The sequence below is a fragment of the Caballeronia sp. Lep1P3 genome (genome assembly GCF_022879595.1).
Classification (GTDB): Bacteria; Pseudomonadota; Gammaproteobacteria; order Burkholderiales; family Burkholderiaceae; genus Caballeronia.
The window spans coordinates 793,603-1,024,288 of sequence record NZ_CP084266.1 but is presented as its reverse complement, the minus strand read 5'-3'; the positions used below and the strand labels follow the sequence as shown (position 1 = coordinate 1,024,288).

Genomic DNA, 230,686 nt, shown 5'->3' with positions numbered 1-230,686 from the left:
GCTGAACCGACGCTAGGCCGAAATAAGATAGGTCAGGTGTCGTGCGCACGCGAAGCATTCCGAGGACCGCCTATTCGTTCCGTTTGATACCGGAGGCCTTCGCGCCTTGACGAAGCGCATTCGCGGCGACCACGAAAGCAGGAGTAGGTTGCCGGCGGCTGGGATAGTACAGGTGGAAGCCCGAAAAGGATGGGCACCAGTCAGAGAGCACCGGCAGAAGCTCTCCGCTCTCTAGCTGCGACAACACGCGCTGCTCCGGGACGAAGGCAAGACCGACGCCTGCAAGCGCGGCTTTCACTGCCATCGTTGCCGTGTTGAACACGAGTTGTCCTTCGACGCGCACGTTCAGTTCGCGTCCGCCCTTTCTGAACTCCCACGCGTATATCCCTCCGGCCGTCGGCAGCCGGATGTTGATGCAGTTGTGCGCCGTCAGGTCCTGCGGCGTCTTAGGCTTCGTATGCCTTGAGAAATACGCCGGCGTGGCGACCACCGCCATTCGCACGTCGGGACCTATGCGAACCGCGACCATATCCTTGGCAACCTGCTGGCCGAGCCGCACTCCCGCATCGAGCCTCTGTTCGACGATGTCCGCCAGTCCATTGTCGATAACGATTTCGATCGTGATGTCCGGGTAGTCGGGCAGCAGCCGCTCGATGACCGGCCACAGCAGCAGTTCCGCCGCATGCTCTCCGGCGGCGATGCGCACGCACCCGCCGGCGTGTCGCGCAAGGCGCTCAGCGCGCTCAGCTCGGCTTCGATTTCGTCCAGACGGGGACCAACGGACTGAATCAGCCGTTCTCCGGCTTGTGTTGGCGAGACTCTGCGAGTGGTCCTGGTAAGAAGAACACCGCGTCGATAGCAACGTTCCGCTGCAGGGCTGAATGCGACGCGGGCGCAAGTCGCGCTCGCATGGCTGCTCGCACAGAAGCCCTGGATTGCACCGATCCCCGGCACGACGAAGCTGCATCGTATGGAAGAGAACGTTGGTGCGGTCGACTTCCAATTGACGGCCGACAATCTGCGCGACATTGAATCCGCGTTCTCGACCATCGCTGTGCAGGGTGACCGTTACCCGGCGCATATTCAGGCGCGGGTCGGCAAGTAAGCCATCTACGACGCCGCGCGCTGTTTGCAGAGAAGATCGCCAGGTTGGAGAACATCGCAGGAAAGGACATCGTCATCACCGGTCAACCGGAGTAAGCCGCCGTCTTTCTCCATTGCAGTGACGCAAGGTTCATCGCAGGAACCGTGTTGAACATTGATGGCGGATATCTGGCCGGCGGAATTTAGGACATGGCGGGGCGGGGCGGCGGGCAGGACGACGTCTGCATCCGCATCCGTCCTACCGCCAACCAAGGCGCTCCAGCCACGGCCGTTTCGAGAGGCGCTTCGAGCATTGGTTTTCGTACGTCGCGAGTTCGAGCCGCTCCCATTGCCGTGCGGATCCGTAGCGGCGACGCCGTCGAGCCTTCTTCAGTGAGAAATTTCGTCGAGCGTGTGATTGTTCGTGCGTGGACCGAAGAAGCCGATTGCGCCCATGACCATCAGCATCGCCCCGCCGATCAAGCCGAACACGCCTTCCACGCCGAAGTGCCGCAACGCGAAGGCGATCATGAAACCCGAGAACATCGCGGAGAGGCGCGACATCGAATAGACGAAGCCGACCGCCGTGGCGCGGATGCGCGTCGGAAAAAGCTCGGTCTGGTAAGCGTGATAGCCGACCGAGAGCAGCGTGCCCGACAGCGTGATGAGCACTCCGAGGAGCATCAGCATGGCGGGCGACGATTGCGTTGCGAACAAGCTACCGAACACGGCGATGCCGAGCGCCGAGAGCACGATCAGCGTCTTTCGTTCGATACGGTCGGCGAATGCCATGGCCAGCAAAGGCCCGAACGGATTCGATGCTGCGATAATGAACGAGTACATCAGGCTATGCGTGACGGTCACGCCTTTGGAAACGAGCAGCGTGGGCACCCATGACGCGAAGCCGTAGAAGCCGATCGCCTGGAAGAGATTGAAGACCAGCATCGTGACGGCGCGGCGGCGATACGGCGGCTGCCAGATCTCGCTGAAACGCGCCTTGCCGACGGCGCCGGTGGACTCGATGCTCTCGACGGGAACGGGCAGCGTCTGGCCGTATTGCTTCGTGACTTTGGCTTCGAGCGCGCGCATCACGCTTTCGGCTTCGTCGAGACGGCCTTGCTGCGCGAGCCAGCGCGGGCTTTCCGGCACGCGGCGGCGGATCGCCCACACGACGAGCGCGCCCAGCGCACCGATGATGACGACCCAGCGCCATCCGTCGATGCCCCACGGCGCGCGCGGCACGAGCCACCAGGCGAACAGCGCGACGGCGGGCACCGCCGTGTACTGCACGAGATGCACGAACGCGAAAGCGCGGCCGCGCAGATGCTTCGGCACGAGTTCGCTGACGTACGTATCGATCGTCACCAGTTCGACGCCCACGCCGATGCCCGCGATCAGACGCCACAGATTGATCGCGGACGCGCTGTCCTGCCACGCCATCACGAATGTCGCGACCGAATACCAGAGCAGCGACACGGTGAAGGTCGTCTTGCGTCCGAAGCGGTCGGCGAGGCGCGTGAAACAGAACGTGCCGATGAAAAGTCCCGCGAACGATGCCGCGACGAACGCGCCAAGCCCCGAGAAGCCGAAGAACGAGGCCGTCGTCGTCGAATACAGGCCGCTTTTGACGAGGCCCGGCCCGACGTACGCGGTGAAGAACAGATCGTAGAATTCGAACCAGCCGCCGATCGACAGCATGAAGACGAGGATCCACACCGAGCGCGTCGCGGGCAAGCGGTCGATCCGCGCGTTGATCCGCTGCGGTCCACCGGCATTCGGTGAATTGTGCGGCGGGTTCGTCCCGTCGACGGGCAGGCTGGCCATCTGCATCTCTCCTTGCTAGTGTTGTTGATGTTCTGTTTGACAGAACATCGTTCTGCCTCGCGGTATATATATGGTAGTCGCGGGCGGCGAGCAGGAGCGATTAGGGATATCACCAGCAGCTATCCGCGCGCGGCGCGGGGGCAAAAGCGATGCCGCGCGAACGCGAGCGGATCCGGGGAGGAAATGTGGACTTGAAGCGGGGTTCGAAATGGAATGCCGGCGCGCGACGCAGTTTTTATGCAACGGGCTTTCGCCCGCGGAACAGCGTGTGTGAGGGAACTCGCTTAACCGCCGCTTTCGATCTCGTCGTCTTGATCGAACTTGGCGATGCTCGCATCGTATCTCGCTCCCACGCCGCCCAAGGCGACGGTCACGCGCTTCGCGCTGAGCAGCAACGCTTTGAGCGCGACGTTGATTGTCGATGGAGCGCCGAATCTGCCCTTTGGCCCGGAAAGCGTCAGCGCGCCTACCAGTTGGCCCGTGGAATCGAACACAGGCACCGATGCCGACGTCGTCTCGGGATCGCGTTCGCCGTATGAGACCGCGCAGAGTTGTTCGCGCACATCGTTCCACCGCGGATCGGACGATTCGGTGAACGCGAGCAGCACCTTGCCGGAGGCGCCTTTGTCGATCGCGAATTCCTCGCCGACACGTATCGCGACGCGCACGCTCCTCGACGGCTCCACGCGGTAGAGCACCAACCGCTGATCGCCCTGTCGCACGTAAAACGATGCCGTCTCGCCCAAATCCCGACTCAGTTGCTGAAGGATGGGCTCCACGATCGGACCGACTTGAAAAGACCGCTGGTAGAGCGTCGCGAGGCGCAGCGGCTGATGTCCGATCCCGTACTGCCCGTCGCTCAACTTCCGTATGAATCCGCCATGCTCCAAGGCTCCGAGCAAGCGTAAGACTGTGCTTTTGTACAAGCCGGTGCGGCGCGAGACTTCCGTGAGCGTCAGCCGGTCGTCGGTCGGCCCGAATGCGTTGAGGATCGCAAAAGCCCGATCCAGGACCGCGACACCACTGGATGTGTCCGAAGCTTCGGCCGATGGCTCGGTCGTCGGGGACGCGGTGGTAGTCATTGTTTCTCCTAGCTGATTATGTCGCCACTCTATAGTTCCGCGTAACAGAACTCAAGTTCTGTTACTGGTGCCCGCAGTAAAGGAGTGGCCAAACGTCGGCGAGCCAGATCGCTTCCGTTCATGAGCCAGATGTCTCTGTCGCGCACCGATGGGTCACGCTACTTACGGAGCGACTGCCGTTTGTCGAAGTGACTCTTGACCGAACTTTCTCTCGTAGTCATCGCGCGGCAGCGTCGAGTCTTGGACATCTACGAAGATAGTTCGGATTACGAATCTAAGGTTGGCGCGAAAAGGCGAAAGTCGCCTGACAGCCAATTGGAACGCTTTGTTCGATTGCTTCGCCCGGTCAGCCCGCGATGCAGGCCTTGCTTAACGTTCCGTCGCACATTGCAACCGACTGAGCCGGCGATCTCACGATCAGCGATACCTTCAACTACCGCGTGCGACAGGTCGACGCCGAAACGGGCGTCATCGAAGCCATCGCTCGAAACGGAGTGTCGGGTTATGGCGGCGACGGCGGACTCGCGACTCAGGCGATGCTTGCGGGCCCGCGCGGGCTGGCATTCGGACGGGACGGCAGCCTTTATGTCGCGGACGGCTTCAGAATCCGCAAAGTGTCGGGACTGCCGGGGAAACATCGCTGGATTGCCGCGATGATCGCCGTTATCGCACGCATCTGCACGATGGAGCTTATAACGAATCGCACTGAACGCGCGTGCCCGGGCCTATCCGTTCGTCGAAGCGACGCTCTTTAGCGAGTGCTTTGCATCGGCGCGCGAAGGCGGATCGATCTTTTGCGCATTACCGGACGCATCGTTTTGCACATGCTCGTGCATGAGACGCGCTTCGAGCGATGAGGCAAGAAGGCGAGGCTCATCGAACATCGTCGCCAGTTCGAAGAAAAGCACGAATGCGAGCATGTAACCCACTGCGGGTCGCGTTTCGATGAAGCGCACGATCGCAGGCGCAAAGCGCTTGCGGACCGGCTCGCGCGTCATGGCCCATGCAGTGATTGCGCCGATGATCGCGCCCGCGATGACATCGGTCGGATAATGCAGCCCGAGGTAAACGCGCGGAAAGCACACGAGTAACGCGCATTGAAGAATCGCAATCGCGCCGAGCCAGCGCCACACGAGAAAGATGCCGACGGCCATCGCCATCCAGAGCGCGGCGTGATCGCTCGGAAAGGAACTCCATGTCCGCAGGAACCGTTCTGTTTCGCCTTGCAAGGGAAACGCAAGATGCAGATTCGCGTCATAGATGGGCCGTACACGGAAAGGAAGCGCGTGAGCGAGAAAGCGTCCGACGACGAATGCGACAAGTCCCGAAGCGAGCGTTGCGACCACCATCTCGCGGCGTTCCTGCACCGTATCCGAAGGACTGAACCAGAGCGCCCACAGCAAGGCAAGCGGAAACAGGCCCTTGAAGAGATAGAAGTCCGCAATGGTCCTCACTGCATGAGTGAGCGCGGCCGAAGACCAGCCGAGATGCACGAGTTGCGACTGAATTGCCGTATCGAATGGGTTCATCATTAACCTATTATTCAGGATCGCACTAGGTGCGGCTAAGCGTGCTGCCGTTCTTGTTCGAGTGCGTTTCGCGAGTCCAGAGCGCATACGCTTGCGCTTCTGGGAACACGGCGCCAAAAGTATCGTATCAACTCATACCAATCAGTGCGTTCCCGCCCTAAAGAAATGCGCGTGAACCGCGGATTGCGCGATGCGCTAAACCCCCGCCTCGTCCGAACGCGAACCATTCGCGTTCTTGCTCAACGCACGTTCTGAGGTTATCGGGCCGAATACCGGCGCAGCGGAATACAGTGGCCTATTTCCCCAAAGCAGAAAGACATGGCTTCGAAGAACGAGCTAAGGCGCTACCGCGCGAACTTTGTCGACGAAATTCACAGTGCGGCGCTTTATGAAACGCTCTCGCGCGTCGAGACGGACAAGAAAATAAAGCAGGTCTACAGCGAACTGGCCGCATCGGAAAGACAGCATGCGCAGGTATGGGCCGACAAACTCAAAGCGAACCAGCAGCGCGTGCCTGCTGGCGCGAGCATCAAGACGGCGCTGATGAAAGGGCTAGTCCATGTGTTCGGCCCACGCTTCGTTCTGCCTTCGCTCGCGGCCGCGGAGTTCGCGGACAGAAACAAATATTCCGGTTCCCCCGACACCGCGAAGATGTCGGAAGACGAACATCATCACGCGAGCATCGTCCAGTCGCTCGCGAATGATGGAAAGCCCGGCGCGACCAAAGGTTCAGAGATCGCGGGAGCGGAGTCCTGGCACAGAGGCGTGTCGTCGGGCAATGATCTTCGCGCGGCCGTGCTCGGCGCGAACGACGGCCTGGTATCCAATTTCTGCCTCATCATGGGCGTGGCGGGTGCGGGCACCGGCAACAAGGCGATATTGCTCACTGCGCTTGCCGGAATCATCGCGGGCGCCTGTTCGATGGCGCTTGGCGAATGGTTGTCGGTGACTAACGCGCGCGAACTCGCCAAGACGCAGATCGCAAAGGAAGCCGACGAACTCGAGCACACGCCGGAAGCGGAGGAGCATGAGCTTCGGCTCATCTATCGGGCGAAGGGTCTCGACGGTGCGGAAGCAAGCCGCGTTGCCTCGCAAATCATGCGCGACAAGGACAAGGCGCTCGACGCCCTGACCCGCGAAGAACTCGGACTCGATCCCGCCGAACTAGGCGGAAATCCGTGGTCTGCGGCGGCGGTCTCGTTCTGTCTGTTCTCGGCGGGAGCGCTTTTTCCGGCAGTGTCGTTTCTCTGGTCCTCCGGCAAGTCCGCAATCATTCAGTGCATCGTCTTAAGCGTGCTTGCGCTTGCGGCGATAGGAATTTTCACGTCGCTATTCAATGGCCGGAGTGCAATGTTCTCGGCGGCGCGACAAATTGTCATCGGACTCGTGGCAGCCGCTTTTACTTACGGCGTCGGGCATTTGCTCGGCGTGTCCGTTTCGTAAGCCGTCTGTCAGTGACGGCTGTTGTTCGGCGGCTCATCACATAAGCGCCCGTTAAGGCGGCAACGCATAACATCGACTCTTTTGGCAAAAAGAGTCCAAGGACATCCGCGACCGTTTCAGCGCAGGCTATGATCCGCCGACGCTTCCCGGTCTCACCGTCGATTGTTGTAATCGGAGCGGCGGACCATCGTCGTTCTCGCCCCTAAGAAAAAAATGAAAGTCCGAAATTCCGGGCGATGGGCGCCCCGCGGACCCAAGCGTTGGGCGATCGCACTCGTCGCGCTTCTGTCGGCTGCGTTCATTCGCACGTTGCTCCACCCGGTGCTTGGCGCGGTCATGCCCGGCACTGCCTTTCTGATCGCAGCCGTATTGGTGCAGTACTACGGCGGCCTCGGCCCCGCCTGCTGCGTGATGTTCGCCGGGTTGTGCATCGCCGATTATTTGTTCGTTCCGCCGTATGGTCATATCGAGGTGATCGATCAGTCGGACATCAAGCTCCTCGTCTCCTATCTGCTGGTGACGATCGTCCTCATTACGCTCGTCGAGCGGCTGCGAAGGGCGCAATATCGCGCGGAATTGCTTGGCGCAGTGTCTCAGTCGCGCTATGAAATGCTCCTGCGCCATGACAACGAGCGGTTGATCTCGCGGCGTGCCACCGATGAAATGCACCGCATGCTGCATCACATCGTCCAATACACGCGCTCGTTGATTCTCATCAAAGGGCTCGATGTCGCAAGCGGCGCATTGCCGGCAAGCGTCATGGCCGAAGCGGCCGGCGACAACGATGAACCGTTTCGCGCGGGCATCGCGTATGGCGTAAAACACGCCCAGGTCCATCCCGACGATCTCACTCGCGCAAGCGATCAACTGCTGCCGGGTCACCATCGCATGCGCTTTCTCTCTGGTAGCAATGAGTGGCGCGCAGTGGAATGCGTTTGCGAGCAGTTCTTCACACCGTCCGGGGCCTTTCTGGTTCTGCGAACCGAGGACTGACTTTGAAGAATCCTCTTTTCCCGGTTCGGGAGACCGCCGATCACGCTGTATTGCTATTGCATGGGCTGTCGAGTTCGCCGCTCGAATTGCGGTTTATCGCCCGCTATCTGACGGAAGAAGGGTTCGTCACGCATACGCCTAAGCTCGCGGGTTACAGCGCGGGAACGGGGCATACGCCGATGGAGCAATGGATCAGCGCGGCGGTCGCGGAGTTCGATGCACTCTGCGCGCACTATCGTCACGTATCGATTTGCGGGCTATCGATGGGCGCGACACTCGCGGCCTCGGTTGCGCAGGAACGTCCGGCGGCGCGGGCGATTCTATTGCTATCCGTCACGCTGAACTATGACGGCTGGGCTATGCCGTGGTACAGATTCCTGCTTTTGTGGCTCTATTACACGCCGATGCGATCGCGATTCCGTTATCGCGAGAAAGAGCCGTTCGGCTTGCGTAACGAGGCGCTCCGCTCCAAGATCGCGCGAGCCATGGAAAAGAACGATATCAGCGAAGTCGGCCCTGCGTTCATAACGGTGGCGGCGGTGCATGAGGCGCGTCGTCTTGCGGGAAGAGTCAGAAAAAGCCTGCAGGAAATCAAAAGCGACTGCCTCGTCATTCACGCCATCGACGACGAAACGTCGAGTCCCCATAATGCGCGTCTGGTCGAGGCGAATGTCGGTGCGTCGTTCGTTAGAACTATCTGGCTCGACGACTCGTATCACATGATTTCTTCGGACAACGAGCGCGAAGTCGTCGCGCGCGAATGCGCGTTGTTCCTGCGCGAAAGCGCGGCGGCTTTCGCGCCTGACGCGCAGCCGACGCCCGTCGTCTCGCGCGCGCTTGCGCGCAGGCTCAGGCAGCTTGCTTCGGTCGCAAGAAAGGCGCAATGAGTTTGCACTTGCGGCTTCTGTGAATTGTGATTGCATTCGCAGGAAACGCGCAGCGCTTCATTGCGCGCGGCGGCTGTTGCGTGACAGAAGCACCAGTGCCGCTAGCACGATGACGATGGTGACGGCGGCAAACGTCATCGTCGCGAGAGCGATGCCTTCGCGCTGTATCGCCACGCCGATGCCGATAACGGGCAGCGAGATAGCCACATAGAGCACGACGAAGAACGTCGATGTGACTTCCGCCTTGCGCTCCGGCGGCGTCTTGCTCGCGATCTCGCCCATCGCCGCGCGAAAGCCGATGCCTTGTCCAAGTCCGCAGATTGCCGTGCCGACATAGAGCGCAAGCGGCGAGCGCTGCCAAGCGCAAACCGCCAGAGCCACCAGACCGATGACGAGACACGCGCATCCGACGGCCTGACGAAATCGCTGTGCAATGGCGCGTTCGAGACTTTGTCCAAGGGTGGAGAAGAGAAAGATCAGAAACACGCCCAGTCCGATGACGAGCGTGCTGCGATAACCGAGCACGCCGCGCATGAGTTGAGGCGAGACCGCCGCAAAGAATCCGACGACGACGAAGCCCGCGAATCCCGACAGCGCGGCGGGCATGAACGCGGCCCGAACGCCTTGCGGCAACGCGATCCGCTGCGGGCGAAGCACCGGGCGCTGCGCGACGTCCACGGTCTCGGGCACGCCGCGCAACAACAGAATGGCGAGCGCGAGCAGTGCAAGATGCACGGCATACGAGAGACGCGTCGGCCAGGGCGCATATTGAACGAGTGCGCCGCTCAGCACCGGACCGAGGCCGAGTCCGAGCATGTTCGACGCCGTCGCCGTCAGTGTCGCCTTGCCGCGCCATGCTTCGGGACTCAGTTCGATGATCGCGACCGTCGCGGTGCCGGTGAAGATGCCCGCCGATATGCCCGACAAGAGCCTGCCGAGCATCAGCATCGCGAGGCCGTGCGCAGCGAGGAACGTCAGCGCCGATACGCCCGATGCCAGCAGGCCGTATCGCAGCATGCGCTTGCGTCCGAGCTGATCGGACCAGTTGCCCATCGCGAGCAGCCCGCCGAGTACGCCGAGCGCGTAGCTCGCGTAAATGACGGTGATGATCGCCGGACTGAATCCGTATGCGGTCTGATAGTCGCGGTAGATCGACGTGGGCAGCGTCGTGCCCGCCATCGCGATCATGAAGACGAGCGCGACGTTCACGAACGCAAGCGATTTGAAGGCAGGGGATGAAGGCATCGGAGATCTTGTTTTTCTGCATGCGGGTTTTCATTATCGGCAAATCCTGTGCCGCGTTCGAGATGCAGTCGCATGCATGCCGCATGAATTATTGAGATAAGATCGCCGGTTCTCGGCTTTTACATCGCATTCACGACGCGCATACGGAACCATGTCCCACGAACATGCACCTCACGAACATCTCGTCGAGCATGCGGCTCATGCAGGCGATCCCTTGTCGCGATGGGTCGCTGTCTTCACCGCGATTCTCGCGGCCTTGTCAGGGCTTTTGCACTATGAGGAAGGCGTCTTGCAGACAGAGGCGCTCATCTTCAAGAACGATGCCGTTCTTCAGCAAAGCAAGGCGAGCGATCAATGGAGCTACTATCAGGCGCAATCGAGCAAGGGTCACTTGATGGAACTCGCGGCGGAACTCGCGCCGCCCGCGCGTCAGGCGTTCTATCGCGATCAGATCAACAAGTACGAAGATCGCAAGAAGCAGATCGCCGCGAAGGCGCAAGAGCTGGAAAAACAGGTGGAAAACGCGAATCGCCGCTCCGAGCAGAAGGAACATCCGCAGCATTTGTTCGGGCAGGCGCTCGCGTGGCTGAGCGTGGCGATCTCGCTTGCGGCCATCACTTCGCTCACGGGAAGCCGCAAACTGTTCGTGCTTGCGGGGCTCATGGGCGCGGCGGGACTCGGTGTATCGGTCTTTGCGTTCTTTCAGCTCTGAACGGCTTCAATGCTGCGGGCAGACCGTGGGTCGATCGTTCAAGCCTTCCTGTTCGACGTCGAATGACACGACGGTCTTTCCCGCACTGCGAGCGATGCGCACGACATAGATGCTGTCGAAGTCCGCGCTTTCCCATCGCGGCACGCTGGACGCATTGCCGCCGAAGCGCGTGACGATGCGGCGCGCCGCTTCTTCGACGATCGCATGCTCCCATGCAACGACGACAAGGCTGCTTCGATAATCCGGCGCAAGCAGAGCGTCGACGAGCTTGTCGGTATTCTTGAAACCGATGGATGCGTCGACCGGCAAGCCGAAATAGATCGCGGCAGGTTCGATGGTTGCCAGTGGGCGCACGTAGTCGTATCGCGTGCCGCGATCGTTCTTCTGTTTCGCGGGGTCGGGCGCGAAGATCGCGCGAGGCCGCCCGTACTTCGTTTCGATGATGCGCGGTAACGCGAGCGCCCGATTGAGTCCCTGACACGAAAGCTGGCCCAGTCCTTCTGCGGGCTTCTCGCCGTGCCGGACCATCACGATTGTCTGGGTGGCGTCGTCAGCGGCATTGGCCGGCGCTGAAGCAACGCCGCATGCATAAGCGAGCGCGAGCGCTGCGAGCGGCGATGCGAGGTGTCGGGACATCGTGATCGTGCGGTCTGGGGAATCCGCCGATTGTAGCAACGCAGAGGCTGCTGGCTAGTGCGTATGTCGGCAGCGAGCCGCGAAGCGACGACTGCGTGAATGCAGCCGTCGCGTGCCAGGCCAGGTGTTCGCCCTGTTGTGCGGACTCACGATCCTTTATAGACGTTACATGCGAGTCCCGCCGGGCAATTGGCCGGGTTGCGGCCTCTGACCCAGTCGCCATAATTGCGAGCGCCGGCCGAGTTATCACCGCCGTATGCGGCGCCACCATAGTCCGAGCCGCGGTATGTGGATGCACCGTAGGTCGCGGTGCTGGAATCGGTGGTGTGAGGGGCGCCAGCCATCGGTGCGCTTTGTTCCTGAGCCAGGGCAGCGCCGTTCGCAACGAGCAGTGCGGCGGCCGCAACCGTGACAAGATGACGTGTTTTCATTTCGAGTTCCTCTCAGAGATTACCTTGCTGGAGAGCGTCGCAAGCAGCACGATTTATGGGTCTTCAGCCTATTCGTCTGAGCAACCAGTGTTCCAGCGTCGCGCGTCGAATCTCTTTCACGAAGACGACTTCGGAGTCGATCCATGAAACTTGCATCGCATGCAGTGGCACTCGCGCTGCTCGTCGCAAAGAGTTTGTGCGCGCATGCGCAAGATGGGCCTCTGACCGGTGCGCAAGTCGTCGGCGTCGTCATCGTGGCGAATCGGTCGGATGTCGCTGTCGGCGAGCTTGCATTGCGCAGAACGCAGTCCCGAAGCGTGCAGAACTTCGCGCGCAGGCTCGTCGCCGAACACGGCGACGCCGAGCGCCGCGCGGCCGCCATGCTCGCGCAGTTCGGCGCGCAGGCTCGCGCGAGCGCCATGAGCGACGCGCTCGCGAATCAGGCACGCGGCGACCTTGACACACTCGACGAACTGGGAAGCCGCGATTTCGACCTCGCGTATGTGCGACGAGAGATCGTGTGGCATGAGCGATGGATCGCAGCGACCGACGACATCATCCGCTCGACGACGAATCCGCACGTAAAGGCGCTGCTGGCTGCCGCGCGGCCCACTTGCATCTTGCATCTCAATCAGGCGCGGACGCTCGAATGGGCGTTGAGCCGATAAAGAACGGGTGTTTCTTTATTCGTCGATGCCGCGCTTACGTCGTCTCGCCGCGTTCGAAGAACTTCGCGCTTTTGACGAGTTCGCGCAACGGCGCCAGGCTCTGCTTGAGGGCATCGATGAGCTGCCGACGGCCTTCGGCGGCAGCGATATTGCCCAGGTCCTCGGCGCGGCGCGTAAGGCTTTCTTGGCCGTCAGAACTTCTCGACCCAGGGCCTCAGTTCGATCTCCCACGACCATGCGCTGCGATGCTGTCGCAGCACGTCGAGATACGATTGCGCGATGGCATCGGGGTCGAGCGTGCTGTCGGGTGCATCGGCAGAGTCGGCGCGATGCGCGGCGCGAACGGCGCCGTCGATCACGAAATGCGCAACGTGGATGCCCTTGGGCGCGAGTTCGCGCGCCGCGCTCTGTGCGAGACCGCGCAGCGCGAACTTCCCCATTGCGAACGGCGCGGACAGTGCGAAGCCTTTGACGCCCGCCGTTGCGCCCGTCAGCAGAATCGCGCCGTTGCCCGCTGGAATCATGCGCTTCGCCGCCTGCTGCACGGCATGGAAAGCGCCTAGCGCCGACACGGCGATCGCCTGTTGCACCTGAGCGGGATCGAGTTCGGCGATGAGTCCGCGCGTGCGTCCGCTCGCGTTATAGACCACGATTTCAGGCGCGCCGATTCGCGCTTCGGTCTCGCTGAAGAGGCGTTCCATCTCACCGGCGTTGGCCGCATCGACGGGCAGCGCGATCGCGCCCGTTTCATCGACGAGCGGTGCGAGCTTCTCGACGTTGCGCGCGGCGATCACCACTTGCAGATTGCGCGCGCGCAACGAGCGCGTGAGCGAGCCGCTGATGCCCGGCCCCGCGCCGATGATGAGTGCGCTTTTGTACGGAATATCGCTCATGACGTCACCCCAGAGAACGGTCATGCCGATGGTAGCCGAGGCACGCGACTTCCGCGCGGCGCGCGATGTTCGAAGAGCGAAAAGAGACGCACGTGCTACGAATAGAACGATGGCTCGGGCATCCGTCCATTGAGCGCCCAGTCGCCGAGTTCGCGCACTTTGTAGTCGATGGGATCGTGCAGCGTATGCACGCGCACGTTGCGCCAGAAGCGGTCGAGACGCAGTGCCGCTGTCGTCGAGCGCGCGCCCGTGACCTCGAACATGCGATGCGCGACATCCAGTCCGGCGCGCGCGGCTGCGACCTTCGATGCCGCCACCGCGACGGCGACCTCGCCGCGCTCTGCTTCGCTCAACGCGAGGCCGCGCTGCCAGGCGCGATCGAACGCCTGCATCGCACGTTCGGCAAGCAGGCGCGCGCCTTCGAGCGCAACGAAGAAGTCGCCGAAATGCGCGAGCACATACGGGTCCTCGCTGGGCCGCGCGGCGTCCGACGCAATCCAGGGCCGCGCCTGTGCGAGCGTCGCCTCGCGCGCAACTTGTAGCGCGCCCTCGCCGATGCCCAGATAGATGTGACTCAGGATCGCCTGCGCGAGCAACGGCCGCAGACACGCGAACGGGCTGGAGAGCGGACCGGGGTCGATCAGCAATTCGTCGGCTGCAACGTGTACCCGTTCGAATACGACCGTGCCGCTGTCCGTCTGACGCTGGCCCATGTTGTCCCAGTCGTCGAGCACGCTGATGCCCGCGCGGTTCGTCGGCGTGACGGCGATGAGAAGGCGGCCGTCGTCATCGAAAGCGGACGCGAGCAGTTGATCCGAATCGCGTGCGCCGGAACAGAAGCTCTTGCGGCCATCGAAGAGATAGCCGTTATCCGCATCGGGCAGGGCGCGCGTGCTCTTGTCGAGCGGATTGAGCGCGTTGCCCCAGAACCATCCTTGTGCGACGGTTTCAGCGAGCCAGCGGCGTATTTGCGCGTCGCGCCCGAAGAGGCGGATTGTCGCGAGTTGAAGATGATGGAACGCGAAGAGATGCGCGAGCGAACTGTCGACCTGCGCCATGCGCCGCACGATATCGAGCGTCGTGGACCAGTCCGCGCCGTCGCCGCCGTATTCCGGCGGTATCGAGAGCCGCAGAAGGCCGCTCTCGCGCAACAGGCGTCGCTCGTGAAAGGCGGTGCCGCCCGCCTTGTCGCGCGCGGCGGCGGTGCGCGCCCAGTCGCGCAGCACTGCATCCAGCGGTTCAGTCCAGCGAGCGTCCTCGATACCGTTCATTGCATGCCTCCTGACATGGACAGCCATGCTTGCCTACGGTAGCAAGGGATGGCCGAAGCGAGAAGACTTTTCAGCGACGCGATGCCTCGAACTGGCGTCGAAAGTGTCTGCATTAAGCCCTTCGTAAAGAGCCGCTCAATCGATCTGGGAATCGAAGAACGGCTTGGTTCCGGCGGCGTCCAGCGCAAATACGAAATCAACTGGTTTTTCCCGATGCACGGTCCCGCGATGAACGAGGCGACAACGCAGATCATCGACGGCTGATGGACTATTGCCGGGCGGCGCGGCTGCGGAAAATGCGGGTTGATGAAGCAAGCGATGCGCTCGGACGCGAGCGCTAAAGATTAAGCATGACGAATTAAAGCATCGCGCGTCATGCCACCAGCCGCTTCGACCGCGCCGTCCGAACGATCGTTCGATATATCGTGCATCCTTCATTTTTTAGTTAAGCGACCGTAAACACACCTGCAGCGCATCCCTGCTGCTTGCGACGCCGTTACGAGTTACGAGCTACGCGGCTCATTGGAAAAGTGAAATACATGAAATTGAAAGATTTGTCCGTGCGAACAGGCTTTATCGCGGTCCTCCTGCTTTTCGGCGCGCTGGTTCTTGTCACCGCGTTCTTCGGTGTCTATTCCGTCAACCAGTCGAATGCGTTGTCGGAAAAGGTGGACACGCTCAACACCGAAATCGTCGATCTGAAAGATGTGTACATCAACAACCTCAAGGCACGAAGCGCGTTGAGCCGCGCCTTTATCGCCCTTTCTTCCAATCCTGCCGACAAGGATTCAGCCGTCGCCGCGGCCCGGGGCTATTACGACCTGGCCAAGAAGTCCTTTGAAGCATTCCAGGCGATTCCCAAGGCCACGTCCGCGCAGCAGCAGGTTGGCGCGCAAGTGGCTGACACCTTCCATGCCCATACGGCCGCAATCGACCAGTTGTTCGTCGCCATCGGCGCGGGCGATGTGGAAGCGTATGCACGCACCAACGAAGGCCCGATGACGCGCACGAGCGCGGCGTTCGGCAAGTCGGCCGATGCGTTCTTCGGCGTCGCCGCTGACGAATCCGCGCAACTTCAGCACGACAAGGCGCAGAGCAAGACGACGCTCGTCGCCGTCGCCATTGGCCTGCTCGTGGTGTCGTGCGCGCTTATCGCGTTCGTGTATTACGCGCTCGAACACACCATCGTCATGCCGCTCAAGGAAGCGATGACCGTTCTCGAACACGTTGCGCGCGGCGATCTCACTGTCGCGATTCGGCATGAAGCCGCGAATGAAATCGGCAAGCTATTCGCGTCGATGCGCGAGATGAAGCGCAGTCTCGGCGGCATCGTGAAGGCCGTGCATGGCGGCACGGACGTGATCGCAACCGGCGTTCATCAGATGGCGAGCGGCAACACGGACCTGTCGCAACGCACCGAGGAACAGGCGGCGGCGCTGCAGGAAACGGCCTCGTCGATGGAAGAACTCACGAGCACGGTCCGCCAGAACGCGGACAACGCGAAGCAGGCGACGCAGCTCGTCTCGAGCACGGCGCTCGTCACCGAGCGCGGCAATCATGCGGCGCAGGAAGTGGAGCTGACCATGCGCGGCCTCTCGGAGCTGTCGGGCAAGATCGCGGACATCACGAACGTGATCGAAGGCATCGCGTTCCAGACCAACATTCTTTCGCTCAATGCGGCTGTCGAAGCGGCGCGCGCGGGCGAGGAGGGACGCGGCTTCGCCGTCGTCGCGAGCGAAGTGCGTTCGCTTGCTCAACGCAGCGCGAACGCGGCGAAGGAGATCAAGGAGCGCATCACCGATTCGCTCGGACGTGTCGAAGCGGGCGCGCAACAGGCGCAGCAGGCAAGCCAGGTCATGAGCGAAATCCTGACGTCGGTGAATCGTGTGAGCGACCTGATCGGCGAGATCGCCGCTGCATCGGAAGAGCAGTCGACGGGCATCGAGCAAGTGAACCGCGCCATCGCGCAGATGGATCAGGTGACGCAGCAGAACGCGGCGCTCGTCGAACAGGCGTCGGCGGCAGCGCTCGCGCTCGACGAACAGACGCTCGCGCTGAAAGGTTCGGTTTCCGCGTTCAGGGTTGACAGCGTTATGTGAGCGCGCATCGCGCCGCGCCGGGCGTAAGGATTGCCTCGGGCGCGGCGCCCTTGCTGCCTTGACAGCCCGCGCTCGTCGGGCGAATAATGCCTCAGCGTTCGATTAGCGAAGTGTTGTTCGTATAGCGAACTCACTGATCGACCGCCGCACGGCGCGCCTGCGCTCTTCCACTCACAGAATCGGCACGGTTCGCCGGCGTGCGCATGCAAGCGCCGACGCATCGCGCACCGATCGTATCCGCCTGTCGTCAGCACGGCGGTGGCCACACATATCAGAGACATGAAGCGAGACACTCACCGCGTCGCGGGCCATCAGCAAGCCGCCGGGCGCGGCATCGTCGAAGGACTGGTTTATGTTTTCGAGCGGGTGATGCCCGATCCGTTCGTCCTGTCCATCTGCCTGACCCTTTTCGTCGCGGTGCTCGCGGCGCTGATCGCGCCAGCCGGCACGCCCCCCAAGATTCTCGACGCCTGGTTCGAAGGCACGTTCGGCATTCTCGGCTTCGCGCTGCAGATGATCCTTATCCTCGCGACGGGCTACGCCATCGCGGAAGCGCCCATCGTGCAGCGCGGACTGCGCGCGCTCGCGGCCCATGCGCAGACGCCGGCACGCGCGGCGCTCGTCGTGTTCCCGGTTGTCGCCATCGCCGCATGGCTCAATTGGGGACTGGGGCTGATCGTCGGCGCGTTCCTCTCCCGCGAGATCGCTCGCCGGGTGAACGTGGACTTCGCGTGGCTCGTGGCGGGCGGTTACTCCGCGTGGTCCGTGTGCAACAGCGGGCTTTCGAGTTCCATCGCACTTTCGCAGGCATCGCACGGCAACGCGCTTAACCTCGTGGAGAAGGCGACAGGCCACGTCGTGCCGCTCTCCGAAACGGTCTTTGCGCCGTTTGTTTTCATCCCGACGGTGCTCGTCGTCATCGTCATGACTGCGCTCTTCATCAGGATGCATCCGAAGGCCGAGAACGTGGTGGCTTTCAGCGATGCAAGCGACGATGCGCAGGACGCGTCCAGCGCCGATCCGCACGCGCGCGTCAACACGACTGCTTCGTTTGCGTCGCGCTTCGAAGAGTCGATGATCGGGACCGCGGTGCTCGTTGCGTTCGGCGTCGGCTATCTCTTCGTGGCATGGCGCGACAAGAAATTCGATCTCGACATCAACACGACGATCCTGATCTTTCTGTTGATCGGTCTTGTCCTTCAGCGCACGCCCATTGCCTATGCGAACGCCATTCGACGCGCCGCGCGGCAGACCGGTTCCATGCTGCTGCAGTATCCCGTGTATGGCGGGATCATGGGCATCATGAAGGGCACGGGACTTGCCTCGATGATCGCAAAGGCATTCGTCACGATCGCGACGCCGGCGACGCTTCCGCTCTGGAGCTATCTGAGCTCGCTCATCATTACCTTGCTCGTGCCGAGCGCGGGCGGCCATTGGGCCGTGCAGGGACCGTTCGTGCTGCCCGCCGCCATCGGGCTGCATGCGTCGGTGCCGCGCACCGCGATGGGCGTGGCGATGGCGGAGAACGTGTCGAACATGCTGCAGCCGTTCTGGGCGGTGCCTATCGTCGCCATCGCGGGAATCCGCATCCAGCGCGTAATGGGCTATACGGCGGTGACGTTCGCCGTATCGCTCGTGATCTATGCGGCGTCGCTGTGGTTGATTGCGTGATCGAGTGGGGCCGCATTATGCGGGGCGTTCAACGCGCCCTTAGCGGCAATGGCGCGTCTCGTAGAGCGACCATTCGGCCTCCTGCATAACGAGCGCGACATCGCATTCGTTATTGGGGAAAAAATTCGCCGGCAATGGTTCACCCGCGTGAATGAAGAAGTAGCGGTACTTGCGCGCGTTGTCCTTGTGCCAGCCGAAGCGTCGCGGATCGCCTTCGAGCGCGGGTCCGTCCAGCGGCAGCATGCCCGGCCTGAAGCGCACGATCTGCGGCACGAAAGTCGCGAAGTTGAAATCGACGAAACCGTGCTGCTCCGCCTGGTACCACAGCGCCTGATGCATGTAGGCGGTGAGGCTTCTGTACGCGGGGCTCGTGCGGTCGAACACGAGATTGAGTGCGCGTTGGCCCGGTTCCGTTCGCGCGAGCAGCTTGTCGAGCGGCGCATTCTCGACGGTGAATCGATGCAGGCGGACCGCCTGATCCGTCAGAAAGATCCAGCATCCGGCGACGATCGCGGCCTGCACGCCCACGCCGCGAAGCGTTCGCCAGCCCGAACGCGCCGACGCATCGCGATCATCCTTCGCCGATGTCGGTGCCGCGCAGAACATGAGCGCATACGCCGGCAGCAGAAACAGCGCAAAGCGCTGATACAGGTACCCGGTCTTGAGCGCCACATCGGGCACGGCGAACCAGACGAGCGCTACCGCGAGCATCGGCACGATCACTGAGCGATCCCGGTTGATTCTGTCGCGCCACAGCCACGGCGCCGCGAACATCAGCGCGACAAGGGGCAGGTACACCGCCGCATTCTTGCTCATTCCCCACACATAGACAGGCAACGCAAACGCACGGTGCCAGTCCCAGCCCCACTTGAACGCGACGACTTCGGGCACCGCCTGACCGAGCAACGGATCGTTCGCACGGCTAATGATTACATAAGCGATGCACAGCACGCCCAGCGGCACGAAGGGCGCGAGCGCAACGACGCGGCGGGCCATCGGCCTGTGCCCGAAGAGCACGAAGCCCACGCCTATCGCCGCCCCAAAGACGAAGACGAGGCCGTGGCAGAAGAAGAGCACGACGCCCGCGACGAAGAGGCCTATGCCTCTTCTGATCGAAAGCGCGTTGGCATACGTGTGTGCGAGCCAGATGAACAGAATGCCGAGCGGCGCCGCGACGAGAAACGTATAGAAACCCCATCCGAGCGCGAACCCGAAGCATCCCGGCACGAAGAGCCAGTCGAGCCGCGCATCGCCATGCAGATGACGGCGCAAGCCGACGCACGAGGCCACGAACGCGATATACGCAAGCGTCAGCATGCACTTGAGCGCGGTGGCCACGGGCATCAGATACGCGAGCGGCAGCGCGAGTCCGTAGCCGACGAGATACGGCGTGAACAGATTGATCTGCACGAGGCTTTGCCACGGCGACGCGTGGCTGAGCACGTCGCGCAGCAACGCGACTTGCCCCGCGTGTTGCGGCAAATCGACGAAGGGCGGGCGCGGCGCTATCCAGAACAGCGCGGCGCCATACAGCACGGTGGCGATGAAAAGCACGCGCGGGAGGATTGCGGCGAGACGGCCTGTGCGTGCGAACGGCGCGTGACTGTCCGCATCGACGCTCGCGTTCACTTGCGCGGATTGATCGGCGGGCATGTTCATGCGAGCCGCCCGATGATGAAACGCGGTGGCCGCGCGCGTACGGTGAGCGCGACGAGGCGCGGACTCGCTGATATGAGATTCGACGTCGTCATGGGCAATATGCTCGTCTCCGAACTTGCCTTGCACTGAGTTCCAAGGCGCTGAATCGGGAGTTCGACTGCAAATGCATGCACTGCCGGTCATGCCGTGGACCGGATGCGACAGACGTTCCACTGATAATTTCACACGCGCGTCATGGGCGACAGACACCGCGCGTTGACGAAGATACTACGCGCAGTCCAAAAACAAAGACAAGGGATTCGTGCATGCGAACGGCGCGACAACGCTCAACTAAAGCGGGACGTCCTCGATGAGCGCAAGGCGCACAGCGCGAATTCTGCGGTCCACGAAATAGCCTCCGCCTTCCGTGTAGCGCAGATAAAGGCGCCCGCACGACGTGCATTCCCACACGCCGCAGCGGTTATACGGAAAGTAGCGCGGCGCGATGGGCGCGTCGGGCGACCAGTAAGTCGTCTTGCCCGGAAGATACTCGGAGAACGTCGGCTCGGGCTCGTCTTCCGGCATCAGCGTGCCGACTTCGCGGAACTGCGTTTCGTCGAGAGAGAGCGGCTGGGATTGCCAGCCGTCGAGCGGCGTTTTCGTGCAGGTGCACGGGCCTGGATCTTGCGCTTCGGCGCGCCGTGCAAGTGCAATGAGCGATGCTGTGTCGAGATGGTCTGGCATGGCGTCGGAGTGTCCTGGCGTCGATGAAGCGAACGCGCCATGATGCACGCGTCGCCACGCATCGGGCAAGCCGTCAGCCGTTCATCATCCGGTCGCGCTGCGCAGCGACCCATGAGCGGTCGAAACGTCCTTCCGCAATCGATCTCAACGCTTCCGCTTCCTTCGCGGCCTGCTTGCGCGCGCCTTCGATCACGGCTTGGACATCGGCGGGCGCAATCGCGAGCACGCCGTCTTCGTCGCCGACGACGATATCGCCCGGATGCACCACCATGCCGCCGACCGTGACGGGCACGTTGATCTCGCCCGGCCCATGCTTGTATGGCCCGCGATGCGTGACGCCGCGCGCGTACACCGGAAAATCGCGCTGGCTCAGCGCGCCGACATCACGAATCGCGCCGTCGATCACGAGGCCCTGCACGCCGATGCTTTCCGCGAAGCTCGCCATGATGTCGCCCATCAGCGCCTGAGTGAGTTCGCCTGCGCCGTCGATCACGAGCACGTCGCCCGGCCTGCAGTAGTCGAACGCGCGATGAATCGCGAGATTGTCGCCGCCGCGCGTTCGCACGGTGACGGCGGTGCCGGCCATCGGTCTCGGCCGATGAAACGCACGCAGGCCCGTGGTGCCGCTCACGCGCGCCATGTTGTCGCTCAGGAGCGATACCGCGAGTTCGCGCAACGCATCGAGCGTCGCGGCGCTCGCCTGGGGTGCCGATTCGTATTCGCGCCATCCTGCCGGATTCATGTCGTCGCTCCTTCGGTCGATCGTTGTCGTTCGAGCTGCGCGGACAGACGTCCGTACACCGCGCGCGCGTTGTCTTCGTAAATGCGCTGGCGATCCGCGTCGGAGAGCCAGTCGATTGCATCGATATAGCGGCGCGTATCGTCGAAATAATGGCCCGTTTCGGGATCGATGCCCTGCACCGCGCCGATCGTCTCCGAAGCGAAGAGGATGTTCTCGACAGGGATCACCTTGGCGAGCAATTCCGCGCCCGGCTGATGGTAGACGCAGGTATCGAAGAAGACGTTCTTCAGCAGATACTCGGTGAGAAGCGGGCGCTTCATGTCCTGCGCGAGCCCGCGATAACGGCCCCAGTGATATGGCACTGCGCCGCCGCCGTGCGGAATGATGAACTTGAGCGTCGGAAAATCCGCGAACAGGTCGGCGGTCAGCAATTGCATGAACGCGGACGTGTCGCCATTGATGTAATGCGCACCCGTCGCATGAAAGTTCGGATTGCACGACGATGAGACATGGATCATCGCGGGCACGTCCAGCTCGACCATCGCTTCATAGAGCGGATACCACGAGCGGTCGGTGAGCGGCATGCCGGACCAGTGGCCGCCGGAAGGGTCCGGGTTCAGATTGCAGCCGATGAAACCGAGCTCCTGCACGCATCGCCTCAATTCCGCGATGCAGTTTTCAGGCGGCACGCCCGGCGCCTGCGGCAACTGGCAGACGCCCACGAAGTTGCGCGGAAAGAGCTTGCAGACGCGATGAATGAGATCGTTGCATTCGCTCGACCACACCGCGTTGGCCTCGGCCGTCGCAAGGTGATGGCCCATGCCGGCGGCGCGCGGCGAGAAGATCGTGAGATCGGTGCCGCGTTCGCGCTGGATGCGAAGCTGTCCGCCTTCGATGCTTTCGCGTATTTCGTCGTCCGAAATAGACGGTCGCGGTGGCGGCGATGCGCCGTCCTTCAGCGCGGCCACCTGCTTCGTGCGCCACGCTTCATGCTGAGGCGGCGAGGTCGTGTAGTGACCGTGACAATCGATGATCATGGCGTAGTCCCGTTGTCGTTGTGTACGGTGTTCACATCCGCGCGGCAGGATCGGCGGCGGGCAGCGAAGCGTCTTCGTCGTTGGCGGGCTTCACGCGCATCACGAGGGCGATGATCGTCGCAATGACGAGAAACGCCGCGATGGTCAGCAATGCGAGCTTGAAGTTGCCTGTCGCGTTGCGCACGAGCCCGATGCTCCACGGTCCGACGAGCCCGCCGAACTGCGCGATCGTATTGATGAGCGCAATGGTCGCCGCGCCTGCCGCGCCCGTTCTGAACGAGGACGCAAGGCTCCAGAAGAGCGGATTGCCCGCATAGATGAAGAGGCCGGTCACGCACAACAGCACGTAAGCGATGACGGGATTCGGCGCATAGGCGCTGCCCGCGATGGCGATGGCGCTCATGCCATAGACGAACGCGAGATGCTTCTTGCGGTCGCCGGTGCGGTCCGAACTGCGGCTGATGATGAACGTGCCCAGCACGCCGAGCAGCGGCGGCGCGGCCGAGAGAAAGCCGACTTCGATATTGCTGAGATGACCGAGGCTCTTGACGATCTGCGGCAGCCACAGGAAGAGGCCGTAGATGCCGACGAGCGCGCAGCCGAAGAGACACGCGAGACTCCAGACGCGAAGGTCGCCCACTACGCGCAGCAGCGGAAAATGCGCCGCGCCGCCAACGGCTTCGCGCTCGGCTGCGAGCGTCGATTCGAGCCATTGCTTTTCGTCGTCGTCGAGCCAGTCGGCATCGGCGGGGCGCTCGGTCATGATGCGCAGCGTGACGAGGCCCAGCAGCATCGCCGGAATGCCTTCGAGAATGAACATCCATTGCCAGCCCTGCAAGCCGAGGACGCCGTTCGCGTAGGTCATGAGCATGGTCGAAATCGGGCCGCCCAGCACCGCCGAAAACGATCCCGCGATGATGTAGCCGCCCACGGCCCGCGCGCGGTATCGCACCGGGAACCATTTCGTCAGATAAACCGCGACGCCCGGCAAGAAGCCCGCTTCCATCACGCCGAGCAGAAAGCGCAGCACGTAGAAGCTCTTGTCGTCGAAGACAAAGGCCGTGGCCGCGGCCACCGCGCCCCATGTCAGCAGAATCCGCGCGATCCAGCGCCGCGCACCCACACGATGCAGCAGCAGATTGCTCGGCACTTCCAGCACCATGTAGCCGACAAAAAAGATGCTGCCGGCAAAGCCGAACACGGCGGGGCTGAAGCCGAGCGCCTTGTTCATGTCGAGCGCGGCAAAGCCGATGTTGATGCGGTCGAGGTAGTTGAAGAACATCATCGCGAAGAGCAGGGGCATGAGCCGCCCGTACACCTTTCGCATGGTTGCCGCTTCGTTGAAAGGGGTCATGCCGTCTCCACGTTTTTTCGTCGGATCGCGGGCTCTCTGGCCCATGCTTTACAAACGGCCTACGCCGTCCGCTCGCGCGAATGGGCCGCGCACAATGCGCACGCCTCTTCGAGCATGAAACGATGATAAGAATGGCAGAAGCGCGCGTCCAAGACGAGTTGCTTATTGTTCTATAAGGCCCGACTTATAGTTCGGAGGCGCTCAGAGGCGCGGGAAGACAGCGCAGAAACGCGCGCATATGAGGCGAATCGTCATCGGTGCGGAAGGTGACGGCAAGCGTCGACCATTGCGATGCGCCCGGCCCCGCGAGCGGACGAAAGACGACGTCTGTGCGTCCGTGCCGCGCCACCGACTCGCCGACGAACGTAACCCCCAGCCCCGCCGCGACGAGCGCGATAGCGGTCTGAATCTCATAGGCCTGATGCGCGATGAAAGGCGTCACGCCCGCATCGCGATAGAGCGACTGCACAGTGCGCTTGAACTGCGCATTCGGATGTTTGGGATAGAGGATGAGCGGCGTATCGGCGAGTTCCGCGATGCTTACTTTCTTCTTCGCCGCTAAAGGGTGATCGGGCGCGAGCGCCGCGACGATATGTTCACGCAAAAGCGGATACGACGTGCATCCGGGAATGGCAAGCGGCTGGCGTCCAATGCCGACGTGGATTCGCATGTCGTTCAGTGCGTCGGTCTGCTGCTCCGTCAGCATTTCGAAGAGCTTCAATTCGACTTGCGGATACGCATGATGAAACGCCTTTAGCGCGGGCGGCAGGATGCTGTACATGGCGGATCGCGTGAATCCGATGGAAAGCCACCCGCGCCGCCCCATGCCGATTTCCTGCGCGCCGAGGCTTGCCTGTTCCAGCGAGCCGAGGATCTGCCGCGCCTCCGTGCAGAAATAGTGACCCGCTTCGGTGAGCCGCAGTGGCCGCCTCGCGCGATCGACGAGCTGCGTGCCGAGCCTGTCTTCCAGGAGCCGGATTTGCTGGCTCAGTGCGGGTTGCGCAATATGAAGTCGCTCGGCTGCGCGGCTGAAATTCAGTTCCTCGGCGAGAATGACGAAACACTGCAAGGACCTGAGATTCATGTCGGCGTTCCTGAAGTTCAAGCGCGTCGCTTACGATGTAGGAACGTCATCATGTCATATGCGAATGCAAGACTTGCGCCTTAAGCGAATCTTCAGTTTGTTTCGTATAGGCTCTGAAGCCGATTAGAAGCAGCCTCATCCGGAACTGGAACCCATGCAACGCGACACCTTCTCCAAAGCGTCGGACACGGCCACGCGCATCGCCGCCGGCGATGACAAAACGACCTACGATCGCCTGTCTATCGCTTTGCATTGGCTTACCGTTGTTCTGGTGCTCACGCAGTTCGCTCTCGCGCAGACGTGGGGCTTCGCGCCTAAGCCGACGCGCCACTTGATGATCGTCGCGCATATGTCGTTCGGGATGATCCTCGCGGCGGTGATCGTCGTGCGGATCGTATGGCGTTTGTCGCCCGGGCATCAGGCGCCGGTTGAAACCGCTGGCTGGGCGGAGTTGGCGGCCAAGGGCGTGCACTATCTTCTCTACGGGCTGCTCGTAGCCGAAGCGGTACTGGGTTTCATTCTGCGCTGGTCGGGCAATGAATCGATGAGCTTCTTCGGCCTGGCAATCGGCGCGCCTTTTCCGCCATTCAGCAAGGCCGCGCATCACACTGTCGGCGAAGCGCACGATCTGGTGGGATGGACCATCATCGTGCTGGCGGCGTGTCATGCGGCAGCCGCGCTCTTTCACCACTTCGTCATACGTGACGCCGTATTGATGCGGATGATGCCGGGCCTGACCAGGCGCCGGTAAGCCGCTGCGTTTCGATTTTCGCTCGCGGCGCGGCCCTTAAGCCTTTCTTAAGCGTCATGGCCGCAGTCTGGACGCATTGACGTCTGCGATGTCCGTCCATGTCCGAGCGACCGATCAAGTGCGTGCGCCCGCGCTGCACGCAAAGAACCAATGAGTCGTCTGCGCAATCGGCGAGGTGCGCTTGAGCGCGCATTCGGTTGGCGCGTTCCTGTGGCTCGTCATCGCGCTGTGCGGCGCCTCGACTTGCTATATCGCCATTGCCGCGCTCGTGCATGCGGGCGCGCGCGGCATGCGCCGCGTGCCTGTCGATATTCAGCACGATGAAAACCTGTCGTCTCTTCATATGCCGGTGTCGGTGCTCAAGCCGCTGTGCGGTGCGGAGCCGCGCCTCTATTGGAATCTCGAGAGCTTTTGCACGCAAGCACATCCTTCGTATCAACTTGTGTTCGGCGTCGCTAGCGCGGACGATGCCGCTGCAAGCGTCGTAAGGCGGCTCATTCAGGCCTATCCCGAGCGCGACATCGCACTGGTCGTCAATGCGGAAATACACGGCACGAATCTCAAGGTCAGCAATCTGCTCAATTTGATCGAACGTGCAAGGCACGAATGGCTCGTCATTGCGGACAGCGATATTTCAGTCGGGCCGGATTATCTGACGCGCGTGACAGCGCCGCTTGCGGACGCGAGAATCGGACTCGTGACGTGCCTTTACCGTGCGCGCTGCGTTGGCGGCTTCTGGTCGCGGCTTGGCGGCTTATTCATCGACGAATGGTTCGCGCCTTCGGTCGATGTGGCTAATCTGGGCGGTTACGGTCGCTTCGGTTTTGGGGCGACACTTGCGCTTAGCAGAGAAATGCTTGAACAGGCCGGCGGTTTCGAGGCTTTGCGCGATTGCCTTGCGGATGACTACTGGCTGGCCGATCGCGTCCGGGCGTGCGGAAAGCGCACGGTATTGTCGGGGATCGTCGTGACCACGGACGTCATCGAGAACCGCTTCGCTCCGCTGTGGCACCGCGAAACGCGCTGGCTAAGGACGATCCGCTCAGTGAATCCGGCGGGATTTCTCTTTCTTTGCCTGACGCTGACTTCTCCGTGGCTTCTGACGAGCGCGCTCATTGGCGTGAGTCTCGATACGAGCGGCGCCGATCTCGTTCAATCCATTGCGGATACGATCGTCGACACAAGCACGTCGCTCGGCTTGAGCGCGCGACTTTTATTGCACTGGCGTTGCGCGCGCTCGTGGCGGCATTTCTGGTGGAACTTGCCGCTGATTCCATTGCGCGACGCGCTCATGTGCGTGCAATGGTTCGCCGCACTGTTCGGCTCGAATGTGAACTGGCGCGGCGCGCGCGTGCCGATCGGGGATGTCCGGGACGCCTATCGCGCAGAGGCGCCCGTATCGGATAACGACTCGCTTTGATAGCCGAGGCTCACTCATGATGAAAACGCTCTTTCTGCAGGCGCCTTCTTTCGACGGATTCGACGGCGGTGCCGGTTCGCGCTATCAGGCGAAGCGCGAGATACGGTCGTTCTGGTATCCGACGTGGCTCGCGCAGTCGGCCGCGCTGATTCCAGGAAGCCGCGTGCTCGATGCGCCAGCCGACGACCTGTCAGTCGAGGCGACGCTTGCGATTGCTTCGGAATACGAACTGGTCATCATCCATACCAGCACGCCCTCGTTTCCCTCGGATGCGCTCTTTGCCGAGCAGCTCAAGGCGCGTGCGCCATCCACGCTCGTCGGTATGGTGGGCGCGAAGGTCGCGGTCGATCCGCATAATTCTCTGACCGCGAGCGAAGCCATCGACTTCGTATGCCGCGAGGAATTCGATTTCACTTGCAAGGAAATTGCCGAAGGTAAGCCGATGGCCGGCATCCGCGGTCTGAGCTATCGCTTGCCGGACGGTTCCATCGAACACAACGAAGCTCGCCCGATCCTCGAAAACATGGACGAGCTTCCGTTCGTCGCGCCGGTCTACAAACGGGATCTGAATATCGATAACTACTTCATCGGTTATCTCAACTATCCCTACGTTTCCATCTACACCGGGCGGGGCTGCCGCTCGCGCTGCACGTTTTGTCTATGGCCGCAAACGGTGGGCGGGCATCGCTATCGCGTGCGTTCGGTCGAGAACGTTCTGGCCGAAGTGAAATGGATTCGCGACAACATGCCCGAAGTCAAAGAGATCATGTTCGACGACGATACGTTCACCGACTTCAAACCGCGCGTAGAGGAAATCGCGCGAGGGCTTGGGAAGCTCGGCGTCACATGGTCATGCAATGCGAAAGCCAACGTGCCTTACTCGACTCTCAAGGTCATGAAGGAAAACGGCTTGCGCCTCTTGCTGGTCGGCTATGAATCGGGCGACGATCAAATCCTCCTCAACATCAAGAAGGGCCTGAGCACCGCCATTGCGCGGCGCTTCGCGAGCGATTGCCGTGAGCTCGACATCAAGGTGCATGGCACGTTCATTCTCGGCTTGCCCGGAGAGACGAAGGACACGATAGAGAAGACGATTCAGTACGCGAAGGACATCAATCCGCACACGATTCAGGTGTCGCTTGCAGCGCCTTATCCGGGTACGAAGCTGTATGAGCAGGCGGTTCAGAATGGATGGCTCGAAGAGAATAAGGTCATCAATCTCGTGAGCAAGGAAGGCGTGCAACTCGCGGCGATCGGTTATCCGCATCTCTCGCGCGAGGACATCTATCACGAGCTGGAACGGTTCTATAAGCGCTTTTACTTCCGGCCGTCGAAGATCTGGGAAATCGTGCGGGAAATGTTGACGAGCTGGGACATGACGAAGCGCCGTTTGCGCGAGGGCGTCGAGTTCTTCCGCTTCCTGCGCGCGCACGAGGCGTAGCGCGGTGCAAGCGCTCATCGTTACGGCCGACGACTTCGGATTGCATGCGCGCGTGAACGATGCGGTGGCGCTCGCTCATCAACGCGGAATACTGACGTGCGCGAGCCTCATGGTAAGCGCGCCAGCGGCCAGCGAAGCCGTCGATATTGCGCGCCGATTGCCAGGCTTGCGCGTGGGCTTGCATCTCACGCTGACGGATGGCTTCTCGACGCTTGCGCGTGAAACGATTCCTCATCTCACCGATAACGAAGGCCGTTTCGAGGGAACGATGTTCGGCAACGGCGTTCGCTTCTTCATGCTGCCGCATGTGCGCCGGCAGCTTGCGCATGAAATCGAGGCGCAATTCGAAGCGTTTTCGCGGACCGGCCTTGCGCTCGATCACGTCAATACGCACAAGCATTTTCATCTGCATCCGACGGTGCTTGACCTCATAGTGAATATCGGCCCGAGGTTCGGTATGCGCGCCATGCGTTTGCCACGCGACGTCAGTGGCTCGCTATGGCTCGCGCCATGGATCGCTTTAGTAAGGGCACGTCTTGCGCGCGCGGGCATCGCGCATAACGATTGGGTGGCGGGCCTTGCCGCCACGGGCAGCATGAATGAGTCGGCCATGCTCGCGACGCTCGCGCGTGCGCCGCAAGGCGTGCTGGAACTCTATTGCCATCCCGCGACAGAAGGCGAATTGCCGATCACGCCGGCGATGCGCGGCTATCGGCATGCGGACGAACTCGCCGCGCTCTGCTCGCCGCGCATCGCGCAAGCGCTTGCGTCGATGAACGTGAAGTGCGGCGGTTTCGGCGATGTCTTTCCGGCAGCAGCCGGCGCTTGCAAAGAGGCGAGGCTCGTCTCGTGACGGCCTTGCTGACCTTGTTCAAGTGGCTCCGCTGGCCCGCGGTGCTTGCACTGCTCGCCGCACTCGCATCGCGCGCGAGCGTGTCAGGTTCCTTGTCGCTCATTCGAGAAGCCGGGCCGATGCTGCTCTTGCTCGTGCCGCTGCACGCGTTGCCGTTGTTACTCGATGCGCGCGCGTGGCAATTGCTTCTCGACGGGCGCATAGGACTGAGCGTTCTTTGGCGGATCGCTGTCGTGCGCGAAGCGGTCGGGCGCCTGCTGCCAGTCGCGGGCGTAGCGGGAGAAGTCGTCGGCATTCGTCTCGCGATGCGGCATCTTCCGGACGCGAGCAAGGCAAGCGCCTCGGTCGTCGTCGAAGTGCTGGTGACGATAGCCGTCCAGTTTGCGCTGACGATGCTCGGACTCACGCTGCTGCTCGCGCACGCCGGCAAGGTGAGCAGTCTGACATCCGTCATCGGCTGGGCTTTGGTGATCTCGCTGCCCATAGGGATTGCCGCGTTTGCGTTAGCGCACAAAGGCGCGCCATTTCGACGGCTCGAATCGATCGCGCGGAGTTGGTTAGGGCCTGCCGCCAAGCGGGGCTTTCGCATCGATGGGGCGCGCGTCGATTGCGAAGTGCGCGCATTGCTGCGGCGTCCGCGACTTTGCCTTGGCGCCTTTGCATGGCAATTCGCGGGCTATGTTCTTGGCGCGTTGGAGATCGAATTAGCGATGCAGTTGCTCGGACATCCCATATCGATTAACGGCGCGGTTGCTGTCGAAGCGCTCGTGCAGGCGGTCCGCAACGCTGCGTTCGTCGCGCCCGCGGGTCTTGGGGTGCAGGAGGTGGCGATCGTTACGCTTTCGGCTGCGTTCGGTATTGATGGTGAAAGTGCGCTGTCGCTCGCGTTAATCAAACGCATGCGCGAAGTGATATGGGCGGGCATTGGAATGGCTGTTTTGCGCATAGAAGAGAGAATCACGATGGCGACGCGTGCAACGAACTGCGAGTTCGTCGAGCGTGAGTAGCTGCGAATCGGCGCAGCGCGCTTGAGCGTCGCCGCGAGAATGGTTAAGACGTCGCCATTACCCGTTAAGAGCGACAGCGCTGAACTATTCACGTTTCTTGCGCTTTTGGCCTAACGGCTCTTCCGCTCTAAGCGACGCATATCGCTAGGGGCGTTCACCGCTTCAATGGAGTTTCTTTCAGACTTCAGCGAATCGAACGCCAGATAACAGAGAAGCCACTTCTTGGAAAGTCAAGCTTCTATCTGGCGAGCCTAGTCAGTCACGGGACGCGTTCACACATCGCTTCAGCGTTTGGTACTGCCCCTCGAAGTTCTGCACCGCCCAGGAAATTTTTCCCGACTCAAGCCGGCAGTGTTGCGCAATCAGCAAATCACACAGCAGACACTTAAAAGCGTGCCATAATGGCGTCCGTTTTTTGAGATGACGCGCTCTGTGCGGGGGCGCGGTTCGGCAAAAAATACTTGCTAAGAAATGCTTGGGCGGTGCGCGTGCTCGAAGAGTTCGTTACGTTCCCGGGGTTCTGCTGCGCTCCATTTTCGTTCTAAGGGGGATTGCGGCTGGTCGAATTCGACCAAACCGCCTACGCCGAGAGATGCTCTAAAGCTCGAAAAGACGTGCAACAAATCCTCAGTTCCCGCAATTGACCATGAGCGCGCTCCCTTAGAGTGCTTGCTGTCGTCGAGAAAGGATTAGTTTCGGGGAATCGCTGTATCTCAAGAGCGCGGCGCGTCGCAAAGTGGCGAATTGAATGATGCCGCCGACATTTGGATGAATGGCGGCACTCCGGACATTTTATGTTCTGCGGCATAACGGCAGAAGAAGAACTCGATGTCAAGCTCCTTGGAAAAGAATCGTTGTCGTTGATTCTTGCCGCGCTATCGCTGACGGTGCGGGACTTATTTCTCGTGGTTGCGGAGGTCCAGCGCGAGCCGATATGGCTGCCGCGACGAGGGACTCCGCTTTCGAATCAGTGAGTTCGCGTGCAGGAAGTCGGCGTCCTTGTTTTGAGCACTTAGACCACATCGGCGGATTAGATAGTAGAAGAACATGATGTCAAGCTCGATAAAGAAGAAAGTCTCGTTGGTCTGGGCTCTAGCAACTTTGTGTCTGTCGGGGTGTGGAACCTTTCCGGATTGGATCCCGGCGTCAGGAGCGAGTCGTGAGCAGGTACTCGAGCAGCACGACTCTGGACGCATCGAAGGCATTCAGTTGGTGGACGTCAACGATGTGCTGGCGCGCGGACTCGCGAAAGCGAAACAGCTGGGGCGCTTTTCGAACACGTTCGCGAGTAAGACGACGAATACCTACGAGATCGGTCCCGGTGATGTGATTGAAGTGACGATCTGGGAAACGCCGCCCGCGATGCTGTTCGGTTCGGCGGCGCCGGTATCGTTGCCCTCACTTGGCTCGGGCGGTTCGACCAGTGTCACGCTGCCGACCCAAATGGTAGCCGCCGATGGCACTGTCACGATTCCGTTTGCCGGCCGCGTGAATGTTGCAGGACGCACGGCGGAGCAGATCGAGGGCACCATCGTCAGCCATCTCAAAGGCAAGGCGAACCAGCCTCAAGTGCTCGTCAGAGTGACGAAGAACAATGCGTCGAATGTCACGATCGTCGGCGAAGTGAACACCAGTTCCATGATGCCGCTCACGCCAAAAGGGGAGCGTCTGCTGGATGCGCTAGCCTTTGCTGGCGGACTGAAGCAATCGGTTAGCCATATGGCCGTCCAGCTGTCACGCAGGGATACTACGGCGACCATGGCGTTGGACTCGGTGATTCGAGATCCTAAGCAAAATGTGCGGCTTGAGCCGGGCGACGTAGTGACGGCGCTTTTCCAGCCGCTGACTTTTTCGGTGCTCGGCGCGACGGGCAAGAACGACGAGATTCCGTTTTGAAGTTCCGTAACCGAGAGTGTAAAGATCGACCCCGCCTTAGTGCGGGGTTTTTCTTTTTCTATTTAGGTTGCGAAGGTCAATAGACTGCAACCTTGAACGAAGGGGCACCGCGGCCCCGGACTTTTTTAATGCGGTACATGGCAGTGAAGTCCACTCGCGAAGCGCATCGAGACGAAACCCACCGGCATCGCCATAAAAAGTCGTAAACTTAGCCTGCGTTGAGATCGCATCCGTGAGGGAGGCGTCCATGGGCGCTCAGTTTCACGTTGTGCTGGTTAGACAGTCAGGAGGCGAACGTCTACCCATCTTGTTGGATGCGGATCGACAGCCCGTTCCCTGGATCAACGTCTACTTGATCAAGCGCTTGCGGTTGCGGCTCTCGGCGAACAGTCTCGTCAAGACGTTATACGTTCTCGGCCAGCTCTGGGCATGGTCGGTGAGCGAAAACTTCCCTTTACGGGCACGACTCGTTTCAGGACAAGGTCTCAGCCAGGACGAAATCGTAAGCCGTTTATACCCCTGGTTGCGACGCAGCGCCCCAACGTCCGGGAAGGTAACCAAGCTTGTCGTCTCGCCGAGTACGTTAGGGTTTAGGCTGAACGTCGTCGCAAAGTGCATCATATGGCACCTAGAAGGCGTGATGTCAACGTTGCCAGTAGGCGCCCCCGAAATCACGGACATCCGGGCGAGAGTGGCGCTGACACAGCGATGCTTCGCTTCACTTGCTCAGGCGGGCAGGCCTTCTGCCAAGCATGCAGCACCGTTATCGCATCAACAACTGCACCGACTTCTGCAAGTCTGCCATCCGGATGCTGATGAAAATCCATGGAAAGCGACGTATCGGCAGCGCAACTATCTGATCGTCCTGCTGCTAGGAACGCTAGGCATGCGGCGTGGCGAGTTGCTCAAGCTTCGTGTTTCGGATTGCTTACTGTCGCGGAACGATCCGCAACTTCGGATCGCGCGAGCACCCGACGATCCAGACGATCCGCGGCTCAATGAACCGCAGGTAAAGACCGAGCCACGTCATGTACCGTGTGACTGTTCTCTAGCGCGATACCTCAATGACTACATCTGCCAATCGCGTCGACGCGTACCCGGGGCAGCCCGCACGCCGTTTCTGTTCTTGAGCAGAAGTGGCCGCCCGATGAGTCTTGTCCGCGTCAACGAGCTCCTAAGCCAGGTTGGCGCTTTGCATCCCGAGTTAGAGCACTTGCATCCGCATCGACTGCGCAGTACCTGTGCGACCGAATTCCGTTTGACCGGCCTGGCAAACGGTCTCGACGATGAGCGTGTGACCCGGAACATGATGTACTTCTTTGGATGGCGTTCAGCTGAATCCGTCAGACCGTATATTGAGGCCGCGATCCGCAAGGAGTCGTCCGAAATCAGCCTGGCATATCAAAGCGCGCTCTTTAGACAGGCGCAAGGAAGCCCCTCGTGACTAACCAAGAGGTGAATCGAGCGATGCGGGTGCACTTGCAGCGCTATGGGCTGCCCTTATTGCCCGAAGGCGTAGTCGATCGTGATGGCAGGCGAGTGAGCCTTGAAGGTGACGTGTGGCGATGCAACGTCGCGTCGAAACACGTTTCAATGGACTGGTCGCGCCTTGCAGTCGGCAACATCATCGTGAACTATGCACTGCGGCGTTGGGTGATCATGCTTCTGACTCAGAAGTCGGGCATCACCGTTTCGATTGCTGCGGAGTCGACGGCAAGCGCGCTGAGCGGAGCAAGCGGCAGAAGCCAGGAGATCGTCTCTCCGACGCAGGCCGGTTTATGGCAGCGTCTGGCAGATATTGACGAACCAAGAGTTTTGCGACCCGCGTTAAGCGCGCTTATCAAGCATGCAGTGCAGGTCCTCCGTGAACACAAACAACTCACGCATTTCTATGTCGTTCGCAGGTGGTATGTCTGGTGTGCCGAAATGCTTGCATGCCTAGGCTTCGATGAACAGTTTGCACGGGAACTCGACGAGATTCAGGTACCGGTGCCGCCTTCCCGGCTGGCAGTGGACCTAGAAGACGAAGATCAAGGACCACTGTGGGACGTTGAGGTGACGCTTTTACGTCGCGCGCTGAACGAGGACACATCAATGAAGCGCGTCGACGTCATGCAGCGCGCAGCGGTAGCCCTCTGCCTCGCGTATGGACGCAACCCGGCCAACTTCTGCTTGCTGCGTGAGACCGATTTGAGCAATTTGCTCCAAGGGTTCGACGTACCGCCTCAGTGGGTGCTTGCGATTCCTAGAATAAAGAAGCGGGGCTGCGGCGCACGGCAGGCGTTCGTGCAAGAGCCGGTGAGCGACGAATTGCTCAAAGTGCTGCAGCAATTGATCGAGGTCAACAAAACGCTCGATTGCGGTCATCGTCCCAGACCGCTCTTCATGCGAGACCAAATAGATAAGTGGCATCAAGGCACGGATATGGGTGAGTTCGCATATCACCTGACATCCACAAGGTTCTGCCAACACGTAAGCGACTTCGCACGACGCATGGGCCTGATCTCGCCGCGGACCTTGCGTCCGATCTGGATCAGCGGACGTCGACTCCGTTACACGTTCGCGACGGCCATGGTCGAGTTGGGAGTTTCGAGAGCCGTGTTGGCGACGATGCTCGACCATTCCGATACACGGCACGTTCACGTCTACTACGCGCTCAAGGGCAGACGCATGACCCGTATCCTCGATCGTGCGGCAGCTTTGAAGCTCAGTCCGCTGATGGACCTGTTCAGGGGCAAGATCGTCGGATCCGGTGAGCATGCCGTTAACGGTGGCCGTCCGGACAAGCGCGTCGTCTTTGTTGGCGATATGGCGGCCATTGCGCCAGTGGATATAGGCGCCTGCGGTCAAAGCGGTCTGTGCGCGCTGGATCCTCCGTTCTCTTGTTACGTCTGTGCAAAGTTCCAGCCTTATCGACAAGCGAATCACGGAGCCGTACTGGATGCCCTGATTGAGGGCCGCGACGTGCGTGCTCAACGGTATGGGACACGCGTCGCCGTGCAGCTTGATGAAGTGATTTACGCGGTTGCTCAGGTGGTGCGGACGGTGGAGGCTCATGCCCATGGAAACCGCCAGAAGACGTAAGTCTATGGCAGCACCGCGTTCTGCGATTGTGGCGCCTTCCGAGAACTGGCTGGTCAACCGGGCGGCGCTGATCGCGGAGGCGCAGAAAAACATGCCCTTCTCGGGCGTTGCATGGGAGTGCGCGATTTGGGACGTTTCTGACGCGTACCGTCATCGCACACGTGGCTATAACGCTGACAGGCCTGTACAAAGGCTTCTGTTCACGCGGCATAGCTTTCGACCGGGCGAAGCGGGACGGGCGTTCGAAGGTCCGTTTGGCGATGTGGTGAAGTCTCTGGTCTGCGTGCGACATCGTCAGCGCGGTCAATCCGCAATGAACCATATGGTGTTCGTGCGAGCGACACGATACGTTCATGAGGCTTTGGCCGATAAAGGATACGAAATCGGCGAACTGAGCGCCGACAACCTTGATGTCGCCGCGGCGGAACTCTTTGGACGCGAGCGCGAGTCATCGGCATACAAGGTAGTCGGATACATCGAAGAGTTTGCCGACATGCTCGACCGCAACGGCTTGTGCCGGCAGCGGCTTGACTGGCGTTACCGCCGAAAAATACGCCCGCGCTTCCTCTCCGACGGCCGCAAGCCAATCGACGGTGAGAGCATCGCTGTTCGCAGCCGCCTTCCGGATGAACAGGCCATCCAAGCCATCGGTGCGCTCTACCGATGTGTTCCGCGGGGTGCCCCGCCGACGGATCCTACCAGTGCCGATCGCATCTTGGTGCTGATCGCGACGCTCATGACGTGTACGGGCTTGCGCGTTGGAGAAGCGCTGACGCTTCCAGAAAGGCCGGTTTCGGTCGCTAAGGACGGCAGTAAAACGCTGCGGTACGCGCGTCTAAAAGGACGGGCAGATGATGTCACCGTCGATTGGACGCACAAGCCTTTGCTGACGGAGACGGAGAAACTCGTCGAAGAGGTCCTAGAAGAACTCCACTCAGCCACACAAGCGGCACGCTGTGTGGCGCGACGCTATCACGAGACCGGTGAGTTGCTAGCCAATGGTTCTTGCGCCAGCGAGTTCGATAGCGCCGTGTTGCCTTCGGTGCTCGGTCTGCGGAGCAGAAACGTCGCGCAGTTTCTGCAGACCCGACACATTCCGTATCGGCGGGTAGGGGGACTAATACGGGTTCACCGAGCCGATTTGCTGAAGGGGCTGACCCGGGATCACTGGACGAAGCCTGCGATATGGGGCGCGGCGGGCTCTGGGCTCGCGTTGCATGAAGCGCTTTGTGTGGTGTACACCAATCAGATGCACCGCGGGAGAAAGACAACCCTCACATACGCGGCGCGACCAATTACCTATCAGAACGTCAGCGATTTCCTGAGCGGCCGGTCCGGATGTGCGTCGATCTTCGAGCGTCATCAGATGGTGAATAGTGACGGCACGTGTATCGATATCCGCTCCCATGGCTTCCGTCACTTCCTGAATCATCTGCTGGACGAAGGCGGCACGCCCGAGCTTGTTCAAACCAAATGGTTCGGTCGCAAGCATACGGCGGATACGAAGGCCTATCACCACTTGACGCCTGTCGAGCAAGCGGCGCAAGTGCGGAAAGAGATCTTCGGCGGCCACATGAAAGGAGCGGTAGTCGACACCGCAAGAGCGCTTCCCGCGGATCGCGCCCAAATGTTTGTCTTAGCACGAGTACACGCCGTACACGACGTCGGCACAGGCATGTGCCTGCACGACTTCCAGATGTCGCCGTGTCCGCATCATCTGCGGTGCACGGTCGACTGCGATGACTACGTCTGGCGGGAGGCGGACGTCGAGCGTGCTGACGAACTCAAAAGGCAGGCAGCAGTCGTCAGGATCAGTCTCGAGACGGCCGGGAAGCGCGCAAAGGAGGGGCTAGTGGCGCCGGACTGGTTCACCCATCTGCAGTCAAGGTACGAGCAGTTGATGGGCCAATTGACGACGCTCGGATTCACTGAAGCGGATCTGGTGCGCTACATCGAGGGAGGGAGCAATGGGTAAGTCGATCCGTGCCAACTCAAAAATCAATGAACTGAAGGCAGCCAGCATCATTGCCAAAATCCAACGCTGGCAAGACGGCGAGTTCGGTAAAAAGCTGACGTGGGAGCGCATCGAGGCGTTCTCGGGCTTCACCCGGCAGGCGTTAAGCCGCCATCGGGCCATCGCGAACGCCTACCAGTCGGCCAAACGCGCTTTGGCCACCCGCAGACCTTCTTCCGGATCGCGATCGACCTACGGTGAGCTCCACCAGCTTGACCAGACGATTCAAAGCCTGCGTGAGCGTCTCAGTCAATTTGAGGTCCTGGAGCAAGTATGGCTCGAGCGATGGCAGCGCATTGCATACCACTGCTCGCGGCGCGGTCTGAGCATCGAAGAGTTCGACAAGCCTATTGACGGGCAAGAGAGACGGTAGGGCCCCGTACCTGTCGTGGCATCGAAGCGAAAAGCCAGTGCAAAAATCGCTCAGAGACATAAGTATTCCTATGGATCTAGAAATTTTACGCTGGACAATTGAGCTTAACTACAGACCCGGGGAATATGAGCGGCGATGATAAAAGCAGCGTAAGCCCCGACAAAGTTGACGATTACTCGACCCTCAACCGGCTTCCACTTAGTGCTGTCGTCCGCCGCTAGCAATCTTTACAGAACGACGAGACAGAACCGTTTGAAGCACAGGGGATATCGCTGGCGCAGGCGCTGGCTCGGTCGGGCGGTCTGAATGACGGTCGCGCGGACGCACGCGGAATTTTCGTATTCCGCTTTGAAGACGCAGCGCTGGTGAGCAGTCTTGATCCGTCGGTCAAGGCTAGCAATGGGAAGGTTCCAGTGGTGTATGAAATCAATTTGCGCGATCCAGCGGCGTTTTTCGTCACGCAGAATTTCCCGATCCAGAATCACGACGTCATTTACGTCGCGAATTCGCCAGGGGCGGAGTTCCGGAAGTTCCTCACTTATGTCGTAATGGTGGCCGATCCGACGGTGACCTTTACTCATGATTTTCAGTGACGGCGTATGACCAAGATTCGGACGCCATTTGAGATCACGTGCTCGGTCTGGCGCGCAATTTTCTTGCGCGAAGCGCTTGATCGTCTGTTCGAAGCGCGCGCTGCGTGGTTGTGGTTATTGATCGAACCGATAATGTATATCGCATTGCATGCATTCGGATTCGTGACATTCCACATTCACCAAGTCGGTGGAATGGGGATCAATATGTTCATCGTGGCCGGTTTCATTGGATTCCTGCTTTGGCGCCGCACGTGGACACAAGTGTTGCATGGAGTCGATTCGAACCGGGCCTTTTTCGCTTATCGACAAGTAAAGCCGTTCGATGTCGCGATCGTACGCGCAACGCTCGAACTGTTTCTGATGGTACCGATCTCTATCGTGATCATGGCGCTGGTGGTCATGTCCGGGCATGGTATAACGCAGAACACGCAGAATCCGGTCTGGCTTCCGCAAGATCCGTTGCTGCTATTGGGTGCGGTTTCCGCGCTATGGCTGTTAGGGCTAGGTCTTGGTCTGGTCACTTCGGTAGCAATGCGATTCGTTCCTGAAATCGACCACGTTTTCAAAATTCTTTATCTCCCGCTTTACTATATGTCAGGGGCGTTGGTTCCGCTGTCGACGTTCGTGCCAGAACCGTACCAGTACATCGCTGTTGCAAATCCGGTCGTCGACGGGGTGGAACTCATGCGTTTGGGTTACTACCCCAATTACATCGGACTCAAAGGCGTAAGCCTTGGATATATCTATGCATGGGCGTTAGGACTATTGCTTCTGGGGCTCATGTTATATAAGCGATTCTCCAAAAAATTGGTGACGCGATGATAGTCGTCGAAGACGTTCACAAACGTTACTGGGGTGAAAGCGGGGCGGGAAGATGGATTCTAAGGGGAGTCAACATCGCAATTCCGTCGCGACGCAGTGTCGCCTTGATAGGAAGAAATGGCGCCGGTAAATCGACGTTGCTGCGGATTATTGGTGGAATCGACTTTCCGACCAAGGGACGCGTCCACCGGCGGTGCCAGGTTTCGTGGCCTATGGGGGGAGCCGGGTTAGAAGGTACATTAACCGGGCGGCAAAATGCAAAATTTGTGTGTCGGATTCACGGTCATCAGGATGAACTTGCCGATCGCCTTGCTTTTATCCAAGACTTCGCTGAACTGGGAGCTGCTTTCGATCAACCCGTGCAGACTTACTCGTCGGGCATGCGCTCGCGTCTGCAGTTTGCGATGTCTTTGGCTTTCAATTTCGACGTGTATATCTCTGACGAAGTGACCGCGGCTGGAGACGCGAAATTCAGAAAGAAGGCCGCTGAGGCTTTCAGATCTAAGGCAGACCAGGCAAGCGTGGTCATGGTTTCTCACGACGAGCATACACTTGAAAAGTTCTGTAAGTCGGCTATCTGGATCAACAATGGCCAAGCTCACTGGTTCGACGATCTCCAGGATGGCTTGAAAGCATATAAGGATAATCTTCTCGCATGAATGAGTCATTGTTGCCCGCGAAGTCGGGCGTGATTTCCGGATTGCGCACGCTCTCCGGTCGATGCAAGGACGCGCTCTTTTCAGTCAGGATTTTTAAGTTGCTCGTGCGACTTGTCATCGCCTTCACGATTCTGTCGGTTCCTTATTGGCTCTTTTTTGCGTCCGAACGGTACGTTTCCAACGCCATTGTAGTCGTCCAACGAACGGATCAGGTGAGTGGTCCGCGCATTAGTCTTCCGCCGACGATTGCTGGACTCGGCGGAGCCAGCAATCCGAATAGCAGCGATCAGCTATGGCTGACTCAGTAGTCGGTCTTGCAGAATGCCGTGAAGCCAGGCGCTGCGTGGTAATAGGTGCAAACAGAGGGTTGCGGAACTCCCAGTTCCAATATGGAATTGGCCTATGTTCTGGGAGTGAGAAGCGCCGATGAGCACACCGGATTTCTTCCGCAGCCGCCTGGATGCAATGATCGATTTGCGGCACCCGCTGGCCGTACTGGCTAACCGAATGCCCTGGACGTCGATAGAAGCGACGTTGACACCGATCTTCGAGCGGCGTGCTCGCGAAGGCCGGCTGAGCGCAGAGGTTGATCTGTTCGGCACGGCGCCCAAGCTGGCGGGCGCGGGCCATAGCGCTGCCGGACGTCCGCGCCTGTCGACCCGGCTGATGGTCGGACTGCTCTACCTGAAGCACGCATACAACGAAAGTGATGAGTCGGTTTGCGAGCGCTGGGCACAAGACGTGTACTTCCAGTACTTCTGCGGCGAGGACTATTTCCAGCCGCGCCTGCCATGCGATCCGACCAACCTCGTGCGCTTTCGGCAGGCGCTGGGCGAAGCCGGCGTCGAGGAGATGCTCGCGACAACAATTGCGGCGGCCGTGCAAATGAAAGCCGTAAGGCCGGCCGAGTTCGAGCGCGTGATTGTCGATACGACGGTCCAGGAGAAAGCAATTGCCTACCCGACTGACAGCCGCTTGCTGGAGGTTGCACGAGGAAAACTCGCAAGGCTCGCCCAACGCGCCGGACTGACGCTCAAGCAGACCTACCAGCGCGAGGGGAAACAGTTGCGTCGCCGGGCAGGCGGCTATGCGCATGCCAAACAGTTCAAGCGTCTGCGCCGGGTGCTCAAGCGTCAGCGCACGATACTCGGACGATTGCTGCGTGACATCGAACGCAAATTATCGGGTGCATCCGCTGAGCAACAGGCATCCTTGCGAATCTGGCTGGAGCGCGCCTGGCGTATCTGCCGTCAGCGTGCGAAGGACAAGCACAAACTCTACGCGCTTCACGCGCCAGAAGTGGAATGCATATCCAAAGGCAAGGCCCGCCAGCCCTACGAATTCGGTGTCAAAGTCAGTCTCGCGATCACGGAGAAGCAGGGTCTGATCGTCGGTGCGCGCTCGTTTGCAGGCAACCCTTACGACGGGCACACGCTGGCCGCGCAACTTGAACAAACGAACATCTTGCTGCAGGATTTGCCGGGCACGCCGACGCCGAAGATCGTGCTGGCCGACCTCGGATTTCGCGGTGTGGATGCCGATGTTGCGCCGGTGCAGCTGATTCATCGAGGTAAACACAAGGCGCTAAGCAGTACGCAGCGAAAGTGGTTAAAGCGCCGCCAAGCGATCGAGCCGATCATCGGGCACGTAAAACAGGAGCACGGCATGCGGCGTTGCTGGCTAAAAGGGCAAATCGGCGACGCGTTACACGCAGTGTTGTGCGCGGCGGGCTACAACTTGCGCTGGCTGTTGCGCGCCATCGTCCGCCTGGGGCTTGCGCCCATATTTTTTGTTCTTGCGTGGCTGCGCTGCTGGTTCAAAGACTCGCCCGAAGCCTTGTTCGCGCCCCGCGCGACCGTCCGAGATGGAAAGGTGGGACTGCGCCCCGATCGACCACTCGGGAGCACGCGCGAGCGAGATCGAATTTTGCAGGTGAGACTAAAGAAGATCAAGATGACTGCCAACGAGAACATTCAAACAAACCTTGAATCTAGGCTCAAGGACCTGACGCAAGAAAACGATCTCTTGCTTCGGCAAGTTCATCACGTGCAGCAAGAGTTGGAGCGTCACTATCGGCGTCATCAAGAGCGTGAAAACATCAAATCTGAGGAGTTGCAAGGCACCTCGGTACAAGATGAGTGGACGGTAGGTGACGAACGGACAGAGGTTCTAGCTGAAAACCGGCGCTTGCGAGCCTTAGTCGAGACACAGAGAAAAATACATCGACTTGAGGCTCAGAATGCACTCAATGTCAAGTTGGGCGACATCTTGGTCCAAGGTGTAGGCTCGCCTGGCGGACTGCTTTCGATGCCGGCTAAGTTGGGGAAGATTTGGTGGGGATCGAGCCGGCAAGTCCCTCCCAAGTCGCTCGGCGGAAAAGACTTTAAGAAGGTCGTCGCCGCGTATCGGCACGGTGGGTTCGTCGCAGTCGAGAAGCTGCTGGCCGAAGCTTCCGCTTTACCGGCTGTGCAGGCCAGTGCGTATACGGTTCTGGCTCGTCAATTGATGAACGACGGTGCGTATGCATATGCTGCGGATGCAGCGCATCGTGCATATGCTCTTGATCCTAAACCGTATCGCCTGAAGTGGCTCGCGTTTCGGCTACACGATGCAGAAAACTACGTCGAAGCGGAAGCGATGTTGGACATCCTGCCACCGAATACATCTTTCAGCGAATCTGAAGCACGTCAGGCAGATCAGTTGCGCCACGACGCGAGATATTTCCGCCAGAATGAAGTTGAGCAGCGTCTTCCGTTTTCTGGAAGGAATGAGCATCACAAAGAGGCGGTCGATACTCAAATTGACCTGCAACCTGTCCAAGTAGTACCTGCTGATGTCCGGCCCAATGCAGACCATCGGGTAAGTCAAGAACTGCCATATTTCGTCAATCCGGAATACCCGGGGCGACTATCTATTGATGACTTGTTCTCGGAGCTTGCTCGCTACGAACTGATATCGTTCGACGTCTTCGATACGGCGATTCACCGCACGGTCGAGAAGCCCGCTGATGTTTTCCGAATTCTCGCCGCCCGCTCGGGTATCAGCGAGTTCATGACAATCCGGAAGCAGGCCGAGGCGTACGCTCGGTCGGTGAACGACCGAATGCTTGGCACACGAGAGGTGACGCTGGGCGAAATCTACGAAGTGCTTGAGTGGCGTTACGGCGTGGATAGGAAATGGGAGCAAGCTGAGGCGGACTTGGAGATCGAACTATGTCGGCCCAACGCCTACATCAAGGCAGTTTTCGATCGTCTCAAGGCAATGGGGAAAACGCTCGTCTTCATGAGTGACATGTATCTGCCGCATGGCGTGCTTGATGAGATGCTCGCTAAGTGCGGATATGACGGCTTCGCTAAGATATACCTTTCAAACGAGCACAAAAAGCGTAAAGGGGACGGCACGCTTCAAAAGGTGCTACTGGACGAATACGGTCAGCAGCATTCGATCGTCCATGTTGGCGATGTCTACACGGCTGATGTTGAGAAATCTGTTGAAGCTGGCATCTCGGCGATCTACAGCGCGGATCAGCGTTGCTTCATTCGAGAGAATGATATGGATAACCTGGCTGGTAGCTTCTACCGGGCCGTTATCAACAATTTTATGGGGACCGGCGTTTGGGACAAAGGTCTTCATTACAGCCACGGTTTCCGGGTTGGCGGCATTCTTACCCTGGGATACTGTGAGTTCATCGAAAGAACCGTCCGCGAGAAGGCGATTGACAAGATTCTTTTCCTTGGCCGCGACTGCGACGTTATCTCGAAAGCCTATCGGCAGTACTATGGCGCGACGGCAAGCGAATATGTCGGTATTTCGCGCTACGCGATCCTAGGCCTGACGATAGACCGCAACTACGGTGATTTCATCAATCGTTCGTTTTTTCGTTGGTTTCGCGAATCGAACAACTCGAGGTCGATCGAGCAGCTCCTCGTCGAGACCGGCTTTGCCTGTCTCATCGAGCATCTCGAGGCGTTCGACATCGACAAATTTCTGCCTCTTTTGAATTCTCAGTGGGTGGTTTGGCGGGTCAAGGGCGAGCGTAAGCTCGGCGCAGGGAACCCTTGAGGCGCACTGATTCGATAAGCTGAGTCATGGCTGGTTGCGGCAGAATGCTGCAACCAACCATGCAAGACGAAACGAACAATGACGAACCAACTGTTTGAAGCCGCTCTGGGAATCAAGGCCCCGTGGTATGTACAAAGCGTCGACTTTGATGCCGGCAAACGCCAGCTCACGATTGCCGTGGACTTCGTCGCGGGCAGCCGGTTCGGTTATGCCAGCGTCGCCGGCGAGCATCCGGTGCACGACACGCAAATCAAGCGTCTGCGCCATCTGAATTTCTTCCAGCACGAGTGCTATCTGGAAGTACGGGTGCCGCGCGTGCGCTTGCCGGACGGCTCGGTACGGTTGGTGGAACCTGATTGGGTCGGCCAACTCAGCGGCTTCACGTTGCTGTTCGAGGCGCTCGTGCTGATGCTCGCTCAGCAGATGCCGTTTGCTGCCGTGGCGCGCATCGTCAACTTGTCGTGGCACCGGGTTCACGCCATCTGCTCGCGCTATGTGGAACTGGCGCTCGCGTCGGCGGACCTGTCGGATGTGACGATGGTGGCGATTGACGAAACCTCGTACCGGCGCGGTCATGAGTATCTGACACTGGTTGCCGACATGCAGGCGCGGCGGGTCGTGTTCGTAACAACCGGCAAGGATGCCAGCACGATTGAACGCTTCGCCGCCTATCTGGGCCAACACGGCGGCAAGCCCGAGCAGGTCGGCTCGGTCAGCATCGACATGTCGCCGGCTTTCATCAAGGGCGTCGACGAACATCTACCCAATGCGCGGCTGACCTTCGACAAGTTTCACGTCGTCGCGCACGCGTCCAAGGCGCTCGATACAGTGCGTCGGCAACAACAGAAGGTCGACCCGGAACTTAAAGGCATGCGCTGGATACTGCTGAAAGACGCGAACAAACTCAATCTGGCCCAACTGACCGACCTCGAGGCGCTTATCAGTCAGTACACCACCAGCCGCACGGCCCGCGCCTGGCTGTATCGCGAGCAACTGCGTGAGATTCTCGAGCGCAAGCAAATCAATGTCGTCTCCGAAATGTTGCAACAGTGGTGCACCAACGTCATGCGCTCGAAGGTCGAACCAATGAAGGACGTGGTGCGATTGATTCGCCGGCACTTCGACGGCATCGTCGCCTGGACCCAGACCCGCCAGACCAACGGCTTCATCGAAGCCATCAACGGACTGTTTCAGGCCGCCAAACGCAAGGCACGCGGATACGCTCGCTTCGAAACCATGCGAACGGTCCTGTTTCTCATCGCAGGCAAACTGGACTTCTCCGCCTTCAACTCGCATGCCCGCTGAAGGCCGTTACCCACTCCGCTTTCAAAAGAGCCAAATTTCTTTTCCCAGCAAGCGCGAATAAGCGTCGATTGGAAGATTTTTTCTGGGTGCACAAGGGCATCGTCGAGGCGCATCTCGCCGAAAGCGTTGCTGCGGCGACGCAATACTTTAGCAAGGCAATCGGTGATGCGAAACGGGTCCTGGTTGTCGACATCGGCTGGAGTGGAACGTGTATTTCTAGCCTGCGCCATTTCGTTCAGTCTAAGCTCGCCGATGCGGCGCCTGAAGTCTTCGGCGCACTTATGTGCACAAGCCGAAGCGAGCAAGTGACGAACGCAGTGTCCGAGGGATTCATCAGTGCGTATGTTTAGGAAACTCTGCGTAACCCTGTCATGGCATCGATTAGGAATGCTACTATTGACGTTACAGACATGGAGGCATTGTGATGACGCAACTTCATCTCGGTTTGAACCTTTCGACCAAGCGAACGCGTAAGCGGGAGTTTTTGGACGAGATGAGACGAGTGGTGCCATGGTCAAGATTGATCGAGTTGATCGAGCCGCACTATCCAAAGGGCAAAGCCGGACGTCCTCCTTTTCCAATCGCGACGATGTTGCATATTCACTTCCTGCAACAATGGTTTAGTCTGTCGGATCCAGCGATGGAAGAGGCCCTCTACGATGTGCCGCTGTATCGGGAGTTCGCGGGTCTCGACGGCGCGATGACCCGCCTCCCGGATGAAACGACCATCCTGCGGTTTAGGCACCTGCTCGAAGCACATGGGATCGCTGCGCAAATCCTGGCGGTGGTCAATGAGATATTGCGCGACAAGGGATTGATGCTCAAGGCGGGATCGGCCGTCGATGCCACGTTGGTCGCGGCGCCCAGCTCGACCAAGAACGGCTCGGGCACACGCGATCCCGAGATGCAGTCGACTCAGAAAGGCCGCAACTGGTACTTCGGCATGAAAGCCCACGTGGGCGTGGACGCAGAATCAGGCTTGGTTCACACGGTCATCGGCACGGCAGCTAACGTGCACGACATCAATGTGGCACATGCGTTGTTGCACGGGGAGGAGACGAGTGTTTATGCCGACGCCGCATACCAGGGCATCGAAAAGCGTGAGCAAGCGGGTTCGGCCCGATGGCACGTTGCAATGCGGCCCAGCAAGCGCAGGAAACTGAATCTAGACGACCCTGTCGACGCGATATACGACAAGATTGAAAGGCTGAAGGCTGGTATTCGGGCGAAGGTTGAGCATCCTTTCCGAATACTCAAACGACAATTTGGCTACACGAAGACGCGATACCGGGGGCTGGCGAAGAATACCGCTCAAATCACTACGTTGTTTGCGTTGGGCAATCTATGGATGATGCGCAACGCGCTACGCCACTCGTAGAGAGGCCGCCAGATGAACGTGGCCTTCATGTCCTTGCTAAAAGTCACAACCTCTTAACCGCATCGACGTGGTGACCTAATTCAGCAATCGACAGGCTTGCGCGAGGGAAAGTGGAGCTCCAACGCATACTGTTTACAACGAGTCTTCGTCCACGCCTGTCGCATGCGCCTCGAAACGCATTGTGCAGACGCTCCTTTACTCCCCGATGGCGGACATGGATACGACCCGACGGTTTTATCCGGGCGGGGTCGCGCTGACACAGGAAAAGCAAGACCGGACGCGTCATCCGCTTGAGTACTTATTCACCGAAGCGAATGCGTCAGTGGTGGGCTATGGCTTCGACGCGGCCGGGGAACCCGTTGTGTTGCGGGGATCGAACGTGCCGCAAAATGCGGTGCAAATCAAGGCAATGCAGCACGGCATACTCGATTTCATCGGGGAATATCTGGGTTATTCCGGTCCCCATCGGGACATCCGCCCGGTGTCCGGTTACGTCGCTATCACTCCGCTCTGGTTGTCCATCAAGCAGAACCGTTATACGTTCGATGTTTACAAAGATTTTCTCTACGACGCCGCGCCTGTGCTTTTCGGCAAATCAGTGTTCCGTGATTTCGGCGACCTGTTCAGCGAATTCAAGCAGGACGTGCCGCTTGTCGAGACCGTCGATGCCATCAATGGACGGATTCTTTTTGTCACGCCAGAACTGATATATACCGGGGCACTACATAGCTTGTTGCGCATATGTAAGGTCGCGATTTCGCTTGGTTATGCGCCCTTAGTCTGGTCTGCCAAGGCGGGGAACTTCGAGCAAGAGTTCAAGAGGCTCGGTATTCCCGTCGAGATCGTTGATGCCAAGGTCGCTGAAAAACGCATAAAGGGGTTGATTGCTAGCGGCGTAAAGTTAGCCGTCTGCAATACGGTTGTCACTGACCGCTATGTGCGTTGCTTGGAGCGGGCTTTTCCGGTCGTCTGGTACGTCCGCGAGGCGACGAATCTTCCGGATTTCGTCCATGGCAACGCCGAGCGCGCTGTCACATTGAAGTCCAATCAGAACATCGTTTGCGTCAGTGAGTACGCAGCTGCGGCAATTCGAAAATTTTCGGACGGTCCAATTGAAGTTGTTCCAAACAGTACCGAGGACCGATCAGGCCTTGCCTTGCCATACACGCCTCGCAGTGGCGGTAAGCACAAATTCGTCCAGCTTGGGACTATCGAGTACCGCAAGGGCTACGACTTGTTCATCATGGCCTACCGATCGATGCCGCAGACGTATCGTGATCGCGCCGAACTCCATTTTGCCGGCGGCTTCATCAATAGCGGTACGAGCTTCGCTTCGTACGTTTTCAGTCTCGCTGACGGTGATCCGGGAATTCATTTTCATGGCCTGATCGAAGACGAAGGCGAAAAAATTGGCCTGATTTCGCGTATGGATACCGTTGTCGTGGCCTCGCGGGACGAATCATTTTCCCTGGTAGCTATCGAAGGTGCAATGCTGTCGAAACCCGTTATTGTGTCGACGAATGTCGGTGCGAAGTACCTCATCGACGATGCCAGCGGTCGCATTGTTGAGTCTGGGAACATTGCGGCACTACGAGACGCGATGATAGCGTTCATCGACCTTGAGGAGACCGAATTAGTTGCCATGGGGGCTGCATCGCGTCGGCAGTACGATGAGTACGCTGGCATGGACGCGCATTGTCGCGACCTGGACGGGCTGTTTTCGCGGCGAATTGCGAAGGGTCCGTCATTCGACACCGCCTCCCCAATGCTCGGGCAAACAAACGCCCTTGTTGAGGCAGCAAAGAAGCAGCCGCTTCCCGAAGTAATCGTGTCGATGACGTCGTATCCCCCGAGGATGGGCACCAGTGCAGCGTGCGTCGCGTCTCTGCTCAAGCAGACGATGGTGCCCAGCCAAGTGCAACTCTGGTTGTCTAAGGATCAATTCCCCAAACTCGACGCCGACTTGCCTGCGGAACTGCTTGCTCTGGTCGGCAAGGACTTTCGCATTCATTGGGTCGAGGGCGACCTGGGACCGCACAAGAAGTACTTCTATGCCATGCGGCAATTCCCAACGGCGCTGATCATCACGGTAGACGACGACGTTATTTACGAACCGAACCTTGTGGAGACGCTCGTCAACGCGCACCGGGAAGACCCCCGCGCAATCATCTGCAACCGCGCAAATCTTGTCCTCTTCCGCAAAAGTGGCGAGTTGCGCTCTTATGATGGCTGGCTGTATGACTATCGCTATCTGCGTGGCAGACCTACCTACCAGCTTCTGCCCACCGGTATCGGCGGCGTGCTTTACCCGCCGGGCGCTGTTCCCGCACGTGCTTTCGATGCCGACGCCGTCGCCGCAACATGCTGGCATGGCGATGACCTGTGGCTGAAAGCGTGGACAACTGCAAGTGGTTACCCGGTGAGAATGCCGCAGACGGTCGCAGGTTTCAAGCAAATCGAGGGATCCCAAGCTGTTGGGCTGTGGCGCGAGAATGTCTTTCAAGGAGTGAATGATCGAGTGTTTGCGGAAATCCTTACATTCTTCGGCGAATACTTCGGTGCGCGCGATGCCCTTCTTGCTCGCATTCGTGGCATTCGGCCAGACGGTTCGTTCGCTGGTGAGTTCGATGCTTCTGATCGGATGTCAATCTTCCCCAAGACGGAACAGGGGGGGAAGTTATGACGTCTCCAGCCTATCTGGCCAACCTGCTTGGCGACGCGATTCCCAGCGACCACTGCCGACAAACGAGCGCTTCTCAATGCATGCAGGCACTCGTGAAAAGCGGCTTTCGCCCGGCAAATGTCCTGGACTTCGGGTGCGGCGACGGCCGCTCCATCGACCTGTTCCGTGATCTGCTTCCCGAGGCGCGATGGTCGGGCCTCGATGTCGCTTCCTCGCCGGAGGTCGACAAAAGAAAACGCGCTGATGGTGAATTCATTACTTACAATGGCTACAACTTTCCGTTGCCGGATGAAAGTTACGAATGTGTTTACACCGACCAGGCCCTCGAGCATGTCCACAAGCCGGACGTCGCGGTCATGGAGATCGCACGCGTACTAAAGCCAGGCGGACTTTTCGTCGGGCAGAGTTCGAGCCCTATCATTCGTTCAGCTTCTGGAACTTTACGGTTTATGGGTTCAAGCGGCTCGTGGAAGACGCTGGCCTGATCTTGCTGGCGTTGCGGCCGGGCATCGATGGCTTCACTCTAATGGAAAGGGCTTTCCGAGATAGGTCGCCAGAGTTCAACGATTACTTCATAAGTGAATCGCCTCGGAACGCTGAAATCGAATCAGTCCTGCTGAGTGAAAGAGAGAGTCTGCGAAATATCAACCACAGGAAGCTACATTTTTGCGGTCAGTTCAGCTTCGTCGTTAAGAAATGACGCCGGTGGCTGACCCTTCCGTTGGCGGGTTCATGCATGAGAAGCGATGTGATCAATAAGGCGTATCAGGCTTACCGCACTGGCGACTTCGAAGGAGCTTTGAGGCTGTATCACCGGTTGGCAAGTGAACTCGGGCATAAGGCGTTTTACGCGACTATTCTGTTATGCCTTGGAAAGTTGGATGCCGACGCGTCAGACTTGAAGTCTGCCGGCATCGACTGCGTCGCCAGAAGCAAGTTTGACATCTTTAGCGAACTTTTCGGGCGGGATGTCATTGTGTCACTGACATCGTATCCCGCAAGAATTTGCGCCGTGGCAGAGACGGTCAGAAGTCTGATGGTTCAAAGCTTCAAGCCTGAGAAGATTTTGTTATGGTTGGCAAAGGAGCAGTTTCCTGGAGGAGAAGAAGATCTCCCTCCCCAATTGCTCCAGTTGAAGAGTGAGAAGTTCTCGATCGGGTGGTGCGAAGATATCGGGCCATACAAGAAATTGATACCGACTTTGGCACGTTATCCCGACAACATAATTGTCACTGCTGACGACGATATCCTTTATGAGCCAAGCTGGCTGGCCCAGTTGATGACCACTCATATCCAAGAGCCGGGGGCAATTGTCTGCCACCGGGCGCATCGCGTGTCCTTGGCCGACAGCGGCAACTTCGATTCATATGGCGCTTGGGACAAGTGCATTCAACGCGGGACGTCTTCGTTCGACTATATATTCACAGGATGTGGCGGGGTGCTTTATCCACCCGGAAGTTTGGCCTCTTTTGAATTCTCAGTGGGTGGTTTGGCGGGTCAAGGGCGAGCGTAAGCTCGGCGCAGGGAACCCTTGAGGCGCACTGATTCGATAAGCTGAGTCATGGCTGGTTGCGGCAGAATGCTGCAACCAACCATGCAAGACGAAACGAACAATGACGAACCAACTGTTTGAAGCCGCTCTGGGAATCAAGGCCCCGTGGTATGTACAAAGCGTCGACTTTGATGCCGGCAAACGCCAGCTCACGATTGCCGTGGACTTCGTCGCGGGCAGCCGGTTCGGTTATGCCAGCGTCGCCGGCGAGCATCCGGTGCACGACACGCAAATCAAGCGTCTGCGCCATCTGAATTTCTTCCAGCACGAGTGCTATCTGGAAGTACGGGTGCCGCGCGTGCGCTTGCCGGACGGCTCGGTACGGTTGGTGGAACCTGATTGGGTCGGCCAACTCAGCGGCTTCACGTTGCTGTTCGAGGCGCTCGTGCTGATGCTCGCTCAGCAGATGCCGTTTGCTGCCGTGGCGCGCATCGTCAACTTGTCGTGGCACCGGGTTCACGCCATCTGCTCGCGCTATGTGGAACTGGCGCTCGCGTCGGCGGACCTGTCGGATGTGACGATGGTGGCGATTGACGAAACCTCGTACCGGCGCGGTCATGAGTATCTGACACTGGTTGCCGACATGCAGGCGCGGCGGGTCGTGTTCGTAACAACCGGCAAGGATGCCAGCACGATTGAACGCTTCGCCGCCTATCTGGGCCAACACGGCGGCAAGCCCGAGCAGGTCGGCTCGGTCAGCATCGACATGTCGCCGGCTTTCATCAAGGGCGTCGACGAACATCTACCCAATGCGCGGCTGACCTTCGACAAGTTTCACGTCGTCGCGCACGCGTCCAAGGCGCTCGATACAGTGCGTCGGCAACAACAGAAGGTCGACCCGGAACTTAAAGGCATGCGCTGGATACTGCTGAAAGACGCGAACAAACTCAATCTGGCCCAACTGACCGACCTCGAGGCGCTTATCAGTCAGTACACCACCAGCCGCACGGCCCGCGCCTGGCTGTATCGCGAGCAACTGCGTGAGATTCTCGAGCGCAAGCAAATCAATGTCGTCTCCGAAATGTTGCAACAGTGGTGCACCAACGTCATGCGCTCGAAGGTCGAACCAATGAAGGACGTGGTGCGATTGATTCGCCGGCACTTCGACGGCATCGTCGCCTGGACCCAGACCCGCCAGACCAACGGCTTCATCGAAGCCATCAACGGACTGTTTCAGGCCGCCAAACGCAAGGCACGCGGATACGCTCGCTTCGAAACCATGCGAACGGTCCTGTTTCTCATCGCAGGCAAACTGGACTTCTCCGCCTTCAACTCGCATGCCCGCTGAAGGCCGTTACCCACTCCGCTTTCAAAAGAGCCGAAGTTTGTACGAACTTGCCGTAGACCAGAATGCGTTCATGAGCGTCTGCCCTAGCGGAGATGATTTGTGGTTCTGGGGCATGGCAGTGCTGAAGGGGACTAAGATTCGGATTGTGAAGGACAGCAGTTTCAAGCTTGCGCATATACCGGGGACTCAGGCGACCGCGCTGTGGATTGGTAATGTAAAGCGAGGGCAGAACGACTTGATGCTTCGAGCACTGGATTCGTGTTTCCCCGAGATCCGGCAAAAGGTATCGCGAAGCGACGCGGCAAGCGTCAAATCAAGCGTTCCTATACAGATCACGTGAGGAATCGTTCTTTATTCTTGCCTTCCAGAAAGCGTTGGGGCTGCCGTATTACAGCATGCAGCGGAGACTGAGGACGCCATGATGCTATCGCATTCAGCAGACAGACCCAGGCTCCGCCGGCGAAACCGAGCATGTTCGGGCCGCGGTGCTTCGTTCGGGAAATTTACGCGTTGAGCTTTGGCGCATTAGCTTGATCAGAACATTCATCGGATCGGGAGTCGATGTCCGGCTTCTTGAACGCGATCCCTATAAGGACGTTAAAGTGAAAATCACAATCGCCGGCACCGGCTACGTCGGCCTTTCTCTCGCGGTCCTGCTCGCGCAACACCACGAAGTCGTCGCCTTGGACATCGTCCCCGAAAAGGTGTCGATGCTCAACCGCAAGCAATCCCCGATCGAAGATGTCGAGATCGAGGACTTCCTGCGCCATAAGCGCTTGAACTTCCGAGCGACGCTGGACAAGGAAGATGCCTACGCGGACGCCGACTTCGTCATCATTGCGACGCCGACCGACTACGATCCCGAGACGAAATACTTCAACACGCGCTCGATCGAGGCCGTCGTCCGCGATGTCATGGCCATCAATTGCAAGGCGGTGATGGTCATCAAATCGACGATTCCTGTCGGCTACACGGAGCGCATGCGCGCTGAATTCGATACCGACAGGCTCATTTTTTCGCCGGAATTTCTTCGCGAAGGCAAGGCGCTATACGACAATCTGCATCCGTCGCGCATCGTCGTCGGAGAGAATTCCGAACGCGCGAGAACCTTCGCGAATGTGCTGAAGCAAGGCGCGGAAAAGGAAGACATTCCGACGCTATTTACCGGCAGCACGGAGGCGGAGGCCATCAAGCTCTTTGCCAATACGTACCTCGCGATGCGCGTTGCGTATTTCAACGAGCTCGACACTTACGCCGCGCAGCACGGTCTCGACCCGCATCAAATCATCAACGGCGTTTGTCTCGATCCGCGCGTGGGCGCGCACTATAACAACCCGAGCTTCGGCTATGGCGGTTACTGTCTGCCCAAGGACACGAAGCAACTGCTGGCCAACTATCAGGACGTGCCGCAGAACCTGATCCACGCGATCGTGGAATCGAATAGCACGCGCAAGGATTTCATTGCCGAAAGCGTGCTCAAGCGGCGTCCGAAAGTGGTCGGCATTTATCGGCTCGTCATGAAAGCCGGTTCGGACAATTTCCGCGCATCGAGCATTCAGGGCGTGATGAAACGCATCAAGGCGAAAGGCGTTGAAGTCATTGTCTATGAGCCGGCCTTGCACGACTCGACCTTCTTCAATTCGCACGTCGTCAAGGACCTGCTGGAGTTCAAGCGCAGCGCCGATGTCATCGTGGCAAACCGGATCACCAGCGAACTCACTGATGTCGCCGACAAGGTCTATACGCGCGATCTCTTTGGCGGGGACGCATGACCGCATCAAGCTCGCCGCTCGAGGCGCAATTCAACGCCGCAGCGCCGCGCATCCTCTTTTTCAACGTGAATGGCTCTGGAATGGGCCATCTCAATCGTTGCCTCGCATACGCGCGTCGTCTGCAGGGGCGGGCTCGGCCGTTTTTCTTCTCGCTTGCGTCGGCAATCGAAATCATCGAAGAAATGGGTTTCGAAGCCGACTATTTCGTCTCGCATTATTGGTCGGAAAGTTCGACGTTCGCATGGAACAGCGAACTGGCGATCCGCTTCGGCATGATGCTCGAGCGCGTGCGGCCGCATGCCATCGTATTCGACGGAACATGGCCGTTTCAGGGATTTTTCGCGGCATGCCAAGCGTATGGGTCGCCCGCGCTCGTCTGGTCCAATCGCGGCTTGCTAAAGGCAGATGGCAAATCCGTTCCGGTCGATGAATCGTCGTTCGATCTCGTCATTCAGCCTGGCGAACTGGGCGCCGTTCACTGCGAATCACGATTGGCCGGACGCGGAAAACGAGTGGCCGTGCCGCCGGTATGCCTGCTCGAGGACGATGAGCTTCTTGATCGCGCCGAAGCCAGGCAAGCGCTTGGGCTGCCGCCCGAAGGCCGCCTTGTGCTGTTCTCGCTGGGGCCGGGAAATCTGAAAGACGTCGCTGGCATCGGACACGGTTTGATCGACGCATTCAAGGCGACGGGATTCGATATCGTCTGGGCGCGCGCGCCGATCTCCGTGCGTGACGTTGAACTGCCGGCCGGCGTGCGTCCCATTTCGGTTTATCCGCTTGCACGATACCTTCGTGCGTTCGATGCTTTTGTCGGCGCGGCCGGATACAACACATGCTGCGAAGTAGTCCAGTCGCGCGTTCCCGCGCTAATCGTTCCAAACGCACAATTGGCGGATGACCAACCGCGCCGCGCGCAGATGGTCGCGGAAAATATTCCGGCTGTCGTCTCCGCGTGCGAGACGCACGTTGAGCGCAGGCGCGCCGTCGAGCAATTGCTTGCGATGACGAATGTCGGGCAATCGAGTCGCACACGCGTGAAGATGAACGGCGCTTCGCTTGCGGCCGACGCGATATTCCGCTTGTTGGCCGGCGAGGAGGCAAGCGTTGAACATCATCGCTGACACGCGGGCACTAAGACGCGAATTGCGCGCGCTTGCTGCTAAGCCCGAATGGGATTTGCTCACGCGCCATGACTTGCTGGTGAAGAAGCCACCGTCGTCATTCAAGGAACGCGTTTGGCGGCGCGCGAGATTCATCCTGTCGACGCTCGGCTTGATGTCGCCGCATGTGACGGACTATCCGTGGCGGCCTAGCCTCAAGCACGCAAGCGCACGCGAAGACGCGAAGATTTTGTTGATCTGGGCGCTGGACGCCGATCGCGACGAATTGCGCAACGCATGCAAGAGCATTGCGACGCGGCTAACACGGGATAGCGCATACGTACCGGTGCTCGTCACCGACGTCGCCGACTTCGCCTATTTCTCGCGTCTCGGCTGGCTCGTCGAATACGTTCCGGCCCTAGGCGGCGAAGGTCGCTCTTACCGCGAAAGAAAACGCGCCTATCTTGCGTGGCGCTATCGCGATGCACGCGCAGTGCCGCTAAACGCCGGACTCGCAAGCGAGACGGAGTGGAGCGCACTGCTAAAACCGAAGCGGAAATGATGCAAAAGAATCGCTATGCCATGCTGACCGTGGACACCGAGGCGTTGCCCAAGCGCGCAACGCACGATCACGTCAAGCGCCTCATGTGGGGCGTGCACGAAAATGGCCGTGCGGGCATCGGAGAGATGGCTTCCATCGGCGACGAATTCGGCGCCAAGCACGTCTATTTCGTCGATCAGTGCGGGGCGTGGTCGTATCTGGATGAGACGAAGGAAGTGGTCCGCTGGCTCAACGACGCCGGCCAGGATGTCCAGCTTCACACGCATCCGGAATATCTGCCCGATTCGTTCTGGGCCGAACACGGACTCGCACGCCGTCCGCAGTACATGAATCAATACACCGACGAAGCGCGCGCCGAATTCGTCATCCGGCATTTCGGCGATCTGATTTCTAGGGAGACCGGCAAGCCCGTGCTCGCGCATCGCGCAGGCTCTTTTCGCTGGAACGCCGATACTATTCGCGCGCTGAAATCCGCCGGCGTGCCGCTTTCGTTCAATAACTCGATGTGCGCCGTGCACGCTAACCAGTGCGTCTGGAGCGAGCCGACCAATATGCCGTTCGCATGGTCGAACGGCGTGATCGAAGTGCCGATGACCGAAAAGAAGATCCTGCCGAAGGTCGGAAAGGACGAGTGGTGGGCGCGCCTGACGTACCCCGAATCGCCTTACTTCCGTTTCCGTCCGTGGTGGGGCAAGCTGCTCTTCGACGCCTTCAGCGGCAGTCCCGCAATGTCGATTTTTCTGCTGCACTCGTGGTCCCTGCTTTACTGGGACGAGAACGGGCACGCCACCTATCGCGACGATCAGCGCATAGAAGGCTATCGAAAACTTCTCGCGCGGTTGACGAAGGACTACGACGTCATTACCACCGCGGAGTTTCTGGACCTTCACGCGCGCGGCAAGATCAAGACGGCGCATACGGCCGATATCGCGCAGGCCGAGTTGCAGCAAGCCGGGAGCGCGCGCTGATGAGCGCCTTGTGCGATTCCCTGTCGACACTCGCGAGCGAGCCGTATCTTGCGCTTAGCCGCTGGCTGACCGTCGGTGCGCTGGATCGCAAGGCGAGGCAGCGCGCCACCGCGACGCCTTTCGTCGCGCAGGCGAACAGCATGCTTTACGTGGCCGCGAGCGCGTTGCCGTATCACACGAGCGGTTATACGACGCGCACGCACGAGGTCGTTCAGGCGATCGCGTCAGTGGGCGGGCGCGTGCACGCATTGACGAGACCGGGCTATCCCGGGGACCGTTTCGACCGACAGCGCAATGCCATCGCGAGCGAAACGCAAGTCGGAGGCGTTCGATATCTGCACGCCGCAGCGCCTCGCAACAATCGTCCGGTGCTGCTCTATGCGATGCAGGCGGCGCACGTCATCGCGCAGCGTGCGCGTGAGCATGAGGTCGCCGTCATTCATGCAGCCTCGAATCACGTCAACGCGCTGCCGGCGCTGCTTGCGGCGAGACGGCTCGGAATTCCGTTCCAATATGAAATGCGGGGCCTGTGGGAACTCACTCGCATCTCGCGCACGCCCGAGTACGAGCGCCGTCAAGGCTTCACGCAAGGCTTGCAGCTCGAAGGTCTCGTCGCGCGTCATGCGGACAAGCTGTTCGTCATCTCGCAACAGCTCGGACGGTTTGCGCGCGATCGCTGGGGCATTCCGAAAGAGCGCATCTTTCTGTTGCCCAATTGCGTGGATCCGGCGCGCATCGTGCCTTTGGCGTCCGATGTCGCGGACCCGCACACCATCGGCTATGCAGGATCGTTGCTCGCTTACGAAGGACTCGACACGCTGATCGATGCCGTCGCCGTCCTCGCCCGTCGAGGGCATCCGGTGAAAGTGGAACTCGTCGGCGACGGCGAAGCGCGCCCCGCGCTCGAGGCTCAGGTTCGACGCCTGGGGTTGTCCGAGCGCGTGCAATTTCATGGACGGACGTCGCCGGAGAAGGCGCGCGAGGCGGTCAGCCGCTTTGCGCTCGTCTGTATTCCGCGAAAACCATTCAAGGTTTGCGAAATTGTGCCGCCAATAAAGATGGTGGAAGCGCTCGCAATGGGCAAGCCAGTCATCGTTCCGGATTTGCCCGTGTTTCGCGACGAGATGGGGCGTGATCCGGCGGGCTGGTTTTTCAAGGCGGGCGATGCGGCGGATCTGGCGCGCACGATTCAGACGGCGCTCGCCGATGCATCGGCGCTTCATGCGCTCGGCGCGCGTGCAAGGCAGTACGCGTCGACCGAGCGCTGCTGGCGGGATTTCGTGATCAACGCACTGCCTGACAGTGCGGCGTGAGGATTGAATGGTTGGCAGGGTCATCAGAAAGCTGGGCTCACTCGTCTACGACTATCCGAAAGTCGCGGAGGACGTCGAGCATGCGGGGCGTTTCGGCCGCCTGAAAATCGCGCTCGTCTCCGATTACTTCACCGCCGACTGTCTCTCGGCGGAATGCCGCATCCGCGTGCTGACGCCTTCGAATTACGAGAACGTGATTCACGAATGGAAGCCGGATCTAATCTTTGTCGAATCCGCGTTTCATGGCGTCGACGGCAGCTGGCGCTACGAGCTCGCGAAGCAGTCGCGGCTCATGCGCCTGAGCCGTCCGGTCACGATTTTTCGGCTCGTCGATTTCGCGCGCAACGCGGGCATCCCGACCGTCTTCTGGAACAAGGATGACGGTCCTTTCTTCGAGGCCTTCATCGACGTGGCGAAGCGCTTCGACTATGTCTTCACGACCGACAAGGACTGCGTCGAGCGTTATCGCCGGCAGGTGCCCGCGCATGTGCCGGTGAATACGCTCGTCATGCCGTATCAGCCGGCATCGCACAGCTTTTCGGACTTCAATTTCACGCGCAACGAGGCGTGCTTCACAGGCAGTTATTACCGGTGCATTCTCAACGAGCGCAGGCGTTTTCTCGACATGATGTTCGATACCTGCGAGCACAGCCAGATGCGTCTGAACGTGTACGACCGGCATCACGATCGCCTGTCGCGTCACTTCGAGTTCCGCTTCCCGAAGAAGGGTCACTTGCATCTGCACGGCAAGGTGCCGCATCGCGAAACCGCGCAGGTCTACAAGTCGCATGTAGTGTCGATCAACGTGAACTCAGTCACGGCGTCCGAGACGATGTTCTCTCGCCGCCTCGTCGAAATTCTGGCGTGCGGCGGCATCGCGGTGACGAATCCGAGCCGCGCCGTCGACAAGTATTTCCGCGACTTCTGCCATGTCGTGAACACGCCCGAGGAAGCGCGTGAACTGTTCGCGCGCCTGCGTCACGGTCCTTCGCACGCCGACCTCGAACGCGCCAAGGCGGGCGCGAGCTATGTGCGGCAGAACCATACGTGGGCGCATCGGCTGGAAGAAGTCTGCGGCGTCGTGGGGATCTGAAGGAACGGTCACGATGCTCGCGCTTCTTTCCTATTTTGCCCAGCTCGTATTTCTGCTGGTGGTCGCCTATTTCGCGTTATACGTGCTGCTCGAATTGCGCGTTCTGCTCATCTCGCGCAAGGTGGAACGGCGCAAGCTGACTGAGTACGCGCGGCTCGCGGGCGAATGCGAAGAACCGTTTCATCCGCCGGTGAGCGTTTTGCTGCCCGTGTGCAACGAGGCGGATGTCGTCGAGCGCTTGATCGACGCCGTGTGCCATCTGGATTACCCATCCGATGCGCTCCAGATTCTCGTGCTCGACGATTCCTCGGACGCGACATCGAGACTCGCGAAGGCGAAGGTCGACCATTATGCGCGCGAGGGCGTGTCGATTCGTTTCATCAGGCGGCCAAAGCGCACCGGCTTCAAGGCGGGCAATCTCGTCTACGGCATTCAGCAGTCGTCGGGCGAATTCTTTGCCATTTTCGACGCGGATTTCATTCCGCCCGCCGACTTTCTGCAGAAGACGATTCCGTGTTTCAAGGACCTGAAGCTCGGCTTTCTTCAAACGGGAATCGGATACGAGAATCAAGATGCATCGTTTCTCACGCGCTTTCAGGCGATGGAAATGGGCCATCAGCAATATGTCACCGTGGGACTGAGCGAGGACGGCGATATGGCTTCTCTCAGCGGAAGCTCGTGCGTATGGCGCAAGACGTGCGTGGATGCGTTGGGCGGCTGGAATGCGTCCACGGTTACGGAGGACGTGGACCTCGGTTATCGCGCGCAATTCGGCGAATGGAAATACGCGTATCTGCGCGATGTCGTATCCATGTCGATATTGCCCGAGACCATCAGTGCGTTCCGCATTCAACGCGAACGATGGGGACGCGGTCTGATTCACAGCGGATTCAAGCACGTCGGTCAAATGCTGTCGCAGCGCATGCCGATGATGAAACGCCTGCACGCCATTTCGGTGATGTTCTCCTCCGTGCTGCTCGCCTCGATCCACGTTCTCGTGATGCTGAGTCTGCCGCTCACCTTTCTCGTTCATCTCGATGGCCCCGGCATTCACTGGGCTGCGCTCGCGTTCTTCGTGCTCGTCGCGATATGGGCGCTGGGCAATGCGTTCGGCGCGCGCAAGGGCGCCCGGCTCGACGACAGGCGCAGCATCGCGCACACGCTTTGGGATACCTATCGCTATATCGCGATGTTTTTGCCGATGGCCTGGTATTACTTCGCGGGCGGCGTGCGGGCGCTTTTCGGCGTCTATAGCGAATTCCACCGCACGCCCAAAGGCAAGGACGCATATCGCCAACTGATGCCGCGCATCAACGCGGTTTTGCTCGCGGGCGAACTATTCACCTTTTTCTATTCGCTTTTCGCGACGTATGTAGCGCTTGACCGAGGCAATTATTTTCTAATTCCGCTCAACGGGACCGTATGCGTCGGCTTCGGAATGGTGCTGCGTTGGGCCTGGCAGGAAAGGCGTCGCATGAAGCCGGTTCCGGTCATCGAGAAGAAGCGTGATTCGTCTTTTGTCGGTCAGCAGGACGCCGGAAATTAATGCCGGATGCGCGTGGCGGGAACGACACAGTGCAAGGTAAATGTAGCGGTCGCATAATATATTTGTGTAAAATTGTGACAGGAAATGCAGGCGGCGAGGCTGGGTCTTTGCCCGTAGCGCGGGTCGAGTCGGGCGCGGTCATATTCGCGCGCTTTCTCGCGTTGCTCCTATTACTGTTTTCAGGTCTCCTAAGCGCTCTGCGATCCGGCTTCGTCGTTGATTAACCGCGCTTTTCGAACTCGCGTATTGGGCGGTGCATAACGCTGCATGCCGGATACGCATAAAACTTCAAGTGCATTTTTTGAGATAGTGGGGAGCCAATGGTGTCCGCATTCGGGGAAGGCAGGTGAACGCAGACAAGCCGCGAACCATCGTCATCACGGGCGCGAGCGCCGGCCTGGGCCGCGCGCTGGCGTCGTGCTATGCCGTGCCCGGTGTCACGCTCGGATTGATCGGCCGTGATGCGGAACGCATCGATTCGGTCGCGGCGGCGTGCCGCGCGCGCGGAGCGGATGTCGTTAGCGCTTCCATCGACGTGCGCGATCAGGCCGCGCTTGCCCGCTGGATGCTCGATTTCGATGCGCGGCATCCCGTCGATCTCGTGATCGCGAATGCCGGCATTGCAAGTACGCTTAGGTCACCTGATGATTGGGAAGACATCGAGCGGACTGCTGCCATCGTCGATACCAATCTCTATGGCGCGCTGAACACGGTGCTCCCTGTCATCGAGCGCATGCGCGCGCGCCGGCGCGGCCAGCTCGCGCTCGTCAGCTCGCTCGCCGGGCTGCGCGGCATGGCTATTTCGCCGGCGTACTGCGTGAGCAAGGCGGCGCTCGTCGCCTGGTGCGATTCCGTGCGCCCGCTGCTCGCGCGCGACGGCATCGGCGTCTCGGTCGTGATGCCGGGTTTCGTGCGAACCGCAATGAGCGACGTCTTCCCAGGCAGCAAGCCCTTCATGTGGACGCCGGAGAGGGCTGCGCTCCATATCCGCAAGCGTCTGTCGCTGCGGCGCGTCGAGATCGCGTTTCCGTTCAGCCTCGCCTTCGGCATGAAGCTGCTGCGGCTCTTTCCCGCCGCTCTTGCCGATGCCATCCTCGGCCGCATGTCGCTTCTCCCTCGCCGGGACATGTGACGTGCTCGCCGCATCCGCTCTGGCGGCCGCGACGGTCGCGCTCTCTTTTGGCGTCGAGGCCATCGCGGTGCCGCGGTGCTCGCTTCGTCGTCCGTTCGCGGCGATGGCGCTGCACGCTTCGGCCGTCGCGGTCGTCGCGGGCTGCGCGCTCGCGCTCACCGCGCGGCCCGTGTTCTCGGCGTGCGCTGCGCTCGCGTGGATCGCGCTCCTCGCCGTCATCAGCAACGCGAAATTCGAGTCGCTGCGCGAGCCTTTCGTATTCACCGATCTCAGCCTTTTCAGTCAGGCGTTCTCGCACCCGCGCCTTTATCTGCCATTTCTGAGCGCCGGCAAGGTCGCGGGCATCGTCGCGGGCGTGACGGCGGCGGCAACCGGCTTTCTGCTCGAAGATGCGGCGAGCGCGACCGTTCGATGCGTCGCGGCGCTTGTCGCCATTGCCTGCGGGGCGTTCGCGCTCGTCCTGTCGCGTCGTCTTGCGCTGTCGCTCACTCCGATGGCCGATCAGCAGGCGTTCGGTTTCTTCGCCACTTTCGTCGCGTATCTGTTGAACGGCATGCGACGCACCGAGCGGGAAGCCTTCGCGCGCGCCGCCGATGCCGCGCCGCTTTCGCAGGGCCGCCCGGACGCCGGTGCGTGTCCCGATGTCATCGTCATTCAGAGCGAATCGTGGTTCGACGCGCGGCGGCTCGGCGATTTCGTCCTGTCGGCGCCTTACGCGCATCTGGATCGCATCAAAGACGAGGCGCTCGAACACGGGCGGCTGACGGTGCCCGCGTGGGGCGCGAACACCATGCGCAGCGAATTCGCGATGCTGACCGGCCTCGCATCGGACGCGCTCGGTTACTCGCGCTTCTATCCGTACATGTACGTGCGCCGCGCGACGGCATCGCTTGCCGCGTGGTTCAAGCGCGGCGGATACCGGACGTGCGCGGTGCATCCGTACTACGGCGATTTCTTCGGCCGGCGCCGTGCGCTGCGCTTCATGCAGTTCGACCGCTTTTGCGACATACGTGCGTTCGGCGATGCGCCGCGCGTCGGTCCGTATGTCGGCGACGCATCGGTCGCGGATGCGCTCATCGCCTTGCTCGACGAGTCAGCCAGCGAGCCGCTCTTCGCGTTCGCGATCACGATGGAAAATCACGGCCCGCTGCATCTCGAAGCGGTGGCGCCGGGCGAATCGGCCGCGCGGCACACACTCGGCGACGATGCGCGCTGGCGGGATCTGACCGCCTATCTCCGGCACGTCGAACACGCGGACGCGATGATCGGCAAGCTCACGGATTACCTCAAACAACGGGAACGGCCGACCGTGCTCTGCTTCTACGGCGACCACGTTCCCGCCATGACATCGGTGTTCGACGCGCTCGGCGTCGAGCCCGTCCATAGCGACTACTTCGTGTGGCGCAACTTCGCGGACGATGGGGGCGCGCAGCGGCACGCGCGCGTCGAGGATCTCGGCTTTGCCATACGCCGCGCGATGAAGCAGCCGCGCTGCGTCGTCACACCTTCGCGAGAAACACTACAGCAGTGCCCAGCATGATGACGGATAAAAAGATTGCAATTATCGGGATGGCGTGCCGCTTTCCCGGCGGAGTGAACCGGCCCGACGACTTCTGGCAGTTGCTCTGCGACGAGCGCGACGCCGTGACCACGATTTCGGCGGAGCGCTTCGGGACATCGTTCTATCAGCATCCGTCGAAGCGCGAGGCGGGCAAGAGCTACACGTTCTCGGCTGGCGTGCTCGACGACGTCGCGGGCTTCGACGCCGCCTTCTTCGGCATCTCGCCGCGCGAGGCGACGCAGATGGACCCGCAACAGCGGCTTCTGCTCGAACTCGCGTGGGAAGCCTTCGAGGACGCGGGCGTGCGCCCGGCGGCGATGCGTGGCCGCGACTGCGGCGTGTACGTCGGCGTCGCGACGATGGACTACGGCAACCGCACGATGGACGACCTCAATTCCGTCGATCCGTATTCGGCCACCGGCAATGCGCTGAGCATCGCGTCGAACCGCGTGTCGTATCTCTTCGATTTGCGCGGCCCGAGCATGTCGGTCGATACCGCCTGCTCGTCGTCGCTCGTCGCGCTTCATCAGGCCGTGCAGGCGTTGCAGTCCGGTGAGACGGAAATGGCGCTCGCGGGCGGGGTGAACCTGCTGCTGCATCCGTTCGGCTTCGTGAGTTTCTCGAAGGCGTCGATGCTTTCGCCACGCGGACGCTGCCGCGCTTTCGACGCGACGGGCGACGGTTACGTCCGCTCGGAAGGCGGCGCGTTCGTGCTGCTGAAGCCGCTCGAGCGGGCGCTCGCGGACGGCGACACGATCCACGCCGTGATCGCCGGCTCGGGCGTGAACTCCGACGGCCATTCGCACGGCGGCATCAACGTGCCCGCATCGGCGACGCAGGCAGACCTGCTGCGCACGGTCTATCGCCGTGCGGGCGTCGATCCGCGCGCGCTCGCATATCTCGAGGCGCATGGCACCGGGACCGCGGTCGGCGATCCGATCGAGGCGCGTGCGCTCATCGACGCCGTGTCGGGCGGGCGTCCTTCGACGGACCCGCTTTTGATCGGCTCGGTGAAAAGCAATATCGGACACCTGGAAACCGCGTCCGGCATGGCCGGTCTGCTGAAGGCGGTCCTTTGCCTGAAGCATCGCGCGGTGCCGCGCTCGCTGCATTTCGAAGCGCCGAATCCGGCCATCGATTTCGAAGGCGGGCGTCTGCGCGTGGTGGACCGCTTTACGCCGCTTGCCGCGCGCGAGGACGAACCGCTCGCGGTCGGCGTCAACTCGTTCGGCTTTGGCGGCACGAACGCGCACGTCGTGCTGACAGAAGCGGCGCGCGCATCCGATGCGAGCGCGTCCGGCACAGAACGCGCCGCGGTCGGGGATGCGCCGCTGCCGCCGCTCGTGCTTGCCGCGCGCTCGCCGGCTGCGCTCGCCGCGCTCGCCGCAGGCTATCTCGCGCGTCTCGATAGAGGCGCGCAATGGTCCGCGCTCGCGGCCAGCGCCGCGCGACGCCGCCAGTGGCTCGAACATCGCGCGGTCGTCGCGCCGGCGAATGCCGATGCGGGTCGCGAAGCGCTCGCCGCGCTCGCCGAAGCCTCGGATCGCGCGCTGCCGTCATGCATCGCGCAGGCGCAAACCGCCGAGATGGACGCGCGCGTCGCGTTCGTCTACGCGGGCAACGGCAGTCAATGGGCCGGCATGGGCAAGCAGCTCTACGCGCAGGACGCCGTGTTCCGCGCCGCGATGGACGAAGTCGACGCCCTGTGGCGCGCGGACGGCAGCGCATCGCTGGTTGCGGCGATGTGCGAGGGCGTCGGCGCGCAATGGCTCGCGGCGACGGAAAACGCGCAGCCGCTGCTGTTTGCAATGCAGGTCGGCATCACGCGCGTGCTCGATACGCGTGGCGTGCGTTTCGATGCGACGGTCGGCCACAGCGTCGGCGAGATCGCGGCGGCGTGGGCCTGCGGCGCGCTGACGCTGGAAGAAGCCGTGCGCGTCATCCGCATTCGCAGCGCGGCGCAGGCGCTGACGCGCGGCACCGGCAGAATGGCGGCGGCGGGCATCGGCGAGGCGGCGGCGCGCGAGCTGATCGCGGAGTTCGATATCGGCGGCATCGTCGACGTGGCGGGAAGCAACAGCCCGGAGAGCGTGACGCTCGCCGGCGCGCCCGACGCGCTGCAGACGCTCGGCGCAGCCATCGCGCGCGGCGGCCAGTTTTTCCAGATGCTCGATCTCGACTACGCGTTCCATAGCAGCCTCATGGACGGCATCGAGCCTTTCGTGCGCGACGGCCTCGCCGGGCTTGCCCCGCGCGACGGCGACGTCCCGTTCGTGTCGACGGTCACGGGCGACATCCTGCCCGGCACGGAACTGGACGTTGGCTACTGGTGGCGCAATATCCGCGAGCCGGTGCGTTTCGGCGATGCCATCGCGCGTCTTGCGAACGATGGCGTGCGCGTCTTCATCGAAATCGCGCCGCATTCCATCCTTCGCACCTACGTCAAGCAGACGCTCGACGCGCTCAGGCAGCCGGGCGCGATCGTCCCGACGCTCAAGCGCCAGCACGACACCGCCGAGATGCTCGCGCATGCCGTGCTGAGCGCGGTCGCGCACGGAGCGCGCGTCGATCTGGAGCGGCTGGTGCCGCCCGCCCCGATCGCCGCCTTGCCGACTTATCCGTGGCAGCGCGAGCGGTATTGGCTCGAAGCGAGCGCGGAGGGCCACAACCTCGTGAACCGGCGCGCGGACCATCCGCTGCTCGGCTACCGGCTGCACGAACACGCGTTCGCCTGGGAAAACCAGCTCGATCCGCAGCGCGTGCCGATGCTCGCCGATCACGTCGTCGATGGCGGCGTCGCGTTTCCGGGCGCGGGCTACGTCGAAATGGCGCTGGCCGCAGCGCGCGTGTTCTTCGGCAAGCCGGATGCGGCCGTCGAGAACATCGAAATCCGCATGCCGGTGGTGTTCCAGCCGCAGCACGCGAAAGTGTTCCGGCTGATCGTCGATGCGCGCACCGCGTCTTTCACTATCGAAACGCGCGAGCGCATGAGCAACGGCGCCTGGAATCTGAACGTGACGGGGCGTCTGCTCGAAAGCGGCAATACGCTTCGCGCCGACAGCATCGCGGATACCGCGGCGTTCGCGAATGCCGACGCCCGCGCGGACGTGTCCGGCGACGCGCTCTACGCGAGCACCGCCGCGCTCGGCCTCGCATACGGTCCCGCGTTCCGCTGGGTTCAAACCGTGCGGGTCTGCGGCGACGATGCGCTCGCCGAACTGGAAGCGCCCGCCGCACCGAACGGCGCGAACGCGCTCGCGGACTTCCTGCTGCATCCCGCACTGATGGACGCGGGCTTTCATCGTCTGTTCGCCGTGCTGCGCGCGAAGGGCGCATCGGCAGCGGATGCGCGGGCGGCGTTCGTGCCGGTGCAGATCGGCCGCGTCGATTTCCTGCGCGGCGATCGCGTGCGGCGCGTGCTCGCGCGCGTGCATCGGCGCAGTCCACATTCGATCGTCGCGTCGTTCTCGTTTCTCGATGAAGGCGGCGCGATCGTCGCGCGTCTGTCGGCGTGCCGCTTCCGTCGCGTCGATCTGGCCGCGCGTCAGGGTGCGCCCGCGCGCTTCGCCTATGCGCTCGAAGCCCTGCCCTTGCGCGACGGCCTCGACGCCGCCGCGCTGCCGTCCCCCGCGGCGCTCGCGCAACGGGCGAGTGCGCGTGTCGGCTCCCGCGAGGAAGGCGCCGAGCGCGCGCGTCATCTGAACGAGATGCTGCCGATTCTCGACGTGCTCGCGGGCCTGCACGCGCTGGAAGCGCTCGATGCGCTCGACGCGTTCGCGCAGCCGGCGCTGCCCGCGTGGTCGAACGGACGGCTCGCAGCGCGGCTCGCGCAGATCGTCGTCGAAGACGGTCTCGCTTATCGCGATGGCGAGCGTCTCGTGCGCGCCGACGCGACCTGCGCCGCGATGCCCCCGCGCGATGCGCTGTGGCGCGACGTGCTGGCGGCGTCGCCCGCGCACGTCGCGGAGCTGACCTTGCTCGCGCATGCCGGTGCGGCGCTGCCGCGCGTGCTGCGCGATGGCGATGGATCGTCCGCCGCGCTGCTTTCGTCGACGGGCCGCAGTCTCGTCGAACAGTTCTTCGATGCGTCGCCGACGTGGGCGCATGCGCGCGCGATGCTCGCCGCGTGCATCGGCGAGGCGGTCGCCGCTTGGCCGCAGGCGCGCCGCCTGCGCGTGCTGGAAATCGGCGCGCCGGGCGGCGACGTGCTGCAGCCGCTCGATATCGACGCGGCGCCGGGACGTTGCGAATACACGCTCGCCGGCACGCAGCAGCAGCTTGCCGGTTTCGAGGCGGAAGGCCGCGCCGTCATCCGCACGCTTGCGCTGGATGCAGGCGGCGCGCTCGCGCGCAGCGGCGACGACGCACCGTTCGACGTGATCGTCGCGAACCGGCTGCTCGGCGCGCAGGCGGACCCGCTTGCGGCGCTCGCGGCCATCGTCGAGCGGCTCGCGCCGGGCGGCATCGTCGTGATCGCGGAGGCGCGCGGCAGCCGTTTCGCCGACATCGTGTTCAGCGCGAGCGGCGCTGACGATGATGACATCGCGGATCGGACGCACGCGACGCTCGCGCCGTCCGCGATACTCGCGCTCTGCGGGCGCGCGGGCTTCACGGACATCGTGCGCCATCTGGAAGGCGACGCCGACCTCGAAGGCGCGCCGACGGTCGTGCTCGCGCGCAAACCGGCTGCCGCACAACAGCGCGTCGAGCTTCGGGGCGACGGCGCGCAGTGGCTCGTCGCGCACGAAGCAGGCGACGCGTTCGCGGCCGCGTTGTCGGGTGAACTGACGCGCATCGGCTGCCGCGTCGAGACCGCGCGCGTTCGCGATGCCGCCGCCTGGGTCTCGCGCGTGAGCGGGCAGCAACGCGCGCACATCGCGTTCGTGGCGCCGCACGCAACCCACGGCGACGCGGGTTCCGCCGACATCATGCGCGCACAGCAAGGCGGCGCGAACGCGCTCGCGGCGCTCGTGCGCGAACTGGATGCCGCCGGGCTCGCGGAGCGCGTGCAACTGTGCGTCGTGACGCGCGGCGGTGCGCCGTTCGAGGGCGCGCCGGCACTCCATCCCGAACAGGCGACGCTGTGGGGTTTGGGCCGCGTCGCCGCGAACGAGCATCCGGCGCTCGCCATGCGCCTGATCGACGTCGATCCGTCCGGGGAAGAGGCGGTGTCGGAACTGTCGCGCACGCTCGTCGACGATGACGGCGAAGAAGAAGTGCTGCTCGCGCCGGGCGGCCGCTACTTGCCGCGCATGCTGCCGGCGCAGGAAGCCGAAGCGCGGGGCAACGTCGCGCCGCACGCGGCGCACGCGTTCCTGGCCTTCGACATGCCGGGATCGCTGCGCAACCTCGAATGGTTCAGCCTTTCCGCGCGCGAGCCGGGACCCGGCGAAGTGGAGATCGAGCCGGTCGCGACCGGCCTCAATTTCCGCGACGTGATGTATTCGATGGGCCTGCTCTCCGACGAAGCGGTCGAGACGGGTTTCGCCGGCGCGACCATCGGTATGGAGTTGTCGGGCCGCGTCGTGCGGGTCGGCGCGGACGTCGAAGGCTGGTCGCCGGGTGATGCCGTGCTCGGCTTCGCGCCCGCCTCTTTCGCCTCGCGCGTCTACACCCGCGCGAGCGCCATCGCGCGCAAGCCCGAAGGCATGAGCTTCGAGGCAGCCGCAACGATCCCGACGACGTTCTTCACCGCGTATTACGCGCTGTGCGAACTCGCGCGGCTGCGACGCGGCGAGCGCGTGCTCGTTCACGGCGGCGCGGGGGGCGTGGGGATCGCGGCGATCCAGATTGCGCGGCATCTCGGCGCGCAAGTGTTCGTGACGGCCGGCAGCGACGAAAAGCGCGAATTCGTGCGTCTGCTCGGCGCGGACCACGTTTTCGACTCGCGCAGCCTCGCCTTCACCGATGAAATCCGGGCGCGCACGAACGGCGAGGGCGTCGATATCGTGCTCAATTCGCTCGCGGGCGAAGCGATGGTGCGAAGCATCGACACGCTGCGTCCGTTCGGACGTTTCCTCGAACTCGGCAAGCGGGATTTCTACGAGAACAGCCAGATCGGATTGCGGCCGTTCCGCAACAACATCAGCTACTTCGGCATCGACGCGGACCAGTTGATGGGCGTGCTGCCCGAACTCACGACGCGCCTCTTTCAGGAAGTCGTGGCGCTCTTCGCGAGCGGCGCGCTGCATCCGCTGCCGTATCGCGCGTTTCCCGCCGCGCGTGCGGAGCAGGCGTTCCGCTACATGCAGCAGGCGCGGCAGATCGGCAAGGTGCTCGTCACGTATCCGGCCGGCACGCCCGCGCCGACGCGCGGGGTCGCGCAGCCGAGTTTCGCGCTGAACCCGGACGCGGCCTATCTGATCGTCGGCGGAACGGGCGGACTCGGCTTCGCCACCGCGCGCTGGATGATCGCGCGCGGCGCGCGCTACCTGACGCTCGCGAGCCGCAGCGGTGCGCTCGATGCCCGCAAGCAGGCGCAAGTGGACCGCTGGCGCGACGAAGACGGCGTGACGGTGTCGGTCGCGGCATGCGATGTCGCCGACGACGCGGCGCTCGACGCACTGATCGACGCGATCGAGCGGCGCGGCACGCCGCTCAAGGGCGTGCTGCATTCGGCGATGCATATCGACGACGGCCTATTGCGCAATATCGACGACGCGCGTTTTTCGGCCGTGCTCGCGCCGAAGGTCGCCGGCGCCTGGAACCTGCATCGCGCGACGAGGCAGTGCGCGCTCGATTTCTTCGTGCTGTATTCGTCGGCCACGACGTTTCTCGGCAATCCCGGCCAGGGCGCGTATGTCGCAGCGAACAGCTTCCTCGAGGCGCTCGTCGGGCATCGCCGGGCGGCCGGGCTACCTGCGGCATTCATGGCGTGGGGGCCGATCGAGGATGTCGGCTTTCTCGCGGCGAACAGCGAGACGCGGGAGGCGCTGCAGGCGCGCATCGGCGGTGCATCGATCACATCCGACGAAGCGATGTCCGCGCTCGAACGCACACTGGCCATGGGGCGCGCCGGCGAAGCGGTGGTGCGGCTCGACTGGCGCGCGATCGCCCGCGGCATGCCGGCCGCGACCGCGCGGCGCTACGCGGCGCTGCAAACGGGCGGCGCGGCTGAGACGGCAAGCGAGGACGTCGTGCTGCTCGAGCAGTTGCGCACGCTTGCGCCGGGGCAGGCCGTCGCGCTCGTCGAAACGGCGCTGCGCGGCCAGATCGCACGCATCCTGCACATGTCGCCCGAGCGCATTGAAGGGGACCGGTCCGTGCTCGATCTCGGAATGGACTCGCTGATGGGCATGGAACTCGGCATGGCCGTCGAGGAAACCTTCGGCGTGAAGCTGTCGATCATGGCGATCGCGGAAGGCGCAACCGTTCATACGCTTGCCGCGCGCATCGTCGACATGCTCGGGGAACGCGTGACCGGCGCGGGCGATGCCGGCGCCGGACAGGACGAACAGCTCGCGGCGCTCGCCGCACAGCATGCGCTCGATGACGACGACGCGCGCGCACTGCTGCAACGCAATCAACAACAAGAGAATCGGGGAGCCGCAACATGCGAGTCGACACCGGCGTTGGCCGAGTGAAGCTGCCCTCAGGCTGGCACGCGAAGGAAGGGACGCTCGCGAGGCCGCTGGAACTATCGGGGCACGGCCTGCATACCGGCAGGCGCGTGAACGTGCGGATCCTGCCGGTCGCGATCGCATGCGAGCGGCACGGCATCGTGTTCCGGCGCATGCGCGGCGGGCGCGAACTGGGGACGCTCGCGGCCAGTCCCGCATTGCGCCACGGCCAGCCGCTTTGCACGATGCTGCGCGCGCAAGACGGCATGGCGGTGCGTACCGTCGAGCATCTGCTCGCCTCGTTGCTCGCGTGTGAGATCGATCACGCGATCGTCGAACTCGACGCGGAAGAGGTGCCGATTCTCGACGGCAGTGGGCAGCCGTGGATCGATGCGATCCGCGCCTGCGGCCGCGTGGCGATCGCGCGCCCGAAGCGCTTCTTGCGTGTGCTCAAGCCCGTGAGCGTCGTCGACGGCGAGGGAGCGGCGCGTCGCGAAATGCGCGCCGAACCTGCGGAGCACTACGAAATGAGCGTGCGCAACGACGATCACATGGGCTTCGGCGACATGCGCTGGAGGGGCCTCATCACGCCGGCGAGCTTCGCCGGCGAGATCGCGTCCTCGCGCTCCTACGGGCAGATCAAGTGGGCGGTGCCCGCCATCGTCGCGGGCTATCTCACGCGCATGCCGATCCTGCGCGGCGCGCGGCTTTCGTGCACGGCGGCGATCGTCGGCAAGCGGGTGGTCGGCGGCCTGCGCCAGCCCGATGAATTCGTGCGGCATCGCGTGCTCGATCTCGTCGGCGATCTCGCGCTCGCGGGCGCGCCGCTGCTGGGCCGCATCTGCGCGACGCGGCCGAGCCACGAAATGAACTACCGCCTGCTCGCCGCGCTGCTCGGCACGGACGGCGCGTGGGAGTGGGCGGACGCGGTGGCCTGATGCGCCGGGCGCACGCCGATAAAAAGGAACGGACATGGGACTCGGGGAACATCTTCGCCAGCAACTCGCGGCGAAAGCTTTGAAACGGCAACTGGACCGCGCGACCGAAGAGGCCGCGGCGCCCGGCGTGCCCGGCGCGGCTCGCGCAGAGACGCTCCCGGCGCGGAGCCGGTTCGAATCGATGCCGCAGTATCAGCAAGTGAAGATCATGCGCGAGATGGGCGACAAGCTGCGCGTCGGCTCGCCGTTTTTTCGAGTGCACGACGGCGTCGCGGGCGCGACGACTTTCATCGACGGACGCGAATACATCAACTTCGCGAGTTACAACTACCTCGGGCTTTCGGGGGACGCGGCTGTGTCGGGGCGCGCGAAAGCGGCGATCGACCGCTACGGCACGTCCGCGTCGGCGAGCCGGATCGTCGCGGGCGAGCGGCCCGTGCAGCGCGCGCTCGAAAAGGCGCTCGCCTCGTTCTACGAAGCGGAGGACTGCGTCGCGTTCGTGAGCGGCCATGCGACCAACGTAACCGTGATCGGCGCGCTCTTCGGACCGGGCGACCTGATCGTGCACGACGCGCGCGCGCACAACAGCATCGTGCAAGGCGCGCAACTGAGCGGCGCGAAGCGCCTCGGCTTCCCGCACAACGACTGGCAGGCGCTCGACGAACTTCTCACGCGGGTGCGGCGCGAGTACCGGCACGTGCTGATCGCCATCGAAGGCCTGTACAGCATGGACGGCGACTTCCCCGACCTCGCGCGTTTCGTCGAGGTCAAGGAGCGTCACGGCGCGTTCCTGATGGTCGATGAAGCGCATTCGCTCGGCGTGCTCGGTGCCACCGGCAAGGGCATTCGTGAGCACTGCGGCGTGGCGTCGGACGCCGTCGACTTGTGGATGGGCACGATGAGCAAGACGCTCGCGGGATGCGGCGGGTTCATCGCCGGGTGCGAGCCGCTCGTCGACATGCTGCGTTATCTCGCACCGGGCTTCCTGTACAGCGTCGGGCTCGCGCCCACGCTCGCCGAAGCGTCGCTTGCGGCGCTCGAACGTCTGATCGAGGAGCCGCAGCGCGTGACACAGCTTCAGGCGCGCGGGCGGCAGTTTCTGACGGAAGCGCGCGAGGCCGGTTTCGACACCGGCGAGAGCGCGGGCTTCGCAGTCGTGCCGATCATCACCGGCAGTTCGGTCAGGGCGGCGCAATGGTCCAACGCGATGTTCGACGAAGGCATCAATGTCCAGCCGATCTTCTATCCGGCCGTCGAGGAGAAGGCGGCGCGCCTGCGCTTTTTCATCTGCTCGACGCACGAGCCGGAGCAGATCAGCCGCACTGTTGCGACGCTCGCGCGGATCGCAGGCCGATGACCACGGCACCCGACGATGCGCTCGAAGCTGCCGATGACCTGGATGTCGGCCGGCTGGCGTTCCGTCGCGCGCGCATCGAGGACGCCGCGCAGTGCGCGCCGCTCATCCACGCATCGGGCGAGCGCGAGTTCGAGTATTTCCTCGGCGTGCCGTCCGGCGCGCGCATCGCGTTCCTGGAATCGGCGTTCCGTTCGTCGGCAGGACGCTTTTCGTGGCGGCGGCATCGGGTCGCCGTGAATGCGCGCGGCGTCGTTGCCGGCGTGCTGGCCGCGCACGACGGCCGCGCGATCCTCTGGGACGATCCGCACATCGCGTGGGCGCTCGTGCGCTTCTTCGGCCCGCGACGCGCCATTCCGATATTGCTGCGCGGGCTCATTCTCGAACGTGAATTGCCGAAGCCCGCGCGAGGCCAGACGCTGATCGCGCATTGCGCGACAGTGGCCACGGCCCGCAGCCGGGGCGTCTTCAGCGCGCTTTTCCGGCATGCCATGGGAACCAGCGCGTTCGGCGTTGGCGATGACAGGCAACTGGTGCTGGATGTACTAGACACCAATCACGCGGCAAGGGCGCTTTATGAACGCCTCGGGTTTGCCGCTGTCGCGCGCGCGGGCAAGCGCGCCCGCGCGCTGCCGGCGGCGCTTCGTTCGACGCGCATGGTGTTCGCCGGACGGGAACGACGTTCGGACAATCCGTGACGCCGCGCGCGGTTGCGCTCTGGTTTCACTGAAGTCTCACTTCAGCAGCGAATCAAAAGGCCGATAACCGAGGCAGGACCCAGGTCGGCGATAAGGAAAAAGAACTCGTGAAAAAACTGGATGTCGCTGTGGTGTTCGGAACGCGCCCCGAAGCGGTGAAAATGGCGCCCCTCGTGCATGCGCTGCGCGCGTCGCGAACGCTGAGGCCGGTGGTCGTGGTGACGGCGCAGCATCGCGAGATGCTCGACCAGATGCTCGATATCTTCGGTATCGTTCCGGACTACGATCTGAATTTGATGCGTCCCAATCAGGAACTTAGCGAACTGACCGCGCGGCTCACACTGTCTCTCGACGACGTGCTGAAGGAAGCGAAGCCGAGCGCGGTTCTCGTGCAAGGCGATACGACGAGCGTGCTCGCGGCATCGCTCGTCGCGTTCTATCACCGTATCCCGGTGGGGCACGTCGAAGCGGGCCTCAGAACCGGCGACATGCGCAACCCGTTTCCCGAGGAGATGAACCGCGTGCTCACGGCGCGTCTGACGGACTGGCACTTTGCCCCGACGCAATCGGCTGCGGACAATCTGCTCAATGAAGGCGTGCGGCCGGAGTCCGTCTTCCTGACGGGCAACACGGTCATCGACGCGCTGCTGGACGCGCGCACCAGACCGCAGGCCGCACCGCGCGCCGTAGCCGCCGGCCGGCGCATGGTGCTCGTCACGACGCACCGGCGCGAAAACTTCGGCGAACCGCTCGCGCGGATCTGCCTTGCCGTTCGCGAACTTCTCGACGCCAATCCCGATCTCGATGTCGTATTCCCGGTGCATCCGAACCCGAACGTATCGGCGGTGGTGCGGGCGGTGCTCGCGGACCATCCGCGGGCGGCGCTGTGCGAGCCGCTCGACTACCTGTCGTTCATTTCGGCGATGGATGCGTCCTATTTCGTCATGAGCGATTCCGGCGGCGTGCAGGAAGAAGCGCCCGCGCTCGGCAAGCCGGTGCTCGTGCTGCGCGAGGAGACGGAGCGCGCCGAAGCCATCTCCTTCGGCGTGGCCGAACTCGTCGGCACGGACACGAGGCGGATCGTCGAGCGCGCACAGACGCTACTTTCCAGCAGAGACGATTACCGCCGGATGGCGACGGGCGCATCGCCGTTCGGCGACGGCCACGCAGCGCACCGAATCGTTTCTATCCTGGAGAACGCGCTTGCGCGAGGCACAGTTGCAAACGAGGCTTTGCTGCAGGCGGAAGCATGAACTGGAGAGCCGGGAGCGCTCCCCCGCGCGCTTCAGCATCCGATCGAACGTTCTTTTTCCATTCCTCATCGGCGCCAAACGCTTGAGCAATCGCCCGGGCTTTGGGAGCCGCGCCGATTCGTCTAGAGTCTAAACTGCATGCAGTCGGCAGTGCCGGAAAGCGCGCGCGGCGCCATCTACCGCTACGACGGCTTTCGCACTTCTTTCCGGGCCGATGCCGCACGCTCTGGACCCACACTTGCGAGTGGCGCGGAATATGGCCATGATCGCGTCTGCGGCGAGAGCCGGGATTCCCCGAGGCGCTGCAGCACAGGCAGCCGGCACGAAAGATGACGCAGGCACGAAGCAGCTTGCGAGCGCTTTGAGACAACATGCCCACGCCGCGCCGGACCGATGCGGTTCGTCTCGCCGGCCGCCAAGCACGAGCAAATGAGGAAGCAGGATGACAAGCGAGCAGTCGTCGCGGACCACGTCCGACGATCAATCGAACACGGTGCCGAGCGACCTACCGTTCCCAATCGTCGGCATCGGCGCGTCAGCGGGCGGCGTCGAGGCCGTGCAGACGTTCTTCGAGAACGCGCCGGCCAGCATGGACATGGCGTTCGTCGTCATCCTGCACTTGTCGGCGCAGCATCTGAGCCACATCGACGCCATCGTGGAGCGCGTGACCACGATGCCGGTGCATCAAGTGATGTCGACACTTCCCATCGAAAAAAATCATGTCTACGTCATCGCGCCGGGCAAGCAGCTCGAAATGTCCGATGGTTGCCTGCGAGTCAGCGAGCGCAGCACGTCGGATCGCCCGCCGCTCACGATCGATCGCTTTTTTCGCACGCTGGCGCAAGCGCACGGGTCGAACGCCGTGGGCATCCTGTTGTCGGGTTCCGGCTCGGACGGCGCGGCGGGACTGAGCCGCATCAAGGAAGCGGGCGGCATCACGCTCGCGCAGGACCCGAACGACGCCGCGCACCCCGACATGCCGCAGCACGCCATCGCGACCGATCAGATCGATATCGTGCTGCCGGCGGCCGAACTGCCGCAGCGGCTGCTCGATTTGTGCAGCGCGGCGCAGCTCATGCGGATCGAGGAGGAAGAAACGCCCGAAGCGGCGAGCGAAGGCCGTCACGCCGGCGCCGACCTGCCCGAGCGCGCGCTCGCCGACATCCTGATGCACCTGCGCGTGCGGACAGGCCACGATTTTCGCGCGTATAAGCGCGCGACCGTGCTGAGGCGCGTCGAGCGGCGCATGCAGATCAACAATCAGCGCGACCTGCCGGCGTACCGCGACTTTCTGCGGGCGACGCCTGAGGAATCCACCGCGCTGCTCGCCGACATGCTGATCGGCGTGACGCAATTCTTCCGCGACCGCGAGGCGTTCGACGTCCTCTCGCGCGAAGTCATCGGCAAGCTCTTCAATGCGCAATCGACCGATGCGCAGGTGCGCGTGTGGGTTGCGGGCTGCGCGACCGGCGAGGAAGCGTATTCCATTTCGCTGCAACTCGCACAGGCGCGCGACGCGGCATCGTCCAGCCAGTCCATCCAGATTTTCGCGACCGATATCGACGACGCGGCGATCGCGCGCGCGCGCATGGGCGCGTATCCGTCGACCATTGCGAACGATGTTCCCGCCGACCTGCTGCAACGCTATTTCACCAAGGAGAGCGGGCAGTTCCGCATCACGAAGGCCGTGCGCGAGCGCATCCTGTTCGCCGCGCACAGCCTCATGCGCGATCCGCCTTTTTCGCACCTCGATCTGATTTCGTGCCGCAACGTGCTCATTTATCTGGAGCGCGGCGTGCAGCGGCAGATTCTCGAACTTTTCCACTTCGCGCTGCGTCCGGGCGGCTATCTTTTTCTCGGCACCGCCGAATCCGCCGATGCCGCCGACGACCTCTTCGTCATCGTCGACAAGAAGTTCCGCATTTACCGCGCGAAAGCCGTGGGGCATCGCGCGAAACCGGCCATCGAGTTTCCGCCGCTCATTCATGCGAGCGCGCGCAGACTCGACGAGCGGCACCTGAGCGCCGCGCCCACGCAGCCGCCGCCCACGCCCGCGCAGCGCAGCTTCTCGTTCTCCGAACTGCATCAGCGCGCGCTCGAAAGCTATGCGCCGCCGAGCGTGATCGTGGACCGCGAATCGAACATCCTGCATCTGTCGGACAACGCGGGCCGCTTCCTGCGGCACGGCGGCGGCGAGCCGACGAGCAACATCGTCGCGCTCGTGCTTCCGGAGTTGCGTCTGGACCTGCGCACCGCGATCTTCCGCGCGCTGCAAACGGGCACGAGCGTCGAGGCGCGGCGCGTGAAACGGGAGCACGATGACCGCGTGTCGTGGATCAACATGACCGTGCGTCCGTTTTTCGATCAGGTCGCCAATTCCGAATATCTGCTCATCGTCTTCGACGAAGTCGCCGGTCACATGACCGAGGATCACGGCGCGGAGGACGGCCAGAACCCCGTGCTCGCGCAGCTCGAACACGAGTTGCAGCACAGCCGGGAGCAACTGGCGACGGTCATCGAGCAGTACGAGACTTCGCTCGAAGAGCTGAAGGCATCGAACGAAGAGCTTCAGGCCATCAACGAGGAACTGCGCTCGACTTCCGAGGAACTCGAGAGCAGCAAGGAAGAGCTGCAATCCGTCAACGAGGAACTGACGACGGCCAATGCAGAAATGCAGGCGCGCATCGAGGATACGGCCAAGGCGAACGACGACCTGCACAATATCATCGCGTCGAGCGAGATCGCGACCGTGTTCGTGGACAAGGAAATCCGCGTGAAGCGCTTCACGCCGAGCGCGACGGCCATCTTCAAGCTGATCGACACCGATCTCGGCCGCTCGCTCTTCGATATTCGCCATTCGCTGCGCTATCCGTCGCTCGGAGACGACGTGCGGCAGTCGTTCCAGTCGCTGAAGCTGACCGAGCGGGAGATCGAGAGCGAAGCGGGCCGCTGGTATCTGATGCGGCTTCTGCCGTACCGCACGGCGGACGATCACATCGACGGCGCGGTCATCACGCTCATCGACGTCACCGCGCGCCATCAGGCCGAGGAAGCGGCGCGGCTCAACGAGCAGCGGCTGCGGCTCGTCGCGCAGTCCACGAAAGACTACGCGATCATTATTTTCGATAGCACGGGCACCGTCGTGAGCTGGAACGCGGGGGCCGAGGACATCTTCGGCTATCGCGAAGCGGAAGTGCTTGGCCGCGACATCGAGTTCATCTACGAACAGAACGACCGTCAGGCGATGGTCCCGGCGCACGAGCGCAGCACCGCGGCGAAGGAAGGCCGCGCCGACGACGAGCGCTGGCACCGGACGAAAGACGGGCGGCGCATCTATTGCAGCGGCGTCGTCACGCCGATTCAGGACGCATCCTTCACCGGCTTCGCAAAAATCGCGCGCGATCTGACCGGGCGCAAGCTGCACGAAGAAGCCAGTCAGGAAGCGCTCGCGAAGGAGCAGGCGGCGCGCGAGCAGGCGCTGAGTTCGAGCCAGCTCAAGGACGAATTCATCGCGGTGTTGTCGCACGAACTCAAGCACCCGCTCAATCTGATCGGCGTGAAGGCGGAGATTCTTCCGCGCCTGCCCGAAACGCGCGACATACAGGCCGTGCGGGATGCGTCGTGGTGGATCCGGCAGGCAATCCGCAGCCAGGCGCAGATCATCGACGACCTGCTCGACTGGTCGCGTGTCCAGACGGGCAAGCTGTCCCTCAAGCTGACCCGCCTCGACCTGACCCAGGTGCTTTCGAGCGTGGCGGACACCGTCGAGCAGGACGCGCATTCGCGCGGCGTCACGCTCGTCACCGATTTTCCGACGCGGCCGGCCATCGTGCTCGCCGATGCGACGCGCTGCGAACAGATCATCTGGAATCTCGTGTCCAACGCGCTCAAGTTCACCGACTCGGGGGGGCGTATCGAGCTTCGGCTCACGCAGGAAGGGCGCATGCATCGCATCGATGTCGTGGACAGCGGGCAGGGCATCGACAGCGGCACGTTGCCGTTCATCTTCGACATGTTCCGCCAGGGCGCGCCCGACCGGTCACGCACCGGTCTCGGCATCGGTCTCGCGCTCGTCAAGCAGCTTGTCGAGATGCAGGGCGGACGCGTGAGCGCGCATTCGGGCGGTCTCGGTCACGGCACGGCGCTGAGTGTCTGGCTCCCCAGGGCCATCGACGAGCATGCCGTGGACAAGCGCCAGGCTGGATCGGGCCGCGCGATCGCGGGCCTGCGCATTCTCCTTGTCGAGGACGACCGGCAGGCGGCTGCCTCGCTCGGCACGCTGCTGGAACTGGAAGGCGCGTCCGTCGTCGCGGCGACGACGGGGCCGGAAGCGCTGGAAGTCGGACCGGACCAGACGATCGACATCGTGCTGTCGGACATCTCGCTGCCCGGCATGGACGGCTACGAGCTGATGAAGCGCATGCGCGCCGACCCGCGCTGGGCGAGCGTCGCGGCGGTCGCCTTCACCGGACACAGCCGCGAGGAAGACGTGCAGGCGGCGAAAGACGCGGGCTTCGACGCGCATCTGCCCAAGCCGCTCGAATTCGGCCAGTTGCTCGAGACGCTGGCCGCGCTCGCGGGGCGAAGCGGTTCGCCGGCGGCGGAGCAATGAGCGCGCGCGAGCAGCGCCTATGCTTTCACTGGGACTGACGCGCTTGCCGGCTCGCCGCAGGACCCGCCAGCCGTTCGTCAGATCGGGTGCCGAAGCCGTCGGATAGTGTCGAGGATTTCCTCCCGGTGCCGGTTGAACTGGTCCAGTGTCGCGCACATCGTCGTCAGCAGGTCTTCCGCGCTCGCCCTTTCTGCTTCGCTGCCGCTCATCGAGGCCACGAATTTTCGCTGTGACGCGATGCGCTTGTTGGCTTCGTCGATATGCCTGTCCGCTTGGTGCAGTCTTGCGAGCTCTTCTTCAAGGGTCGTCACGGTGGGGCGCCTGCTTTTCGTGGCGCGATGGTTCGCGAATTGCTGCAATCACCGCAGGAGGGTTTATGGGCCATCGACACGTCGTAGTCATCGCGGCATCGCGCGGCGCAATCCCGGTTCTGAGAACGCTCGTTGCGGCGCTTCCGGCGGATCTGCCCGCTGCCGTGTGCATCGTGGTGCATATCGGACGGCATCCCAGCGTTCTGCCGGAGATGCTTTCGCGATGGGGCAAGCTGCCCGCGTGTCACCCGAAGCACGGCGAACGGCTGAAAAGCGGCCAGATATACGTGGCGCCGCCGGACCGTCACATGGTACTGCGCGGCGGCGCGCTGTGCTTGCTGGATTCCGCGACGGAAAATTTCGCGAGGCCTGCGGCCGACCCGCTGTTCCGGTCCGCCGCGATCGAGTACGGGCCGCGGGTGGCCGGCGTGGTGTTGAGCGGCGATCTCGACGACGGATCGGCCGGACTTGCCGCAGTGCAGGCGCGCGGCGGCTATTGCATCGTCCAGGACCCCGCCGAGTGCGAGGCGCCATCGATGCCGCACAGCGCATTGGTCGCCACGCGGGCAGATGCGATCGCGAGACCGGAACAGCTCGCACACGCGATTCAATCAGCCGTGAACGGGGCGCAGCGACGCGAGGAGGCGACGGTGACAATCCGAACGGATCTCGACATAGAGGCGCGCATCGCGGAAAAAGGCGTGGCCGAGCCGCAGGAACTGGATCAGATCGGCGAGCGCTCCGCGCTTACGTGTCCCCAATGCAGCGGCGTGCTCTGGCGGCTGCACGACGAACATCCCGTGCGCTATCGCTGCCACACGGGGCATGCGTTCTCGAGCCTGTCGCTCGAAGAGGGCAGCGCGAAGAGCACCGAGGATACGATCTGGGCGGCGATTCGCGCGGTCCACGAGCGCATCATCTTCGCGCGCGAGCGGCAACGCTGGGCGCAGCGCGCCGGCAGCAGCGACGAGGTGGCGCGGGAGCAGACGCGCATCGACGAGAACGAAAAGCTCGCCGACATCCTGCGCGCGGCGTTGCAGGCGCCGCTGCCCTGAAAGCATCCGATGCGCGGGACAAGCCGCGCGTCGCTCGATCATCTTCACGTGGCGGGCCGAGCGTGCGTGCGGCCCGAAGAGTCGTTTTATCCGTCGACGCCGCGCTTGCGTAACAGGAACGCGCAGTGCTTGACCGGATACGACTGCCTGGATTTGCGTTATGAGCCACGTTCTTCTGATCGACGATGACCCCTTGCTTCGCGATGCCATGCAAGCGCTGCTGACCGATTGCGGCCATGCCGTGACGGTAGCCGCCGATGGGCTGGAAGGCCTGCATGCCGCGATGCACCGCACGCCCGATGCAATCGTGTCGGACGTCAACATGCCGCTCGTGGATGGCCGCGAGATGGTTCGAATTCTCAAAAGTCTGCCCGAGTTGTGGGATGTGCCGATCCTGCTCATGTCCGGCGCGATAAGGAGCACGGCGGTGCCTGTCGTGGCGATGCTGCGCAAGCCCGTCGATCCGGCGAATCTGGTGGCGCTGCTCGATCGCATGACGGGCGCGAAGCCGGCTGCCGCATTCGACGGCCACGCCCATGCGGCCGATGTTGCCGGCGAACTGGCCGCCGCGCCGGGCGGCAGCGCGGGCGCGCGTTGTGCGGCGAACGTCAGGGCGCATGCCTATGCGCGCATGATCCGCCGCGGCGTCGAACTCATGCGGCAGCAGAAGAATCGGCTGGATGTGATTCGCGAAGCCGGCGCGGACCCTCGCGACGCGCAGGTGCTCTACGACAGCCTCGTCAAGAACGTATTGACGCTCGTCGGACAGTGCGGCGTCGTGCGCTGCGGGTGAGCCGCCAGTCGTCGATGTGACGCACTGCGCGGTCTTCCTACGCAGACGGCAAAGGCGCACGGGGAAGCGTCACCGTGAACGTGGTCGCGCGTGTTGAATTTCACGTCGATCGTCACGCCTTGAAGCCGGGCGATGCACTCGCAGATATGCAAGCCCGGCCGCCGCGCCGCGCTTTTCCGGCGGCGTGCAGGTTCGCGTGAGCGGATCGAAGAGCGCGCGCATCGCGCGCTCGGGAATCGGATCGCCTTCGTTGCATACGGCCACGAATACTTGTTCGTCGCTTCCGCCCGCTGTCATGTGCATGATTCGCTTTCATGCTGGATGCCGTTGACGAGCAAATGCACCACCAATAGCCCCGACGCGCGATGGCAGTGGGACTCTGAACCGCTGAAAAGCGCTGCCTCGACCCGGCGCATCGCGCGGCGCGCTCTCCGACTGTAACGATGCGCGGCAGCAGACGCTTTGCCCGAATCGCCGCCAGAACTCGCCTGATCGGTGCTTACGGGAAAGTATATTTAGGACATTTGACGAAGATGTGCGATACGCCCGCGACTTATGATGGAGATCGCTCGGGCTCGCGTTTTGGGCGCGCGGCCAGTGGAGCGGGAAACAAGCGCGAGACGTGATTTTTTGCGTCTCGTGCGCTGCGTGGCCACATGGCCCGAACTCATCGAAAAGAGGACTTCCACAATGCACCGAATCGAACGAAACACGCTGGATTGCGCGCATATCGCGGGCGGCGCCACGAAAGCCGGCAGCACCGGCTTCCCGTCCGGCGGCGCGATCACGCCGTCCGCGCCCACCGTTACGCAAACCGGAACGGCAACGTCGGTTATCACCGTCAACGGTCAGCAAATCATCAATCAGACGGTCACCTTCTGATAGCCAAACAGGAAGGCGGATCGGAAGACCCGCCTTCCTCTTCAAACCCCTTGTATTACGACGCTTCCATCGCGTCAGCGCGGCGCTTCGCGCGCTTCTGCAATGCTTCCGTGGTTTCTCCTTCGCCGTCGGGGAGCCAGCCCGGCGGTCGCAGCAGGAAGCCGACCGCATTGGTCACGCTTTTCGCGTTCACGACATCCCGCGCGAGACTCACCCAGTGTTCCATCTCGACGACGAGCGGATTGCGCGATGTCGTCGGCGTCGTCAGGCCGTAGCGGCACGGTTCGTCGGCGCGTTCCTCGACATACGTGCCGAAGAGACGATCGAAGACGATCAGCACGCCGCCGAAGTTCGCATCCAGATAAGCGGCGTTCGATGCGTGATGCACGCGGTGCGCCGAAGGCGTGTTGAACACGTACTCGAGCCAGCCGAGCTTCGGAATCCAGGTGGCGTGCAGCCAGAACTGGTAGAGCAGGTTGATGGACAGCGCGGCGAGCACCACTTCGGGCTTGATGCCGAGCCAGACGATCGGCGTGAAAAACATCGCCGCGCCCGCGATTTTCGTCGTCCAGCCGAGGCGATACGCCGACGAAAGCGTCAACTGGTTCGGCGAATGATGGACCGCATGCGTCGCCCAGAAAAACCGGATGGTGTGCGATGCGCGGTGATACCAGTAGTAGCAGAACTCCATGCCGACGAAGAGCAGCAGCACGGTGAGCAGCGTATTGCTCGTCACCGTGTGGACGCGATGCTCCCACGCGAAAGCAAACACCGGCGTGGCGATGGAGAGCGGCAGAAACGCAAGCAGCTTGCGGCCGACGAGATCGGCGAGCGAGATCCAGACTTCGTGCCAGTCGAACGCCTTGCCGGTTCCCTTGTATTGGCGATGCAGGACGAATGCTTCGGCCATCGACGCCGCGAGCACGACGAACAGCACGTACATCGATACCTTTTCGATCAGTTCCATGATTGGCTCATCGTTGATTTGCGATGTGCCCAATGTAGCCATCCGCCGCGTTAAAAACCACGCGCAACTTGTTTCATGCGATGTCGCCATCAGCGCGTGCCGTCGAACGCGGTTCGCAGAACGCGCGGCTCTTGCGCAAAACGTTGCGTATTCGCAAAGCGTCGCATTCTTGAATGATAACGACTCGCATTTACGCTAGAATCGCTCGCTAACGGTCGTGCGCTGCGTTTTGCGCGGCGGCAGCGACCGGAAACGCCGCCCGGATGCGCCCAATTGCCTCGGCGCCGGACGGAGAACCAGACCGCATCGACCATCACCGACTCTCCCCGATTCATGCCCGCCCATCGTTCGCATCCCTTGCAGGCCGCGCCTGCGAAGGCGCTCGCGCCTCGCGCCGCTATCGTCGCGGCAATTGCCGCCGCCTTCTCCATCGCCGCGCACGCTCAGTCCGCCGGCCCCGACGCGGCCAGCGCCAGCCCGAACACGGACAGCACGCTTCCGGCCGTCAAGGTGCAGGCGTCGAAGGAGCCGTTGCCGGGCGAGCTTGCGCCGACGTTCGCGGGCGGCCAGGTGGCGCGCGGCGCGGACTTCGGCGTGCTCGGCCAGCAGCGCAACATCGACGTGCCGTTCAGCATGACCACCTACACGTCGAAGCTGATGGAGGATCAGCAGGCGCGCACGATCGGCGACGTGCTCGCGAACGATCCGGCCGTGCGGACCGCCTACGGCTTCGGCAACTTCGCGGAGACGTACATCATTCGCGGATTCCAGTTGCAGGGCGACGACGTTTCGCTCCACGGTCTCTACGGCATCACGCCGCGTCAGCTCGTCGCGACCGATGCGCTCGAGCGCGTCGATGTGTTCAAGGGCGCGAATGCGTTTCTGAACGGCGCGTCGCCGGGTGGCTCGGCGGTCGGCGGCGGTCTGAACCTGCAGTTGAAGCGGGCCGACGACAAGCCGCTCACGCGCGTGACGCTGGAAGGCACCGCGTCGGGCGAGATCGGCGCGCATGTGGACGTGGGCCGGCGCTTCGGCAGCGAAGGGCAGTTCGGCATTCGCGTGAATCAGGCGAATCACGACGGCGAAACGAGCATCGACGGCGAACATCGCCGTGACAATACGACCGCCGTTTCGCTCGACTGGCGCGGCGACAAGCTGCGTCTCTACGGCGACTTCCTGTATCAGCGCGAGCGCGTGAACGGTGGCCGCCCGACCGTCAACGTGAGCGGCGATTTCATTCCGGCGACGCCCTCGGCCACGTACAACTACGCGCAAACGTGGAGCTTCAGTTCCATCGAGGATACGGTCGGCATCCTGCGCGCGGAATACGACTTTCTGCCGGGCTGGACCGCCTACGTGACGGGCGGCGTGCGCCACACGAACGAGCATGGCGAATATTCGTCCCCGACGGTCGGCAACGCGGGCACCACCGGCTCGCGTCTCGGCGTGCCGCATCAGGAAGACGGAAGTTCGGCCGAGGCAGGCGTGCGCGGCCATTTCAACACCGGTCCGGTTTCGCATTTCGTGACGGCGGGGGCGTCTATCGTGCGCATCGATTCGCAGTCGGCGTACACGCTTTCCGGCTCCTTCCCGACGAGTCTCTATGCGACGCCGCAGGTCCCGTATCCGGCGACCACGTTCTCCGGCGGCAATCTCGGCGATCCGCAGACCACGGCGCTCAATCTGCTGAGAAGCGCATCCGTGTCGGACACATTAGGCTTCCTGAACGATCGCGTGTTGTTCACGGTCGGCGCGCGCTATCAGGAATTGCACGCCGACACGTTCGATTACACCGGCCAGCCGACGCGCACCTATAACGATTCCATCACCACGCCGCTCTTCGGACTCGTCGTGAAGCCGTGGCAGAACGTGGCGTTCTTTGCGAACCGCAGCGAGGCGCTGACCATCGGCGATTCCGCGCCGAACACGGCCGTCAATTTCGGCGAGCAACTGCCGCCCGAGAAGTCGAAGCAATACGAAGTCGGCGCGAAATACGACAACGGCAAATACGGCGCGTCGCTTGCGCTGTTCCAGATCGAGAAGCCGCTGACGTACACGAACGCGGCGGGCTTTTTCGTCGATAACGGGCGCGAGCGGCATCGCGGCGTGGAGGCGTCGGTGTACGGCGAGCCGGTGCGCGGCGTGCGCCTGATCGCGGGCGCGACGTACATCCACGGATCTCAGCTCGACACGGGGAGTACTGCGACGGACGGCGACATGCCTATCGGCGTGCCGGCCTTCATGTTCAACCTGAACGCGGAATACGACGTGCCGCTGCTGAACGGCCTCACGGTGTCGGCGCGCTGGATTCACACTGGATCGCAGTATCTGAATGTGACGAACACGCTGTCGATTCCGCACTGGGATCGCTTCGATCTCGGCGCGCGCTATGCGACGGTGGTCTTCGGCAAGCCGACGACCTTCCGCGCGAGCGTGCTGAATGTCGCGAACAAGTCTTATTGGGCTTCGACCATCGGCGGATATCTGACGCAGGGCGCGCCGCGCACCGTTCTTCTTTCGATGACGACGGATTTCTGATCGTCGTTTCCGGCGCTCTCCGAGCCGGATTGATTGCAGTGCAAACGCCGCCGGCCGACGTATTCGTCCGGCGGCGTCGTCTTGGTGAATCATGAAATCGTTATCAATCGGCGCGGATTGAGCTTGCCAATGTGCGACCGCAAGCACCGGTTCGACGGTATAAAATCAAACATACATTCCTCGCGCTTGCGTGCACATGCCGATCATGGAACCTACTTCAAGCAAGGAAACGCCTCGCAGGCGCGTGTCGACGCGCTCGCTCAATGTTCTTTCGGCATTGGTCGGCATCGTGACGCTCGCGATCGGCGTGGGTTGGCTGATTTATAGCTGGGAAGTGGATCTGGAAGTGCCGTACTTCGCGATTCCGCTCGTCCTCACCGTACCGGTGATCGCCGCCGTGGCGTTTCGGAACATGTGGGATTAGCGTTCGCACGAGACGCGCTTGCCGGATGCGCCGATGAAGCAGAAAAGCAAAACGCCGCGATGATGAATCGCGGCGTTTTGTTTGATGCTATGCGTTGGTAGGCTCGATTGGACTCGAACCAACGACCCCCACCATGTCAAGGTGGTGCTCTAACCAGCTGAGCTACGAGCCTGTGAAGCCGCGCATTATAGAGACCGCGTCCGGCGCATGCAAGCCCGCGAGGGCGATTTTATTTTCGTGCTCTGCGGTTCGGGTAGGGCGCTTGAAGATCCGTTTGCCTTCTTCGTCGGCCATCGCGCGTGACGCGTTCGGCGCAGACGCGGTGCAAGCCGGCGCGTGCGCGTCGCGTCGATGAGACGAACGCGCGTAACCGGCACAATTTTCTTCTGTTGTCGGCTGTAAGGTCGGTATGATTCGCCCCCGGCCGACCGGAACCGCTGCGCGAGCCGTCAGCCTCGTTCGCGGTTTCGCTAAATAGTTGCCGCTTCGTGCCGTTAATCCGACGGTTCACTTCTCCATTAAGAAAAGTATCGGTGGGCCACCGCCGGACCGGGCACGTCTCGTCGTGCGGTCGTCCGTTGTCCGTCCAAGGTGTCGATAGTTAAAAAGCGCGAACAAGCGATATGTCCGATCTGCATTGGTCCATTCCGGTTGCTCGCTGGTCATTCTGGCCTGCGGTCGCAGCCGTCGCTCCCGATATCGGATTCATCGAACCGATGACGCGGCGCCGGCTCAGCGCGCTGTCGCGCATCGCGCTCAAGGTCGCGCACGACTGCGCCGCGACGCTGCCCGCCGTGCGCCTCATCTTCGCGTCACGGCACGGCGAACTGCGCCGCACGACCGACATCCTTCACGACATCGACGCGAACGCAGCCGTTTCGCCGACTGCCTTCAGCCTTTCGGTCCTCAACGCAGTGACGGGCGTATTCGGCATTGCGCGCGGCGACCGCGCGCCGGCGAGCGCGGTGTCGGCGGGTGCAGAGACGCTCGGCTACGCGTTGCTCGAAGCCCACGCGCAATACGCGACGGACGCTTCGACTCCCGTTTTGCTCGTCTATGCCGACGAGCCCGCCGATGCCGCCTACGGAGCGATAGAAGAGGAAGTGGAGGGCGGCGCGCTCGCGATCCTGCTCGACGCGCACGCGTGCACAGGGCGGCTCGAATGCGCGCGCTCGGCCCTCGCAGCGGTCGAAGACACGCTCGCCGCGCCGTCCGCGACTCAGAGCGAGGCGATACGGCAGTGCCTCGACGCGAAAGCGCCGTCCGAATGGCGCGGCTCGGCATCGACGTGGCAGTGGAGATGGCATGAAGGCGCTTGATCGTTACTGGCGCTTCATCGCGACGGCCCTTGCGTTCACCGCATTCGGCATCTGCGGGCTGGGCTTTTCGCTGATCGTGTTTCCGCTCGCGTGGCTCTGGCCGCATGGCGCGTCGAAGCAGCGCATCATCGCCGCGATCATTCATGCGTTCTTTCGCGCGCTCGTCGCCGTGCTCGTCGCCGTGCGCGTGATGAAGCTCGACGTGCGCGGCGCCGATGCGCTCGATCGCAAGTCGAAGCGCGCGGCCATCGTCGTCGCCAATCACCCGACCTGGCTCGACGTCATGGTGCTGCTGTCGCTCACGCCACGCGCATGCTGCGTCGTGAAAAGCGCGCATTGGGGCAATCCGTTCTTCTGGGGCGTCATGCGGGCGGCGGAATACGTGAGCAATGCGGACCCCGTCGAGCTTGTCGATGCCGGCGCGCGGCAACTGGCGCGCGGCTACACGATGATCATCTTCCCCGAAGGCACGCGCAGTCCCGCGCGCGACCGGCTGCATGCCTTTTCGCGCGGCTTCGCGCACATGGCGTTGCAATCCGGCGCGCCGATCCTGCCCGTGCTCATGAACTGCGATCCCCCGGTTTTCACGAAAGGCATGCGCTGGCACGACATACCCGAACGCGCATTTCACATGCGCGTGAACGTCCTCGACGCGGTCGGCGCCGACACGCTCGCCGCTGCCGGCGATCCGCCCGCGCTCGCCGCGCGCACCTTGACTCACGCGCTCGAAGCCCACATTACCCAGCACCTGATCGACCATGGATTCCTTAAAGCTTGAAATCAAACAGCTTCTGATCGAAGCCCTCGATCTCGAAGACCTGACGCCCGCCGATATCGACGACGATGCGCCGCTCTTTTCCACCGACGGCGTCGGTCTCGATTCCATCGACGCGCTCGAGATCGGCATCGTGCTGCGCAAACACTATCAACTGACGATCGCGGCCAACGACGAGCGCACGCGAGAGCACTTCCGTTCGATCGATACGCTCGCCGCGCTGGTCGCGAGCCAGCGCGAGCTTGCGCGCGCATCGGGCGACACTGCACAGAAAGGGGAATGACCGTGACCGATATCGAAATCCTTGAACGCATTCGCGCCATCTTCGAAGACAACTTCGGCATTGCGCCCGAGCGCGTGACGCCCGAGGCGCATCTGTTCGAAGAGCTCGATCTCGACAGCATCGATGCGGTCGATCTCGCGATCAAGCTGCAGGACATGACGGGCCGCCGCATCAAGCCGGAGGAATTCAAGTCGGTCCGCACGGTGGGCGACGTCATTGCCGCCGTCGAGTCGCTGCTCGCAGCGCAGGACTGATGCAGCAGCGGACCGCTCGAATCCCGGACGGCGCGCAGACGGCATCGGACGCGGCCGATGCGCGCGGGCCGAAGTGGGCCCGGCTCGCGCTCGGCGTCGTGTTCAAGCTCGCGTATCCCGCCGCCATTCTGTGCGGCTGGTACTGGAACGCGCCGCGCTATGTCGGCTGCCTGCTGTTCGCGCTCATCTGGCTGCAGCGTTGCGTGGGCACCGGCGTGGTGGGTACGTCGCTTCGCAAGCTCACGCTCGTCGATTGGACCGTCGCGTTCATGCTGAGCGCGGCGTCGGCCGCCATCGTGTGGACCGACAGCGAGCGTCTTCTACGCATTTATCCCGTTCTCGTGAACCTCGGCTTGCTAATCGCGTTCGGCGCGACGCTCGTGCGCGGTCCGTCGATGGTGGAGAAGTTCGCGCGCATCCGCACGCCGAACCTCAGCGAGCCGGCAGTGCGTCACACGCGCCGCGTCACGCAAATCTGGTGCGCGTTCTTCGCGGCGAACGGTCTGTTCTCGCTTCACACCGCGCTCGACTGGCCGCGCGAAGCATGGTCGCTGTACAACGGCGCGATCGCGTATGCGCTGATCGGCGCACTGCTCACCGGCGAAATCGCGTGGCGCTATCTCGTGATCCTGCCGCGTGCGCGGCGGGCGGAGACGTCATGATCGCGCTGCACCAACTGCTTTCAGAACCGCGCGATGTCGAAACGCCCGTCTGCCGCGACGACCGCCACCTGTCGGCGAGTGGAACGGACGCGATCATCACGCACGCCGCGTTTCGCGCACGCGTCCTCTCGCTCGCGCTCGACTTGCGCGAAGGAAAGGCGCGTCGCTACGCGCTTTGCATCGACGATCCGTTCGACTTCGCATGCGCGCTCTTTGCCGTCCTTGCATGCGGCTTCGAGCCTGTGGTTCCCGCGAGTTCCGCGCCTGGCTATCTGGCCGATCTTTCGGGTGCCTACGATGCCGTGCTGACCGACGCGGACGTGGCCGCACGCGCCAGCGCGGGTGCGCCCGCCGCGCCCGCCGTACTTGCACTCGCCATCGATCCCCACGCGCCGCTCACGCTTCACACATCGGGCAGCAGCGGCGCGCCCAAGCCGGTGCACAAGACGCTCGCCCAGTTCGATGCCGAAGTGCGCACGCTCGAACGCGAATGGGGCGCGCTGATCGGCGACGCGACGATCCTCGCGAGCGTGCCGCATCGACATATCTACGGGCTGCTCTTTCGCGTGCTGTGGCCGCTCGCCGCGGGCCGCGCGTTCGACCGCGCGCTGTGCGTCGAACCGCAGCAGGTTCAGGCGCGCATCGCGCAATGCGGCGCGGCCGCGATGGTGTCGTCGCCGGCGCAGCTCGCGCGCTGGACGGAATTGCCCGGCTTTGCAGCGCTCGCGCCCGCGCCGCGCGCGTTCTTCTCGTCGGGCGGACCGCTGGCGGCGGATGCCGCGCACGCATACGCGGCTGTGTTCGGCGACGCGCCCATCGAGATTTACGGCAGCACGGAAACGGGCGGCATCGCGTGGCGCAGGCAGAGCGAAACGTCCGCGTGGCGTCCAGTCGGCGGCGTGCAAGTGCGGCGTGCCGACGACGGCGCGCTCGAAGTGCGCTCGCCGCATCTCGCCCACGACGACTGGCACCGCACCGACGACGCCATCGCTTTCGACGGCGACGGCCGCTTCCGGCTGCAAGGCCGTCTCGACCGCGTCGTCAAGCTCGACGGCAAGCGCCTCTCGCTGCCGGAAGTCGAAACGCGGCTCGCACTGCATCCGTATGTGAGGCAAGCGTGCGCCGTGCCGCTCTCCGGCACTTCCCGCGAGCGAATCGGCGCGCTCGTCGCGTTGAGCGATGAGGGCCGCGCCGCGCTCATGGCCGTTGGCCGCATATCGCTCGCGAAGGCTTTGCGTCGTCATCTCGCTGCCTATTTCGATGTCGTGCTGTTGCCGCGCCACTGGCGCTTCCGAAGCGCGTTGCCGTTCGATGCGCGCGGCAAGCTGCCCGTCGCGGCGGTCGCGGCGGCCTTCGGCGCACGCACGGAAGGCTTCGAGCTGCTTTCGGAAGCGCGCGACGGCGACACCGTCTGCTGCGACATCCGCGTGCCGCACGCGCTCCATCATTTCGCCGGCCACTTTCCGGGCTTGCCGATCCTTCCCGGCGTCGTCCAGCTCGACTGGGCGATCCGGCTCGCGGCCGAATTCGTCGCGGGCGCGCGCGACATCGAAAGCGTGGATCGTCTCAAGTTCATGGCGCCCGTGCCGCCCGGCGCGGTGCTCGCCCTGCAACTGACTCACGATGCCGCACGGCGCCGCGTGCAATTCGCTTACCGGCTCGACGCGCGTGAGTGCGCGTCGGGCGTGATCGTCTATCGGGAGCGCACATGAGCGGTGCGGACATCGCGGCGTGCATCGTCGTTCCGATCTACAACCATAAGGACGCAATCGGCGATACCCTCGCGCGGCTCTCGGTGCATGGGCTGCCGATATTCGTCGTCGACGACGGCAGCGACGCGGCGACGCAAGCCGTGCTCGCAAAGCTCGCCTGCTACTACCGCAAGCAGATGACGCTCCTGCGTCTGCCCGTGAACGGCGGCAAGGGCGCCGCCGTGATGGCGGGCCTGCGGGCGGCGCGGCGCGCGGGTTATACGCATGCATTGCAGATCGACGCGGACGGCCAGCATGACGCCAGCGATGTGCCGCGCTTTCTGGACGCGGCGCGCGCGGAGCCGGGCGCGGTCATCCTCGGTCGCCCGGTCTACGACGAAAGCGTGCCCAAGTCGCGTCTCTATGGCCGCTATCTGACGCACGTATGGGTGTGGATCGAAACGCTGTCGTTCACGATCCGCGACTCGATGTGCGGCTTTCGCCTCTATCCGCTCGATGCCGCCTGCGCGCTGATCGACAGCGTACGGCTCGGCACGCGCATGGACTTCGACATCGAGATTCTCGTGCGGCTTCACTGGCGGCGGCTTGCGTTCCGCTCGATTCCGACGCGCGTCACCTATGCGACGGACGGCGTCTCGCACTTCGACGTGCTGTGGGACAACGTTCGCATCAGCGCGAGCCACACGCGGCTCGCGTGCGGCATGGTGCTGCGCTCGCCCATGCTTCTCGCGCACAAGCTGATGCCGCGCAAAACGTCTGCCGCGGCGCGCGCCGAGTCCGGCTGGTGGCGTGTCGCGGAGCGCGGGAGCCGCTTCGGCATGTCGTTGCTCGCGCTCAGTTGCCGTCTCTTCGGCATGCGTTTCACCGGGCTGTGGCTGCATCCCGTCGTCGGCTATTTCCTGCTGACGGGGCGCAGCGCGCGTGCGGCTTCGCACCGCTATTTCGCGCAACTCGAACAGGCCGCGCCCGGCGAGCGCACGCCGCGTCCCGGCTGGCGTTCCGCGTATCGGCAGATGCTCGCCTTCGCGCAGTCGGGGCTGGACAAGCTCGCGGCGTGGTCGGGGCGCATCGGCACGGAAGAAGCCGTGTTCGACGATGCCGCGCCTTTCGAGGCGCTCGTCGAAAGCGGACGCGGCGCGCTCGTGATAGGCGCGCACCTGGGCAACCTCGAAATGACGCGCGCGCTCGCGGCGCGCAACGGCCGCGCGAAGGTCACGGCCGTCGTGTACACGGAGCACGCGAAGCGCTTCAACAGCGTGCTGTCGTCGGCGAACGGCGACTTCGCGAAGCATCTGATTCACGTTGGCGATTTCGGCCCCGAAACGTCGATGATGATGCAGGCGCGCATCGACGCGGGCGAACTGCTCGTGATCGTCGGCGACCGCGTGCCGGCGCACGAGTCGGGGCGCACGACGGATGCGCGCTTTCTCGGGGCGACCGCGCCGTTCGCGCAAGGCCCGTATGTGCTCGCGCATGCGCTCGGCTGTCCCGTGTATCTGTTCTTCTGCCTGAAGGAACGCGCTGGCCGCTATCGCTTGTACTTCGAACCGTTCGCCGAGCGCATCGTGCTGCCGCGCCGCGAACGGGCGAGTCACATCGCGGCGTGGGCGCAACGCTACGCGTCGCGTCTCGAACACTATTGCCGAAAGGCGCCTTATCAATGGTTCAACTTCTTCGACTTCTGGGCGCGTCCCGGCAAACCGACGGCGGCATCCGTGTCCGCTCTCACTGAAAGCACGCGTCATGGCTGAACCGATGCAAGAGAAAAAGACGCTCAAGGCGAGCGCGATTGTCGAAGTGCCGTTTCACGATGTCGATGCGATGAACGTGTGCTGGCATGGCCACTATCTGAAGTATTTCGAAGTGGGTCGTGCGGCGCTGCTGCGCGCCTTCGACTACGACTACGGCGAAATGCTGGCATCGGGCTATGTGTGGCCGATCGTCGAGGCACATCTGAAATACGTGCGTCCCGCGCGATACGGCCAGCGCGTCGAGGTCGGCACGGAACTGCTCGAATACGAAAACCGGCTGAAGATCGGCTATGAAATCGTCGATTGCGTGACGGGCGAGCGGCTGACCAGGGGCTACACGATTCAGGTCGCCGTCGATGCGGCCACGCAGGAGTTGCAGTTCGTGTCGCCGTCCATCGTGTTCGACAATCTGGAGCGCGTATGGTCGCGTCAGTGATGCTTCGTTGCGCGCGCACCGCGCTCTGCGCATTCACCGCATTCACCGTTCTGCTGCCGGCGGCGAACGCCGGTTCGCTTCAAGCAGCGGCGCCCGATCAAAACGCGAACGGCAACGCGGCGCTCGTCTCGCAAGTGGCATCGCGGCTCGCGCAGACGAAGGGCGTGCGCGCGCAGTTCACCCAGACGCAAACCCTTTCGGCGATGAAGCAGCCGCTCGTCAGCACGGGCACGATCGTGTTTTACCGGGAGCGCGGCGTGATCTGGCGCATTCAGACGCCGTACAAAGCGACGTTCGTCATCACCGACGCAGGCGTCTCCCAGTTCGATGCGAACGGCAAGCGCATCGGCACGAAGGGCGCGCAGGGAATGAGCGGCGTCGCGCAGGTTTCGAAGATGATGCGCGCGATGCTGGGCGGCGATCTCTCCGCGCTGTACTCGCAGTTCGATGTCGATGCACAAGGCGCGTCGTCCCAATGGACGCTTCGCCTGAAGCCGAGCCAGCCGCAACTGGCGCAGTCCGTCAAGGCGCTGCAAATGCGAGGCGGCGCGTTCTTGCAGAGTCTGACGATAGAGCTCGCGAACGGCGACGCCACGCAGATCGAATTCACGAAGAGCGAAGCGCTCGACGACATGCCGCCCGCCGAGCGCGGCTTGCTCGGGGCGCCGTAATGACGAAGCCACGTCAGCGCAGCGGCGCAGCGCTCTGGAGCATACGGGCCGCGTGGCTCGTGATTGCGCTCGTCGCCGCGCTGTACTGCGTGTATCGCTTCGAAGGGCCGTCGCCGCTCGAGACGAATCTGCTCGCGCTGCTGCCCGCGACGGAAGCGGATCCTGTCGCGGAGAAAGCCGTCGATCGGCTGGCGGACGCGCTCGGCGACCGCACCGTGTTTCTGGTATCGAGCCGCAATGCGGACGATGCCAAGGCTGCCGCGAAACGGTTCGGCGCCGCGCTGCGCAGTAGCGGCGCGTTCGCTTCGGTGACGGCGGAACTGCCGCCGTTCGACGTCGCGCAGATCGGCGCGCTCTACGCGCCGTATCGCTTCGGGCTGCTCACGCGCGACGACCGCGACGCGCTCGCCAATGCTGCGGCCGGCGCGCCTTCGCTCGGCGACGCGCTGATGCAGCGCATCTACAACCCGGTGCGCGGACCGTTCGCGTCGCAACTCGCCGACGATCCCTTCGGCTGGCTCGAACACTGGCTGTCCGCATTGCCGCTCGCGACTTCCGGCCTCGATCTCGAAGATAGCCTGCTGATCGCGCATCGCGGCGAGGTTACGAGCGTGCTCGTCGTCGCGACGCTGCATGGCTCCGCGTATGAATCGCGGACGCAGCGCGAGGTGTCGTCGGCGGTGGCGCGGGGCGAGGCATCGTTAAAATCGGCGTGGCCCGATGTCGCGGTTGCGCGCGCCGGCGCGGTGTTTTATGCGCAAGCGGCGCGCAGCGCGTCGGAGCGCGAAGTGCATATGATCGGCGTGGCGTCGGCATGCGGCATCGCGCTCCTGATGCTGTGGGTCTTTCGCTCGCCGCGCCTCTTGCTGCTCGGCTTTCTTTCGACGGCGCTCGGCGTCGTGTGCGCGCTCGCTGTCACGATGCTCGTGTTCGGCAAGCTGCATCTGCTGACGCTCGTGTTCGGCGCGAGCCTCATCGGGGAAGCCGTCGATTATTCGATCCAGTATTTCGTCGTCTATCTCGGCGCGGAGCGCGGCTGGAATGCGCGCAGCGGCGCGCGCGCGGTGCGGCCCGCGCTCGCCGTGGCGCTCGCCACCAGTCTGCTCGGCTACGCGATTCTCGCGTGCGTGCCGTTTCCCGCGCTCAGGCAAATTGCCTGCTTCGCGATGGCCGGGATCGGCGTTGCGTTCGCGTCCGTCATGTCGCTGCTGCCCGCGCTGCTCGTGAAGGGGCCCAAAGCAGCGCGGCGGCGTCTTTTTGCGTCCGCCGCCGCGCTCCTCGACCGCTGGCGCGGCGCTATCGGCGGCAAGCGCGCGTGGATCGTCGCGGCGGCGCTCGCCGTCATCGCGCTGCCGGGCTGGCTGCGTCTGACGAGCGAAGACGACATTCATTTGCTGATACAGCGCGATCCCGCGCTCGTCGCACAGGAAGACGACGTGCGCCGCGCCATCGGCGTGGATAACACCGCGCAGTTCTTCGTGGTGCGGGGCGCATCCGAGGAAGCCGTGCTGCAGCGCGCCGAAGCGCTCGGCGCAAGACTCGATGCGCTGAAAGGCGATCAATCGGTCGAAGGCGTGCGCTCGGTCGCGCAGTTCGTGCCGTCGGCGCGATCGCAGGCCGAAGTCCGCACGCTGCTCGCGCAACGCGTGTTCGCCGATCCGTCGGCGTTGCGCGCGACGCTGCTGCATGCCGGCTTTCGCGACGACATCGCGAACACGTGGATCGCGTCGTTCAGCCATGCGAACGCCGAGCCGTTGACGGTCGAGCGCTGGCTCGCGGCACGCTGGTCGCAGCCGTTTCGACATTTATGGCTCGGCGCCTTCGACGCAGCCGGGCAGCGCGGCTACGCGGCCATCGTCATGCCGCGCCGCGTGAGCTCGCGCAACGTTCCCGCGTTGATCGAAGCGGCGCGCGCAATCGAAGGGGTCGCGTTCGTCGACAAGGCGGCGAGCGTCTCGAAGCTCTTCGGCGCGTATCGCGTCGATAGCGGTCTGTGGCTCGGCGGCGCGCTGCTGGTCGTGCTCCTGCTGCTGATGGCGCGTTACGGCGCGCGCGGCGGCATGGCGACGACCTTGCCCGTGCTGCTCGCCGTGGGCGTGACGCTCGCCGTTTTCGGCTATGCGCGCGTGCCGCTCAATCTCTTCAACTGTCTCGCGTTGATGCTCGTGCTCGGCGTCGGCGCGAACTACGCGGTGTTTCTGCGCGAAGGATGCCAGCGCCACGGCGCCGATCTCGGCGCGGTCTGGGCGGGCGTGCTGCTGTCGGCGGCGACGACGCTGTTGTCCTTCGGCATGCTCGGCATGAGCGCGATGCCCGCGTTGAAGAGCTTCGGCGCGACGCTCGCGCTCGGCATTCTCGTCGCGGTTCTGCTCGCGCCGATGGGCATGCCGCATGAAAGGAAAAACAACGCATGACGCTGCCATCTGTCTATCTGCATGCGCTCGGCATGGTCAATGCGCTCGGCGGCGACGTCGATTCGATTGCCACGGCGCTCGCCTCGGGTGAGTCGCCCGGCATGGGGCGCATGCGGATGCAACACGGCGATGCGTTCGTCGGCCGCGTGACCGGCTCGCTCGATATCGCGCCGCCCGTGGCGCTCGCCCACTTCGATTGCCGCAACAATCGCATGCTGCTCGCGGCGCTCGAACAGATTCGCCCGGACATCGAAGCCGCGCGCGAGCGCTACGGGTCCGCGCGCATCGGCGTGATCGTCGGCACGAGCACATCGGGCGTCGGCGCGGCGGAAGAAGCGTTCGCGCATCGGACGCGGGCGGGCTGTCTGCCGCAGACGTTCGACTATCGCCAGATGGAGATCGGCACCGCCGCGCCGTTCGCAGCGGCCGCGCTCGGGCTTCACGGTCCGGCGTTCACCATTTCGACCGCGTGCACTTCCAGCGCGAAGGCGTTCGCGGCGGCGCGGCGTCTGCTGCAATTGAAGCTGTGCGACGCGATGATCGTCGGCGGTTGCGATACCTTGTGCGAACTGACATCGCAAGGCTTCGCGTCGCTCGAATCGACGAGCCTTGCGCGCACCAACCCGATGAGCCGCAATCGCAGCGGCATCAACATCGGCGAAGGCGCGGCCGTGTTTCTGATGACGCGCGACGAAGGCGCCGTGCGTCTCGCGGGCGCCGGCGAGTCGAGCGACGCGCATCACATCTCCGCGCCGGACCCGCGCGGCGTCGGCGGCGAACTCGCGCTGCGCGCGGCGCTGGCGGATGCGGGCGTGAAGCCCGCCGACATCGGCTACGTGAATCTTCATGCGACGGCCACGCGCAAGAACGACGCGATGGAATCGCACCTCTTGGCACGCGTGTTTGCAGAAGGCGTCCCGGCGAGCGGCACGAAGCCTTTCACGGGCCATCTGCTCGGCGCGGCCGGCGCGACCGAGCTCGGCCTTGCATGGATGACGCTCGCGCGAAGCGGGATGCCGCTGCCGCTGCACCAATGGGACGGCATGGCCGACGCCGATCTGCCCGCGCTCGATCTCGTTCAGGAAGCGCGCCGTCTCTCGCATGAGGCCGGCACGCGCTACGTCATGAGCAACTCTTTCGCGTTCGGCGGCAGCAATGTCAGCCTGATACTCGCGGGTTGATGCAGGAGGAACGGTCACATGAACATCGACGAAAACGAAGGCGCGTTTCCGCCTATCGAGACGATCATTCCTCATCGCGGCTCGATGCTGCTGGTCGACGAAGTCATCGCATGCAGCGACGACGCGCTGACCGCGCACGCCACCGCGCGGCCCGATGCGTGGTATGCGGACGCGCACGGCGCGATGCCCGCGTGGATCGGCATCGAATTGATGGCGCAGGGCGTCGCGGCGCATGTGGCGCTCGTCGCGATGCGCGCGGGCGGCCGTGCGCGGCCCGGCGTGCTGCTCGGCACGCGAAGCTATCGGGCGCGGACGAGCGCGTTCGCGCGCGGCGCGCGGCTCGTCGTTCGCGTGCGCGAAGTGCTGCGCAGCGAGGAAGGCCACGGCGCGTACGAATGCGCGATCGACCATGACGGCGAGCCATGCGCCGAAGCCGTCATCAAGGTCTTTCAGCCGCACGACTTTCAAACATTCATCGAAGGGAGCTTCAGTTCATGAGCCGTCGCGTTCTCGTAACCGGGGCAAGCCGCGGCATTGGCCGGGCAATTGCATATCAACTGGCTGCGGACGGCTTTGCCGTGTCCGTGCATTGCCGCACGGGCCGCGCCGAAGCCGAAGCGGTCACGGCGGGCATCGTCGCGCAGGGCGGGTCGGCGCGCGTCGTGCAGTTCGACGTGCGCGACCGCGCCGCATGCCGCGAGGCGCTCGAAGCCGACGTCGCGGCCCACGGCGCGTACTACGGCATCGTGTGCAGCGCGGGCGTGACCCGCGATGCGGCGTTCCCCGCGCTCACCGACGAAGACTGGGACGTGGTCATCGAGACCGGTCTCGATGCGTTCTATAACGTCATCCATCCGCTCACGATGCCGATGGTGCGCGCGAAACAGGGCGGCCGCATCGTGACGATCGCGTCGGTGTCGGGCGTGATCGGCAACCGCGGCCAGGTGAACTACAGCGCCGCGAAAGCAGGCTTGATCGGCGCGACCAAGGCGCTTGCCGTCGAACTCGCATCGCGCGGCATCACGGCCAATTGCGTCGCGCCGGGACTCATCGACACGGGCATGCTCGACGGCGTGCCCGTCGAACATGCGCTCAAGACCGTGCCGATGAATCGCGTCGGCCAGCCGGGTGAAGTGGCCGCTGTCGTCGGCTTTCTGATGTCGGATGCGGCTTCGTATGTGACGCGCCAGGTGATCGGCGTGAATGGCGGGATGATCTGATGAAGCGAGTCGTCGTTACAGGCATGGGCGGCGTTACGGCGCTCGGCAGCCGCTGGGACGAGATCGAGGCGGCGCTCAAAAGCGGCCGCAATGCCGTGCGCCGCATGCCCGAGTGGGATTTTTTTCAGGGCCTGCATACGCGCCTCGCCTGTCCGCTGCCGCAGTTCGAGCAGCCCGCGCAATGGCCGCGCAAGAAGACGCGGTCGATGGGCATCGTGTCGATGTACGCCGTGCGCGCGAGCGAACTCGCGCTTGCCGATGCGGGTCTCGCCGGCGATGCGTCGATCAGCGACGGGCGCATGGGCGTTGCCTATGGATCGTCGTCCGGTTCGGTCGAGCCGATCCGCGCGTTCGGCACCATGCTGCGTACGGGTTCGATGACCGATGTCACCTCAAATAGCTACGTGCAGATGATGCCGCACACGACTGCCGTCAACGTCGGGCTGTTCTGGGATCTGAAGGGCCGCATTTTGCCGACGTCGTCCGCGTGCGCGTCGGGCAGCCAGGCGATCGGCTTCGCCTACGAAGCCATCGCGACGGGCAAGCAGACGATGATGCTCGCGGGCGGCGCGGAGGAACTCTCCGGGCCCGCCGTCGCCGTATTCGACACGCTGTACGCCACGAGCACGCGCAACGACGAGCCGCACCTCACGCCGCGTCCGTTCGATGCCAGGCGCGACGGCCTCGTCGTCGGCGAAGGCGCGGCGACGCTCGTGCTCGAAGAGTACGAACACGCGATGGCGCGCGGCGCGACGATCCACGCGGAAATTGCCGGCTTCGGCTGCAATTCCGACGGCGCGCACATGACCCAGCCGACGGCGAGCACGATGGCGCGCGCCATGCAGCTCGCGCTCGCGGACGCGCGGCTCGATGCAGCGGCCATCGCGTATGTGAACGCCCACGGCACATCGACGGATCGCGGCGACATCGCCGAAAGCCATGCCACCGCGCAGACCTTCGGCGAAGCCATGCCGATCAGTTCGCTGAAGAGCTATGTCGGCCACACGCTCGGCGCATGCGGCGCGCTCGAGGCGTGGTGGACCATCGAGATGATGAACCGCAACTGGTACGCGCCGACGCTCAATCTCACGCAGGTCGATGCCGCTTGCGCGCCGCTCGATTACATCGCGGGCGAAGGGCGCCCGATCGATGCCGAATATGTGATGAGCAACAACTTCGCGTTCGGCGGCATCAATACGTCGCTGATTTTCAGGCGCGTTCGATGACGTTTACGCAAGGCAGGCAGCGCGTGGTCGTGACGGGCATGGGCATCGTTTCGTGTCTCGGCAATGCACTCGACACCGTGAGCGCGGCGTTGAAGGCCGGGCGCTGCGGCGTCACGCGCGTCGACGCGTGGCGCGAGCGCGGCTTCGGCTCGCAAGTGGCGGCGGTGGCGTCGGTGGAAGACGAGCCGCCCTTCGACCGCAAGCTCGAACGCTTCATGGGCGAGACGGCGCGCTTTGCGTGCCACGCGGCGCGCAAAGCGATCGAGGACGCGCGGCTCGGCTATGAGATGTTGAGATCGCCGGAAGCCGGCGCGGTGATCGGCTCGGGCGTTGGCGCGATGGCGGCATACGACGCGGCGCTCGGCATCGCGCTCTCGCGGGGCGTTGAAAGAACGCCGCCGTACACGGTTCCCAGGGCGATGAGCAGCACCGCATCCGCGAATGTCGCGCAGGTGTTCGGCATCGAGGGCGTCGCGTACTCGCCTTCGTCGGCATGCACGACGTCCGCGCTCGCCATCGGGCAGGCGATGCAGTTGATCCAGACGGGACGGCAGCAGATCGTGCTGGCGGGCGGCAGCGAAGCGCTGCACGACAACATGACGCTGATGTTCGACGCGATGCACGCGCTGTCGCGCGCCTTCAACGACACGCCGTCGGACGCCTCGCGTCCCTACGACATGGCCCGCGACGGCTTCGTGATCGGCTCGGGTGCGGGCGTGCTGGTGCTTGAATCGCTCGACCATGCGCTGTCGCGCCACGCGCGCATCTACGCGGAACTGACGGGCTTCGGCCAGAGCACGGACGGCGCGGGCATGGTGTCGCCGCACGCGGGCGGCATTGCGCGGGCGTTGCGCATGGCGCTGGCCGAGGCCGGCGCGCTGCCCGACTACATCAACACGCACGCGCCTTCGACGCCGCTTGGCGACGCCGAAGAAGTGCGTGCGTTGCAGACGGTGTTCCGTGCGGACGTGCCGCCGTTCTCGTCGACGAAAGGATTGACGGGCCATCCGCTCGGCGCGAGCGGCGTGCACGAGGCGATCTACACGCTGCTCATGATGCGCGACAGCTTCATCGCCGGAACAGGAATACCCGGCACGCGCGGCACGCTGGACCCGCTCGCGCAGCGCATGCCGCTCGTGCTGGAAACGCGCGAAGCGTCGATCGAGCGCGCGATGTCCGTGTCGTTCGGCTTCGGCGGCAGTTGCGCAAGCCTGATGTTCGAGAGATTCCGACCGCTGCCCGTCGGTGCAAAAACGGGCGCATCCATAAACGAAGAAAAGTGAAACTGCACAATGAAAACAAAAATCCTTCTGGCGATGATGGCTGGCCTGCTCATCACGCAAACGGGCTGCACGACCAAGGTCCGCTCGCTGCCGATGCCCGCCGCGGTTCAAACGCAAAACACGAAGGACGTGCCGCTCTATTTCGGTAATCAGCAGCACGCGAACGTGAAGACGAAGCTCGGCGTGAAGGAAGTGTCGGTGCGCGTGGCGCGCACGATGGACGGTCAGGAAGCGACCTGCGAAATCGCGCTCAACAAGGCGCTCGATCAATTGCGCGATTACGCGCGCGACCGACACGCGGATGCCGTGATCAATGTCACGACGCGCTTCCAGCACAACGAGAGCGCGTCATCGACCGAGTTCACCTGCGGTGCAAGTAACAATGGCTCGACGCTCGCGGTGCGCGGCGATGTCGTGAAGTTCGACGTCGAATAAAGTCATCAACCACTCGCCATACATCATGAAGCGTCAATTCATTCTCACAGCAGTCGTTTTAAGCATGTTGTCGTCGCAGGCGTTCGCGCGCAACTCGGTCGCGAATTATCCCGTCGAGCCCGCGTTGAAGAGCGAGCCGGGCAAAGTGGACCAGAACATACCGCTTTATTTCGCAGGGCAGCCGCATCCGAACGTGACGAAGACCTTCGGCGAATTTGCGACGAACAAGAAGACCAACGCGTTCGGCAAGAGCGACGAGGCCGCGTGCCAGCACGCATTTCTCTCGGCCGTGATGGAATTGCAGGCGCGCGCGAAAAAGGAAGGCGGCAACGCGGTCATCAATATCAAGAGCAACTATCAGAACCAGCCGCGCGAGAGCGCGACGGAGTTCACGTGCGGTGCGGGCGCGGTGATGGCCGGCGTCGCGCTGAAGGGTGAAGTCGTGACGCTGAAGAAGTAGGACGCGCGCAAAGCGCGGCGCGCTCGAGAGATGCGCGCCGCGCTGTCGTCGCCTTGTCGCGTCAGACCATTTTCCTTGCCGCGACGTTGACGAGCGTTTCGCGCCGCTTGCCGGGTTTCGGTGTGTAAAGGCCGATGCGTTCGAGAAGGCCGAAGTCCGCCGCGCGGCTCCACCACAAATAAGGCAGCGAGACGTTACGGGCCTCGAAGCTGAAACCGCTGTTGCGGATCATGTCGAGATAGCCTTGCGCGCTCTTTTGCACCTGCATCGGGTGGCGGAACAGCAGTCGAATGACCCACGATTTGATGTACGCATCCGTCGATTCCGCGAAAAGCAGCACGCCGCCCGGTTTCAGCACGCGGTGGAATTCGGCCAGCGCGCGTTCCTGCTCGACGAGGTGATGGAACGTCTGGTGGCAAAAGACGATGTCCGCGCTTGCGTCCTGCAGCGGCAGATTGGCGCAGTCGCCGTGGAGCAGTTCGATCTTCGTCGCCGAGGTCTCGGGATTCGCTTCGCATGCACGCGCGGAATGAGTAGCAAGCGCGAGCGACGGCTCATGAAAATCGATGCCGACGATGCGTTGCGGCTTGAACGCCTGTGCAAGCAGACGCAACGAAAGCCCCTGGCCACAGCCTGCGTCGACGATCACGGGCGCGGCGGGAAGCGGCGTGTCGATAAGGCGTTTCAGATCGTTGATGGCGACACGCAGAACGTGATGCTCCCACGTATGCGTGCGCAAGAACCAGACGCCGAAAGACGTCTCGGGGACGAACGGCACATTGGATGTTTCGGTGAACTGCACGATGGGTCAGATATGAAAGTAGTTCGAGTTGGTTTTTATGCGCGGAGGCGTGCAATTGTAATCGCTGACGCCTCGCTCATGCAGTGACTTCGCAATACGTTGCCCTGTGCAACAGAGGGAAAACAGAATGATCAAGGAAGGTTCCAAAAACGTCACGGTCGATGTCGCCATCATCGGCGCGGGACCATCGGGCGCGGTGGCCGCGGCCTTGCTGCGCAAAGCGGGACGTTCGGTCGTCGTGCTGGAAAAGCAGCACTTTCCGCGCTTTTCGATTGGCGAAAGCCTGCTGCCGCAAAGCATGGCGTATCTCGAAGAGGCGGGCATGCTGCGGGCAGTGGTCGAAGCGGGCTTCCAGTACAAGAACGGGGCGCACTTCGTGTATCGCGATCAGGCTTCGGCCTACGACTTTCGCGACAAGCATTCGACGGGATGGGGCACCACCTATCAGGTCGAACGCGCCGGGTTCGACGATCTGCTGATCCGCTGCGCGGCGGAGCAGGGCGCCGACGTGCGCTTCGGTCATACGGTCCTCGCGATGCGGACGGGCGATGCGCCCGTGCTCGATGTCATCGACGAAGCCGGCACGCAATACGCAGTGCACGCGCGCTTCGTGCTCGACGCGAGCGGCTTCGGGCGCGTGCTGCCGCGCCTTCTGAATCTGGAGGCGCCAACGCGCATGCCGACGCGCGCCGCCCTCTTCACGCATGTGCGCGACGGCATTCCGGTCGACGCTCACGATCGCAGCAAGATCACGGTGGCCGTGCATCCTGAACATCGCGATGTGTGGTACTGGATGATTCCGTTGGCAAACGGGCGATCCTCCGTGGGATGCGTCGCCGAGGCGCCGTTTCTCGATGTGCCGGAATCGGAGCGCGAGCACAGACTTCGTTCGCTGATCCAAAGCGAGCCGACGCTCAACCGGTTGATCGGCAATGCGCCGTTTCTGATGCCCGTGCGGCATATCGGCGGCTATTCGGCGAACGTCGAGAAGCTGCATGGCGACGGTTATGCGCTGCTCGGCAATGCGGGCGAGTTTCTGGACCCGGTCTTCTCGTCCGGCGTGACTATCGCGCTGCGTTCCGCGCACCTTGCCGTCGAGACGCTCGAACGTCATCTGCATGGCGAAGTCATCGACTGGCAAGCGCACTACGACGCGCCGTTGCGCAAGGGCATCGACACGTTTCGCGCATTCGTCGAACGATGGTACTCGGGCAAGCTGCAGGACATCATCTTCTCGCGTGAACAGAACCCGGTCATTCGCCGGATGATCAGCGCGGTGCTGGCCGGTTATGCGTGGGACGAAACGAATCCGTATGTCGCTGAATCGGCGCGCCGGCTCGATACATTGCATGAGGCGTGCACACAGCGATAACGGAAAGCGCGATTGCGCGGCAATCGGTCGCCCTAATCAACCGTCCGACGCGGGATGCGTCGGACGCGCAGTCCAACGCACCATTCACTCCGCCGCCGGGCGCCTCGCCAATAGCCCCGGCAGAGGCATCCGCAAGGTTTCAGCGTCGCGTCGAAACTGCGTTAGTCGTCCGGAGTGAGCGCTGGCGAAACGGGCTGCCGTTGTACGCAAATCGCGGTGCGGCTCACCGGAACACATCGCCGGATCAACTCGGCGCATCCGTCCTTATCGGCACGACAACACGCCCTCCGCGACATGCGAAACGCGGCAAACGCGGCATCTGTAAGCTGCGAAAGAGCCTTGTAATGCAAGCGGCCTTTGTTAAATTGTGTAAAACCTTGAGATCGCATAGGAGTTCTTTGTTGTAATGGCGCGCGCTGATTTCTTTAACCAATTATTACAAAGATGCGCGCCAACTCTCCCTCGCGCAGCACCCTAGGTGCTGCATATGCAATCCTTCTTTTCCCTTTTCTTGCCTTCCAGTCGACGCTCGCCGATGCAGCGTGCACGACGACGGGCCTCACCACCACCTGCGGCGCGCTCGCACCCAATCCCGTTACCACGCGGATCGGCAACGGCAATGTGTCCAGCGAGGATGGCCGAACCGTGACGGTCGGAACGGGCGCGTCGGTGGCCGTCGGTGATTCCAACGCGATCAGTCTGCGCAACAACGCGAAGGTGGTGGTCGAGAATGGCGGTTCCGTGAAAGCGAACGCCGTTGTGTCAAACGGCATGTACAGCACGGGCGCGAATACCATCGAGTTCGCGAACAACGGATCGCTCACCGTGCAGCAGGGTGGACAGGTCCTCGCCACCGGCCCGCAGACGCAAGCGGAAGCCGTGAACCTGCAGGGCAGCGGCAACATCGTCACGAACGCCGGACTGATCCGCGCGAACAACGCCGCCGCGATCTGGCTGCAGAACGTCTCCGGCAGCAACACCATCGTCAACCAGGCGACGGGCACGATCCAGGCGCCCGGCAATGTGATCGGCGCGAGCGGCAACGGGTCGGTCGACTTCACGAATCGCGGAAAGGTGATCGGCTCCCTGATGCTCGCCGGCGGCGACGATACGGTGCGTCTCTACACGGGCTCGTCGATCAGCGGCAACGTGGACGGCGGCGCGGGCAACGATACGGTCTATCTCAACGGCGACGGTACGGGCACGCTTTCGGGCACGTTCAGCGGCTTCGAATCGCTGTACAAGGCGGACAAGGGCACCTGGACGCTGACCGGCCCGATATCCGGCGCGACGCGGGCGGAAGTGCAGGACGGCACGCTCGCGCTGACCGGCAACAACGCGAACTATTCCGGGTCGATCGTCGTCGATGCGCTCGGCGTTCTCGAGGCGCGCGCGCAGAGCCTGCCGCGAGCGATCACGGACAACGGGCTCGTGCGCTTCGCCCAGCCGGACAACGGCACGTACACCGGACAGCTCTCGGGAACGGGCGGCATCGAAAAGACGGGCGCCGGCGTTCTCACGCTGGCGCCGTCCGCTGCGGGCGGCAACACGTATAGCGGCGCGACGACGCTGACCGGCGGCACGATCGCTATCGGCGCGGACAACGCGATCGGCGCGCCGACGGGCGCCGTCGTGTTCAACGGCGGGACGCTGCGGCTCGACAATGCGCTCGATCTCGCGGCCACGCGAGCGATCAGCGTAGCGGCGCCGGGCGGCACCATCGATACGCAGGGCTTCGCCTCGACGCTCTCGCAAGGCGTGACCGGCGCGGGCGCGCTGACCAAGACGGGAAGCGGCACGCTCACGTTGCTCGGCGCGAACACGTATGCCGGCGGCACGACGATCTCGCAGGGCACGCTTCGGCTCGGCAACGGCGGCACGTCGGGCAGCATCGCGGGCGATGTCGTCGATAACGGCGCGCTCGTGTTCGATCGCTCGGACAACGTCGGCTTCGGCGGGCGCGTGTCCGGTACGGGCGATGTCGTGCAGGCGGGCGCCGGCAGCACGGTTCTCAACGGCGCGAACGCTTACGCCGGCGCGACTGACATCGCGGCGGGCACGCTCGTGGCCGGCGATGCGGCTCACGCCAACGCGACGCTCGGCACCGGCACGACGACCATCGCGGCCGGCGCGAGTCTCGGCGGATACGGCACGGCGCCCGGCGCGGTCGTCAATCGAGGCACGATCGCCGTCGCGAACGCGCTGGGCGCGTTTTCCGGCGATCCGTCCGGCACGTTGACCATCGGCGGCGGCCTCACGAACGCCGGTCTCGTGCAACTCGGTTCGTCGGCGGCGCAGACGGGCAACCGGCTGCGCGTCGGCGGCGACTATACGGGCGTCGGCGGCACGCTCGCGCTCAACACCGTGCTCAATCAGGGCGGCAGCGCGACGCAAACCGATTCGTTGTCCATCGGCGCAAACGCGGCCGGTCAGACCGCCGTGCGCGTGCATGGCCTCGGCGCAGGCGTGCCGACGGTCGGCGACGGCATCCGCGTCGTTCAGGTCGGTGGCGTATCGGCTGCGAACGCGTTTCAACTCGCCGCGCCCGTGCAAGGCGGCGCGTATCAATACATGCTGTATCGCGGAGGCGCGGCGAGCGCGAACGACTGGTATCTGCGCTCGCAGATCGAAGCCGCTGGCGACGCCTCGCCGGGGGCGTCGTCGCGGGCATCGGCGAGTCAGGCGGTGCCGGCGTATCGTCCGGCAGTCGTCGGCTATGCGATGGCGCCGTCGCTCGACCTCGACTACGGCTTCGAGACGCTCGGCCGCCTGCACGAGCGCGTGGGCGACGTCGCGGCGCTCGACCAGGCGCAACCCGGCCACGCTGACGGCGTGTGGGGACGTATCGGCGGAAACAATCTCGACGAGCACGGCAACGACCGTTTCTCCGCGGACAGCCGCTCCTTCTTCGCGCAGTTCGGCAAGGACTGGACGGTGTCGCACGGCGCGGCGGGCGGCAGCACGCACGCGGGCGTCACCCTGACGTTCGGCACGACGAGCGCGAATTTCGATGACAGCGCACGCGGCATCGATCCGACGCTCGGCACCGGAACCGGCTCGATGACCACGCAGGCGCAAAGCGTCGGCGGTTATCTCACGCGCTATTTCCGCGACGGCTCATATGTCGATGGCGTCGCGCAGTTCACGCACTACCGCAACAAGTTCGGCGATGTCTACGGAGGCGGCAGCGCGCAGAACGGTTTCGGCGTGGCGGGGTCGGTCGAGGCCGGCAAGCCGTTCCAGCTCGGCGGCTCGCCCGTCGCCATCGAGCCGCAGGCGCAACTGGCCTATCAGTACCAGAAGCTCAACGCGTTCAGCGACGGCGTCTCCGATGTTTCCGGCAATGCATCGAATGCCTTGCGCGGGCGGCTCGGCTTCCGGCTCTTCAGGCTCAACATGCAGAACGACTCGAAGACGAGTTCAGCGACGCCCTACCTCACGGCGGACGTGCTGCACGACTTCGTTTCGCCGGGCGCGACGACCGTCGGCGAGACGTCCTTCGGCATGTCGCCGGCGCGGACCTGGTACGAACTCGGCCTCGGCGTGAGCGCGAACATGGGCCGGGCGTCCGAGTTGTACGTCAACGTCAAGTACGCGCACAACATGGGCGGCGACGCGCGGCGCGACGTCTTCGGTCAGGCGGGGTATCGGTTCAGCTGGTAATGCGGCGCGGCGCGGGGTTGCTTGCAGCGATTCCGCGCCGGCCAGTGTCACGGCGAGCGCGAACGTTGCGGGTGCGAAGCTCACGCGCTTCATCGGTGAAGCGGCAGCAGCGGTGTAGTCGACGGATGGCACCGGCGATACCGTGCCTTTCCGCGATCGGCGCGCGTGACGACTAGCGGCATCACATCGCGCGACCGCACGCGCTGCGCCATGCCGAGTGCAAACACACGGCGCTCACCGATCCCCGCCTTCACACGCTTTCGAGACCCGCCTGATCCAGAATCCGCACTTCCTTGCCGCGTGCATCGACTGCGCCGGACTTCTGCAGCTTCGAGAACATGCGGCTCACGGTCTCCAGCTTGAGGCCCAGATAACTGCCGATCTCCTCGCGCGTCATGCGCAGCACGAACTGCGCGGGCGAGTAGCCGCGCGCCTTCATGCGCGTCGAGAGATTGAGCAGGAAGGCCGCGACACGCTGTTCCGCCGACATCGTCCCGAGCAGCAACATGAGGTTCGACTCACGCACGATCTCGCCGCTCATCAGACGATGCACATGATGTTGAATCGCCCTGACCTCGCGGCACAGCACTTCGAGCAGATCGAACGGGATGATGCAGACGACGCTGTCCTCGAGCGCGATCGCGTCGCACGTGTGGCTGTCGGCGCTGACGCCGTCGAGCCCGAGCGCATCGCCCGCGAGTTGAAAGCCCGTGACCTGCTCGTGGCCGTCGCGATGCACGACGACGGTCTTGAAGCATCCGCTGCGCACCGCATAGACGCTCTGGAACGCATCGCCCGCACGGTAGAGCGTCTCGCCGCGGCGCACGGCGCGCGTCGAGCAGATGAGGGCGTCGAGCCGCTCGTAATCATCGGGAGAAAGACCGCTCGGCATGCAGACGCCTTGCATCGAACAGGTAGAGCAGCGAATGCGCTTGCGTGTCGCGCCGGTCTCGGAGAGGTCCGTCGCCTGGAACGCGCGGCGCGGCACGGGCGCTTCGTGGTGGCGAATAACGGATTGGGCTTCGCTTGCGGGAAACATGCGGTGCCTCCTGTCGAACGTCGGGTTCGCGCGCGCGAGCCGGATGCCGGGACAGCGTGGAATCTCGATGCGCGGCGCATCAGTCCATTCGTCGATTATTGGCCGCGTCATCGCCGAAATGAATCGGCGGTGGCGGAAACTTCGGTAGGCGTTTGCGCAGACGTGTAGGGAAATCCTGACGGCGATGAGACCGGGCGTTCAGGCGTCGTCGTTCTCGTCTTCGAAAAGCCGGTGCCGCACGGCGTAGCGCACGAGCGCGGCTTCGTGCGGCATCTGCATTTTCTCGAGAATGCGCGCCTTGTACGTGCTGATGGTCTTCGCGCTTACGCACAGCGCCTCGCCGATCTGATTGATGGATTCGCCCGCGCACAGCCGCCGGAAGACTTCGAATTCGCGATCCGACAGACGTTGATGCGGCAACGCGTCCGCCGGCTCGGTGAGGCTCTGCGCGAAGCGCTCCGCCATCGCGAGGCTCACGTAAGCGCCGCCCGCCGCCACTTTGGTGACGGCCGAGATCAGTTCCGCGCTCGCGCTTTCCTTGGTGAGATAGCCCGATGCGCCCGCCTTGAACGCGCGTGCGGCGTATTGCTGTTCCGCGTGCATGGTCAGCACGAGGATGCGAAGCGCGGGCTTCTCGTCCTTGATCTGCTTGATCAGTTCGAGCCCGCTGCGGCCCGGCATCGAAAGGTCCAGTACGAGCACTTGTGCCGGCGTGGAGCGCACCAGCGCCAGCGTGCTCGCGCCATCGTTCGCTTCGCCGGCCACCTGGAAGCCGGTCGCGTTGGCGAGGATATGCCGCAGCCCGTCGCGCACGAGCGTGTGGTCGTCCGCGATCAGCACTTTCGTCGTCATGGTTGCGATTCCTTTTCTCGCACTGCGTTTCGCGCTGCTTTTCGCAGTGCTTCTCGCGGCAACGCCACGGTCAGAACGATACGGCGCGCGTGCGCATGACGCGCGGTATCGCGAGCGCTTCTTCGATGATACGGAAAACCGCGTAAGCGGAACGGAATGGCGGCAGATGTTGCGCTGGCGCTTGCATCGTTCGATCCCCACGATCTCATTGCTTGCGGTGCCTGCGGCAAACTCACTTTGCCCGTTAAGCACGTGTTTGTGGAAACACACTCGACCTCGGCTCATGAACGGACATCTGAGAGTCATTGCGACCCTAAGAACGCAGCGATTCCGTGGCAGCCAGGGGCAATCGCGGCTGGCGGTGCAGCAGGCCTCGACATGAACACACGCACGAGAGGCCCGAACACGCGACACAGCCATTGACATGCTCACGCCAGGTCGGCTCCGCTCGAAGCCGGGGAGACCCGCGGCGACGTCACGATGGAGCGCAGTTCGGGCGCCGGCCCGGAAAGTGCCTTGAGATCGGGGACCGGTCGACACAGCGCGTCGTCCGTATCGAACGCGGCTTCGAGCGCCTCGGATATCTCGGGCAATCGCGCATCGCCACGCACCGGGCCGATCAACTGCACACCGGACGGCATGCCGGCATGATCGACGCCGCACGGCAGGGACAACGCGGGATTCGTCATCAGCGAGACGAGGTACGTGAGTCCGAGCCAGCGATAGTAGGTATCGAGCGGCTCGCCGTTGATCGATTCAAGATGCCATTGCTGCGCGTACTCGCCAGGCATGTCGATATGGAGCAACCGCAAGCCCGTGATTTCGCCGAGTTCGAAGAGGTTGCCCCCGATGGTGGACAGATGCGCGGGCAGATTCGCGCCGACGTTGTCGACAGGAAACGCGATAGCAGAGCTTCGCCGGTTCCCTACGTTCGACGAACGCGCTTTCAGCGACGGCTCCAGCACCGGCGGCAACGAGTCGACGCGCGCGACGCGTGCGCGTTCCTTGAGGGCATCCGTTTCGCCGGGCAGCGCGAGAAAGGTGCCGCTCGACTACTCGCCCGCAATGACCTCCGCTGCCTTTGGATAGGCGCCATCGGCGTCGCCGCGTAGATCGAATCGATGAAGCCCCCGCGTTTCGTCGCGAGCTGACGGCGCACGAAGTCCGTGAGCGTGAACGCAGGAGCGACCGCGTTCACGCGTATTCCCGACTTCGCGAACTCGCGCGCGAGCGATTTCGTCATCGCGAGAATGGCGCCCTTGGACGTGGCGTACGCCGCGGTGCCGAGCATGCCGCCGCCTTTTTGCCCCGCGATCGAACTGAGATCCACGATCGAGCCGCTCTTCTGCGTGACCATCTGGCGAATCGCCTCCTGACAGCACAGCCATGTTCCCGTCGTGTCGACTTCGAGCACGCGGCGGAATTCGTCGGGCGTGATGTCCAGAAACGCCTTCGCGCTCTCGACGCCCGCGCTATTCACCAGCGCGTCGATGCGGCCCCACTCCGAGACCACGGTTCGGACCATCGCTTGCACGCTCGTCTCGCTGGCGACATCGACCGCGACGGGCAACGCATCGAATCCGCTCGCGCGAATGGACTGCGCGGTGTCGTCGGCGGCGGATTCGTGAAGATCCGCGATCACTACGCGATGACCGCGGCGCGCCAGGCGTTGCGCGCTCGCCTGGGCAATGCCGCTCGCCGCGCCCGTGATGATCGCAACAGGTGTCTCTTTCGTCATTATTTTCATCTTTGCGTGTCGGGGAAGTGAGCACGAATATAGGCTCGCCTTCGTCCCGCATCGAACGAAATGATTTCCGCACTGGAGGAGAAAAAATCACATGAGCGGTGGGCGCTTAACGGCGTGCTTGCGGGCGATCGGCGTCGGTTGGTTCTCTCGCGACTGCTCCCGGCGAAACCACGATTTAGCTCCTTGCCAAAGGTCTTCCGAGATGGCGCAACGCCCAGTTTGTGCCCGCATAGACGGCGCTCCGGGACTTATCTTGTGACCGGCGACGGAGGAAACGTTGATGATTGACCGGTTCAATCTCGGCAGAGCGAGTTAGTCGTGACGATCCATACGGGCTCGCTTTCGATGCCTGCCGCCGACGCTACCAACGACGCAGACAGCAACAACGCGGCGGCAATGTCTAACTCATCACTTCTGCACGCTGCCACCGTGATACTGCTCGTCCGTGACTTTCTCCAGCCACTCGACGTTCTTACCGTCAAGCGATTCCTGAATGGCGATGTGCGTCATTGCAGTTGTCGATGTCGCGCCATGCCAGTGTTTGTGACCCGGCGGGCACCAGATCACATCGCCCGCGCGGATCTCGACGCGCGCCTCGCCTTCACACTGCGTCCACCCGCATCCCGCCGTGACGAGTAGCGTCTGACCGAGCGGATGCGTATGCCACGCAGTGCGCGCTCCCGGCTCAAAAGTCACGGCGGCGCACGACACGCGCGCGGGTGGCGGGGGCGCGTTGAGCGGGTCGATCCGAACCGTACCGGTGAACCATTCCTCAGGGCCTTTCATCGACGGCTGCGAGCCTGCGCGTTTCAGTTCCATTTCATCCTCTTCGTTAAGAACAGCGTTATCCAACTGTGCTTAATGTAATCATGAGTAGATCCGGTGACTAGATGGCAAAATCGGAATGCCCTTATGCTCTGGAGCATTAATGAAGGAAGACTTTAATGACCTTGTCGCGTTCATCACCGTTGCGCGGGAGAGCAGCTTCACACGCGCGGCCGCGCAACTGGGCGTATCCCAGTCCGCGCTGAGCAGGACCGTCGCAGGCCTCGAGAGACGCATCGGCTTGCAACTGCTGATGCGAACGACTCGTAGCGTCTCGCTGACCGAGGCGGGGCAACGACTTCTATCTGCCATCAGACCACGCTTCGAGGAAATCGAGGCCGAAGTAGACGCGTTGCGCGGATCGACGGATCGGCCGAGTGGCACCGTTCGCATCACCACCACGGATTACGCAGCCAACACGTATGTTTGGCCACGACTACAGCCTTTATTGCGCCAATATCCCGAAGTCAAAATCGAGTTGCTGAATGACTACGGTTTAGCCGATATCGTGGCCGACCGGTTCGACATCGGCGTGCGGCTCGGCGACCAGGTGGCGAAGGACATGGTCGCAGTGCGCATCGCGCCGGACATGACGATGTCGATTGTCGGTTCGCTGGGCTACCTGCGGTCCAGGCCTCCCGCGAGGACGCCGCGGGACCTCATAATGCATAACTGCATCAATCTCCGATTGCCGACACGAGAATCGTTGCTTCCGTGGGAATTACGCAAGGGGCGGCGAGAACTGCAGGTGCGGGTCGAAGGGCAACTTACGTTCAACAGCGTTTATCAGATGGTCGAAGCGGCGCTTGGCGGCCTCGGCCTCGCGTATGTGCCGAGGGATCTGGTTGAGGAGCGCGTTCACGCCGGAAAGCTGGCATGGGTACTCGAAGACTGGTGTCCGACGTTTGTTGGACATCACATTTACTACCCGAGTCGGCGGAAAGCATCGCGGGCTGTTGAGCTAGTGGTTGAGGCACTGAAGGCGGGCCATCAGCGTGGGCAGAGTAGGAATGCGTAGTTCCGCAATAAGGTGCTCGGCGTATCCGCAGGCTAGAAATGGCGAGGAAACCATTAGGACCACAAAGATCGACATAAAGCGATCAATTGCTCAGCAGCCTCTTTGCCTGACGGGTGCTTCGAGCGCCGGCCACGCAGTCACTTGAAACCGATGACCATTGAATCCGGTCCGGCTAGTGGCTCGACACGCACCGCTTTGAATCCTGTTTCCTCCATCCATTGCCGGCATTGCGCGCCCGTGTAGTCGAAGCCACCTGGCGTTTCGATGAGCATGTTCAGGCTCATCAACAAGCCGAAAGCGTTCTTCCGACGTTCGTCGTCGATCACCGCGTCGTACACGATGAGCGCGCCACCCGACGGTAACGCGGCGTAGCACTTGCCGAGCAATTCGAGCTTTTGCGGCAACGCCCAATCGTGCAGGAATGTGTCCCATGACCAGCACATCGGCCGACGGACATTCGTCCTTGAAGAAGTCGCCCGGATAGAAGCGCAGCCGCTCTGTGAGGCCGTGGTCGGCGACATACTCGTCGAAGATCGGCCCGACGGCCGGCAAGTCGAAACCGCCGCCTGTCAGATGCGCATGCGCGAGGGCAACCTGCACTGGCAAGGCGCCCTGAGCTGCACCGATGTCTATGAACGTGCCGTAATCGGCCCAGGGAAATTGCTGTGCGATTGCGCGCGCGGCGCCAAGGCTGACGCCCGTCATTCCCTGCAGGAAGCCCCGCAATGACGCTTCGTCGCGGTAAATCGCGTCAAAAGGATTCCCTCCGCGCTTTGCCTCGTTTTGCGGGCGTCCTGTGACCAGTGCTTCGGTTAGCGAGCCCCAGAACGGATAAAGTCGTGCATTCGCCATCTCCAGCAGACCGCCAACGTAGCTCGGCTTGCCCTTATCGAGAAAGAGGCTGGTCTCGGGCGTATTTTCATAACCCGATCCTTTGCGGTCCAGCAACTGAAGCGCGACAAGGGCATCCAGGAAGTCGTGCGCCGAACGCGCATGCAGGCCGAGTGCACCGATCAGGTCGCATGCTTCGCGCGGACCGTTGGCCAGTTCGGTAAACACACCGAGTTCGACTGCGGAAAGCAGCGTCTTCGACGCCCAGAAGGCCATGCCAGTCTGGAGTAGCCGTTCGGGAGACGGGAAATGAGTGACTTCGGACGCTGGGGCGCTCTCCATATCGCATCCTTCGTTTGATATGCATGAAGTTAAGGGCCGCTTAGTCACGCTGGAAGTCCGAAGCTAACTGTAGGCGGTGCGTCGCGAGCGTTCAAGCCGGATATGTGCGCCGCCGCGCATCCGTAGGGAACGGCGATAGTTTCACGCGGCGAAATGTGCGACGAAACGAAACTAGCCACGCTATCCGCACGCGGGTGACAGAACTTGGTCATCGCTGACTCCGCCGGTTGATGCGACTTCGTCGACACATAGCGATGCAGACCGCCGTCCTCGTCAATCCTTGACGCGTTCATGCGGCTGCGCTATATCGGAGGCACATCACAACGTGAGTTGAGCGCGGCCACCGTGTGATTCCTTTCCTTGATACGTTGCGGAAAGCGAAGCGGGGAGACGCCGGCATCAGCTGGGAATTGTGGTCTAAGAGACGCTAGCAGCAGAACGCGATAACGGAGCCATGAGCCATGAAGACTTCCTGGTTTCTTAAGTTCTCGAACGGCTTGGCGCGCCTCGCGGGCCGTGCATCGACTTTTGTCATTGCTGTCGGTCTGGTGCTCGTCTGGGGCATCTCCGGCCCGCTGTTTCACTTCAGCGACACGTGGCAGCTCGTCATCAATACTTCGACGACCATCGTCACTTTCCTCATGGTGTTTCTGATCCAGAACACGCAAAACCGTGACACCGCGGCAATGCAGATCAAGCTGGACGAGATCATCCGCGCCATGGACACGGCGCATAACGCTTTGCTCGATCTCGAAGAACTCGATCAGAAGGAGTTGAGTGAGTTTCGCAAGCATTACGAAGCGCTCGCACAAGAAGCACGCGATGATCTGCGTTCGGCAAACAGAAACGTATGACTGCTCTAATGTACTTCTTTGGGTGGGCCACGGGCGTCGTTGGAAACGCCGCGCATCGTCGGGATGGTGCTGCTGAAGGAGACGCGGATGTCGGCCCACGTCGACGTCATCATGTCGGCGGAAGCCGATGTGCAGGGAATCCGCTATGCGCGAAGGGGCTGGGGAGGATTCGCATCGTCGGCATGAATCCAGCGATAGGCAACGCGGTCTATCACGCGACAGGACGGCGGGTGCGCGAGTTGCCGATCTGCATCGAGGACCCCTTGCAATACCGTTCAACTAGCGGCAAGGCCTGCTTCGGTACGCGTGCGCAAGAGCACACGAAACACTCACGTCTACGACGTTTTGATCGCGGCTAAGAGGTCGTCGATATGAACCGTCAGTTCCCGCACCTGTTGCAGCATCGGGTATTGATCAAGCACGATGCTCCATCGCGGTGATTCGAGCAGGTCGCGCCATACCGGTTCAAGCGTGGCTGCATCCGGACGTCCGGCTTCCATCATGGTGCTGGCGTAGGCCAGGCTGGCCGGCGCGAGTAGAAGATGCATTCTGTTGGCTGCATTGAGGAGTCGCGGAGCCGCATCGGCGGATGCATCACAGCAATAGAGCACTGCATCGGCAAGACGGTTTGTTTCGCTGGACAGTGCGCTCAACGACGCGCCGGAGATGCGCACCGCGCTTTCTCGAGTCGGAAACACATAGACCGTGCTTTCATCCGCTGCCGCGAGCAAGCGCAAACCGCGTAAGAGCCGGGGAAAATCAGTCGAGGCTGCATGCACGGACGCCTTGGCTTCGAGCAGAAGGGCAATATCCCAGACGGATGTTTCGTCGGCGGCCGCGGCATGTTGTAAGAGGACGACGTCCCATTCCGTCTTGGCGTGCTCGTGACTCGAAGGAAGCGATGCCGGTACGCGCAACGACGTGACGACGCGGTAGGTCATCGGTGGGTCTTCGCGCTCGAGTCGCTCGGCCAGCGCCCGAAGCGCACCCGCGGCCAGCGCTTCGATTTCATCGCCGCGCTGCTTGGAAGCGATGCCCTGCTCGGCGGCGGCTGCGCTCCCGGAAACGGGCCCTTGTTGCTCCCACAGCGATCGATAGCGGCGGACGAGTTGGTCGGCTTCAAGCGCTTGCAGACGTTGCAATCGCGTCAGCGGTTCACTGTCAAGGAGTCGCTGAATGCGCTGTCTGACGGGCGCTTCGCCATCGGATGCCGACGCTTCCAGCAGACGCCGCGCACCGTCTTCGAACTCTATCCAGGACGATGACATCGCCGACGCATACAGCCGAGTTAGCGCTTCACGTAGTGTTCCGGCGGCCATGCGCTGCAAGCGCGCCGGATGCGCAATCGTGTTGAAGGCGGCATGGATCAAACGTCGATCACGTTCCGCATGAGAGGACAAGGCTGCATATTCGCGCACCGTCGCTTCGCGGTAGCGAAGAATGGCGGCCTGATAAACGGCCTCTCCAGTTTGCGGATGCACCACAGCCTCTATAAGCCGCGCGAGGGACTCACAGAAATCGTGATTCAACGTGGCGTTCAGCGCAGCGCGCGCCGCCGTCGCGACGCGAACTCGTTCGATCGCGATAGCGACTGCTGTGTCGGGACTGAGTTTCTGACGATCGGCTGAATCGACGTCGAGTTCGGGCAACCGGTAGCGACGCGTGAGGGCGCTCAGTGTCTGTTCGAGAAGGGAAGGCAATCGTGGCATGGTGTTAAGCACCGTACAGCGATGAAGTCATGACCGACGACCGTCTTCAGTAAAGCAAAGACAGTTGCCGCGATCAAGGCAGCGGCGGCTGAAATACGCCTTGCAACGATCCAAATGGACTTTCCGCGCCGCTCGCTTAATCCATCGCCGCATGCGCCAGCGATTTATCCGCTGCACGGCGCGACGGCCGAATGAGCAGAATCAGCGGCATGACGAGCAGCGTCGCGACGAACATCAACTTGAAGTCGTCCAGGTAAGCGATCATCGCCGCCTGCTGCGTGACGGTCTCATTCAACAGCGCTATTTCCCGCATCGACCCGGTGGCGAGAATCGACTGCATCGCTGGATTGAAAGCAGTGATATGCGCGGCAAGGTCCGCGTGCGCGACCTGCGTGTTTCGCGTCATCAACGTCTGCACGATGGAAATGCCGATGCTGCTGCCAATGTTGCGCATCAGGCTGTACGTTGCCGTTCCGTCTGCGCGCAGCGCGGCGTTGAGCGTCGAGAACGTCAGCGCGGACAGCGGCACGAACACGAAGCCCAGCCCGAATCCCTGAACCACGCCCGGCCAGACGATGTCCGATGGCGACAGCACGATCGTGTAATGCATCATCTGCCAGAGCGCGAAGGCCGAGATGAGAAAGCCTGCGAGCAATAACAGCCGCGCATCGATACGCTTGAGCAAGCGGCCGGCAATCAGCATCGCGATCATCGTTCCAGCACCGCTCGGCGCGGTGACGAGGCCCGTCGTCGCGACAGGATAGTTCATCAGGTTCTGCAACATCGGCGGCAAGAGCGCGCGCGTTGCGTACATCACGGCGCCGATCACGAAGATGAAGCATGTTCCCGTCGCGAAGTTGCGGTCCCTTAGGAGCTCGTATTTGAAGAACGAGCGCGCGCCAGCGGTAGCCGTATGCGCGATGAAAAACACGAAGCTCAATGCCGCGATGATCGCCTCGATGCGGATCTCCATCGAGCCGAACCGGTCGAGCTGCTCGCCGCGATCGAGCATCGCCTGGAATGCGCCGATGGCGAGGCCGAGCGTCGCGAAGCCAAAGGCATCGAAGGTGACAGCGCGGCGCGCTGCCTGCGTCGGCAAGAACGTCAGCACGCCGAACAGAGCGAACGCGCCGATCGGCACATTGATGAAAAAGACCCAGCGCCAGTTGTAGCTGTCGGTAAGCCAGCCGCCGAGCGTCGGGCCGAGGATCGGGCCGACCATCACGCCCATGCCCCAGACGGCCATGGCCTGCCCTTGTTTTTCGGGCGGATTGATGTCCAGCAGAATGGATTGTGAGAGCGGCACCAGCGCCGCGCCGAAAATGCCCTGCAACAGCCGGGACGCGACGATCTGCGTCAGCGACTCGGACAGACCGCACAGCGCCGACGCCACCGTGAAGCCGGCGATAGCCATGCACAGGAGCCGCTTCACGCTTAGCTGATCCGCCAGCCATCCGGTGAGCGGCGTGGCAATGGCCGCCGCGACGATGTACGACGTGAGCACCCATGTGATCTCGTCCTGCGATGCCGACAGCGCGCCCTGCATGTGCGGCAGCGCCACGTTGGCGATGGTGCTGTCGAGCGTCTGGATCAGCGTCGCGAGCATGATCGAGACCGTCAGCATGGTGCGGTTCAGCGGCGCGCTTTGCGTCGATGTGTGTGATGACATGGGATGCGTCACGGTTCGCGGCGTGCATAGATAGTAAGCCAGCTTATCATAATGCGAGTTCGACGGACTTCCTTATAATTGCCCGATGAGCACTCAACTCGATAAACGCTTCGGCTTCCTGGTCGCAGATGTGGACCGCTTGTGCGGCAACCGCTTCGACGCGCTCGCGAAGTCGTCGCTCGATCTCACGCGTGCGCAATGCCGCGTGCTCGCGTATCTGTCGCATTACGGCGAGGTCAATCAGGCGCGGCTTGCGGGTTTGCTCGAAGTCGCGCCGATTTCCGCAGGGCGGCTGCTCGACCGGATGGAAGAGAGCGGCTGGATCAAGCGTCACGACGATCCGGATGATCGACGCGCAAGACAGGTCCGCATGACTGCCAAGGCCGAGAAAGCGCTCGACCGTGCGCGGCGCGTCGGCGACAAAGTCACCGCCGAGGCGCTTGTGGGACTGAGCAAGCAGGAAAGTGAGCAGCTGATCGCGCTGTTGCAGCGCGTGCGAGGCAATCTGAGCCGCATTGTCGATCGGTGATGGACGGGCGACGCGCTTGGTCTTCTGTGCAGCCTGCAGGAAGCCACTGCACAATCTCGTCTCCGGGCGACTAAGTTTCTATCAGTGGCATGAGTGGCCGAATCTGTCTACGCGACAATGCGCACCGAGTGTCGTCAGTCGCCGTATCGAGATGCCGTGGAAGCGTTTGCTTGCCGCGATGATCTTCATGCTCCCGGCGATCTCCGACGGAATACGGGGTTCAAGCATAAGCAGGGTTTCATTTCCCTATGCCGCGCTCCCGATATGACACGCTCGCTCATTCTCGGCTCATTGAGTGCGCATAATCTTGCAGCCAAGTAACGTTCCGGAAGACTCGGCGTGGCTGATTTTTTATTTCTGTTCCTGTTCCTAACCGCGCTCTGCGGCTGCGTCGCCACTCGGGTGTTAGCCAAGCGCCAATTCCGCGCGCAGAGAAACCGAAGTCGCGACCGCATGCGTCGCGGCGCCGAGTTTGCATACATGGAAGGGGTGATCGACGCGCAGTCACACTGCGCGGACCTCCGTGCGTTTGGTACACGTATGGACGCATGGTGGGCGGCAACCACGCTCCACGAAGACTGGAGCGACGAAGCGGCGGTGCCGAAGCCTCAGCCAGTAATTGCCGAAACACAAAGCATCAGAGACCGACGACGAACAATCCGGCCCCGCGCGACGCGCAGTACCGGCTCGACAATCCGCGGAGCGGATCACGCTTCGCAGTTGTCACTCACTCCACGCACCGAAACCCCGCATACACATACTGATAATGCCCCTGAAACCAGTTGCGAAAGCTCGGCCGCAACATGCACGCCGCCGTGCGCGGTGAGCCGCCCTTCATGACGAAGTGCTTGCCGTCGAAGAAATTCGCCGAATAGCCGAGATAGAACGGAAACGGCTCGAAGCCGTCGAGCGGACCGAAGGTCGTCGAAGTCCATTCCCAGCCGTTGCCAAACTGGCCTTCGACGCCGAACGCACTCCGATTCTCCGGATGCGCCTGCACGGGCGTCGGGTCCCAGCGTCGAAAATCGAAGTTGCCTTCCGCGACGTGCGGCGCGCCGATGGCCGCGCGCTGCCATTGCGCCTCCGTCGGCAGCCGCTTGCCGGCCCAGCGCGCGTAGGCCCTGGCCTCGGCATAGCTCACGTAGACCGGCCAGTCGAGCGGAAGCGCGATCTCCTCGAACATCGTGCGCAGCTTCCAGCCGGCGTCGGGGCTGTCGGCTTCGTCGCCGGGAATCCAGAACGCGGGATGCGCAATGCGCTGCTGCTCCTTCCACGCCCAGTCGTCGTCGCTCCAGTAGCGGCGGTTCCAGTAACCGCCCGCATCGATGAAGCGCAGGTAATCGCCGTTCGTCACCATGTAACGGTCGATGCCGAATGCCGGCACGTCTACTTCGATTTCGCCGAACTCGTTGTCCCAGCCGAAGCGTCCGCTTTCGCGCGACAACCCCAGCGTCGCGGTGCCGGCGGGCACGCGCACCGTTTCGTGCACGAGCGCGCGGGCGGAGGTGCGCTCCGAGGCGGCGTCGGCGGGTGCAATTTTTCTATCGACCGGCAATTGATGCAGCATGTACGCGAGCGTTTCCGCGTGCATCAACCGGTGTTCGATCGCCACTTCGAGCAGTTTCGCGGGCGTTTCATCGGTGCTCACCGGCTGCGCGACGAGCCGGATCGGGTCGAGGCGCGCGTCGATGTCCGCGCGCGCTTTCGCCTTGTAAGCCGCCACTTCGTCGAGCGACGGCCAGTCGGCCGGCTGATCCGCCGGCAAGCCGCCGTCCACCGGATCGATGCCGAACGCGAAAAGCTGGTCGTTGGCAGGGTTGGGGCTCGGAAGATGGAATAGGCGCTGATCGAACAGATTGCGGTCGAAGGCTTCCAGATGCCCGATGTAAAACACGATGCGATGCCGCTCGGCAATCGGCCGGTCATACAGATGCTCGCGCCTGACGATGTCGAAAAGCTCGTCGGTGACGCGGCGTGCTTCGGCGAGGCGGTCGAGCAGCGGATGACGCAGGGAAGGTTCGCGATTCATTTCGCTCAGTCTCCGTGGCAGGTCAAATGCCGTGCAAGGCACGAGCAATAAAGCAACCGAAAAGACTAATGCCTAGCGAGGCGCGTGCCAACCGCTTTATCGGCGGCCTTCTTTTAGAGGGAGGGAACCGGCGCGCGCGCGCCGGCATCGTTTGAAGGGGAAATGTCAGATTTCGCGCAGGCGGTCGAAATCGCGGATACGGATCGATTTGCCCTGCGCTTCGATCAGCCCGAGCTTGTCGAAGCGCGAGAGCGTGCGGCTCACCGTTTCGAGCGTCATGCCGAGATAGCTGCCGATGTCGTCGCGCGTCATTCGCATCGTGAATTCGGCGGCGGCATAACCGCGCCGGGCGAGCCGCGCTGATATGTCCAGCAACAGGCGCGCGACGCGTTCGTCCGCGCGCAACATGCCGAGCCGCACGACATGATCCGCCTCGCGATTGATGGCCTGCCCGAGCATGCGGTGCATGCGCCGCTGCAGGGCGTCCGTCTCGCGGCACACGCGCTCGAAGAGGGCGTAGGGAACGACGCAGACCGAACTGTCTTCGAGCGCGATGGCGTCGCACGTATGCCGGCCTTCGCCGATGCCGTCGAGACCGAGCGCGTCGCCCGCGAGCAACAGGCCGACGACGCGTTCGCGCCCGCCGTCGCGGCTGCCGTCATGCGTGACGACGGTTTTGAGCGAGCCGGAGCGCACCGCGTACAGCGAGTCGAAGGCGTCGCCGGTGCGAAAGAGCGCGTCGCCCCGGCGGATCTTGCGCGTGACCGAGATGATGTGTTCGAGCTTGGAGACGTCCTTCGCGCAGAGGCCTTCGGGCATGCAGAGGTGGCGCATGGCGCAGCTCGAACAGTGCGCTGCCGGGCGTCGGGTGCGAGTCGAATCGGACATGGCGGGCTTCGTTTTTGATAAATGACAAAACGATTGTCCCATAGCAGGCGTTCGCGTCCCCGCGAAAAAATGCCGCGCCTGCCATGCTTGCCAGCCGTTCGCATCATGCGGTATTCGCGGCGTCAGGAGTCGCTGCCGCCGATGGGATCAGCAGCACCGGCAAGTTGGCCTGACGCAGGCAACGCTCCGCCACGCTGCCGAGAATCAGCCTTTGCACGCCCTTGCGCCCGTGCGTGCCCATGACGAGCAGGTCGGCATTGAATCTGCTGGCGGCGGAGATGATGAGCGTGGCGACATCGTCGCTCGCAGTGGCGTCGGCGGTCACGACTTCGCCCGCAACGCCGCGCGCCTTCATCGCGTCGGCGGCTTCGCGCGCGAGCGAACTGCCTTGCTCCGCAAGCCGCGTTTGCAGCGCCGAGGGATCGTAGCCGGGCACGTCGAGAAACATCGGACCGTGTTCGACGACGTAATAAGGCTGAAGGACGGACCGATGCGTGACCGCGAGATCGAGCGCGGCCTGAAACGCGCGCTGCGAAGTGCGGCTGCCGTCGATGGCGACGATGATGCGATTGAACATGGCGTGCTTTCTCCTCGACCGTTGGCGGGATGCCGATGCCGTTGCAGCATATCGCTGCGAAGCGTCCCGCGACCCGGCCATTTTTGCGATGAGTCGATTCGCCGCAAGCGACACCGTACAATTCAGTCTCCACCGACTAAGCGCCCGCTTAACACAGCCGCATGACCGACGCCCGCACCACCGACGCCCAGCCGCACGCGCTTGCGTTCAGAACCGCCCTCTACGCGATGCTCGGCATCGGGCTCGTCAACATGCTGGTCGCGCTGGATCAGACGGTCGTGAGCACGGCGCTGCCGTCGATCGTCGCGGAACTGCACGGCTTCGAGTATTACGCGTGGATCGCGAGCGCCTATCTGCTCGCGTCGGTCGTCACCGTGCCGGTGTTCGGACGGCTCGGCGACTATTTCGGCCGCAAGCGCTTCGTGATCGCGGCGGTCATCACGTTCACGGTCGCCTCCGTGCTTTGCGGACTCGCGCCGACCATGCTGTTCCTTGCGCTCGGGCGCGGGCTGCAGGGCGTCGGCGGCGGCATGATGGTCGGCACCGCGTTCGCGGCGATCCCCGATTTGTTTCCCGATCCGCGCACGCGCGTGCGCTGGCAAGTCGTGCTGGCGGCCGCCTACGGCATCGGCACGGCGGCGGGCCCGTCGCTCGGCGGATGGATGAGCCAGCACTGGGGCTGGCGCTCGACCTTTCTCATCAATCTGCCGGTCGGCGCGGCGGCGCTGTACTTCATCTGGTCGCATCTGCCGAATCTGCACCGGCCGCGCGAAGGCAGCGTGAAAATCGACTGGCTCGGCGCGGTGCTCGTCGCGCTCGTCCTCGGCGGGTTTCAGGCGCTGATCGAGTCGGTGCCGAAGACCGGCTTGTCGGGCGGCAACATCGCGCTCGGCTGCGCGGTGGCGGCGGGCGCGGCGGCGCTTCTCGTCTGCGAGCGGCGCGCGACGCACCCGATCATTCCGCTCGACATCTTCCGCGATCCGCACCTCGTCACGCTCTTCACGCTGTCGTTTCTCGCGGGCTTCGTGATGTTCTCGCTGATCTTCTTCGCGCCGCTGCTGCTGCAAGGCGGCTTCGGCCTCTCGCCGCAGGACGCGGGCCTTCTCGCGACGCCGATCGCCGCGTGCATCGCGATCGGCAGCTTCGTCAATACGCGCATCGTGATTCATCTTCGCAAGCCGACGATGATCCTGACGATCGGCTTCTCGCTGCTCTTCGTCGCCTCGTTCGCGCTGGCGTTCGCGCGCGCATCGACGCGGCATCTGTGGATCGAGTTGCCGATGGCGGCGGTCGGCGTCGGACTCGGCTTCGTACTGAACAACATGAACGTGTTCGGGCAGGAGATCGCGGGGCGGGAGCGCTTCGGCATCACGACGGCGCTGCTGCAATCCACGCGCATGGTCGGCGGGATGCTGGGCACGAGCATCGTCGGGACGATCGTCGCGCATCATTACGCGAGCGTCGTCACGCGCACGATCAGCGTGCTCGGCGCGAACGCGTCGGCGCAATGGCAGCCGCGCTTCGCAGACCCGCGTATTCTCGTCGACGAGGCGTTGCGCGACACGCTGCTGCGCGATTTGCGCGCCGCCGGGCTGGATGCGCCCGCGCTCTTAGACGCCGCCCGCGACGCGCTCGTGCAGTCGGTGCATATCGGCGTGATGTTGACGGGCGTGGCCGCGCTCGTCGCGGCGCTGCTCGTGCGGCGGATCGGCCACATCACGTTCCGGAAAGTGGGAAAGGCCTGAGCGCGTCGAACAATACGCGCCTGACGGGGGCGGCATGCGCAATGCGTCCTCCGCATCCCACACCCTCTGCCGACCGCCCGAGGCAACGCGCGCGCGGCGGCACTCAGCACGGAGACATCACATGAAGATCACCGGAGAAATGCTGATTGGCGCAACGGCCGTGCGAGGCGCCGACGCGACGCTGCGCGCATTCGATCCCGCGCGCAACGTCGAAATGGAGCCGGTATTCGGCGGCGGCGGCGCGGCGGAAGTCGCGCGCGCCTGCGAACTCGCCGACGCCGCGTTCGATCCGTTCCGGCACGCGCCGCTCGAAACGCGGGCGCAATTTCTGGAGGCGATCGCGGACAACATCGTCGGACTCGGGGATGCGCTGATCGAGCGCGCGCAGGCGGAATCCGCGCTCGCGAAGGCGCGGCTCGAAGGCGAGCGCGCCCGCACGGTCGCGCAGTTGCGCCTGTTCGCGTCGCTCGTGCGCGAAGGCCGCTGGCTTACCGCGACGCTCGATTCCGCGCAGCCGGAGCGCAAGCCGGTTCCGCGCCCCGATCTTCGCTTGCAGAAGATTCCCGTCGGTCCCGTCGCGGTGTTCGGCGCGAGCAACTTTCCGCTCGCGTTTTCGGTCGCTGGCGGCGATACGGCGGCGGCGTTCGCGGCCGGCTGCCCGGTGGTCGTGAAGTCGCATCTGGCGCATCTCGGAACGTCCGAACTCGTCGGGCGCGCGGTGCAGAAGGCCGTCGCCGACACGGGCTTGCCGGAAGGCGTGTTTTCGCTCGTCGTCGGCGCCGGCAATGCGATCGGCGAGGCGCTCGTCGCGCATCCGGCAATCAAGGCGGTCGGCTTCACCGGATCGCGGCGCGGCGGACTCGCGCTCGCGGAAATCGCGGCGAAGCGCGCCGAGCCGATTCCCGTTTTCGCCGAAATGAGCAGCGTGAACCCGGTGTTCGCGCTGCCGGGCGCGCTCGCGACGGGCGGCGAGGCGCTCGCGTCGGGCTTCATCGATTCGGTGGCGCTCGGCGTCGGGCAGTTCTGCACGAACCCGGGCATCGTGTTCGCGCTCGCGGACGCGAAGCTGGACGCTTTCGTCGATCACGCGTCGGCGGCGCTCGAAAAGAAGGACGCGCAGACGATGCTGACTCCGCAAATCGCCGCCGCTTACGACGACGGCATTCGGCAGCGCGACGGCTCGGGCGCGGAGCGCATCGCGACCGGCAAGAAGACGGAGGCGGCGAGCGCGGCGTTGCCGGCGCTGTATCGCGTGAGCGCGGAGCAGTTTCTCGCGACGCCGCAACTCGCGGACGAGATTTTCGGGCCGACCTCGGTGATCGTCGCGTGCGAGGACGAGGACCAGATGATCGCGGTCGCGCGGCGGCTCGAAGGCCAGCTCACCGCGACGCTTCTCATGGACAACGACGACATCGAACTTGCGCGGCGTCTCTTGCCGGTGCTCGAACGCAAGGTCGGGCGGATTCTCGCGAACGGCTTTCCGACGGGCGTCGAGGTGTCGTATGCGATGGTCCACGGCGGCCCGTTCCCGGCGACCTCCGATGGCCGCTCGACCTCGGTCGGCGCGATGGCCATCGAGCGGTTTCTCCGGCCGGTGTGCTATCAGGACTTGCCGGCGGCGCTCTTGCCCGAGGCGCTCGCGGACGAAAATCCGCTCAATCTCTGGCGCCTGCGCGACGGCGAACTAGGCCCGAACTGACCGCCGCTTCTTTCTACGAGGACATACGATGACGACTCCCTCCGACCGCCGCTATCCCGACCCCGCCGTCCGCGTGCTCGATCCGCGCTTCAATGCGCTGCGCATCGCGTCCGCATCGGTGGAGTGTCTCTATCAGGGCGCGCGCTGGTCGGAAGGGCCGGTGTGGTTCGGCGATAGCCGCTACGTGCTATGGAGCGACATCCCGAACAACCGCATCCTGCGCTGGGACGAGGAGAGCGGGCAGGTCGGCGTGTTCCGCAAGCCGTCGAACAACGCGAACGGCAACACGCGCGACCGCGAAGGCCGGCTCGTGACGTGCGAGCATCTGACGCGGCGCGTGACGCGCACCGAATACGACGGCTCGATCACCGTGATCGCGGATCGCTACGACGGCAAGCCGCTCAATTCGCCGAACGATGTCGTCGTGAAGTCGGATGGATCGATCTGGTTCAGCGATCCGACCTTCGGCATCGACGGCTTCTACGAAGGCGAGCGGCAGGCGCCGGAACAGAAGCCGTGCGTGTATCGCGTCGACGCGCAGAGCGGCGAAACAACGGTGATGATCGACGATTTCATCGGCCCGAACGGGCTGGCGTTTTCGCCGGACGAATCGGTGCTGTATGTCGTCGAATCGCGTTCGACGCCGCGCAAGATCTACGCGTTCGACGTGCAGGACGGCGGCCGCGCGCTCGGCAACCGGCGCGTGGTCATCGACGCCGGTCCGGGCACGCCGGATGGCTTTCGCGTCGATGTGCACGGCAATCTGTGGTGCGGCTGGGGCATGGGCGAGCCGGAACTCGACGGCGTGCGCGTCTTCACGCCGGAGGGCGAGGCGATCGGGCACATCGATCTGCCGGAGCGGTGCGCGAACGTGTGCTTCGGCGGACGGCATCGCAACCGGCTGTTCATGGCGGCGAGCCACGGACTCTATTCGCTGTACGTGAATACGCAGGGCGCGAGGGGCGGTTGAGCCTCAGGGCGCGCCGGTCTTCTCCATGATCCGCTCGGGATGCGCGGGCGCATGAAAGCCGAAGCGCGCGTAAAGCCCGTGCGCGTCGGATGTGACGAGCATCATGCGGCGCAGCCCTTGCAGGTCGGGATGCGCCAGCACGCACTGCATCATCCAGGTGCCGAGGCCCGCGCCCTGATGCTCCGGCAGCACGAAGACATCCGCGAGATAGGCGAAGGTCGCGGCATCCGTGATCATGCGCGCGTAGCCGATCTGCCGCTCGTGCAGAAAGAGGCCGAACGCGAGCGAGCCGCGCGCCGCGCGCTCCACTTTTTCGCGCGCGATGCCCGGCGAACAGTACGCCACTTCGCTCAAATACCGGTGCACGACTTGGAAATCGAAGGTATCGATGTCCGTGCTCACGCGGTACGCCTCCCGGGTCCATTGCATCGCGCCGCTCCACGCTTCTTGGTTCGAAGCGCCGAGCATACGCGATGCGCGGTCAGTGCACTTTGTACACGCGCCCCGTTTCCGCGCCCTCGACGCTGCGGCTATACGCAAGCGCCACGCGCGCGCCGCTTGCCGCCTCGAAGCCGCGAAAATACGGCCCGAAGCTCTCGCGCGCTTCTTCGAGCATCGTCGGACTGACGGCGTTGATGCGCAGCCCGCGCGGCAGTTCGATGGCCGCGCCGCGCACGAAGCCTTCGATGGCGCCGTTCACGGCCGCCGCGCTCGCGCCTTGCCGGATCGGTTCCGCGCCGACGATGCCGCTCGTCAGCGTGAAGGAGCCGCCATCGTTCAGATGATCGCGCGCGGTCAGCACGAGATTGACCTGTCCCATGAGTTTGTCGTCGAGTCCGAGGCGGAATTGCTCGGGCGTCATCGCGACAAGCTCGCCGAAGTGCACATGGCCCGCCGTGGCGACGATCGCATCGACGCGGCCAATGCTTTCGAACAGGCGTGCGATGCTGGCGGGATCGAGCAGATCGACGCGATGCGCGCCGCGCGTCGCACCGATTTCGATGACTTCGTGACGGGGTTTCAGTTCGGCGCAGACGGCCCGGCCGACCGTGCCGGTCGCGCCGATGACAGCGATTTTCATGAGCGGCCTCGCAAGCGTTGCATTGAGATGCGACTGAAACTGGCGGCAACGCATTGTGCCCGCGCGGCGGTGCAAACGAAAGTCGCGGCGTTCCCGAGTCAGCGCGCTTGGCGGCGGGGCATCGGCGAAAGAAGATAGAGCGACGCCGCGAGCCGGCACGCGAGCGCGAGACCCGACACGGCGGCGGCTGCCGGAAAGACGTGCCATTGTAGCGCGAGCGTCGGCGCGACGAGCAGGACGGTCGCGAAGCCGAGCACCACGGTCAGCCAGCGCGCCCACTGCAGCCGGGACGCGACGCACAGATACAGCAGGCCGACCAGCACGCGCGACACGATGGACGCCGCAATCGGATGGCTCGCGGCATCGCCGGGAAAGCCCATCGCGAGCGCCAGCGCGAGTTCCGCCCACGACAGCGCATAGGCCGCGCCGAGGCAGGCGAGCGCGGTTCTAAAGCGTTGTTCGGACGCCGCGCGCGCGGCGGCGGGGCGCGGTTCGTCGATCGAGGCGATTCCCGTAGCTGCGGCGATTGCGTTGGCCTCGCCGGTTTGTTCGCTATAGGCGCCGTAGGTGTGGCTCGTGGTCATGGCCTTCCCCTTTTCTCTGTTGTCGGTCCTTCGTCTGACTTTTTCTGAGGCAAGCGAGTAGCGCAATCGTTGTGCCTAGTCCCGACATCTGGCAAAGCATATGGAACGGACGTTGCTCCGATCTGTGCGTTACACCATTCTCGCCTTCGCGCGAGCCACGACAAAAGGAGCCGACGATGAGCAACACCAAGGAGCAGAATCCGACTTCCGAGCGCGACGAGGATACCGTCGACAAGGCCGTGGAAGACACCTTCCCGGCGAGCGATCCGCCTGCCACGGGCGGCGTGACGCGCATCGAGCCTGACGAAGACAAGGAGAAGAAAAGCGAGTAGCCGCGACGAAGGAAGCAAGCCGCGCCTGCCATGCGCGGCTTGCCCGCTACGACCGCTCAATGACGATGAGACGCGCGGGCCGCAGATGGTTCAGCGCGTAGTGATTGCGGCCGCGTAGCGTATGCCCGTGCGCGTCGCGGGCTTCGAAGCGCAGGTGATCCTCGATGTCCGGCAGCGTCGGCGCGACCATCCCGCGATCCACGACGCGGCAACCGTGCGCCAGCGCGAGCGCGAGGCCGTGGCGCGCCGGGCGGCTGTCGAAACCGCCGAGACCGTCGCTCGGTTCCGGCACGCTGTTCACGAGCGTCGCGTTGGAGAAGACGACGGAGTCCGGTTCGTGCAAGCGCATTTGCGCTTCGCGCTTCGCATGGATGTTCTTGCTGTCCGCGTCCACGGTGTCGTCGAGCGTGTCGTCGTTCATCACGTCGACCCCGCGCGGATGACACTCCGGCACGCCGCGCGGCGACGATGCATCGTCTTTCGCCCCTGTGCCCGAGTGCGCCTGTGCGCCCGCTTCGGCCTTCTTCGCGTCGTGCATCGGTACGTGCGCCGTTTCGGTCGATGGCGTCTGAATGGGGCTGTCCGCGACGCGCGCGTTCTGCTTGCCTTGCGATTCGTTGCTTTCGGCGTTGTTCATCTGAACCTCCTGCACAGCGTGATCGAGGGGGCCGCGAATGCAAGAGTCGTTCCGGTTTTTTGGCGACGGAACCGCGGCCCTTTGGGCGTGGGCACTTAATCGACGCTCAAAATTTCCCGCGCGTTTTCCGTCACCAAGCGCTTTCGCTCCCAGTATTATTTGTAGCTTGTCGGCGGCAAAGCGCAACATGCGGGACGCGTCCGGTTGCAAGAGAGCGCGGCGGCAGGGCTGCCAGCACGCAATGTCATTCGAAAGAGCAGGGCACTTCAGGACAGGTGACTCATGCAACACGATGCAGCCTTCTCACATCGAGGCTATCTTCTCAACTGTGCGCCCGCCCGGACCGCAGACGGTCATTACCAGCCTTATGTCGTCATCTCGCGATCGAGCGATGGCGAACTGGTGGCGAACCGCTTCTTTCCCGCGGACCTGAGCTTTCACGACGCACGCGACGCCATCGCTCATGCACGCGACTGGGCTGTGCGCTGGATCGACGCGAGCAACGTCACAGCGTAGCGTCGCTGGCATGGCGCGCTGCGTGGGCATGGACGCGGCACGGTCGGTCGAAAGCAGGTACGCTTGTCACATTCCCGTCGCGAAGTCAGCGGCGGCCGTTTTCATCGCTTCATGATTCACATGCAGAACATGCCTTCGCCCAGCAGAACCACGCCCCGCGACATTGCGCCCGACGCCCTCGACGACGCGCCCGCACAAGCGCCACGCGAATGGGGCCTGTCGAGCATCGTCGCGCAATTGCGCGAGTCGCGGGAGGAGTTGCATCGCACGCGGCATCCGCTCGGCATACGCGAGTTGCCCTCGCGCGATGCCATCGTGAAGATCGTCAACGGCCTGCGTTCCGCGCTCTTTCCGACGCATTACGGCGCGCCCGATTTGACGGACGAAAGCGTCGATTACTACGTTGGCCAGACGCTCGAAAGCACGCTGCGGCTGTTGCACGAACAGATGCGCCGCGCGTTGCGGTTTCTTCCGCAGCATCGCGATACGAACGACGCCGACTTGAGCGCGCATGCGTTCGTGATCGCGCGGCAGTTCGGCGCGCAATTGCCCGCGATCCGTGCGCTGCTCGTCTCGGACATTCAGGCGGCGTTTTCGGGCGATCCGGCCGCGCAGCACATCACCGAGATTCTTCTGTGCTATCCGGGCGTCTGGGCCATGACGCATCATCGTCTCGCGCATGCGCTGCATCAGTTGGGCGTGCCGCTGCTCGCGCGCTTCATCAACGAGATCGCGCATTCGCTGACGGGCATCGACATACATCCGGGCGCGACCATCGGGCCGAGCTTTTTCATCGATCACGGCACGGGTGTCGTGATCGGCGAGACGGCGGTGATCGGGGAGCGCGTGCGTGTCTATCAGGCGGTGACGCTCGGCGCGAAGAGCTTTCCGTCGGGCAACGACGGCATGCTCGTCAAGGGCAACGCGCGCCATCCCATTGTCGAGGACGATGTCGTGATTTATGCGGGCGCGACGATTCTCGGGCGCGTCGTCATCGGCAAGGGCTCGGTGATCGGCGGCAATGTGTGGCTCACACACAGCGTTCCGCCGGGCAGCAACGTCTCGCAAGGCAAGGTGCGCGAAGGCGCGGGCGCGGATGCACCGCGCAACGGCTTCGGCGCGTGAATGGCGAAAGGGCCGCTAAGTTCGTAGCGGCCCTTTCGTTTTTCCACTGCGCTCTTACGTGTTCGATACGCTGAAGGCGGTCTGATTGCCGACGATGGCGAGAAATTCGCGGCGCGTGGAAGGATCGTCGCGGAAAGAGCCGAGCATGCGCGAAGTCACCATCGACACGCCCGCCTTGTGCACGCCGCGCGTCGACATGCACTGGTGCGCGGCTTCGAGAATCACGCCGACGCCGAGCGGTTGCAGCACTTCGTCGAGCGTATCGGCGATCTGCGCCGTCATCTTCTCCTGAATCTGAAGCCGCTTGGCGAAGGCATCGACGAGACGGGCGAGCTTCGAGATGCCGACGACGCGCTTGTTCGGCAGATACGCGACATGCGCGCGCCCGATGATGGGCACCATGTGATGCTCGCAATAGCTCTCGAAGCGGATGTCCTTGAGCACGATCATTTCGTCGTAACCCTGCACCTCCGAAAACGTGCGGGCGAGGATGTCGTGCGGGTTCTGCGCGTAACCCGCGAAGAACTCTTCATAGGAACGCACGACGCGCGCCGGCGTGTCGAGCAGCCCTTCGCGGCGGGGATCGTCGCCGGCCCAGCGCAGAAGCACGCGCACGGCAGCTTCGGCTTCCTCGCGAGTCGGACGGTCGGTGGAATCAGCGGGCATGTCGGAGCCGGTCAGATGGGTGTTGCGCGTGGCGCTCATTGGAAGCTCCTGTCGGGTTTTCTTTCCGACATTGTTCCATGTTTTCGAAGGCCCTATGCCCGACAGGTCTTTCGCGCGCGCGAATCAGGCAGGTTTGTTCTGCACGCCGCCGAGCACCATCCACGAGACGCCGAATCTGTCCTGCACCATGCCGAAGCGCTTCGCGAAGAACGTCTGCGTCATCGGCATCTGCACCTGGCCGCCGTTGCCGAGTGCGTCGAAATACTTCTCCGCCTGCTGTTCGTCGCTTGCCGTGAGCGAGAGCGAAATGCCCTGGAAATTGGACTTGCCGCTGCACATGCCGTCCGATGCCATCAGCATCGAGTCGCCGACGGTGAACGCCGTATGCATGATCTTGTCTTCGCAGCCTGCGGGCAGGCTGCATCCTTCGGGCGCATCGCCGCCTTTGCCCGCGTCCCGGTTGTCCCTGAAGCGCATCGTCATGACGACTTGCGCGCCGAGATGCTCGCGGTAGAACGCGACCGCTTCTTCGCAACGGCCCTCGAAAAACAGATACGGTTGGACTTGCATGCCTGCTCCTTGAGTTGGGTAGTCATGAGGCTTCGTCATGAGGCTTCGTCATGACGCTTCGTCGGGGTCCATGTCCATGATGAGCGGCACCGACGCATGTTCGTGCACGACGCGCCAGTCGCCGTCGATCTTTCTGAAGCACACTGTCGCGCGCACGATGTCGTCGCGCCCGCCCGCCGCCACGCGGTTGATCGCATGCATATAAGCAAGCTCGCCGCTCACGCTGATATGCATCTCGCGTATTTCGAATGCCAACGGGCCGTCGATGCTGTCGAACCAGCGCTGCCAGTTCTCGCGGTAACGTTGCACGCCGGTCATCGAAGCGGGCGGTACGACATCGAACACGACGACATCCGGCGCGTAATGTTCGACGAGCGCAGCGGCGTCTTTCGCAAGCACGGCCTGCCGCCATGCTTCGGTGAGTTCGCGAATGCGCGTCTCGTCGAGCGCACGATCGTTCGCAACGGTCATCATCGCCTCCATGAATAACGGACTTTTTTTCGTTGTGTACGCCGTCCACAAAAGTAGCAGAGATAATGGACAGTGTCCACATAAGGGAAAGCCCGAGCAGAATCGAAGATGACGAAAACGAAACCAAGAAGCACTTATAGACACGGCGATTTGCGCCGCGCACTGATCGATGCCGGCATCGAACTCGCACGCGAAGGCGGCCCCGATGCCATCGTGTTGAGAGAGGCGACGCGCCGCGCGGGTGTCGTGCCGAACGCGGCCTATCGGCATTTCGAAAACAGGCACGCGCTTTTTTCGGCGGTACGCTCGGCGGCGTTGTCGTCGGTGGCCGGAGCAATGGAAGAGGAGCTTGCGGCGCGGCCGAGGAAGCGCCGCCGCGCCGATGCCGCGCGCGCCGGACTGCGCGCGATTGGCGCGGGCTATTTGCGCTTCGCGCAGGAAGAAACGGGGCTGTTTCGCACGGCCTTTGCAGCACCGCAAGCGGAATGGAATCCGCATGACGAGCCGTATGGCGCCGGACCGAGCGGCCTCGATCCGTTTCAGCTATTGAGCCGCGCGCTGGATGAAATGGTGGAGGCGGGCGCGCTCGATGCGCGGCGCCGTCCGCAGGCGGAATATCTTGCGTGGAGCGCGGTGCATGGCTTCGCGCTTCTTTTGATCGAAGGCCCGCTGCAAGGGTTCGGCGCCGAAGACGTCGAGCCGCTTGCGGGGCGCTTGTTATCGATGGTGGAGAACGGCTTGTGAAGCGTTATGCCCTCTTGTTCGCGTTCTCGCCGGCAACCGGTTCGACGATGCTCAACAACAGGAGCAAACACAGCAGCGAGGTGCCGAGCATGTAGAGGAACACGCTCGTCCAGCTATAGCGGTCGAGCAGCAGGCCGACGGCAAGCGGGGCGCATGCACCGCCGATCTGTCCGAGCGAATTGACGATGCCGAATGCCGTCGGATACGTGGCTTTGGTGGCAAGGCCCATCGGATACGCGGAATAGCCCGCAAAGCCGATGCCGAGCATGAGACCCGCCATGATCAGCGCGGCGCCCAGATACCCGACGCTATCGGGCGCGTCGATCAGCGCGAACATCATGAGCATGGTGCCGAGTGCGCCGAGCATCATCATCGGCTTGCGACGGCCGCCGAGCCAACGGTCCGAAATGATGCCGCCGAGCATATTGCCCGCTACGGCGCCGATAAAAGGCGCCGACGCGAGAAAGCCCATCTTCACCGAAGCAAAGCCTTTGACGGTCACGAGATACGTGGGAATCCACGAGATGAAGATGTTGCTGATGCCGATCATGCAGCCATAGCCGAGCGCGACGCCGAAGATATTCCACGAGCGGAACACCTGTCCCACCGTTTCCAGTTGAGGCACGCGCTTCGTGCGATTAATTGCATCGAGCCAGGGCATCGGCGCCATATGGCCGCGCCGCGCATGCTTTGCATCACCGCTGGCGGCGGGCGCTTCGTCGAGAATGTAGCGACGTTCCTCGGGCGAGCAGAAGCGGTTTTCGCCTGGCGAATTGGTGACGAGGAACATCCACACGAACGCCAGCACGATGCCGGGAACCGCGAACACATAGAAGATTTCGCGCCAGCCCCACAGTTGAATCACGAGTATGCAAACCGAAGGCACGATCAACGGGCCGAGCTTGGACGCGGCGATCCATAGGCCTGTCGCCGTGCCTTTCTCCTTGGCGGGAAACCAGCGATTGATGATGTTCGTGCAGCCAATGCCAAGCGGCCCTTCCGACAAGCCGAGTCCGACGCGATACGCCTGCAGCAGAAATACCGACGACGTCGTGCCCATGAGTCCGGTAAAGACCGAGGTCAGCACCATGAACACAGAGAAGAGTAAGCCGGTGGTCTTTTCGCTAAGCCGCTTGTAAAGCAGGCCAACGGGAATCTGCACGAAGCCATAAGCAAAGGAAAAGAGACTGACGATCAGGCCGGCCTCTGTATTCGTGATGTGGTATTCCTTCTTGAGGTACGGCAGGGCGATGCCGAAATTCGCGCGGTCGGCGCAAGCGATCGCCCAGATGCAGAAAATCAGGCCCATGACGACCCAGCGATGCCCCGTCCGCTTGCCCGCAAGAGGCTCGGCCTGCGCGGACGAGACGACGCCCTCGGCGTTATTCATGTGACTTCCTCCAGTTACGACGTGTAGGCGCATCTGCGCGATGCGCGTGTCATGGCAAACGCGTGCTGCGCTTAAGCGGCGGCGCCAAGCGGACGTGCGTGAGAGAACGTGGAGGAAGAGGGCGGATCGAGGCTGAATGTCACGCTGGTTGTCTCCATGTCTATGCAGGGCTTTTTCTAGTGTTGTCTCTCCCTGATGGCCCATTCTCGCGGCGGCAATTCCCCGCGTCCAATCTTTTATTGCTATTACCTGATTCCCGTATTGAATCGATTCGCCGCCTCAGACACGGCACGGCGGCACGGCGTCGATTCGTGGATCAATTGATAGCCTTTTGGGATTGGACGCGATTAGCAAAAGCGGAGATCATCCGTCGCATTCATGGCCGCACTTGCCATGCGACACACGCGATCCACAAGGAGCCACCTTGAAGCCGAACATCCTGCAACTGAATCCCATCCTCGTGCCCGCGATCAATGAGAAGCTCGATGCGCTCTACACCATGCATCGCCTTTTCGAGCAGGAGGACAAGGACGCGTATATCGCCGCACACGGCGCATCGATTCGCGGCGTGATTACCGGCGGGCATACAGGCATTTCCAACGAACTCATCGTGAAGCTGCCCGCGCTGCAAGTGATTGCCGTCAACGGCGTAGGCACCGATGCCGTCGATCTGGAATTCGCGCGCTCGCGCGGCATTCCGGTCACGGCGACCTTCGGCGCGTTGACGGAAGACGTGGCCGATCTTGCCATCGGCTTGATGATTACGGTCTTGCGCGAAATATGTCCCGGCGACGACTTCGTGAAGAGCGGCAAGTGGCCTTCGAATCCGAGTCCCGCCGCCATTCCTCTGTCGCGCCGCTTTAGCGGCAAGCGCGTTGGTATCGTCGGCTTGGGCAAGGTAGGCCGCGCCATCGCGCAGCGCGCATCGGCATTCGGATGTCCCATCGCCTATACGGACGTGCGCCGCATGGAGGACGTCGAGCATCGTTTCGTGCCCGATCTGATTTCGCTCGCACGCGAAAGCGACATCCTCGTGCTTGCAGCCGCGGCGGACAAGGCGCAAGGCATCGTTAATGCGGCCGTCCTCGATGCGTTGGGCAGGGACGGTTATCTCATCAACGTTGCGCGCGGCAAGCTGGTTGTCGAACAGGATCTGGTGGATGCGCTCAAGGGCGGCGTCATCGCGGGGGCGGGACTGGACGTATTCGTCGACGAGCCGAACGTTCCCGCCGAACTCTTCGGCATGGATCGCGTGGTGTTGCAGGCGCATCGCGCGAGCGCGACAGTCGAGTCGCGCACCGCAATGGGCGAAATGGTATTGGCAAGCATCGCGCAGGCGCTCGCGGGAGAACGTCCGCAAGGCAGCCTGACGACGTAATGCCGCAAGCGAAGCAATCGGCTTGTCAGGCGCGAACATATAATGATCGGCCATCCCGTCACCGCCGATCACGATGCTCGACCTCGGACAAGTGCGTTGCTTCGTCGCCGCCGCGACCGAACTGAATTTCAGGCGCGCAGCCGCGCTGCTCAACATGACGCAGCCGCCGCTTAGCCGGCAAATTCATCTGCTCGAAGAAAACCTTGGCGTGAAGCTCTTCGAGCGCATTGGACGCACGGTCAAACTCACGACGGAAGGGCACGTTTTTCTCGCCGATGCCGCGCGTCTCTTGAGCCTTTCCGAACAGGCGGAAAGCGCCGTGCGACGCGCAAGCAAAGGGAAAACGGGCCGCGTGCGCGTAGGCTTCACGGGCGCGGCCGGCTATGAACTGATTCCGGAACTGCTGGTCGCGGCGAGGCGTGAATTGCCGGACATCGATGTCGTCTTGCTAGAGCTGATTTCGGTCGCGCAGATCGAGGCCTTTGCAGCGAATGCCATCGACCTTGGGTTTCTGAGGCCCTTGCCATCGAGACAAAAGCTCGAATTTCAGCTTGTCGACAAGGAACCGATGATCGTCGCTTTGCCAGCGGGACATGCGTTGTGCCGCTTCGAGCAGATCGAACTCAAGCAACTCGATCATCAGCCGTTCATCATGCATTCGCCCACGCACGGAAAGTATTTCTATGACCGCATCATGGGCATGCTCGCGGCGGACGAAGTGAATCCGCATTTCACGCAATACATCGACCAGACGCCGACCATTCTCTCGCTGGTGCGTGCGGGGCTTGGCCTCGGGATTCTGCCCGCATCGTCGCGACGTTTTCACTACGACAACGTCGAATTCCGCCTGATTGCAAACAACACCGTGCAGGCGGAAATGAGCATGGCGTGGCGCACCGATCAGGATAACCCCGCCGTCACGGCTTTCAGGCTCATGGCGGCAGAGCACTTCGCAAGCAAATCGCGCGCGTAATCATGCGAGCTCGAGCGCGCGTGCCGTTTCGTCGATTGCGGCCTTTGCCTTGGCGACGATCTCGTCTATTTCGGCATGCGTGACCACGAGCGGCGGCGATAACAACATGCGGTCGCCGCTTGCCCGCATCACGAGATTGCCCTTGAAACACAGATCGCGGCACAACGTTCCAATATCATCGCCATTCGCGAAGCGCTTGCGCTTAGTCGAATCTTCCGCAAGCTGAATCCCCGCAACAAGCCCCGCGCCCGTTATTTCTCCGACAATGCGATGTGCGCCAAGCGCCTCGCGCAAGCGCGCCTGAAAATACGGCCCCGTGTCTTCTTTCACGCGGGCGACGATGCCTTCTTCGCTTAGCAGCTTGAGGTTCGCAAGCGCAACCGCCGCGGCCACCGGATGGCCCGAATACGTGAAGCCGTGATTGAATTCGCCGCCTTCCACGATCGCGTCCGCGACGCGGTCGGATAAGGCAACGGCGCCCATCGGCATATAACCGCTTGTCAGACCTTTAGCCATGGTGATGACGTCAGGCTCGAAGCCGAAATGCCGGTGCGCGAACCATTCGCCGGTGCGCCCGAATCCGCCGATGACTTCATCGGCGATCAATAAGACATTGTGCTTGCGGCAAATGCGCTGGATCTCAGGCCAATAGCTCGATGGCGGAAAGATCACGCCGCCCGCGCCCTGAAACGGCTCGCCGATGAACGCGGCGACGTTCTCCGCGCCTAGCTCGATGATCTTCGCTTCGAGTTGACGTGCGCGCGCAAGGCCGAACGTTTCAACGTCCTCGCCATGACTTTCGCCGAACCAGTAAGGCTGGTCGATATGCGCGACGTGTTCGAGCATCGACGGCATCTGTTCGTGCATGTCATTCATGCCACCGAGCGTTGCGCCGGCAAGCGTCGAACCGTGATAAGCATTTCTTCGCGCGATCACATAACGCTTTTGCGGCTGGCCCTGCGCTTGCCAGAAGCGATGCACCGCGCGCAGCGCCGTGTCGTTCGCTTCGGATCCGCTATTGCAATACATGAAGCGCTTGAACGGTTCGGGCGTGAGCGTTGCAAGCATCGCCGATAACTCGATGACACGCGGATGCGTCGTCTTGAAGAACGTGTTGTAGTAGGGCAGCGTTTGCATCTGCGCGAAAGCGGCATCGGCAAGTTCGCGGCGTCCATAGCCGACGTTCACGCACCAGAGTCCCGCCATGCCATCGATGATGCGTTCGCCTTGCGAATCCCATAGATAAACGCCTTGCGCCCTCACGATCACGCGACTGCCGATGCGGTTCAGTTCCGCCATATCCGAAAACGGGTGCATGTGGTGCGCGGCGTCGAGTGCGCGATAGCGTGCGGTGACATCGATACGATCGTTCATGTTTTTTACCCGTCAGACATGCAGCAACAGGTGTTTGCGTTCCCATGAACTGATGACACGGAAGAACGCTTCATATTCCGTTTCCTTGAGCGCCAGATAGGCGCGCAGGAATGTCTCGCCAAGCATGTCCGCAAGCGGTTCGCAGGCGCCCATCAAGGTGAGGCCTTCGTCTAGATTGCGCGGCAACTGAAAGGGCATGCGGTAGCCGTCGCTTGCGAGCGGCGCGGTGGGTTCGAGATGCTGCGTCATGCCGAGATAGCCGGCGGCGAGGGTCGCGGCTATCGCCAGATAAGGATTGCAGTCGACGCCGGGTATGCGGTTCTCGATGCGCCGTGCCTGCGGCGCTGCATGCGGCACGCGAAAACCGACCGTGCGATTGTCATAGCCCCATTGCACGTTGATCGGCGCCGCCATGAAGCGCGAAAGCCTTCGATAGGAATTGATATACGGCGCGAATATCGGCATGAGCGCGGGCGTGTATTTCTGAAGCCCCGCGATATAGCCGTAAAAAAGGCCTGTGGGTTCGTTCGCGCGTCCGGTGAAGAGATTGCGTCCGCTCTCTTCCTCGACAATGCTCTGATGGACATGCATCGCCGAGCCGGGCTCGCTTTCCATCGGCTTCGCCATGAATGTCGCGTACATCTTGTGGCGAAGCGCCGCTTCGCGCACGGTGCGCTTAAAGAGAAAGACGCGGTCCGCAAGATTGAGCGCATCGCCGTGCAGAAAGTTGATCTCCATTTGCGCCGCGCCCACTTCGTGAATGAGCGTGTCCACTTCCAGTTCCTGCACTTCGCAATATGCGTAAATGTCTTCGAATAGCGGATCGAACTCGTTGACGGCGTCGATCGAATAGGCCTGCCTGCCGGTTTCCGCGCGCCCGGTGCGGCCGACGGGCGGCTGCAAAGGCAGGTCCGGGTCGCGATTGACATCCACTAGAAAGAACTCGAGTTCGGGCGCGACTACCGGCCGCCAGCCCTTCGCCTCGTATTTTTCGAGCACTTGCCTGAGCACGCGGCGAGGGGAAATGGCCACCGGCGTGCCGTCGAAATGCACGCAGTCGTGAATGACTTGCGCGGTGGGGTCCACGGCCCACGGAATGAGGCGAATCGTGGAAGGGTCGGGCACGCAGACCATGTCGGGATCGGTGAGGCCGGTAAAGCTGGCGTCGTCGGGATAGTCGCCGGTGACGGTCTGAATCATCACGGCTTGCGGCAGGCGCATGGACTCGCCGGACTCGAACTTGCTGCGCGGAATTATTTTTCCGCGCGCCGTGCCTGCCATATCGGGAATAATGGCTTCGATTTCGGTGATGCGATGCTTGCGCAGGAATTCGTCGATGCGTTCCATTTGAGTTCTCTTCGATGCAATGCGCTTTCGATGGACGAGCGGCGCCGTGCCTTGCGCGCAAATGCGATGCGTCGCAAGGCATGGTCGAATGCAGGCGAGCGCAAGCCGCGCGAGTGAACGCGCGCTCAACGGCCGTCTGGAGCGAAGGGAAGGTGCTTGAGAGGCGCTATGGAAGCAGGGACGCCGCGCCGACGCACTGCACCGCTACGAATGCGTGCGCAGTGACGGCGTTGCGTCGCCGCAGGCAGCGGCGCGAGAGACGCGTGATGATCGGGATGAAGCGGCGATCGGATTGCATGCCGCAGCGATCGGTGAAGGAGCAGCCTGCGCTCCCCTGAACCAGAGGGCTTTGGACTCTCACGATAAGACTCGTTTGGCGAGGTGAAGAACGGCTAAGGGAAGCGGCGCTTGCCGACATTGTCCCTTCGACGAGCATATACGAGCCATTCATGCCGTCAAGCCGTGTTTTCCATCGGCGCATTTCATCGATAATGTCGCCTCGCAGTCTTGAGGCCCTTGAAGCTCTTGAAGCCGTTATGCTCGCCAACCTGCTCGTTCAACTTGTCAACGGTCTAGCCGATGCCTGCGCGCTCTTTCTCGTCGCATCGGGACTGTCGCTCATCTTTGGCGTCACGCGCATCGTCAACTTCGCGCACGGTTCGCTCTACATGCTCGGCGTGTATGTCGCCTATAGCCTGACGAGCCGCTTCGGTGCGAGCGCCCTGGGTTTCGGTGCATGCGTCGTCGCGTCGGCGGTGATAGTGGGCGCTTTCGGGGCGCTCATCGAACTGAGCGTGCTAAGACGCATCTATCGCGCGCCGGAACTCTTTCATCTTCTCGCGACGTTCGCGCTCGTTCTTATCATCCGCGACGGCGCGCTCTATCTATGGGGACCGGAAGATTTGTTCGCGCCGCGCGCACCGCATCTCGCGGGCGCGGTGCAACTGCTCGGGCATGCCTTGCCGACGTACAACCTCGTACTGATCGCTGCCGGGCCGCTCGTGCTTGCGGCGCTCTGGCATGCCCTCACGCGCACGCGTTGGGGCACGCTCGTGCGCGCGGCGAGCGCAGATCGCGAAATGCTCGGTGCGCTTGGTGTCAATCAGAAGTGGCTTTTTACCGGGGTATTCTTTGTCGGTGCATGTCTTGCCGGCCTGGGCGGTGCGTTGCAAGCGCCGCGCATGCCCGCGAGTCTGTCGCTGGATATCGACACTATCGGCAATGCGTTCGTGGTCGTCGTGGTCGGCGGCATGGGGTCGATACCGGGCGCGTTCGTCGCCGCATTGTTGATTGCAGAGATCAAGGCGCTGTGCATCGGTATCGGGAACATATCGATCCTGGGCTTCGATCTATCGCTGACGAAATTCACGCTCGTCGCGGAGTTCGTCGTCATGGCAGTGGTGCTCGTGCTGCGTCCGTGGGGGCTCTTTGGCCGTCCTCAAACCGTCGCGCGTTCCGCTGCGCCTGCGGACAGGCCGCTCGTTCGCGCAACGCGCCGCACGAAAACGGCCTTCGCTGCAATCGTGCTGCTGCTCGCGCTTGCGCCGCTTTTCGCAAGCACTTTTCCCTATATGCCGGTGATTTTCGTCGAGATCATGATTGCCGTGCTGTTTGCCGCAAGCCTGCATTTCATCATGGGACCGGGCGGCATGCATTCGTTTGGACACGCCGCTTACTTCGGGCTTGGCGCATACGGCTCGGCGCTCTTTCTCAAGGCGCTTGCCTTGCCGATGGAAGCGGCGCTCGTGCTGGGACCGCTCGTCGCGGGAATCGGCGCGATGGTCTTCGGCTGGTTCTGCGTGCGGCTATCCGGTGTCTATCTTGCGATGCTGACGCTCGCGTTTGCGCAGATCGTCTGGTCTGTCGTGTATCAATGGGACACGGTGACGGGCGGCAGTAACGGCATGCTCGGCATGTGGCCTTCGCCGTGGCTGTCATCGCCCATTGCGTTCTATTACCTCACGCTCGTTGCGGCGATAGCCGGCGTGTGGCTCTTGCGACGCATGCTCTTTTCACCGTTAGGCCTTGCGATGCGCGCGGGCCGCGATTCGCCGTTGCGCGCGGAAGCTATCGGCATCGGCGTTGCGCGCGTGCAATGGATCGCGTTCATTGCCGCATCGCTCGTATGCGGGCTCGCCGGTTCGCTCTATGCCTTCTCCAAAGGCAACATCTCGCCGGACGTGATTAGCGTCGGGCGTTCTGTCGATGGCCTCGTCATGGTGCTGCTAGGCGGCATTCAGACGCTTGCCGGGCCTGTCGTCGGCGCGGCCGTATTCACCTGGCTGCAGGACACGGTCGCGCGGCAAACGGATTATTGGCAGGCGCTGCTGGGCGCAAGCATTCTTCTTCTCGTGATGGCGTTTCCCCAAGGCATCGCCGGATTCGTGCGCGACCGGTTTGCGGAGGCGCGATGACGCTGCTGCGCATTCAAGGCCTGTCCAAGTCTTTCGATGGCGTCAAGGCCGTGGACGATGTCTCCTTCGCACTCGATTCAGGGCAACTGCTCGCGCTGATCGGCCCTAACGGTGCGGGCAAGTCCACGTGCTTCAACATGATCAACGGACAGCTTGCGCCCACGTCGGGAGCCGTTTTGCTCGATGGCCGCGATATCGCGGGCATGCGTCCGCGCGATATCTGGCGGCTCGGCGTGGGCCGCACTTTTCAGATTGCAGCCACGTTCAATTCCATGACCGTTCTCGAGAACGTGCAAATGGCCTTGCTTTCGCGCGAGCGTCGCGTCTTTAGCCTTTTTTCGCGCGTGGCATCGTGGCACGAGGACGAAGCGATGGCCTTGCTCGATCTCGTCGGCATGACAAAACACGCGCGTCGCAGTTGCGCGGTGCTTGCTTATGGCGACGTCAAGCGCGTGGAATTGGCGATTGCTTTGGCGAACCGTCCGAAGCTGCTCTTGATGGATGAGCCGACCGCCGGCATGGCGCCCGAAGAACGCAACGCATTGATGGCGCTAACGGCGCGTCTTGCGAAGGAGCGCAACATCGGCGTGCTCTTTACCGAACACAGCATGGACGTGGTCTTCGAACATGCGGACAAGCTGATCGTGCTGGCGCGTGGCCGATTGATCGCAGAAGGCCATGCCGATGCCATCCGCAACGATGCGCGCGTGCGCGAGGTGTATCTCGGCACCGGCGCATCGTATTCGCCCCGCGCGGCTTTGACCGAAGGAGCAACGCGATGACGCTCCTCAAGGTCGACGCGCTCAACGCTTTCTATGGCCGCGCCCAGATTCTCTTCGACGTCGCGTTCGAAGTGCGGCCCGGCGAAGTCGTTGCGTTGATGGGTCGCAACGGCGCGGGCAAATCCACGACGATGAAAGCCGTCATGGGCTTGCTCCCGCGCACGACCGGCAAGATCGAATTCATGAACGAGGACATCCGCGGCATGGCGCCGTATCGGATTGCGCGCATGGGACTGGGTTATGTGCCGGAGGACCGTCGCATATTCGGCGATCTGACCGTCATGGAGAACCTCGACGCGGGCCGCCAGCCGCCGCGCGACGGTGCACCTCAATGGACGCCCGACAAGCTCTTTCGCGTGTTTCCGAACCTTGCGCAAATGCGCGATCGCCGTGCCAGTCGCATGAGCGGCGGCGAGCAGCAGATGCTCACTGTCTCGCGAACGCTGATGGGCAACCCGCGCGTCGTCTTGCTCGACGAACCGTCGGAAGGCGTGGCGCCGGTCATCGTCGAGCAGATGGCCGATATGATTCTCGAATTGAAGCGCGAAGGCGTTGCCATTGTTTTGTCCGAGCAGAACCTGCACTTCGCGCAACTCGTGAGCGACCGCGTTTATGTGCTCGAGAAAGGACAGGTTCGCTATGCTGGCGCAATGAGCGAATTGGCGCGTGACGATGCCGCGCGGCGCGCGTTTCTTGGCGTCTAGCACCTGAGAAAATATCCATAGAGGAGAGTTCATCGATGACTATGCGTGCAGGAAAATGGCTAGGCTTTGGCTTGACGTTGATGGCGGCATTCACTGCCCTGGAGACACGCGCCGATACCATCAAGATCGGCGAGATCAACAGCTACAAGGCGCAGCCCGCGTTTCTCATGCCGTACAGAAACGGCTGGAATCTCGCGCTGGATCAGATCAACGCGGCAGGCGGGGTCAACGGCAACAAGCTCGAAGTGATTTCGCGCGACGATAACGGCAATCCCGGAGACACGGTGCGCGTCGCGCAGGAACTCGTATCGCGCGAACAGGTGCAGCTTCTTTTCGGCGGCTATCTGTCCAATACCGGTCTTGCGCTTGCCGACTTCGCGAAACAGCGGCGCATTTTCTTTCTCGCGGCCGAGCCGCTCACCGACAAGATCGTCTGGCAGGACGGCAACAAGTACACGTATCGCTTGCGTCCATCGACATACATGCAGGTGGCGATGCTCGTTCCCGAAGCCGCGAAGCTCAAGAAGAAACGCTGGGCGATCGTTTATCCGAACTACGAGTATGGCCAGTCCGCGGTCGCGACCTTCAAGCGGCTTCTGAAGGCCGCGCAACCCGATGTGCAATTCGTCGCGGAGCAGGCCACGCCGCTAGGCAATGTGGATGCGGGCGCGGTGACGCAAGCCCTTGCCGATGCGAAGCCCGACGCCATCTTCAACGTCCTCTTCAGCGCGGACCTCGGCAAGTTCGTTCGCGAAGGCAATACGCGCGGCTTGTTTAAGGACCGCGCCGTGGTGTCGCTTCTGACGGGCGAGCCGGATTATCTCGATCCGCTCGGCGCGGAAGCGCCTGTCGGCTGGATCGTGACCGGCTATCCGTGGTATTCGATCGACACGCCCGCGAACAAGCAGTTCGTCGCGGCTTATCAGGCGAAGTATCACGACTATCCGCGTCTCGGTTCGGTCGTCGGATACACAGCGATGATGTCGCTCGCCAACGGCCTCAAGAAAGCGGGCAGTGCGGACGCGGACAAGCTCGCCGCCGCATTCAAGGGCTTGACGGTGAACTCACCGTTCGGGCCAATTGTCTACCGCAAGCAGGACAATCAATCGACGATGGGCGCGTATGTCGGCGTCACCGCGCTCAAGGACGGCAAGGGCGTGATGACTTCTTATCGCTATATCGATGGCGCAAGCGTGCAGCCATCGGACGAGGAGGTAAAGAAGCTGCGTCCGGCCGAGTGAGTTACGCCTTGGGAAACGGCTTGCTCACGAATTTCGACCCGGCAAGCCCGAAGCGCCACGGCACGTCCATCGCCTTGCTAATGCCGATGCGCGGGCCGCATATGACATCGACCGCCTGCTCGGGCGGCTCGATGTCGAATGGCGCTTCGAGCAGCGACGCGCCGTTATCTTTGTGCGTGATGCCGAGCGCCTGCGCGAGCCGGCCTGGTCCCGAACAAAGTAGCTTGATCGGCGTCAGGCCGCGCCGCTCGCGCATGATCTCGAGGCCCGTCAACGGTTCGATTGCGCGAATCAGCACGCCCGCACCGTGGCCCTCTTCGCGGCACACGAAATTCAGGCACCAGTGAATGCCGTAGGAACGATAGACGTAAGCATGCGCGGGCGGCCCGAACATGACGGCGTTGCGCGGCGTAAGACCGGAGAAGGTATGCGACGCGGGATCTTCGCGGTCATAGGCTTCCGTTTCGACGATGCGGCCGCCGACGCCGTCGACGGTGAATATCGCACCGATGAGGCGGCGTGCGACTTGGTCGGAGGGGGCGGAGAAGTCGATCGGTTCGAGTATGAGTTTCGTGTTCACGACGCGATTAGAGTCTTGCAAACGATTGCGGGTTAGGGGCTATTCGCTGGGCAATTTTCGGACCGCTGCTTTCTCTTGGCGAGATACGCATAGGGCTATAGGATTTCCAATGAGTCTGCTTTGGGCGAAGAAGCAAACTAACTCGGACCCCACGCAAAAATTGCAAAGCTCGTGACAAAGCCGTTCGGCTTGGGGTAAGCTTTGCCGGCTCAAGCATTGCACGGAAGTTTAAGCCGTCAGCAACTTGAGCGCATAAGCTTCCCGCAGCCGAGAATCTGTTAGCGTGGCCTGAGCGATCGCAAACGTTTTACGTCGAATCGCAAAAACGCGTATTAGAACGATAAAGAACGCGTAAAGAAGCCGAGACGCCGAACACGCATGCTTACAAAGCGCGGCGCAAGGTCATAAAAGAATTTTCTCCTCTCTAAAGTTTTCCTCGCTGTTGCCGACTAGCGCCTGATTCGCGCAATTCGAAGTCCCGAATTGCGGGCTTTTCTGACCTCTAATTGGCGAAGTTATTCCTTTCCGGAGTGGCTACGATGTGCTTGCCCGGTCTTCTCCCGGCCGGGTCCACACCTACATTCACCTCTGAAGGAAAGAAAAATGCGCAAACTGATGAAGGCATTCGTGCGCGATGAGCGCGGCGTCAGCGCGATGGAATATGCGGTTCTTGCTGGCATCGTCGTGGTCGCCCTGGGCGCAATGAGCACTGTGTTCAGCAGCGGTCTGACCACCATGTTCGGTACGCTCTTCTCGAACGTCAACAAGGCCGTGAACTCGAGCAGCAAGTAAGCATAGCCGCCAGCGAAACAACAAGAAGACCATCGTGCAGCTCCTGTCTCTCGTCATTCGCCTGATCGCGCTCTGCGCGCTCTTGTGGCTCGCCGTCATCGACGTGCGCTCGCGCCGCCTGCCGACGAAAGTCGTGCTCGTCGTCGGAGCGCTTTTCTTTGTCGATGCACTCGTGCGCCGCATGGCGATAGACGACGTGATCGTTCACCTGCTGCTCGCCATTGGCGTATTCCTGGTCTGCGCCGCGCTGTTCGCGGCGAAGATGCTGGGCGGAGGCGATGCGAAGCTCGCCTCCGCAATCTTTCTCTGGGCCGGACTTTCCTTGTCGATTCCCGCCCTGACCTTGATTTCCGTGATCGGGACCTTCGTGTCGCTGATCAGTCTCGCGACGCGCGCGATGAATCCGGCTCAACGTTCGATGCCGTTGCGCGCACTCGCGATGTTCTCCGGCGCGCGTGGCGTTCCGTATGGCGTCGCGCTCGCCCTCGGCGGCGGCGTGATGATCGTGCTTCCCGCGCTGCTGCCGCTTTTGCCTTCTCTTGCGATCCGATAGGACGGCGTGCTCATGTCCAACATCATCAAATTCGCCGTGCTTCTCGTCGGCGCCTTACTCTTCGCGATGATCGTTCGCGTGGTGGTCGCCAATGCATCGCGCCCCGCGCACAACACCATCGAAACGCAAAAGGTCCAGGTGAGCGCAGCCGATCTGCCGCAAGGCCTGCTGCTGCGCGACGACGATCTCTCGTGGAAGGTGCTGCCGGTCGCGGATGTCCCCGCCAACGCCATCGTCGCGAACACGTCGCACGCGCAGGATCTGAAGGGCGCGTTGTTGCGCCACCCCGTCAGCAACGGCGCGGTGCTCACCGCCGACGACGTCATCATGCCGAGCGCGCCGGGCTTTCTCGCCGCCACGCTCAAGCCCGACATGCGCGCGGTCTCGGTCGCGGTGGACGACGTTTCGGGCAACGCGGGCCTCATTCAGCCGGGCGATTACGTCGACCTGCTTCTCACGCAGCAAATGGAGCGCCGCACCGATTCGCCGGACCTCGCCGTATCGAGCGAAACGGTGGTGGAGCACGTCCGCGTGCTCGCGGTCGGTTCCGAGATCAAGCGTCCCAAGAACAACAGCGGCGAGATGTCCGATACGGGCTCGCGCGCGCGCACGGTGACGCTCGAAGTGACGCCGCGCATGGGCGAAGTGGTGGCGGTGGCCGCACGCCTCGGGTCCTTGTCGCTTGCGCTGCGCAGCTTTGCCACCGAATCGCGCGATCCGGCGGCGCTCGCGGCGGCGGCATCGCCGGCGCAGCGCACGCCGATCTGGGCCGGCGACATTTCGCGCGCCGTGCGCGAGCTTCCGCGAACGCCGCAGGCGCACGCGAGCGTATCCGCGCCCGCGCCGGTCGCCGCGCGCCCAGTCACGATCTATCGCGGGTCCGACAAGAGCGATGGCGCGCCGACACTCGCGCAGGCCGGCCCGACGGCGGACGCCGCGCCGCCGCTGCCGACCGTCCCGGCCCGCTGATCCATGCGCGCGGCGCACCAGCGAGACATACAGGCACCCCATCACGGCAGCACATTGCCAGGATCGATCATGAGAACGCAGTTGAATTCCATCCGCACGGGACGACGCGCAGCAGGCTTGGCGCTCGCGTGCGGCGGCGCGCTGATCGCGTGTTATGCACAGGCGGCCCAGGCGTCCGCCGTGAAGCGAGAAACGGCGTCGATGTCCGCGAGTCCGCTGACCACGGCCGCGGGCGCGCTCGATATCGACGCGGGCAAGGGCACGTTGCTGCGCTTGTCCGAAGACGCGACCTCCGTGTTCGTCGCGGACCCGTCGGTGGCGGACGTGCATGTGCCGTCGCCGAGAACCGTCTATGTGCTCGGCAAGAAAGCCGGGACCACCACGCTCTACGTGCTCGGCGTGAACAACAAGACGATCCTGCAGCGCACGGTGATGGTCGCGCGCGACATGCTGAACCTGCAAAGCATGCTGTCGGCGCGTTTCCCCGACATGCGCGTTCAGGTGACGAGCGGCCAGGGATCGCTTCTTCTCACGGGCGAGGCGCACAGTTCCGCCGATGCCGACGCCGTCGTGCAGGCCGTCACGCCGTATCTCGCCGACAAGGAAGTGCTCATCAACCGCATGACGGTGGATCGTCCGCTGCAGGTGCAACTGCGCGTTCGCATCACCGAAGTGGACCGCAACGTTACGCAGCAGCTCGGCATCAACTGGCAGGCGCTCGGCAGCGCGGCGGGCAACTTCTATGGCGGCGTCTTCAGTGGCCGCGCCATCCAGAACCTGAATCAGCCGCTCACGACAGCGACCGGCGCGACCGTCTATCCGTACAACCTGCCGAACAACAACGCGTTCTCGTTCCTCGGCCAGTTCAAGACGGGCAACAACGACATCCGCGCGGTCATCGACGCGCTCAATCAGGAAGGCCTGCTCACGGTGCTGGCGGAGCCGAACCTCGTCGCGTTGTCGGGGCAGACGGCGAGCTTTCTCGCGGGCGGCGAGTTTCCGATTCCCGTTTCGCAGACCAACGGCGCGATCTCCGTGGAATTCAAGCAGTTCGGCGTGAAGCTCGATTTCACGCCGACCGTGCTGAACGAGCGCCGCATCAGCCTGAAAGTGCGCCCCGAAGTGAGCCAGATCGACACCACCGCGAGCGTGACGACAGGCGGCATCACCGTGCCGGGATTGTCGGTGCGCCGCGCCGACACCACGGTCGAGCTTGCGAGCGGACAGAGCTTCGCGATCGGCGGCCTTTTGCAAAGCAATACGACCGACATCGTTTCGCAGGTGCCGGGCATCGGCTCGATTCCGATTCTCGGCAAGCTCTTTTCGTCGTCGAACTACATCAACAACAAGACGGAGCTGGTCATCATGGTGACGCCATACATCGTCGAGCCCGCGAACCCGGCGAAGCTGCGCTCGCCGATCGACTCGCTGGTGTCGCCGAGCAGCGACGTCGAATACAGCTTCCAGCGCAAGGGCGGCGCGAGCGCGCCGTCCGCATCCGAACCGCGTCTCGTCGGCGCGGCTGGCTATGTCTACTGAGCGCCGAGCCATGAAACACGCACGTCCTCTCACTCTTGCATTGCTCGTTGCCTTCGCGTGCGGCGCGAGCGGCTGCTTCAAGCCGCCGCGCGGCATGCCGAACGAAACGGTCATCGGCTACGACGGAAAGAACGCCGTGCCGCCCGATTGCCACGCGCTCTCACGCCCGTCGCTTCTGACGGATGCCGGATGGCGCCGCCCGTCCATGCAATGGGGATGCGCGACCTACACGAACCTCGCGGCGCAGGTGGCCGATCCCCGCGATATCGTGAGTCCGCAAGCGATCGGACCCGCCGATGCGGCCGTCGCGGCGAGCGCCGTGCGCCGCTACGAAACGGGCCACGTAATCCCGCTCGACCAGACTTCGTCGCGCAGCGCGAAGTAGTGCACCGCCGTTCTTTCCGACCGACATCATGAGCACCACAGAGATCAGTTTCCTCAAGGGCAAGCAGGGCGCGCGCAATGCGGACTTCATCGCGTTCGTCGCGGACCGCAAGACCGAGCAGGTCCTGAAGAGCTTCGTGCTCGAGCAGGCGATGCCGCACGCGCATGTCGCCGTGGGCAACATCGAGGATGCGATCGCGCATCTGCAGAAGGTCGAGCGCTCGCCGCTCTTCCTGCTGGTGGACCTCGAAGGCTCGGTGATGCCGCTGTCCGATCTCGGTCGGCTCGCGGAAGTCTGCGAGCCTTCCGTGCAGGTCGTGGCGATAGGCGAGCGCAACGACGTGGGCCTCTTCCGCAGCCTGCTGAAGATCGGCGTGCGCGACTATCTCGTGAAGCCGCTGACCGTCGATCTGCTCAAGCGCACCGTCAGCGTGGCCGAAGGCAAGGTCAGTCCGGTCACGCTCGCGCGCGCGGGCAAGACCATCGCGTTCGTGGGCGCGCGCGGCGGCGTCGGCGTGACCACGCTCGCGCTCAATCTCGCGCGCCATCTCGCCGAGGACACGCACCGGCGCGTCGCGTACGTGGACCTCAACATGACGGGCGGCGCGGCCAACAGCATGCTCGGCATCGAGAGCAACAACGGTCTTACCGACGTGCTTCAGAACGTGCATCGGCTCGATCCGCAATATGTCGAGCGCACGCTGGTTGCGAACGGCAGCCGCATGTTCGTGCTGTCGGCGGACGCCGGTTACGGCGCGAAGAAGCAGTTCGAGCCGGGCGCGCTGCATCGCGTGGTGGAGCTTCTCTGCGACAGCTTCCATTACGTGATTCTCGATATCGGCGACCCCAACGACGTGCTTGCCTCCGAAGCCTTCGATCACGCCTCGCGCGTCTATCTCGTCGCGGACCGCTCGGTGCATGCGACGCGCGAGACCATCCGGCTTTTGCGCTACGTCGAGGATCGCGACAACAATCCGCCGACGTCCGTGCTGCTCAACAATCCGAACGCCGCCAGCGCGGGCAAGGTGGACACGACCGATTTCATGACCGCGGTGGGGCGCAACGTGCTGCACGAAGTGCTGTTCGAATCGAAGGCGCTGGCGGCTGCCGAGAACCTCGGCGAAGCGCCGCGCGAGCGCGGGCAGAACGGCTTCACGCAGGCCATCGCGCGCATCGCGAACGATCTCACCGGGCAGCACGCGGTGGTCGAGCGCAGCTTTCTGCGCAAGCTCGGCCTGAGGAAGTTCTGATGTTCGGCCAGAAGCACGCGCGTGCCGACGGGGGCGTCGCGGTGAGCGAGCGCGCGAGCGCACCCGCGCCGGCGCCCGCCGAGCCGCCGGTCGTCGCGCTCGCAAGCGACGCCGCGCGTGCGCCCGCGAGCGACGGCAGCGAAGCCCTCGTGCGCTCCGATCTCTTCAGGACGATTCGCGCAGGCGTGTTCGCCGCGATGAATCCGTCGGCTGCGGTCGGCAAGACGCGCGAGCAGATGAAGCCGGGCGTCGAGGCGCTCGTGCTCGATGTCGCGGCGCGCGAGCGTCTGAACATCACCATCGCGGAGCAGGTGCAGATCGTCGGGGAATTGCTGAACGACATGTTCGGCCTCGGCCCGATCGAACCCTTGCTCGCCGATGAAACCATCACCGACGTGCTCGTCAACGGCCCGGATCAGGTCTATGTCGAACGGCACGGACGGCTGGAACTCACGAACTGCAAGTTCCGCGACAACACGCATGTCATCAACGTGGCGCAGCGCATTGCGGCGGCCGTGGGGCGGCGCGTGGACGAAAGCAGCCCGATGGTCGATGCGCGTCTCGCCGATGGCAGCCGCGTGAACGTCGTGCTGCCGCCGCTCGCGATTCACGGCGCATCCATTTCCATTCGAAAGTTCTCCAAGCGCAACATCACGCTGCATCGCATGTCGCAGCAGGGCAACATGTCGGCGGCGATGGCAACCGTGCTCAAGCTCGCGAGCACATGCCGGCTGAACGTGATCGTTTCGGGCGGAACGGGTTCGGGCAAGACGACGCTGCTCAACGCGCTGTCGCATTTCATCGGGCACGGCGAGCGCACGGTCACCATCGAGGACGCCGCCGAACTGCAGCTCGTGCAGCCGCATGTCGTGAGCCTCGAAACGCGCCCCGAGAACGCGGAAGGGCTCGGCGCGGTGACGCAGCGCGATCTCGTGCGCAACGCGCTGCGGATGCGCCCCGATCGCATCATCCTCGGCGAGACGCGCGGCGCGGAAGCCTTCGACGTGCTTCAGGCCATGAACACCGGCCACGACGGGTCCATGACCACGATCCACGCGAACACGCCGCGCGACGGCATCACGCGTCTGGAGAGCATGGTGATGATGGCCAACGGCAATCTGCCGCTTCTCTCCATCCGGCGGCAGATTGCGAGCGCCGTGCATCTGATCGTGCAGATCGAGCGCATGCGCGACGGCATGCGGCGCGTGACGCGCATCACGGAACTCGTCGGCATGGAAGGCGACGTCATCATCACGCAGGACCTCTTCACGTTCCGCTACGACGCGAGCGCCTACAGCGAGGAAGTGAAGGGCGTCTACGAATGCGCCGCCGTGCGGCCCGCCTTTGCTGCGCGCGCGGCCTATTACGGCCTCGAAGACGCGCTTCTCGACGCGATGAAGCCATGAACCTCGTCAACCTGCTCACCTTTGCGTCCTTCGCGTGCGCGCTGCTCGCGGGCATCATGGTGTTCATCCTTCAGGACATGCGCGGCCAGCAGCCGCCTTCGCGAATCCGCGCGCGCATGCACCAATCCTTCACGCAGCATGGCGTTTCCGCAGGCGCGGCCGCGGGGCCGGAGCTGGACGTGTTTCGCATCGACCGCGCGGACAATGCGATCTCGCGCTGGCTCGGTCCGCGCCGTGCGCGCCTTTCCACCGTGGCCGGAAAGAACGGCGTGCGTCTCGTGATGGGCGCGGCGGTTCTTGCCGAGATCGTCGCGTTGACGATGGCGAAGTTCATGCCGCTGCCCGAACTCGTCAAGCCGGTCATCGTCGTCGTGCTGCCGGTTCTCGCGCTCGGCCAGGCATACCGCTATCTCGTGGCGCGCTTTCGCAAGCGCTTTCTCGACGGCTTTCCGGATGTCATCGACATGATCGTGCGGGCCGTGCGTGCGGGCGTGCCGGTCACGCAGGTGATCGGCTCGGCGGCCGCCGAATGCCGCGAGCCGCTCAGAAGCGAATTCAGGCTGATGGCCGATTCGCTGCAAGTGGGCCTCGATCTGGAAGAAGTCCTCAACGTGGCGATGCATCGCATCGAAATCGCGGACTTCTCGTTCTTCTGCGTGTGCCTGCTGCTGCAGCGCGAGACCGGCGGACAGCTCGGCGAGACGCTGGAGAACCTGTCAGGCATCGTGCGCACCCGGCGCGAGATTCGCCAGAAGACCAGGGCGCTGACCGGCGAGGCGCGCATCACGACCAAGATTCTCGCCGCCATTCCGATCGTCATCATGCTGTCGCTCTACGCCATCAACCGCTCGTATCTGATGGTGCTGTTCAACACCGAGTCGGGACACAAGCTCCTCACCTTCGCGGTCATCTCGATCGTGGTGGGGATGATCGTCATCGGCAAAATCTCGAAGTTGGATACCTCGCGATGAATCCGGACAACGCACAAACGCTCGCCAATCTGCTGATGCTGCTCGGTCTGTTCGCCGCGCTCGCGCTGTGGTGGCAGCGCAAGCATGGCGGCGCGCGCGGACGCATCGCGGAGCGTGCGCGCGCGGCGGCGCAGCGGCAGCAAAGCGAGGACGCCGCCGAGAACGACGAGAACTCGCCGCTGCGTTCGGGCGTGCTGCGGCGGCTTTCGCGCCTTGGCGACAAGATTCCGCTCTTCGACGCGAAGTATCGCCTGAAGCTCCAGAAGGAAATGGTGCGCAGCGGCTACCGGGGCGAGCGTGCGGTATCGGTCCTGCTCGCCGTGAAGTTCTGCTGCGGGCTGTGCTGCGCGGCGCTCACGGTCATGTTCGGCGCGCATCTGCCGATGGTCGGCGAATATCCGGCTGCGCGCGGCATCGCCATGCTGATGGCGTTCGTCGTCGGCATGATCCTGCCGGAATACGTGGTCGCGTTTCAGGCGTCGCGTCGCCGAAAGGCGATGGCCGCGTGTCTGCCCGACGCGCTCGACCTGCTCGTCATCTGCACCAACGCGGGCAACAGTCTCGGCGTCTCGATCCGCCGCGTGGCCGACGAGATGAAGACCATCTGTCCGCCGCTTTCGGGCGAGTTCGCGCTTGCCGCCGACGAGCTCAAACTTTCCGGCGACAGCACCCGCGCACTGAACAACCTGGCCGAACGCATCGACCTGCCGTCGATCCGCGCGCTCATCTCCACGCTCACGCAGTCCATGCGTTACGGCACGCCGATCACGCAGGCGCTACGCACGCTGTCGCGCACCGAGCGCATCGCGCACATCGTCTCGCTCGAGGAAAAGGCCGCGAAGCTCGCGCCGAAAATGGTCGTGCCGATGATGCTCTTCATTCTTCCGGCGATCATCGCCGTCGCGGCGGGGCCCGCCGTCATCCAGTTGCTTGCGTTTATCGCCGGAGCTTCGAAATGAAATCTGTTATTTATCGCGCCGCATGCATCGCGGGCGCGGCCGCATTCGCGTTCGCGGCGGCTGGCTGCACGACGACCGTGCGGCAGGTCGCGCAAACGCGGCCGCTCACGCAAAACAGTTCGCCGAGCGCGATGAGCGAACTGCACATCGCCGATACCGCGCTCGAGTCGAACAATCTCGAACTCGCTACCTCGCTGTACGAACGAATCGTCCAGGCCGATCCGAACTCCGTGCCGGGACTGACCGGACTCGGCAGCACGCTGTATGCGGTCGGCGACTACACGCGCGCCGGCGTCTATTTCGAACGCGCGAGCAAGCTGGATGCGCAGGCCATCGCGCCGCTCGTGGGCATCGGGCGCGTGGCGATTCATCAGCGCCGCTTTGACGACGCTATCGCCACGTACCGGCGCGTGCTCGCGATGAAACCCAACGATCCGCTGGCCTCGGCGGGGCTCGGCGCGGCGCTCGATCTTTCGGGCAAGCACGCAGAGGCGCAGGCCGTGCTGCGCGATGCGCTCGCGGCGAATCCCGGCGATCCGGTGCTTTCGCTCAATCTCGGGCTGTCGCTCACGCTCGGCGGCGATCCGCGCCAGGGCGCGAACGTGCTGCTCGACGTGACGCGTTTTCCGGCTGCGCCCCCGCAGGCGCGTCAGGACCTCGCGCTCGCTTACGGGCTGCTCGGCAACGACGACGCGGCTGCCGCGATCCTGTCGACCGATCTGCCGAAGGACTCCGTGCAGGACAATCTGCGCTTCTACCAGTTGCAGCGCACGCGCGCGGCGCAGAACCTGGCGCTCAAGGGCGTGACGGTCTCCGAGGCGAGTGTCCGGTGAAAAGCCACGCGATGCGCGCGTTCACGCGACGCTTCCTTCGCGATGCCGGCGGCGTCTCGGCGATCGAATTCGCGATCCTCGGGCCGGTCGTGTTCATCCTCGTTCTCGCGACTGTGGAGATCGCGCTCGACATGTTCGTGGATGCGTCCGTGCAGATGGCCGCGCAAACCGCATCGCGCGTCGGCCTGACGACGACGGTTCCGGCGAACACGACGCGCGACGCCGAAGCGAAGCGCATCGTCAATGCGATGCTTCAGGAGTGGACCAACGTGGGCGGCACGGTGAGCATCACGGCGCAGTCCTACAGCAGCTACAACGACATCGGCGGCACGAGCTATCAGACATCGATGGGCGGCTTCGGCGATGTCGTCGCTTACAACGTGAGCGTGACGATGCCGACGTTCTCGGGCATTCCGAAGCTCTTCGGCATCGAATCGATGACGTTCCAACGCAACTTTATCGTCCAGAACGAAAAATGAAGCCAGGGGAAAGATCGGCGCGCGCCGCGTGGCGCACGCTGCTGCGCTCGGACCGCGGCAGCGCGGCGGTGGAGTTCGTGGTGATCGTGCCGCTCATGCTGCTCGTGCTGCTCGGCTTCACCGAGATGTATCTCTACATGCGCGCCGTGAGCCTCGTGGAGCATACGGCGTTCACGCTCGCCGATTCGATCGGCCAGATGACGCAAGTCATGGACGATTCCTCGACCACCGGTTCCAACAACCTGGGCGCGATCTGGAACGCGGCCACGCTGATTGCCGCGCCCGAGACGCTATCGAAGCAGGGCGGCGTGGTGGTCACGTCCGTCTGCGAACAAGCCTCGAGCTGCAACGGACTCGTGACGAGCGTGTCGAAAACGCCGGGCGTCGCGAAGATTCTGTGGCAGAAACAGGCGCCGTGGAACGCGAGCGGCATGAGCACGCACATCACGCCGACGAGCATTTTGCCCACGGGCTGGCCGTTTCGGAACGGCGACTCCGCCGTGATCGTCGAAGTGTTCTATTCGTACACGCCGTTCTCCATGACCGCGCCGTTCTGGCAGAGCGCGCCGGGCACGCAGACCATCTACGAGCGCGTGGTCGTGCGTCCGCGCACCGGACAGTCGCTCACGCTTCAGCCGCAATCATGAGCAAGACGCAAAGCCGCGCCTCGCGCGCACTTTTTGCCCGCGACGACGGCGCGGTCTCGATGGTCTTCGCGGTGTTCGCGAGCGTCATGATCGGCGCGATGTGCATGGCCTACGACGCGATCCACGACGAAATGGCGCAGGCGCGTCTGCAAATGGCATCGGATGTCGCCGCGTTGTCCGCGGGTGCGAATCTCGCGCACTACGACATGACGCAAGCGTCGGATATCGCGCAATGGAAGGCCGACGCCTATGCGTACTTCGGCGCCAACATGCCGGGCGAATACTTGCAGTTGAGCGTTCCGGACAAAAACCTCAACATCGACGTGAGCGGCACGCCCGCCACGGGACAGGTCATCAACTTTTCGGTGAAGGGCAGCATTCCGCTTCTCGCGCCGATCTTCCTTAAGCAGTCCGCGCAAAGCGGCGGCGGCGGCAGCAGCGGCGGCGCGACGGATGCGCCCGACACCGCGACCGTCACCGCGAGCAACACCGTGCTGCGGCAGCCGAAGAGCACGCTTGAACTGGTGATGGTGCTGGACAACACCGGTTCGATGGCCGACAGCGCGACGGGAAGCCGCTACGGAAGCACGAAGATCGCGGGCTTGCGCACGGCGGCGACGAACCTCGTCACGAGCGTGTTCGGCCAGAGCAACAACGATTCGTATATCGGTCTCGTGCCTTTCACGACGATGGTGAATCTCAAGAACGTGCTGCCGTCGAACGGAAGGTGGATCACGCCGAGCTTCGCGTACAACCCGACGAACGTTTCGATGGCGGCGAAAAAGAACTATCCGGGCTCCGGCTGGCACGGCTGCGCGGTCGAACCGCGCGACGCGGGCGGCAATCTGTATCCGAAGGCCTACGCGCCCAAGGATTCGCCGGGCTTCACGCCGTGGTACTACAACGTGCCGCCGGGAGGATTCTCGATTGTCAACGCGAACCGGTCTTCGAACGGAAATTACGGTTCCAGCTGCACGCTCACGACGAACAAAGTCATGGGCGTGCCGCTGACCTTGCAGAGCCAGGGCTATACGTCCCTATGCGGCGGCGCAGCGGACAACGCGACCATCACGGACCTCTGGTATCAATCGACGGACAGCAACGCGTCCACGTCGACCATCGATCAGAACTACAACATCAACGGCTCCTCAACCGGTCCGTGCGAGATGGCACCGGCGCTCTTCCTCTCGAAGGATGCGAACACGCTCACGTCCGCGATCTCGAACATGCAGGCCAACGGTTCGACGCTCATTCCGAGCGGTCTGTTGTGGGGCTGGCGCATGCTGTCGTCGGACTGGTCGGGCAACGTGGCGGGCAATAGCGGCTTCATCTCGACCGATACGAGCCTGCCCCGGCCTGAGACGACGCAGTCGCTGCAGCGCGTCGTGATCGTGCTGACCGACGGCGAGAACGATCTCGGCGCGGCAAGCGGCATCATGCCCGCGCCTTCGTTCAACGGCGTCTCGGGCGTCGGCGACAGCACGCTGCGGGCGCCCACCGTGATGCGGCCCGATGGCTCGACGCTGAAGGACGGCTCGATGACGTCGCTCGACGACATCAACGCGTTTCAGCTCGGCGTGTGCTCGGCGATGAAGCAGAGCGGCATCATCGTGTATTCGATCACGTTCGGCACCTACGGCACCGATGCCGCGAGCGTCGCGGCGCAGCAGACGATGCAAAGCTGCGCGACGCCCGGCAACTACTATCACGCGCCGACGAACGCCACGCTCGACACGATCTTCCAGCAGATAGCGGGCAGTCTGGGCGTGCTGCGTCTCACGCAATAGAAGCGCACCAACGCGGGCACGCGCGTTGCTCGCGTAGCCGGTACGACCTCACTTCGCAAGGAGTACCGACATGCCCGAGAAGAAAACCGTGAAGCGCGCAGAGAAAGCCAAGCGCGAAGGCAAGTCCGCGAGCACGCAGGCGGGCGCGTTCGTGAAGGAACAGATCGACCACGTTCGCGAAGGCAAGCACGGCGCGAAGTCGGCCAAGCAAGCCATTGCGATCGGCTTGTCGGAAGCGCGGCGCGCGGGCGTCAAGCTGAAGACGCCGAAGAAGGGCGAAGCATCGGAAGGCACGCGCAAGAAAGCCGCGCAGGACACGAAAGCCGCGCATCGCAAGACGAAGAGCCCGAGCACCGAATCGAAGGCGAAGCGCTCGGCTGCGTCCACGCGCGTGCTCAAGCGCGAGAGCACGAAGGCGGCATCGCCCAAGTCGCTGTCGCGCCAGGCGCATGCGAGCGCAAGCCGCCGTTCCGCCGCCGACCGCTCCGCTGCCGCCAAGAAGGGCTGGGCGACGCGGCGCGCGCAGGCCGCGGGCAAGAAGTCCGCTTCGAACTCGCGTCACGCTTCCCGTTAAGGCCCGGTTCGCGCGGGCAGCATGCGCGCGAACGAGACGGCCATCGACGCGAGTTCCTGCGCGGCGGGCGTGAGCGGCGCGCCCGCGCGTCTGAGCAGACACACCGGCGTGCTTGCCGCGCGTTCGGCGACAGGCACGCTCACGATGTGCTCGCGAAAGAACGCATGCTGCGCGAGGCTCGCCGGTTCGAGCGCGAGATAGTCGCTTGCGGCGACGCAGTGCATCGTGTCGAAGACGGCTTCCGTTGTCGCGGCGACGCGCGGCAGCGGCAAGCCGGCTTGCTCGAAAAGCGCAAGGAGCTTGTTGCCGCGCTGCTGCTTGTGCCGTGTGCTGACCCATTGCGCGTCGCGCAGATCGGCGAGCGTGCGGGATGCCGCGAGCGGATGACCGCGCCGCGCCATGACAGCGACATCGGAGTTGAAGAGGCGCGTCGTTTCCATGTCGTGCAGATCGGCATCCGGTGCGATCAGCGCGAGCGCGAAGTCGAGACTGCCCTCGCGGACCCACGAAGTCAGCACGCGCGAAGTCGCGCTCGTCAGATGCACGTCGATACGCGGGCATCGTTCGCGAAAGCTCGCGAGGAGCGCGGGAAAAAGGCGCATCGTGGCTTCGGCGGCGAGACCGAGCGATACGCTTCCCATCAGTTCGCCGCGCAACTGCCGCATTTCCTGCTCGGTCTTTTCGCATTCGCCCAGGATGAGATCGGCGCGCACGCGCAGGCGTTCGCCGATTTGCGTCAGCCGCACGCCGCGCACATCGCGCTCGAAAAGCGGTGCGCCGGCATTCGCCTCCAGCTTGCGCAACTGCTGCGTGATGCCGCTCTGCGCGATGCAAAGCCGCCGCGCCGCCGCGCGCAAGCTGCCCGCTTCGGCCACCGCGACGAACATGCGCAACTGCGCGAGAGTCAAGTCCACGATGTCCTTCCCGCCCGATCGCAAAAGGTGATCATGATAAGCAAAACGCCTCTATTAAGGCGCATTTTGCACTCGTACCATCGGCAGGACGATTCCTTCGATTCCTTCGATCATCCAGCGCACATGCCCAACATCACGTCGTCGTTCATAGCCGCTTTGCTTGCGGGCGCGCTCGCCGCGTCGCCCGTTCTCGCGAGCGAGGCCGAAACCTTGCGTCTCGGTATCGATCCCGGCTATCCGCCGATGGACGTCAAGACGCCCGACGGTCACGTCGCCGGCTTCGATGTCGATCTCGGCGATGAAATCTGCCGGCGCATCGCGATGCATTGCCAATGGGTCGAACTCGAATTCTCCGGGATGATTCCGGCGCTCAAGGCGCGCAAGATCGACGGCATCATGTCGTCGATGGCGATCACCGACAAGCGCATGAAGCAGATCGCGTTCTCGACCAAGCTCTTTCAGTTCCGCTCGCGTTTGATTGCGAAGAGCGGGGCGGCGCTGACCGCGAGCGCGGACGGATTGCGCGGCAAGCGCGTCGGCGTGCAGAGCGGCAGTCAGTTCGAGACTTATGCGCTCAAGAACTGGCAGCCGGGCGGCGTCGAAGTGGTCGCGTATCAGAGTCAGGAAGGCGTGTTCAACGATCTCGTCGCGGGCCGAATCGATGCCGCGTTGCTCGGCTCCGTCGAAGCGGAAAACGGCTTTTTGAAGACGCCGCGCGGCGCGGGCTTCGCGTTCGTGGGCGCACCGCTTTCGATGGGCGATCATGGCGTCGGCATGGGCATGCGTCTCGACGATACGGCGCTCAAGGCGAAAGTGGACAAGGCCGTGACCGACATGCGCGCCGATGGCACATACCAGAAGATCGCGCGCAAGTACTTCGACTTCGACGTCTACGGCGATTAATAACGAATAATACGGATCACTAAGCAATGCACATTCAACGCACGCCGCTCGTCACGACGACGCTCGGCACGACGCGCGAGCTCGTCAGCTTTCATTTCGGCACGCCGGGCGCGGGCGAGAAGGTTTATGTCCAGGCATCGCTTCATGCGGACGAGACGCCCGCGATGCTCACCGCATGGCGGCTCAAGCAGCGTCTCGTCGAAATCGAGGCGAGCGCGCGCATGCGCGGCGAAGTGGTGCTCGTGCCGGTGGCGAATCCCATCGGTTTGTCGCAGCATCTGCTCGGGCAGTTCATCGGGCGCTTCGAGGCGAATAGCGGCCAGAACTTCAACCGCAATTTCCCGATGCCGGCGGCAAGCGCGCTCGTCGAGCGCATCCGTGGCCAGTTGTCGAACGAAGACGCGGCGCACAACGCGCGCGTGCTGCGCGCCGCCGTGCGCGACATGCTCGCCGCGACGACGCCGCGCAACGAGTTCGAATCGCTGCGCCTTGCGTTGCTTACGCAAGCATCGGATGCGGATATCGTGCTCGATCTGCATTGCTCGCTCGAAGCGACGATGCATCTCTACACCAGCCCCGCGAGCTGGCCCGCGCTCGAGCCGCTCGCGCGCTACATCGGCGCGAACGGCGTGCTGCTCGCAACCGATTCGGGCGGCCAGTCCTTCGACGAGATTCACGCGTTGTTGTGGAACGAAGTGCGCGCGCTGCTCGGCGAGCGCGTGCCGCTCGGCGCACCGAATATCGCGGCGACGCTCGAACATCGCGGTCAGCGTGACGTCGGTTATGACGATGCTTCGCGCGATGCCGAGGCCATCGTCGAGTTTCTGATTGTGCGAGGCGTCATCGACGGAAGCGCGCGCGAACTGCCGCCGCTCGCGCACGCCGCGACGCCGCTCGCGGGCAGCGAACAATTGATTGCGCCGGTGAGCGGCATCGTCGTGTATCGCGCGTCGGTCGGGGCGTTCTTGAAGGCGGGCGATGCCGTGTTCGATATCGTCGATCCGCTGACCGACGCGGTGACGACCGTGACGACAAAAAACGACGGCGTGTTCTATATGCGTCGCGCGACGCGCTTTGTCTATGCGGGCGCGCCGATGGGCCGGGTGACGGGCGAAAGGGCGTTTAGAAAGGGCGTGCTGATCGGGGCTTAGCCGTGAGCCTTATTCGTCGCGAGTGGAACAGGGTGTGACCGTGTACCGCGAAATCCAGTCGGGAGGTTCATCCCGATAGAGGAAATGAAAGCCGTCACTGAACGATGCGGCTTTCATACCGACAGTCGAAGCAATATGCGCAAGGGCTTTTGGCGTGAAAAAGGATATATGCCCATTTCTCGGCGCGCAGTACCACCAATTGCCGATTCCGATTGTCTCGATATCCGGCGGAGTGACGAGCGTGCTGAAGAGAACGATTCCTTGCGGTTTGAGAAGACGCGCGAGTTCCGCCATCAGGTCTCGGGGAGCCGCGTGATGCTCGAACACTTCGAAGGCGAGAACGACGTCAGAGCGCTGCGGCTGCGCACGCCGGTTTTGAATCGCGCCGTAGGGATCGTATGAGTCCACTTTGACGAATCCGCGCGCCTTGAGCTTCTGTTCCAAGAGGCCGTTACCGGAGCCGTAATCGAGAATCTCCTGACCTGCCAGTTCGGGAAACTGACTGGCGAGCGCATTGGCATTGCTCTGCGGCCTCGCGTCGAGATAATCGGGGTCTTGCCGGATGTAGTCGTCGTTATAAATGTATTTCGCGAAAGCGTGACTTCCCCAGTCGTCGAACGCCGTCGTGAAAACAAAGCCGCATTCGGCGCAACGATAATAATAAACAGGGACGCCTGCGTAAGGATCGACTTTACGGCCTGCGGCGCGATCCGCGCAGCTTTTGGAAAAGTCGCAAACGCCGAAGAGAAACGCTCGGCCAGAACAGCACTTGCATATCGATTCGTTCGCGGCCACGCGCATTCGTTCGGGAACCATGATCTACCTCCTGATCAGAGGGGCGCATGATAGCCGACTTCGGAATTGTTCTATAAGAACGACGTGGTAATAATGCGTGTCGTCCGGCGATTATTCAATGATGAGCCAAACATGCGGGGCGCGTCTCGCATTTGCGACGCGTCGGCGCCCCGCACCAGCGACTATCGCGCGTCGGTCACCGTCTGATTCAACGTCTTGCCTGCAATCACCGTGTTCACGAGCGCAATGTCATGCACGTTGTACGCGTAGATCGGTCCCGGCGTCGTTGCCGTAGCCGGACCCGCCGCGACCGGCGTGCCGAAGTCGCAATTGGTGATCGTCACGCCGGTGATGGCCGGAATCGCGGGCGTCGGCGCGGGGCCGTTGTAGTCGAACGCGACCGGACCTTGCGCGACGATCGCCTGAAAGCACGATCCCGTCACACCGTTCAGGTTCACGTTGCTCGCCTTCACGTTCGAAATGTTGACGTTCTGGACGAGCGCGGGGCGCGTGCGGATCGCGTCCTTCGAGGGCTGATAGTCGCAATCGAACGTGATGATACCGCCCTGCGCCGCCGACGGATTCGCCGCGCTCGCCGTCACCACGCCGAGCGGCACCGTCGAGTTGATCGGGCTGCCGGCCAGCAGGCTGCTGCCGTAACCGGAAGGCGTGAGGCTCACGCCGTTCGGCAACGTGACGTTGTCCACGTAGAAGTCCTTCACGAAGCCGCCGCGGTTCATATTGGTTTTCACGCGAATCGCGATGTTGAGCGAGTTCGTCGCCCAGAACTGATTGAGCATCTGCAGATTGCGCGCGTAGATGTTCTGCACGCCGCCGCCCATTTCGCTGCCGAGCGTGATGCCGCCGTGGCCGCTATTCATCGTGCAGTTCTGGATGACGTGGTTTTGCGCGGGACCGTATTGCGTATCCAGGTCCTTGCCGGACTTGATCGCGATGCAATCGTCGCCCGTATTGAAGGTGACGTTCTCGCACAGCACCATGTCGCACGCGTCGGGATCGAAACCGTCGTTGTTCGGGCCGATGCTGTCCACCGTCACGTTGCGGATCACCACGTTCTTGCAATCGGTCGGATGATGCTGCCAGAACGGCGTGTTGATGGTGCGATAGCCCTGCATCAGCACGTTCGTGCAGCCGATGAACTCGACCATGCTCGGCCGCAGATAGTGGCCGATGCCGAAGATGCGCTTTTCGATCGCGACGCCCGCTTCGGAGAGCGCGGGCAGATAGTTCTGGTCCTGCTGCCAGGGCGTCGCCGGGTCGGTGAGCTTCGCGTAGAGCGTGCTCGCGATGCCCGGCGCGGCCGTCATCAGATCGACGTTGTTCGGATTGACGAATGCCTGCGACGGCGTGGACGAGCCGGCGTAGCCGTATGCGCCGCTGTTGCCCTTGTACGTCCACCAGCACGTCGCGGTGTTGCCGCTGCCGGCGAACGGGGTCATCGCCTGGCCGTTCAGCACGGACGTGTCGCCTTCGCCGGTGATCGCCACGTTCGTCTGGTTGCGCGCGTAGATGGGCGTGCCGTAGTTGAGGCAGTCGTTGGCCTGCCAGCGGCTGTAGTAGAGCTTGCCGTTCGCGCCGCAGTCCACGGGGCCGTCTTTCGCGAAGTCGGCCGGATTCGGGCTGAAGAAGATCTCGCAGTTCGCGCTCAGGTGGAAATCGACGTTGGATTGCAGCACGATCGGTCCCGCGCAGTACCAGTTCCCCGACGGCACGACGACGCGCCCGCCGCCCGCCGCGCTGCACGCCGCGATGGCCGCGAGGAACGCGGGCCGCGAGTCGAACGAGTTCGGCGCCTGCGTCTGATTCGCGCCGGTGCTGACCGGCGACTTCGCCGGATCGGTGTACGGGCTCGTCGCGGCGACGACCGTGCACGGTTGCGCGCCGTAATCGGTGACGAGGAACTGCCGGCTCGGCACCATCGACGTCGAAACGTTCTTCAGCGCGTTGATGATTTGCGTCGCCGAACCGGACGGCCCCCAAATCGGGTCTGCCGCCGGGGTCGGGGTCGTCGAGGGCGTGCCGGAGTCATGGTGTCCGCCGCAGCCCGCGAGCACGCTCAGGCTTCCCAAGCCGCCGAGAAGCGGCGCGCTCGCCGACACGCCGGCGAACTTGAGAACGGTGCGACGTCGGGGAGAGGCGGGGGTGCGAGGCGGCTGCTTCATGTGTGTCTCCAATCCGGTCCTGCCGGTTGTCAATAGAAACGATGTCGTACAACATCGATGCGGTTCTCCGCGTGTTCGGAAATCGTTTTCCTGCGAAGAAGATACCGGGCTGCGGGCGCCCGGGTGATGAGGATTTTCCCGTAAGGAAGCGATTACTCCCCGCCGGAGTACTCATACGACGACAGCCGTCAGTTTTGCCATCCGCGGCTAAACACGAACGTTTCAAACGCCGGTTCTAGAATCGAGGTTTCCGACTTCAGAACGGAGTTGCCATGATCGACGACCGACACGCCCGCACGCCGACGCTCGATATCGCCTACGCCGATTCCGGCCCCGCCGATGGTCCCGTCGTCATCCTGCTGCACGGCTGGCCGGACGCGGCCCGCGCGTGGACGCCGGTCGCGGCGCGGCTGAACGCAGCCGGCTTCCGGGCCGTCATCCCGGCGCTGCGGGGCGCGGGCGACACGCGCTTTCTGCGCGCCGACACCGTCCGCGATGGGTCCGGCGTCGCGCTTGCAAAAGATGCGGTCGATGTCGCCGATGCGCTCGGCATCGCGCGTTTCGACGTGGTCGGCCACGATTGGGGCGCGCGCGCCGCATACACCGTCGCGGCGCTCTTTCCCGAACGCGTGCGGCGCATGGCGGCCATCGCGCTCGCGTTTCAGCCGCGCGGGGCGTTCACGCTGCCGCCGTTCGCGCAGGCGAGGCGCTTCTGGTATCAGTGGTTCATGTCGCTCGATGGCGGCCCGGACGCGGTCGCGGCTGACCCGAAGGGCTTCGCGCGCATCCAGTGGGACACGTGGTCGCCGCCCGGCTGGTTCGACGAAGCCGAGTTCGCGGCAACCGCGCGCGCCTTCGAGAACCCGGATTGGGTGCCGGTCACGCTCAATGCGTATCGGCGGCGCTGGCGCGGCGATCAGCCGTCCGACCCGGCGCTTGCGCCGCTCTATGAACGGCTGCCGACGATCGAGCGCATCGGCGTGCCGGCGCTGATGATTCAGGGCGGCGCGGATTCCTGCGACGACGCCGCGATGTCGGAAGGACAGGAGGGCTGCTTCACCGCAGGATACCGGCGCGTGGTCATCGACGGCGCGGGGCATTTTCCGCCGCGCGAAGCACCCGACGCCGTCGCCGATGCCTTGCTCGAACATCTGACTTGAGCGCTTAGCGGGCGAGCTACTTGCAACGCAGTGACGCATGAACGCACGCCCCCGGCACATCGTGCGGCCGGTACTGTATGGGTGTACAGTACCGTTCGCTGCGGCGGCGCATACCGCCCACGGCTCGCGAAGCCGTCCATCTCATTGAACCGGTTGAAAAATTGGCATCGAACAACGCAATCCGCATTCGCGGCGCCCGTCAACATAATCTCAAGAACCTCGACCTCGACCTGCACACCGGCCAGATGACGGTCGTGACCGGCCCGTCCGGTTCCGGCAAGTCCAGCCTCGTGTTCGACACGCTCTACGCCGAAGGCCAGCGCCGCTACGTCGAAACGTTCAGCGCCTATGCGCGCCAGTTCCTCGACCGGATGGACCGCCCGCAGGTCGACCGCGTGGACGGCGTGCCGCCCGCCATCGCCATCGACCAGACGAATCCGGTGCGCAGCTCGCGCTCGACCGTCGGCACGATGACCGAGCTCAACGATCACCTGAAGCTCTTCTACGCGCGCGCCGCCGAACTGTTCGACAGGAAGACCGCGCATCGCGTGCGGCACGACACGCCCGAGACCATCTACGCGGATTTGCTCGAACGCACGCGCGAAGGCGATCCGCGTCTCGCGATCACCTTTCCCGTCGAGTTGCCCGATGCGACGAGCGACGACGAAGTCACGCAGTGGCTATCCGCGAGCGGCTATACGCGCGTGCAGGCGAAGCGTCACGTCGAAACAGAAGCGGGCGCGCGGCAAGTGCTGGACGTCGTCGCGGACCGATTCCGCCTGCAGAACACGGAGCGCTCGCGCGCGCTGGAAGCCATCGAAGGCGCATTGCTGCGCGGCACCGGCCGCGTGAACGTCTATGTGCTGAAGGACGAAGGGGAGCCGGACATCTGGCGTTTCTCGACTGGCCTGCATAGCCCGGAAAGCGATCTGCGTTACGCGGACCCGCAACCCGCGCTGTTCTCCTTCAACTCGGCGTATGGCGCGTGCGAGATGTGCCGCGGTTTCGGGCGCGTGATCGGCGTGGACTACGGTCTCGTGATTCCGGACGAGAAAAAGACGCTGCGCGATGGCGCCATCAAGACGCTGCAAACACCCGCGTGGAAAGAGAATCAGGACGATCTCGTGCGCTACGGATCGAAGGCCGGCATCCGGCTCGGCGTGCCGTGGAGCGAACTCACGCAGAAGGAACGCGACTGGGTCATCGAGGGCTCGCCCGACTGGAGCGGCAAATGGCAAAGCCAGTGGTACGGCGTGCAGCGCTTCTTCGACTATCTGGAGTCGAAGGCGTACAAGATGCACATTCGCGTGCTGCTGTCGAAATACCGCAGCTATACGACGTGCCCCGCGTGCGCGGGCGCGCGCCTGAAGACGGAATCGCTGCTGTGGCGTCTGGGCACGAAGGAACAGGCCGACGCCGTTCTCGCCCCCGCCGACCGCTTCATGCCGAACGGCGTCGACTGGAGCCGCGAGCAGCTCGAAGCGCTGCCGGGCCTGACCGTTCACGATCTGATGCTGATGCCGATCGAGCGCATTCGCCGCTTCTTCGATTCGCTCACGCTGCCTTCCACGCTGCTCGACGAAGCGCTCAAGCTCCTGCACGCCGAAGTCCGAACGCGCCTGAAATATCTCTGCGACGTGGGCCTCGGCTATCTGACGCTGGATCGCCAGAGCCGCACGCTGTCGGGCGGCGAAGTGCAGCGCATCAATCTGACGACCGCGCTCGGCACGTCGCTCGTCAACACGCTCTTCGTGCTGGATGAGCCGAGCATCGGGCTGCATCCGCGCGATCTGAACCGCATCGTCGAGGCGATGCATCGCCTGCGCGACGCGGGCAATACGCTCGTCGTCGTGGAGCACGATCCTTCGGTGATGCTCGCGGCGGACCGTCTCATCGACATGGGACCGGGGCCGGGCGAGCGCGGCGGGCAGATCGTCTATGACGGCACGCCGGGCGACATCCAGTCTGGCGACACGCTCACGGGCGCTTATCTGGGCGGTCGCAAGCAGGTGGCGCATGCGTCGAACTGGAATCGCCGCGCGGTCGATGCGAACACGCCGCGCCTCGTTCTGGAAGGCGCGCGCGATCACAATCTGCGCGACGTGACGGTCGAGATTCCGCTGGAACGCCTCGTCTGCGTGACGGGCGTTTCGGGTTCCGGCAAATCTACGCTGATTCAGGACGTGCTCGCGCCCGCGCTGATGCGTCACTTCGGCCGTGCGACCGAAGCGCCCGGCGCGTTCCGCGCGCTCAAGGGCGCGGAGCAACTGGGCGATGTCGTGTTCGTCGATCAATCGCCGATCGGCCGCACGGCGCGCTCGAATCCGGCGAGCTATGTCGGCGCGTTCGACGAAATCCGCAAGCTCTTCGCGAAGGCGCCGCTCGCCGCGCAGCGCGGCTACGGCGCGAGCATGTTCAGCTTCAATTCGGGCGATGGCCGCTGCCCGACTTGCGGCGGCTCGGGCTTCGAGCACGTCGAAATGCAGTTTCTGAGCGACGTGTATCTGCGCTGCCCGGACTGTGACGGCAGGCGTTATCGCGCGGAAATTCTCGATGTGAAGATCGAGCGCGGCGGCCGCGAACTGAGCGTCGCGGACGTGCTGGAATTGACGGTCAGCGAAGCCGTCGAATGCTTCGCGAACGACGCCGAAGTGCTGCGCGTGCTGCAGCCTATCGTCGATGTCGGTCTCGAATACGTGCGCCTCGGCCAGCCGGTGCCGACGCTGTCGGGCGGCGAGGCGCAGCGTCTGAAGCTCGCGGGCTTCCTCGCGGAAACGTCGCAGGCGAAGAACAGCGAAAGCCGCCTCTTCATGTTCGACGAACCGACCACCGGCCTGCATTTCGACGACATCGCCAAGCTGATGCAGGCGTTGCGGCGGCTGCTGGAACGCGGTCATTCGCTCATCGTCATCGAGCACAATCTCGACGTGATCCGCGCGGCGGACTGGATCATCGATCTCGGTCCGGAAGGCGGCGACGGCGGCGGGCAAGTGGTCTGCGTCGGCACGCCGGACGATGTCGCCGCGTGCGAGGCGTCGCATACGGGCCGCGCGCTCCTCGACTACGAAGAAGCGCTGAGCCCTGGCGCGGCGGAAAAGCGCGCGGGCGTGCCGCTGCAACTCGCGGCGGAAGTGGCGAGCGCGCGCCGCGCGTTGCAGGGCGAGGACGTGGTGCGCATCGTGAATGCGCGCGAGCACAACCTGAAGTCGCTCGACGTGGATATTCCGCACAACAAGTTCAACGTCGTGACGGGCGTGTCCGGTTCCGGCAAGTCGACGCTCGCGTTCGACATTCTTTTCCACGAAGGCCAGCGCCGCTATCTGGAATCGCTCAACGCGTATGCGCGCTCCATCGTGCAACCGGCGGGCCGCCCGGAAGTCGATGCCGTCTACGGCATTCCGCCGACCGTCGCCATCGAGCAGCGCCTGTCGCGCGGCGGGCGCAAGAGCACGGTCGCGACGACCTCGGAAGTCTGGCACTTCCTGCGCCTCCTGTACGTGAAGCTCGGCATTCAGCACTGCATTCACGATGGCACGCCGGTTCAGGCGCAAAGCTCCGAACAGATCGCCGCGCAGCTTCTGCGCGACTTCAAGGGGCAGCATGTCGGCTTGCTCGCGCCGCTCGTCGTGAATCGCAAGGGCGTGTACACCGATCTCGCGAAGTGGGCGAAAGCGCGCGGCAACACGCATTTGCGCGTGGACGGCGAGTTCCACTCCGTCGATCCGTGGCCGAAGCTCGACCGCTTTCGCGAACACACGATCGAGCTGCCGGTCGCGGACCTCGTCGTATCGGCGGAAAACGAGGCCGACCTGCGCCGCCTGCTCGATGAAACGCTCGAAATCGGCAAGGGCGTGATGCATCTGTGCGCGCCGCTCGACGGTCTGCACGGCGCGCTTTCCAACGGCAAGCGTCGCGGCAAGGAAGAAACCATCGTGTTTTCGACGAGGCGCGCGTGTCCCGTCTGCGGCACGAGTTATCCGGAACTCGATCCGCGCATGTTCTCGTACAACAGCAAGCATGGCTGGTGCAATACGTGCGTCGGGACGGGCGTCAAGCTCACGCGCGAGCAGCGCGCCGCCTTCGACGACACCGTGTTCGCGCAGGACGATCGCGGCCGCGAGCAGAGCATCGGATCGGTGGATCAGGAACCGGACGATATTGTCGATCAGCCGTGCCCCGACTGCGAAGGCACGCGCCTCAATGATGTCGCGCGCGCCGTCACGTTCGGCAATTACCCGATCACGGAGGTCGGACGCTGGACCGTCACCGACACGCGCGAGTGGATCGCGTCGCTGAAGCTCGCGGGCCGCGACGCCGACATCGCCCGCGACGTGGTGAGCGAAATCGAAGGCCGCCTGCAGTTTCTCGAAGAAGTCGGGCTCGGCTATCTGAGTCTGGATCGCGCCGCGCCGACGCTCTCGGGCGGCGAAGCGCAGCGCATCCGGCTCGCCGCGCAGCTCGGCAGCAACCTGCAAGGCGTGTGTTACGTGCTGGACGAACCGACCATCGGGCTGCATCCGCGCGACAACCTCATCCTGCTTTCCGCGCTCAAGAAGCTGAACGACAAGGGCAATACGCTCGTCGTCGTCGAGCACGACGAGGACACCATTCGCCGCGCGGATCACATCATCGATATCGGGCCGGGCGCGGGCAAGCGCGGCGGCACCGTGGTTGCGCAGGGCAGCGTGACGGACCTCGCGGCGCACAAGGCGTCGCTCACCGGGCAGATGCTCGCGAACCCGATCGTGCATCCGTTGCAGCCGCGTCGCGAAGTGCGCGCCGCCGTGGGCAAGCGGCCCGCCGTACCGGAACAATGGCTGACGGTCGAGAACGCGACGCTGCACAACCTGCGCAACGTGACCGCGAGCGTGCCGCTCAACCGGCTCGTCGCGATCACCGGCGTTTCCGGCTCCGGCAAATCCACGCTCGCGCGCGACGTGCTGATGACCAATCTGCTCGATGCCGTCGGCCGCTCGGTGCTCTCGTCGCCGGCCGTGCGACGCGCGCGCAAGACGGCGCAGGCGTCCGAGACGGGCAAGGCCGCCGCGAAATCCCGCGCGAGCGTGCTTGCGCGCGAAGCGCCGCGCCCGAAGTTCGATGTCGTGCATGCATGGCAGGGCTGCTCGGGCGTGACTGGCTTCGAGGCGATCGACCGTGTGCTCGAAGTCGATCAGACGCCTATCGGCAAGACGCCGCGCTCGTGTCCGGCGACGTACATCGGCATGTGGGACACCATCCGCAAGCTCTTCGCCGATACGCTCGAAGCCCGCGCGCGCGGCTACACGCCGTCGCGCTTCTCGTTCAACACCGGCGATGGCCGCTGCCCCGCGTGCGAAGGCCAGGGCGTGCGCACCATCGCGATGAACTTCCTGCCGGACGTGAAGGTGCCGTGCGACGTGTGCCACGGCCAGCGCTTCAATCCCGAAACGCTCGCGGTGACGTGGCGCGGCAAGAACATCGGCGAAGTGCTGACGATGGAGATCGACGAAGCGGTGGAATTCTTCGCGTCGATGCCGAGCATCGGGCATCCGTTGCAGTTGATGAAGGACGTGGGCCTCGGTTATCTGACGCTCGGCCAGCCGTCGCCGACGCTGTCGGGCGGCGAGGCGCAGCGCATCAAGCTCGTGACGGAGCTGTCGAAGGTGCGCGACGACATCACGCGGCGCGGCCAGAAGCCGCCGCATACGCTCTACGTGCTCGACGAGCCGACGGTCGGCCTGCACATGGCGGACGTCGCCAAGCTGATTCGCGTGCTGCACCGGCTGGTGGATGGCGGACATAGCGTCGTCGTGATCGAACACGATCTGGATGTGATCGCCGAAGCCGACTGGGTGCTCGACCTCGGGCCGGAAGGCGGCGTGAACGGCGGAACCATCGTCGCGGCAGCCGATCCGGATACGCTCGCAAGTCATCCGCGAAGTCATACGGGAACGGCGCTGCGGCCTGTGCTGGGACGCACGCATCGATCGGAAGACGCGGCATGAAGGATCTCGACACGCTCATCGCGTCGATGCAGCCGGAGTTGCAGCCGGGCGTGTACGTCTTCGCATCGCTGCCGCACGACGCGCCGCTGACCGGCGCGGGCGTCGTCGCGACGTTTCGCGAGCGCGAGGGCGTGACCGTCGTCATGGAAGAGGGCGCGGCGACAGCGGCCGGACTCACGCCGCTGTTTCGCGCCGCGTGGATCACGCTGACCGTGCATTCGGACCTCGACGCGGTCGGGCTGACGGCGGCGTTCGCCGGCGCGCTCGGTGCGGCGGGCATCAGTTGCAACGTCATGGCGGCGGCGTATCACGATCATCTCTTCGTGCCGTTCGACGACGCCGGCCGCGCAATGGACGCGCTCTTGAAGTTGCAGCAAGGGCGTTGATATGCTGGCGCCCTTTCCACCACCAACGACCAAGTAGATGGAAACGCAGGATAAAGCCGTAGCGCTCAGAAGAATGAAGTGGTTCGCCGCCGCGCTGCTGGTTGGCGCGGGCGTGCTGTTCGCGCTCGCGAAGAGCCAGCACGATGCCGGCGCGTGGGCGTGGGTCTCCGCGTTCGCGGAAGCCGCGATGGTCGGCGCGCTCGCCGACTGGTTCGCCGTGGTCGCGCTGTTCCGGCATCCGCTCGGCGTGCCGGTTCCGCATACCGCGATTCTCCCGGCGAACAAGGCGCGCGTCGCGGACAACCTCGCGGTGTTCGTGCGCGACCGTTTTCTCGGCACCGATGCGCTCGTCGCGCGCGTGAACGCGTTCGACCCGGCGAGCCGCCTCTCGATCTGGCTCGCGGAGCCGAAAAACGCCGAGTTGCTCGGCAACCGCGCGGTCGGGGCGGTCGGGCAGCTGCTTTCCTTTATCGACGATACGCGCGTCAAGTCGATGCTCTACGAAGCCATCCGCCGCCGCGCCGATGCCTTCGATCTTTCCGCCGCCGCAGGCCATCTGCTCTCCACGCTGACCGCCGACCGGCGTCATCAACTGCTGCTCGACGAAGGCCTGAAGCAGCTTGCCGGGTGGCTCGATAAGCCCGAAGTGCAGGAAATGCTCGCGGCGCGCATCGTCGCGGTGGCGGGCGAGGAGTATCCGAAGCTTGTCGGCATGCTCGGCTTCGTCGGGCTGGACGCCGGCGACCTCGGCAACAAGTTCGCGGCGGGACTCGTGCGCGGCGCGAATCAATGGCTGCACGACGTTACGAGCGATCCCGAGCACGAGCGCCGCAAGGCGTTCGATGCCGCCGTCGAGCGCTTCGTCGAACGGCTGAAGTCCGATCCGGCGTTCAAGGCGCGCATCGACGAGCACAAGCGCGAATGGCTCGACCGCCCCGAACTGCGCGGTTACGTGAACGGCCTCTGGGACGAATTCACGACGTGGCTCGCCGCCGACCTGAAGCGCCCCGATTCCGCGCTGCACGGCAAAGTGGTGGAAGTCGCGGCGGGCTTCGCGCAGGCGCTAGGCGGCGATCCGCTCCTGCGCGACTCGATCAACGAGCACATGCGCGACGCGTTGAAGGCGCTCGCGCCCGAACTGCGCGAAGGCATTGCGAAGCACATCGCCGCGACCGTCAAGCAATGGGACGACGCGACGCTCGTGCGCGACGTCGAACTCAATATCGGGCGCGACCTGCAGTTCATCCGCGTGAACGGAACGCTCGTCGGCGGCGCGGTCGGCCTGCTGATTCACGCGGTGACGGTGTTCGCGGCGTGATCGCGTCCACCTTCGACCGCATCTAGCCGCGCTCCACGATGAGGCTGGCCGCGTGGCTTTCGCGGCCTTCGCTCTTGCCGCCGGTCGCCGTCACGGTCAGTTCGGACAGCAGCGCGATGCCGAGCAGCGCGGCGCGTCCCGGCTGGCTGCGCGTGAAAGCCGGCAAGCCGTATTCGTCGCCATCGGCGGTTTGCAGCACGTAGACGACGTCGGCGCCGAGCGCGTCGAAGTCGATCATCCTGACGATGCGGCCCTTGCGCGTGCCAGCGAAACGTCTCGCTTCGCACCGGAAGCCCGGCATGCCGCCGCGCGGCAGCCCGACCGCGACGCCCGTGATCGCCGAGTCGCCGTTCGCCGCGATGCTGACGGGCAGATTGAGCGCCAGCGCCGTCATCAGCATGCGATGCCGGCTCGCGTGCTTCGTCGTGTTCATCCGCGCGCAGTAGTGCGTGCCGTCCGGCGTGCGCAGTACGTAGCGCACGTCGTCCAGCGTATCGGAATCGACGATGCGCACCACGGCGCCCGCGCGCGTCTCCGTCAGCTTGAGCCCGAAAAGAATCAGCGGCGGCGCGGCCCCCGCCGACGACGCGCCCACCGCGACGCCCGTTATGTAGTGCTCGTCGTTGCCGCACACGGTGACGGGCAGCGCCGAGCGCAGGGACATCATCAGCAGGTGATTCCGGTTCGCGTGTTCCTGCCGGTCTATTTCCGCGTGATACCGCGTGCCCTCCGGCGTCTTGACGACGACCGAAAGCGTGTCGTGCAGTTCGCGGTCGATGATCTCGTCGATCAGACCGGAGCGCGGCGTGCCCGACACGAAACCGGGCGCGCTGCTGATATGCGGCCCGAATCCCTTCGACCCGACCGAAACCGCCGTCAGGTAATAGTCCGCGTCGCCCGCGACCGTCACGGGCAGCCGCGCGCGCAGCGCGGCCATCAGGAGCGTGTCGCGGTAGCCGCCGTCGCGCGTGCAGAGCTGCGCGCAATGATGCGAACCGTCCGGGCTGCGCACGATATACGCGATGCTGCTGATCGAATCGGCTTCCTCCACTTGCACGACGGCGCCCGTCCGGACGTCTTCCAGCAGGCGCCAGGTCATGCCGAGCGCCGGCAGCGGGACGGAAGGCGGCAGCGTGGCGGCGACGTCGGTGATGTCGTGGTTCGCGTCGGCGCGCAGCGTGACGGTCAGGCCCGCTTCGAGCGCCGCGAGCAAAATGTCATTACGGCTGCGATATTGCAGATAATCGAACTGCGCGTAGTATTGCGCGCCATTCCCGGTTTTAAGGACATAAATAACGATGCCGGGCGATTCCGAATGAATAGCGCGGCTGATTATGCCGGTTCGCATGTCCGTGAGGAGATAATCCGCGGACGCCAGCGAGAGCGTGCTGATTCTGTTTTTAAGTGTCATGTGCGAATGCGTTTAGCGGGCGGCGAATGGCGTGGGACGGGTATCCAGTAAAGGGTTTGCCGAAATGCTCGTTGGACGGACGGATCGGGCCGGCGTGCTATGGAAGTCCGTTGATTATATGAATTAGCGCGCCCGTTCGGTAAACGTCAATAAAAAAAATTTCCGTCGATGTTATGAGCGCTCTTTTTAATCGTTCACATTAAGATTAATCTCAGAAATAATCAACGCGCTCTTATATCCGTGTAACGAAACCATTATCGTTTAGTGAAACGTTGCGCATATTAATGAGAGAGGAAAGTCCACGGCGCGGTTGGTGCGCGGCGGGCGCGGGCGCGCGAGAATGCGAAAGTCGCGGACCGCCGCGCATTTGCATCCGACAAAGCCATGCCGAAACCGAACATCGAACCGATACCGCAGCGGGCGGCGTCATGACGGCCATCGATCCGTCGCGCCTCGAAGACGAATGGCTCGAAGCCGACGCCTTCGGCGGCTTTGCATCCGGCACGGCCGGCACGCTGCGCACGCGCCGCTATCAGGCGCTGCTGCTGACGGCCACGCAGCCGCCCACTGGCCGCGTCGTGCTGGTGAACGGCGTCGAGGCGTGGCTCGAACTCGACGGCGCGCGCGTCGCGCTCACCATGCAGCGTTACGCGCCGGACGTGATCTATCCGGATGTATCCGCGCACCTCGTTGCCTTCGATACGTCGCCGTGGCCGACCTGGCGCTTTCGCGCACGCGATGACGCGCACGTCGTGGCCGAGGCGTTTGTCGCGAAGGATACGGGCGAGACCGTGCTGCGCTGGCGTCTGGAAGGCGCGCGCGATGCACAGAGCGCGATGCTCCACGTTCGCCCGCTACTCTCGGGGCGCGACTATCACGCGCTGCATCGCGAGAATGCGGCGTTCTCCTTCGATGCCAGCGTCGATGGCGAGCGCGTCCACTGGCGGCCTTATGCGGATTTGCCGGCCATCGGCGCGCAGGCGAACGGGGCGTATCGCCACGCGCCCGACTGGTATCGCAATTTCTGTTACGTGCGCGAGCGCGAGCGCGGGCTGGATTTCGTCGAAGACCTGGCGACGCCCGGCGTCTTTACTTTCGATCTCGCGCGCGCCGAAGGCGTGCTCGTGCTGCATGCCGATTCCGGCGCCGAGCCGCGCGCCGACTCCGACGCGCTCGCTCGCGCATCGCGTCTCGCCGCGCGCGAGGCCGAGCGCCGCGCGGCCTTCGGCTCGCGTCTCGCGCGCGCCGCCGACGCATATGTGGTCGATCGCAAGGGCGGGCGCACGATCATCGCGGGCTTTCCGTGGTTCACCGACTGGGGCCGCGACACCTTCATCGCGATGCGCGGCCTGCTCATCGCCGCCGGACGCTTCGACGACGCCGAAGCGATTCTGCTCGAATGGACCGACACGCTCTCCGAAGGCATGCTGCCGAACCGCTTCGCCGATAGCGGCGGCCAGCCGGAATACAACTCCGTGGATGCGTCGCTGTGGTTCGTGATCGCCGTCCACGATTATCTTGCGACCGGCCACGCGGTCGCGGCCACGACGAGCCGTCTTCAGCGCACGGTGGACGCGATCCTCGAAGGCTATTCGCGCGGCACGCGCTTCCAGATTGCCGCCGACGACGACGGCCTGCTGCGCGCGGGCGTGCCCGGCGTGCAACTGACGTGGATGGACGCGAAGGCGGGCGACTGGGTCGTGACGCCGCGCATCGGCAAGCCGGTGGAAGTCCAGGCGCTGTGGATCAACGCGCTCGCGATAGCGTCGGCGTGGAATCCGCGCTGGGAGGCGCTTGGCGAGCGCGCGCGGCAGGCCTTCGCCGCGCGTTTCGTCGATCCGCAAACGCACGCGCTCTTCGATGTCGTCGATGCCGATCACGAGCGCGGCAAGCTCGACCGCTCGATCCGCCCGAATCAGATCTTCGCGGTTGGCGGGCTGCCGTTTCCGCTCGTCGATGGCGACGTCGCCCGCGCGGTCGTCGCTCAGGTCGAAGCGCATCTGCTGACGCCGCTCGGATTGCGCACGCTTTCGCCCACGGATGCAGCGTATTGCCCGCACTATGCAGGCGGCGTGCTTTCGCGCGACGGCGCCTATCATCAGGGCACCGTGTGGCCGTGGCTGATGGGTCCGTTCGTCGAAGCGTGGCTGCGCGTGCATGGCGCGGACGGCGTGCGCGAGCGCTTTCTCGCGCCGCTTTACGCGCATCTCAAGCGTTACGGCATCGATCACATCAGCGAAGTCGCGGACGGCGATGCGCCGCACACGCCCGGCGGCACGCCGTTTCAGGCGTGGTCGCTCGCGGAGCTGCTGCGCATCGAGGCGCTGCTCGCGCGCATCTAGGCCGTCGAGCGCGCGACGCATCGCAGTCGTTTCGCCAAAACGCGCTAAATTAGCCGTTTGCCGTAAGCGGCCCCGAGGCCGCGTTTCAGGAGATGCCATGACCAAGACGCGCACCGTCAACCAGCTCGACACCGTCGAAGGCTCGCGGCTGCATTCCGGCGAATGCCCGCGCTGGCAGCGCTGGGGGCCGTATCTGAGCGAGCGTCAATGGGGCACCGTGCGCGAGGATTACAGCGAATCCGGCACCGCGTGGGAATACTTCCCGCACGATCACGCACGCAGCCGCGCGTATCGCTGGGGCGAGGACGGCATCGCCGGTTTCGGCGACGACAAGCTGAACTGGTGCGTCTCGCTCGCGCTCTGGAACGGGCGTGATCCGATCCTAAAGGAGCGGCTCTTCGGCCTCACGAATCAGGAAGGCAATCACGGCGAGGACGTGAAGGAGCTGTACTTCTACGTCGACGGCACGCCGACGCATTCCTACATGCGGATGCTGTACAAGTATCCGCACGCGGCGTTTCCCTACGCCGATCTCGTCGACGAAAACGCGCGGCGCGGCGCCGACATGCCCGAATACGAAGTGCTCGATACCGGCGCATTCGACGACGGGCGCTACTTCGACGTGCAGGTGGAATACGCGAAGCACACGCCCGACGACATCGTGATGCGCGTCTCCATCGAAAATCGCGCGGAGAATCCGGCCGCGCTCGATGTGCTGCCGCAAGTCTGGGCGCGCAATACGTGGTCGTGGAAGCCGGCGCCGGGCAAGCCGTCGCTCACGCTGAAAACGGCGGGCGGGGCGACATATGTGGCGGCGGCGCATCTCGGGCACGAACCGATGGTCGTCACGGCGTGGTCGCCGGACGCGGCGAACGTCGAATGGCTGTTCTGCGAGAACGAGACGAACGTGAAGCGCCTGTACCGCATGGAAGGCGCGGGCCCGTTCAAGGACGGCTTCAACGACTACATCGTGCAGAACGACGAAGCCGCGATCAGCCGCGAGAGCGGCACGCGCGCGGCGGCGCGCGTGCATGTCGAACTCGCGCCGCACGCGCGCGCGACGGTCTATCTGCGCTGGCGCCCGGAATCGCAGCCGGACGCCGCGCCATTCGACGCCGACGCGCTTTTCGCGCGGCGCATCGCGGAAGCGGACGAGTTCTATGCCGCGCTTCAGCACGACATCGCCGGCGCGGATCAGCGGCTCGTGCAGCGGCAGGCGCTCGCGGGCATGCTGTGGTCGAAGCAGTACTATCAGTTCGATGTCACGCGCTGGCTCGACGGCGATCCGCTGCAGCCGAAGCCGCCGAAGCAGCGGCGCTTCGGGCGCAACGCGGACTGGCGGCATCTGTGCAACGCGGACATCGTGTCGATGCCGGACAAGTGGGAATACCCGTGGTACGCGTCGTGGGACCTCGCGTTTCATGCGGCGGCGTTCGCGCTCATCGATCCCGCATTCGCCAAACGGCAATTGCTTCTGCTCGTGAAGGACCGCTACCAGCATCCGAACGGCCAGTTGCCCGCCTACGAATGGGCTTTCGGCGATGCGAACCCGCCCGTCCACGCGTGGGCGACGTGGCGCGTCTACGAAATCGACCGCGCGATTACCGGAACCGGCGACCGCGATTTTCTGGAGCTCGTGTTCCACAAGCTGCTGCTCAACTTCTCGTGGTGGGTCAACCGCAAGGACGCCGACGACCGCAACATCTTTCAGGGCGGCTTTCTCGGGCTGGACAACATCGGCATCTTCGATCGTTCCTCGCCGCTGCCGACGGGCGGGCATATCGACCAGGCGGACGGCACCGCGTGGATGGCCGCCTACGCGCTCGATCTGATGCGCATCGCGCTCGAACTGGCGTATGCGAACAAAGTGTTCGTCGATATCGCCGTGAAGTTCTTCGAGCACTTTTTGTATATCGCGGAAGCCGTGAGCTGCGAGGACGGTTGCGACACCGGCCTCTGGGACACCGAGGACGAATTCTTCTACGACAAGCTGCGCCTGCCGGATGGCTCGAGCGTGCCGATGCGCGTGCGCTCGATCGTCGGTCTCATTCCGCTTTTCGCGGTGCACGTTCTGGAGCCGCGCGTGTACAAGTCGCTGCCGGAACTGCGCGAGCGGCTGCACTGGTTTCTGGAACATCGCTCGGATCTGTCCCGGCTCGTGTCGCGGTGGAACATCGCCGGGCAGGGCAATAGCGTGCTGTTGTCGCTCTTGCGCGGGCATCGCATGAAGGCGCTCTTGAAGCGCGTGCTCGACGAAACCGAATTTCTCTCCGATCACGGCGTGCGGGCGCTTTCGCGCGTGCATCGCGACGAGCCGTTCGTCTTCTATCACAACAGCGAGAGCTTCAGCGTGCAGTATCAGCCGGGCGAATCGACATCGCGCGTGTTCGGCGGCAATTCGAACTGGCGCGGGCCGGTGTGGATGCCGGTGAACTATCTGCTGATCGAATCCATTCTGGAATTCCACCGCTATTACGGCGACGATTTCCGCGTCGAATATCCGACCGGTTCGGGGCAGAAGTTCTCGCTTGCCGAAATCGCCGATGAACTCGCGCGCCGCGTCACCACGCTCTTTCTGCTCGACAAGAACGGCGAGCGCCCGGTGATGGCGGCCTATCCGCTCTTGCAGGCGGACCCGCGTTCGCGCGATCTCGTGCTCTTTCACGAGTATTTTCACGGCGACAACGGGCGCGGCGTCGGGGCGTCGCATCAGACGGGATGGACCGGGCTCGTCGCGCTCCTTTTGCAGCCGCGCGCGATGGGACCATCGGGCGTCGTGCCGCTCGCAGGCGAAGCGGACGCCGACGTGCAGGAATTCCCGGGCGCGAAGTAAGGAGATTGCCGGTCGTCAGCAGAAACGCGTCACGCTTCGAAGCACGGCGTCGGGACGAGAAGTCAATCGTCCTAATGGGATTCCATTGTTCGGAAAAGTCTCATATCGCTGCACTTCTCATCTGCGTAACTTCTCCAGACCCAAACATCACGCGGCGGAGAAAAAAATGAATCGTGCAGCGAGTGCATACGGTCTCGGACAGTGGGCAGCAATGGGCGAAGCGCGTCAGCGGTGCCACACCGAATACGAGCAATCCCCGCCGTTTGCGCTCGTCATGCTGGTGTTCGTCGCGGCGATGCTCGGCGGCGCTTACGTTTCGTGTACGTTCGGGAGCATCGCGTCCGGCTGGATAGCGGGCGTCGGCATTTTGGCGGCGCTCGGCGCGGTCATCGACCGCTGGTTCACCGGCGCCGCCGTGCTCGAACGCCGTCTCAATGCGCGCGCGCGGGCGCGTCATCACGCGCTGCGCAAATGCGCGCTCGGGTGCCGCCTCGGGCCGCAGCCTTTCGACGCGTCCGTCACGCCAACGCGCGAATGGACGTCGATGTCGGCGTACCGCCGCCATCCGCGCGCAAAGGCGCGCCCCCCGCGCTGACCCACGCGTGGGCCGCAGACGCTGAGGCGTGGCAGAATCCGCTGTACCGTTCGCCCGTACAGCGTCGAAGCGCCACCCTCTTGGACATCCACATCACTCTGCACGGCCGGCGCGATCTGACCGGCCAGATTTACGCGCAACTGCGCGCGGGCATCGTCGAAGGGCGGCTCGCGGCAAATGCGCGGCTGCCATCCACGCGCGATCTCGCCACGCAACTCGGCGTCTCCCGAAAAACCACGCTCGATGTCTTCGACCGTCTGATCGCCGAGGGCTTCCTGCGCACGCGCGCGGGCGACGGCACGTTCGTGGCCGATGGCCTCGCGCGGCTGCCGGGCGCGAACGCGCAGCCGGTGTCGGCACGCGCGCGCGCCGCGGGCATCTGGCGCAAGCTGCCCGAACGCATGACCATGCCGATGCCGCTCGCGGAGGAAGCGCTCGACTGCGATTTCAAGGGCGGCGTGACCGACAAGACGCTCTTTCCCTACGACGCCTGGTGCCGCGCGCTCAACCACGCGCTGCGCACGCAGGCGCGCGCGGGCGGCGGGGTGGCGTCGTATCGCGATCCCGCGGGCGAGCAGGAATTGCGGCTCGGCATTTCCCGCTATCTCGCGTTCAGCCGCGCCGTGGCGTGCAACTGGCAGGACGTCGTCGTGACGCAGGGCGCGCAGCAGGCGCTCGATCTGCTCGCGCGCGTGGTCGTGCAGCCGGGCGATGTCGTCGCGGTGGAAGAGCCGGGTTATCCGCCCGCGCGCGCGCTTTTCGCCGCGCTCGGGGCGGGCGTCGCGCATGTGCCGGTGGATGAAGAGGGTATCGTTGTCGGAAAGCTGCCGCGCAATACGCGGCTCGTCTATGTCACGCCGTCGCACCAGTTTCCGCTCGGCATGCCGATGAGCCTCGAGCGGCGCGTCGAATTGCTCGAATGGGCGGCGAGGCGCGGCGCGGTGATCGTCGAGGACGACTACGACGGCGAATTCCGCTTCGAAGGGCGCCCGGTCGAATCGCTGAGAAGCCTGGACCGCGCGGGGCTCGTCGCGTATGTCGGGACGTTCTCGAAGACGCTCTTTCCGGATTTGCGGATCGGCTACGTCGTGCCGCCCGCGACGTTGCGCGAACCGCTCTGGCATGCGAAGCAGGTCACGGACTGGCACGGCTGCATGCTTACGCAGACGGCGCTCGGCGCGTTCATGCTCGACGGCGCATACGCGAAGCACCTGCGCCGCATGCACAAGACTTACGCCGCGCGCCGCGCCGTGCTCATCGAGCGGCTGTGCGGCGAACTCGCGCCGTGGTTCGAGCCGCTGCCCGCGACCGCCGGCATCCATCTCGTCGCGCGCCTCGATGCGTCGTGCGACGAGGCGCGCGTCGTCGCGGCGGCGTGCGAGGCGTCGGTCGGGCTGTACGGCATTCGCCCCCTCTACGCGGGCAGGGCGCTTATGCAGGGCATGCTGTTCGGCTACGGCGGCACGAGCGTCGATGCGATCGAGCGCGGCATGACGCGGCTGGCCGCGCTCATGCCGGCGCTGCGGTCCTAGCTCCGCGCGCTTACTGGTCGCACAGAAGCAGCACTTTCTCCTGCGCGGTGCACGTCGATTTCTTCTTCGCGGCGTCCTCCGTGCCGCGCGCCGACACCGTCTGCGCCGCGCCCTGCGACTGCGCGAGCGCCGCGCGCTTCGCGATGCACGCGCGCAGGTGCTTTTCCATCGGCGGATAGTACTTCCAGCCGCGCGTGAGCGGCGGCAGTTCGAGATGTACTTGCTTCCACTTCGGATGCCCGTTCGCCTGCAAGGTATCGAAGTTCGTGCAGAGCGAATCCGCGAACTTCGACAGCGCGCCCACCGTGCCGCGCAAGCCGTAGTCGTAAGTCACGAGGAACGCCTTCACGGTGAGCGTGGGCGTGTCTTCCTGAATCCAGTTGGGATAGCTCGTCGTGCGGATCGTCGCGGGGAAATACGTCTGCTTCGCGCGCGCGGTTTCGGGCGCGGACGGATCGAGCCGCAGCAGCCGGATCTGTTGCAGAAGCTCGGGATTCATGTCCTGAAAGAGCTTCGCGGGCTGGCCGGCGACGATCACGGCCACGTCGATCTTGCCGACGATCAGCTTCGCGAGCGAATCCTCGTTGTTGTAGTGCTGCTCGTTCGCGTCGGGGATCGGCTCGCCGAACATGAGCCGATACAGCGTCTCCGACGACTGCGCCGTGCCGCTGCCGATCGGCCCGACGCTGATGTTCTTGCCCTTGATCTCGTTGATGGTCTTGAGCGGCGAATCCGAGCGCACGACGAAGTAAATCTCCTCGTCATAGAGCGGCATGATGAGGCGCAGCGGCTGAATGATCTTGCCCGCATCGGCGTTGCCGGAACTCGCCATGTCGAGGTACGCCTGATACACGTCCGACTGCACGAGCGCGAACTTCACGCCGGCTTCGTAGCGCATGCGCTGCACGTTTTCCGCCGATCCTTTCGACGGCAGCACTTCGAGGTCCATGCCGGCGGGCGCGGCGACGTATTTCGACAAGTCCTGGCCGATCTGGATATACGTGCCGCGTTCCTGTCCGGTGGTGATCTTGTACGGCACGGGATCGGCGTAGGCGGTTGCGGCTGCGCCGGCAAGCCCGATGGCGGCGCACAGGGCGAGCGCCCTGCGCATGAAGCGGGTGGAGACCATGGTTGACCCTTGAGTCGAGTGTGACGGGTTCTTCGAAAGCGCGCGATGCTCCGGCACCGCGCGGGACGGGGTGATGCGGTGATGCCTCCTGTGACGCCCCGCAGCGCTAGCGCGCGGGCTTCGCTGCCGGTTCGCCGCTGCTCCAGCCGTATTGCTTGATGGCGCGCTCGACGTCGTCGCTCTTGTCGGTGTCCATGCGCGCCGTCACGTTCGATGCCGCGAACATGGTCGACGCGCGCGCGGTCGGGCTGGCGGCGGGCGCTGTCGTGGCGACGGTCGCGATCGGCTGGGCGATGGCCGCGCCGCGCGCGGGCGGCGTCGCGCTCGGGACGGCGGACGGCAGCGTGTGCGGTGCGGCAGGCTGTGTGGCGACGGTTTGCGCCGGCGCGAGTTGCGTCACCGTTGGCGGCGTCGGGGCGGGCGCAGCGGACGACTGCGCGCCGGCGGGCGCCGTGCGCTGAGGAAGCGCGGCGGGCGCGGCGGACGGCGACGCGGGCCGTGCCGCCGGCGCGACGTACATGCCGTTCGGCGCGGCGGGCGCCACGTACATGTCGTTCTGAGCGCCGCTCGGCGCGACATACATGCCGTTGGAGTTCGGCGCGCCCGGCCCGACGTACATGCCGTTCGCCGATCCGGCGTTGTGCGTGGCCTGCGATGCCGTCGCCGCGGGCGCGGTCGATGGCTTCGCTTCGGGCGCAGCCGGCGCCGCGGCGGCAGGCTTTGCGGCAGCGACGGCGGGCGGCGTGGCCGGAGTCGGCGCGAGCGGCGTCGGAGTCGGTGTCGGCGTCGGAGTCGGCTGTAACGTGGTCGCCGCGACGACTGCGTTGGTCGCGGCTTGCGCCCGCGCGATCTTCTCCGCTCGCGACAGATATTCCGGCTGCTCACGCGCCTGTTCGAGCGCGGCCTGACGCGCTGCCGCCGCAGCGGCGACCGCGGGCGCGGTGCGCTGCGCCGCGCGCCGGTCAGACGCGCTTCGGGACGCGGCGGCGGTCGTCGGTGGCACCGTCGTCGACCCGGGCGATGCAACGTTTGCCTGCGCGGGCGCAGGAGCCGGCGCGACGGCAGCGGCCGCAGGGGGCGGCGCCGGCGTGTCGGGGACCGTCACGTTTCCGCTGACGGACGTCGCGGAATCGGCGGTATTTGCATCGTTCGTTGCGTTCCCGGCGGGGGATGCGCCTTTCTTCACGCCCTGCGGCGTCGCGACGAGCCAGCCCGCGTGCGAGATCACCTGTTCGAGCATGGCCTGCGATTCGGGATTGCTGCCGTCGAGCGCCAGCGCCTCCGCCGCGTTCTGCTGCACGCACGCCCACGCGGACGTGCGCTCGCACGCGCGCGCAAGCTGCAGCGCGGCGTCGCGTTGAAGCTCGCGCTTCACGAGTTCGTCCTTCATGGCGTCGAATTCGGGGCGCGTCTGGTCTTGCGCGCCGAGCGCCTTCATCCGCGTGCGCGCGAGCGTCAGATCGTGCCGGTCCAGCGCCACGCGCATGCCCTGCAGCGCGTCGCCGGGTGCGAGCGCGAGCGCTGGCGCGGGCGGCTGCGTCTTGTCGGCGGGCTTGTTTTGAGCGGAGGTATCGGCGGTGTCCGTCGCGCCGCGTCCGAGCGCGCCGAGCTTGGCGTCGATGGCGCCGGAGGCGCTCAGATCGGCGGACGGCCCGACGTCGGCGGCATCGTCGTCGGTGCCGTGCTGCAGGTAGACCGCTGCGCCGGCCGCGAGCGCGAGGGCGCATGCGAGCGCGATGATCGTCTTCCTGTGATTCCACCGCGCGGAGCCGGGCACGGCGTCGGGATCGTTGCTCGGATAGGCGTAGGCGTCGCGCGCGGATTGCTCGATGCGTCTCGCGCGATGCTCGGCCGCCTTCTGCGCGATGCGTTCGCTCGCGCGTTTCGGGTCCCAGCCGCCCGGCCAGCCGGAGCGCATGCCGGGCTCCTCGCGCTCGGGCGCGGGTCCGGAAAGCGAGGCGGATGCGAGCGGCGCGGAGGACTGCTGCTCGAACATACTGCCGAGCGGCTCGGCGGGCGAGGCGTCGCTGCCGGCCGATTTCTTGCCGAAAGTCGCGCTGCGGTCGGCGCCGCAATTGGGGCAACTGTCGGCGTTCTTGCGCACCGTGCTGCCGCAACGCTGGCAGACGACGGAGAACATGGATGCGGGAAACGTCAAACGCGTGGTCATGCTGGAGCCCTCGAAGGACATATGCGATAACGTGGCCGCCATGCGCGAGCGAGCGCGTCGCTCGCCGGGCGGCAGCAATCCTTCGTATCGTTTCCGCGCGCGAAAAAGGGCCGGCGCGGGGAACGCTATCCGAATATGGCGTCAACCGTCGCCGGACGTCAATCGCGTTTCGCACCTAGCCGAAGGCGGTTCGCGACGGATGCGGCGGCGGTCTCGCTCCAGGTCGCGTTTCGTAACGCGTCATCCGGCGTGCGACAGCGCGGATTGTCGCCGCCTGCCACTCGCGCGTCGGGCACGGCGTCACGCTCTTTCGTCACTGAATTTGCGGTATTTTGGGCGCGCGGCGGCGGTTTTGAGACGCCAATCATTAGCCGATAAACGACAAGGGCCGGCGGCTGCCGGCTAACCCACCGAGGCGAAAGCGCTTCCGGTGTGCGGCGGCTGTTGCATGTGGGCAGCGGCGGGCGCCGGCCATGCCGAGCGTGCCGCGAATAATGTAGTAATCCAAAATAATGGTGCGAAGCAAAAACCGGAGCGCCGGCAAAGGCGCCCCGGTTTTCGGCGATCAGCTCGCCAGTTGCAGCTTGCCGTCGATCCGGCGATTCAGTCCGAGCGGATTGTCCTGCTTCAGCGCGTCGGGCAGGAGCGCTTCAGGCAGATCCTGATAGCTCACCGGGCGCAGGAAGCGGTCGATCGCGAGACTGCCGACGGAGGTCGAGCGTCCATCGGCCGTCGACGGATACGGGCCGCCGTGCACCATCGCGTGGCCCACTTCGACGCCGGTGCCGAAGCCGTTCACCAGAATGCGGCCGGTGCGGCGCTCGAGCGCGGGGACGAACGTGCGGGCGTCGGCGTAATCGGCTTCGTCGATCTGAAGCGCCGCCGTCAACTGGCCTTCCAGCGATTCGACCAGCTCGCGCATGGACGCGAGGTCGGGGCAGCGCACGACGAGCGACGACGCGCCGAAGATTTCGTCCTGCAGTTCGTGGTGCCGGCGGAACGCGTCGGCGGTCGTCACGAAGAGCGCAGCCTGGCCCTGATTGCCGCCCTGCGCTTCGAGGCCGCGCGCGGCGGTCTTCACCTCGGCGTGCGAGGCGATCTTTTCGACCGCGCCTTCGTAGGCCTTGTGGATGCCCGGCGTGAGCATCGTCTGCGCGGACGTTTCTTTCATCGCCGCCGATGCCGCCGCGATGAACGTGTCGAGTTCCGGACCGTCGATGGCGAGCACGAGACCCGGATTCGTGCAGAACTGGCCCGCGCCGAGCACGAGCGATTGCACGAAGCCGCGCGCCATGGCTTCCGCGCGATTCGCGAGCGCCGCCGGGAACAGCAGAACCGGATTGATGCTGCTCATTTCGGCGTAGACCGGAATCGGCTCGGCGCGTGCGGCCGCGAGCTTCATCAGCGCCGTGCCGCCGCCGCGTGAGCCGGTGAAACCGGCCGCCTTCACGCGGTGATCCTTGACCAGTCCCTGGCCGATGTCGCGGCCGCTGTCGTACAGGAGCGAGAACGTGCCTTCGGGCATGCCGCAGTCCTTCACGGCCTTCTGCACCGCGCGGCCGACGAGTTCCGCCGTGCCGGGATGCGCGGAGTGCGCCTTCGCGATCACCGGGCAGCCGGCTGCGAGCGCGGAAGCCGTGTCGCCGCCCGCGACCGAGAACGCGAGCGGGAAGTTGCTCGCGCCGAAGACCGCGACCGGGCCGACGCCGATATAGCGCAGACGCAAATCGGCGCGGGCCATCGGCTTGCGCTCGGGTTGCGCCGGGTCGATGCGAACGCCGAGGTAATCGCCGTTACGCACGACATCCGCGAACATGCGCAACTGACCGACCGTGCGGCCGCGCTCGCCTTCGAGACGACCGCGCGGCAGGCCGCTTTCGATCATGCAGCGCTCGATCAGGTCGTCGCCGATATCGATGATGTTTTGTGCGATCGCTTCGAGAAACTTCGCGCGCGCTTCCGGCGCGGTTTCGCGATAGACGTCGAATGCGGACCACGCGAGCGCGCACGCGCGGTCGAGGTCGTCGAGCGTCGCGCCGCCGAAAGCCGGTTCGATGGCCGCGCCCGTCGACGCATTGACGGCCTTGATGGAGCCGTTCGTGCCATGCACGGATTGCTGGCCGATGAGCAGGTTGCCTGTGAGTTGCATGATGTCTCGTCCTTCTGTGGAATGTGTCGCCCGCGCGCGCCGATTCAAGTTTTGCCGAGCCTTGGCGAGCGTGGCGCTGCGCCGACTATACGGCTGCATGCGCGCGCCTGTATAGTGAAAGCTTTCCATCGCTTGATCGCTTTTCGGAATCGCCCGCGCCTACTCGCCGGCAATGAAGAACACCCTGGATGTCCTGATGTCGCGGCTGCGCATGAAGCAGTTGCAGTTGTTGATCGCGCTCGACGATCACAAGTCGCTGCACAAGGCGTCGAGCGCCATGGCGATGACCCAGTCCGCCGCGAGCAAGGCGCTCGCCGAGCTCGAATCGATGCTTGAAGCGCAGCTTTTCGAGCGCGCGAAGAGCGGACTCATTCCGAATCCGTTCGGCCGGTGCGTCGTGCGCTACGCGCGCGTGCTCGCCGCCGATCTCAGCGCGCTCTGCCAGGAAGTCGCGCAGATTCGCGCGGGCACGGGCGGGCGGCTGACGGTCGGGACCATCATGGGCGCGGTGCCGGACGTCGTCGCGCCGATGGTCAACGCGATGCACGCGAAGCATCCGGACCTTGCCGTCGAGATTGTCGAGGACACGAGCGCGCATATGCTTCTCATGCTCGACGACGGCCGCGTCGATCTCGTCATCGGGCGCGCGAGCGTGTCGGATCAGCCATCGAAATATCACTATCAGCCGCTCACCGACGAGCCGCTTTGCATCGTCGTCGGCCACGGTCATGCGCGCGCGGCGCGGGAAATCGGCCTCGCGGATCTCGCGAATCATCGGTGGGTCACGTATCCGAGCTATCTTCCGATGAGCGCGCTGCTCGAGCGCGAACTCGATCTCGCCGGCCTGCCGATGCCCGCCAATCCCATCTCCACGGCGTCGCCGCTCGTCACCGTGACGCTTTTGCAGGAAAGCCCGGAGCTCGTGTCGATTCTTCCTGTAAGCGTCGCGCGCGTGTTCGAGCGTCACGGCATGCTGCGCGTGCTCCCGATACGTATGAAGTTGAAGTCGCAGACCTACGGCATCGTCACGCGCAAGGGCGGGGCGCTTTCGCCCGCCGCGCGCCAGTTCGTGCAGATGCTTCGGGACAACGGGCGGCCGCAGTAAAGGCGCGCTCCGTTTGCTGCCGTAAAGCAAGTAAATTTTGACCGCAAAGCCCAAAAAGATCGGTCGGATTAACGCGGAACGCGCGCACGCCGGCCTATACTGCCGGGGTATCCGCACGAAAGACGGTCTCGTCGACGTCCGTCGCTCCTGCTTATCACCTTCGCTCGACGCGCGCCGTCGGCGGCGCACAGGAATCGGAGAATCGCACATGAGCGACATCGCAGCCGGCGGCATGCCCGGGCTGGCGGACGCGCTGCGACAGCAGCAGGCCGCGCTGACCGAACGCTGGATGAAGCTGGTTTTCGGGGATCAGGAAGTCGAGCATTCGGACCAGCTCACCTATCGCCAACTGGCGGATCATCTTCCAAGCGTCTTCGAGGAAATCTGCGCGGTCATCGCGTCGCGCAATCTCAGCGAACAGGAAAGCGCGCTCGAACGCGACGCACGTCAGCATGGGCAATGGCGCTGGCAGCAGGGCTATCGCATCGACGAACTGGTGCGCGAGCTGGATCTGTTTCGGCAAGTGCTCGTGTCGGCAATCGGCGAATACGCGGCATCGCATGAAGATTTCACTCGCGCCGACGAAGAAGACGCGCGCCTCATGACGGACGAAGTGGTGAGCCTCGTCACGCTCGCGTCGATTCGCGAAGCCGTGAGCGAGCGCGACCGCAAGATCGATGAATACACCGGCATGCTCGAACGCGCGAACTACGAGCTGACGCTGCGGCAGAAACTCATCGGCGATTTGTACGAATCGCGCATGCAGGTCACGCGGCGCGTCGCGCATGATTTGCGCAACTTTCTCAACGTATTTTCGACGGCGCTGCAACTCGCGGCGCGTTCGCCCGCACGGCGCGAGACCGCGCTCGGGCTGGCGAGCCGTCAGGTCGCGGACATGGCGACGCTCGTTGACGAAATGCTCGAATACTCGAAGCTGCTCGGCGACGATTCGACGATCACAGTCGACCGTTTCGATCTCGCCGGCTTGTACGACGAACTGATGCAGGCGTGCCGCGCCATGAGCGAAGCGAAGGGGCTGAACCTCGTCGGGCAACTGGATTCGAACCTCGGCGCGGTGGTGTCGAACCGGCTGAAGGTGAAGCAGGTCGCGCTCAATCTGCTGTCGAACGCGATCAAATACACGGCGTCGGGCGAAATCGCGCTGTCGATCACCGCCGCGCCGGATGACCGCTGGCGCTTGCGTGTCGCGGATACCGGCGTCGGCATCAGCGAGGCGGATCAGGAGCGCGTGTTCGAGGAATTCGAGCGCGCCGCCGCCGACGATATCCCCGGCGCGGGACTCGGGCTTGCCATCGTCAAGGAGCTTTCGCGCACGCTCGGCGGGGAGCTGCGTTTTCAGTCGGCGAAAGGGCACGGCAGCGTCTTCGAAGTGACGTTTCCGCTCGCGCTGAACCCGAAGGCATCGGCCGCCGATTGAACGCGGCGCGCCAATGAAAGAGGCGAACGGATCGCTCCGTTCGCCTTTTTCGTTTCTGCTGCTGCCGACGCTTACGCCGCGACGGCTTCCTCGGCTTCGTCTTCCACCGATGCGCGGATCAGGTGATCGAACGCACCGAGCGATGCCTTCGCGCCTTCGCCGACCGCAATCACGATCTGCTTGAACGGAACCGTGGTCACGTCGCCGGCGGCGAACACGCCCGGCAGCGAGGTCGCGCCCTTCGCATCGACGATGATCTCGCCGTGCTTCGAGAGCTCGATCGTGCCCTTGAGCCATTCCGTGTTCGGCACGAGACCGATCTGCACGAACACGCCTTCCAGCTCGACGCGGTGGCTTTCGCCCGTCGCGCGGTCCGTGTACTTCAGGCCGTTGACCTTCTTGCCGTCGCCGGTGATCTCCGTCGTCTGCGCGCTCGTCACGATGGTCACGTTCGACAGGCTGCGCAGCTTTTTCTGCAGGACCGCGTCGGCGCGCAGTTCCGCGCCGAATTCGATCAGCGTGACCGCCGACACGACGCCCGCCAGATCGATGGCCGCCTCGACGCCCGAGTTGCCGCCGCCGATCACCGCAACGCGCTTGCCCTTGAAGAGCGGGCCATCGCAGTGCGGGCAGTACGCCACGCCGCGTCCGCGATATTCGCGCTCGCCCGGCACGTTGATTTCGCGCCAGCGCGCGCCTGTGGCGAGAATGATCGTCTTCGCCTTCAGCACTGCGCCGCTCGCCAGATGCACCTCGTTGATGCGGCCCGGCACCAGCTTTTCGGCGCGCTGCACGTCCATCACGTCGACTTCATAGCTCTTGACGTGCTGTTCGAGCGCCGTCGCGAACTTCGGTCCTTCGGTTTCCTGCACGGAGACGAAATTTTCGATCGCCATCGTGTCGAGCACCTGGCCGCCGAAGCGCTCGGCGACGACGCCCGTCGCAATGCCCTTGCGCGCCGAGTAGATCGCGGCAGCCGCGCCAGCCGGACCGCCGCCGACGATCAGCACGTCGAACACCGGCTTCTTTTCCAGTTCCTTCGCGGCGCGCGCGGCCGAACCGCTGTCGAGCTTCGCGAGAATTTCCTTCACGCCGCTGCGGCCCTGGCCGAAGCTCTCGCCGTTCAGGAACATCGTCGGGACGGCCATGACTTGCCGATCTTCGACTTCCTTCTGGAAGAGCGCGCCGTCGATCGCGACGTGCCGGATGCGCGGATTGATGATCGCCATCACGTTCAGCGCCTGCACGACTTCCGGGCAGTTCTGGCACGACAGCGAGAAGTACGTCTCGAACTGATAGTCGCCGTCGAGATTGCGAATCTGCTCGATGGTGGCGTCGTCGAGCTTGATCGGATGGCCGCCCGTTTGAAGCAGCGCCAGCACGAGCGACGTGAATTCGTGGCCCATCGGGATGCCCGCGAAGTGGATGCCCGCGGCCTTGCCCGGTTCGCCGATGGTGAACGACGGACGGCGCGCGCCGGCGTCCTCTTTCTCGACGACGCTGATCCGCGTGGACAGCGAAGCGATTTCGTCGAGCAGGCTTTTCAGCTCACGCGACTTGTCGCTGTCGTCGAGGAAGGCGACGAGCTCGATGGGCCGGGTGACCTTTTCCAGATAGGCTTTCAACTGATTCTTGAGGTTGGCGTCCAGCATGGCGTTGTCCGTTCCGTGACGTTGTTCTTGGGATGGTGCGGACGTGTTCCGACACGGCGCCGTCGGGCGCCGCGTCGGAAACGTCTTGATTCTGTGGACTTGCCGCAGAGCGCGGCAAGTCCGGTCAAGCGCTCGTGAGGGACGAGGCTTAGATCTTGCCGATGAGGTCGAGCGACGGCGTCAGCGTTTCAGCGCCCGGCGTCCACTTGGCGGGGCAAACTTCGCCCGGATGCGATGCGACGTATTGCGCGGCCTGCACCTTGCGCAGCAGTTCGCCCGCGTCACGGCCGATGCCGTTGTCGTGGACTTCGCACAGCTTGATCTCGCCTTCCGGGTTGATCACGAACGTACCGCGCAGCGCCAGGCCTTCTTCTTCGATCAGCACGTCGAAGTTGCGCGAGATCGCGAGCGTCGGGTCGCCGATCATCGGATACTTGATCTTGCCGATCGTGTCCGACGTGTCGTGCCACGCCTTGTGCGTGAAGTGCGTATCGGTCGAGACGCCGTAGATTTCGACGCCCAGCTTCTTGAATTCTTCGTAACGATCAGCCAGATCGCCGAGTTCCGTCGGGCAGACGAACGTGAAGTCGGCCGGGTAGAAAACGAACACGGACCACTTGCCCTTCAGGTTTTCGTCGGTGACGGTAACGAACTCGCCGTTGTGATATGCGGTGGCCTTGAACGGCTTGACTTGGCTGTTGATGATCGGCATTACCAGTTCCTCTTGCAGTGGTGTTGAAGGAGTAGGTGAAGTATGAACTAAAACTATCAATCCTTGGAAGTGGATTGATTTTATCATTGTAATTGATCTGGCCTATCGCGTCGATTCGCCGTTGCTTTGGCCCGGCATCGGGCTTGCGTACCGGGACAGGCCGCCATCGAACAAGGAGAGGTTATGAAGATCGGCATCATTGGAGCGGGAAACATCGGACAGGTTCTCGCGGAGCGGTTCGCGCAGTGCGGGCACGACGTCAGCATCGCCAATTCGCGCGGGCCGGAGTCCCTGCGCGACGTCGAGCGCACGACAGGCGCCGTTGCCGTCGAAGCGAAAGAGGCGGTGAAGGGCGCGGAACTCGTCGTCGTGACGATCCCGGAAGCGAAAGTGCCGGGGCTGCCGAAGAACCTCTTCGCGGGCGTGCCGGCGAACGTGGTGGTCGTCGATACCGGCAACTACTATCCGCAGCAGCGCGACGGGCGCATCGAGGAAATCGAAAAGGGCATGCCGGAAAGCCGCTGGGTCGAGCAGCAGATCGGGCGGCCCGTCGTGAAGGCGTTCAACAATATCTACGCGGCGCATCTGCGCAAGAACGGCAAGCCCGCGGGCACGCCCGGGCGCATCGCGCTTCCGGTTGCGGGCGACGATCATCGCGCGAAGCAGGTCGTGATGAAGCTGATCGACGAAATCGGCTTCGATGCGGTCGATGCCGGCGAAATCGACGATTCATGGCGCCAGCAGCCCGCGACGCCCGTCTACACGGCGGACCTCGATGCCGACGCCTTGCGCGCCGCACTGAAGAACGCCGATCCGGTGCGCAAGCCCGAATGGCGCGCCACCGACCGCAGTCCCGGCACGTTCGACAATCCGGCATAAAGGCGTGAGCAGCGAGGGCATCGGGTAAAGGCGGCGCGCGCCGTGCGACAATCTGCAAACCTTCCCGATGCGCCTTACCATGACAGGCCGGGCATCGCGCCACGCGTTCCCGGCGTCATGGACTTGCTGATTGACTTTATGAAAACCGTTTCTCCAACGCTTGCCGTGCAAGATAGTCATCACCGCTTCGGCGAATGCGCCGAATGCGCGGACGTCGAACTGGCCGCGACCGCCACCATTCCGACGCGTTACGGCACTTTCGGTTCTTACGTCTATCGCGTGAAGGAGACGGGTGTCGAGCACATCGCCTTCGTCATGGGCGACGTGGGCAACGGCAAATCCGTGCTGACGCGCCTGCATTCCGAGTGCGTGACCGGCGACGTCTTCGGCTCGTATCGGTGCGATTGCGGCGAACAGCTCGACCTCGCGTTGCGTTATATCGCCGCGGAAAGCCGCGGCATCCTGCTCTATCTGCGCGGGCACGAAGGGCGCGGCATCGGCCTCGCGAACAAGATCCGCGCGTATGCGCTGCAGGAACAGGGACTCGATACCGTCGATGCGAACCTGCATCTCGGTCTTCCCGACGACGCCCGCGAGTACGATTCGGCCGCCGCCATCCTGCGCGCGATGAACGTGAAATCGGTGCGGCTGATGAGCAACAATCCGTCGAAATTCGACACGCTGCTCAGGCACGACATTCCCGTGAGCGAACGCGTCGCGCTCGCCATTCCGATGCGCGAGGAAAACGAACGCTATATCAAGACGAAGCAGGCGCGCTTCGGGCACTACTTCGACGAAAACGAGTAACCAGGCGCGCGCTCACTGCGCGTCGTGGAATATCACGCCGAGCATATGGCGCCTGCCCGAACGCAGACGGCTCACGCCGTGGCGCATGTTCACGCGATACGCGCCGCGCGTGCCCTGCACCGGCCGCTGATGCACGGCGAAAAACACCGCATCGCCTTGCGTGAGCGGCACCACTTCCACGCGCGACTGCATGCGCGGCCGCTGCTCCGTCATCACGAATTCGCCGCCCGTGAAATCGCATTGCGGCGCGGACAAGAGAATCGCCATCTGGATCGGAAAGACGTGCTCGCCGTAGAGATCCTGATGCAGGCAGTTGTAGTCGCCGGGAACGTAGCGCAGTAAAAGCGGCGTCGGGCGCGTCTGTCCGGCGCGATGACATCGCTCGATGAACGCGGCGTGATCCGCCGGAAAGCGCGTCTCGACGCCCATCACCTCGTTCCACCGATTCGCCACCGGCGCAAGATGCGCATATGCCGCGCGGCGCACGTCGTCGAGTACGGACGGCAGCGGGTAAGCGAAGTACTTGTACTCGCCGCGCCCGAAGCTGTGGCGTTCCATCACGATGCGGCTGCGAAAGAGCGCATCGTCGTCGTACAGCGCGGCGAGCGCCGCGCATTCGTCGCGCGTAAAAAGGCCCGGCGCGATGGCCGAGCCTTGCAGATCCAGTTGCGTTTCGATTTCCGCCCAGTCGAGCGCGTCGATGCGCCCGACGATATCCGCGCCCGCATCGTGCGCGAGCGCGCTGTCCAATCGTTTCATCGCTTTTTCTCCCGGTGTGCGTGGCTCGACTGTGCGCCGCGCATGCCGCTCACGCACTCCGGGTCTTGCGCTGCAATTCAGTCCGCGGTGGCCGCGGATTTGCCCGTCACCGAGTCCGTTCCCGTTTTCGTCGCGACTTCGGTGAGGCGGTTCTGCAGTTCCGTCTTGCGCGCCTCGATCTTTTCGCCGAGCGCCGCGAGATCGAGTCCGGTCTTGCGCACTTCCTTGAAAAGCTGCGATTCCTCTTCTTCGACGTGATGCATCACGTTTTCCTTCAGCACGCGGAACGTCGCATCGAAGCCTTCTTCGCCGGCCTTGAGCTGCGTGAATTTCTCGATCAGCGTCTTGACGAGAAAGTGCTCGACGTAGGCTTCTTCCACGTCGATCTTTTCGTCGTCGGTGCCGAGCGCTTCGCGCGCGGCGGGATACAGCAATTCCTCTTCGACGATCGCATGAATCGTCAGCAGCTCGCAGGCGCGCTGAACCAGCGTGGACTTGCGTTCGAGATCGTCTTTCGGCGCGCGGTCGAAGGCTTCGAAAAGCTGCTCGACGTCGCGATGGTCTTCTTCGAGAATCTTCAGCGCGTCACGCGGGTTCTGTGCGGTGGACATGTGGCTTCTCCTTATGTGTGCCGGACTTTCTGACGTCCGGCTTGTGGGTGCCGTCATCCAGCAAGAGCAGTGCCCGACGTGTCGTGCTCATGCAGCGCTCTTGCGCAGCACCTTGACGTTCCACCACGCCGGCAGGAGCCGCCGCACTTCGGCATGCGCGAAACGGTCGTCGATGAGATACAGCACGCCGCGATCTTGCGGTCCGCGAATCACGCGGCCCGCCGCCTGCACGACCTTCTGAAGGCCGGGAAAGAGATAGGTGTACGCGTAGCCTTCGCCGAACGCGTCGTGCATGCGCGCCTTCATCTCCTGATTCACCGGATTCAGTTGCGGCAACCCGAGCGTCGCGACGAATGCGCCGATGAGCCGCGTGCCCGGCAAATCGATCGCCTCGCCGAACGCGCCGCCGAGCACCGCGAAGCCGATGCCGCGCCCGTCCTCTTCGAATCGCCCGAGAAATGCCTGCTGCGCGGCTTCGCTCATCGCGCGGGATTGTTGCCAAATCGGAATCGACGGATGGCGTTCGCCAAGCGCCGACGCGACTTGCGCCAGATAGTCGAAGCTGCTGAAAAAACTCAGGTAATTGCCCGGCGCGTCGAGGTACTGCGCGGCGATCAGATCCGCGATGCGCTCCACCGAGCGCGCGCGGTCGCGAAAGCGCGTCGAGACGTCGGCGATGGCGCGCACGTCGAGTTGATCCGCGCTGAACGGCGATTCCACGTCGATTCGCACGGCCGTCGCGGGCACGCCGAGCGTGTCGGCGTAGAAGTGCGCGGGCGTGAGCGTCGCGGAAAAAAGCGCAACGGTATGCGCGCGGGCGAAGCGCGGTGCAAGGTGCGGCGCGGGAATCACGTTGCGCAGGCAGAACGACGCCTGGCGCTTGCCGGCGAGCGCGATGTCGAACATCGAATGCGCGCCGAACCGTTCGGCGATGCGCGTGAAATGCACGGCATCGAAATAAAAGCGCAGGACATCGGGCGTGAAGACGTCCGGCTGCTCGGCGAGCGTTTCCGTCATCGACGATACCGCCTGCCCGAGCGCCGTCAGCAGCTTCGCGGGCGGTTCGGCGTGCGCCGCGTACCCGATGCCCGCCGCGTGCTGATCGCGGCTCGCGTCGCTGAAACTGCGCGCCACGCGCGCGAGCGTCTTGCCGAAAACCGGCGGCGCGGCGCGGCGCATCGCGCTGAACGCCGCCTGGTCGAGCGTCGCGGAATACATGCCGCGCGCCCGGTCGACGAGGTTGTGCGCCTCGTCGACGAGCACCGCCACGCGCCAGCGGTTCGCTTCCGCGAGCGCGAAGAGCATGGCGCTCGTGTCGAAGTAATAGTTGTAGTCGCCGACGATCACGTCCGCCCAGCGCGACAATTCCTGGCTCAAATAGTACGGACAGACGGCGTGCTCGCGCGCGGTGTCGGCCACCGAGGCGCGGTCGAGATGCGCGCGTTCGAGCGCGGCGGCGCGCGCAGCCGGCAGCCGGTCGTAGAAGCCGCGCGCGAGCGGGCACGAATCGCCGTGGCAGGAGCGGTCGGGGTGCTCGCACGACTTGTCGCGGGCGACGAGTTCAACCACGCGCAGCGGCTCGCTTGCGCGCGCGCCGAGCGTCGTGAGCGCATCGAGCGCGAGTTGCCGGCCCGCGCTCTTTGCGGTCAGGAAATAGATCTTGTCGAGTTGCTGCGCGGACCACGCCTTCAGCAGCGGAAAAAGCGTGCCGACGGTCTTGCCGATGCCGGTCGGCGCCTGTGCGACGAGGCAGCGTTGCGACATCGCCGCGCGATACACCGCTTCCGCGAGCGCGCGCTGGCCGGGGCGAAAGGCGTCGTGCGGAAAGGCGAGCGCCGAAAGAGACGCATCGCGGTCCGCGCGGTGCCGCATTTCCTGCTCGGCCCACGCGATGAACCGCTCGCACTGGCGGTCGAAGTGTTCCTTCAGCGCGGCAGCCGTCTGTGTTTCGGCGAGCACACTTTCGGTTTGATCGACGATATCGAAATAAACGAGCGCGATCTCGATACTTTCCAGCCCGAGCTTCCGGCACATCAGATGCCCATAGACACGCGCCTGCGCCCAGTGAAGATGCCGGTGATTCTGCGGCATGGACTCCAGCTTGCCGCGATGCGTCTTGATTTCCTCCAACCGGTTCGCGGCGGGATCGAAGCCGTCGGCGCGCCCGCGCACGCAAAGCGGCCCGTAGTTTGCGCTGAGTGCGATTTCCTTCAGATAACCCGCCGACCGGCGATTCGTCACGGCGACGTGGCCTGCCATGCCTTCCTGTGCCGTGGGCGTCGGCGTGAACCGCAGGTCGAGATCGCCCTGTTTCGCGGTGAACTCGCATAGCGCGCGCACGGCGACGGTGTAGGCGGGCTCGGAGACTGTACGCATGTACAGTAGTCTAGCATGCGGGAATATCGCAGCCGCGCGGCGCGTTTAGGGAGAAACGGCGCCGCGTGGCGTCGTCGACCTGACCGGGAGGCCCGTCATGAAACTCGCTAGAATCGTAGCGATTGTGTTTGCGTTGCTTGCGGCATCGCTTGCCGGATGCCAGACGGAAGGCGGAGGCGGATCTTCGTCGTACAACCGGTCATCGGGCGGAAGCATGGGCGGCGGCGGCGCGTATTGACGCGTTCGCTAAAATGAACGCCCGACATTGCCGCGCAGGAGTGAAACGATGCACGCAGCGGATACATCCGACATATCGAGCTGGCACGCGCATGTCTACTTCGACGCCGACAGCCGCGATGCCGCCTGGGACCTGAGGCGGCTTGTCTCAGAACGCTTTGCGGGCGAATTGGCAGGCGGCGCGCTGATGCTCGGGCGATTTCATGAACGCACCGTGGGACCGCATCCGTGCTGGTCGTTCCAACTCGGGTTCGGCCGTGCACTGCTTGCGCCGATGCTCGAATGGCTCGCGCTCAACCACGGCGCGCTCGATGTTTTCCTGCATCCCAACACGGGCGACGAACTGCGCGATCACCGCGATTCGGCCGTATGGATAGGCCGATCGCACGAACTGGTGCTGACGGTGTTTTCGGGCTAGGGAAGCGAGGCGGACGGGCGTCCGCCTGCGATGGCCGTTACTTCTTGGAGCCAGCCGGTTTGCCGGGCACGACGCGCACGGCCGGAACCGGCGCTTCTGCCGGCGCGGGCTGGCTCGGCGCGACGGCGGTGACCGCCGTGTTCCCGGCATCGCTTTGCGCGGCCTCGACGACCTGGCGCGCGGAACTGCGCGCGGCTTCGTAAGCGGAATTCGCGGATTGCGTGGCCGCGTCGATTGCCGATCTCCACGCCGACACGACCGCATCGCTGCCCGCCGGCGCGCTGCTCACGAAGCTCTCGACGAACGCCTGCGCATTGCGCTGCGACTTCGCGAGTTGATCCTGCGCGGCCTGAAGATACGCGCCGCGCACGTCGGTCGCGATCTGGCTGACGTTTTGCCAGTACGTTTGCGTGCGCTGAGCGTTGTGTTGAATCTGCGCGTTCTGCAGCGCGAAGAACTCCTGCACGTCGCGAACCGTGAAGGTCTTGCCGACGAGTTCCTGCTGCTCGGCGAGCGCGGTTCTCAGCGTACGAACGTTGAGGTCGATCAGCTTTTCGAAGCCCTGGACCGCTTGCGTGGCAAGTCCGAAAGTGGCGTCCAGTCCAGCCTGTTGGGATGCGAGAAGTTGTTCCGGCGCGAGACTGCTCATGCTCGACTCCATATGAAGTTGGCTTTTAATAATCCGCATGGATTTGTGCGGTGCAGCGAACAAGTCATTCTAAAGAAAACAGATTCGCTGTCAATTCGAATTTCGCCTGCGGTTTTGATAATGAATAATGGCGGCTCGGGTGATGCGGATTTTGAAACCGAGCTCGTTATTAATACATTATTAATATGTATAAGGCAGAGTTCTGTTCGAACGATCGTATCCGCAAACGATAAATGCGCGGTGACAGCAAACTCCAACGGGTAAACACCTAAAGTCAGCTTTACCGGATGCGATGTTTCCCCACTTGACGCGTGTGCATGCAGTTGAAAGAATCTCGCTCTCACAACGCAGCGCGGTCGCCGGAACGTGTCACTGACGCGTCATCCTTACTCCGTATGATTCGCAGCTGCGCGAATATCAGCCGGCGCTGAACGGCGAAAATATAATCGAGAGAGTTGAAGCAGAAATGGGCCGACATACCCAAACCATCGGACACCTTGAACGCAGTCACGAAGACAATGTCCTGCGGCGAGCAATGGCCGCGCGCCTTGACCGCGCGATGCAAAAAGCAAACGTCAGTTCGGCGAAAGCGGCCAGATGGGTCGACGTAACCGAACACGACGTGCAATTCTGGCGGCGCGGCATTACCGTTCCGCCACTCCACGCGTTCAATCGCATTGCGAATGCGCTCGATGTCGACGTGCACTGGCTTTGCACCGGTCAAAGCTCGGCGTGCTGAATCTCTTCTGATTGCCGCGTCTTTCGGGCTGACACGATCAGGCAGACACAACGGCGCTGTAGTACGGCGGCTTCACGCCTGCACGGGTTTGCGACCGTGCATCAGCACCGTGCCGATTCCGCTTGCCGCAATGACGCACATGCCGATGGTCATCCAGAAATCCGGCACTTGCCCGAATAGCAGCCAGCTAAAGCACGACGCAAAAGCGAGCTGCGCGTAGGAGAACGGCGTCAGCACGGAAAGCGGGGCGCGGCGCAGCGCCTGAAGCATGAGCGCCTGGCCGCCGGTCGCCATTGTCGCCATGAATGCAACCAGCAGCCAGCTTCCCGCTCCGACGCGCGCCAGTTCCGGCATGAGCTGTGCCTGATCCATCCACACCAGCACGCACAGCACGGCCGTCGCGACGAGCGCAGTGAGAAAGTTCGTGGTGATGGCGTCGTCGACGCGCGACAGGTGGCTCGATACCACCTGAAAGCACGCGAACGTGGTTGCCGACGCGATGGGGAAGATCACCGTCCACGAAAACGCGCTGCCGCCCGGCCGCACGACGAGCAGCATGCCGATGAAGCCGAGCACGACCATCGCCCATTTGCTGCGCGGCACGTCGTCCTTGAGGACGAGCGCGGCGAGCAGCGTCGAGATGAGCGGGGCGAGCATCGCAAGCGACGTGCTGACGGGAAGCGGCAGATAGCGCAAGCCGGCGAACGTGCACGCGGAATTGGCAAGAAGGAGCAACGCGCGCACGACTTGCAGCTTCACGCTGCCGGTGCGAAAGAGTCCGAACGCGCCGCGCCGCGCTTGCCAGACGCCGAGCACGATCATCTGAAAGAGATAGCGCACCCACAGCAGCGCGACGATGGGAACGGCGGCGCCGATCAGCTTGACGGTGGAATCGCTTGCCGCGAATGCCGCGGTCGTGAGAATCATGATGGCGATGCCGGCGCTCGTGTTATCGGTATCGAAACCGAAACGCGCTTTACCTTCCAGGGTCGCCATCGAATCTCCGCGGTTGACTTCCGTGATCGAAAGCAGCTTTTTTAAGCCGTTGCTTGCATTCTGCGGACAACGCACCGGGCTGGCAAGGCGACAGTAAAGTTCTTTTCCGCACTGTTGCAGGCGCGTCACGGCACTCTTTTAACCGGACGGTTCACGCAAACATGTCGTGCGCGCGCACCGGAGAAGCGCGAATGCGGCGCGCGATTATTTCATCGAAGGCCTTGTCTTCGGCCATTTGCTGCCTAGACTTAAAGTCGTTTCTCAACTGCTCCACGCGGAGGCGACGATGAGAACGAGACCGAGAGAAGTGATGCGTCTGCTCGCCACGTTGCGGCATTCGGCGCGATGCCGCGCGCTGCGGGCATCCACCGCGCAGGAAGCGATGCGCCTCGCGAGGCAGGAAGCGGAGGAGGCGCAGGAAGCGGACGAAGGCGCTGATCGCGATGACGAACAAACGCGCGGCGCCGACAGCGGCCCGCCCGCGCATCGGCGCGTGCATTGACCGCTGCGTGTCGTCTCCGGCGGTGTCGGGGCGTTCAGGCGCTCGCGGAATTCCTGTAAGGAGAAAACCGCCAGTGCCCGGCCGGATCTTTCACGGCAATCGCGCCGTGTTCGTGCAACATGTCGCCGATTGCGCTGGGTTCGATTTGATCCGTCATCCTGATGATGAGCAAAGTGCGCTCGCGGCACGAGTCATTCGATGCCGAAGGCATGACGGGCCGCTGCTGCGGCGGCTCGCGCGGCACGAAACGGTTGTGCGCGCCGACCACGCCCTGATGCTCGCCGTGCGCCACATATTCCGCTTCGTCTTCCTCGTGAGAGGGCAGCGGGAAGGCGTCGAGCATCTTGTCGCCGTGACCCGCCCGATACAAATGCGCTTCGTCGCGCGAAAGTCCCGCGAGCTGCAAGGCCCGCAATGCTTCGTGTCCATCGCGATAAGACGTGAACACGCCTACGATCACCTGATTTGCTTCGAGATGTGCTGCCTGCTTCATCGTCGCCCTCCCACGGCGCGCGCGGACGCGAGCCGTTAAAGCGTGCGCTTATCGTCGGGCGTGCGGGCGTCGGATGAACGGATCGAACGACGCAGCGCTTCGCGAGACGTGCGCGGTGTTGGATCTTCATAAGATAGCAGCAACGTTCGTACCCGAAAGCCAATAAACGAAACGTCATCCGACAAAAAATTGGCCGATTTGGCCGGGTTGCGACCCCATCGGACATGCCCTAAAGTGTGGGCTTCTCTTTTCGGAAATAGTCGGCGCGTGCGTTGCGGCGCGCCCCTCGCGAGGCTCGAATGACGGGGAAAGCGTGCGCGTGCATCGTCCTGCTGCTGGCGGCAGGCGCGAGTTCGGCTTGGGCGGCGCCGTGTTATAGCGACGGCGATGTCGTCACGCTCGAAGGCACGGTCACGCACCAGGCCACGCATCAGGCCGACGCGTCCGCGAAGCCCGCGCTGGTGCTGTCGCTGGCGAGTCCCATCTGCGTCGCGAGCGGCGTCACGGGCACTGCAGGCACGGCGGGCACCACGGGGCAGGGCGCGAAGCAGCAATCGAATGTATCGATGGTTCAGATCATCGACGCGGAACCCGCCGAAAACACGCGCATCCAACTCACCGGCAAGCTCGTGACCGGCAATGTGAGCGCCTACTACGCCGTCCCGACGGCCATCTGGGTGCTCAGGCAGCGTGCGGTGTCAGGGCAGTGACGCGCGGGCCACGCGCGATTACGCGGCCTTCGCGCGAGAACGGCAGTATTGCGCGACGACCCATTGCAGCGGCTGCTCGTCGAGCTTTCGCTCTTCGGCGAACCGCATGATGGCGTCGAGTTGCTGGCCGCTGCATCGAAACGCCTGGCGGCGCGGTACGGAATGGTTGTTGTTGTGCTTGATCATGGCAATCCCTTTTACTTGGTTCTCAACGGACCTTGGGACCTTCCCCGTAGGGCAGGCTGGCCGAACGGTGACCCGTTCGTGCGCCTGCTGCTTCCATCATTAGGCAGGATCGTGGCGATCCTGACCGGCTGCTAGCGCACATAGTCACCAGAACATTCTGTCTAGCGCAAACGGTGGGCCTGACCCGCGCGCGCCTTTCGGAATAAACCATTGCGCGGGAACGTTTAGCACTGCAAGGATGTGGCGCGATGCCGCCAGCGGCGGCATGCAACCAGGAACCGGCTAGGGAACGGAAGAGAGCAGGCGCAAGGAGACCGGACGCAGTGAACCAATAAGCGCGCTCTAGGGCGGCAGGCATCGGGACGAATGCCGCCGCCTGCGAGCCACGGTCGCGTCTGTTGCATTCAGCCAGTCTGCTCGACAGGCGTCACGTCGATGTCGAGCTTCCGAGCGCCGCGCAGCACGGCGATTTTCACGGCCCGCTCGATGCGCGATGCGTCGAGCGTGCGCTGAAGTCCATCGACGCTATCGACGCTCGCATCGTCCACCGCGACGATGCGGTCTCCGGTGCGCAGGCCGCCGAGCGCAGCCGGACTGCCTTTGACGACCTCCATAACATGCACCGCGCTCGCGGACGCAAGCCCGAAATACCGCTGCACGCGCCGCGACACGGGCGCGGTCGTCCCGGCCACGCCGATGTACGCGCGCCGCACGCGGCCATACGCGAAGATCTGCATGATGACCCACTTGGCCGTGTCGATGGCCGTCGCGAAGGAGATGGCCTGCGCGCCCGAAATAATGGCCGTATTAACGCCGATGACCTGTCCCGCCGAGTTGATGAGCGGCCCGCCCGAGTTTCCGGGATTGAGCGCGGCGTCGGTCTGGATCACGTCGTAGATCATGCGGCCCGATGTCGAGCGCAACGAGCGCCCGAGCGCGGACACGACGCCCGTCGTCACCGTCTGCGCGAGACCGAGCGGATTGCCGACCGCAATCGCAATCTGGCCGACGCGCAGGCTGCCGGACTCGCCAAGCTCGACATGCGGCAGCGGCTCCGGCGAACCGATGCGCAGCACCGCGAGATCGCTGCCGGGATCGTCGCCGACGAGATCGGCGTGAAAGCGCGCGCCGTCGGCGAGCGTCACGGTGATGCGCGTCGCGCCGTGAACGACGTGGCTATTGGTCAGCAGATACCCGTCCGGCGTGAAGATGAAGCCCGAGCCGGTGCCGCCCGCGTGGCGGCGCGCGCCGTGAGCATCGGCGAGTTCGCGCTCGACGGCGATGAACGCGACGGCCTGCTGCACGCGCTCGAGCGCGCCGATCACGGTGCGCGAATAGGCGTCGAGGAGCGCGATGTCATCGAGCGGCTGCGGCGTTGACTGCGACCGTGGCGACGTTTCTTGCGCGCCGCGTGCAAGATCGTCGATGAAGCGAGGGCGGCTTCCCATGATGGACTCCGAAGGTTCGAGAGCCGACTTGCGGGCTGCGCCAGCGCTTTTCAAGGCCGCGCGGGGCGTGCGTCCGGGCGCGATGCGCGTGCGAGCAGCGTCATCGGTCCGAGCGTTTCCACGATGCGGCGCGCGGCGTCGTCGCGCACGAACAGCGAGCCGGCGAAGCCGAGCGCATTGATCGCGATGCCTTCGACTTCGGCTACGGTGCGCGGCACGGCGAGCATCCAGCGACGCGTGACGAGCAGGTTGTACGGCGCCGACTGATGCGCGGCCCCGGCCACGTCGAGCGCCTCGACGCCGATCGCCCCGAGCAGCGCGCGATACGTCTCGCGCGCATATTCCGGCGTGACGCGCGATGCATCGCCGAGCCAGGCCGCCGCGTGCTCGAACGCGAGCGCCGGCACGCGAAAGAGCGCCCCGTTACGCGCGCCGGCGACAGCCGGTTCGATCGGCACGGCGTGGCCGTCGATCGGCAGCGGCACGACTTGCATGTGCTTGTGCGGCTGGCTGGAACCAGCGACCGCGCCGCCGTTGTAGAAACCGAGGCCGTCGAATTGGCGCAGGCACGCGAGGAGCGCGCCGAAATCGTCGGCATCGAGCAGGGCTTCCTGCGGCTCGAACTGCGTCGTCACGACGAGCAGATGCCGCGCGAGCACGTTGAACTTGTTGAGCAGCAGAAGATGCCGCTCGCCGATATCGCCGACGCGCAACGCCGGTTCGCACGGCGAGAACGGATCGCGCCATTCGCTTGCGGCATCCGCTGCCGACTTCGCGGCGAGCTTGGCGGCCTCTTCCTTGCGCGCGAGATTCGCCGCTTGCCGCACGAGAAAGGACACGCCGCCGTCCTCGATGATGCGCGGCACCGTATCGAACGTTCGCAGCGCGCCGCACGCGACCGCGCGCTCAGCCGTCTCGACGATGGTTTGCCAGGAAGGCGCGCGAAGTGAAGTGTCGAATGTCATGAGTCCCCGAGCGATGATTGCCGAAAACGTCATTTTGCTGCTTTTGACCAAGCATGTCGAAGCGGGCGTTGCCGGGCGGCCCGCTGTTTGCCGCCGTGTCATAGGAATGGCGACGCTCCGAGCGATAGTTAGGAATTTTCGGCGTGGGATTTCGATCCGCGCTTCGCTAGACTTCCTCGCGCTCGGTCATCGTGTCGCCGTGGAATCGGTTCGCACGACTAACCTCATCGGCGGGATGGCTGAATGCGGGTGGCGCGCAACGCAGTGCCACTCTTTCCATACTCTCTTCAACCGAGGCTTCACATGCAAAAGATCGAACGCGCTGCACTGGTTCAGGCAAACATCGCAGGCGGCACGGCCAAGGCGTCCAGCACGTCGACGTCGAACACCAACGTCACGATCACGATCACGGCGTAAGCCGCCGGATCACGCTGCCGTCGCGCGGCACCCCCTTTTCCAACCACACACACGAGAAACTATCATGCAAAAAATCGATCGCGCAGCCCTGGTCCACGCAAACATCGCTGGCGGCACGGCGAAGGCGTCGAGCACGTCGTCGACCAACACGACCGTGGATATCACCATCTCCGCATAAGGTCGCCGCCGCTCGTCTAGCGGGCGCGTGACTTCATAGCCGAAGGCTTCCGTTCGCGGAGGCCTTCGGTTTATTCACGTCCAGTCCTCTTTTTCGTCCTTGGGTTCCGGCAGCGTCATCCCCGACGCGGGCAGCGGCAGCGCCGTCTTGTAGCGCACCTGCTTGAGCGCGAAGCTCGACCGGATGTTCGCCACGCCCGGCATCTTCGTGAGCCGCTCCAGAATGAAGCGCTCGAGCGCCGCCACGTCCGGCAGCACGACGCGCAGCAGATAGTCGGCATCGCCCGTCATCAGATAACACTCCATGACCTCGGGGCGCTCGCTGATTGCCTGCTCGAAACGCGCGAGCGCGTCCTTGATCTGCTTTTCCAGACTCACCTGAATGAACACGTTGATGCTCAGGCCGAGGGCTTCCGGACTCAAAAGCGTGACGTGCTGCCTGAACAGCCCGGCCTTTTCGAGCGCGCGCACGCGGTTGAAGCACGGCGTCGGCGAAAGATTGACCGCGCGCGCCAGTTCGGAATTGGTGATGCGCGCGTCCTGCTGAAGCGCGTTGAGAATGCCGATGTCGATGCGGTCCAGGCGCTGCTTCGCTTGCGAACTCATAGTCTGAATATTCCTGATAAAGAGGCTTTCGCAGAATAAACACACTATCGCAAAGCGCGCGGACAGCCAAATGAGACGCACATTCTGTGCGGGACTGGATATGCTTGACGATCTCATCAAAAGCCAGCCAGGCCAGCGGAGCCACGCCATGACGGACTTGTCGAGCGGAACCAGCCAGATTCTCTCCCTTGCGCGCGGTCGCGAAGACAGCGATCCCGCCGAAACCGCCGAATGGCTGGAGGCGCTCGATGCCGTCGTCGCGCACGTCGGCAAGGCGCGCGCGCAGTATCTGTTCGACCGGCTCGCGGAGCATGCGCTGTCGGTCGGCGTCGAATCGGCGCGGGCGCGGGCGACGCCTTATGCGAACACCATCGCGGTCGGCGAACAGCCGCCGTATCCGGGCAATCTCGATATCGAGGAAAAGCTCGCCGCCGTGCTGCGGTGGAACGCACTCGCCATGGTCGTACGCGCGAACCGCGCTTATGGCGAACTCGGCGGCCATATCGCGAGCTATGCGTCCGCAGCCGATCTCTTCGAAGTCGGCTTCAACCACTTCTTTCGCGCAGCCGGCGATGCCGACGGCGGCGATCTCGTCTACTTCCAGCCGCATTCGTCGCCGGGTGTCTATGCGCGCGCGTATCTCGAAGGCTTTCTCGACGAAGCGCATCTCGAGCATTACCGCCGCGAGATCGCGGGACCGGGACTGTGTTCCTATCCGCATCCGTGGCTGATGCCCGATTTCTGGCAGTTCCCGACCGGCTCCATGGGCATCGGGCCGATCAACTCGATTTACCAAGCGCGCTTCATGCGTTATTTGCAGAATCGCGGGCTGAAAGAGACCGAAGGCCGCAAGGTCTGGGGCTTTTTCGGCGATGGCGAAATGGACGAGCCGGAATCGATCGGCGCGCTGTCGCTGGCGTCGCGCGAGCGGCTCGACAATCTCGTTTTCGTCATCAACTGCAATCTGCAACGGCTCGACGGTCCCGTGCGCAGCAACGGGCGCATCGTCGACGAACTCGAAGCGCAGTTCACGGGCGCGGGCTGGAACGTCATCAAGGTGCTGTGGGGATCGGACTGGGATGCGCTCTTCGCGCGCGACCGCACCGGCGCGTTGCTGCGCGCGTTCGCGCATACCGTCGACGGCCAGTTCCAGACCTTTTCCGCCAACGACGGCCGCTACAACCGCGAGCGTTTTTTCGGCCAGAACCCGGAACTCGCCGCGCTCGTCGCGCATATGTCGGATGAAGACATCGACCGTCTGCGGCGCGGCGGCCACGAAGTGCGCAAGCTGCACGCGGCTTACGCGAAGGCGCTCGCGCACAAGGGGCAGCCGACCGTCATCCTCGCGAAGACCATGAAAGGCTTCGGCATGGGCACGGTCGGGCAGGGCCGCATGACGACGCATCAGCAAAAGAAGCTCGATCTCGACGACCTCAAGGCGTTTCGCGATCGCTTCCGCCTGCCGCTTTCCGATGCGGACGTCGAAGCGCTCAAGTTCTACAAGCCCGCCGCGAATGCGCCCGAAATGCGCTATCTGCACGAACGGCGCGCGGCGCTCGGCGGCTATCTGCCGCGCCGCCGCGCGAAGGCGTCGCAGCCGATCGCGCCGCCCGCGCTCGGCACATGGGCGCAGTTCGCGCTCGACACCGCCGGCAAGGAAATGTCCACGACGATGGCGTTCGTGCGCATGCTCGGCAGCCTGATGAAAGACGCGGCGCTCGGGCCGCGCATCGTGCCCGTGGTCGCGGACGAGGCGCGCACCTTCGGCATGGCGAACCTGTTCCGGCAGGTCGGGATCTATTCGCCGCTCGGCCAGTTATACGAGCCGGAGGACATGGGCTCGATGCTCTATTACCGCGAGGACACGCGCGGCCAGATTCTGGAAGAGGGCATCTCGGAGGCGGGCGCGATCTCGTCGTGGATCGCGGCGGCTACGTCCTATAGCGTGCATGACCTGCCGATGCTCCCGTTCTACATCTACTACTCGATGTTCGGCTTTCAGCGCATCGGCGACCTGATCTTCGCGGCGGCGGACCAGCGCTCGCGCGGCTTTCTCGTCGGCGCGACGTCGGGGCGCACGACGCTCGGCGGCGAAGGCTTGCAGCATCAGGACGGCACGAGCCATTTGAGCGCATCGACGATTCCGAACTGCCGCGCCTACGACCCCGCGTTCGCGTATGAAGTCGCGGCCATCGTCGACGAAGGCATGCAGGACATGATGCAGCGCCAGAACGACGTGTTCTATTACCTGACCGTCACGAACGAGAACTACGCGCAGCCGTCCGCGCCGGGCGGCACGCTCGACGCCGCGACGCGCGAAGGCATCCTGCGCGGCATGTACCGCCTGACGCCCGGCGATGCCGCCGCCGGTGCGCAGGTCCAGCTGCTCGGCTCCGGCGCGATCCTGAACGAAGCGATCGCCGCGCGCGCGATGCTCGACGCCGACTGGAACATCCGCGCTGCGGTGTGGAGCGTGACGAGCTTTACGGAACTGCATCGCGACGGCGCGGCGTGCGAGCGTCTCGGGCGCCTTTCCGAGGATGCGCCCGCGCCCTACGTCACGCGTGCGCTCGACGCATCGCGCGGGCCGGTGATCGCCGCGACGGACTACGTTCGCGCGCTGCCGGAACTGATCCGCGCGCACGTGCCGCGCCGCTACGTGACGCTCGGCACCGACGGTTTCGGCCGCAGCGACACGCGCCAGTCGCTGCGCGCGTTCTTCGAGGTTGACCGCGTGGCGATCGTGCTGGCGGCGTTGAAGGCGCTCGTGGACGACGGCGCAATCGAGCGTTCCGTGCTGCGCGCGGCGCGCGAGAAGTACGGCCTCGCGCAGGCCAGCGGCGACGCGCCGTGGACGCGTTAGGAAGCGCCCGGCTTTAGCAGCGCGCGCACTTCGTCGTCGCTCGTCTGGTCGAAGTCGACATAGAACTGGCCGACGCCGAGATAGTGATACGGGCGCAACACGCACGCGAATTCGTCGACCACGTCCGCGAGACGCGTGTCGGCGTCCATCGGTGCAACGGGCAGCGCGGCCACGATGCGCGCGGGCGGCGCATTGCCGTGGCGCAGCGACATCGCGGCGGCGCGCATGGTTGCGCCGGTCGCCATGCCGTCGTCGACGAGGATCGCCACTTTGCCGCCCGTATCGAGCGACGGACGCGGCCCGCGATACAGCGACGCGCGCCGTTGCAGTTCGGCGCGCTCCCGTTCGATCACGGCGTCGAGTTCGGGCTGGCTCACGCCCGCATAATCGACGATGCGCTGATCCAGATAGAACGCATCGCCGGAAGCGATGGCGCCCATCGCGAGTTCCGGCTGCGATGGCACGCCCAGTTTGCGCACGAGGAGCACGTCGAGCGCCGCGCCGAGCGCGCGCGCCACTTCGAACGCGACAGGCACGCCGCCGCGCGGCAGGCCGAGAACGATGACGTCGCCGTGGCCCGCATAGTGCGATAGCAGCGCGGCCAACTCGCGGCCAGCCTCGCGCCGATTCTTGAAACTGGAACTCATGACGCTCCGTCCTGCCGACGCGCAGGGCGCCGCGCGCATCGGTTCGACCCTCACAGGCGACATTGCCGTCGCGCGGCGTCTCGACTTTTTACATCCTAGGTGAAAAGGCGCGTGCGTCCCATGTATTCGATATTCGATGCGCCGGTCTTGATCGAATAACGATCGCGCAAAAAAAAACGCCCCGGTCGGGGCGCTAGTCTTTGAACGATCGAACGCTTCAGGGATTTGCGCGGACCGCGTCCCTGACAGCGTCCATCACGATGCCGTAATTCAGCGGGATGTCCAGCGAATCGGAGTAGCCGGCTTCGTCGGCTGACTCAGCGGGTGCCGCGCCAAGCGGAACCGGCTCGTAGGCGGTTTCGCCAGCCGGATTGTCGCGTCCCTCGATGGCACCCTGCAATTGCGGATTCTTCACGGTTTACTCCTTCCGGTAATGGAGCGGCGAGGACCTGCAAGATAACCAACTGTCATGACAAATTGACGACGTCCATTGGAAACCCTTCCGAAACGAATGCGTCCGGCGCGCCGGTATTCGCCGTCGGGACGCGCTTCGCAAGAGCGCGGGGCCTACAGTTTAATGGCGGCGCGGAGCGTTCACTGCGCGTTTTCGTTATGACGGCGCGATTCGGTTATCGGCGGCGACGCGCAAATCCGGCGCGGTAATTGCGTGACAGATAGCTTGCGTGCGGTTCGGCGAAGCGGCCGGTAATGCGGGCGCCCGAAATCACGGTTATCGCATTCACCCAATAACGAGCATGAATGCGATGCGTTCGCCATTGAAACTGCCATTCCTTTTCGAGTGGAAGAACCGCTGTGCGCGCGAAAATGCCCGTGCGCGCACGGTAAAAAGCGAGGAGAACGAGCATGAGCAGAATCGCGATCATCGGCGCAACCGGCAATGTCGGCAGCCGGCTCACGCAAGAAGCGTTGCGGCGCGGACACACCGTGACGGCGCTCGCACGCGACGTATCGAAGCTCGCGGCGCGTGACGGTGTCACCGCAAAAAGCGTCGATGCGCTCGATACCGCCGCGCTCGCCGATGCGCTCGCCGGTCACGACGCCGTTTTCAGCGCAACGCGCTTCGCGAGCGTGCCGGAAAGCGCGATCGTCGGCGCGGTGAAGGGGGCGGGCGTGGAGCGGCTATTGGTGGTGGGCGGCGCGGGCAGCCTCTATGCGGCGCCGGGCCAGCGCATTCTCGATTCGCCCGACTTTCCAGAGGCGTATCGCGCGGAAGCGACGGCCGGAGCCGCGTTCCTCGACGCGCTGCGCCGCGACCGCGAACTGAACTGGACTTTCGTTTCGCCGTCGGCGGAGTTCGTCAGCGGGCCGCGGACGCAGCGATTTCGGCTCGGCGTGGACGAACTGCTCGTCGACAGCACCGGCCGAAGCTGGATTTCCTTCGACGATTTCGCGATCGCGTTCCTCGACGAATTCCAGCGCGGCGCGCACATCAGGCAGCGGTTTACGGTCGGCTACTGACCGCTATCCGCAGTTACGGCCTCGCGCGCGTCGGGGTCAGCCGTGGACGTCGGCTTCGACTTCCTCATTCCGAGGCATGGCGGCGGCGAGAATCATCGCGGACGCGTTCTGCGGTTTCGGATCGCGTTGCGACGGCCGATACACCTGATCTCCGCGATGAATCGGTATTCCGGACAGCGAGCAGACGCCGTCCGCGGTGGCGGTCGTCGCTCGCCAGCCTTGATAGCCGTAATGGCAGGTGCCGGGATCGGACCAGTAGACGAGCGCGGTCGCGCTGCTCGGGCGCTCGATCACGCGGACGATGGCTTGCGGATACGGCAGGCGCGCCGTCGATGGCTGCGGATGCGCGCGATTCCAGTCGCGCGTGAGACGTTCGACGAAGGTGCTTTCGGCGCGCGCGGTGCGCTGGGAGGGGGCGGTGCGGCCGGTGTCGGCTGGGATCACTTCGAGCTGGTGAACCGTCTGTGACCACGGGTCCGCTCTTTTCGAAAAGGCTGTCATGGCATTGTTCCAGGCTTTGACTCGACCTAGAACGTAAGTCATTAGGAGCATTCCGATAAATACCCTATAGGTGAAAACACTGTCCCGTTGAAACGAATAATCGTTCGCGAAGCGGACGGCGGGCTTCGGCGGACTTGCTCGGACCGTGTCGAAGCCTTTGTGGGCGCGGGGTTCGGACGGTCTGAGGGTAGCGGTTCGGTCCGAATGGCTTTCGATTCGTAATGGTCGGCGTTGCGAATCTTCTCGGTGCGCGGATCGGCTTTCGCCGCCGTGAGTAAGCGGCAAACCAATTTTGGCGCTGTCTGCGCGTTAGCGATTCGGCCTCTCTGCAAGAAAAGCGGCGACGCGCGGGGAAGGACGCGCTTAGCGTCGCGGCCCCTGTCCGCGTCTTCATCGGCGGGGCTTTGCCCCGTCTGCGAGCGCGCGCGAGGCCCGGCCAGCGACACAAAGCAGCGCCCCGCCGACATTGGAACCACCTCAATCTCAACTACTACGACCAGCCGTACCGCGATTTCGCCGAATCGGAGCGCACCCGATGCCCTTGCTGATCATTCGTGGGGCCATCCGCAGCCTTGCTCCGCAAGCCTCACGACCGGTCCGCGCCCACGCCCGCAGACCGACCGCAGACACAAATTCACGCCGCGACCGCCCGCGCCGCCGCCCGTCCGCGCAGCCATTCCAGCGCGAGCAGCAGGCTCGTCGAGAACACGATGAGGATGGTGGCAAGCGCCGCAATCGTCGGACTGATGTTCTCGCGGATGCCGGTGAACATCTGGCGCGGAAGCGTCGTCTGATCGGCGCCGGCGAGGAAAAGCGTGACGACGACTTCATCGAACGAAGTGGCGAACGCGAAAAGCGCGCCCGAGATCACGCCCGGCGCGATGACGGGCAGCGTCACGCGAAAGAATGTCGTCAGCGGATTCGCGCCGAGCGACTGACTCGCGCGCACGAGATTCGTGTTGAAGTTCTGCAGCGTCGCGCCGACGGTCGTCACGACGAACGGCACGCCGAGCGCCGCGTGCGCCAGAATCAGCCCGAAGTACGTATTCGCGATGCCGAGCGGCGCGAAGAACAAATACATGCCGACGCCGACGACGATCACCGGCACGATCATCGGCGAGATGAGCACGGCCATGAGCAAGCCCTTGCCGGCGAAGTTCGCCTTCGTGAGGCCGACTGCGGCGAGCGTGCCGAGTATCGTCGCGACGAGGGTTGCGGACGGCGCCACGATGAAGCTGTTCTTCGCGGCCATGCGCCATTCGTCGGACATGACGAGGTTGTGATACCAGCGCATCGAGAAGCTGGGAATTGGATAGACGAGGAACGTGCTCGACGAAAACGACAGCGGCACGATAGCCAGCACCGGAAGAATCAGATACAGCAACGTCAGCACGCAGAGAATGCGCAACGCGAAATACCAGACGCGCTCGACGATGGACGTATGCGGCGCAAATAGCGGCTTGGCGAGTTTCATCGGCGTTACCCCAGACTGACGTTCGAGCGCGTGAAGCGGCCATAGACCACGTAAAGGACGAGCGTCGCGACAAGCAGCAGCGCACCGAGCGCGCAGGCCATGCCCCAGTTGATCGTCACGTTGGTGAAATAAGCGATGTAATAACTCACCATCTGGTCGTTCGGGCCGCCGAGCAGCGCGGGCGTGATGTAGTACCCGATCGCGAGGATGAAAACCAGCAGCGCGCCCGCGCCGATGCCGGGATACGTCTGCGGCACATACACGCGCCAGAATGCGGCGAACGGATGGCTGCCGAGCGAGACGGCGGCGCGCTGATACGTCGGCGGCACGGACTTCATCACGCTGTAGAGCGGCAGAATCATGAATGGCAAAAGGATGTGCGTCATCGAGATATAGACGCCCACGCGGTTGAAAAGCAGGGCGAGCGGCGATCCGATCAGTCCGCTGCCGATCAGCGCCTTGTTCACGAGCCCTTCGCTTTGCAACAGCACGATCCACGCGGCGACGCGCACCAGCACCGACGTCCAGAACGGAATCAGCACCAGCACCATGACGAGGTTCGCGCGGCGCGCGGGCAGCGTCGAGATCCAGTACGCGAGCGGATAGCCGAGCAGCAGCGCGAAGAACGTCACGGCGAAGCCGATCACGAACGTGCGCCCGAAGACGTTGAGATAGATGGACTGATCCGGATCGGCGTGAACGAAGCTGCCGAAGCCGTCCTGTTTGTGATCGAGCGAAGCCAGCAGATAGAACGGCGAATAGCGGCCCGCGTTCTTCGCGATGGCTTGCCAGTAGGCCGGATCGCTCCATCGCTCGTCGATCTCGACGATCTTCGCGCGGACTTGCGCGGCGGGCAGCGGCTTGCCGTCGTCGGCGGTGAGCGGCATCGCGCGCGCGGTCTTGGCGACGAGCGACCGATAACCGGGGATCTCCGTATTCAGGCGGCGGGCGAGGGCGCCCATCGATTCGCCATCCTGGATGGTGGCGAGGTCCTGTGCGAGCGCGGCATAAGCCGTGTCTGGCGGCGCGGCCTTGCGGTCCCACGCGGCGAGCGCCGCGCCCGTATGCGGCAGCGCGTTCGCGACTTCCGGGTTCTGCACGGCGCGTGTCAAAAGCGCGCCGATCGGCACCACGAAGATCAGGAACAGAAATATCGCGAGCGGCGCGATGAGCGCGAGCGCCATCGCGCGTTTGCGGGCGTCGGCGAGCTTCAGCTCGTGTTTCAGACGCGCGCTCGATTCGCGCGACTCGTCCGCGGCGATCGTTATGGTGTTCACGCTTGTGTCTCCAGTGCCATTGCCTGCGGTCGCGCCCGGTTCGAGCGCGGCCGCCGTACCACGCGCCGAAACGCTTACTTCGACGCCCACGCGGTGAAACGCTGTTCCAGCTCGTCGCCGTGGTCGGTCCAGAAGGACATGTCCTGCAGCACGGCGTTCTTCGCGTTGGCCGGCGAGTTCGGCATATCGGCTTGCGTCTTTGCATCGAGCGCGGCAATCGCGGCCTTGTTCACCGGACCGTATGCAATGTGCTGCGCGTAGATTTCCTGCGGCTTCTGCGAGACCGAATACGCGATGAACTGCGTCGCCACGTCCTTGTTCGGCGAGCCCTTCGGAATGGCCCAGTAGTCGAGGTCATAGATGCTGCCGTTCCACACGACCTTGAGGTTCTTGCCTTCCTTGCGTGCCGCATCGATACGGCCGTTGTAAGCGGTGGACATCACGACATCGCCGGCGACGAGGAATTGCGGCGGCTGCGCGCCCGCTTCCCACCACTGGATACTCGGCTTCAATTCGTCGAGCTTCTTGAACGCGCGATCGGCGCCCGCCTTGGTTCCGAGCACCTTGTAGACGTCTTTAGGCGCGACGCCGTCGGCCATCAGCGCGAATTCGAGGTTGTAGCGTGCGCCCTTGCGCATGCCGCGCTTGCCGGGAAATTTCTTCGTGTCCCAGAAATCGGACCAGCTGGCCGGTGCGCTCTTGAGCTTGTCGGCGTTATAGGCGAGCGCCGTCGACCAAACGAAGAAGCCGGCACCGCACGTCTGCGGCGACTCGGGAACCAACTCGGACTTCTTGCCGATTTTCGACCAGTCGAGCTTTTCATACAGACCTTCGTCGCACCCACGGCCGAGGTCGCCGGATTCGACTTCGACCACGTCCCAGTTGACGTGCTTCGCTTCGACCATGGCTTTGACCTTGGCCTGTTCGCCGTTGTATTCGACCGCAGTCACCTTGTCATTGGTCGATTTCTCGAATGGCTGACTGAACGCGACCTTCTGCGCATCGCCGTTCGCGCCGCCGAAGTTGACGACGGTAATCTCCGCCGCGAACGCAGCCGATACGCCGGACACGCCCGACGCGCACACGAACGCCGCTGCCGCGATGGAACACAGTGCGAACTTCTTCATGATGGTTTCCTCTGTCTGCTTGGTTTTATCAGTGGACTGCGAAGAACGATGACGCGCGCCGCACGTTCGATACGGCTCACGCGAACACGCGCAAATGCTCGGGCGAAAACTCGAGCGCGACCGGCGCGCCGGGCGCGAAACCTTCGAGCGCTTCGGTGCCGAGCGGCACCTTGACGAAGCACTCGTCCTGCTCACGCACGCCGCAGCGCATGCGGACGTGATCGCCGAAATAGATGAGGCTCTTTGCTTCGCCGGCGAGCGCGTTGGTCTGCCCGTTCATGCCGCCGATGCGCGCCGCGAGTTTCATGCGCTCCGGCCGTATGCAGGCGATGGCGGGCGCGCCGGCCTTGGCTTTCGCGACGTTCAGGCCGGAGAGACGCGTGCCGTCCGCAAGACGGATTTCGCAATAATCGCCGCGCGTTTGTTCGATGACGCCGCGCAGCCGGTTGCTATCGCCGATGAAGTTCGCGACGAACTCGTTGCACGGCGCTTCGTAGAGGTGATCGACCGTATCGAGTTGCTGGACGATGCCCTTGTCGAACACGGCGACGCGGTCCGACATGGTGAGCGCTTCGCCCTGATCGTGCGTCACGTAGACGAAGGTGACGCCGAGTTTCTCGTGCAGCGATTTCAGTTCGTACTGCATGTGTTCGCGCAATTGCTTGTCGAGCGCGCCGAGCGGCTCGTCCATCAGCACGAGCTTCGGTTCGAAGACGAGCGCGCGCGCAAGCGCGATGCGTTGCTGCTGGCCGCCCGACAACTGCGCCGGATAGCGCTTCGCGAAGCTCTCCATGCGGACCATCCGCAGCGCAGTGTTCACGCGCTCGGCGCGCTCGGCGGCGGACAGCTTGCGCACCGTCAGTGGATATTCGACGTTCTGCTGCACCGACAGATGCGGAAAGAGCGCGTAGTTCTGAAACACCATGCCGATGTCGCGCTTGTGCGGCGGCACCTTGTTGAGCAGCTTGCCGTCGAGCCAGATCTCGCCGCCGGTCGGGAACTCGAAGCCGGCGAGCATCATGAGGCATGTCGTCTTGCCCGAGCCGGACGGTCCGAGCAGCGTCAGGAATTCGCCCTGATAGATGTCGAGGTCCAGAGACTTCACGACGAGCGTTTCGCCGTCGTAAGTCTTGCGAACGCCGCGAAAGCTGACGATCACCTGATCCGATTTCATCTTCCGTGTCTCCTTCGGAAAAACCGAATACGTATTGCGCTTGTTGCAGGTCCAACGGCTGTTCAAACGCTCGCGAAAGCAGGTTCGTGCCGGAACGAGCCGGCGAACCCGGCAATTTTTTCCACTAATTGCGCTAACTATAGCCCGGGACGGTTCTACAATGGGGAACCATTTCAATATTCAGCGGGGAGCCACTTGCGGCGTTTTTGCCCGGCTCCCACTTACCCGGAAAGTGCGGTGGATACGATCATTCTTGCGGACTGGCTGAGCACGCGCCTGGACCGCGCGCTCGAGGCGCCGGTCTACCGGCAGGTGCTCGAACTGATGCAGCAGGCCATTCTGACCGGCCAGCTCGCGCCGGGCACCAAGCTGCCGAGTTCGCGCACGCTCGCTCTCGACCTCGGGATCGCACGCAATACGGTGCTGCACGTCTACGAGCAACTGACGGCGGAAGGCTATGTCACGTCGACGACGGGCAGCGGCACCTATGTCGCCGATACCGCCCCGCGCGATGGCGCGTCGTCGCCGGGGCGCATGCACGCTGACGACGATGCGCCGCGCAAGCCGTGCATCCTCTCGAAGCGCGGCGAGCGGCTGATCGCGCAAGCGGGCGTCGCACCGAAGCAGTGGGGCGCGTTCATGCCGGGCGTGCCGGATGTCGCCGAGTTTCCTTCGCACACATGGAGCCGTCTGCAGTCGCGCCTCTGGAAGCGCGCGAGTCCCGACTTGCTCACGTATGCGCCGGGCGGCGGCTACCGGCCGCTGCGCCGCGCGCTGTCGGATTACCTGCGCGTCGCGCGCTCCGTGAAGTGCACGCCGGACCAGATCATCATCACAACGGGCATTCATCAGTCGATCGATCTGGCCGTGCGCCTGCTCGCCGATGCCGGCGACCGCGCGTGGGTAGAGGAGCCGTGCTACTGGGGCGTGCGCAGCGTGCTGCAGTCGTCGGGGCTGACGCTCGTGCCGGTGCCGGTCGACGACGAGGGCCTGAATCCCGCGCCGCGCGACATGGCCGCGCCGCCGCGCATCGCGCTCGTCACGCCGTCGCATCAATATCCGCTCGGCATGGTGATGAGCCTCGCGAGGCGGCGCGCGCTGCTCGAATTCGCGCGGCAGCATGGCGTGTGGATCATCGAGGACGATTACGACAGCGAGTTCCGCTATGGCAGTCGCCCGCTTTCGTCGCTACAGGGACTCGACGACGCGGGGCAGGTCATCTATGTCGGCAGCCTCGGCAAGATGCTGTTTCCCGGCTTGCGGATGGGTTATATGGTCGTGCCGGAGAATCTCGTCGATACGTTTCGCACGGGCGTGGCCGAGTTGTATCGCGAAGGGCAGTTGATGCAGCAGGCCGTATTGACGGAATTCATTCTCGACGGCCATCTCACGTCGCATGTGCGGCGCATGCGGGGCCTGTATGGGGAAAGGCGCGAATTGCTGATCAATGCAATCAGGGCGCGCTTTGGCGATTCGCTCGCCGTCCGTGGCGACGAAGCCGGGCTGCACTTCGTGCTCGAATTGCCCGGGCGCGCCGACGATCGCGCCGTGACCGCCGACGCCTTTGCTGCGGGCGTGGTCACGCGGCCGCTCGTGCAGTACTACATGAATCGCGATGCCGCGCGCAAAGGCTTGATGCTCGGTTACGCGTGCGTGCCGAATGCGGACATCGCGCCCGCGTTCGAGCGGCTCGCGGGCGTCATCGAATCTGCATTGATGACCGTCGATGCGTTCTGAACGACGACTCGCCGGTGCTTACGCCGGGGTTTCGTCGCAGGCGTGGCGGGTGCGTTCGTCTTCGTGCAAGGGCGCTTGCGCTTGGGCGAACGGCTTCCAGACGGGCGTCGTCGACAGGAAGTCATCGAGCGCGGAGAACTGATCCAGCGATATGTTTTCGAACATGAGCGGTCTCTTCGTTCGTTAAAGAGTTAGGGAACCGAACGATCAACGCTCGGCGACATTTGCCTGAGCAGGCGAGCCGTTCGCATAGTTCACGATGGCGCGGTTGCGTGCTTCCGCTTGCGCGGCGACCGCATCACCCCACATGCTGCGCGCGGGATACGTGTTGCGGTTCAGCGCAGGCAACGAGCCGTTCGAATACGCTGCCGCAAGCTCCGCGCGGACTTGCGCGCGTGTTTTCGGCGCTTCGCTTGCGCTCGCGGTGGTCTGTGTCGGCGTGAGATACGTTCCCGCGCGGCCAATGCCTTGACCGCCTTCGGCGAACGCCGTGCTGGAAACAACGGCCGCCGCAGCGGCAACGGTCAGGCTCGTAAGCAGATAGGTTTTCATCGTGCGACTCCTTTCGATCATGACGGCTCATCCGGAAACGAAGCGGGATGAAGCCGTGGCAGGACGAACTGTAGTCGCGCGCGCAACGCGGATAAATGCGCGATTGGCGAATAGATTTATCGATGTGAGCGAATAATCGCGTCAGGCACCGTTAGCTGAGCGCTTGGCAAAAAACTCTATAAAAACCGATGCTTTTCGTCGAGGCGATGAAAAGCATCGGAGAAAAAGCGCTTAAACGACGACATCCGCTGTGCCCGCGACTTCGGGCGTGCCGTGACGCACGATCATCGGCGATGCGGTGCTCGTCGGCAGGCAGCGCTCCTCGGCGTCCTTCTGACCTTGCAGCAGCGGGCAGCGCTCGAAGAGTTCCGCGACCCAGTCGACGAACACACGCACTTTCGGCGACAGATGCCGGTTATGCGGATAGACCGCCGAAATAGGCATCGGCAACGGGTTCCATTGCGGAAGTACTTCGACCAATTCGCCGGAGCGCAGATAAGGCAGCGCCATGAAGCGCGCGACCTGCACGATGCCGACGCCCTTGAGCCCGCAGCTCATGTACGCTTCCGCGTCGTTCACCGCGATCATGCCGCGCATTTTCACTTCGATGGTCTCGTCATCGACGACGAAATCCATGTCCATGATGCGCCCGGTGCGGCTCGAGAAATAGTTGACGGCCGTGTGGTTCTGCAAGTCGTCGAGCGTGCGTGGCGTGCCGTGACGTTCCAGATATTGCGGACTCGCGACGGTCACGCCCTGAAACACGCCGATGCGCCGCGCGACGAGACTCGAATCCTGCAGCGTGCCGACGCGAATGACGCAATCCACGCCTTCCTGAATGAGATCGACGGGTTTGTCGCCGAAGCCCATCATCAGCTCGATATCCGGATAGCGCGTATGGAAATCGCATAGCTGAGGCATGACGATCAGGCGCCCGATCGCGCCCGGCATATCGACTCTCAGCTTGCCATGCGGACCCTTTCCATTGTTCGAGAAGGTGCTCTCCGCTTCTTCGATGTCCGCGAGAATGCGCACGCAACGCTCGTAATACGCCGCGCCGTCCGGCGTGAGATTGAGCCTGCGCGTAGTGCGCTGAAGCAGGCGCACATTGAGAAAGGCTTCGAGGTTCTGAATGATCGTCGTGACCGATGCGCGCGGCAAATCGAGCGTATCCGCCGCCCGCGAAAAGCTGTTCGTATCGACGACGCGTGTAAAGACCTGCATTGCTTGTAGGCGATCCATGTTCTCGTACCTTCAATGCTGAATGACGCAGGGAATTAAGCGGGTGGCTAAGTCAGGGGCAAGCGAACGGCTAAAGGACTTAACGACTATTGTTCGGTGCGACCGAATTGTGTTGCCGGATTATAGGCATTTATCTAAAAAGGCGTGGACTCCAGAATTCGCAGCATCGCAACTTATGCTCGTGGGCCTTGCGTGCGAGGCCCTGCACGAAATAACCATGGCAACACTGCTGGAACAGGAGTCGCGTCCGAGGCTGTGCATCGAAGAGGTGCACATCGCCGGACACGCGCAGCCCATTGCGTTGCGAAGCTATCGCCCCGCGTCGGATGGCACGGTGTTGCCCATCGTCCTCTATTTTCATGGCGGCGGTTTTACACACGGCGGTCTGGATGATGCCGACATCGCCGCCGCGACCATCGCACGCGATACGCCGGCGTGGGTCGTGTCCGTCGGCTATTCGCTCGCGCCGCAGTATCCGTTTCCGGCGGCGCCCGAAGACGGCTATCGCGCGGCGCAATGGGTCGTCGCGCATGCACGCGCGCAGCGCGCCGATGGAGAGCGCATGGGCGTGGCGGGCCACGATGCGGGCGGCAATCTCGCGACGTGCGTGGCCGCGATAGCACGCGATCGCGGCGATATCCGCCTGTCCGCGCAGGCGCTGCTTGCGCCGCTGCTGGACCCGAGCATGACGCGCGTCGCGGATGAGCGCAAGGTCGTGTGTGCCGATCTCGCACTGAGCGAATGCGCGCGCTGTTATCGCGCGTATCTGCCGAATCCGTCGCAACGTTTGCATCCGTATGCCGCGCCGCTCGAATCGCGGCGTCTCGCTGGCCTGCCTCCTGCATTGATCGCGAGCGCGGAGCATGACCTCTTGCATATCGAAGCGGAGAAATACGCAGCGGAATTGATCGCGGCGGGCGTGCCGACCGAAGTGACGCGGCATTGCAACGCGTCGCATCAGGCGCTTGCCGCGCATCCCGATGCACTCGCCGATGTCGTCGCTTTCTTCAGGAAGCGGCTTGCGCGCACCCGGTGAGCGCAGGCCACGCACCAAAAAAAACATATTCAACGCAACTGGAGTTCTCACATCATGTTCTTCACTCGCAAACGCATCTACGCCGCGCTAGGCGCTGCGCTGGTCATTGCAGGCGCGGGCGGTTATACCGCGTGGCGCGGCCACGGCGACGCGGCGATCAACGAAGCGCACGCCGCCGCCAAGGGCCCGACCGCCACCGAAGTCGATGTCGCGACCGTCGTTTCGAAGACCATCACGGACTGGCAGAGCTATTCCGGCAGGCTCGAAGCGGTGGATCACGTCGACATTCGCCCGCTCGTGCCCGGCACGATCGTCGCGGTGCATTTCAAGGATGGCGCGCTCGTGAACAAGGGCGATCCGCTCTTTACCATCGATCCGCGCCCCTACGAAGCCGAGGTCGATCGCGCTCAGGCGCAGCTCGCGGCGGCACAGGCGCGCAACGGCTATACGTCGACCGATGCGGCGCGCGCCGAGCGTCTGCTTGCGGACAACGCCATCGCCAAGCGCGATTACGACGAAAAGCAGAACGCCGCGCGCGAGGCCGTCGCCAATCTGAAGGCAGCGCAGGCCGCGCTCGAAGCCGCGAAGATCAATCTCGCCTACACGCGCATCGTGGCGCCCGTGTCGGGCCGCGTGTCGCGTGCGGAACTGACCGTCGGCAATATCGTTTCGACGGGCGCGAATGCGCCGCTTCTGACGACGCTCGTCTCCGTCTCGCCGATCTACGCATCGTTCGACGTCGACGAGCAGACGTACCTGCGCTATCTGGGCCGCGATGCCGGCAGCACCGTGCCGGTCTCGCTCGGCCTTGCGAACGAGGACGGCTATTCGCGCGAGGGCGTCGTCGATTCCGTCGATAACCGGCTCGACACGACCTCCGGCACGATCCGCGTTCGCGCGCGCTTCAACAATCCCGATGGCTCGCTCGTGCCCGGCCTCTATGCGCGCGTGAAGGTGGGCGGCGGCACGCCGCATGCGGCCGTGCTCGTCGACGATGCCGCGATCGGCACGGATCAGGACAAGAAGTACGTGATGGTCGTCGACAAGGACAATCACGCGCAGTATCGCGAAGTCACGCTCGGGCAGACGCATGACGGCTTGCGCGTCATCGCGAAGGGACTGCAACCGGGCGAGCGCATCGTAGTGAACGGCTTGCAGCGCGTGCGCCCGAACGATGTCGTCAAGGTCAACGCCGTCGCGATGAACAATAGCGGCGATGCGCCTCTCGTGAAGACGGCATCCGCGCAGTGATGCATCGGATTGCTAACGAAAAATACTCGTCATGAACATATCCAAATTCTTCATCGACCGCCCGATCTTCGCGGGCGTGCTATCGGTGGTGGTGCTGCTCGCGGGCATCATCGCGATGTTCAGGCTGCCCATTTCCGAGTACCCGGAAGTGGTGCCGCCTTCGGTCGTCGTGCATGCGCAGTACCCGGGCGCGAACCCGAAGGTGATCGCGGAAACGGTGGCGTCGCCGCTCGAAGAGCAGATCAACGGCGTAGAGGACATGCTCTACATGCAGTCGCAGGCCAATAGCGACGGCAACCTCACGACCACGGTCACGTTCAAGCTCGGCACCGATCCCGACAAGAACACGCAACTCGTGCAGAACCGCGTGAATCAGGCGTTGCCGCGCTTGCCGCAGGACGTTCAGCGTCTTGGCGTGACGACGATCAAGTCCTCGCCGACGCTCACGATGGTCGTCCACCTCAACTCGCCGAACGGCCGATACGACATGACGTATCTGCGCAATTACGCGCTGATCAACGTAAAGGACAGGCTCGAGCGCATTACGGGCGTCGGCGAAGTGCAGCTTTGGGGCTCCGGCGATTACTCGATGCGCGTCTGGCTCGATCCGCAAAAGGTCGCGCAGCGCGGCCTCACCGCCACCGATGTCGTCAACGCCATTCGCGAGCAGAACGTGCAGGTCGCGGCGGGCGTGATCGGTGGATCGCCCACGCTGCCCAACGTGCCGCTGCAATTGAACGTGAACGCGCGCGGCCGCCTGCAAAACGAGTCGGAGTTTCGCGACATCGTGCTGAAGACTTCGCCCGATGGCGCGGTCACGCATCTCGGCGATGTCGCGCGCGTGGAACTCGCTGCGTCCGAATACGGCTTGCGCTCGCTGCTCGACAACAAGTCGGCGGTGGCCATTGCGATCAATCAGCAGCCGGGTGCGAACTCGCTGCAAATCTCCGATGAAGTGCGCAAGACGATGAAGGAGTTGCAGGCGGACATGCCCGCGGGCCTCGAATACCAGATCGTCTATGACCCGACGCAGTTCGTGCGCTCGAGCATCGAAGCGGTCATTCATACGCTTGCGGAAGCCATTGCGCTCGTCGTGCTCGTGGTGATCGTGTTCCTGCAAACGTGGCGCGCATCCATCATTCCGCTGCTCGCGGTGCCGGTATCGATCGTCGGGACGTTCTCGCTGCTGCTGGCGTTTGGCTTCTCGATCAATGCGCTGTCGCTCTTCGGCATGGTGCTCGCCATCGGGATCGTCGTGGACGATGCGATCGTCGTCGTGGAGAACGTGGAGCGCAACATCGAAGCGGGCTTGTCAGCAAGAGAAGCCACGTATCAGGCCATGCGCGAAGTCAGCGGGCCGATCATCGCGATTGCATTGACGCTGGTTGCCGTGTTCGTGCCGCTCGCGTTCATGTCCGGATTGACGGGCCAGTTCTACAAGCAGTTCGCGATGACCATCGCCATTTCGACGGTGATCTCCGCGTTCAATTCGCTCACACTGTCGCCCGCACTGGCCGCGCTTTTGCTGAAAGGCCACAACGAGCCGAAGGACTGGCTCACGCGCGTCATGGACCGCGTGTTCGGCGGCTTCTTCCGGCGCTTCAACACGGTGTTTCATCGCGGCTCGGATGCGTATGGCAAGGGCGTGAAGAGCGTCATCAACCGCAAGGCGCTGATGATGGTCGTCTACGCGGTGCTGCTCGGCGGCGCGGTGCTGATGAGCAGGGTCGTGCCGGGCGGCTTCGTGCCCGCGCAGGACAAGGAGTATCTGATCAGCTTCGCGCAGTTGCCGAATGGCGCATCGCTCGATCGCACCGAAGGCGTGATTCGCGAGATGACCGACATCGCGATGAAGCAGCCGGGCGTGGAAAGCGCGGTGGAATTTCCGGGCTTGTCGGTGAATGGCTTCACGAATTCGTCGAGCGCGGGCATCGTGTTCGTCACGCTCAAGCCGTTCAAGGAGCGCGTGCACGACAAGGCGCTCTCCGCGAACGCGATCGCCGGCGCGCTGAATCAAAAATATGCGGGCATCAAGGGTTCCTTTATCGCCGTGTTTCCGCCGCCGCCGGTGCTTGGCCTCGGCACGCTCGGCGGCTTCAAGATGCAGCTCGAGGATCGCGGCGCGCTCGGCTATGCGGCGCTCGCCGATGCGACGCAGGCCTTCATCAAGCGCGCATCGCAAACGCCTGAACTCGGACCCACGTTTTCCAGCTATCAGATCAACGTTCCACAGTTGAACGTCGATCTGGACCGCGTGAAGGCGAAGCAGCTGGGCGTCTCCGTCACCGATGTTTTCGACACGATGCAGGTCTATCTCGGCTCGCTCTACGTGAACGACTTCAATCGCTTCGGACGCGTGTATCAGGTGCGCGTGCAGGCCGATGCGCCGTTTCGCGCGAATCCGGAAGACATCGGCTTGCTCAAGACGCGTAACGCGAATGGCGACATGGTGCCTTTGTCGTCGCTCGTCAAAGTGACGCCGACTTACGGCCCCGAGATGGTGGTGCGCTACAACGGCTATACGGCGGCGGACATCAACGGCGGTCCCGCGCCCGGATATTCGTCGGGACAGGCGCAAGCGGCGGCGGAGCGCATCGCGGCGGAAGTGCTGCCGCGCGGAATCAAGTTCGAATGGACGGACCTCACGTATCAGCAGATCCTCGCGGGCAACGCGGCGCTCTGGGTGTTTCCGATCAGCGTGCTGCTCGTGTTCCTCGTACTCGCCGCGTTGTATGAAAGCCTGACGCTCCCGCTCGCGGTCATTCTGATCGTGCCTATGAGCATTCTGTCCGCGCTCCTCGGCGTGTGGCTCACCGATGGCGACAACAACATCTTCACGCAGATCGGCTTGATGGTGCTCGTAGGCCTGTCCGCGAAGAACGCAATTCTGATCGTGGAATTCGCGCGCGAACTGGAGATGCAGGGACGTTCCATCGTGCAGGCCGCAATTGAAGCGAGCCGCCTGCGTCTGCGTCCGATTCTGATGACGTCGATCGCGTTCATCATGGGCGTCGTGCCGCTGGTGTTGTCCTCCGGCGCAGGCTCGGAAATGCGTCATGCGATGGGCGTCGCGGTGTTCTTCGGCATGCTCGGCGTGACGCTTTTCGGTCTGATGCTCACGCCCGTGTTCTACGTGATCCTGCGCAAGCTGAGCCGCGCGGAACACGTCACGGACAAGCACGGCACGCATCCGCAGATGCGCGGTATCGGTGCTTCATACGAAGCGCAATGAGGTCGATGATGATGAGCATGCTTATGAAACGATGGTTCGGTTTGCCGGCCTTGACGGGCGCGTTGCTGGTGGTTGCCGGATGCTCTCTCGCGCCCACGTACGAGAAGCCGGATGTAAATGCACCCGCCGCGTACAAGGAGACACCGGCGCTGTCCACATCCGAAGCGGGCACATGGAAGACCGCGCAGCCTTCCGAAGCGATGCTGCGCGGCGAATGGTGGACCGTATTCGACGATGCCGTGCTCAACGATCTCGAACGCCAGGCGCAGGATGCAAACCAGAACCTCAAGGCAGCGGCTGCGCGCGTGAAGGAAGCGCGCGCAATCAATCAGACCGCGCGCGCAGGGCTTTTTCCGACGCTCGATGCGGGTTTCGGCCCGACGCGCGAAAAGCTCTCGCCCGCGTCGCAGCTCCTGCCGCACGATGCGAACGTCCCCGCGCAGACGTTATGGCGCGCTGAGGCGAGCGTGTCGTATGAAGTGGATTTGTTCGGCCGCGTGTCGAACTCGGTGCAGGCCGCAAACGCCGACACGCAACAGAGCGAAGCGCTCTTTCGCTCGGTGCAGCTCGCGCTGCAGGCGGACGTCGCGCAGAACTACTTCGATCTGCGTGAACGGGATGCGGAAGCAGATGTCTTCGCACGCACGGTTTCGTTACGCGAGGAAGCACTCAAACTCGTGCAGCGGCGCTTTGCCGAAGGAGACATCAGCGAACTCGACGTGGCGCGCGCGAAGTCCGAACTCGCGACCGCGCGTTCCGATGCGATGACCGTTCAACGTCTTCGCGCCGCATCCGAACATAGCCTGGCGGTGCTGCTCGGCAAGACGCCCGCCGAATTCACGGTCGCCGCGAACCCGCTCAAGCCCGTCACCGTGCGCGTGCCGCCGGGCCTGCCTTCGTCGTTGCTCGAACGGCGGCCCGATATCGCCGCGGCGGAACGGTCGATGGCGGCGGCAAACGCGCGTATCGGCGTGGCGAAGGCGGCGTTCTTTCCGTCGCTCACTTTGACGGGCTCGGGCGGATTCGAATCGGCCACGCTGGGCGATCTCTTCAACTGGTCGAGCCGCACGTTTCTGCTCGGACCTTTTGCGGGCACCATGCTGAATCTGCCGCTATTCGATGGCGGGCGTCGCAAGGGCAATCTCGCGAATGCGCGCGCGACGTATGAAGAGGATGTGGCGAATTATCGGCAGCAAGTGCTCGTTGCGTTCCGCGAAGTCGAAGACAATCTCTCCGATCTGCGCATTCTCGAAGCTCAGACCGCGACGCAAGCCGATGCCGTCAGTTCATCGGTGCGTGCGGCGCAACTCTCGCGCACGCAATATACCGAGGGCGCGGTGAATTATCTCGACGTGATCGATGCCGAGCGCACGGTGCTGCAATCGCAGCGCGCGGCGGTGCAGCTTGCCGGTGCGCAGGCGGTGTCCACGGTCAATCTCATTCGCGCGCTTGGCGGTGGTTGGGGTGATGCAATGCCCGCGCCCGTACCTGAACCGAGTCTCGCGCAGAAGTAATGTTCCGTTCAAGCCCCGCTTAAATGCGGGGCTTTTCGCATCGGACGCTATTGTTCGCAGCGCGGAACATATGTCTTCATCTGCGGGCTATTTATCGCGTCAGCCGCGATCCCTAGAATCTAGATATGGGAAAGGGGACCGGGAATGAGAGACTTGATCGCGAGACAAATGTATCAACCCGCAGTGGTATTGCCACTGCTATTTCTAATGCGCCTGATGGTGACGCTCGACTTCAATCTCGCGCAGGTAGTGTTTGTCATGCTGCTCAAGAGCACGCAGCATGCTTATCGATTCATCGCGCGTCATTCGGTGGTGCGTCAGCATGACGGCGAGACGATCACGCGCATCGCCTGCCGTCACTGCTGAAACGATTCAGTAAACCTCGGGGACGTACATCGATTCCGGCACAGGCTGGCGCAGGTAATCCGGATTGAATACGCGCTCGGGCAAGTCGATCGGGGAATGCTCGACCTCGTGATACGGCACCTGACTCAACAGGTGATGAATGCAATTCAAACGGGCGCGTTTCTTGTCGACGGCCTGCACCACCCACCACGGCGCTTCGGGAATATGCGAGCGCTGCAGCATCACTTCCTTGGCAGCCGTGTACGCTTCCCAGCGCCGGCGGCTCTCCAGGTCCATCGGACTTAGCTTCCACTGCTTGAGCGGATCTTCGATGCGCGCTTCGAAGCGCACTTCCTGTTCGTCGTCGGTAATGGAGAACCAGTACTTGATGATCTGAATGCCGCTGCGCACGAGCATCTTCTCGAACTCGGGAACCGAGCGAAAGAATTCTTCATACTCTTCGTCAGTACAGAAGTGCATGACGCGCTCGACGCCCGCGCGGTTATACCAGCTTCGATCAAATAGCACGATCTCGCCGCCCGCCGGCAGATGCGATACATAGCGCTGGAAATACCACTGCGTGCGCTCGCGATTGTTCGGTGCCGGCAGAGCGGCCACGCGACAAACGCGCGGATTGAGCCGCTGCGTGATGCGCTTGATGGCACCGCCTTTTCCAGCGGCATCTCGCCCTTCGAAGATCACGACGAGGCGGTGCCCCGTATGCACCACCCAGTCCTGCAGCTTGACGAGTTCGCCTTGCAGGCGGAACAGCTCGCGAAAATAGGTCTTGCGAAGCTGACGCTCTTCATCGGAGAAGGCCGCTTCGCCGTCGAGAAAGCGGTCGTCGATCTCCATCTCGAACTCTTCGTCATAGCTGTCGATCAGGTCGGCGTGAAAGCGGCGCTGCTTGTCCGTCGTGGTCATGAGGTGCTCCGTAAGCATGCTGTCGTTGTGCGCGGCACGGAACGGTCGATTATGACGATTTCATGTTGCAGTCATATGACTCGGCCGATGCGTTCGATTGTAGAAAGCCGCGCGCTTTATGACACGCGGGCTGCCGCCTTTAGAATGATCGGGCTTTTCAATGGCATCCCGATGGCATCCGACGGCACTTACTCAAAGAGGCGATTCAACGATGACCGACACCTCCGCCGCAATTCCCGCATTCGATGCAGCGCAAACAGCGCGCCTTCTGCCATACGACCGCCTCGTCGACACGCTCGCTGCGACGATGCTCGACTATGCGGCGGGCCGCATCGCCAGTCCCGAGCGCCTCGTCGTGCCGCTTGCCGAGGGCGGCGTGATGTTGTCGATGCCCGCGACCGCCGAGGATATCGCGATGCACAAGCTCGTCAACGTTTGCCCCGGCAATAGTGCGCGCGCCTTGCCGACGATACACGGGCAAGTCACTGCATTCGATGCCGCC

The 230,686-nt window shown here is 63.4% G+C and carries 197 protein-coding genes, 1 tRNA gene and 3 pseudogenes (1 of these 201 cut by a window edge); 128 read left to right on the top strand and 73 right to left on the bottom strand.

Annotation, left to right across the window (positions count from 1 at the left end):
* Positions 1 to 70 precede the first annotated feature (70 nt).
* Positions 71 to 706: a LysR substrate-binding domain-containing protein gene (locus LDZ27_RS19200; RefSeq protein WP_370653417.1), complete on the bottom strand. Its 636-nt coding sequence runs from the start codon at positions 704 to 706 to the stop codon at positions 71 to 73.
* A gap of 156 nt (positions 707 to 862) precedes the next feature.
* On the opposite strand from LDZ27_RS19200, the pseudogene LDZ27_RS19195 reads away from it, so the two are divergent.
* Positions 863 to 1,105 (top strand): annotated as a pseudogene (locus LDZ27_RS19195) (aldo/keto reductase); the annotation flags it as partial.
* Positions 1,106 to 1,473: 368 nt separating this feature from the next.
* Here LDZ27_RS19195 and LDZ27_RS19190 read toward each other — a convergent pair.
* The 3 genes from LDZ27_RS19190 to LDZ27_RS19180 form a co-directional block, all read right to left on the bottom strand.
* On the bottom strand, positions 1,474 to 2,907 hold the full coding sequence (locus LDZ27_RS19190) for an MFS transporter (RefSeq protein ID WP_244816458.1): 1,434 nt from the start codon (positions 2,905 to 2,907) through the stop codon (positions 1,474 to 1,476).
* Positions 2,908 to 3,191: 284 nt separating this feature from the next.
* The gene (locus LDZ27_RS19185; protein ID WP_244816457.1) at positions 3,192 to 3,989 is read right to left on the bottom strand and encodes an IclR family transcriptional regulator; all 798 of its coding nucleotides are present in this window, start codon (positions 3,987 to 3,989) and stop codon (positions 3,192 to 3,194) included.
* Positions 3,990 to 4,714: 725 nt separating this feature from the next.
* Positions 4,715 to 5,521, bottom strand: a complete 807-nt coding sequence (locus LDZ27_RS19180; RefSeq protein ID WP_370653416.1) for a phosphatase PAP2 family protein — start codon at positions 5,519 to 5,521, stop codon at positions 4,715 to 4,717.
* A 315-nt stretch (positions 5,522 to 5,836) separates the two neighbouring features.
* Between LDZ27_RS19180 and LDZ27_RS19175 the strand changes: the two genes are divergently transcribed.
* The 3 genes from LDZ27_RS19175 (at position 5,837) to LDZ27_RS19165 (ending at position 8,841) form a co-directional block, all read left to right on the top strand.
* A complete protein-coding gene (locus tag LDZ27_RS19175; RefSeq protein ID WP_244816456.1) occupies positions 5,837 to 6,961 on the top strand; it encodes a VIT1/CCC1 transporter family protein in 1,125 nt (374 codons plus the stop codon).
* Between the two features lie 213 nt (positions 6,962 to 7,174).
* A complete protein-coding gene (locus LDZ27_RS19170) occupies positions 7,175 to 7,954 on the top strand; it encodes a DUF4118 domain-containing protein (protein ID WP_244816455.1) in 780 nt (259 codons plus the stop codon).
* 2 nt (positions 7,955 to 7,956) lie between these two features.
* On the top strand, positions 7,957 to 8,841 hold the full coding sequence (locus LDZ27_RS19165) for a carboxylesterase (RefSeq protein ID WP_244816454.1): 885 nt from the start codon (positions 7,957 to 7,959) through the stop codon (positions 8,839 to 8,841).
* A 57-nt stretch (positions 8,842 to 8,898) separates the two neighbouring features.
* Here the strand turns inward: LDZ27_RS19165 and LDZ27_RS19160 are convergent, their stop codons facing one another.
* Positions 8,899 to 10,086 (bottom strand): MFS transporter, encoded by a 1,188-nt coding sequence (locus LDZ27_RS19160; protein WP_244816453.1) that lies wholly within the window; start codon positions 10,084 to 10,086, stop codon positions 8,899 to 8,901.
* A gap of 151 nt (positions 10,087 to 10,237) precedes the next feature.
* On the opposite strand from LDZ27_RS19160, the gene LDZ27_RS19155 reads away from it, so the two are divergent.
* Positions 10,238 to 10,798: a DUF4337 domain-containing protein gene (locus LDZ27_RS19155; RefSeq protein ID WP_244816452.1), complete on the top strand. Its 561-nt coding sequence runs from the start codon at positions 10,238 to 10,240 to the stop codon at positions 10,796 to 10,798.
* Positions 10,799 to 10,804: 6 nt separating this feature from the next.
* Here LDZ27_RS19155 and LDZ27_RS19150 read toward each other — a convergent pair whose 3' ends face one another.
* Positions 10,805 to 11,434: a histidine phosphatase family protein gene (locus LDZ27_RS19150; RefSeq protein WP_244816451.1), complete on the bottom strand. Its 630-nt coding sequence runs from the start codon at positions 11,432 to 11,434 to the stop codon at positions 10,805 to 10,807.
* A gap of 146 nt (positions 11,435 to 11,580) precedes the next feature.
* Entirely contained in the window at positions 11,581 to 11,865 is a 285-nt protein-coding gene (locus LDZ27_RS19145; RefSeq protein ID WP_244816450.1) for a hypothetical protein, read from the bottom strand.
* 143 nt (positions 11,866 to 12,008) lie between these two features.
* Between LDZ27_RS19145 and LDZ27_RS19140 the strand changes: the two genes are divergently transcribed.
* Positions 12,009 to 12,533 carry a DUF4142 domain-containing protein gene (locus LDZ27_RS19140; protein ID WP_244816449.1) on the top strand — a complete coding sequence of 175 codons (525 nt, stop codon included), beginning with the start codon at positions 12,009 to 12,011 and terminating at the stop codon, positions 12,531 to 12,533.
* Between the two features lie 191 nt (positions 12,534 to 12,724).
* Here the strand turns inward: LDZ27_RS19140 and LDZ27_RS19135 are convergent, their stop codons facing one another.
* Together LDZ27_RS19135 and LDZ27_RS19130 are read right to left on the bottom strand one after the other, a co-directional pair.
* Positions 12,725 to 13,450, bottom strand: a complete 726-nt coding sequence (locus LDZ27_RS19135; protein WP_244816448.1) for an SDR family NAD(P)-dependent oxidoreductase — start codon at positions 13,448 to 13,450, stop codon at positions 12,725 to 12,727.
* Between the two features lie 71 nt (positions 13,451 to 13,521).
* Entirely contained in the window at positions 13,522 to 14,697 is a 1,176-nt protein-coding gene (locus tag LDZ27_RS19130; protein ID WP_244816447.1) for an acyl-CoA dehydrogenase family protein, read from the bottom strand.
* 48 nt (positions 14,698 to 14,745) lie between these two features.
* Here LDZ27_RS19130 and LDZ27_RS19125 point away from each other — a divergent pair, with 48 nt between their 5' ends.
* From LDZ27_RS19125 to LDZ27_RS19115, 3 genes are all read left to right on the top strand, one after another.
* A complete protein-coding gene (locus LDZ27_RS19125; protein WP_244816446.1) occupies positions 14,746 to 14,961 on the top strand; it encodes a hypothetical protein in 216 nt (71 codons plus the stop codon).
* A 275-nt stretch (positions 14,962 to 15,236) separates the two neighbouring features.
* Positions 15,237 to 16,796: a methyl-accepting chemotaxis protein gene (locus LDZ27_RS19120; RefSeq protein ID WP_244816445.1), complete on the top strand. Its 1,560-nt coding sequence runs from the start codon at positions 15,237 to 15,239 to the stop codon at positions 16,794 to 16,796.
* A gap of 279 nt (positions 16,797 to 17,075) precedes the next feature.
* Positions 17,076 to 18,467: a short-chain fatty acid transporter gene (locus LDZ27_RS19115; RefSeq protein WP_244816444.1), complete on the top strand. Its 1,392-nt coding sequence runs from the start codon at positions 17,076 to 17,078 to the stop codon at positions 18,465 to 18,467.
* Positions 18,468 to 18,506: 39 nt separating this feature from the next.
* On the opposite strand, the gene LDZ27_RS19110 is transcribed toward LDZ27_RS19115, so the two are convergent.
* The 6 genes from LDZ27_RS19110 to LDZ27_RS19085 all read right to left on the bottom strand — a co-directional run bounded on the left by LDZ27_RS19110 (position 18,507) and on the right by LDZ27_RS19085 (position 25,066).
* Positions 18,507 to 20,126: a hypothetical protein gene (locus LDZ27_RS19110; protein ID WP_244816443.1), complete on the bottom strand. Its 1,620-nt coding sequence runs from the start codon at positions 20,124 to 20,126 to the stop codon at positions 18,507 to 18,509.
* A 330-nt stretch (positions 20,127 to 20,456) separates the two neighbouring features.
* Complete coding sequence (locus tag LDZ27_RS19105) at positions 20,457 to 20,849, bottom strand: hypothetical protein (protein WP_244816442.1); 393 nt, start codon at positions 20,847 to 20,849, stop codon at positions 20,457 to 20,459.
* Between the two features lie 73 nt (positions 20,850 to 20,922).
* A complete protein-coding gene (locus LDZ27_RS19100; protein WP_244816441.1) occupies positions 20,923 to 21,591 on the bottom strand; it encodes an RraA family protein in 669 nt (222 codons plus the stop codon).
* Complete coding sequence (locus tag LDZ27_RS19095; protein ID WP_244816440.1) at positions 21,588 to 22,628, bottom strand: amidohydrolase family protein; 1,041 nt, start codon at positions 22,626 to 22,628, stop codon at positions 21,588 to 21,590. Before LDZ27_RS19095 ends, LDZ27_RS19100 begins: the two co-directional genes overlap by 4 nt.
* A gap of 31 nt (positions 22,629 to 22,659) precedes the next feature.
* Complete coding sequence (locus LDZ27_RS19090; RefSeq protein WP_244816439.1) at positions 22,660 to 23,982, bottom strand: MFS transporter; 1,323 nt, start codon at positions 23,980 to 23,982, stop codon at positions 22,660 to 22,662.
* Between the two features lie 184 nt (positions 23,983 to 24,166).
* Positions 24,167 to 25,066, bottom strand: coding sequence for a LysR family transcriptional regulator (locus tag LDZ27_RS19085; RefSeq protein WP_244816438.1), 900 nt, complete (start codon positions 25,064 to 25,066; stop codon positions 24,167 to 24,169).
* Between the two features lie 154 nt (positions 25,067 to 25,220).
* On the opposite strand from LDZ27_RS19085, the gene LDZ27_RS19080 reads away from it, so the two are divergent.
* The 37 genes and pseudogenes from LDZ27_RS19080 (at position 25,221) to LDZ27_RS18900 (ending at position 79,708) form a co-directional block, all read left to right on the top strand.
* Positions 25,221 to 25,817, top strand: a complete 597-nt coding sequence (locus tag LDZ27_RS19080; protein ID WP_244816437.1) for a cytochrome b — start codon at positions 25,221 to 25,223, stop codon at positions 25,815 to 25,817.
* A gap of 181 nt (positions 25,818 to 25,998) precedes the next feature.
* Positions 25,999 to 27,237 (top strand): bacteriohopanetetrol glucosamine biosynthesis glycosyltransferase HpnI, encoded by a 1,239-nt coding sequence (hpnI, locus tag LDZ27_RS19075; protein WP_244816436.1) that lies wholly within the window; start codon positions 25,999 to 26,001, stop codon positions 27,235 to 27,237.
* A gap of 19 nt (positions 27,238 to 27,256) precedes the next feature.
* Positions 27,257 to 28,678 carry a hopanoid biosynthesis associated radical SAM protein HpnJ gene (gene hpnJ / locus LDZ27_RS19070; RefSeq protein ID WP_244817263.1) on the top strand — a complete coding sequence of 474 codons (1,422 nt, stop codon included), beginning with the start codon at positions 27,257 to 27,259 and terminating at the stop codon, positions 28,676 to 28,678.
* Positions 28,679 to 28,682: 4 nt separating this feature from the next.
* Positions 28,683 to 29,531 carry a hopanoid biosynthesis-associated protein HpnK gene (hpnK, locus tag LDZ27_RS19065; RefSeq protein WP_244816435.1) on the top strand — a complete coding sequence of 283 codons (849 nt, stop codon included), beginning with the start codon at positions 28,683 to 28,685 and terminating at the stop codon, positions 29,529 to 29,531.
* Positions 29,528 to 30,538 carry a lysylphosphatidylglycerol synthase domain-containing protein gene (locus LDZ27_RS19060; protein WP_244816434.1) on the top strand — a complete coding sequence of 337 codons (1,011 nt, stop codon included), beginning with the start codon at positions 29,528 to 29,530 and terminating at the stop codon, positions 30,536 to 30,538. Before hpnK ends, LDZ27_RS19060 begins: the two co-directional genes overlap by 4 nt.
* Before the next feature lie 1,212 nt (positions 30,539 to 31,750).
* Positions 31,751 to 32,434: a polysaccharide biosynthesis/export family protein gene (locus tag LDZ27_RS19055; RefSeq protein ID WP_244816433.1), complete on the top strand. Its 684-nt coding sequence runs from the start codon at positions 31,751 to 31,753 to the stop codon at positions 32,432 to 32,434.
* Between the two features lie 247 nt (positions 32,435 to 32,681).
* Positions 32,682 to 33,878: a site-specific integrase gene (locus tag LDZ27_RS19050; RefSeq protein WP_244816432.1), complete on the top strand. Its 1,197-nt coding sequence runs from the start codon at positions 32,682 to 32,684 to the stop codon at positions 33,876 to 33,878.
* A complete protein-coding gene (locus LDZ27_RS19045; protein ID WP_244816431.1) occupies positions 33,875 to 35,518 on the top strand; it encodes a tyrosine-type recombinase/integrase in 1,644 nt (547 codons plus the stop codon). Before LDZ27_RS19050 ends, LDZ27_RS19045 begins: the two co-directional genes overlap by 4 nt.
* Positions 35,496 to 37,493, top strand: a complete 1,998-nt coding sequence (locus LDZ27_RS19040; protein ID WP_244816430.1) for an integrase — start codon at positions 35,496 to 35,498, stop codon at positions 37,491 to 37,493. Before LDZ27_RS19045 ends, LDZ27_RS19040 begins: the two co-directional genes overlap by 23 nt.
* Positions 37,486 to 37,905, top strand: a complete 420-nt coding sequence (locus tag LDZ27_RS19035; RefSeq protein WP_244816429.1) for a hypothetical protein — start codon at positions 37,486 to 37,488, stop codon at positions 37,903 to 37,905. Before LDZ27_RS19040 ends, LDZ27_RS19035 begins: the two co-directional genes overlap by 8 nt.
* Positions 37,906 to 38,270: 365 nt before the next feature.
* Positions 38,271 to 38,498 (top strand): hypothetical protein, encoded by a 228-nt coding sequence (locus tag LDZ27_RS19030; RefSeq protein ID WP_244816428.1) that lies wholly within the window; start codon positions 38,271 to 38,273, stop codon positions 38,496 to 38,498.
* 6 nt (positions 38,499 to 38,504) lie between these two features.
* Entirely contained in the window at positions 38,505 to 39,320 is an 816-nt protein-coding gene (locus LDZ27_RS19025; protein WP_244816427.1) for an ABC transporter permease, read from the top strand.
* Complete coding sequence (locus LDZ27_RS19020; protein WP_244816426.1) at positions 39,317 to 39,979, top strand: ABC transporter ATP-binding protein; 663 nt, start codon at positions 39,317 to 39,319, stop codon at positions 39,977 to 39,979. Before LDZ27_RS19025 ends, LDZ27_RS19020 begins: the two co-directional genes overlap by 4 nt.
* Positions 39,976 to 40,287 carry a hypothetical protein gene (locus LDZ27_RS19015; protein ID WP_244816425.1) on the top strand — a complete coding sequence of 104 codons (312 nt, stop codon included), beginning with the start codon at positions 39,976 to 39,978 and terminating at the stop codon, positions 40,285 to 40,287. The genes LDZ27_RS19020 and LDZ27_RS19015 overlap by 4 nt, the downstream gene beginning before the upstream one ends.
* Positions 40,288 to 40,405: 118 nt before the next feature.
* Positions 40,406 to 41,788: pseudogene (locus LDZ27_RS19010) on the top strand (IS5 family transposase); the annotation flags it as partial.
* A gap of 2,331 nt (positions 41,789 to 44,119) precedes the next feature.
* On the top strand, positions 44,120 to 45,346 hold the full coding sequence (locus LDZ27_RS19005) for an ISL3 family transposase (protein ID WP_244814135.1): 1,227 nt from the start codon (positions 44,120 to 44,122) through the stop codon (positions 45,344 to 45,346).
* Between the two features lie 68 nt (positions 45,347 to 45,414).
* Positions 45,415 to 45,696, top strand: coding sequence for a hypothetical protein (locus LDZ27_RS19000; RefSeq protein WP_244816424.1), 282 nt, complete (start codon positions 45,415 to 45,417; stop codon positions 45,694 to 45,696).
* 74 nt (positions 45,697 to 45,770) lie between these two features.
* On the top strand, positions 45,771 to 46,724 hold the full coding sequence (locus tag LDZ27_RS18995; protein WP_244816423.1) for an IS5 family transposase: 954 nt from the start codon (positions 45,771 to 45,773) through the stop codon (positions 46,722 to 46,724).
* 214 nt (positions 46,725 to 46,938) lie between these two features.
* Positions 46,939 to 49,407 carry a glycosyltransferase gene (locus tag LDZ27_RS18990; protein WP_244816422.1) on the top strand — a complete coding sequence of 823 codons (2,469 nt, stop codon included), beginning with the start codon at positions 46,939 to 46,941 and terminating at the stop codon, positions 49,405 to 49,407.
* On the top strand, positions 49,404 to 49,892 hold the full coding sequence (locus LDZ27_RS18985) for a class I SAM-dependent methyltransferase (RefSeq protein ID WP_244816421.1): 489 nt from the start codon (positions 49,404 to 49,406) through the stop codon (positions 49,890 to 49,892). The genes LDZ27_RS18990 and LDZ27_RS18985 overlap by 4 nt, the downstream gene beginning before the upstream one ends.
* Before the next feature lie 251 nt (positions 49,893 to 50,143).
* Complete coding sequence (locus LDZ27_RS18980; protein WP_244816420.1) at positions 50,144 to 50,920, top strand: hypothetical protein; 777 nt, start codon at positions 50,144 to 50,146, stop codon at positions 50,918 to 50,920.
* A 100-nt stretch (positions 50,921 to 51,020) separates the two neighbouring features.
* Positions 51,021 to 52,247, top strand: coding sequence for an ISL3 family transposase (locus tag LDZ27_RS18975; protein ID WP_244814135.1), 1,227 nt, complete (start codon positions 51,021 to 51,023; stop codon positions 52,245 to 52,247).
* A gap of 602 nt (positions 52,248 to 52,849) precedes the next feature.
* Complete coding sequence (locus tag LDZ27_RS18970) at positions 52,850 to 54,019, top strand: nucleotide sugar dehydrogenase (protein WP_244816419.1); 1,170 nt, start codon at positions 52,850 to 52,852, stop codon at positions 54,017 to 54,019.
* Positions 54,016 to 55,140, top strand: a complete 1,125-nt coding sequence (locus LDZ27_RS18965) for a glycosyltransferase (RefSeq protein ID WP_244816418.1) — start codon at positions 54,016 to 54,018, stop codon at positions 55,138 to 55,140. The genes LDZ27_RS18970 and LDZ27_RS18965 overlap by 4 nt, the downstream gene beginning before the upstream one ends.
* Positions 55,124 to 55,681 (top strand): hypothetical protein, encoded by a 558-nt coding sequence (locus LDZ27_RS18960; protein WP_244816417.1) that lies wholly within the window; start codon positions 55,124 to 55,126, stop codon positions 55,679 to 55,681. The genes LDZ27_RS18965 and LDZ27_RS18960 overlap by 17 nt, the downstream gene beginning before the upstream one ends.
* Positions 55,678 to 56,649, top strand: coding sequence for a polysaccharide deacetylase (locus LDZ27_RS18955; RefSeq protein ID WP_370653415.1), 972 nt, complete (start codon positions 55,678 to 55,680; stop codon positions 56,647 to 56,649). The genes LDZ27_RS18960 and LDZ27_RS18955 overlap by 4 nt, the downstream gene beginning before the upstream one ends.
* A complete protein-coding gene (locus LDZ27_RS18950) occupies positions 56,649 to 57,962 on the top strand; it encodes a glycosyltransferase family 4 protein (RefSeq protein ID WP_244816416.1) in 1,314 nt (437 codons plus the stop codon). Before LDZ27_RS18955 ends, LDZ27_RS18950 begins: the two co-directional genes overlap by 1 nt.
* Before the next feature lie 7 nt (positions 57,963 to 57,969).
* Complete coding sequence (locus tag LDZ27_RS18945) at positions 57,970 to 59,055, top strand: glycosyltransferase (RefSeq protein WP_244816415.1); 1,086 nt, start codon at positions 57,970 to 57,972, stop codon at positions 59,053 to 59,055.
* A 13-nt stretch (positions 59,056 to 59,068) separates the two neighbouring features.
* Positions 59,069 to 60,601, top strand: a complete 1,533-nt coding sequence (locus LDZ27_RS18940) for a glycosyltransferase (RefSeq protein ID WP_244816414.1) — start codon at positions 59,069 to 59,071, stop codon at positions 60,599 to 60,601.
* Between the two features lie 346 nt (positions 60,602 to 60,947).
* Positions 60,948 to 61,733 carry an SDR family oxidoreductase gene (locus LDZ27_RS18935; protein ID WP_244816413.1) on the top strand — a complete coding sequence of 262 codons (786 nt, stop codon included), beginning with the start codon at positions 60,948 to 60,950 and terminating at the stop codon, positions 61,731 to 61,733.
* Position 61,734: 1 nt separating this feature from the next.
* Positions 61,735 to 63,273 (top strand): LTA synthase family protein, encoded by a 1,539-nt coding sequence (locus tag LDZ27_RS18930; protein WP_244816412.1) that lies wholly within the window; start codon positions 61,735 to 61,737, stop codon positions 63,271 to 63,273.
* Positions 63,273 to 70,877 (top strand): type I polyketide synthase, encoded by a 7,605-nt coding sequence (locus LDZ27_RS18925; protein WP_244817261.1) that lies wholly within the window; start codon positions 63,273 to 63,275, stop codon positions 70,875 to 70,877. Before LDZ27_RS18930 ends, LDZ27_RS18925 begins: the two co-directional genes overlap by 1 nt.
* The gene (locus LDZ27_RS18920; RefSeq protein WP_244817260.1) at positions 70,874 to 71,791 is read left to right on the top strand and encodes a UDP-3-O-acyl N-acetylglycosamine deacetylase; all 918 of its coding nucleotides are present in this window, start codon (positions 70,874 to 70,876) and stop codon (positions 71,789 to 71,791) included. The genes LDZ27_RS18925 and LDZ27_RS18920 overlap by 4 nt, the downstream gene beginning before the upstream one ends.
* 34 nt (positions 71,792 to 71,825) lie before the next feature.
* Positions 71,826 to 73,148, top strand: coding sequence for an aminotransferase class I/II-fold pyridoxal phosphate-dependent enzyme (locus tag LDZ27_RS18915; RefSeq protein ID WP_244816411.1), 1,323 nt, complete (start codon positions 71,826 to 71,828; stop codon positions 73,146 to 73,148).
* The gene (locus tag LDZ27_RS18910) at positions 73,145 to 73,843 is read left to right on the top strand and encodes a GNAT family N-acetyltransferase (RefSeq protein WP_244816410.1); all 699 of its coding nucleotides are present in this window, start codon (positions 73,145 to 73,147) and stop codon (positions 73,841 to 73,843) included. Before LDZ27_RS18915 ends, LDZ27_RS18910 begins: the two co-directional genes overlap by 4 nt.
* Before the next feature lie 107 nt (positions 73,844 to 73,950).
* Positions 73,951 to 75,096 carry a non-hydrolyzing UDP-N-acetylglucosamine 2-epimerase gene (gene wecB, locus LDZ27_RS18905; RefSeq protein WP_244816409.1) on the top strand — a complete coding sequence of 382 codons (1,146 nt, stop codon included), beginning with the start codon at positions 73,951 to 73,953 and terminating at the stop codon, positions 75,094 to 75,096.
* Between the two features lie 442 nt (positions 75,097 to 75,538).
* A complete protein-coding gene (locus LDZ27_RS18900; protein WP_244816408.1) occupies positions 75,539 to 79,708 on the top strand; it encodes a CheR family methyltransferase in 4,170 nt (1,389 codons plus the stop codon).
* A gap of 77 nt (positions 79,709 to 79,785) precedes the next feature.
* Here LDZ27_RS18900 and LDZ27_RS18895 read toward each other — a convergent pair whose 3' ends face one another.
* The gene (locus LDZ27_RS18895; protein WP_244816407.1) at positions 79,786 to 80,019 is read right to left on the bottom strand and encodes a hypothetical protein; all 234 of its coding nucleotides are present in this window, start codon (positions 80,017 to 80,019) and stop codon (positions 79,786 to 79,788) included.
* 65 nt (positions 80,020 to 80,084) lie between these two features.
* On the opposite strand from LDZ27_RS18895, the gene LDZ27_RS18890 reads away from it, so the two are divergent.
* From LDZ27_RS18890 to LDZ27_RS18880, 3 genes are all read left to right on the top strand, one after another.
* Positions 80,085 to 81,074 (top strand): chemotaxis protein CheB, encoded by a 990-nt coding sequence (locus LDZ27_RS18890; RefSeq protein ID WP_244816406.1) that lies wholly within the window; start codon positions 80,085 to 80,087, stop codon positions 81,072 to 81,074.
* A gap of 160 nt (positions 81,075 to 81,234) precedes the next feature.
* Entirely contained in the window at positions 81,235 to 81,867 is a 633-nt protein-coding gene (locus LDZ27_RS18885) for a response regulator (RefSeq protein ID WP_244816405.1), read from the top strand.
* Positions 81,868 to 82,557: 690 nt separating this feature from the next.
* On the top strand, positions 82,558 to 82,749 hold the full coding sequence (locus LDZ27_RS18880; protein ID WP_244816404.1) for a hypothetical protein: 192 nt from the start codon (positions 82,558 to 82,560) through the stop codon (positions 82,747 to 82,749).
* 55 nt (positions 82,750 to 82,804) lie between these two features.
* Here the strand turns inward: LDZ27_RS18880 and LDZ27_RS18875 are convergent, their stop codons facing one another.
* Positions 82,805 to 83,716 (bottom strand): sterol desaturase family protein, encoded by a 912-nt coding sequence (locus LDZ27_RS18875; RefSeq protein WP_244816403.1) that lies wholly within the window; start codon positions 83,714 to 83,716, stop codon positions 82,805 to 82,807.
* 333 nt (positions 83,717 to 84,049) lie between these two features.
* On the opposite strand from LDZ27_RS18875, the gene LDZ27_RS18870 reads away from it, so the two are divergent.
* Complete coding sequence (locus tag LDZ27_RS18870; protein ID WP_244816402.1) at positions 84,050 to 86,254, top strand: TonB-dependent siderophore receptor; 2,205 nt, start codon at positions 84,050 to 84,052, stop codon at positions 86,252 to 86,254.
* Between the two features lie 205 nt (positions 86,255 to 86,459).
* The gene (locus LDZ27_RS18865; protein ID WP_244816401.1) at positions 86,460 to 86,678 is read left to right on the top strand and encodes a hypothetical protein; all 219 of its coding nucleotides are present in this window, start codon (positions 86,460 to 86,462) and stop codon (positions 86,676 to 86,678) included.
* Between the two features lie 95 nt (positions 86,679 to 86,773).
* Here the strand turns inward: LDZ27_RS18865 and LDZ27_RS18860 are convergent.
* A tRNA-Val gene (locus tag LDZ27_RS18860) sits at positions 86,774 to 86,850 on the bottom strand.
* Between the two features lie 451 nt (positions 86,851 to 87,301).
* On the opposite strand from LDZ27_RS18860, the gene LDZ27_RS18855 reads away from it, so the two are divergent.
* The 17 genes from LDZ27_RS18855 to LDZ27_RS18775 are packed head-to-tail and all read left to right on the top strand — an operon-like array spanning position 87,302 to position 102,760.
* Entirely contained in the window at positions 87,302 to 87,997 is a 696-nt protein-coding gene (locus tag LDZ27_RS18855) for a beta-ketoacyl synthase chain length factor (protein WP_244816400.1), read from the top strand.
* A complete protein-coding gene (locus LDZ27_RS18850; protein WP_244816399.1) occupies positions 87,984 to 88,775 on the top strand; it encodes a 1-acyl-sn-glycerol-3-phosphate acyltransferase in 792 nt (263 codons plus the stop codon). Before LDZ27_RS18855 ends, LDZ27_RS18850 begins: the two co-directional genes overlap by 14 nt.
* Positions 88,756 to 89,055 (top strand): phosphopantetheine-binding protein, encoded by a 300-nt coding sequence (locus LDZ27_RS18845; RefSeq protein ID WP_244816398.1) that lies wholly within the window; start codon positions 88,756 to 88,758, stop codon positions 89,053 to 89,055. The genes LDZ27_RS18850 and LDZ27_RS18845 overlap by 20 nt, the downstream gene beginning before the upstream one ends.
* Positions 89,056 to 89,057: 2 nt before the next feature.
* On the top strand, positions 89,058 to 89,309 hold the full coding sequence (locus LDZ27_RS18840) for an acyl carrier protein (RefSeq protein ID WP_244817259.1): 252 nt from the start codon (positions 89,058 to 89,060) through the stop codon (positions 89,307 to 89,309).
* Entirely contained in the window at positions 89,309 to 89,971 is a 663-nt protein-coding gene (locus LDZ27_RS18835; protein ID WP_244816397.1) for a hypothetical protein, read from the top strand. Before LDZ27_RS18840 ends, LDZ27_RS18835 begins: the two co-directional genes overlap by 1 nt.
* Positions 89,968 to 91,683: an AMP-binding protein gene (locus LDZ27_RS18830; RefSeq protein ID WP_244816396.1), complete on the top strand. Its 1,716-nt coding sequence runs from the start codon at positions 89,968 to 89,970 to the stop codon at positions 91,681 to 91,683. The genes LDZ27_RS18835 and LDZ27_RS18830 overlap by 4 nt, the downstream gene beginning before the upstream one ends.
* A complete protein-coding gene (locus LDZ27_RS18825; protein ID WP_244816395.1) occupies positions 91,680 to 93,434 on the top strand; it encodes a glycosyltransferase in 1,755 nt (584 codons plus the stop codon). The genes LDZ27_RS18830 and LDZ27_RS18825 overlap by 4 nt, the downstream gene beginning before the upstream one ends.
* On the top strand, positions 93,427 to 93,870 hold the full coding sequence (locus LDZ27_RS18820) for a thioesterase family protein (protein ID WP_244816394.1): 444 nt from the start codon (positions 93,427 to 93,429) through the stop codon (positions 93,868 to 93,870). The genes LDZ27_RS18825 and LDZ27_RS18820 overlap by 8 nt, the downstream gene beginning before the upstream one ends.
* Positions 93,855 to 94,541, top strand: a complete 687-nt coding sequence (locus tag LDZ27_RS18815; protein ID WP_370653414.1) for an outer membrane lipoprotein carrier protein LolA — start codon at positions 93,855 to 93,857, stop codon at positions 94,539 to 94,541. The genes LDZ27_RS18820 and LDZ27_RS18815 overlap by 16 nt, the downstream gene beginning before the upstream one ends.
* On the top strand, positions 94,541 to 96,955 hold the full coding sequence (locus LDZ27_RS18810; protein ID WP_244816393.1) for an MMPL family transporter: 2,415 nt from the start codon (positions 94,541 to 94,543) through the stop codon (positions 96,953 to 96,955). The genes LDZ27_RS18815 and LDZ27_RS18810 overlap by 1 nt, the downstream gene beginning before the upstream one ends.
* Positions 96,952 to 98,136: a beta-ketoacyl-[acyl-carrier-protein] synthase family protein gene (locus LDZ27_RS18805; RefSeq protein ID WP_244816392.1), complete on the top strand. Its 1,185-nt coding sequence runs from the start codon at positions 96,952 to 96,954 to the stop codon at positions 98,134 to 98,136. The genes LDZ27_RS18810 and LDZ27_RS18805 overlap by 4 nt, the downstream gene beginning before the upstream one ends.
* 18 nt (positions 98,137 to 98,154) lie before the next feature.
* Entirely contained in the window at positions 98,155 to 98,634 is a 480-nt protein-coding gene (locus LDZ27_RS18800) for a hotdog family protein (RefSeq protein WP_244816391.1), read from the top strand.
* Positions 98,631 to 99,356 (top strand): 3-ketoacyl-ACP reductase FabG2, encoded by a 726-nt coding sequence (locus LDZ27_RS18795; protein ID WP_244816390.1) that lies wholly within the window; start codon positions 98,631 to 98,633, stop codon positions 99,354 to 99,356. The genes LDZ27_RS18800 and LDZ27_RS18795 overlap by 4 nt, the downstream gene beginning before the upstream one ends.
* Positions 99,356 to 100,582: a beta-ketoacyl-ACP synthase gene (locus LDZ27_RS18790; protein ID WP_244816389.1), complete on the top strand. Its 1,227-nt coding sequence runs from the start codon at positions 99,356 to 99,358 to the stop codon at positions 100,580 to 100,582. The genes LDZ27_RS18795 and LDZ27_RS18790 overlap by 1 nt, the downstream gene beginning before the upstream one ends.
* The gene (locus LDZ27_RS18785; protein ID WP_244816388.1) at positions 100,579 to 101,865 is read left to right on the top strand and encodes a beta-ketoacyl synthase; all 1,287 of its coding nucleotides are present in this window, start codon (positions 100,579 to 100,581) and stop codon (positions 101,863 to 101,865) included. The genes LDZ27_RS18790 and LDZ27_RS18785 overlap by 4 nt, the downstream gene beginning before the upstream one ends.
* Before the next feature lie 9 nt (positions 101,866 to 101,874).
* Positions 101,875 to 102,300: a hypothetical protein gene (locus tag LDZ27_RS18780; protein ID WP_244816387.1), complete on the top strand. Its 426-nt coding sequence runs from the start codon at positions 101,875 to 101,877 to the stop codon at positions 102,298 to 102,300.
* Positions 102,301 to 102,325: 25 nt separating this feature from the next.
* Positions 102,326 to 102,760, top strand: a complete 435-nt coding sequence (locus LDZ27_RS18775) for an excinuclease ABC subunit A (RefSeq protein ID WP_244816386.1) — start codon at positions 102,326 to 102,328, stop codon at positions 102,758 to 102,760.
* Positions 102,761 to 102,821: 61 nt separating this feature from the next.
* Here the strand turns inward: LDZ27_RS18775 and LDZ27_RS18770 are convergent, their stop codons facing one another.
* Positions 102,822 to 103,562, bottom strand: coding sequence for a class I SAM-dependent methyltransferase (locus tag LDZ27_RS18770; RefSeq protein WP_244816385.1), 741 nt, complete (start codon positions 103,560 to 103,562; stop codon positions 102,822 to 102,824).
* Between the two features lie 127 nt (positions 103,563 to 103,689).
* Between LDZ27_RS18770 and LDZ27_RS18765 the strand changes: the two genes are divergently transcribed.
* A complete protein-coding gene (locus tag LDZ27_RS18765; protein WP_244816384.1) occupies positions 103,690 to 104,934 on the top strand; it encodes an NAD(P)/FAD-dependent oxidoreductase in 1,245 nt (414 codons plus the stop codon).
* A 444-nt stretch (positions 104,935 to 105,378) separates the two neighbouring features.
* The gene (locus LDZ27_RS18760; protein WP_244816383.1) at positions 105,379 to 108,597 is read left to right on the top strand and encodes an autotransporter outer membrane beta-barrel domain-containing protein; all 3,219 of its coding nucleotides are present in this window, start codon (positions 105,379 to 105,381) and stop codon (positions 108,595 to 108,597) included.
* A gap of 250 nt (positions 108,598 to 108,847) precedes the next feature.
* On the opposite strand, the gene fnr is transcribed toward LDZ27_RS18760, so the two are convergent.
* From fnr to LDZ27_RS18735, 5 genes are all read right to left on the bottom strand, one after another.
* Positions 108,848 to 109,636, bottom strand: a complete 789-nt coding sequence (fnr, locus tag LDZ27_RS18755) for a fumarate/nitrate reduction transcriptional regulator Fnr (protein WP_244816382.1) — start codon at positions 109,634 to 109,636, stop codon at positions 108,848 to 108,850.
* 198 nt (positions 109,637 to 109,834) lie between these two features.
* Complete coding sequence (locus LDZ27_RS18750; RefSeq protein WP_244816381.1) at positions 109,835 to 110,488, bottom strand: response regulator transcription factor; 654 nt, start codon at positions 110,486 to 110,488, stop codon at positions 109,835 to 109,837.
* A gap of 428 nt (positions 110,489 to 110,916) precedes the next feature.
* The gene (locus LDZ27_RS18745; protein WP_370653413.1) at positions 110,917 to 111,462 is read right to left on the bottom strand and encodes a hypothetical protein; all 546 of its coding nucleotides are present in this window, start codon (positions 111,460 to 111,462) and stop codon (positions 110,917 to 110,919) included.
* Complete coding sequence (locus LDZ27_RS18740; RefSeq protein WP_244816380.1) at positions 111,435 to 112,226, bottom strand: SDR family NAD(P)-dependent oxidoreductase; 792 nt, start codon at positions 112,224 to 112,226, stop codon at positions 111,435 to 111,437. Before LDZ27_RS18740 ends, LDZ27_RS18745 begins: the two co-directional genes overlap by 28 nt.
* Before the next feature lie 417 nt (positions 112,227 to 112,643).
* Entirely contained in the window at positions 112,644 to 113,054 is a 411-nt protein-coding gene (locus tag LDZ27_RS18735; RefSeq protein WP_244816379.1) for a cupin domain-containing protein, read from the bottom strand.
* 109 nt (positions 113,055 to 113,163) lie between these two features.
* On the opposite strand from LDZ27_RS18735, the gene LDZ27_RS18730 reads away from it, so the two are divergent.
* Positions 113,164 to 114,078, top strand: coding sequence for a LysR family transcriptional regulator (locus tag LDZ27_RS18730; RefSeq protein ID WP_244816378.1), 915 nt, complete (start codon positions 113,164 to 113,166; stop codon positions 114,076 to 114,078).
* Between the two features lie 137 nt (positions 114,079 to 114,215).
* Here the strand turns inward: LDZ27_RS18730 and LDZ27_RS18725 are convergent.
* Positions 114,216 to 115,251, bottom strand: a pseudogene (locus LDZ27_RS18725) (methyltransferase).
* 461 nt (positions 115,252 to 115,712) lie between these two features.
* Here LDZ27_RS18725 and LDZ27_RS18720 point away from each other — a divergent pair.
* Complete coding sequence (locus tag LDZ27_RS18720) at positions 115,713 to 116,105, top strand: low affinity iron permease family protein (protein ID WP_244816377.1); 393 nt, start codon at positions 115,713 to 115,715, stop codon at positions 116,103 to 116,105.
* A gap of 39 nt (positions 116,106 to 116,144) precedes the next feature.
* On the top strand, positions 116,145 to 116,291 hold the full coding sequence (locus LDZ27_RS18715) for a hypothetical protein (RefSeq protein WP_244816376.1): 147 nt from the start codon (positions 116,145 to 116,147) through the stop codon (positions 116,289 to 116,291).
* Positions 116,292 to 116,440: 149 nt separating this feature from the next.
* Here the strand turns inward: LDZ27_RS18715 and LDZ27_RS18710 are convergent, their stop codons facing one another.
* Positions 116,441 to 117,814: a 3-deoxy-D-arabino-heptulosonate 7-phosphate synthase gene (locus LDZ27_RS18710; protein ID WP_244816375.1), complete on the bottom strand. Its 1,374-nt coding sequence runs from the start codon at positions 117,812 to 117,814 to the stop codon at positions 116,441 to 116,443.
* A gap of 136 nt (positions 117,815 to 117,950) precedes the next feature.
* Positions 117,951 to 119,483, bottom strand: a complete 1,533-nt coding sequence (locus LDZ27_RS18705) for a DHA2 family efflux MFS transporter permease subunit (RefSeq protein ID WP_244816374.1) — start codon at positions 119,481 to 119,483, stop codon at positions 117,951 to 117,953.
* An 85-nt stretch (positions 119,484 to 119,568) separates the two neighbouring features.
* Between LDZ27_RS18705 and LDZ27_RS18700 the strand changes: the two genes are divergently transcribed.
* Positions 119,569 to 120,012 carry a MarR family winged helix-turn-helix transcriptional regulator gene (locus tag LDZ27_RS18700; protein ID WP_244816373.1) on the top strand — a complete coding sequence of 148 codons (444 nt, stop codon included), beginning with the start codon at positions 119,569 to 119,571 and terminating at the stop codon, positions 120,010 to 120,012.
* Between the two features lie 727 nt (positions 120,013 to 120,739).
* On the opposite strand, the gene LDZ27_RS18695 is transcribed toward LDZ27_RS18700, so the two are convergent.
* The 3 genes from LDZ27_RS18695 to LDZ27_RS18685 form a co-directional block, all read right to left on the bottom strand.
* Entirely contained in the window at positions 120,740 to 122,041 is a 1,302-nt protein-coding gene (locus LDZ27_RS18695) for an SUMF1/EgtB/PvdO family nonheme iron enzyme (RefSeq protein WP_244816372.1), read from the bottom strand.
* Positions 122,042 to 122,206: 165 nt separating this feature from the next.
* Positions 122,207 to 122,929, bottom strand: a complete 723-nt coding sequence (locus LDZ27_RS18690) for a helix-turn-helix domain-containing protein (RefSeq protein WP_244816371.1) — start codon at positions 122,927 to 122,929, stop codon at positions 122,207 to 122,209.
* Between the two features lie 103 nt (positions 122,930 to 123,032).
* Positions 123,033 to 123,506: a universal stress protein gene (locus LDZ27_RS18685; RefSeq protein ID WP_244816370.1), complete on the bottom strand. Its 474-nt coding sequence runs from the start codon at positions 123,504 to 123,506 to the stop codon at positions 123,033 to 123,035.
* Between the two features lie 227 nt (positions 123,507 to 123,733).
* On the opposite strand from LDZ27_RS18685, the gene LDZ27_RS18680 reads away from it, so the two are divergent.
* From LDZ27_RS18680 to LDZ27_RS18670, 3 genes are all read left to right on the top strand, one after another.
* The gene (locus LDZ27_RS18680) at positions 123,734 to 125,251 is read left to right on the top strand and encodes an MFS transporter (protein ID WP_244817256.1); all 1,518 of its coding nucleotides are present in this window, start codon (positions 123,734 to 123,736) and stop codon (positions 125,249 to 125,251) included.
* 121 nt (positions 125,252 to 125,372) lie between these two features.
* Complete coding sequence (locus tag LDZ27_RS18675) at positions 125,373 to 126,950, top strand: aldehyde dehydrogenase (NADP(+)) (RefSeq protein ID WP_244816369.1); 1,578 nt, start codon at positions 125,373 to 125,375, stop codon at positions 126,948 to 126,950.
* Positions 126,951 to 126,978: 28 nt separating this feature from the next.
* Positions 126,979 to 127,920, top strand: coding sequence for an SMP-30/gluconolactonase/LRE family protein (locus LDZ27_RS18670; RefSeq protein ID WP_244816368.1), 942 nt, complete (start codon positions 126,979 to 126,981; stop codon positions 127,918 to 127,920).
* A gap of 3 nt (positions 127,921 to 127,923) precedes the next feature.
* On the opposite strand, the gene LDZ27_RS18665 is transcribed toward LDZ27_RS18670, so the two are convergent.
* The 3 genes from LDZ27_RS18665 to LDZ27_RS18655 all read right to left on the bottom strand — a co-directional run bounded on the left by LDZ27_RS18665 (position 127,924) and on the right by LDZ27_RS18655 (position 129,585).
* Positions 127,924 to 128,349, bottom strand: coding sequence for a GNAT family N-acetyltransferase (locus tag LDZ27_RS18665; protein WP_244816367.1), 426 nt, complete (start codon positions 128,347 to 128,349; stop codon positions 127,924 to 127,926).
* Positions 128,350 to 128,401: 52 nt separating this feature from the next.
* Positions 128,402 to 129,001, bottom strand: a complete 600-nt coding sequence (locus LDZ27_RS18660) for a short chain dehydrogenase (RefSeq protein WP_244816366.1) — start codon at positions 128,999 to 129,001, stop codon at positions 128,402 to 128,404.
* A 98-nt stretch (positions 129,002 to 129,099) separates the two neighbouring features.
* On the bottom strand, positions 129,100 to 129,585 hold the full coding sequence (locus LDZ27_RS18655) for a hypothetical protein (protein ID WP_244816365.1): 486 nt from the start codon (positions 129,583 to 129,585) through the stop codon (positions 129,100 to 129,102).
* Positions 129,586 to 129,761: 176 nt separating this feature from the next.
* On the opposite strand from LDZ27_RS18655, the gene LDZ27_RS18650 reads away from it, so the two are divergent.
* Positions 129,762 to 129,917: a hypothetical protein gene (locus LDZ27_RS18650; RefSeq protein ID WP_244816364.1), complete on the top strand. Its 156-nt coding sequence runs from the start codon at positions 129,762 to 129,764 to the stop codon at positions 129,915 to 129,917.
* Between the two features lie 46 nt (positions 129,918 to 129,963).
* Here LDZ27_RS18650 and LDZ27_RS18645 read toward each other — a convergent pair whose 3' ends face one another.
* Complete coding sequence (locus tag LDZ27_RS18645; protein WP_244816363.1) at positions 129,964 to 130,554, bottom strand: DUF3005 domain-containing protein; 591 nt, start codon at positions 130,552 to 130,554, stop codon at positions 129,964 to 129,966.
* Positions 130,555 to 130,836: 282 nt separating this feature from the next.
* On the opposite strand from LDZ27_RS18645, the gene LDZ27_RS18640 reads away from it, so the two are divergent.
* Positions 130,837 to 131,070, top strand: a complete 234-nt coding sequence (locus LDZ27_RS18640) for a hypothetical protein (RefSeq protein ID WP_244816362.1) — start codon at positions 130,837 to 130,839, stop codon at positions 131,068 to 131,070.
* A 111-nt stretch (positions 131,071 to 131,181) separates the two neighbouring features.
* Positions 131,182 to 132,195 carry a serine O-acetyltransferase EpsC gene (gene epsC, locus LDZ27_RS18635; protein WP_370653442.1) on the top strand — a complete coding sequence of 338 codons (1,014 nt, stop codon included), beginning with the start codon at positions 131,182 to 131,184 and terminating at the stop codon, positions 132,193 to 132,195.
* 54 nt (positions 132,196 to 132,249) lie between these two features.
* Here epsC and folE read toward each other — a convergent pair whose 3' ends face one another.
* The 3 genes from folE to LDZ27_RS18620 all read right to left on the bottom strand — a co-directional run bounded on the left by folE (position 132,250) and on the right by LDZ27_RS18620 (position 133,902).
* The gene (gene folE, locus LDZ27_RS18630) at positions 132,250 to 132,900 is read right to left on the bottom strand and encodes a GTP cyclohydrolase I FolE (RefSeq protein ID WP_244816361.1); all 651 of its coding nucleotides are present in this window, start codon (positions 132,898 to 132,900) and stop codon (positions 132,250 to 132,252) included.
* Between the two features lie 84 nt (positions 132,901 to 132,984).
* A complete protein-coding gene (locus LDZ27_RS18625) occupies positions 132,985 to 133,431 on the bottom strand; it encodes a VOC family protein (RefSeq protein WP_244816360.1) in 447 nt (148 codons plus the stop codon).
* 48 nt (positions 133,432 to 133,479) lie between these two features.
* The gene (locus LDZ27_RS18620; protein WP_244817254.1) at positions 133,480 to 133,902 is read right to left on the bottom strand and encodes a nuclear transport factor 2 family protein; all 423 of its coding nucleotides are present in this window, start codon (positions 133,900 to 133,902) and stop codon (positions 133,480 to 133,482) included.
* Between the two features lie 108 nt (positions 133,903 to 134,010).
* Here LDZ27_RS18620 and LDZ27_RS18615 point away from each other — a divergent pair, with 108 nt between their 5' ends.
* Positions 134,011 to 134,646 carry a TetR/AcrR family transcriptional regulator gene (locus tag LDZ27_RS18615; RefSeq protein ID WP_244816359.1) on the top strand — a complete coding sequence of 212 codons (636 nt, stop codon included), beginning with the start codon at positions 134,011 to 134,013 and terminating at the stop codon, positions 134,644 to 134,646.
* 4 nt (positions 134,647 to 134,650) lie between these two features.
* Here LDZ27_RS18615 and LDZ27_RS18610 read toward each other — a convergent pair whose 3' ends face one another.
* A complete protein-coding gene (locus LDZ27_RS18610; protein ID WP_244816358.1) occupies positions 134,651 to 136,036 on the bottom strand; it encodes an MFS transporter in 1,386 nt (461 codons plus the stop codon).
* Positions 136,037 to 136,460: 424 nt separating this feature from the next.
* Here LDZ27_RS18610 and LDZ27_RS18605 point away from each other — a divergent pair, with 424 nt between their 5' ends.
* Together LDZ27_RS18605 and LDZ27_RS18600 are read left to right on the top strand one after the other, a co-directional pair.
* Complete coding sequence (locus LDZ27_RS18605; protein ID WP_244816357.1) at positions 136,461 to 137,414, top strand: 2-hydroxyacid dehydrogenase; 954 nt, start codon at positions 136,461 to 136,463, stop codon at positions 137,412 to 137,414.
* A gap of 73 nt (positions 137,415 to 137,487) precedes the next feature.
* A complete protein-coding gene (locus LDZ27_RS18600) occupies positions 137,488 to 138,387 on the top strand; it encodes a LysR substrate-binding domain-containing protein (RefSeq protein ID WP_244816356.1) in 900 nt (299 codons plus the stop codon).
* On the opposite strand, the gene LDZ27_RS18595 is transcribed toward LDZ27_RS18600, so the two are convergent.
* Both LDZ27_RS18595 and LDZ27_RS18590 read right to left on the bottom strand, forming a co-directional pair.
* Entirely contained in the window at positions 138,388 to 139,761 is a 1,374-nt protein-coding gene (locus LDZ27_RS18595; protein WP_244816355.1) for an aspartate aminotransferase family protein, read from the bottom strand.
* A gap of 12 nt (positions 139,762 to 139,773) precedes the next feature.
* Positions 139,774 to 141,108: a glutamine synthetase family protein gene (locus LDZ27_RS18590; RefSeq protein WP_244816354.1), complete on the bottom strand. Its 1,335-nt coding sequence runs from the start codon at positions 141,106 to 141,108 to the stop codon at positions 139,774 to 139,776.
* Positions 141,109 to 141,644: 536 nt separating this feature from the next.
* Between LDZ27_RS18590 and LDZ27_RS18585 the strand changes: the two genes are divergently transcribed.
* From LDZ27_RS18585 to LDZ27_RS18570, 4 genes are read left to right on the top strand one after another with little or no spacing between them, the layout of a single operon-like run.
* Positions 141,645 to 143,522: an ABC transporter permease gene (locus LDZ27_RS18585; RefSeq protein ID WP_244816353.1), complete on the top strand. Its 1,878-nt coding sequence runs from the start codon at positions 141,645 to 141,647 to the stop codon at positions 143,520 to 143,522.
* Positions 143,519 to 144,304 carry an ABC transporter ATP-binding protein gene (locus tag LDZ27_RS18580; RefSeq protein WP_244816352.1) on the top strand — a complete coding sequence of 262 codons (786 nt, stop codon included), beginning with the start codon at positions 143,519 to 143,521 and terminating at the stop codon, positions 144,302 to 144,304. Before LDZ27_RS18585 ends, LDZ27_RS18580 begins: the two co-directional genes overlap by 4 nt.
* Positions 144,301 to 145,008: an ABC transporter ATP-binding protein gene (locus tag LDZ27_RS18575; RefSeq protein WP_244816351.1), complete on the top strand. Its 708-nt coding sequence runs from the start codon at positions 144,301 to 144,303 to the stop codon at positions 145,006 to 145,008. The genes LDZ27_RS18580 and LDZ27_RS18575 overlap by 4 nt, the downstream gene beginning before the upstream one ends.
* A gap of 35 nt (positions 145,009 to 145,043) precedes the next feature.
* Positions 145,044 to 146,249 carry an ABC transporter substrate-binding protein gene (locus LDZ27_RS18570; RefSeq protein ID WP_244816350.1) on the top strand — a complete coding sequence of 402 codons (1,206 nt, stop codon included), beginning with the start codon at positions 145,044 to 145,046 and terminating at the stop codon, positions 146,247 to 146,249.
* Between the two features lies 1 nt (position 146,250).
* On the opposite strand, the gene LDZ27_RS18565 is transcribed toward LDZ27_RS18570, so the two are convergent.
* A complete protein-coding gene (locus LDZ27_RS18565; RefSeq protein WP_244816349.1) occupies positions 146,251 to 146,829 on the bottom strand; it encodes a DNA-3-methyladenine glycosylase in 579 nt (192 codons plus the stop codon).
* A 603-nt stretch (positions 146,830 to 147,432) separates the two neighbouring features.
* On the opposite strand from LDZ27_RS18565, the gene LDZ27_RS18560 reads away from it, so the two are divergent.
* The 14 genes from LDZ27_RS18560 (at position 147,433) to LDZ27_RS18495 (ending at position 159,972) form a co-directional block, all read left to right on the top strand.
* On the top strand, positions 147,433 to 147,621 hold the full coding sequence (locus LDZ27_RS18560) for a Flp family type IVb pilin (protein WP_244816348.1): 189 nt from the start codon (positions 147,433 to 147,435) through the stop codon (positions 147,619 to 147,621).
* Positions 147,622 to 147,655: 34 nt separating this feature from the next.
* The gene (locus tag LDZ27_RS18555; RefSeq protein WP_244816347.1) at positions 147,656 to 148,174 is read left to right on the top strand and encodes a prepilin peptidase; all 519 of its coding nucleotides are present in this window, start codon (positions 147,656 to 147,658) and stop codon (positions 148,172 to 148,174) included.
* 12 nt (positions 148,175 to 148,186) lie between these two features.
* A complete protein-coding gene (cpaB, locus tag LDZ27_RS18550; RefSeq protein WP_244816346.1) occupies positions 148,187 to 149,143 on the top strand; it encodes a Flp pilus assembly protein CpaB in 957 nt (318 codons plus the stop codon).
* Positions 149,144 to 149,212: 69 nt separating this feature from the next.
* Positions 149,213 to 150,682 carry a type II and III secretion system protein family protein gene (locus tag LDZ27_RS18545; RefSeq protein ID WP_370653412.1) on the top strand — a complete coding sequence of 490 codons (1,470 nt, stop codon included), beginning with the start codon at positions 149,213 to 149,215 and terminating at the stop codon, positions 150,680 to 150,682.
* Between the two features lie 10 nt (positions 150,683 to 150,692).
* Complete coding sequence (locus tag LDZ27_RS18540) at positions 150,693 to 151,067, top strand: CpaD family pilus assembly lipoprotein (RefSeq protein ID WP_244816345.1); 375 nt, start codon at positions 150,693 to 150,695, stop codon at positions 151,065 to 151,067.
* A 28-nt stretch (positions 151,068 to 151,095) separates the two neighbouring features.
* Positions 151,096 to 152,316 (top strand): AAA family ATPase, encoded by a 1,221-nt coding sequence (locus LDZ27_RS18535; RefSeq protein WP_244816344.1) that lies wholly within the window; start codon positions 151,096 to 151,098, stop codon positions 152,314 to 152,316.
* The gene (locus tag LDZ27_RS18530) at positions 152,316 to 153,722 is read left to right on the top strand and encodes a CpaF family protein (RefSeq protein ID WP_244816343.1); all 1,407 of its coding nucleotides are present in this window, start codon (positions 152,316 to 152,318) and stop codon (positions 153,720 to 153,722) included. The genes LDZ27_RS18535 and LDZ27_RS18530 overlap by 1 nt, the downstream gene beginning before the upstream one ends.
* A complete protein-coding gene (locus tag LDZ27_RS18525) occupies positions 153,719 to 154,693 on the top strand; it encodes a type II secretion system F family protein (protein ID WP_244816342.1) in 975 nt (324 codons plus the stop codon). Before LDZ27_RS18530 ends, LDZ27_RS18525 begins: the two co-directional genes overlap by 4 nt.
* On the top strand, positions 154,690 to 155,652 hold the full coding sequence (locus LDZ27_RS18520) for a type II secretion system F family protein (RefSeq protein WP_244816341.1): 963 nt from the start codon (positions 154,690 to 154,692) through the stop codon (positions 155,650 to 155,652). Before LDZ27_RS18525 ends, LDZ27_RS18520 begins: the two co-directional genes overlap by 4 nt.
* The gene (locus LDZ27_RS18515) at positions 155,649 to 156,485 is read left to right on the top strand and encodes a tetratricopeptide repeat protein (RefSeq protein ID WP_244816340.1); all 837 of its coding nucleotides are present in this window, start codon (positions 155,649 to 155,651) and stop codon (positions 156,483 to 156,485) included. The genes LDZ27_RS18520 and LDZ27_RS18515 overlap by 4 nt, the downstream gene beginning before the upstream one ends.
* Complete coding sequence (locus LDZ27_RS18510) at positions 156,482 to 156,964, top strand: TadE/TadG family type IV pilus assembly protein (protein WP_244816339.1); 483 nt, start codon at positions 156,482 to 156,484, stop codon at positions 156,962 to 156,964. Before LDZ27_RS18515 ends, LDZ27_RS18510 begins: the two co-directional genes overlap by 4 nt.
* A complete protein-coding gene (locus LDZ27_RS18505) occupies positions 156,961 to 157,611 on the top strand; it encodes a TadE/TadG family type IV pilus assembly protein (RefSeq protein ID WP_244816338.1) in 651 nt (216 codons plus the stop codon). Before LDZ27_RS18510 ends, LDZ27_RS18505 begins: the two co-directional genes overlap by 4 nt.
* Positions 157,608 to 159,398, top strand: coding sequence for a TadE/TadG family type IV pilus assembly protein (locus LDZ27_RS18500; protein ID WP_244816337.1), 1,791 nt, complete (start codon positions 157,608 to 157,610; stop codon positions 159,396 to 159,398). Before LDZ27_RS18505 ends, LDZ27_RS18500 begins: the two co-directional genes overlap by 4 nt.
* Before the next feature lie 70 nt (positions 159,399 to 159,468).
* Positions 159,469 to 159,972, top strand: a complete 504-nt coding sequence (locus tag LDZ27_RS18495) for a DUF6496 domain-containing protein (RefSeq protein ID WP_244816336.1) — start codon at positions 159,469 to 159,471, stop codon at positions 159,970 to 159,972.
* Here LDZ27_RS18495 and LDZ27_RS18490 read toward each other — a convergent pair.
* Positions 159,969 to 160,886 carry a LysR family transcriptional regulator gene (locus tag LDZ27_RS18490; protein ID WP_244816335.1) on the bottom strand — a complete coding sequence of 306 codons (918 nt, stop codon included), beginning with the start codon at positions 160,884 to 160,886 and terminating at the stop codon, positions 159,969 to 159,971. The two genes, LDZ27_RS18495 and LDZ27_RS18490, sit on opposite strands and share 4 nt — an antisense overlap.
* Positions 160,887 to 161,009: 123 nt before the next feature.
* Here LDZ27_RS18490 and LDZ27_RS18485 point away from each other — a divergent pair, with 123 nt between their 5' ends.
* Together LDZ27_RS18485 and LDZ27_RS18480 are read left to right on the top strand one after the other, a co-directional pair.
* Positions 161,010 to 161,789, top strand: a complete 780-nt coding sequence (locus LDZ27_RS18485; protein WP_244816334.1) for a transporter substrate-binding domain-containing protein — start codon at positions 161,010 to 161,012, stop codon at positions 161,787 to 161,789.
* A 26-nt stretch (positions 161,790 to 161,815) separates the two neighbouring features.
* Positions 161,816 to 162,940, top strand: a complete 1,125-nt coding sequence (locus tag LDZ27_RS18480) for a succinylglutamate desuccinylase/aspartoacylase family protein (RefSeq protein ID WP_244816333.1) — start codon at positions 161,816 to 161,818, stop codon at positions 162,938 to 162,940.
* Between the two features lie 9 nt (positions 162,941 to 162,949).
* Here the strand turns inward: LDZ27_RS18480 and LDZ27_RS18475 are convergent, their stop codons facing one another.
* Both LDZ27_RS18475 and LDZ27_RS18470 read right to left on the bottom strand, forming a co-directional pair.
* Complete coding sequence (locus LDZ27_RS18475; RefSeq protein WP_244816332.1) at positions 162,950 to 163,756, bottom strand: class I SAM-dependent methyltransferase; 807 nt, start codon at positions 163,754 to 163,756, stop codon at positions 162,950 to 162,952.
* 161 nt (positions 163,757 to 163,917) lie between these two features.
* On the bottom strand, positions 163,918 to 165,918 hold the full coding sequence (locus LDZ27_RS18470) for a glycoside hydrolase family 28 protein (RefSeq protein ID WP_244816331.1): 2,001 nt from the start codon (positions 165,916 to 165,918) through the stop codon (positions 163,918 to 163,920).
* 272 nt (positions 165,919 to 166,190) lie between these two features.
* Between LDZ27_RS18470 and LDZ27_RS18465 the strand changes: the two genes are divergently transcribed.
* The 4 genes from LDZ27_RS18465 to LDZ27_RS18450 all read left to right on the top strand — a co-directional run bounded on the left by LDZ27_RS18465 (position 166,191) and on the right by LDZ27_RS18450 (position 174,766).
* Entirely contained in the window at positions 166,191 to 167,078 is an 888-nt protein-coding gene (locus tag LDZ27_RS18465) for an alpha/beta fold hydrolase (protein ID WP_244816330.1), read from the top strand.
* Between the two features lie 161 nt (positions 167,079 to 167,239).
* A complete protein-coding gene (gene uvrA, locus LDZ27_RS18460; RefSeq protein WP_244816329.1) occupies positions 167,240 to 173,062 on the top strand; it encodes an excinuclease ABC subunit UvrA in 5,823 nt (1,940 codons plus the stop codon).
* Positions 173,059 to 173,448 (top strand): ACT domain-containing protein, encoded by a 390-nt coding sequence (locus LDZ27_RS18455; RefSeq protein WP_244816328.1) that lies wholly within the window; start codon positions 173,059 to 173,061, stop codon positions 173,446 to 173,448. The genes uvrA and LDZ27_RS18455 overlap by 4 nt, the downstream gene beginning before the upstream one ends.
* Before the next feature lie 37 nt (positions 173,449 to 173,485).
* A complete protein-coding gene (locus tag LDZ27_RS18450; RefSeq protein WP_244816327.1) occupies positions 173,486 to 174,766 on the top strand; it encodes a DUF445 domain-containing protein in 1,281 nt (426 codons plus the stop codon).
* A gap of 22 nt (positions 174,767 to 174,788) precedes the next feature.
* Here LDZ27_RS18450 and LDZ27_RS18445 read toward each other — a convergent pair whose 3' ends face one another.
* Entirely contained in the window at positions 174,789 to 176,177 is a 1,389-nt protein-coding gene (locus LDZ27_RS18445) for a hypothetical protein (protein ID WP_244816326.1), read from the bottom strand.
* A gap of 428 nt (positions 176,178 to 176,605) precedes the next feature.
* Between LDZ27_RS18445 and LDZ27_RS18440 the strand changes: the two genes are divergently transcribed.
* The 4 genes from LDZ27_RS18440 (at position 176,606) to LDZ27_RS18425 (ending at position 183,479) form a co-directional block, all read left to right on the top strand.
* Positions 176,606 to 178,519 (top strand): amylo-alpha-1,6-glucosidase, encoded by a 1,914-nt coding sequence (locus LDZ27_RS18440; protein ID WP_244816325.1) that lies wholly within the window; start codon positions 176,606 to 176,608, stop codon positions 178,517 to 178,519.
* A gap of 97 nt (positions 178,520 to 178,616) precedes the next feature.
* A complete protein-coding gene (locus tag LDZ27_RS18435; protein ID WP_244816324.1) occupies positions 178,617 to 181,352 on the top strand; it encodes a glucosidase in 2,736 nt (911 codons plus the stop codon).
* 166 nt (positions 181,353 to 181,518) lie between these two features.
* Positions 181,519 to 181,947: a hypothetical protein gene (locus LDZ27_RS18430; protein ID WP_244816323.1), complete on the top strand. Its 429-nt coding sequence runs from the start codon at positions 181,519 to 181,521 to the stop codon at positions 181,945 to 181,947.
* 80 nt (positions 181,948 to 182,027) lie between these two features.
* A complete protein-coding gene (locus LDZ27_RS18425) occupies positions 182,028 to 183,479 on the top strand; it encodes a PLP-dependent aminotransferase family protein (RefSeq protein ID WP_244816322.1) in 1,452 nt (483 codons plus the stop codon).
* 10 nt (positions 183,480 to 183,489) lie between these two features.
* On the opposite strand, the gene LDZ27_RS18420 is transcribed toward LDZ27_RS18425, so the two are convergent.
* From LDZ27_RS18420 to LDZ27_RS18410, 3 genes are all read right to left on the bottom strand, one after another.
* A complete protein-coding gene (locus tag LDZ27_RS18420; RefSeq protein WP_244816321.1) occupies positions 183,490 to 184,608 on the bottom strand; it encodes a TAXI family TRAP transporter solute-binding subunit in 1,119 nt (372 codons plus the stop codon).
* A 106-nt stretch (positions 184,609 to 184,714) separates the two neighbouring features.
* Complete coding sequence (locus LDZ27_RS18415; protein WP_244816320.1) at positions 184,715 to 186,778, bottom strand: zinc ribbon domain-containing protein; 2,064 nt, start codon at positions 186,776 to 186,778, stop codon at positions 184,715 to 184,717.
* A gap of 565 nt (positions 186,779 to 187,343) precedes the next feature.
* Positions 187,344 to 188,927 carry an aldehyde dehydrogenase (NADP(+)) gene (locus tag LDZ27_RS18410; protein ID WP_244816319.1) on the bottom strand — a complete coding sequence of 528 codons (1,584 nt, stop codon included), beginning with the start codon at positions 188,925 to 188,927 and terminating at the stop codon, positions 187,344 to 187,346.
* Between the two features lie 172 nt (positions 188,928 to 189,099).
* On the opposite strand from LDZ27_RS18410, the gene LDZ27_RS18405 reads away from it, so the two are divergent.
* Complete coding sequence (locus tag LDZ27_RS18405) at positions 189,100 to 190,032, top strand: LysR family transcriptional regulator (RefSeq protein WP_244816318.1); 933 nt, start codon at positions 189,100 to 189,102, stop codon at positions 190,030 to 190,032.
* A 208-nt stretch (positions 190,033 to 190,240) separates the two neighbouring features.
* Complete coding sequence (locus LDZ27_RS18400) at positions 190,241 to 191,470, top strand: HAMP domain-containing sensor histidine kinase (RefSeq protein ID WP_244816317.1); 1,230 nt, start codon at positions 190,241 to 190,243, stop codon at positions 191,468 to 191,470.
* Between the two features lie 71 nt (positions 191,471 to 191,541).
* Here the strand turns inward: LDZ27_RS18400 and ahpF are convergent, their stop codons facing one another.
* Positions 191,542 to 193,122, bottom strand: a complete 1,581-nt coding sequence (gene ahpF / locus LDZ27_RS18395) for an alkyl hydroperoxide reductase subunit F (protein WP_244816316.1) — start codon at positions 193,120 to 193,122, stop codon at positions 191,542 to 191,544.
* A 148-nt stretch (positions 193,123 to 193,270) separates the two neighbouring features.
* Positions 193,271 to 193,834 carry an alkyl hydroperoxide reductase subunit C gene (ahpC, locus tag LDZ27_RS18390; RefSeq protein WP_244816315.1) on the bottom strand — a complete coding sequence of 188 codons (564 nt, stop codon included), beginning with the start codon at positions 193,832 to 193,834 and terminating at the stop codon, positions 193,271 to 193,273.
* Positions 193,835 to 194,017: 183 nt separating this feature from the next.
* Between ahpC and LDZ27_RS18385 the strand changes: the two genes are divergently transcribed.
* Both LDZ27_RS18385 and ribA read left to right on the top strand, forming a co-directional pair.
* Positions 194,018 to 194,713 (top strand): NADPH-dependent F420 reductase, encoded by a 696-nt coding sequence (locus tag LDZ27_RS18385; RefSeq protein ID WP_244816314.1) that lies wholly within the window; start codon positions 194,018 to 194,020, stop codon positions 194,711 to 194,713.
* A 138-nt stretch (positions 194,714 to 194,851) separates the two neighbouring features.
* Entirely contained in the window at positions 194,852 to 195,520 is a 669-nt protein-coding gene (gene ribA, locus LDZ27_RS18380) for a GTP cyclohydrolase II (RefSeq protein WP_244816313.1), read from the top strand.
* Between the two features lie 12 nt (positions 195,521 to 195,532).
* On the opposite strand, the gene LDZ27_RS18375 is transcribed toward ribA, so the two are convergent.
* The 3 genes from LDZ27_RS18375 to LDZ27_RS18365 all read right to left on the bottom strand — a co-directional run bounded on the left by LDZ27_RS18375 (position 195,533) and on the right by LDZ27_RS18365 (position 199,266).
* Positions 195,533 to 196,279, bottom strand: coding sequence for a 2OG-Fe(II) oxygenase (locus tag LDZ27_RS18375; RefSeq protein ID WP_244816312.1), 747 nt, complete (start codon positions 196,277 to 196,279; stop codon positions 195,533 to 195,535).
* Positions 196,280 to 196,356: 77 nt separating this feature from the next.
* A complete protein-coding gene (locus tag LDZ27_RS18370) occupies positions 196,357 to 196,890 on the bottom strand; it encodes a hemerythrin domain-containing protein (RefSeq protein ID WP_244816311.1) in 534 nt (177 codons plus the stop codon).
* 87 nt (positions 196,891 to 196,977) lie between these two features.
* Positions 196,978 to 199,266, bottom strand: a complete 2,289-nt coding sequence (locus LDZ27_RS18365) for an ATP-dependent DNA helicase (RefSeq protein WP_244816310.1) — start codon at positions 199,264 to 199,266, stop codon at positions 196,978 to 196,980.
* Positions 199,267 to 199,363: 97 nt separating this feature from the next.
* On the opposite strand from LDZ27_RS18365, the gene LDZ27_RS18360 reads away from it, so the two are divergent.
* Together LDZ27_RS18360 and LDZ27_RS18355 are read left to right on the top strand one after the other, a co-directional pair.
* A complete protein-coding gene (locus tag LDZ27_RS18360) occupies positions 199,364 to 199,504 on the top strand; it encodes a hypothetical protein (RefSeq protein ID WP_244816309.1) in 141 nt (46 codons plus the stop codon).
* Positions 199,505 to 199,552: 48 nt separating this feature from the next.
* Positions 199,553 to 199,921 (top strand): DOPA 4,5-dioxygenase family protein, encoded by a 369-nt coding sequence (locus LDZ27_RS18355; RefSeq protein WP_244816308.1) that lies wholly within the window; start codon positions 199,553 to 199,555, stop codon positions 199,919 to 199,921.
* 37 nt (positions 199,922 to 199,958) lie between these two features.
* Here LDZ27_RS18355 and LDZ27_RS18350 read toward each other — a convergent pair whose 3' ends face one another.
* From LDZ27_RS18350 to LDZ27_RS18340, 3 genes are all read right to left on the bottom strand, one after another.
* Positions 199,959 to 200,570: a phasin family protein gene (locus LDZ27_RS18350; protein ID WP_244816307.1), complete on the bottom strand. Its 612-nt coding sequence runs from the start codon at positions 200,568 to 200,570 to the stop codon at positions 199,959 to 199,961.
* A 340-nt stretch (positions 200,571 to 200,910) separates the two neighbouring features.
* Positions 200,911 to 201,276 carry a hypothetical protein gene (locus LDZ27_RS18345; RefSeq protein WP_244816306.1) on the bottom strand — a complete coding sequence of 122 codons (366 nt, stop codon included), beginning with the start codon at positions 201,274 to 201,276 and terminating at the stop codon, positions 200,911 to 200,913.
* A gap of 105 nt (positions 201,277 to 201,381) precedes the next feature.
* A complete protein-coding gene (locus LDZ27_RS18340) occupies positions 201,382 to 202,305 on the bottom strand; it encodes a DMT family transporter (RefSeq protein WP_244816305.1) in 924 nt (307 codons plus the stop codon).
* Positions 202,306 to 202,591: 286 nt separating this feature from the next.
* On the opposite strand from LDZ27_RS18340, the gene LDZ27_RS18335 reads away from it, so the two are divergent.
* On the top strand, positions 202,592 to 202,807 hold the full coding sequence (locus tag LDZ27_RS18335; protein WP_244816304.1) for a hypothetical protein: 216 nt from the start codon (positions 202,592 to 202,594) through the stop codon (positions 202,805 to 202,807).
* Positions 202,808 to 202,841: 34 nt separating this feature from the next.
* Here LDZ27_RS18335 and LDZ27_RS18330 read toward each other — a convergent pair whose 3' ends face one another.
* A complete protein-coding gene (locus LDZ27_RS18330; RefSeq protein WP_244816303.1) occupies positions 202,842 to 203,300 on the bottom strand; it encodes a hypothetical protein in 459 nt (152 codons plus the stop codon).
* 299 nt (positions 203,301 to 203,599) lie between these two features.
* Between LDZ27_RS18330 and LDZ27_RS18325 the strand changes: the two genes are divergently transcribed.
* The gene (locus tag LDZ27_RS18325) at positions 203,600 to 204,010 is read left to right on the top strand and encodes a hypothetical protein (protein WP_244816302.1); all 411 of its coding nucleotides are present in this window, start codon (positions 203,600 to 203,602) and stop codon (positions 204,008 to 204,010) included.
* A gap of 18 nt (positions 204,011 to 204,028) precedes the next feature.
* Here LDZ27_RS18325 and LDZ27_RS18320 read toward each other — a convergent pair whose 3' ends face one another.
* From LDZ27_RS18320 to LDZ27_RS18305, 4 genes are all read right to left on the bottom strand, one after another.
* Positions 204,029 to 204,196 carry a hypothetical protein gene (locus LDZ27_RS18320; RefSeq protein WP_244816301.1) on the bottom strand — a complete coding sequence of 56 codons (168 nt, stop codon included), beginning with the start codon at positions 204,194 to 204,196 and terminating at the stop codon, positions 204,029 to 204,031.
* Positions 204,197 to 204,600: 404 nt separating this feature from the next.
* A complete protein-coding gene (locus LDZ27_RS18315; RefSeq protein WP_244816300.1) occupies positions 204,601 to 205,644 on the bottom strand; it encodes a S1C family serine protease in 1,044 nt (347 codons plus the stop codon).
* Between the two features lie 50 nt (positions 205,645 to 205,694).
* Positions 205,695 to 206,609, bottom strand: coding sequence for a DUF4922 domain-containing protein (locus LDZ27_RS18310; RefSeq protein WP_244816299.1), 915 nt, complete (start codon positions 206,607 to 206,609; stop codon positions 205,695 to 205,697).
* A 669-nt stretch (positions 206,610 to 207,278) separates the two neighbouring features.
* Positions 207,279 to 207,809 carry an Lrp/AsnC family transcriptional regulator gene (locus LDZ27_RS18305; RefSeq protein ID WP_244816298.1) on the bottom strand — a complete coding sequence of 177 codons (531 nt, stop codon included), beginning with the start codon at positions 207,807 to 207,809 and terminating at the stop codon, positions 207,279 to 207,281.
* A gap of 148 nt (positions 207,810 to 207,957) precedes the next feature.
* Here LDZ27_RS18305 and mdeB point away from each other — a divergent pair, with 148 nt between their 5' ends.
* Positions 207,958 to 210,672, top strand: coding sequence for an alpha-ketoglutarate dehydrogenase (gene mdeB / locus LDZ27_RS18300; protein ID WP_244816297.1), 2,715 nt, complete (start codon positions 207,958 to 207,960; stop codon positions 210,670 to 210,672).
* Here the strand turns inward: mdeB and LDZ27_RS18295 are convergent.
* From LDZ27_RS18295 to LDZ27_RS18285, 3 genes are all read right to left on the bottom strand, one after another.
* Positions 210,669 to 211,319, bottom strand: coding sequence for a phosphoribosyltransferase (locus LDZ27_RS18295; protein ID WP_244816296.1), 651 nt, complete (start codon positions 211,317 to 211,319; stop codon positions 210,669 to 210,671). The two genes, mdeB and LDZ27_RS18295, sit on opposite strands and share 4 nt — an antisense overlap.
* 217 nt (positions 211,320 to 211,536) lie before the next feature.
* Positions 211,537 to 211,734 carry a hypothetical protein gene (locus LDZ27_RS18290; RefSeq protein WP_244816295.1) on the bottom strand — a complete coding sequence of 66 codons (198 nt, stop codon included), beginning with the start codon at positions 211,732 to 211,734 and terminating at the stop codon, positions 211,537 to 211,539.
* A gap of 214 nt (positions 211,735 to 211,948) precedes the next feature.
* On the bottom strand, positions 211,949 to 212,203 hold the full coding sequence (locus tag LDZ27_RS18285; protein ID WP_244816294.1) for a hypothetical protein: 255 nt from the start codon (positions 212,201 to 212,203) through the stop codon (positions 211,949 to 211,951).
* Here LDZ27_RS18285 and LDZ27_RS18280 point away from each other — a divergent pair.
* The gene (locus LDZ27_RS18280; protein ID WP_244816293.1) at positions 212,184 to 212,798 is read left to right on the top strand and encodes an NAD(P)-dependent oxidoreductase; all 615 of its coding nucleotides are present in this window, start codon (positions 212,184 to 212,186) and stop codon (positions 212,796 to 212,798) included. The two genes, LDZ27_RS18285 and LDZ27_RS18280, sit on opposite strands and share 20 nt — an antisense overlap.
* Before the next feature lie 36 nt (positions 212,799 to 212,834).
* On the opposite strand, the gene LDZ27_RS18275 is transcribed toward LDZ27_RS18280, so the two are convergent.
* The 5 genes from LDZ27_RS18275 to LDZ27_RS18255 all read right to left on the bottom strand — a co-directional run bounded on the left by LDZ27_RS18275 (position 212,835) and on the right by LDZ27_RS18255 (position 218,351).
* Positions 212,835 to 213,299: a DUF3331 domain-containing protein gene (locus LDZ27_RS18275; protein ID WP_244816292.1), complete on the bottom strand. Its 465-nt coding sequence runs from the start codon at positions 213,297 to 213,299 to the stop codon at positions 212,835 to 212,837.
* 634 nt (positions 213,300 to 213,933) lie between these two features.
* Positions 213,934 to 214,773 carry an ABC transporter permease gene (locus LDZ27_RS18270; protein ID WP_244816291.1) on the bottom strand — a complete coding sequence of 280 codons (840 nt, stop codon included), beginning with the start codon at positions 214,771 to 214,773 and terminating at the stop codon, positions 213,934 to 213,936.
* A gap of 5 nt (positions 214,774 to 214,778) precedes the next feature.
* Positions 214,779 to 216,050 (bottom strand): ABC transporter permease, encoded by a 1,272-nt coding sequence (locus LDZ27_RS18265; protein ID WP_370653411.1) that lies wholly within the window; start codon positions 216,048 to 216,050, stop codon positions 214,779 to 214,781.
* A 74-nt stretch (positions 216,051 to 216,124) separates the two neighbouring features.
* Entirely contained in the window at positions 216,125 to 217,177 is a 1,053-nt protein-coding gene (locus tag LDZ27_RS18260; RefSeq protein ID WP_244816290.1) for an ABC transporter substrate-binding protein, read from the bottom strand.
* A gap of 76 nt (positions 217,178 to 217,253) precedes the next feature.
* A complete protein-coding gene (locus tag LDZ27_RS18255) occupies positions 217,254 to 218,351 on the bottom strand; it encodes an ABC transporter ATP-binding protein (protein WP_244816289.1) in 1,098 nt (365 codons plus the stop codon).
* Positions 218,352 to 218,588: 237 nt separating this feature from the next.
* Here LDZ27_RS18255 and LDZ27_RS18250 point away from each other — a divergent pair, with 237 nt between their 5' ends.
* Positions 218,589 to 220,088: a PLP-dependent aminotransferase family protein gene (locus LDZ27_RS18250; RefSeq protein ID WP_244816288.1), complete on the top strand. Its 1,500-nt coding sequence runs from the start codon at positions 218,589 to 218,591 to the stop codon at positions 220,086 to 220,088.
* Positions 220,089 to 220,106: 18 nt separating this feature from the next.
* On the opposite strand, the gene LDZ27_RS18245 is transcribed toward LDZ27_RS18250, so the two are convergent.
* The 3 genes from LDZ27_RS18245 to LDZ27_RS18235 all read right to left on the bottom strand — a co-directional run bounded on the left by LDZ27_RS18245 (position 220,107) and on the right by LDZ27_RS18235 (position 221,882).
* Positions 220,107 to 220,253 (bottom strand): hypothetical protein, encoded by a 147-nt coding sequence (locus LDZ27_RS18245; protein ID WP_244816287.1) that lies wholly within the window; start codon positions 220,251 to 220,253, stop codon positions 220,107 to 220,109.
* Positions 220,254 to 220,295: 42 nt separating this feature from the next.
* Positions 220,296 to 220,640, bottom strand: a complete 345-nt coding sequence (locus LDZ27_RS18240; RefSeq protein WP_244816286.1) for a DUF4148 domain-containing protein — start codon at positions 220,638 to 220,640, stop codon at positions 220,296 to 220,298.
* 231 nt (positions 220,641 to 220,871) lie between these two features.
* Entirely contained in the window at positions 220,872 to 221,882 is a 1,011-nt protein-coding gene (locus LDZ27_RS18235; RefSeq protein WP_244816285.1) for a LysR family transcriptional regulator, read from the bottom strand.
* 217 nt (positions 221,883 to 222,099) lie between these two features.
* Between LDZ27_RS18235 and LDZ27_RS18230 the strand changes: the two genes are divergently transcribed.
* The 5 genes from LDZ27_RS18230 (at position 222,100) to LDZ27_RS18210 (ending at position 229,281) form a co-directional block, all read left to right on the top strand.
* Positions 222,100 to 222,918, top strand: a complete 819-nt coding sequence (locus tag LDZ27_RS18230; RefSeq protein ID WP_244816284.1) for an alpha/beta hydrolase fold domain-containing protein — start codon at positions 222,100 to 222,102, stop codon at positions 222,916 to 222,918.
* Positions 222,919 to 222,972: 54 nt separating this feature from the next.
* Positions 222,973 to 224,169 (top strand): efflux RND transporter periplasmic adaptor subunit, encoded by a 1,197-nt coding sequence (locus tag LDZ27_RS18225; protein WP_244816283.1) that lies wholly within the window; start codon positions 222,973 to 222,975, stop codon positions 224,167 to 224,169.
* Between the two features lie 31 nt (positions 224,170 to 224,200).
* A complete protein-coding gene (locus tag LDZ27_RS18220; protein WP_244816282.1) occupies positions 224,201 to 227,401 on the top strand; it encodes an efflux RND transporter permease subunit in 3,201 nt (1,066 codons plus the stop codon).
* Between the two features lie 23 nt (positions 227,402 to 227,424).
* Positions 227,425 to 228,915 carry an efflux transporter outer membrane subunit gene (locus LDZ27_RS18215; RefSeq protein WP_304657600.1) on the top strand — a complete coding sequence of 497 codons (1,491 nt, stop codon included), beginning with the start codon at positions 227,425 to 227,427 and terminating at the stop codon, positions 228,913 to 228,915.
* Positions 228,916 to 229,083: 168 nt separating this feature from the next.
* Positions 229,084 to 229,281, top strand: coding sequence for a hypothetical protein (locus tag LDZ27_RS18210; protein ID WP_370653410.1), 198 nt, complete (start codon positions 229,084 to 229,086; stop codon positions 229,279 to 229,281).
* A 6-nt stretch (positions 229,282 to 229,287) separates the two neighbouring features.
* On the opposite strand, the gene ppk2 is transcribed toward LDZ27_RS18210, so the two are convergent.
* Positions 229,288 to 230,184 carry a polyphosphate kinase 2 gene (gene ppk2 / locus LDZ27_RS18205; RefSeq protein WP_244816279.1) on the bottom strand — a complete coding sequence of 299 codons (897 nt, stop codon included), beginning with the start codon at positions 230,182 to 230,184 and terminating at the stop codon, positions 229,288 to 229,290.
* A gap of 211 nt (positions 230,185 to 230,395) precedes the next feature.
* On the opposite strand from ppk2, the gene lhpI reads away from it, so the two are divergent.
* Positions 230,396 to 230,686, top strand: partial view of a bifunctional Delta(1)-pyrroline-2-carboxylate/Delta(1)-piperideine-2-carboxylate reductase gene (gene lhpI, locus LDZ27_RS18200; protein ID WP_244816278.1) — the start only. The gene runs 648 nt beyond the window's last position; only the first 291 of its 939 coding nucleotides appear in the window; it begins with the start codon at positions 230,396 to 230,398; the stop codon falls past the right edge of the window.

Excerpts from the sequence above, each read along its gene's own strand:
- LDZ27_RS19190 (WP_244816458.1), bottom strand. The coding sequence starts at position 2,907 with ATGGCCAGCCTGCCCGTCGACGGGACGAACCCGCCGCACAATTCACCG.
- LDZ27_RS19185 (WP_244816457.1), bottom strand. The coding sequence starts at position 3,989 with ATGACTACCACCGCGTCCCCGACGACCGAGCCATCGGCCGAAGCTTCG.
- LDZ27_RS19180 (WP_370653416.1), bottom strand. The coding sequence starts at position 5,521 with ATGATGAACCCATTCGATACGGCAATTCAGTCGCAACTCGTGCATCTC.
- LDZ27_RS19175 (WP_244816456.1), top strand. The coding sequence starts at position 5,837 with ATGGCTTCGAAGAACGAGCTAAGGCGCTACCGCGCGAACTTTGTCGAC.
- LDZ27_RS19170 (WP_244816455.1), top strand. The coding sequence starts at position 7,175 with ATGAAAGTCCGAAATTCCGGGCGATGGGCGCCCCGCGGACCCAAGCGT.
- LDZ27_RS19160 (WP_244816453.1), bottom strand. The coding sequence starts at position 10,086 with ATGCCTTCATCCCCTGCCTTCAAATCGCTTGCGTTCGTGAACGTCGCG.
- LDZ27_RS19155 (WP_244816452.1), top strand. The coding sequence starts at position 10,238 with ATGTCCCACGAACATGCACCTCACGAACATCTCGTCGAGCATGCGGCT.
- LDZ27_RS19150 (WP_244816451.1), bottom strand. The coding sequence starts at position 11,434 with ATGTCCCGACACCTCGCATCGCCGCTCGCAGCGCTCGCGCTCGCTTAT.
- LDZ27_RS19145 (WP_244816450.1), bottom strand. The coding sequence starts at position 11,865 with ATGAAAACACGTCATCTTGTCACGGTTGCGGCCGCCGCACTGCTCGTT.
- LDZ27_RS19140 (WP_244816449.1), top strand. The coding sequence starts at position 12,009 with ATGAAACTTGCATCGCATGCAGTGGCACTCGCGCTGCTCGTCGCAAAG.
- LDZ27_RS19135 (WP_244816448.1), bottom strand. The coding sequence starts at position 13,450 with ATGACCGTTCTCTGGGGTGACGTCATGAGCGATATTCCGTACAAAAGC.
- LDZ27_RS19130 (WP_244816447.1), bottom strand. The coding sequence starts at position 14,697 with ATGAACGGTATCGAGGACGCTCGCTGGACTGAACCGCTGGATGCAGTG.
- LDZ27_RS19125 (WP_244816446.1), top strand. The coding sequence starts at position 14,746 with ATGGCCGAAGCGAGAAGACTTTTCAGCGACGCGATGCCTCGAACTGGC.
- LDZ27_RS19120 (WP_244816445.1), top strand. The coding sequence starts at position 15,237 with ATGAAATTGAAAGATTTGTCCGTGCGAACAGGCTTTATCGCGGTCCTC.
- LDZ27_RS19115 (WP_244816444.1), top strand. The coding sequence starts at position 17,076 with ATGAAGCGAGACACTCACCGCGTCGCGGGCCATCAGCAAGCCGCCGGG.
- LDZ27_RS19110 (WP_244816443.1), bottom strand. The coding sequence starts at position 20,126 with ATGAACATGCCCGCCGATCAATCCGCGCAAGTGAACGCGAGCGTCGAT.
- LDZ27_RS19105 (WP_244816442.1), bottom strand. The coding sequence starts at position 20,849 with ATGCCAGACCATCTCGACACAGCATCGCTCATTGCACTTGCACGGCGC.
- LDZ27_RS19100 (WP_244816441.1), bottom strand. The coding sequence starts at position 21,591 with ATGAATCCGGCAGGATGGCGCGAATACGAATCGGCACCCCAGGCGAGC.
- LDZ27_RS19095 (WP_244816440.1), bottom strand. The coding sequence starts at position 22,628 with ATGATCATCGATTGTCACGGTCACTACACGACCTCGCCGCCTCAGCAT.
- LDZ27_RS19090 (WP_244816439.1), bottom strand. The coding sequence starts at position 23,982 with ATGACCCCTTTCAACGAAGCGGCAACCATGCGAAAGGTGTACGGGCGG.
- LDZ27_RS19085 (WP_244816438.1), bottom strand. The coding sequence starts at position 25,066 with ATGAATCTCAGGTCCTTGCAGTGTTTCGTCATTCTCGCCGAGGAACTG.
- LDZ27_RS19080 (WP_244816437.1), top strand. The coding sequence starts at position 25,221 with ATGCAACGCGACACCTTCTCCAAAGCGTCGGACACGGCCACGCGCATC.
- hpnJ (WP_244817263.1), top strand. The coding sequence starts at position 27,257 with ATGAAAACGCTCTTTCTGCAGGCGCCTTCTTTCGACGGATTCGACGGC.
- LDZ27_RS19050 (WP_244816432.1), top strand. The coding sequence starts at position 32,682 with ATGGGCGCTCAGTTTCACGTTGTGCTGGTTAGACAGTCAGGAGGCGAA.
- LDZ27_RS19040 (WP_244816430.1), top strand. The coding sequence starts at position 35,496 with ATGGAAACCGCCAGAAGACGTAAGTCTATGGCAGCACCGCGTTCTGCG.
- LDZ27_RS19035 (WP_244816429.1), top strand. The coding sequence starts at position 37,486 with ATGGGTAAGTCGATCCGTGCCAACTCAAAAATCAATGAACTGAAGGCA.
- LDZ27_RS19025 (WP_244816427.1), top strand. The coding sequence starts at position 38,505 with ATGACCAAGATTCGGACGCCATTTGAGATCACGTGCTCGGTCTGGCGC.
- LDZ27_RS19020 (WP_244816426.1), top strand. The coding sequence starts at position 39,317 with ATGATAGTCGTCGAAGACGTTCACAAACGTTACTGGGGTGAAAGCGGG.
- LDZ27_RS19015 (WP_244816425.1), top strand. The coding sequence starts at position 39,976 with ATGAATGAGTCATTGTTGCCCGCGAAGTCGGGCGTGATTTCCGGATTG.
- LDZ27_RS19005 (WP_244814135.1), top strand. The coding sequence starts at position 44,120 with ATGACGAACCAACTGTTTGAAGCCGCTCTGGGAATCAAGGCCCCGTGG.
- LDZ27_RS18995 (WP_244816423.1), top strand. The coding sequence starts at position 45,771 with ATGACGCAACTTCATCTCGGTTTGAACCTTTCGACCAAGCGAACGCGT.
- LDZ27_RS18990 (WP_244816422.1), top strand. The coding sequence starts at position 46,939 with ATGGATACGACCCGACGGTTTTATCCGGGCGGGGTCGCGCTGACACAG.
- LDZ27_RS18985 (WP_244816421.1), top strand. The coding sequence starts at position 49,404 with ATGACGTCTCCAGCCTATCTGGCCAACCTGCTTGGCGACGCGATTCCC.
- LDZ27_RS18980 (WP_244816420.1), top strand. The coding sequence starts at position 50,144 with ATGAGAAGCGATGTGATCAATAAGGCGTATCAGGCTTACCGCACTGGC.
- LDZ27_RS18975 (WP_244814135.1), top strand. The coding sequence starts at position 51,021 with ATGACGAACCAACTGTTTGAAGCCGCTCTGGGAATCAAGGCCCCGTGG.
- LDZ27_RS18965 (WP_244816418.1), top strand. The coding sequence starts at position 54,016 with ATGACCGCATCAAGCTCGCCGCTCGAGGCGCAATTCAACGCCGCAGCG.
- LDZ27_RS18955 (WP_370653415.1), top strand. The coding sequence starts at position 55,678 with ATGATGCAAAAGAATCGCTATGCCATGCTGACCGTGGACACCGAGGCG.
- LDZ27_RS18950 (WP_244816416.1), top strand. The coding sequence starts at position 56,649 with ATGAGCGCCTTGTGCGATTCCCTGTCGACACTCGCGAGCGAGCCGTAT.
- LDZ27_RS18945 (WP_244816415.1), top strand. The coding sequence starts at position 57,970 with ATGGTTGGCAGGGTCATCAGAAAGCTGGGCTCACTCGTCTACGACTAT.
- LDZ27_RS18940 (WP_244816414.1), top strand. The coding sequence starts at position 59,069 with ATGCTCGCGCTTCTTTCCTATTTTGCCCAGCTCGTATTTCTGCTGGTG.
- LDZ27_RS18925 (WP_244817261.1), top strand. The coding sequence starts at position 63,273 with ATGACGGATAAAAAGATTGCAATTATCGGGATGGCGTGCCGCTTTCCC.
- LDZ27_RS18915 (WP_244816411.1), top strand. The coding sequence starts at position 71,826 with ATGGGACTCGGGGAACATCTTCGCCAGCAACTCGCGGCGAAAGCTTTG.
- LDZ27_RS18910 (WP_244816410.1), top strand. The coding sequence starts at position 73,145 with ATGACCACGGCACCCGACGATGCGCTCGAAGCTGCCGATGACCTGGAT.
- LDZ27_RS18900 (WP_244816408.1), top strand. The coding sequence starts at position 75,539 with ATGACAAGCGAGCAGTCGTCGCGGACCACGTCCGACGATCAATCGAAC.
- LDZ27_RS18890 (WP_244816406.1), top strand. The coding sequence starts at position 80,085 with ATGGGCCATCGACACGTCGTAGTCATCGCGGCATCGCGCGGCGCAATC.
- LDZ27_RS18885 (WP_244816405.1), top strand. The coding sequence starts at position 81,235 with ATGAGCCACGTTCTTCTGATCGACGATGACCCCTTGCTTCGCGATGCC.
- LDZ27_RS18880 (WP_244816404.1), top strand. The coding sequence starts at position 82,558 with ATGCACCGAATCGAACGAAACACGCTGGATTGCGCGCATATCGCGGGC.
- LDZ27_RS18875 (WP_244816403.1), bottom strand. The coding sequence starts at position 83,716 with ATGGAACTGATCGAAAAGGTATCGATGTACGTGCTGTTCGTCGTGCTC.
- LDZ27_RS18870 (WP_244816402.1), top strand. The coding sequence starts at position 84,050 with ATGCCCGCCCATCGTTCGCATCCCTTGCAGGCCGCGCCTGCGAAGGCG.
- LDZ27_RS18865 (WP_244816401.1), top strand. The coding sequence starts at position 86,460 with ATGGAACCTACTTCAAGCAAGGAAACGCCTCGCAGGCGCGTGTCGACG.
- LDZ27_RS18855 (WP_244816400.1), top strand. The coding sequence starts at position 87,302 with ATGTCCGATCTGCATTGGTCCATTCCGGTTGCTCGCTGGTCATTCTGG.
- LDZ27_RS18850 (WP_244816399.1), top strand. The coding sequence starts at position 87,984 with ATGAAGGCGCTTGATCGTTACTGGCGCTTCATCGCGACGGCCCTTGCG.
- LDZ27_RS18845 (WP_244816398.1), top strand. The coding sequence starts at position 88,756 with ATGGATTCCTTAAAGCTTGAAATCAAACAGCTTCTGATCGAAGCCCTC.
- LDZ27_RS18835 (WP_244816397.1), top strand. The coding sequence starts at position 89,309 with ATGCAGCAGCGGACCGCTCGAATCCCGGACGGCGCGCAGACGGCATCG.
- LDZ27_RS18830 (WP_244816396.1), top strand. The coding sequence starts at position 89,968 with ATGATCGCGCTGCACCAACTGCTTTCAGAACCGCGCGATGTCGAAACG.
- LDZ27_RS18825 (WP_244816395.1), top strand. The coding sequence starts at position 91,680 with ATGAGCGGTGCGGACATCGCGGCGTGCATCGTCGTTCCGATCTACAAC.
- LDZ27_RS18820 (WP_244816394.1), top strand. The coding sequence starts at position 93,427 with ATGGCTGAACCGATGCAAGAGAAAAAGACGCTCAAGGCGAGCGCGATT.
- LDZ27_RS18815 (WP_370653414.1), top strand. The coding sequence starts at position 93,855 with ATGGTCGCGTCAGTGATGCTTCGTTGCGCGCGCACCGCGCTCTGCGCA.
- LDZ27_RS18810 (WP_244816393.1), top strand. The coding sequence starts at position 94,541 with ATGACGAAGCCACGTCAGCGCAGCGGCGCAGCGCTCTGGAGCATACGG.
- LDZ27_RS18805 (WP_244816392.1), top strand. The coding sequence starts at position 96,952 with ATGACGCTGCCATCTGTCTATCTGCATGCGCTCGGCATGGTCAATGCG.
- LDZ27_RS18800 (WP_244816391.1), top strand. The coding sequence starts at position 98,155 with ATGAACATCGACGAAAACGAAGGCGCGTTTCCGCCTATCGAGACGATC.
- LDZ27_RS18795 (WP_244816390.1), top strand. The coding sequence starts at position 98,631 with ATGAGCCGTCGCGTTCTCGTAACCGGGGCAAGCCGCGGCATTGGCCGG.
- LDZ27_RS18790 (WP_244816389.1), top strand. The coding sequence starts at position 99,356 with ATGAAGCGAGTCGTCGTTACAGGCATGGGCGGCGTTACGGCGCTCGGC.
- LDZ27_RS18785 (WP_244816388.1), top strand. The coding sequence starts at position 100,579 with ATGACGTTTACGCAAGGCAGGCAGCGCGTGGTCGTGACGGGCATGGGC.
- LDZ27_RS18780 (WP_244816387.1), top strand. The coding sequence starts at position 101,875 with ATGAAAACAAAAATCCTTCTGGCGATGATGGCTGGCCTGCTCATCACG.
- LDZ27_RS18775 (WP_244816386.1), top strand. The coding sequence starts at position 102,326 with ATGAAGCGTCAATTCATTCTCACAGCAGTCGTTTTAAGCATGTTGTCG.
- LDZ27_RS18765 (WP_244816384.1), top strand. The coding sequence starts at position 103,690 with ATGATCAAGGAAGGTTCCAAAAACGTCACGGTCGATGTCGCCATCATC.
- LDZ27_RS18760 (WP_244816383.1), top strand. The coding sequence starts at position 105,379 with ATGCGCGCCAACTCTCCCTCGCGCAGCACCCTAGGTGCTGCATATGCA.
- fnr (WP_244816382.1), bottom strand. The coding sequence starts at position 109,636 with ATGTTTCCCGCAAGCGAAGCCCAATCCGTTATTCGCCACCACGAAGCG.
- LDZ27_RS18750 (WP_244816381.1), bottom strand. The coding sequence starts at position 110,488 with ATGACGACGAAAGTGCTGATCGCGGACGACCACACGCTCGTGCGCGAC.
- LDZ27_RS18740 (WP_244816380.1), bottom strand. The coding sequence starts at position 112,226 with ATGACGAAAGAGACACCTGTTGCGATCATCACGGGCGCGGCGAGCGGC.
- LDZ27_RS18735 (WP_244816379.1), bottom strand. The coding sequence starts at position 113,054 with ATGGAACTGAAACGCGCAGGCTCGCAGCCGTCGATGAAAGGCCCTGAG.
- LDZ27_RS18730 (WP_244816378.1), top strand. The coding sequence starts at position 113,164 with ATGAAGGAAGACTTTAATGACCTTGTCGCGTTCATCACCGTTGCGCGG.
- LDZ27_RS18720 (WP_244816377.1), top strand. The coding sequence starts at position 115,713 with ATGAAGACTTCCTGGTTTCTTAAGTTCTCGAACGGCTTGGCGCGCCTC.
- LDZ27_RS18710 (WP_244816375.1), bottom strand. The coding sequence starts at position 117,814 with ATGCCACGATTGCCTTCCCTTCTCGAACAGACACTGAGCGCCCTCACG.
- LDZ27_RS18705 (WP_244816374.1), bottom strand. The coding sequence starts at position 119,483 with ATGTCATCACACACATCGACGCAAAGCGCGCCGCTGAACCGCACCATG.
- LDZ27_RS18700 (WP_244816373.1), top strand. The coding sequence starts at position 119,569 with ATGAGCACTCAACTCGATAAACGCTTCGGCTTCCTGGTCGCAGATGTG.
- LDZ27_RS18695 (WP_244816372.1), bottom strand. The coding sequence starts at position 122,041 with ATGAATCGCGAACCTTCCCTGCGTCATCCGCTGCTCGACCGCCTCGCC.
- LDZ27_RS18690 (WP_244816371.1), bottom strand. The coding sequence starts at position 122,929 with ATGTCCGATTCGACTCGCACCCGACGCCCGGCAGCGCACTGTTCGAGC.
- LDZ27_RS18685 (WP_244816370.1), bottom strand. The coding sequence starts at position 123,506 with ATGTTCAATCGCATCATCGTCGCCATCGACGGCAGCCGCACTTCGCAG.
- LDZ27_RS18680 (WP_244817256.1), top strand. The coding sequence starts at position 123,734 with ATGCTCGGCATCGGGCTCGTCAACATGCTGGTCGCGCTGGATCAGACG.
- LDZ27_RS18675 (WP_244816369.1), top strand. The coding sequence starts at position 125,373 with ATGAAGATCACCGGAGAAATGCTGATTGGCGCAACGGCCGTGCGAGGC.
- LDZ27_RS18670 (WP_244816368.1), top strand. The coding sequence starts at position 126,979 with ATGACGACTCCCTCCGACCGCCGCTATCCCGACCCCGCCGTCCGCGTG.
- LDZ27_RS18665 (WP_244816367.1), bottom strand. The coding sequence starts at position 128,349 with ATGCAATGGACCCGGGAGGCGTACCGCGTGAGCACGGACATCGATACC.
- LDZ27_RS18660 (WP_244816366.1), bottom strand. The coding sequence starts at position 129,001 with ATGAAAATCGCTGTCATCGGCGCGACCGGCACGGTCGGCCGGGCCGTC.
- LDZ27_RS18655 (WP_244816365.1), bottom strand. The coding sequence starts at position 129,585 with ATGACCACGAGCCACACCTACGGCGCCTATAGCGAACAAACCGGCGAG.
- LDZ27_RS18650 (WP_244816364.1), top strand. The coding sequence starts at position 129,762 with ATGAGCAACACCAAGGAGCAGAATCCGACTTCCGAGCGCGACGAGGAT.
- LDZ27_RS18645 (WP_244816363.1), bottom strand. The coding sequence starts at position 130,554 with ATGAACAACGCCGAAAGCAACGAATCGCAAGGCAAGCAGAACGCGCGC.
- LDZ27_RS18640 (WP_244816362.1), top strand. The coding sequence starts at position 130,837 with ATGCAACACGATGCAGCCTTCTCACATCGAGGCTATCTTCTCAACTGT.
- epsC (WP_370653442.1), top strand. The coding sequence starts at position 131,182 with ATGATTCACATGCAGAACATGCCTTCGCCCAGCAGAACCACGCCCCGC.
- folE (WP_244816361.1), bottom strand. The coding sequence starts at position 132,900 with ATGAGCGCCACGCGCAACACCCATCTGACCGGCTCCGACATGCCCGCT.
- LDZ27_RS18625 (WP_244816360.1), bottom strand. The coding sequence starts at position 133,431 with ATGCAAGTCCAACCGTATCTGTTTTTCGAGGGCCGTTGCGAAGAAGCG.
- LDZ27_RS18620 (WP_244817254.1), bottom strand. The coding sequence starts at position 133,902 with ATGACCGTTGCGAACGATCGTGCGCTCGACGAGACGCGCATTCGCGAA.
- LDZ27_RS18615 (WP_244816359.1), top strand. The coding sequence starts at position 134,011 with ATGACGAAAACGAAACCAAGAAGCACTTATAGACACGGCGATTTGCGC.
- LDZ27_RS18610 (WP_244816358.1), bottom strand. The coding sequence starts at position 136,036 with ATGAATAACGCCGAGGGCGTCGTCTCGTCCGCGCAGGCCGAGCCTCTT.
- LDZ27_RS18600 (WP_244816356.1), top strand. The coding sequence starts at position 137,488 with ATGCTCGACCTCGGACAAGTGCGTTGCTTCGTCGCCGCCGCGACCGAA.
- LDZ27_RS18595 (WP_244816355.1), bottom strand. The coding sequence starts at position 139,761 with ATGAACGATCGTATCGATGTCACCGCACGCTATCGCGCACTCGACGCC.
- LDZ27_RS18590 (WP_244816354.1), bottom strand. The coding sequence starts at position 141,108 with ATGGAACGCATCGACGAATTCCTGCGCAAGCATCGCATCACCGAAATC.
- LDZ27_RS18585 (WP_244816353.1), top strand. The coding sequence starts at position 141,645 with ATGCTCGCCAACCTGCTCGTTCAACTTGTCAACGGTCTAGCCGATGCC.
- LDZ27_RS18580 (WP_244816352.1), top strand. The coding sequence starts at position 143,519 with ATGACGCTGCTGCGCATTCAAGGCCTGTCCAAGTCTTTCGATGGCGTC.
- LDZ27_RS18575 (WP_244816351.1), top strand. The coding sequence starts at position 144,301 with ATGACGCTCCTCAAGGTCGACGCGCTCAACGCTTTCTATGGCCGCGCC.
- LDZ27_RS18570 (WP_244816350.1), top strand. The coding sequence starts at position 145,044 with ATGACTATGCGTGCAGGAAAATGGCTAGGCTTTGGCTTGACGTTGATG.
- LDZ27_RS18560 (WP_244816348.1), top strand. The coding sequence starts at position 147,433 with ATGCGCAAACTGATGAAGGCATTCGTGCGCGATGAGCGCGGCGTCAGC.
- cpaB (WP_244816346.1), top strand. The coding sequence starts at position 148,187 with ATGTCCAACATCATCAAATTCGCCGTGCTTCTCGTCGGCGCCTTACTC.
- LDZ27_RS18545 (WP_370653412.1), top strand. The coding sequence starts at position 149,213 with ATGAGAACGCAGTTGAATTCCATCCGCACGGGACGACGCGCAGCAGGC.
- LDZ27_RS18540 (WP_244816345.1), top strand. The coding sequence starts at position 150,693 with ATGAAACACGCACGTCCTCTCACTCTTGCATTGCTCGTTGCCTTCGCG.
- LDZ27_RS18535 (WP_244816344.1), top strand. The coding sequence starts at position 151,096 with ATGAGCACCACAGAGATCAGTTTCCTCAAGGGCAAGCAGGGCGCGCGC.
- LDZ27_RS18530 (WP_244816343.1), top strand. The coding sequence starts at position 152,316 with ATGTTCGGCCAGAAGCACGCGCGTGCCGACGGGGGCGTCGCGGTGAGC.
- LDZ27_RS18525 (WP_244816342.1), top strand. The coding sequence starts at position 153,719 with ATGAACCTCGTCAACCTGCTCACCTTTGCGTCCTTCGCGTGCGCGCTG.
- LDZ27_RS18520 (WP_244816341.1), top strand. The coding sequence starts at position 154,690 with ATGAATCCGGACAACGCACAAACGCTCGCCAATCTGCTGATGCTGCTC.
- LDZ27_RS18515 (WP_244816340.1), top strand. The coding sequence starts at position 155,649 with ATGAAATCTGTTATTTATCGCGCCGCATGCATCGCGGGCGCGGCCGCA.
- LDZ27_RS18505 (WP_244816338.1), top strand. The coding sequence starts at position 156,961 with ATGAAGCCAGGGGAAAGATCGGCGCGCGCCGCGTGGCGCACGCTGCTG.
- LDZ27_RS18500 (WP_244816337.1), top strand. The coding sequence starts at position 157,608 with ATGAGCAAGACGCAAAGCCGCGCCTCGCGCGCACTTTTTGCCCGCGAC.
- LDZ27_RS18495 (WP_244816336.1), top strand. The coding sequence starts at position 159,469 with ATGCCCGAGAAGAAAACCGTGAAGCGCGCAGAGAAAGCCAAGCGCGAA.
- LDZ27_RS18485 (WP_244816334.1), top strand. The coding sequence starts at position 161,010 with ATGCCCAACATCACGTCGTCGTTCATAGCCGCTTTGCTTGCGGGCGCG.
- LDZ27_RS18480 (WP_244816333.1), top strand. The coding sequence starts at position 161,816 with ATGCACATTCAACGCACGCCGCTCGTCACGACGACGCTCGGCACGACG.
- LDZ27_RS18475 (WP_244816332.1), bottom strand. The coding sequence starts at position 163,756 with ATGGTTCCCGAACGAATGCGCGTGGCCGCGAACGAATCGATATGCAAG.
- LDZ27_RS18470 (WP_244816331.1), bottom strand. The coding sequence starts at position 165,918 with ATGAAGCAGCCGCCTCGCACCCCCGCCTCTCCCCGACGTCGCACCGTT.
- LDZ27_RS18465 (WP_244816330.1), top strand. The coding sequence starts at position 166,191 with ATGATCGACGACCGACACGCCCGCACGCCGACGCTCGATATCGCCTAC.
- LDZ27_RS18455 (WP_244816328.1), top strand. The coding sequence starts at position 173,059 with ATGAAGGATCTCGACACGCTCATCGCGTCGATGCAGCCGGAGTTGCAG.
- LDZ27_RS18450 (WP_244816327.1), top strand. The coding sequence starts at position 173,486 with ATGGAAACGCAGGATAAAGCCGTAGCGCTCAGAAGAATGAAGTGGTTC.
- LDZ27_RS18445 (WP_244816326.1), bottom strand. The coding sequence starts at position 176,177 with ATGACACTTAAAAACAGAATCAGCACGCTCTCGCTGGCGTCCGCGGAT.
- LDZ27_RS18440 (WP_244816325.1), top strand. The coding sequence starts at position 176,606 with ATGACGGCCATCGATCCGTCGCGCCTCGAAGACGAATGGCTCGAAGCC.
- LDZ27_RS18435 (WP_244816324.1), top strand. The coding sequence starts at position 178,617 with ATGACCAAGACGCGCACCGTCAACCAGCTCGACACCGTCGAAGGCTCG.
- LDZ27_RS18430 (WP_244816323.1), top strand. The coding sequence starts at position 181,519 with ATGAATCGTGCAGCGAGTGCATACGGTCTCGGACAGTGGGCAGCAATG.
- LDZ27_RS18420 (WP_244816321.1), bottom strand. The coding sequence starts at position 184,608 with ATGGTCTCCACCCGCTTCATGCGCAGGGCGCTCGCCCTGTGCGCCGCC.
- LDZ27_RS18415 (WP_244816320.1), bottom strand. The coding sequence starts at position 186,778 with ATGACCACGCGTTTGACGTTTCCCGCATCCATGTTCTCCGTCGTCTGC.
- LDZ27_RS18410 (WP_244816319.1), bottom strand. The coding sequence starts at position 188,927 with ATGCAACTCACAGGCAACCTGCTCATCGGCCAGCAATCCGTGCATGGC.
- LDZ27_RS18405 (WP_244816318.1), top strand. The coding sequence starts at position 189,100 with ATGAAGAACACCCTGGATGTCCTGATGTCGCGGCTGCGCATGAAGCAG.
- LDZ27_RS18400 (WP_244816317.1), top strand. The coding sequence starts at position 190,241 with ATGAGCGACATCGCAGCCGGCGGCATGCCCGGGCTGGCGGACGCGCTG.
- ahpF (WP_244816316.1), bottom strand. The coding sequence starts at position 193,122 with ATGCTGGACGCCAACCTCAAGAATCAGTTGAAAGCCTATCTGGAAAAG.
- ahpC (WP_244816315.1), bottom strand. The coding sequence starts at position 193,834 with ATGCCGATCATCAACAGCCAAGTCAAGCCGTTCAAGGCCACCGCATAT.
- LDZ27_RS18385 (WP_244816314.1), top strand. The coding sequence starts at position 194,018 with ATGAAGATCGGCATCATTGGAGCGGGAAACATCGGACAGGTTCTCGCG.
- ribA (WP_244816313.1), top strand. The coding sequence starts at position 194,852 with ATGAAAACCGTTTCTCCAACGCTTGCCGTGCAAGATAGTCATCACCGC.
- LDZ27_RS18375 (WP_244816312.1), bottom strand. The coding sequence starts at position 196,279 with ATGAAACGATTGGACAGCGCGCTCGCGCACGATGCGGGCGCGGATATC.
- LDZ27_RS18370 (WP_244816311.1), bottom strand. The coding sequence starts at position 196,890 with ATGTCCACCGCACAGAACCCGCGTGACGCGCTGAAGATTCTCGAAGAA.
- LDZ27_RS18365 (WP_244816310.1), bottom strand. The coding sequence starts at position 199,266 with ATGCGTACAGTCTCCGAGCCCGCCTACACCGTCGCCGTGCGCGCGCTA.
- LDZ27_RS18360 (WP_244816309.1), top strand. The coding sequence starts at position 199,364 with ATGAAACTCGCTAGAATCGTAGCGATTGTGTTTGCGTTGCTTGCGGCA.
- LDZ27_RS18355 (WP_244816308.1), top strand. The coding sequence starts at position 199,553 with ATGCACGCAGCGGATACATCCGACATATCGAGCTGGCACGCGCATGTC.
- LDZ27_RS18350 (WP_244816307.1), bottom strand. The coding sequence starts at position 200,570 with ATGAGCAGTCTCGCGCCGGAACAACTTCTCGCATCCCAACAGGCTGGA.
- LDZ27_RS18340 (WP_244816305.1), bottom strand. The coding sequence starts at position 202,305 with ATGGCGACCCTGGAAGGTAAAGCGCGTTTCGGTTTCGATACCGATAAC.
- LDZ27_RS18335 (WP_244816304.1), top strand. The coding sequence starts at position 202,592 with ATGAGAACGAGACCGAGAGAAGTGATGCGTCTGCTCGCCACGTTGCGG.
- LDZ27_RS18330 (WP_244816303.1), bottom strand. The coding sequence starts at position 203,300 with ATGAAGCAGGCAGCACATCTCGAAGCAAATCAGGTGATCGTAGGCGTG.
- LDZ27_RS18325 (WP_244816302.1), top strand. The coding sequence starts at position 203,600 with ATGACGGGGAAAGCGTGCGCGTGCATCGTCCTGCTGCTGGCGGCAGGC.
- LDZ27_RS18320 (WP_244816301.1), bottom strand. The coding sequence starts at position 204,196 with ATGATCAAGCACAACAACAACCATTCCGTACCGCGCCGCCAGGCGTTT.
- LDZ27_RS18315 (WP_244816300.1), bottom strand. The coding sequence starts at position 205,644 with ATGGGAAGCCGCCCTCGCTTCATCGACGATCTTGCACGCGGCGCGCAA.
- LDZ27_RS18310 (WP_244816299.1), bottom strand. The coding sequence starts at position 206,609 with ATGACATTCGACACTTCACTTCGCGCGCCTTCCTGGCAAACCATCGTC.
- LDZ27_RS18305 (WP_244816298.1), bottom strand. The coding sequence starts at position 207,809 with ATGAGTTCGCAAGCGAAGCAGCGCCTGGACCGCATCGACATCGGCATT.
- mdeB (WP_244816297.1), top strand. The coding sequence starts at position 207,958 with ATGACGGACTTGTCGAGCGGAACCAGCCAGATTCTCTCCCTTGCGCGC.
- LDZ27_RS18295 (WP_244816296.1), bottom strand. The coding sequence starts at position 211,319 with ATGAGTTCCAGTTTCAAGAATCGGCGCGAGGCTGGCCGCGAGTTGGCC.
- LDZ27_RS18280 (WP_244816293.1), top strand. The coding sequence starts at position 212,184 with ATGAGCAGAATCGCGATCATCGGCGCAACCGGCAATGTCGGCAGCCGG.
- LDZ27_RS18285 (WP_244816294.1), bottom strand. The coding sequence starts at position 212,203 with ATGATCGCGATTCTGCTCATGCTCGTTCTCCTCGCTTTTTACCGTGCG.
- LDZ27_RS18275 (WP_244816292.1), bottom strand. The coding sequence starts at position 213,299 with ATGACAGCCTTTTCGAAAAGAGCGGACCCGTGGTCACAGACGGTTCAC.
- LDZ27_RS18270 (WP_244816291.1), bottom strand. The coding sequence starts at position 214,773 with ATGAAACTCGCCAAGCCGCTATTTGCGCCGCATACGTCCATCGTCGAG.
- LDZ27_RS18260 (WP_244816290.1), bottom strand. The coding sequence starts at position 217,177 with ATGAAGAAGTTCGCACTGTGTTCCATCGCGGCAGCGGCGTTCGTGTGC.
- LDZ27_RS18255 (WP_244816289.1), bottom strand. The coding sequence starts at position 218,351 with ATGAAATCGGATCAGGTGATCGTCAGCTTTCGCGGCGTTCGCAAGACT.
- LDZ27_RS18245 (WP_244816287.1), bottom strand. The coding sequence starts at position 220,253 with ATGTTCGAAAACATATCGCTGGATCAGTTCTCCGCGCTCGATGACTTC.
- LDZ27_RS18240 (WP_244816286.1), bottom strand. The coding sequence starts at position 220,640 with ATGAAAACCTATCTGCTTACGAGCCTGACCGTTGCCGCTGCGGCGGCC.
- LDZ27_RS18235 (WP_244816285.1), bottom strand. The coding sequence starts at position 221,882 with ATGGATCGCCTACAAGCAATGCAGGTCTTTACACGCGTCGTCGATACG.
- LDZ27_RS18230 (WP_244816284.1), top strand. The coding sequence starts at position 222,100 with ATGGCAACACTGCTGGAACAGGAGTCGCGTCCGAGGCTGTGCATCGAA.
- LDZ27_RS18225 (WP_244816283.1), top strand. The coding sequence starts at position 222,973 with ATGTTCTTCACTCGCAAACGCATCTACGCCGCGCTAGGCGCTGCGCTG.
- LDZ27_RS18220 (WP_244816282.1), top strand. The coding sequence starts at position 224,201 with ATGAACATATCCAAATTCTTCATCGACCGCCCGATCTTCGCGGGCGTG.
- LDZ27_RS18215 (WP_304657600.1), top strand. The coding sequence starts at position 227,425 with ATGAAACGATGGTTCGGTTTGCCGGCCTTGACGGGCGCGTTGCTGGTG.
- LDZ27_RS18210 (WP_370653410.1), top strand. The coding sequence starts at position 229,084 with ATGTATCAACCCGCAGTGGTATTGCCACTGCTATTTCTAATGCGCCTG.
- ppk2 (WP_244816279.1), bottom strand. The coding sequence starts at position 230,184 with ATGACCACGACGGACAAGCAGCGCCGCTTTCACGCCGACCTGATCGAC.